Origin of the sequence: Diaphorobacter aerolatus, from assembly GCF_014489535.1 — a bacterium.
Taxonomy (GTDB): domain Bacteria; phylum Pseudomonadota; class Gammaproteobacteria; order Burkholderiales; family Burkholderiaceae_C; genus Diaphorobacter_A; species Diaphorobacter_A aerolatus.
On sequence record NZ_CP060783.1, the window covers coordinates 4,619,434 to 4,850,119 of the forward strand.

The 230,686-nt window shown below is 63.6% G+C and carries 191 protein-coding genes, 3 tRNA genes and 29 pseudogenes (2 of these 223 running past the window's edge); 102 read left to right on the forward strand and 121 right to left on the reverse strand.

The window, feature by feature from the left end; translation table 11 throughout:
• The 8 genes and pseudogenes from H9K75_RS21680 to H9K75_RS21720 form a co-directional block, all read right to left on the reverse strand.
• A pseudogene (locus tag H9K75_RS21680) lies at positions 1–1,197 on the reverse strand (DHA2 family efflux MFS transporter permease subunit); it reaches 433 nt to the left of the window's first position.
• A 30-nt stretch (positions 1,198–1,227) separates the two neighbouring features.
• Positions 1,228–2,562 (reverse strand): HlyD family secretion protein, encoded by a 1,335-nt coding sequence (locus H9K75_RS21690; RefSeq protein ID WP_187724096.1) that lies wholly within the window; start codon positions 2,560–2,562, stop codon positions 1,228–1,230.
• Positions 2,563–2,578: 16 nt separating this feature from the next.
• Complete coding sequence (locus H9K75_RS21695) at positions 2,579–4,048, reverse strand: efflux transporter outer membrane subunit (protein ID WP_187724097.1); 1,470 nt, start codon at positions 4,046–4,048, stop codon at positions 2,579–2,581.
• Positions 4,049–4,095: 47 nt separating this feature from the next.
• Positions 4,096–4,668: a MarR family winged helix-turn-helix transcriptional regulator gene (locus tag H9K75_RS21700; RefSeq protein WP_187724098.1), complete on the reverse strand. Its 573-nt coding sequence runs from the start codon at positions 4,666–4,668 to the stop codon at positions 4,096–4,098.
• 143 nt (positions 4,669–4,811) lie between these two features.
• The gene (locus H9K75_RS21705; protein WP_187724099.1) at positions 4,812–5,291 is read right to left on the reverse strand and encodes a CopD family protein; all 480 of its coding nucleotides are present in this window, start codon (positions 5,289–5,291) and stop codon (positions 4,812–4,814) included.
• A 66-nt stretch (positions 5,292–5,357) separates the two neighbouring features.
• A complete protein-coding gene (locus H9K75_RS21710) occupies positions 5,358–5,783 on the reverse strand; it encodes an RNA-binding S4 domain-containing protein (RefSeq protein WP_187724100.1) in 426 nt (141 codons plus the stop codon).
• A gap of 37 nt (positions 5,784–5,820) precedes the next feature.
• Positions 5,821–7,251: a sensor histidine kinase gene (locus tag H9K75_RS21715; protein ID WP_226858362.1), complete on the reverse strand. Its 1,431-nt coding sequence runs from the start codon at positions 7,249–7,251 to the stop codon at positions 5,821–5,823.
• Positions 7,248–7,934, reverse strand: a complete 687-nt coding sequence (locus tag H9K75_RS21720) for a response regulator (protein ID WP_187724101.1) — start codon at positions 7,932–7,934, stop codon at positions 7,248–7,250. Before H9K75_RS21720 ends, H9K75_RS21715 begins: the two co-directional genes overlap by 4 nt.
• Before the next feature lie 135 nt (positions 7,935–8,069).
• Between H9K75_RS21720 and H9K75_RS21725 the strand changes: the two genes are divergently transcribed.
• The 4 genes from H9K75_RS21725 (at position 8,070) to H9K75_RS21740 (ending at position 11,950) form a co-directional block, all read left to right on the forward strand.
• Positions 8,070–9,029, forward strand: coding sequence for a Bug family tripartite tricarboxylate transporter substrate binding protein (locus tag H9K75_RS21725; protein WP_187724102.1), 960 nt, complete (start codon positions 8,070–8,072; stop codon positions 9,027–9,029).
• Positions 9,030–9,207: 178 nt separating this feature from the next.
• Positions 9,208–9,765 (forward strand): tripartite tricarboxylate transporter TctB family protein, encoded by a 558-nt coding sequence (locus tag H9K75_RS21730; RefSeq protein ID WP_187724103.1) that lies wholly within the window; start codon positions 9,208–9,210, stop codon positions 9,763–9,765.
• Positions 9,765–11,282, forward strand: coding sequence for a tripartite tricarboxylate transporter permease (locus H9K75_RS21735; RefSeq protein WP_187724104.1), 1,518 nt, complete (start codon positions 9,765–9,767; stop codon positions 11,280–11,282). Before H9K75_RS21730 ends, H9K75_RS21735 begins: the two co-directional genes overlap by 1 nt.
• A gap of 362 nt (positions 11,283–11,644) precedes the next feature.
• On the forward strand, positions 11,645–11,950 hold the full coding sequence (locus H9K75_RS21740) for an ArsR/SmtB family transcription factor (RefSeq protein WP_187726145.1): 306 nt from the start codon (positions 11,645–11,647) through the stop codon (positions 11,948–11,950).
• Positions 11,951–12,058: 108 nt separating this feature from the next.
• Here the strand turns inward: H9K75_RS21740 and H9K75_RS21745 are convergent, their stop codons facing one another.
• Entirely contained in the window at positions 12,059–12,436 is a 378-nt protein-coding gene (locus H9K75_RS21745; RefSeq protein ID WP_404826449.1) for a DsrE family protein, read from the reverse strand.
• Between the two features lie 176 nt (positions 12,437–12,612).
• On the opposite strand from H9K75_RS21745, the gene H9K75_RS21750 reads away from it, so the two are divergent.
• The 14 genes and pseudogenes from H9K75_RS21750 to H9K75_RS21815 all read left to right on the forward strand — a co-directional run bounded on the left by H9K75_RS21750 (position 12,613) and on the right by H9K75_RS21815 (position 27,018).
• A complete protein-coding gene (locus H9K75_RS21750) occupies positions 12,613–13,605 on the forward strand; it encodes an MBL fold metallo-hydrolase (RefSeq protein ID WP_226858363.1) in 993 nt (330 codons plus the stop codon).
• Complete coding sequence (locus H9K75_RS21755) at positions 13,602–14,099, forward strand: thioredoxin family protein (RefSeq protein ID WP_187724105.1); 498 nt, start codon at positions 13,602–13,604, stop codon at positions 14,097–14,099. The genes H9K75_RS21750 and H9K75_RS21755 overlap by 4 nt, the downstream gene beginning before the upstream one ends.
• 155 nt (positions 14,100–14,254) lie before the next feature.
• Positions 14,255–14,581 carry a c-type cytochrome gene (locus tag H9K75_RS21760; protein ID WP_404826375.1) on the forward strand — a complete coding sequence of 109 codons (327 nt, stop codon included), beginning with the start codon at positions 14,255–14,257 and terminating at the stop codon, positions 14,579–14,581.
• A 59-nt stretch (positions 14,582–14,640) separates the two neighbouring features.
• The gene (gene soxC, locus H9K75_RS21765) at positions 14,641–15,999 is read left to right on the forward strand and encodes a sulfite dehydrogenase (protein WP_187724106.1); all 1,359 of its coding nucleotides are present in this window, start codon (positions 14,641–14,643) and stop codon (positions 15,997–15,999) included.
• A complete protein-coding gene (locus tag H9K75_RS21770) occupies positions 15,983–17,062 on the forward strand; it encodes a c-type cytochrome (protein WP_187724107.1) in 1,080 nt (359 codons plus the stop codon). Before soxC ends, H9K75_RS21770 begins: the two co-directional genes overlap by 17 nt.
• A 67-nt stretch (positions 17,063–17,129) precedes the next feature.
• Positions 17,130–17,585 (forward strand): thiosulfate oxidation carrier protein SoxY, encoded by a 456-nt coding sequence (gene soxY, locus H9K75_RS21775; RefSeq protein ID WP_187724108.1) that lies wholly within the window; start codon positions 17,130–17,132, stop codon positions 17,583–17,585.
• A 56-nt stretch (positions 17,586–17,641) separates the two neighbouring features.
• On the forward strand, positions 17,642–17,953 hold the full coding sequence (gene soxZ / locus H9K75_RS21780; RefSeq protein ID WP_187724109.1) for a thiosulfate oxidation carrier complex protein SoxZ: 312 nt from the start codon (positions 17,642–17,644) through the stop codon (positions 17,951–17,953).
• 115 nt (positions 17,954–18,068) lie between these two features.
• Positions 18,069–18,890: a sulfur oxidation c-type cytochrome SoxA gene (soxA, locus tag H9K75_RS21785; RefSeq protein WP_187724110.1), complete on the forward strand. Its 822-nt coding sequence runs from the start codon at positions 18,069–18,071 to the stop codon at positions 18,888–18,890.
• A gap of 15 nt (positions 18,891–18,905) precedes the next feature.
• The gene (gene soxX / locus H9K75_RS21790; protein WP_187724111.1) at positions 18,906–19,565 is read left to right on the forward strand and encodes a sulfur oxidation c-type cytochrome SoxX; all 660 of its coding nucleotides are present in this window, start codon (positions 18,906–18,908) and stop codon (positions 19,563–19,565) included.
• A gap of 74 nt (positions 19,566–19,639) precedes the next feature.
• Positions 19,640–21,366, forward strand: a pseudogene (soxB, locus tag H9K75_RS21795) (thiosulfohydrolase SoxB).
• 82 nt (positions 21,367–21,448) lie between these two features.
• Positions 21,449–22,564: a YeeE/YedE family protein gene (locus tag H9K75_RS21800; RefSeq protein ID WP_187724112.1), complete on the forward strand. Its 1,116-nt coding sequence runs from the start codon at positions 21,449–21,451 to the stop codon at positions 22,562–22,564.
• Positions 22,565–22,748: 184 nt separating this feature from the next.
• Positions 22,749–24,935, forward strand: coding sequence for a 3-hydroxybutyrate oligomer hydrolase family protein (locus H9K75_RS21805; protein WP_187724113.1), 2,187 nt, complete (start codon positions 22,749–22,751; stop codon positions 24,933–24,935).
• Positions 24,936–25,026: 91 nt separating this feature from the next.
• Positions 25,027–25,902, forward strand: coding sequence for an alpha/beta fold hydrolase (locus tag H9K75_RS21810; protein ID WP_187724114.1), 876 nt, complete (start codon positions 25,027–25,029; stop codon positions 25,900–25,902).
• 117 nt (positions 25,903–26,019) lie between these two features.
• Complete coding sequence (locus tag H9K75_RS21815; RefSeq protein ID WP_187724115.1) at positions 26,020–27,018, forward strand: VTT domain-containing protein; 999 nt, start codon at positions 26,020–26,022, stop codon at positions 27,016–27,018.
• 116 nt (positions 27,019–27,134) lie between these two features.
• Here H9K75_RS21815 and H9K75_RS21820 read toward each other — a convergent pair whose 3' ends face one another.
• From H9K75_RS21820 to hemH, 6 genes and pseudogenes are all read right to left on the reverse strand, one after another.
• Positions 27,135–27,719, reverse strand: coding sequence for a BPSL1445 family SYLF domain-containing lipoprotein (locus tag H9K75_RS21820; protein ID WP_187724116.1), 585 nt, complete (start codon positions 27,717–27,719; stop codon positions 27,135–27,137).
• A 265-nt stretch (positions 27,720–27,984) separates the two neighbouring features.
• A complete protein-coding gene (locus tag H9K75_RS21825) occupies positions 27,985–28,167 on the reverse strand; it encodes a hypothetical protein (RefSeq protein ID WP_187724117.1) in 183 nt (60 codons plus the stop codon).
• 24 nt (positions 28,168–28,191) lie between these two features.
• On the reverse strand, positions 28,192–29,265 hold the full coding sequence (locus H9K75_RS21830) for a YeeE/YedE thiosulfate transporter family protein (RefSeq protein WP_226858777.1): 1,074 nt from the start codon (positions 29,263–29,265) through the stop codon (positions 28,192–28,194).
• A gap of 136 nt (positions 29,266–29,401) precedes the next feature.
• Positions 29,402–30,346 carry a sulfurtransferase gene (locus tag H9K75_RS21835; protein ID WP_187724119.1) on the reverse strand — a complete coding sequence of 315 codons (945 nt, stop codon included), beginning with the start codon at positions 30,344–30,346 and terminating at the stop codon, positions 29,402–29,404.
• A 136-nt stretch (positions 30,347–30,482) separates the two neighbouring features.
• A complete protein-coding gene (locus H9K75_RS21840) occupies positions 30,483–31,199 on the reverse strand; it encodes a glutathione S-transferase N-terminal domain-containing protein (protein ID WP_187724120.1) in 717 nt (238 codons plus the stop codon).
• Positions 31,200–31,253: 54 nt separating this feature from the next.
• Positions 31,254–32,272 (reverse strand): annotated as a pseudogene (gene hemH, locus H9K75_RS21845) (ferrochelatase).
• Between the two features lie 325 nt (positions 32,273–32,597).
• Between hemH and katG the strand changes: the two are divergent.
• A complete protein-coding gene (gene katG / locus H9K75_RS21850; RefSeq protein ID WP_187724121.1) occupies positions 32,598–34,802 on the forward strand; it encodes a catalase/peroxidase HPI in 2,205 nt (734 codons plus the stop codon).
• Positions 34,803–35,047: 245 nt separating this feature from the next.
• On the opposite strand, the gene yddG is transcribed toward katG, so the two are convergent.
• A complete protein-coding gene (gene yddG, locus H9K75_RS21855) occupies positions 35,048–35,932 on the reverse strand; it encodes an aromatic amino acid DMT transporter YddG (RefSeq protein ID WP_187724122.1) in 885 nt (294 codons plus the stop codon).
• Between the two features lie 226 nt (positions 35,933–36,158).
• Between yddG and H9K75_RS21860 the strand changes: the two genes are divergently transcribed.
• Complete coding sequence (locus H9K75_RS21860; protein ID WP_187724123.1) at positions 36,159–36,857, forward strand: HAD family hydrolase; 699 nt, start codon at positions 36,159–36,161, stop codon at positions 36,855–36,857.
• A 16-nt stretch (positions 36,858–36,873) separates the two neighbouring features.
• Here the strand turns inward: H9K75_RS21860 and H9K75_RS21865 are convergent, their stop codons facing one another.
• The 4 genes and pseudogenes from H9K75_RS21865 to H9K75_RS21880 all read right to left on the reverse strand — a co-directional run bounded on the left by H9K75_RS21865 (position 36,874) and on the right by H9K75_RS21880 (position 40,626).
• Positions 36,874–37,890, reverse strand: a complete 1,017-nt coding sequence (locus H9K75_RS21865) for a Bug family tripartite tricarboxylate transporter substrate binding protein (RefSeq protein ID WP_187726149.1) — start codon at positions 37,888–37,890, stop codon at positions 36,874–36,876.
• A gap of 134 nt (positions 37,891–38,024) precedes the next feature.
• The gene (locus tag H9K75_RS21870; RefSeq protein ID WP_187724124.1) at positions 38,025–38,333 is read right to left on the reverse strand and encodes a DUF962 domain-containing protein; all 309 of its coding nucleotides are present in this window, start codon (positions 38,331–38,333) and stop codon (positions 38,025–38,027) included.
• 83 nt (positions 38,334–38,416) lie between these two features.
• Positions 38,417–39,277 carry an alpha/beta fold hydrolase gene (locus H9K75_RS21875; protein WP_187724125.1) on the reverse strand — a complete coding sequence of 287 codons (861 nt, stop codon included), beginning with the start codon at positions 39,275–39,277 and terminating at the stop codon, positions 38,417–38,419.
• A gap of 51 nt (positions 39,278–39,328) precedes the next feature.
• Positions 39,329–40,626 (reverse strand): annotated as a pseudogene (locus H9K75_RS21880) (O-acetylhomoserine aminocarboxypropyltransferase).
• A 104-nt stretch (positions 40,627–40,730) separates the two neighbouring features.
• Between H9K75_RS21880 and H9K75_RS21885 the strand changes: the two are divergent.
• The 4 genes from H9K75_RS21885 to H9K75_RS21900 all read left to right on the forward strand — a co-directional run bounded on the left by H9K75_RS21885 (position 40,731) and on the right by H9K75_RS21900 (position 45,242).
• The gene (locus tag H9K75_RS21885) at positions 40,731–41,180 is read left to right on the forward strand and encodes a CBS domain-containing protein (protein ID WP_187724126.1); all 450 of its coding nucleotides are present in this window, start codon (positions 40,731–40,733) and stop codon (positions 41,178–41,180) included.
• Positions 41,181–41,257: 77 nt separating this feature from the next.
• Positions 41,258–42,778: a CoA transferase gene (locus H9K75_RS21890; protein WP_187724127.1), complete on the forward strand. Its 1,521-nt coding sequence runs from the start codon at positions 41,258–41,260 to the stop codon at positions 42,776–42,778.
• 17 nt (positions 42,779–42,795) lie between these two features.
• The gene (gene aroC / locus H9K75_RS21895) at positions 42,796–43,896 is read left to right on the forward strand and encodes a chorismate synthase (protein WP_187724128.1); all 1,101 of its coding nucleotides are present in this window, start codon (positions 42,796–42,798) and stop codon (positions 43,894–43,896) included.
• A gap of 8 nt (positions 43,897–43,904) precedes the next feature.
• The gene (locus tag H9K75_RS21900) at positions 43,905–45,242 is read left to right on the forward strand and encodes a cobyrinate a,c-diamide synthase (protein WP_226858364.1); all 1,338 of its coding nucleotides are present in this window, start codon (positions 43,905–43,907) and stop codon (positions 45,240–45,242) included.
• An 18-nt stretch (positions 45,243–45,260) separates the two neighbouring features.
• Here H9K75_RS21900 and H9K75_RS21905 read toward each other — a convergent pair whose 3' ends face one another.
• The 3 genes from H9K75_RS21905 to H9K75_RS21915 are packed head-to-tail and all read right to left on the reverse strand — an operon-like array spanning position 45,261 to position 50,268.
• Entirely contained in the window at positions 45,261–47,396 is a 2,136-nt protein-coding gene (locus H9K75_RS21905; protein ID WP_187724129.1) for a 3-hydroxyacyl-CoA dehydrogenase NAD-binding domain-containing protein, read from the reverse strand.
• A gap of 20 nt (positions 47,397–47,416) precedes the next feature.
• Positions 47,417–48,622, reverse strand: coding sequence for an acetyl-CoA C-acetyltransferase (locus H9K75_RS21910; RefSeq protein WP_187724130.1), 1,206 nt, complete (start codon positions 48,620–48,622; stop codon positions 47,417–47,419).
• Between the two features lie 23 nt (positions 48,623–48,645).
• A complete protein-coding gene (locus H9K75_RS21915; RefSeq protein ID WP_187724131.1) occupies positions 48,646–50,268 on the reverse strand; it encodes a long-chain-fatty-acid--CoA ligase in 1,623 nt (540 codons plus the stop codon).
• Positions 50,269–50,461: 193 nt separating this feature from the next.
• Here H9K75_RS21915 and H9K75_RS21920 point away from each other — a divergent pair, with 193 nt between their 5' ends.
• On the forward strand, positions 50,462–51,544 hold the full coding sequence (locus H9K75_RS21920; protein ID WP_187724132.1) for a CaiB/BaiF CoA transferase family protein: 1,083 nt from the start codon (positions 50,462–50,464) through the stop codon (positions 51,542–51,544).
• Between the two features lie 34 nt (positions 51,545–51,578).
• The gene (locus H9K75_RS21925) at positions 51,579–52,724 is read left to right on the forward strand and encodes an acyl-CoA dehydrogenase family protein (protein ID WP_187724133.1); all 1,146 of its coding nucleotides are present in this window, start codon (positions 51,579–51,581) and stop codon (positions 52,722–52,724) included.
• Positions 52,725–52,733: 9 nt separating this feature from the next.
• Here the strand turns inward: H9K75_RS21925 and H9K75_RS21930 are convergent, their stop codons facing one another.
• From H9K75_RS21930 to H9K75_RS21950, 5 genes are all read right to left on the reverse strand, one after another.
• Positions 52,734–55,400: a LuxR C-terminal-related transcriptional regulator gene (locus H9K75_RS21930; RefSeq protein WP_187724134.1), complete on the reverse strand. Its 2,667-nt coding sequence runs from the start codon at positions 55,398–55,400 to the stop codon at positions 52,734–52,736.
• 150 nt (positions 55,401–55,550) lie between these two features.
• A complete protein-coding gene (locus H9K75_RS21935; RefSeq protein ID WP_187724135.1) occupies positions 55,551–56,777 on the reverse strand; it encodes an ABC transporter substrate-binding protein in 1,227 nt (408 codons plus the stop codon).
• A 190-nt stretch (positions 56,778–56,967) separates the two neighbouring features.
• Positions 56,968–57,423 carry a transcriptional regulator NrdR gene (gene nrdR, locus H9K75_RS21940; RefSeq protein ID WP_187724136.1) on the reverse strand — a complete coding sequence of 152 codons (456 nt, stop codon included), beginning with the start codon at positions 57,421–57,423 and terminating at the stop codon, positions 56,968–56,970.
• A 30-nt stretch (positions 57,424–57,453) separates the two neighbouring features.
• Positions 57,454–58,698, reverse strand: a complete 1,245-nt coding sequence (gene glyA, locus H9K75_RS21945; protein ID WP_187724137.1) for a serine hydroxymethyltransferase — start codon at positions 58,696–58,698, stop codon at positions 57,454–57,456.
• 282 nt (positions 58,699–58,980) lie between these two features.
• Positions 58,981–59,889 carry a lytic transglycosylase domain-containing protein gene (locus H9K75_RS21950; protein ID WP_187724138.1) on the reverse strand — a complete coding sequence of 303 codons (909 nt, stop codon included), beginning with the start codon at positions 59,887–59,889 and terminating at the stop codon, positions 58,981–58,983.
• Positions 59,890–60,697: 808 nt separating this feature from the next.
• Here H9K75_RS21950 and H9K75_RS21955 point away from each other — a divergent pair.
• Together H9K75_RS21955 and H9K75_RS21960 are read left to right on the forward strand one after the other, a co-directional pair.
• Positions 60,698–64,522: a DUF748 domain-containing protein gene (locus H9K75_RS21955; RefSeq protein ID WP_187724139.1), complete on the forward strand. Its 3,825-nt coding sequence runs from the start codon at positions 60,698–60,700 to the stop codon at positions 64,520–64,522.
• 205 nt (positions 64,523–64,727) lie between these two features.
• The gene (locus H9K75_RS21960) at positions 64,728–67,424 is read left to right on the forward strand and encodes a DUF349 domain-containing protein (protein WP_187724140.1); all 2,697 of its coding nucleotides are present in this window, start codon (positions 64,728–64,730) and stop codon (positions 67,422–67,424) included.
• A gap of 162 nt (positions 67,425–67,586) precedes the next feature.
• Here H9K75_RS21960 and H9K75_RS21965 read toward each other — a convergent pair.
• The 3 genes from H9K75_RS21965 to H9K75_RS21975 all read right to left on the reverse strand — a co-directional run bounded on the left by H9K75_RS21965 (position 67,587) and on the right by H9K75_RS21975 (position 68,144).
• Positions 67,587–67,671: transfer RNA gene (locus H9K75_RS21965), tRNA-Leu, on the reverse strand.
• A 144-nt stretch (positions 67,672–67,815) separates the two neighbouring features.
• Positions 67,816–67,900: transfer RNA gene (locus H9K75_RS21970), tRNA-Leu, on the reverse strand.
• Positions 67,901–68,059: 159 nt separating this feature from the next.
• Positions 68,060–68,144: transfer RNA gene (locus H9K75_RS21975), tRNA-Leu, on the reverse strand.
• Positions 68,145–68,163: 19 nt separating this feature from the next.
• Here H9K75_RS21975 and rnr point away from each other — a divergent pair.
• From rnr to H9K75_RS22055, 16 genes and pseudogenes are all read left to right on the forward strand, one after another.
• Positions 68,164–70,595: pseudogene (rnr, locus tag H9K75_RS21980) on the forward strand (ribonuclease R).
• Positions 70,582–71,349, forward strand: a complete 768-nt coding sequence (locus tag H9K75_RS21985; protein ID WP_187724141.1) for an SDR family oxidoreductase — start codon at positions 70,582–70,584, stop codon at positions 71,347–71,349. The pseudogene rnr and the gene H9K75_RS21985 overlap by 14 nt, the downstream one beginning before the upstream one ends.
• Complete coding sequence (locus H9K75_RS21990; protein ID WP_404826380.1) at positions 71,342–72,085, forward strand: c-type cytochrome; 744 nt, start codon at positions 71,342–71,344, stop codon at positions 72,083–72,085. Before H9K75_RS21985 ends, H9K75_RS21990 begins: the two co-directional genes overlap by 8 nt.
• A complete protein-coding gene (locus H9K75_RS21995; protein WP_187724142.1) occupies positions 72,082–73,359 on the forward strand; it encodes a c-type cytochrome in 1,278 nt (425 codons plus the stop codon). The genes H9K75_RS21990 and H9K75_RS21995 overlap by 4 nt, the downstream gene beginning before the upstream one ends.
• Positions 73,360–73,372: 13 nt before the next feature.
• Entirely contained in the window at positions 73,373–73,756 is a 384-nt protein-coding gene (locus tag H9K75_RS22000) for a thioredoxin family protein (protein WP_187724143.1), read from the forward strand.
• 224 nt (positions 73,757–73,980) lie between these two features.
• Positions 73,981–74,567: pseudogene (gene rimP, locus H9K75_RS22005) on the forward strand (ribosome maturation factor RimP).
• 77 nt (positions 74,568–74,644) lie between these two features.
• On the forward strand, positions 74,645–76,129 hold the full coding sequence (gene nusA / locus H9K75_RS22010) for a transcription termination factor NusA (protein WP_187724144.1): 1,485 nt from the start codon (positions 74,645–74,647) through the stop codon (positions 76,127–76,129).
• 24 nt (positions 76,130–76,153) lie between these two features.
• A pseudogene (gene infB / locus H9K75_RS22015) lies at positions 76,154–79,014 on the forward strand (translation initiation factor IF-2).
• Positions 79,015–79,044: 30 nt separating this feature from the next.
• Positions 79,045–79,413 carry a 30S ribosome-binding factor RbfA gene (gene rbfA / locus H9K75_RS22020; RefSeq protein ID WP_187724145.1) on the forward strand — a complete coding sequence of 123 codons (369 nt, stop codon included), beginning with the start codon at positions 79,045–79,047 and terminating at the stop codon, positions 79,411–79,413.
• Between the two features lie 2 nt (positions 79,414–79,415).
• Positions 79,416–80,408 carry a tRNA pseudouridine(55) synthase TruB gene (gene truB, locus H9K75_RS22025; protein WP_187724146.1) on the forward strand — a complete coding sequence of 331 codons (993 nt, stop codon included), beginning with the start codon at positions 79,416–79,418 and terminating at the stop codon, positions 80,406–80,408.
• Complete coding sequence (gene typA, locus H9K75_RS22030) at positions 80,405–82,228, forward strand: translational GTPase TypA (protein ID WP_187724147.1); 1,824 nt, start codon at positions 80,405–80,407, stop codon at positions 82,226–82,228. Before truB ends, typA begins: the two co-directional genes overlap by 4 nt.
• Positions 82,229–82,472: 244 nt before the next feature.
• Positions 82,473–83,614 (forward strand): annotated as a pseudogene (locus H9K75_RS22035) (ABC transporter substrate-binding protein).
• 187 nt (positions 83,615–83,801) lie between these two features.
• Positions 83,802–85,004, forward strand: a complete 1,203-nt coding sequence (locus H9K75_RS22040) for a CaiB/BaiF CoA transferase family protein (protein ID WP_187724148.1) — start codon at positions 83,802–83,804, stop codon at positions 85,002–85,004.
• Positions 85,005–85,010: 6 nt separating this feature from the next.
• Positions 85,011–85,499: a MaoC family dehydratase gene (locus H9K75_RS22045; protein ID WP_187724149.1), complete on the forward strand. Its 489-nt coding sequence runs from the start codon at positions 85,011–85,013 to the stop codon at positions 85,497–85,499.
• Positions 85,500–85,553: 54 nt separating this feature from the next.
• Complete coding sequence (locus H9K75_RS22050) at positions 85,554–86,570, forward strand: Bug family tripartite tricarboxylate transporter substrate binding protein (RefSeq protein WP_226858365.1); 1,017 nt, start codon at positions 85,554–85,556, stop codon at positions 86,568–86,570.
• Between the two features lie 319 nt (positions 86,571–86,889).
• A complete protein-coding gene (locus H9K75_RS22055) occupies positions 86,890–87,981 on the forward strand; it encodes an enoyl-CoA hydratase/isomerase family protein (protein WP_187724150.1) in 1,092 nt (363 codons plus the stop codon).
• An 86-nt stretch (positions 87,982–88,067) separates the two neighbouring features.
• Here H9K75_RS22055 and smpB read toward each other — a convergent pair whose 3' ends face one another.
• The gene (gene smpB, locus H9K75_RS22060; protein WP_187724151.1) at positions 88,068–88,544 is read right to left on the reverse strand and encodes an SsrA-binding protein SmpB; all 477 of its coding nucleotides are present in this window, start codon (positions 88,542–88,544) and stop codon (positions 88,068–88,070) included.
• 197 nt (positions 88,545–88,741) lie between these two features.
• Between smpB and H9K75_RS22065 the strand changes: the two are divergent.
• Together H9K75_RS22065 and H9K75_RS22070 are read left to right on the forward strand one after the other, a co-directional pair.
• Positions 88,742–89,181 (forward strand): annotated as a pseudogene (locus tag H9K75_RS22065) (type II toxin-antitoxin system RatA family toxin).
• Entirely contained in the window at positions 89,174–89,497 is a 324-nt protein-coding gene (locus H9K75_RS22070; protein WP_187724152.1) for an RnfH family protein, read from the forward strand. Before H9K75_RS22065 ends, H9K75_RS22070 begins: the two are co-directional and overlap by 8 nt.
• 129 nt (positions 89,498–89,626) lie before the next feature.
• Here the strand turns inward: H9K75_RS22070 and H9K75_RS22075 are convergent, their stop codons facing one another.
• A complete protein-coding gene (locus tag H9K75_RS22075; RefSeq protein ID WP_187724153.1) occupies positions 89,627–90,163 on the reverse strand; it encodes a DUF4124 domain-containing protein in 537 nt (178 codons plus the stop codon).
• Between the two features lie 104 nt (positions 90,164–90,267).
• On the opposite strand from H9K75_RS22075, the gene guaB reads away from it, so the two are divergent.
• The 5 genes from guaB to H9K75_RS22100 all read left to right on the forward strand — a co-directional run bounded on the left by guaB (position 90,268) and on the right by H9K75_RS22100 (position 95,776).
• Positions 90,268–91,743 (forward strand): IMP dehydrogenase, encoded by a 1,476-nt coding sequence (gene guaB / locus H9K75_RS22080; protein WP_187724154.1) that lies wholly within the window; start codon positions 90,268–90,270, stop codon positions 91,741–91,743.
• 130 nt (positions 91,744–91,873) lie between these two features.
• Positions 91,874–92,140 (forward strand): type II toxin-antitoxin system Phd/YefM family antitoxin, encoded by a 267-nt coding sequence (locus tag H9K75_RS22085; RefSeq protein WP_187724155.1) that lies wholly within the window; start codon positions 91,874–91,876, stop codon positions 92,138–92,140.
• The gene (locus H9K75_RS22090) at positions 92,137–92,571 is read left to right on the forward strand and encodes a type II toxin-antitoxin system VapC family toxin (RefSeq protein ID WP_187724156.1); all 435 of its coding nucleotides are present in this window, start codon (positions 92,137–92,139) and stop codon (positions 92,569–92,571) included. The genes H9K75_RS22085 and H9K75_RS22090 overlap by 4 nt, the downstream gene beginning before the upstream one ends.
• A gap of 39 nt (positions 92,572–92,610) precedes the next feature.
• Positions 92,611–94,227, forward strand: coding sequence for a glutamine-hydrolyzing GMP synthase (gene guaA / locus H9K75_RS22095; protein WP_187724157.1), 1,617 nt, complete (start codon positions 92,611–92,613; stop codon positions 94,225–94,227).
• 220 nt (positions 94,228–94,447) lie between these two features.
• Complete coding sequence (locus tag H9K75_RS22100) at positions 94,448–95,776, forward strand: tyrosine-type recombinase/integrase (RefSeq protein WP_187724158.1); 1,329 nt, start codon at positions 94,448–94,450, stop codon at positions 95,774–95,776.
• A gap of 258 nt (positions 95,777–96,034) precedes the next feature.
• Here H9K75_RS22100 and H9K75_RS22105 read toward each other — a convergent pair whose 3' ends face one another.
• The gene (locus H9K75_RS22105; RefSeq protein WP_264293898.1) at positions 96,035–96,619 is read right to left on the reverse strand and encodes a substrate binding domain-containing protein; all 585 of its coding nucleotides are present in this window, start codon (positions 96,617–96,619) and stop codon (positions 96,035–96,037) included.
• A gap of 238 nt (positions 96,620–96,857) precedes the next feature.
• Here H9K75_RS22105 and istA point away from each other — a divergent pair.
• Positions 96,858–98,460, forward strand: a pseudogene (istA, locus tag H9K75_RS22110) (IS21 family transposase).
• Positions 98,457–99,221, forward strand: coding sequence for an IS21-like element helper ATPase IstB (gene istB, locus H9K75_RS22115; protein WP_011804279.1), 765 nt, complete (start codon positions 98,457–98,459; stop codon positions 99,219–99,221). Before istA ends, istB begins: the two are co-directional and overlap by 4 nt.
• Here the strand turns inward: istB and H9K75_RS22120 are convergent.
• Entirely contained in the window at positions 99,175–99,540 is a 366-nt protein-coding gene (locus H9K75_RS22120; RefSeq protein ID WP_226858366.1) for a LysR family transcriptional regulator, read from the reverse strand. The genes istB and H9K75_RS22120 overlap by 47 nt on opposite strands.
• Positions 99,541–99,702: 162 nt before the next feature.
• On the opposite strand from H9K75_RS22120, the pseudogene H9K75_RS22125 reads away from it, so the two are divergent.
• Positions 99,703–100,864 (forward strand): annotated as a pseudogene (locus H9K75_RS22125) (NADH:flavin oxidoreductase/NADH oxidase).
• A gap of 307 nt (positions 100,865–101,171) precedes the next feature.
• Positions 101,172–102,583, forward strand: a pseudogene (locus H9K75_RS22130) (tyrosine-type recombinase/integrase).
• A 97-nt stretch (positions 102,584–102,680) separates the two neighbouring features.
• On the opposite strand, the gene H9K75_RS22135 reads toward H9K75_RS22130, so the two are convergent.
• Complete coding sequence (locus H9K75_RS22135) at positions 102,681–103,775, reverse strand: aminotransferase-like domain-containing protein (protein WP_264293900.1); 1,095 nt, start codon at positions 103,773–103,775, stop codon at positions 102,681–102,683.
• A 2-nt stretch (positions 103,776–103,777) separates the two neighbouring features.
• Positions 103,778–104,062 carry a GntR family transcriptional regulator gene (locus H9K75_RS24330; RefSeq protein WP_226858368.1) on the reverse strand — a complete coding sequence of 95 codons (285 nt, stop codon included), beginning with the start codon at positions 104,060–104,062 and terminating at the stop codon, positions 103,778–103,780.
• A 136-nt stretch (positions 104,063–104,198) separates the two neighbouring features.
• On the opposite strand from H9K75_RS24330, the gene H9K75_RS22140 reads away from it, so the two are divergent.
• The 5 genes from H9K75_RS22140 (at position 104,199) to ubiA (ending at position 108,744) form a co-directional block, all read left to right on the forward strand.
• Positions 104,199–105,491, forward strand: a complete 1,293-nt coding sequence (locus H9K75_RS22140) for an acetylornithine/succinyldiaminopimelate transaminase (protein WP_319016852.1) — start codon at positions 104,199–104,201, stop codon at positions 105,489–105,491.
• Between the two features lie 50 nt (positions 105,492–105,541).
• Positions 105,542–106,759: an IscS subfamily cysteine desulfurase gene (locus H9K75_RS22145; protein ID WP_187724160.1), complete on the forward strand. Its 1,218-nt coding sequence runs from the start codon at positions 105,542–105,544 to the stop codon at positions 106,757–106,759.
• Between the two features lie 83 nt (positions 106,760–106,842).
• Positions 106,843–107,445, forward strand: coding sequence for a pyrroline-5-carboxylate reductase family protein (locus H9K75_RS25670; protein WP_404826450.1), 603 nt, complete (start codon positions 106,843–106,845; stop codon positions 107,443–107,445).
• A gap of 23 nt (positions 107,446–107,468) precedes the next feature.
• A complete protein-coding gene (locus tag H9K75_RS25675) occupies positions 107,469–107,618 on the forward strand; it encodes a pyrroline-5-carboxylate reductase family protein (protein WP_404826381.1) in 150 nt (49 codons plus the stop codon).
• A 211-nt stretch (positions 107,619–107,829) separates the two neighbouring features.
• Complete coding sequence (ubiA, locus tag H9K75_RS22155) at positions 107,830–108,744, forward strand: 4-hydroxybenzoate octaprenyltransferase (RefSeq protein ID WP_187724161.1); 915 nt, start codon at positions 107,830–107,832, stop codon at positions 108,742–108,744.
• A gap of 490 nt (positions 108,745–109,234) precedes the next feature.
• Here ubiA and H9K75_RS22160 read toward each other — a convergent pair whose 3' ends face one another.
• The 9 genes from H9K75_RS22160 to H9K75_RS22200 form a co-directional block, all read right to left on the reverse strand.
• The gene (locus H9K75_RS22160) at positions 109,235–110,041 is read right to left on the reverse strand and encodes an enoyl-CoA hydratase/isomerase family protein (RefSeq protein WP_187724162.1); all 807 of its coding nucleotides are present in this window, start codon (positions 110,039–110,041) and stop codon (positions 109,235–109,237) included.
• A 52-nt stretch (positions 110,042–110,093) separates the two neighbouring features.
• Positions 110,094–111,098 carry an NAD(P)H-dependent flavin oxidoreductase gene (locus H9K75_RS22165; RefSeq protein WP_187724163.1) on the reverse strand — a complete coding sequence of 335 codons (1,005 nt, stop codon included), beginning with the start codon at positions 111,096–111,098 and terminating at the stop codon, positions 110,094–110,096.
• Positions 111,099–111,159: 61 nt separating this feature from the next.
• On the reverse strand, positions 111,160–112,347 hold the full coding sequence (locus H9K75_RS22170) for an acetyl-CoA C-acyltransferase family protein (protein ID WP_187724164.1): 1,188 nt from the start codon (positions 112,345–112,347) through the stop codon (positions 111,160–111,162).
• Between the two features lie 13 nt (positions 112,348–112,360).
• Positions 112,361–114,178, reverse strand: coding sequence for an AMP-dependent synthetase/ligase (locus H9K75_RS22175; RefSeq protein ID WP_187724165.1), 1,818 nt, complete (start codon positions 114,176–114,178; stop codon positions 112,361–112,363).
• Positions 114,175–114,996: an ABC transporter ATP-binding protein gene (locus H9K75_RS22180; protein ID WP_187724166.1), complete on the reverse strand. Its 822-nt coding sequence runs from the start codon at positions 114,994–114,996 to the stop codon at positions 114,175–114,177. Before H9K75_RS22180 ends, H9K75_RS22175 begins: the two co-directional genes overlap by 4 nt.
• A gap of 13 nt (positions 114,997–115,009) precedes the next feature.
• Positions 115,010–116,197, reverse strand: coding sequence for an ABC transporter substrate-binding protein (locus tag H9K75_RS22185; RefSeq protein WP_187724167.1), 1,188 nt, complete (start codon positions 116,195–116,197; stop codon positions 115,010–115,012).
• Positions 116,198–116,249: 52 nt separating this feature from the next.
• A complete protein-coding gene (locus tag H9K75_RS22190; protein WP_187724168.1) occupies positions 116,250–117,287 on the reverse strand; it encodes a branched-chain amino acid ABC transporter permease in 1,038 nt (345 codons plus the stop codon).
• Between the two features lie 11 nt (positions 117,288–117,298).
• Positions 117,299–118,180, reverse strand: a complete 882-nt coding sequence (locus tag H9K75_RS22195) for a branched-chain amino acid ABC transporter permease (protein ID WP_404826382.1) — start codon at positions 118,178–118,180, stop codon at positions 117,299–117,301.
• Positions 118,177–119,025: an ABC transporter ATP-binding protein gene (locus H9K75_RS22200; protein ID WP_187724170.1), complete on the reverse strand. Its 849-nt coding sequence runs from the start codon at positions 119,023–119,025 to the stop codon at positions 118,177–118,179. The genes H9K75_RS22195 and H9K75_RS22200 overlap by 4 nt, the downstream gene beginning before the upstream one ends.
• Before the next feature lie 239 nt (positions 119,026–119,264).
• On the opposite strand from H9K75_RS22200, the gene H9K75_RS22205 reads away from it, so the two are divergent.
• Positions 119,265–119,831 carry a TetR/AcrR family transcriptional regulator gene (locus H9K75_RS22205; RefSeq protein WP_226858369.1) on the forward strand — a complete coding sequence of 189 codons (567 nt, stop codon included), beginning with the start codon at positions 119,265–119,267 and terminating at the stop codon, positions 119,829–119,831.
• Between the two features lie 215 nt (positions 119,832–120,046).
• On the opposite strand, the gene H9K75_RS22210 is transcribed toward H9K75_RS22205, so the two are convergent.
• Positions 120,047–121,153, reverse strand: a complete 1,107-nt coding sequence (locus tag H9K75_RS22210; RefSeq protein ID WP_226858370.1) for an FAD binding domain-containing protein — start codon at positions 121,151–121,153, stop codon at positions 120,047–120,049.
• Positions 121,154–121,207: 54 nt separating this feature from the next.
• On the opposite strand from H9K75_RS22210, the gene H9K75_RS22215 reads away from it, so the two are divergent.
• On the forward strand, positions 121,208–122,734 hold the full coding sequence (locus tag H9K75_RS22215) for an IS3 family transposase (protein WP_187724173.1): 1,527 nt from the start codon (positions 121,208–121,210) through the stop codon (positions 122,732–122,734).
• 259 nt (positions 122,735–122,993) lie between these two features.
• Here H9K75_RS22215 and H9K75_RS22220 read toward each other — a convergent pair whose 3' ends face one another.
• The 5 genes and pseudogenes from H9K75_RS22220 to H9K75_RS22240 form a co-directional block, all read right to left on the reverse strand.
• Positions 122,994–123,284, reverse strand: a complete 291-nt coding sequence (locus H9K75_RS22220) for a Dabb family protein (protein ID WP_187724174.1) — start codon at positions 123,282–123,284, stop codon at positions 122,994–122,996.
• 11 nt (positions 123,285–123,295) lie between these two features.
• A complete protein-coding gene (locus H9K75_RS22225; protein WP_226858371.1) occupies positions 123,296–124,054 on the reverse strand; it encodes an SDR family NAD(P)-dependent oxidoreductase in 759 nt (252 codons plus the stop codon).
• A gap of 91 nt (positions 124,055–124,145) precedes the next feature.
• Positions 124,146–124,784, reverse strand: a complete 639-nt coding sequence (locus H9K75_RS22230; RefSeq protein ID WP_187724176.1) for a CoA transferase subunit B — start codon at positions 124,782–124,784, stop codon at positions 124,146–124,148.
• Between the two features lie 9 nt (positions 124,785–124,793).
• Positions 124,794–125,497 (reverse strand): annotated as a pseudogene (locus H9K75_RS22235) (CoA transferase subunit A).
• Between the two features lie 154 nt (positions 125,498–125,651).
• Positions 125,652–126,593, reverse strand: coding sequence for a LysR family transcriptional regulator (locus H9K75_RS22240; protein WP_187726155.1), 942 nt, complete (start codon positions 126,591–126,593; stop codon positions 125,652–125,654).
• Positions 126,594–126,738: 145 nt separating this feature from the next.
• On the opposite strand from H9K75_RS22240, the gene H9K75_RS22245 reads away from it, so the two are divergent.
• From H9K75_RS22245 to H9K75_RS24340, 4 genes are all read left to right on the forward strand, one after another.
• Complete coding sequence (locus tag H9K75_RS22245; RefSeq protein WP_187724177.1) at positions 126,739–128,130, forward strand: GntP family permease; 1,392 nt, start codon at positions 126,739–126,741, stop codon at positions 128,128–128,130.
• Positions 128,131–128,155: 25 nt separating this feature from the next.
• Positions 128,156–128,971 carry an enoyl-CoA hydratase/isomerase family protein gene (locus H9K75_RS22250; RefSeq protein WP_187724178.1) on the forward strand — a complete coding sequence of 272 codons (816 nt, stop codon included), beginning with the start codon at positions 128,156–128,158 and terminating at the stop codon, positions 128,969–128,971.
• Between the two features lie 132 nt (positions 128,972–129,103).
• A complete protein-coding gene (locus H9K75_RS24335; protein WP_226858373.1) occupies positions 129,104–129,562 on the forward strand; it encodes an NAD(P)-dependent oxidoreductase in 459 nt (152 codons plus the stop codon).
• A gap of 8 nt (positions 129,563–129,570) precedes the next feature.
• Entirely contained in the window at positions 129,571–129,981 is a 411-nt protein-coding gene (locus tag H9K75_RS24340) for an NAD-binding protein (RefSeq protein ID WP_226858374.1), read from the forward strand.
• Between the two features lie 77 nt (positions 129,982–130,058).
• Here the strand turns inward: H9K75_RS24340 and H9K75_RS22260 are convergent, their stop codons facing one another.
• Complete coding sequence (locus H9K75_RS22260) at positions 130,059–130,955, reverse strand: LysR family transcriptional regulator (protein ID WP_187724179.1); 897 nt, start codon at positions 130,953–130,955, stop codon at positions 130,059–130,061.
• 103 nt (positions 130,956–131,058) lie between these two features.
• On the opposite strand from H9K75_RS22260, the gene H9K75_RS22265 reads away from it, so the two are divergent.
• The 6 genes and pseudogenes from H9K75_RS22265 to H9K75_RS24350 all read left to right on the forward strand — a co-directional run bounded on the left by H9K75_RS22265 (position 131,059) and on the right by H9K75_RS24350 (position 137,972).
• Positions 131,059–132,219, forward strand: coding sequence for an acyl-CoA dehydrogenase family protein (locus H9K75_RS22265; RefSeq protein ID WP_187724180.1), 1,161 nt, complete (start codon positions 131,059–131,061; stop codon positions 132,217–132,219).
• An 8-nt stretch (positions 132,220–132,227) separates the two neighbouring features.
• Positions 132,228–134,276 carry a 3-hydroxyacyl-CoA dehydrogenase NAD-binding domain-containing protein gene (locus H9K75_RS22270; RefSeq protein ID WP_187724181.1) on the forward strand — a complete coding sequence of 683 codons (2,049 nt, stop codon included), beginning with the start codon at positions 132,228–132,230 and terminating at the stop codon, positions 134,274–134,276.
• A 13-nt stretch (positions 134,277–134,289) separates the two neighbouring features.
• Positions 134,290–135,496, forward strand: a pseudogene (gene pcaF, locus H9K75_RS22275) (3-oxoadipyl-CoA thiolase).
• A 105-nt stretch (positions 135,497–135,601) separates the two neighbouring features.
• A pseudogene (locus H9K75_RS22280) lies at positions 135,602–137,274 on the forward strand (electron transfer flavoprotein-ubiquinone oxidoreductase).
• A gap of 41 nt (positions 137,275–137,315) precedes the next feature.
• Positions 137,316–137,537, forward strand: coding sequence for a hypothetical protein (locus tag H9K75_RS24345; protein WP_226858375.1), 222 nt, complete (start codon positions 137,316–137,318; stop codon positions 137,535–137,537).
• 60 nt (positions 137,538–137,597) lie between these two features.
• Complete coding sequence (locus H9K75_RS24350) at positions 137,598–137,972, forward strand: gamma-glutamylcyclotransferase (RefSeq protein WP_264293902.1); 375 nt, start codon at positions 137,598–137,600, stop codon at positions 137,970–137,972.
• A gap of 415 nt (positions 137,973–138,387) precedes the next feature.
• On the opposite strand, the gene H9K75_RS22290 is transcribed toward H9K75_RS24350, so the two are convergent.
• From H9K75_RS22290 to H9K75_RS22310, 5 genes and pseudogenes are all read right to left on the reverse strand, one after another.
• Positions 138,388–139,263 (reverse strand): branched-chain amino acid ABC transporter permease, encoded by an 876-nt coding sequence (locus H9K75_RS22290; RefSeq protein ID WP_187724182.1) that lies wholly within the window; start codon positions 139,261–139,263, stop codon positions 138,388–138,390.
• 35 nt (positions 139,264–139,298) lie between these two features.
• Positions 139,299–140,166, reverse strand: a pseudogene (locus H9K75_RS22295) (branched-chain amino acid ABC transporter permease).
• Positions 140,167–140,185: 19 nt separating this feature from the next.
• Positions 140,186–141,396: pseudogene (locus H9K75_RS22300) on the reverse strand (ABC transporter substrate-binding protein).
• 26 nt (positions 141,397–141,422) lie between these two features.
• Complete coding sequence (locus H9K75_RS22305) at positions 141,423–142,127, reverse strand: ABC transporter ATP-binding protein (protein ID WP_187724183.1); 705 nt, start codon at positions 142,125–142,127, stop codon at positions 141,423–141,425.
• On the reverse strand, positions 142,124–142,885 hold the full coding sequence (locus tag H9K75_RS22310) for an ABC transporter ATP-binding protein (RefSeq protein ID WP_187724184.1): 762 nt from the start codon (positions 142,883–142,885) through the stop codon (positions 142,124–142,126). Before H9K75_RS22310 ends, H9K75_RS22305 begins: the two co-directional genes overlap by 4 nt.
• Positions 142,886–143,500: 615 nt before the next feature.
• Between H9K75_RS22310 and ilvA the strand changes: the two are divergent.
• Positions 143,501–145,018 (forward strand): annotated as a pseudogene (gene ilvA / locus H9K75_RS22315) (threonine ammonia-lyase, biosynthetic).
• A gap of 78 nt (positions 145,019–145,096) precedes the next feature.
• Here ilvA and H9K75_RS22320 read toward each other — a convergent pair.
• Positions 145,097–145,554 (reverse strand): annotated as a pseudogene (locus tag H9K75_RS22320) (electron transfer flavoprotein subunit alpha/FixB family protein); the annotation flags it as partial.
• A gap of 358 nt (positions 145,555–145,912) precedes the next feature.
• Between H9K75_RS22320 and H9K75_RS22325 the strand changes: the two are divergent.
• Positions 145,913–146,373: pseudogene (locus H9K75_RS22325) on the forward strand (MarR family winged helix-turn-helix transcriptional regulator); the annotation flags it as partial.
• A gap of 106 nt (positions 146,374–146,479) precedes the next feature.
• Here H9K75_RS22325 and H9K75_RS22330 read toward each other — a convergent pair.
• The 5 genes and pseudogenes from H9K75_RS22330 to H9K75_RS24360 form a co-directional block, all read right to left on the reverse strand.
• A pseudogene (locus H9K75_RS22330) lies at positions 146,480–146,978 on the reverse strand (Lrp/AsnC family transcriptional regulator).
• Positions 146,979–147,041: 63 nt separating this feature from the next.
• Entirely contained in the window at positions 147,042–147,344 is a 303-nt protein-coding gene (locus H9K75_RS22335; RefSeq protein WP_187724185.1) for a DUF1330 domain-containing protein, read from the reverse strand.
• A 149-nt stretch (positions 147,345–147,493) separates the two neighbouring features.
• Positions 147,494–147,889 (reverse strand): annotated as a pseudogene (locus H9K75_RS22340) (HIT family protein); the annotation flags it as partial.
• A gap of 10 nt (positions 147,890–147,899) precedes the next feature.
• A complete protein-coding gene (locus H9K75_RS24355; RefSeq protein WP_226858377.1) occupies positions 147,900–148,463 on the reverse strand; it encodes a zinc-binding dehydrogenase in 564 nt (187 codons plus the stop codon).
• Complete coding sequence (locus H9K75_RS24360) at positions 148,457–148,891, reverse strand: alcohol dehydrogenase catalytic domain-containing protein (RefSeq protein ID WP_226858378.1); 435 nt, start codon at positions 148,889–148,891, stop codon at positions 148,457–148,459. Before H9K75_RS24360 ends, H9K75_RS24355 begins: the two co-directional genes overlap by 7 nt.
• A 345-nt stretch (positions 148,892–149,236) precedes the next feature.
• Between H9K75_RS24360 and H9K75_RS22350 the strand changes: the two are divergent.
• From H9K75_RS22350 to H9K75_RS22410, 13 genes and pseudogenes are all read left to right on the forward strand, one after another.
• Positions 149,237–150,585: pseudogene (locus H9K75_RS22350) on the forward strand (MFS transporter).
• A gap of 317 nt (positions 150,586–150,902) precedes the next feature.
• A pseudogene (locus tag H9K75_RS22355) lies at positions 150,903–152,931 on the forward strand (oxidoreductase).
• Positions 152,932–152,959: 28 nt separating this feature from the next.
• A pseudogene (locus tag H9K75_RS25810) lies at positions 152,960–154,608 on the forward strand (AMP-binding protein).
• Positions 154,609–154,636: 28 nt separating this feature from the next.
• Positions 154,637–155,403 (forward strand): annotated as a pseudogene (locus H9K75_RS22365) (glucose 1-dehydrogenase).
• A gap of 16 nt (positions 155,404–155,419) precedes the next feature.
• A complete protein-coding gene (gene badI / locus H9K75_RS22370; RefSeq protein ID WP_187724187.1) occupies positions 155,420–156,220 on the forward strand; it encodes a 2-ketocyclohexanecarboxyl-CoA hydrolase in 801 nt (266 codons plus the stop codon).
• 80 nt (positions 156,221–156,300) lie between these two features.
• A pseudogene (locus H9K75_RS22375) lies at positions 156,301–156,989 on the forward strand (enoyl-CoA hydratase/isomerase family protein).
• A gap of 89 nt (positions 156,990–157,078) precedes the next feature.
• Positions 157,079–157,954: a DMT family transporter gene (locus tag H9K75_RS22380; RefSeq protein WP_187724188.1), complete on the forward strand. Its 876-nt coding sequence runs from the start codon at positions 157,079–157,081 to the stop codon at positions 157,952–157,954.
• A 29-nt stretch (positions 157,955–157,983) separates the two neighbouring features.
• Entirely contained in the window at positions 157,984–158,778 is a 795-nt protein-coding gene (locus H9K75_RS22385; protein ID WP_187724189.1) for an enoyl-CoA hydratase-related protein, read from the forward strand.
• Positions 158,779–158,924: 146 nt separating this feature from the next.
• Complete coding sequence (locus H9K75_RS22390) at positions 158,925–160,718, forward strand: acyl-CoA dehydrogenase (protein ID WP_187724190.1); 1,794 nt, start codon at positions 158,925–158,927, stop codon at positions 160,716–160,718.
• Between the two features lie 312 nt (positions 160,719–161,030).
• Positions 161,031–162,652, forward strand: a pseudogene (locus H9K75_RS22395) (Re/Si-specific NAD(P)(+) transhydrogenase subunit alpha).
• 22 nt (positions 162,653–162,674) lie between these two features.
• Positions 162,675–164,085 (forward strand): annotated as a pseudogene (pntB, locus tag H9K75_RS22400) (Re/Si-specific NAD(P)(+) transhydrogenase subunit beta).
• A 112-nt stretch (positions 164,086–164,197) separates the two neighbouring features.
• Positions 164,198–164,926: a site-specific integrase gene (locus H9K75_RS22405; protein WP_226858379.1), complete on the forward strand. Its 729-nt coding sequence runs from the start codon at positions 164,198–164,200 to the stop codon at positions 164,924–164,926.
• A gap of 102 nt (positions 164,927–165,028) precedes the next feature.
• Positions 165,029–165,367 carry a hypothetical protein gene (locus H9K75_RS22410; protein WP_187724191.1) on the forward strand — a complete coding sequence of 113 codons (339 nt, stop codon included), beginning with the start codon at positions 165,029–165,031 and terminating at the stop codon, positions 165,365–165,367.
• A 5-nt stretch (positions 165,368–165,372) separates the two neighbouring features.
• Here the strand turns inward: H9K75_RS22410 and H9K75_RS22415 are convergent, their stop codons facing one another.
• The 27 genes from H9K75_RS22415 to H9K75_RS22525 all read right to left on the reverse strand — a co-directional run bounded on the left by H9K75_RS22415 (position 165,373) and on the right by H9K75_RS22525 (position 187,051).
• On the reverse strand, positions 165,373–168,144 hold the full coding sequence (locus tag H9K75_RS22415; RefSeq protein WP_187724192.1) for a conjugal transfer protein TraG N-terminal domain-containing protein: 2,772 nt from the start codon (positions 168,142–168,144) through the stop codon (positions 165,373–165,375).
• A gap of 21 nt (positions 168,145–168,165) precedes the next feature.
• A complete protein-coding gene (locus H9K75_RS22420) occupies positions 168,166–169,197 on the reverse strand; it encodes a conjugal transfer protein TraH (RefSeq protein WP_264294051.1) in 1,032 nt (343 codons plus the stop codon).
• Positions 169,194–169,613 (reverse strand): conjugal transfer protein TraH, encoded by a 420-nt coding sequence (locus H9K75_RS24920; RefSeq protein ID WP_264293905.1) that lies wholly within the window; start codon positions 169,611–169,613, stop codon positions 169,194–169,196. Before H9K75_RS24920 ends, H9K75_RS22420 begins: the two co-directional genes overlap by 4 nt.
• A gap of 9 nt (positions 169,614–169,622) precedes the next feature.
• The gene (gene traF, locus H9K75_RS22425) at positions 169,623–170,246 is read right to left on the reverse strand and encodes a conjugal transfer protein TraF (RefSeq protein ID WP_264293907.1); all 624 of its coding nucleotides are present in this window, start codon (positions 170,244–170,246) and stop codon (positions 169,623–169,625) included.
• A 261-nt stretch (positions 170,247–170,507) separates the two neighbouring features.
• Positions 170,508–170,897, reverse strand: a complete 390-nt coding sequence (locus H9K75_RS22430) for a hypothetical protein (RefSeq protein ID WP_187724193.1) — start codon at positions 170,895–170,897, stop codon at positions 170,508–170,510.
• Positions 170,894–171,355 carry a conjugal transfer protein TraN gene (traN, locus tag H9K75_RS24365; protein WP_226858380.1) on the reverse strand — a complete coding sequence of 154 codons (462 nt, stop codon included), beginning with the start codon at positions 171,353–171,355 and terminating at the stop codon, positions 170,894–170,896. The genes H9K75_RS22430 and traN (H9K75_RS24365) overlap by 4 nt, the downstream gene beginning before the upstream one ends.
• The gene (gene traN / locus H9K75_RS22435; RefSeq protein ID WP_226858381.1) at positions 171,322–173,310 is read right to left on the reverse strand and encodes a type-F conjugative transfer system mating-pair stabilization protein TraN; all 1,989 of its coding nucleotides are present in this window, start codon (positions 173,308–173,310) and stop codon (positions 171,322–171,324) included. The genes traN (H9K75_RS24365) and traN (H9K75_RS22435) overlap by 34 nt, the downstream gene beginning before the upstream one ends.
• Positions 173,311–173,319: 9 nt before the next feature.
• Positions 173,320–174,678, reverse strand: a complete 1,359-nt coding sequence (trbC, locus tag H9K75_RS24925) for a type-F conjugative transfer system pilin assembly protein TrbC (protein WP_264293908.1) — start codon at positions 174,676–174,678, stop codon at positions 173,320–173,322.
• Positions 174,675–175,106, reverse strand: a complete 432-nt coding sequence (locus tag H9K75_RS24930) for a TraU family protein (protein ID WP_264293909.1) — start codon at positions 175,104–175,106, stop codon at positions 174,675–174,677. Before H9K75_RS24930 ends, trbC begins: the two co-directional genes overlap by 4 nt.
• Positions 175,103–175,738: a type-F conjugative transfer system protein TraW gene (traW, locus tag H9K75_RS22450; protein WP_187724195.1), complete on the reverse strand. Its 636-nt coding sequence runs from the start codon at positions 175,736–175,738 to the stop codon at positions 175,103–175,105. The genes H9K75_RS24930 and traW overlap by 4 nt, the downstream gene beginning before the upstream one ends.
• Positions 175,735–176,118: a hypothetical protein gene (locus tag H9K75_RS22455; protein ID WP_187724196.1), complete on the reverse strand. Its 384-nt coding sequence runs from the start codon at positions 176,116–176,118 to the stop codon at positions 175,735–175,737. The genes traW and H9K75_RS22455 overlap by 4 nt, the downstream gene beginning before the upstream one ends.
• 11 nt (positions 176,119–176,129) lie before the next feature.
• On the reverse strand, positions 176,130–176,723 hold the full coding sequence (traF, locus tag H9K75_RS22460; protein ID WP_187724197.1) for a conjugative transfer signal peptidase TraF: 594 nt from the start codon (positions 176,721–176,723) through the stop codon (positions 176,130–176,132).
• 31 nt (positions 176,724–176,754) lie between these two features.
• Complete coding sequence (locus tag H9K75_RS22465; protein WP_226858382.1) at positions 176,755–177,075, reverse strand: hypothetical protein; 321 nt, start codon at positions 177,073–177,075, stop codon at positions 176,755–176,757.
• Positions 177,005–177,763 carry a TraG/VirB4 family ATPase gene (locus tag H9K75_RS24375; protein ID WP_264293910.1) on the reverse strand — a complete coding sequence of 253 codons (759 nt, stop codon included), beginning with the start codon at positions 177,761–177,763 and terminating at the stop codon, positions 177,005–177,007. The genes H9K75_RS22465 and H9K75_RS24375 overlap by 71 nt, the downstream gene beginning before the upstream one ends.
• Positions 177,658–178,836: a TraC family protein gene (locus tag H9K75_RS24380; RefSeq protein ID WP_226858383.1), complete on the reverse strand. Its 1,179-nt coding sequence runs from the start codon at positions 178,834–178,836 to the stop codon at positions 177,658–177,660. Before H9K75_RS24380 ends, H9K75_RS24375 begins: the two co-directional genes overlap by 106 nt.
• Entirely contained in the window at positions 178,764–179,507 is a 744-nt protein-coding gene (locus H9K75_RS24385; protein WP_264293911.1) for a conjugal transfer protein TraC, read from the reverse strand. The genes H9K75_RS24380 and H9K75_RS24385 overlap by 73 nt, the downstream gene beginning before the upstream one ends.
• A gap of 150 nt (positions 179,508–179,657) precedes the next feature.
• Positions 179,658–180,413 carry a TraV family lipoprotein gene (locus H9K75_RS22475; RefSeq protein ID WP_226858384.1) on the reverse strand — a complete coding sequence of 252 codons (756 nt, stop codon included), beginning with the start codon at positions 180,411–180,413 and terminating at the stop codon, positions 179,658–179,660.
• Positions 180,319–181,155 (reverse strand): DsbC family protein, encoded by an 837-nt coding sequence (locus H9K75_RS22480; RefSeq protein ID WP_187724198.1) that lies wholly within the window; start codon positions 181,153–181,155, stop codon positions 180,319–180,321. The genes H9K75_RS22475 and H9K75_RS22480 overlap by 95 nt, the downstream gene beginning before the upstream one ends.
• Complete coding sequence (locus H9K75_RS22485) at positions 181,139–182,593, reverse strand: TraB/VirB10 family protein (RefSeq protein WP_187724199.1); 1,455 nt, start codon at positions 182,591–182,593, stop codon at positions 181,139–181,141. The genes H9K75_RS22480 and H9K75_RS22485 overlap by 17 nt, the downstream gene beginning before the upstream one ends.
• The gene (locus H9K75_RS22490; RefSeq protein WP_187724200.1) at positions 182,590–183,597 is read right to left on the reverse strand and encodes a type-F conjugative transfer system secretin TraK; all 1,008 of its coding nucleotides are present in this window, start codon (positions 183,595–183,597) and stop codon (positions 182,590–182,592) included. The genes H9K75_RS22485 and H9K75_RS22490 overlap by 4 nt, the downstream gene beginning before the upstream one ends.
• The gene (gene traE / locus H9K75_RS22495; RefSeq protein ID WP_060983786.1) at positions 183,584–184,150 is read right to left on the reverse strand and encodes a type IV conjugative transfer system protein TraE; all 567 of its coding nucleotides are present in this window, start codon (positions 184,148–184,150) and stop codon (positions 183,584–183,586) included. The genes H9K75_RS22490 and traE overlap by 14 nt, the downstream gene beginning before the upstream one ends.
• A gap of 14 nt (positions 184,151–184,164) precedes the next feature.
• Positions 184,165–184,464, reverse strand: coding sequence for a type IV conjugative transfer system protein TraL (traL, locus tag H9K75_RS22500; RefSeq protein ID WP_187724201.1), 300 nt, complete (start codon positions 184,462–184,464; stop codon positions 184,165–184,167).
• A gap of 31 nt (positions 184,465–184,495) precedes the next feature.
• The gene (locus tag H9K75_RS22505) at positions 184,496–184,858 is read right to left on the reverse strand and encodes a hypothetical protein (protein WP_187724202.1); all 363 of its coding nucleotides are present in this window, start codon (positions 184,856–184,858) and stop codon (positions 184,496–184,498) included.
• A 97-nt stretch (positions 184,859–184,955) separates the two neighbouring features.
• Positions 184,956–185,378: a hypothetical protein gene (locus tag H9K75_RS22510; protein ID WP_187724203.1), complete on the reverse strand. Its 423-nt coding sequence runs from the start codon at positions 185,376–185,378 to the stop codon at positions 184,956–184,958.
• Positions 185,375–185,902, reverse strand: coding sequence for a lytic transglycosylase domain-containing protein (locus H9K75_RS22515; RefSeq protein ID WP_187724204.1), 528 nt, complete (start codon positions 185,900–185,902; stop codon positions 185,375–185,377). The genes H9K75_RS22510 and H9K75_RS22515 overlap by 4 nt, the downstream gene beginning before the upstream one ends.
• 140 nt (positions 185,903–186,042) lie before the next feature.
• Complete coding sequence (locus tag H9K75_RS22520) at positions 186,043–186,471, reverse strand: hypothetical protein (RefSeq protein ID WP_226858385.1); 429 nt, start codon at positions 186,469–186,471, stop codon at positions 186,043–186,045.
• A gap of 271 nt (positions 186,472–186,742) precedes the next feature.
• The gene (locus tag H9K75_RS22525) at positions 186,743–187,051 is read right to left on the reverse strand and encodes a DUF5983 family protein (RefSeq protein WP_187724205.1); all 309 of its coding nucleotides are present in this window, start codon (positions 187,049–187,051) and stop codon (positions 186,743–186,745) included.
• Between the two features lie 170 nt (positions 187,052–187,221).
• Between H9K75_RS22525 and H9K75_RS22530 the strand changes: the two genes are divergently transcribed.
• Complete coding sequence (locus tag H9K75_RS22530) at positions 187,222–187,467, forward strand: helix-turn-helix domain-containing protein (protein ID WP_041835951.1); 246 nt, start codon at positions 187,222–187,224, stop codon at positions 187,465–187,467.
• A 15-nt stretch (positions 187,468–187,482) separates the two neighbouring features.
• Here the strand turns inward: H9K75_RS22530 and H9K75_RS22535 are convergent, their stop codons facing one another.
• The 5 genes from H9K75_RS22535 to H9K75_RS22550 all read right to left on the reverse strand — a co-directional run bounded on the left by H9K75_RS22535 (position 187,483) and on the right by H9K75_RS22550 (position 192,513).
• On the reverse strand, positions 187,483–188,106 hold the full coding sequence (locus tag H9K75_RS22535) for a DUF4400 domain-containing protein (RefSeq protein ID WP_187724206.1): 624 nt from the start codon (positions 188,104–188,106) through the stop codon (positions 187,483–187,485).
• Positions 188,103–190,004, reverse strand: coding sequence for a conjugative transfer system coupling protein TraD (gene traD, locus H9K75_RS22540; RefSeq protein WP_187724207.1), 1,902 nt, complete (start codon positions 190,002–190,004; stop codon positions 188,103–188,105). The genes H9K75_RS22535 and traD overlap by 4 nt, the downstream gene beginning before the upstream one ends.
• Before the next feature lies 1 nt (position 190,005).
• A complete protein-coding gene (locus H9K75_RS24390; protein ID WP_226858386.1) occupies positions 190,006–190,371 on the reverse strand; it encodes a hypothetical protein in 366 nt (121 codons plus the stop codon).
• 355 nt (positions 190,372–190,726) lie between these two features.
• Positions 190,727–191,719 carry a MobH family relaxase gene (mobH, locus tag H9K75_RS24395; RefSeq protein WP_226858387.1) on the reverse strand — a complete coding sequence of 331 codons (993 nt, stop codon included), beginning with the start codon at positions 191,717–191,719 and terminating at the stop codon, positions 190,727–190,729.
• Positions 191,720–191,850: 131 nt separating this feature from the next.
• Positions 191,851–192,513: a FlhC family transcriptional regulator gene (locus H9K75_RS22550; protein ID WP_187724208.1), complete on the reverse strand. Its 663-nt coding sequence runs from the start codon at positions 192,511–192,513 to the stop codon at positions 191,851–191,853.
• Positions 192,514–193,088: 575 nt separating this feature from the next.
• On the opposite strand from H9K75_RS22550, the gene H9K75_RS22555 reads away from it, so the two are divergent.
• Positions 193,089–193,838, forward strand: a complete 750-nt coding sequence (locus tag H9K75_RS22555) for a S24 family peptidase (RefSeq protein ID WP_226858388.1) — start codon at positions 193,089–193,091, stop codon at positions 193,836–193,838.
• Positions 193,839–193,929: 91 nt separating this feature from the next.
• Here H9K75_RS22555 and H9K75_RS22560 read toward each other — a convergent pair whose 3' ends face one another.
• From H9K75_RS22560 to H9K75_RS22585, 6 genes are all read right to left on the reverse strand, one after another.
• Complete coding sequence (locus H9K75_RS22560; RefSeq protein WP_187724209.1) at positions 193,930–194,994, reverse strand: DUF932 domain-containing protein; 1,065 nt, start codon at positions 194,992–194,994, stop codon at positions 193,930–193,932.
• A 282-nt stretch (positions 194,995–195,276) separates the two neighbouring features.
• The gene (locus H9K75_RS22565) at positions 195,277–196,281 is read right to left on the reverse strand and encodes a DUF7146 domain-containing protein (RefSeq protein WP_187724210.1); all 1,005 of its coding nucleotides are present in this window, start codon (positions 196,279–196,281) and stop codon (positions 195,277–195,279) included.
• Entirely contained in the window at positions 196,268–197,902 is a 1,635-nt protein-coding gene (locus tag H9K75_RS22570) for an ATP-binding protein (RefSeq protein WP_187724211.1), read from the reverse strand. Before H9K75_RS22570 ends, H9K75_RS22565 begins: the two co-directional genes overlap by 14 nt.
• Positions 197,903–197,968: 66 nt before the next feature.
• Complete coding sequence (locus H9K75_RS22575; RefSeq protein ID WP_187724212.1) at positions 197,969–198,316, reverse strand: hypothetical protein; 348 nt, start codon at positions 198,314–198,316, stop codon at positions 197,969–197,971.
• Entirely contained in the window at positions 198,313–198,534 is a 222-nt protein-coding gene (locus H9K75_RS22580) for a hypothetical protein (protein WP_187724213.1), read from the reverse strand. The genes H9K75_RS22575 and H9K75_RS22580 overlap by 4 nt, the downstream gene beginning before the upstream one ends.
• 33 nt (positions 198,535–198,567) lie before the next feature.
• Positions 198,568–199,149: a hypothetical protein gene (locus H9K75_RS22585; RefSeq protein WP_187724214.1), complete on the reverse strand. Its 582-nt coding sequence runs from the start codon at positions 199,147–199,149 to the stop codon at positions 198,568–198,570.
• A gap of 411 nt (positions 199,150–199,560) precedes the next feature.
• Here H9K75_RS22585 and H9K75_RS22590 point away from each other — a divergent pair, with 411 nt between their 5' ends.
• On the forward strand, positions 199,561–200,424 hold the full coding sequence (locus tag H9K75_RS22590; protein WP_226858389.1) for a DUF1845 domain-containing protein: 864 nt from the start codon (positions 199,561–199,563) through the stop codon (positions 200,422–200,424).
• A 420-nt stretch (positions 200,425–200,844) separates the two neighbouring features.
• Complete coding sequence (locus tag H9K75_RS22595; protein ID WP_187724215.1) at positions 200,845–201,084, forward strand: helix-turn-helix transcriptional regulator; 240 nt, start codon at positions 200,845–200,847, stop codon at positions 201,082–201,084.
• 58 nt (positions 201,085–201,142) lie between these two features.
• Here the strand turns inward: H9K75_RS22595 and H9K75_RS22600 are convergent, their stop codons facing one another.
• Both H9K75_RS22600 and H9K75_RS22605 read right to left on the reverse strand, forming a co-directional pair.
• Positions 201,143–202,387 (reverse strand): DUF1173 domain-containing protein, encoded by a 1,245-nt coding sequence (locus H9K75_RS22600; RefSeq protein ID WP_187724216.1) that lies wholly within the window; start codon positions 202,385–202,387, stop codon positions 201,143–201,145.
• Positions 202,388–202,392: 5 nt separating this feature from the next.
• On the reverse strand, positions 202,393–203,340 hold the full coding sequence (locus H9K75_RS22605) for a site-specific integrase (RefSeq protein ID WP_226858783.1): 948 nt from the start codon (positions 203,338–203,340) through the stop codon (positions 202,393–202,395).
• Between the two features lie 255 nt (positions 203,341–203,595).
• Here H9K75_RS22605 and H9K75_RS22610 point away from each other — a divergent pair, with 255 nt between their 5' ends.
• Together H9K75_RS22610 and H9K75_RS22615 are read left to right on the forward strand one after the other, a co-directional pair.
• Positions 203,596–204,921, forward strand: a complete 1,326-nt coding sequence (locus tag H9K75_RS22610; RefSeq protein ID WP_226858390.1) for a recombination directionality factor — start codon at positions 203,596–203,598, stop codon at positions 204,919–204,921.
• A gap of 11 nt (positions 204,922–204,932) precedes the next feature.
• On the forward strand, positions 204,933–206,213 hold the full coding sequence (locus H9K75_RS22615; RefSeq protein WP_187724218.1) for a metallophosphoesterase family protein: 1,281 nt from the start codon (positions 204,933–204,935) through the stop codon (positions 206,211–206,213).
• Between the two features lie 149 nt (positions 206,214–206,362).
• Here H9K75_RS22615 and H9K75_RS22620 read toward each other — a convergent pair whose 3' ends face one another.
• The 4 genes from H9K75_RS22620 to H9K75_RS22635 are packed head-to-tail and all read right to left on the reverse strand — an operon-like array spanning position 206,363 to position 210,042.
• The gene (locus H9K75_RS22620; protein WP_187724219.1) at positions 206,363–207,745 is read right to left on the reverse strand and encodes a hypothetical protein; all 1,383 of its coding nucleotides are present in this window, start codon (positions 207,743–207,745) and stop codon (positions 206,363–206,365) included.
• Positions 207,718–208,638: a type I restriction enzyme HsdR N-terminal domain-containing protein gene (locus H9K75_RS22625; RefSeq protein WP_187724220.1), complete on the reverse strand. Its 921-nt coding sequence runs from the start codon at positions 208,636–208,638 to the stop codon at positions 207,718–207,720. Before H9K75_RS22625 ends, H9K75_RS22620 begins: the two co-directional genes overlap by 28 nt.
• 40 nt (positions 208,639–208,678) lie before the next feature.
• Positions 208,679–209,644: a nucleotidyl transferase AbiEii/AbiGii toxin family protein gene (locus tag H9K75_RS22630; protein WP_187724221.1), complete on the reverse strand. Its 966-nt coding sequence runs from the start codon at positions 209,642–209,644 to the stop codon at positions 208,679–208,681.
• Positions 209,641–210,042 (reverse strand): DUF6088 family protein, encoded by a 402-nt coding sequence (locus tag H9K75_RS22635; protein WP_187724222.1) that lies wholly within the window; start codon positions 210,040–210,042, stop codon positions 209,641–209,643. Before H9K75_RS22635 ends, H9K75_RS22630 begins: the two co-directional genes overlap by 4 nt.
• A gap of 200 nt (positions 210,043–210,242) precedes the next feature.
• Between H9K75_RS22635 and H9K75_RS22640 the strand changes: the two genes are divergently transcribed.
• Both H9K75_RS22640 and H9K75_RS24400 read left to right on the forward strand, forming a co-directional pair.
• Complete coding sequence (locus tag H9K75_RS22640; protein ID WP_226858391.1) at positions 210,243–212,432, forward strand: DNA repair protein; 2,190 nt, start codon at positions 210,243–210,245, stop codon at positions 212,430–212,432.
• Positions 212,387–212,725, forward strand: coding sequence for a hypothetical protein (locus H9K75_RS24400; protein ID WP_226858392.1), 339 nt, complete (start codon positions 212,387–212,389; stop codon positions 212,723–212,725). The genes H9K75_RS22640 and H9K75_RS24400 overlap by 46 nt, the downstream gene beginning before the upstream one ends.
• A 51-nt stretch (positions 212,726–212,776) precedes the next feature.
• Here the strand turns inward: H9K75_RS24400 and H9K75_RS22645 are convergent, their stop codons facing one another.
• A complete protein-coding gene (locus H9K75_RS22645; RefSeq protein WP_187724223.1) occupies positions 212,777–213,085 on the reverse strand; it encodes a DUF5983 family protein in 309 nt (102 codons plus the stop codon).
• Between the two features lie 405 nt (positions 213,086–213,490).
• On the opposite strand from H9K75_RS22645, the gene H9K75_RS22650 reads away from it, so the two are divergent.
• Positions 213,491–213,838 (forward strand): hypothetical protein, encoded by a 348-nt coding sequence (locus tag H9K75_RS22650; RefSeq protein WP_226858393.1) that lies wholly within the window; start codon positions 213,491–213,493, stop codon positions 213,836–213,838.
• A 102-nt stretch (positions 213,839–213,940) separates the two neighbouring features.
• Here H9K75_RS22650 and H9K75_RS22655 read toward each other — a convergent pair whose 3' ends face one another.
• Positions 213,941–214,453 carry a hypothetical protein gene (locus H9K75_RS22655; RefSeq protein ID WP_187724224.1) on the reverse strand — a complete coding sequence of 171 codons (513 nt, stop codon included), beginning with the start codon at positions 214,451–214,453 and terminating at the stop codon, positions 213,941–213,943.
• Positions 214,454–214,579: 126 nt separating this feature from the next.
• Between H9K75_RS22655 and H9K75_RS22660 the strand changes: the two genes are divergently transcribed.
• Positions 214,580–214,810: a hypothetical protein gene (locus H9K75_RS22660; protein WP_187724225.1), complete on the forward strand. Its 231-nt coding sequence runs from the start codon at positions 214,580–214,582 to the stop codon at positions 214,808–214,810.
• On the opposite strand, the gene H9K75_RS24405 is transcribed toward H9K75_RS22660, so the two are convergent.
• The 9 genes from H9K75_RS24405 to H9K75_RS22690 all read right to left on the reverse strand — a co-directional run bounded on the left by H9K75_RS24405 (position 214,781) and on the right by H9K75_RS22690 (position 224,707).
• Complete coding sequence (locus H9K75_RS24405) at positions 214,781–215,005, reverse strand: hypothetical protein (RefSeq protein ID WP_165961698.1); 225 nt, start codon at positions 215,003–215,005, stop codon at positions 214,781–214,783. The genes H9K75_RS22660 and H9K75_RS24405 overlap by 30 nt on opposite strands.
• A gap of 2 nt (positions 215,006–215,007) precedes the next feature.
• On the reverse strand, positions 215,008–215,184 hold the full coding sequence (locus H9K75_RS24410) for a hypothetical protein (protein ID WP_226858394.1): 177 nt from the start codon (positions 215,182–215,184) through the stop codon (positions 215,008–215,010).
• A 494-nt stretch (positions 215,185–215,678) separates the two neighbouring features.
• On the reverse strand, positions 215,679–216,881 hold the full coding sequence (locus H9K75_RS22670) for a hypothetical protein (RefSeq protein ID WP_187724226.1): 1,203 nt from the start codon (positions 216,879–216,881) through the stop codon (positions 215,679–215,681).
• 271 nt (positions 216,882–217,152) lie between these two features.
• On the reverse strand, positions 217,153–219,927 hold the full coding sequence (locus H9K75_RS24415) for a helicase-related protein (protein WP_226858395.1): 2,775 nt from the start codon (positions 219,925–219,927) through the stop codon (positions 217,153–217,155).
• Positions 219,897–221,465, reverse strand: coding sequence for an Eco57I restriction-modification methylase domain-containing protein (locus tag H9K75_RS24420; protein ID WP_226858396.1), 1,569 nt, complete (start codon positions 221,463–221,465; stop codon positions 219,897–219,899). Before H9K75_RS24420 ends, H9K75_RS24415 begins: the two co-directional genes overlap by 31 nt.
• Positions 221,372–222,160: a class I SAM-dependent methyltransferase gene (locus tag H9K75_RS24425; RefSeq protein ID WP_226858397.1), complete on the reverse strand. Its 789-nt coding sequence runs from the start codon at positions 222,158–222,160 to the stop codon at positions 221,372–221,374. Before H9K75_RS24425 ends, H9K75_RS24420 begins: the two co-directional genes overlap by 94 nt.
• Before the next feature lie 358 nt (positions 222,161–222,518).
• Positions 222,519–222,824, reverse strand: coding sequence for a hypothetical protein (locus tag H9K75_RS22680; RefSeq protein WP_187724227.1), 306 nt, complete (start codon positions 222,822–222,824; stop codon positions 222,519–222,521).
• Positions 222,825–223,305: 481 nt separating this feature from the next.
• Positions 223,306–223,977, reverse strand: coding sequence for a hypothetical protein (locus H9K75_RS22685; RefSeq protein ID WP_187724228.1), 672 nt, complete (start codon positions 223,975–223,977; stop codon positions 223,306–223,308).
• 103 nt (positions 223,978–224,080) lie between these two features.
• Positions 224,081–224,707 (reverse strand): hypothetical protein, encoded by a 627-nt coding sequence (locus H9K75_RS22690; protein WP_187724229.1) that lies wholly within the window; start codon positions 224,705–224,707, stop codon positions 224,081–224,083.
• A 509-nt stretch (positions 224,708–225,216) separates the two neighbouring features.
• Here H9K75_RS22690 and H9K75_RS22695 point away from each other — a divergent pair.
• On the forward strand, positions 225,217–225,993 hold the full coding sequence (locus H9K75_RS22695) for an alpha/beta fold hydrolase (RefSeq protein ID WP_187724230.1): 777 nt from the start codon (positions 225,217–225,219) through the stop codon (positions 225,991–225,993).
• Positions 225,994–226,069: 76 nt separating this feature from the next.
• On the opposite strand, the gene H9K75_RS22700 is transcribed toward H9K75_RS22695, so the two are convergent.
• Positions 226,070–227,041: a Bug family tripartite tricarboxylate transporter substrate binding protein gene (locus H9K75_RS22700; RefSeq protein ID WP_187724231.1), complete on the reverse strand. Its 972-nt coding sequence runs from the start codon at positions 227,039–227,041 to the stop codon at positions 226,070–226,072.
• 135 nt (positions 227,042–227,176) lie between these two features.
• Positions 227,177–227,833 (reverse strand): M20/M25/M40 family metallo-hydrolase, encoded by a 657-nt coding sequence (locus H9K75_RS22705; RefSeq protein ID WP_226858398.1) that lies wholly within the window; start codon positions 227,831–227,833, stop codon positions 227,177–227,179.
• A 132-nt stretch (positions 227,834–227,965) separates the two neighbouring features.
• Here H9K75_RS22705 and H9K75_RS22710 point away from each other — a divergent pair, with 132 nt between their 5' ends.
• The 4 genes from H9K75_RS22710 to H9K75_RS22725 form a co-directional block, all read left to right on the forward strand.
• A complete protein-coding gene (locus H9K75_RS22710) occupies positions 227,966–228,637 on the forward strand; it encodes a hypothetical protein (RefSeq protein ID WP_187724233.1) in 672 nt (223 codons plus the stop codon).
• Positions 228,630–229,217, forward strand: a complete 588-nt coding sequence (locus H9K75_RS22715; protein ID WP_226858399.1) for an RES family NAD+ phosphorylase — start codon at positions 228,630–228,632, stop codon at positions 229,215–229,217. The genes H9K75_RS22710 and H9K75_RS22715 overlap by 8 nt, the downstream gene beginning before the upstream one ends.
• Before the next feature lie 197 nt (positions 229,218–229,414).
• The gene (locus tag H9K75_RS22720) at positions 229,415–230,182 is read left to right on the forward strand and encodes a Hachiman antiphage defense system protein HamA (protein WP_187724234.1); all 768 of its coding nucleotides are present in this window, start codon (positions 229,415–229,417) and stop codon (positions 230,180–230,182) included.
• Positions 230,182–230,686 carry the start of a DEAD/DEAH box helicase gene (locus H9K75_RS22725; protein ID WP_187724235.1) on the forward strand. The gene runs 3,008 nt beyond the window's last position, so the window shows 505 of its 3,513 coding nt (coding positions 1–505); it begins with the start codon at positions 230,182–230,184; its stop codon lies beyond the right edge, outside the window. The genes H9K75_RS22720 and H9K75_RS22725 overlap by 1 nt, the downstream gene beginning before the upstream one ends.

The following is a 230,686-nucleotide window of genomic DNA, read 5'->3' on the forward strand; positions in this document are numbered from 1 at the left end:
CCTGGATCAGGGTCGGAATCAGGATGTGGTTGAAGTCCGTGTCGGTGGTGAAGTGCGAGCGCATCCACAGCACCAGCGCGAAGATCACGAAGGCGCCCGTGGCCATGATGCGCGGGTCCCACACAGAGACCTTGCGACCCACCAGCGGCGTGAGCAGGATCGCAAAAATGCCTACCGGCGCCAGCGCCATGCCAGCCGACGTGGAGGTGTAGCCAAGCCACTGCTGCAGCCACAGCGGCAGCAGCACCACGTTGCCAAAGAACACGCCGTAGGCAATCGACAGCGCGATCGATCCGGCGGCGAAGTTGCGCCGTTTGAAGAGCCGCAGATCGACGACCGGGTGCGCGTCGGTCAATTCCCAGACGATGAACACCGCGAGACTGACCACCGCCACGACGGCCAGCGTGACGATTTCGGCGGAGGCGAACCAGTCGAGTTCCTTGCCCTTGTCGAGCATGAGTTGCAACGCGCCGACCCACAGCACGAGCAGCGCCAGGCCGATGGAATCGATGGGCAGCTTCTGCGTGGGCGTCTCGCGTGAGCGGTAGATGCTCCAGGTCAGCAGCGCGGACAGCAGGCCCACGGGCACGTTGATGTAGAAGATCCACGGCCAGGAAATGTTGTCGGTGATCCAGCCGCCCAGCAGCGGCCCGACCACCGGCGCGACCAGTGTGGTCACGCCCCAGAGCGCCAGCGCCGTACCCGCCTTGGCCGGTGGATAGCTCGCGAGCAGCAGTGTCTGCGACAACGGAATCATCGGCCCCGCAACAAGGCCCTGCAGCACGCGAAACACCACCAGCATTTCGAGCGACGAGGCAAAGCCGCACATCCAGGAGGTGAGCACGAACAGCAGCACGCTCATGGTGAACAGGCGCACGGCACCGAAGCGCCGCGTGAGCCAGCCGGTGAGCGGCACGGAGATCGCGTTGGCAACGCCGAAGCTCGTGATCACCCACGTGCCCTGGCTCGGGCTCACGCCGACGTCGCCCGCGATGGCCGGAATCGCGACGTTGGCGATCGAGGAGTCCAGCACGTTCATGAACGTGGCAAGCGACAACGCGATCGTGCCCAGCGCGAGCTGCGCACCCCGCAGCGGCTCGGGGGCGTGGGCATGGCAGGCGGCGGTGCGGCGGAGGCGACGGCGTGGTCGCCGTCTTCGGGCAGCGCGCCGGATGGGTTGGCGGTGGTGGCAGTCATGGGTCGGATTCGATTGCGTCGAACGTGCGATTACTTGGTGACTGCGCTGTTGACGGTCGCGCCGCCCGATTGCGCAAGCTGCTCCTCGGCCGCTGGTGCAGGCGCTTGCGACAGCGCGGGCAGGGCGGTGAGCGGCGCGATGTTCCTGCCTGCGATGATTTGCGCAATGCGCGCTTCGGCCTCGGGCATGACGTTGTCGTAGAGCGTGGTTTGCGCGACCGGCGTCTTGCGCGTGTCGGCGGCGAGCGAGGCACCGTTCTTGTCACGCACGTCGACCTTCACCTCCATCGACAATCCCACGCGCAGCGGATGCTGCTTCAAATCCTCGGGCGCGAGGCTGATGCGCACCGGCACGCGCTGCACGACCTTGATCCAGTTGCCCGTGGCGTTCTGCGCGGGCAGCAGCGAAAACGCGGCACCGGTTCCGGCACCGAGCCCGACGATGGTGCCGTGGTAGGTCACCTTGTCGCCATAGACATCGGCCACCAGTTCCGTTTGCTGACCAATGCGCAGGTCGGAGAGCTGGCTTTCCTTGAAGTTGGCATCGACCCACAGATTGTTCAGATCGACCACGGTCATGAGCGGTGAGCCCGCCGCCACGCGCTGGCCGAGCTGCACGCCGCGCTTGGCGACGAAGCCCTGAACGGGGGAGATCAGACGCGTGCGCTCAAGCGCCAGATAGGCCTCGCGCACCTTGGCAGATGCGGCAAGCACGGTAGGGTAGTCGCTCGAATTGCTGCCCTTGGTGGTGGCTTCGGCGGCGTCGAGCTGGGCGCGGGCCGCGCGCACGGCGGCCTGGGCGGCGGTGACGGCGTCCTGGGCGGATTTGGCCTGGGCCTGCGAGTGGTTGAATTCCTCCTGCCCCACGGCACCCGTGGCAGCCAGCGGACGGCGGCGAGCGACGTCGTCGCGGGTGCGCGATGCGTCGGCTTGCAGACGCGAGAGATCGGCTTCCTTCGCGGCGACCTGCGCCATCAGCGGTGCGTTGTTCGCATAGAGCGTGCGGGTCTGGCGCACGATCTGCGCGAGTTGCGATTCGGCCTGTGAGAGTGCGACGAGCGCGTCCGCCGTGTCGAGCTGCACCAGCAGCAGCCCGGGTTTGACGAAGTCGGTGTCGTCCGCGCCAATGCTGGTCACGGTGCCGCCGATCTGCGGCGTGATCTGCACGACGTTGCCGCCCACGTAGGCGTTGTCCGTGGTCTGGTAGTTTCTTGCGACCATCCAGTGGTAGCCGCCCCAGACGATGGCACCCACGACCACGGCTGCGGCGATGACCGTCAGTCCTTTCTTGCGGCCTTGCGGGTTGGCGGTGGGAGCGGCTGCGGGCGCAGGAGCGGCAGCGTTGGCGGGCTTGGTATCAGTCATGGTAGTAGGCGCTCTGTTATTTGTTGAAGTTGTTGCTGACCTGCACGTTGGCGGTGTCGTCCTGCCAGCCGCCGCCGAGTGCCGACATCAGCGCGATGCGTGTGTCGAGTTCGCGTGCGCGCAGGTCCACGGTCAGGCGGCGCTGATTGATCACTTGGACTTCGGTGTTCAGCACCACGATCTGGCTTGCGAGTCCGGCCTTGTAGCGCTGCACGGCGAAATCGTAGGCGCGCTCGGCCTTGTTCAGCGATTCGGCCTGCAACTGCTGTTGGCGAGCCAGCGATTGCACGGACGCAATGGCATCGCCCGCAGATTTGGCTGCGTCGAGTACCGTGCCGTTGTATTGGGCGATGGCGGTGTCCAGGTCGGCCTGCTTGCCGCGCAGTTGCGCCCGCAAACGGTCGCCATCGAAGATCGGCAGGCGCAGCGCGGGCGTGACGCCGAACTGGCGTGATCCGGCGTTGAACAGGTTATTGAAGCCAAGCGCGTTCAGACCGACGAATGCCGTCAGATTGATGTCGGGATAGAAGTCGGCACGCGCGCTGTCGATGCCGCGTGTGGCGGATTCGACGCGCCAGCGCGCGGCCACCACGTCGGGGCGGCGACCCAGCAGGTCGGCACCGAGCACGGTCGGCACCTGCTCGACATGCAGCGTGGCAAGCGTCGGGGTCAGGCCGCTTTGTGCGTCGGGTGCCTGCGCGGCAAGCACGGCGATGGTGCGGCGCGCGAGCGTGATCTGCTCGTTGAGCATTTCGATCTGCGTGCCGGCGTCGGGCAGCGCGGCCTCGGCCTGGGTCAGTTCGACCTGGCTGTCGAGACCCTGGCGGGTGCGCTGCTGCGTCAGGTCGAGCAGTGACTGGCGTTGCGAGAGCGTGCGCTCGGCCACTTCGCGCTGCGCCAGCAGGCGCGCAAGCGTGACATAGCTGCGCGCGATTTTTTCGGCAATCTGGTTGGCGGCGGAGGCGCTGTCCGCCTTGGCGGCGCGCGCCTGACCGAGCGCCGACTGAAGCTCGGCGGCATAGCGGCCAAAGAAATCGGGCTTCCATGACAGCCCCGCCTGCAGATCGGCGCTGTTGTAGGTGTTGCCAGCCACCGGCGGCGGAATCATGCCGTTTTCGGTGTAGTGCTGGCGGGTTGCGCTCGCCGAGACCGTGCCGCGAACGTCGGTCGCCGTGGCGCTGGCCTCCACCAGCGCGGCGGCCTTGTCGAAGCGCGCGTGACTCGCGGCGACGCTTGGGCTGTCCTTGAGCGCGGCCTCGATCAGGGCATCGAGTCGCGGGTCGCCGAGCTGCTTCCACCATTGCTGCGCAACCACGGTTTCAGTTTGCGCATTGGCGAGACCCACGTCCTGCGCGCTGATCTGTTCATAGGGCGGATGCGCCGGGCCCTGCGAGGCACAACCCGCGAGCACCAGTGCGGCGAAGAGCGCCGTGGCGACGGATGGAACGGCAGGTGCCTGAACGGCGCTGAATCGGAAGATGGACATGATGTTGTTGTGATTTGGAATGTCTGAAGAGAGCGTTGCCCCGCGCCTCAACGGCCTGCGGCGTCGGGCGCGCGCGTTGCCATCACGAAGGCCGACTCCGGGTCGGGCACGAGACCGCAGAACGGGCCGCGAAGCGCCTCGCCGTTGATCAGCATGCGCTGGAGCATGGAAATCAGCAGCCTGCATTCCTCATGGCTGAATCCCGCGAGATGGTGGTTGAGCACGCGCGCCAGCACGCGCGGAACTTCCGCGGCGATGCGGCGGCCTTCATCGGTCAGCACCAGATGCACGACGCGGCGATCCGCCGTCGAGCGCTCGCGGCGCAGCAGGCCCTTGAGTTCGATGCGATCCAGCGCGCGGGTGACCGAGGCCGGGTCCATGGCCAGATCCTTGGCGAGCTGGGCATGGGTGGCATCCGGGCATACCATCAATCGGTAGAGCGGCAGCCATTGCACATAGGTCAGCCCATGTTGCTGCAATTGCGAATCGGCCTGCTGAAGAATCGAGCCCAGCACGCGGCGCATCAGAAAGCCCGCGCTCTGAGTCGGCGTGTAGGAATTGTTTTGGTAGAAGTAGGTGCTCTCGTCACCCGGCTCTACGATGGGATTGTCGCCATCCATAAATTGTCTGAGCAATAGTTGTCATGTCAATTAAATTGACCGGCGATTATTGCACTCTCTTATGAAAGCTGCGCGACACTGATGCGATAAGGGTTTTCACCGACGCCGCTCATGCGGCGTCGTGAAGATTCATGCAGGATCGATCACATAAGACCGAGCGGCAGCCGGACGGCCGCGATGATCACAAGTCCGAGCGCCAGATTGAGGGCCACCAGCTTGCGAATGCTGGCCAGCGCCGCGCCTCCGGCGGCCCAGTCGCGGGCTTCCACCGCGTTGTTCAGGCGCTTGTAGAGTGCGAAGCGGATATGTCCGAACACGGCCATCATGATCAGGCCGAGCACCGTCATCACGATCCACGACAGCGGCATCGAGAACTGTGCGCCGGCCTTGGCGGCCATGCCGTGGACCGAGCCGATCATGCCGATGCCGGACAGCAGCGTGAGCACCGCGAGAATCAGCACGACCGAGAAGAATTTCCCGAGCACGTCTCGCATCAGTTTCACACGCACCGGTGGGTCCAGCTCCTGCACGGCGGGGCGCAGAAAGAAGTGGGCAAAGAACATGCCGCCCACCCAGACAACGATGCAAAACAGGTGGATGATTTTGAGTGCGATGAACAGCATGGCGTGGGCCTGGTGGTTGATGTAAGTGGGGTCGGAAAATGGTGCGGGGGAAGCGGTTCTTCGAGATCACTCGTCGATGGACGCGCTCCAGCGGTCGCCCCAGCCGGTGCGCGCCTTGTCGATCTCGCGGCGGTCGCGTTTGGTGGGTCGTCCTTCGGTGAGCGCGGAGGCGGGTTCGGGCGCGAGGCGGCGGCGCTCGGCGGCCTCGGCGCGCGCCTGCTGGCTGGCCTCGGTCTCCAGATAGAGCTGCTGGGCAACCGGCGCCGGGCCGCGCATGCCCGAGAGCCCCTGCACGACCACCGTGCGCTCGATCACGCCCTGGCGCAGCGCCACGGTGTTGCCGACACGCAATTCCCGCGCCGCCTTGGCGTTCTGGCTGTTGACCGTGACACGGCCCTTGCCGATTTCCTCAACGGCGATGCTGCGGGTCTTGTAGAAGCGCGCGCACCAGAGCCATTTGTCAAGGCGCATCGAATCAATCGGAACATTCATGCTCTGAATTGTCCTTCAAGTGGATTTCATCAAGCAATCATCCTGCCACTGGCAGGGTGACAACGGCGTCCAGTCCCACGATCTGCCCGGTTGCATCCCTGCGATTGATCAGGGCGATGTGTCCATCGAGCGCATGCGCGATCTGCTGGCAGATGGCAAGGCCGAGGCCGGAGCCGTTGCGCACGTCGCCAGCGGAGAATGGCTGGAACAGGCGGCTCGCCAGCGCGTCGCCGATGCCGGGACCGCTGTCGGAGACCGTGAGCTGCGCTTCATTGCCGATGACCTGCAGGCTCACGTTGAGCGTTGCGTGTTCGGGCGTGTGTCGAATCGCGTTGTGCAGCAGGTTGCGGCACAGTTCGCGCAGCATCCATTCATGTGCCTGCACGGGCGCGGCGGCGGTGAGAATGCCAAAGTCCAGATCCCGCTGCGCGATCAGCGTGGACACGTCGAGCGCGACATCGCGCAGCACCACGTCCCAGCGCACCGCGCCGGGCTGGCTTTGCTGGCGCAATTGCTCGACCTTGGCGAGCGCGAGCATCTGGTTTGCAAGCTCGGTGGCGCGATCAACCGTGCCGCCGATTTCTTCGAGCGCCTGACGATGCGGCAGATCGTCGCGCAACGCGGACTGCACCTGCACCTTGAGCACGGCCAGCGGCGTGCGAAGCTGGTGCGATGCATCGCGCACGAAACGCTGCTGGTGTTCGAGCAGGTGCGACAGGCGCTGCATCACGTCGTTGGTGGCATCGACGAGCGGTTGCAGTTCGCGTGGCGCGGCGGCTGCGTCTATGGGCGAGAGATCGTCCTCGCTGCGCTCCTGGATGCTCTCGCTGAGTTGGCGCACCGGCCGCGTTGCGCGCTGCACGACCAGAACCGCAATGAGCGCGATCACGCAGATCAGCAGGAACTGTCGAGCCATCGTGTCCCAAAGAATCTGCAGCGCTGCGGCCTCGCGCAGCTCCAGTGTTTCGGCGACCTGGATCACGGCCATGCCCCGGCCCCTGGCACTCGCGACGGGCTGCAGCAGCACCGCCACGCGCACCGGTTGGTCACGAAATGTGGTGTCGTAGAAATCGACGAGCGCCGCATACGGCGGCCGCGCCGGGATCGTTCCGTGCCACACGGGCAGTTCGGCAAATCCGGACACCAGCTCGCCCTGCATGTTGGAAACGCGGTAGAACATGCGGCTCTGGTTGTCTGCCTCGAAGGCTTCAAGCGCCGAGTAGGGCACCGTCGCACGCAGTTCGGCCAGATCGTCGTAGCCGGTCACATCGAGTTCCTCGCTGATGATCTTGGCCGATGCGAGCAGCGTGCGGTCATACGCCGTATTCAGCGCGATCAGCGCCTTGCGGTGCAGGCTCCAGGTGTTGAAGACGATCACGAGCAGCGTCGGCACGAGGATGCCGACCAGCAACTGGCGCCTGAGCGACCACGACCGCCACGACGTCCTGGCCCGGCGACGCAGCTTCACTGGTCGGCCTTGAGCAGGTAGCCGAGCCCGCGCAGCGTCATCAGCGACACGCCGGTGTCCGCGAGCTTCTTGCGAAGGCGATAGACCACGACCTCGATGGCTTCGTACTGCACGTCGGGCTGGCCGGGGAAGACCGCCTCGTAGAGCCGCTCCTTGCTTAGCGCGCGGCCCGGATGCTGAAGCAGCGCGCGCAGCAGCGCCTGCTCGCGCGGAGTCACCTCCATCGGCTCCTCGTTCAGATAGAAGACACCGCTGTCCTTGTCGTAACGCAACGCGCCCAGCGTGATCTGCGCGGGCGAGGCGGGTTGGCCGTCGTGCAGATCGACGCTGCGCCGCACGAGGGCGCGTATGCGCGCCTCGAGTTCGTCGAGATCGAAGGGCTTGGGTAGGTAGTCGTCGGCACCGGCGTTGAGACCGCGCACGCGGTCGCCCACCGTGCCCCGCGCCGTGAGCACCAGCACGGGGGTGCGCAGCCCGCGCGTGCGGGCCTGTCGCAACACGTCGAGCCCATCGAGGCCGGGAAGCGTGAGATCGAGCACCACGGCATCGTGCGCGCGGGCACTCATCTCCGCAAGCGCGACCAGCCCGTCCGATACGGCGGTCACCTGAAAGCCGCGCCGCGCCAGCGAGCGTTGCAGCGTCGTGCGCATCGTGGTGTCGTCTTCAACCAAAAGCAATTGCATGAGGGAGCATTAGCAGTTCACCAGCCCGAGCTGGTTGCGTTATCCGTGTAATCCCTGACGTTGAGGACAGCGATTTGACAGGTTTATTTTGCATGATGTCAGGGTTCTATATTTCACATAACAGGAGTGAGACAAATGCGTCGAGACACCTTTCTGAAATCCATGGTTGCTCTGGCAGCCGTTGGCAGCCTGCCGCTCAGCGCACACGCTGCGGTCGCGATGAAAATGATGCTTCCGGCCAACCCCGGCGGCGGTTGGGACACCACGGGCCGTGCCCTGGGCAAGGCGTTGCAGGACGCGGGCGTGGCCTCCTCTGTCACCTACGACAACAAGGGCGGCGCAGCAGGCGCCATCGGCCTTGCGCAGTTCGTGAACGGCTCCAAGGGCGACGCGAACGCGCTGATGGTGATGGGCGCCGTGATGCTCGGCGGCATCATCACCGGCAAGCCGCCCGTGAACCTGAGCCAGGCAACGCCGATTGCGCGCCTGACCAGCGAATACAACGTGTTCGTGCTGCCGACCAACTCGCAGTTCAAGACCATGGCCGACGTGGTCGCGCAGCTCAAGAAGGACCCTGGCAGCGTGAAATGGGGCGGTGGTTCGCGTGGCTCCACCGAGCACATCGCCGCCGCGATGATTGCGCGCGCGGTGGGCGTCGATCCCGCCAAGATCAACTACGTGGCCTTCCGTGGAGGTGGCGAGGCCACGGCCGCGATTCTCGGCGGCAACGTGACTGTGGGCGGCAGCGGCTACAGCGAGTTCGCTGAATACATCACCGCAGGAAAGATGAAACCCATCGGCGTGACCTCGGGTCAGCGCCTGGCCGGACTCGACATTCCCACGCTCAAGGAGCAGGGCATTGACGTCGAGATCGGCAACTGGCGCGGCGTCTACGGCGCACCCGGCATCACGGCCGACCAGCGCAAGGCACTCGTCGCGGCGGTCGAGAAGGCCGTCAAGAGCAAGGCCTGGGCCGAAGCCATGGAGAAGAACGGCTGGACGCCCGCATGGCTGGCGGGCGACGCGTTCGGCAGTTTCGTCGATCAGGAGTTCGCAAGCCTTCGCGACACGATGGTCAAGTCGGGCATGGTCTGACGCCTGAAATCCCGGCAAGGAGCGCCGCCGGCAACCTCGTTGCCGCGCTCGCCCTTGTCATTCATTCCTGACCGGAAGCACCCGTCGCCTCGCGCGACCGGTGCGGGCCGATGGTCCCGTTGGAGGGCGTTACGCGTGTGATGCCGAATTCAACATCCACATAGCGAGGCAAGACACCATGGCAGATGCCGTACCCCCACCGTCAGCGGCAAATCCGCTCGACGAGCTATCCATTCCCTCACCCAAGTGGCAGGCCGCAGTCGGCGTGGGTGTCCTGGTTGTCGCCGGCATCATGGCCGTTGGCGCGCTGCAGATTCCCGGTGATGCCGGTTACGGCGGCGTCGGCCCCAACTTTCTGCCATGGCTGTGCGCCATCGTGCTTGCGCTGTGCGGCGCGCTGCTGATCTGGGAAGCGATGTCGGGTGGTTATCGCCACGCGGCCGATCCGGGCGGCTCGAAGCACGCGAAGCTCGTGCCCTTTGCCTGGGTGACCGCAGGACTGCTGCTCAACGCCGTGCTCATCACGCATATCGGCTTCATCCTGAGCTGCACCATGTGCTACACGCTTGCGGTTCAGGGCCTGCGTCGCGGTGAAGGCCAGACCCATCTGCTGGCCCCCGCCAATCTTGCCAAGGACGTCATCACGGGTCTGCTGATTTCGGCTCCCGTGTTCTGGCTGTTCACTCAATTCCTGGCCATCGCCCTGCCTGGTCTGACCGATACGGGGTGGCTGTAATGGATATCCTGAATGCCTTGATGCAGGGCTTTGCCACTGCGATCACGCCCGTCAATCTGCTGTGGGCCCTTGTGGGCTGCGCACTCGGGACCGCCGTGGGCGTGCTTCCCGGCATCGGCCCCGCCGTCGCGGTTGCGATGCTGCTGCCGATCACCTCCAAGGTCGACGTGACGGCCTCGATGATCTTCTTTGCCGGCATCTACTACGGCGCGATGTACGGTGGATCGACCACCTCGATCCTGCTCAACACGCCGGGAGAAACCGCCAGCATGGTGACGGCGATGGAGGGCAACAAGATGGCCAAGAGCGGGCGCGCAGGCGCGGCGCTTGCGACCTCGGCCATCGGTTCGTTCTTCGCGGGCACGTTCGCGACGGTAGTGGTCACGCTGTTCGCGCCGACGGTCGCTAATTTCGCCGTGAAGCTCGGCCCGCCGGAATACTTTATGCTCATGGTGCTGGCGTTCACCACGGTGAGCGCCGTTCTGGGCCAGAGCAGCCTGCGCGGCATGACGTCGCTGGTGCTGGGATTGGCACTCGGCTGCATCGGCATGGACCAGATTTCCGGTGCCGCGCGCTACACGGGCGGAAAGATGGAGCTGCTGGACGGCATCGACATCGTGCTGGTCGCCGTGGGCCTTTTTGCCGTCGCCGAGGTGCTCTACAACGCCTTGTACGAAGGCAAGGTGGACGAGTCGCAAAACAAGCTCAGCAAGGTCTACATGACCAAGCGCGAGTGGAAGCGCTCGATTCCGGCGTGGATTCGCGGGACGCTGATCGGCACGCCGTTCGGCTGCATTCCTGCGGGCGGCACCGAGATTCCGACCTTCCTCTCCTACGCCACCGAGAAGAAGCTCGCCAAGGGTGAAGACCGCGCCGAGTTCGGCACCACCGGCGCGATCGAAGGCGTTGCCGGTCCCGAGGCTGCCAACAATGCAACGGTGACCGCCGCGCTGATTCCGCTGCTCACGCTCGGCATTCCCACGAGCAACACCACGGCGGTGCTGCTCGGTGCATTCCAGAACTACGGCATCAACCCGGGACCACAACTGTTCACCAGTTCGGCCGCTTTGGTGTGGGCACTGATCGCGTCGCTCTACATCGGCAACGTGATGCTGCTGGTGCTCAATCTGCCGATGGTGGGCATGTGGGTCAAGCTGCTCAAGATTCCGCGTCCACAGCTCTACGCGGGCATTCTGATCTTCGCGACCGTCGGTGCCTACGGCATGCGCCAGAGCACGTTCGATCTGTTCCTGCTCTACTTCATCGGCCTGCTGGGCGTGCTGATGCGCCGCTTTGATTTCCCGACCGCGCCCGTGGTGGTCGGCATGATCCTCGGCCCGCTGGCCGAGGCGCAGATGCGCAACGCCGTCTCCATCGGCGAAGGCAGCTGGATGATCTTCCTGCAGCGCCCGATGTCGCTGGCCTTGCTGGTGATCGTGCTGATGATTCTGATCATTCCACGCGCCCTGCGCTTCATGAGCGGGCGCAGGAAGACGGAGTTCGTCGAGGCTCCCTGAGTCGAATTGAGCATAAAAAAAGGGCCGCATTTCCAGCAAGGAATGCGGCCCTTTCGATTGATGGGTTTGAATTATATTGTTTCAAAAGCATCTTAAAATTACGAAATTGAAAATGTGATGACAATTCAATTCAACCGGATGTTGTTGCGCTCTGACAGGTGTTTGCGCTTTAATCAGAAGGCGTTGATACACGACAGATGCCGCATATGGCGAATCCCGGGGCTTCATAAAAGTGAACCTACACTTTCGTCATGCCCCAACGAAAGAACTGGCCGCAGTCGCGCCGCAATCAATATGTCGCTGATCTCGGCAAGTATTCCACTGGCCGCGAGCTGTTGCAAAACCCAACGCAGGAGCCATCCATGGATGCAGAAGTGATCGATGATGACAGTGTTTACGAAAACGCTGCGGAACTGTTTCGCGCCATGGCAGCGCCCATGCGGTTGCGCATCATCAGCGCGCTGTGCAACGGTGAAAAGAACGTGTCGGAGCTGCTGTCGTCCATCGACACCACGCAGCCCAACATGTCGCAGCACCTGAATACGCTTTATCAGGCAGGCATTCTTGGTCGCCGTCGCGAAGGCGTGAGCATCTACTACTACATCACCAATGAAAAGGTGGTTCAGATGTGCCGCAGCGTGTGCCTGCAAATGGCGATTGACGATTGAGGCCGCACGCAAGCGAACCTCTGCACGAATCGCGAATCGGAATTTCAGCAAAAAGGGCAGCCAAACCGGCTGCCCTTTTTGCGTTGAGCGGTGCGCGCAGGCAAGCGCTCACGGCTTCAAATAAACAAAGCCTTCCTTGGCCTGAAGACGCGCCACTTCGGCCACGCCCGATGGAATGACCTTGGTTTCCATCAGCAACTTGGACGGATCGATGCTGCGCGATTGAAGCGTGTTGTTGCACACGCGGAATTCCACGCCCTTCGATGCCAGCGCGCTCACCTGACCGCTGAACTCACGGCCTTTGCTGTCCTTGGCATCGCTCAGGAGGAAGTCGATGCCGGGGCCATGCGTCACCACGACGATCTTGTCTTTTGGTGCGGCATTCAAGTGATTGGTGATGTTGCCGAGTATTCCGGCAGCGGTCTCGACCCCGGTGCTCACGTGGTAGACCACCTTCACATCCTGCGCAAACGACAGGCTCGCCATCAGTGTCAGAAACAAGGCAAGAAAAATGCGCTTCAACATATTGGGCTCCTTTTTTGCATGGTGGCATTGGTAGTATTTCCAGCCCCAAAATATTGCTGGTGACTTATATTAGCACCGACAACCATGTGTGAACGGGTGATTGGCGCTCATCAAAAATACTACAGGAGATATGGCAAATGCGAGTTCAGGGTCTGCGTTGGGCGGTCGGCGCTGTCTTGTTGGCGGGTCTGCAGCTTTCGGCCAGCGCGCACGGCGAGCACGGTGCAGCTATGCAGCCCGCGCCCGAGGCCGCAACGGCGAAGATGGAAGTGAAGAAGGTGGCTTCCGACGTCTACTACGTGCAGGGCGTGTCGGCACTCGGTTCACCGGCCAACCAGAACTTCATCTCCAACGCAGGCTTTGTCGTGACCGGCGACAGCGTGGTCGTGATCGATGCACTGGGTTCTCCCGCGCTCGCTGAGGAGCTGGTGCAAAAGATCAGGCAGATCACGCCCAAGCCAATCAGCACCGTGATCCTCACGCACTATCACGCGGATCACATCTATGGTTTGCAGGTGTTCAAGGCGCTTGGCGCAAAGATCATTGCCAACGGTCTGGCGAAGGAATACATCAATTCCGACACCGCGCGTCTGCGGCTGGAGGCCTCGCGTACCGAGCTGGCGCCGTGGATCAACGCGGACACGAAGATGGTGCAGGCCGATCAATGGATCGCGCAGGATTCCGTGCCCCTGACCATCGGCGGGACGCAGTTCGTGCTGCAGCACATGGGCCCGGCGCACACGCCCGAGGACACGGCGATCTTCCTGCCCCGGACCGGCGTGCTGTTCATCGGTGACGTGGTGTTCCGCAACCGCATACCGTACGTGGGACAGGCCGACAGCCGCCACTGGATTTCGGCGCTCGACGCCTTGCTCAAGCTGCCCGTCAAGCTCATGGTGCCGGGGCATGGTCCGGCATCGGACGATCCGAAAAAGGACATGCAACTGACGCGCGACTATCTGCAATTCCTGCGCGAATCCATGGCCAAGGCAGCGCAGAATCTCGACCCGTTTGACGATGCCTACAAAAGCACGGACTGGTCACGCTTCGAGGGCTATCCGCTGTTCAAGGAGGCCAATCGCATGAACGCCTACAACACCTATCTGCTCATGGAGCAGGAAAAGCCATGAGGCGCTGGAACCGGCGCTCCATGCTGATGACGGCGTGGGTCGCGGCCACCGGCACGCCGTGGTGGATGTCGCATGCGGCGGCCGCCGAACCCGATGCGTCCGAACGTCTGTTGCCGACGACGAGCGATCTGCAAGCCAGTCTCGCGAATGCGCTGGCCCGTGGCGAGCCGCTGATCGTACTCGCCACCTTGCGCGGATGCCCGTTCTGCAAGGTGGCGCGAGAGAACTATCTGGTCTCCGAGTTGCAGGCGGGACGCGCGGTGACGCAGATTCATTTTCTGTCGCGCGATCCGGTGAAGGACCTGCAAGGCAGGGCGACGACGCAGGGACAGCTCGTCAAATCGCTGGGCATCGAGGCAGCACCCACGCTGCTTTTTCTGGGCGCGAATGCGGCCGAAGTCGCCCCGCGCCTGGTCGGTGGCTCGACCTCCGATTTCTATGCGGCCTACCTCGATGAACGGATCGCGAAGGCGAGGGCGGCGGTTCGCGGTTGACCGCCGCCCCTGCGCGCGTGGCGATCCAAAAATAGCTTGATTCAGTCGCTATTCTTTATTGGAATAACGCGGGAAAACCCCGCGAATCTTGATCTTCATCAGGAAGGATAATTTCTTACATAAAGATATGCTTATATATAGATAAAGGACAAGCGATGAAGCCATTTTCCAGGTCCCTGTTTGCCGCCCTCTGCGCCATGGGTGGTCTGATTTTTGCGGCACCGAGCTTCGCGAATCTGGCGCTTGCGCAGAAGAACGCCTGCATGGCCTGCCATTCGGTGGACAAGAAACTGGTGGGTCCGGCATATCTCGAAGTCGCGAAGAAATATGAAGGACAGGCCGATGCCCAGGCCGCGCTCGCCAAGAGCATCAAGGCGGGCGGTTCGGGCAAATGGGGTCCGGTGCCGATGCCCGCGCAGGCCGCGCTCAGCGACGCAGATGCCAGCACGCTGGCCGGCTGGATTCTGGGCGGCGCCAAGTAATTTCACGTGGACCACGGGTTCCCTTCGTGATGGACTTGTGAATGCCTGAGGAAAACTCAATGAATAGCAATCAGATGGCAGGCGGGGTGCGAAAGGCACCGGAAAACTTCGTTCGAGGCGGCGACGTCGGCACGGTGTTTGCCGAAGCCAGGGCCGGTCGCCGCACCTTCATCCGCAATGCCTTCGCGGCAGCGGCTGCGGGCGCGGCAGCAGGCACGGCCATCGCACAGAATGCTCGGAACGTCGGTGAGGGCGACCCGAACATTCTCGAGTTACCCGCGCATTCCAAGGGTCTCGGTCAGCCGGTTGCGGTCGAGGGGTATGGCAAGCCCTCCAAATATGAGGCCAATGTCCAGCGTCGCCAGAGCCCGGGGCTCACTCAGACCCGGCAGGCTTCGGTATCGTTCGCACCGCTGCAATCGCTGTTCGGCATCGTCACGCCCAGCGGTCTGCATTTCGAGCGCCATCATCAGGGCTGGTGGGACATCGATCCGTCCAGGCATCGCCTGATGATCAACGGCATGGTGAAGACCAACAAGGTCTTCACGATGGATGAGCTGATGCGGTTGCCGAGCGTCTCGCGCTTTCATTTCATCGAGTGTGGAGCCAATACCGGGATGGAGTGGGGCAACGTGGCCGTGCCGACGGTGCAGTACACCCACGGCATGATTTCATGCAGCGAGTTCACCGGCGTTCCGCTGATCACCTTGCTCGAAATGGCCGGCGCCGATCTCAAGAAGGCCAGGTTCATCCTGGCCGAGGGCGCGGATGGCTCGTCGATGACGCGCACGATTCCGGTCGAGCTGATCACCTCGGGCGAAGTCCTCGTGGCCTATGGTCAGAACGGCGAGATGCTGCGGCCCGAGCAGGGCTATCCGCTGCGTCTGGTGGTGCCGGGCGTGCAAGGCGTGAGCTGGGTGAAGTATCTGCGGCGCATCGAGGTTGGTGACCAGCCCTACGCGACCAAGGATGAGGCGGTGCATTACATCGATCTGATGCCCGACGGCCAGCATCGCCAATACACCAGCATCCAGGAATGCAAGAGCGTGGTGACCACGCCCTCGGGCGGGCAGATGCTGCTCGACAAAGGTTTCTACAACATCACCGGGCTCGCATGGTCGGGGCGCGGCAAGGTCAAGCGCGTGGATGTGAGTGTGGACGGCGGGCGCAACTGGCGCACCGCGCGCCTGGAAGGGCCGGTGCTCAGCAAGTGCCTCACGCGTTTCAACATCGACTGGGTGTGGGATGGCAAGCCCGCGCTGATCCAGAGTCGCGCGATGGACGATACCGGCTACGTGCAGCCCACCTACCAGCAAAACCGTGCCGTGCGCGGTACCCGGTCGATCTATCACAACAACTCGATTCAGTCCTGGGCGCTGCGTGAGGACGGGGAGGTGGTCAATGTCCAGCTCGCGTAAAGCCATGATGAAGACCGCTGCACTGCTGCTGTCGGGTGTGTGTGCATCTGCCGCGTCTGCGCAGGGCACCGCCGACAGGTTTCCCGGCGTGGGACGCAACGCGACATCCAAGGAAGTCGCCGCCTGGGACATCGACGTCCGACCGGATTTCAAGGGCCTGCCCAAGGGGTCGGGCTCCGTGGAAAAGGGGCAGGAGGTCTGGGAGGCCAAATGTGCGTCCTGCCACGGCGTGTTCGGTGAATCGAACGAGGTGTTCTCGCCGCTGATCGGCGGCACCACCAAGGACGACATCAAGACCGGCAACGTCGCGCGGCTCAAGGACGCGTCGTTTCCGGGTCGCACCACGTTCATGAAGGTGCCGACGATCTCGACGGTGTGGGACTACATCAACCGCGCCATGCCATGGAATGCGCCCAAGTCGCTGTCGCATGACGAGGTGTATGCGGTCACCGCGTACATGCTGAATCTCGCGGACATCGTGCCGCCGGACTTCACGCTGTCGGACAAAAACATTGCCGAGGTGCAGGCGAAGATGCCCAATCGCAATGGCATGACCACCCATCATGCGATGTGGCCCGGAACCGATTTCGTCAAGAATGCCAGGCCCGACACCAAGGCCGTTGCCTGCATGAAGGATTGCGGCCCCGAGCCGCAGGTGCGCTCCAGGCTGCCCGATCACGCGAGCAACAACCATGGCAATCTGGTCGATCAGAATCGTCCCGTGGGCGCGCAGCGTGGCATGAAAACGGACGGCAAGCCAGCCGCTGTGCCTGCTGCCACGGCGGCCTCGGCAGCCACCGCAAAACCCCATGCAGCCGCCGTGCCGACCGCGATTCTTGAGAAGAACGGCTGCGTTGCCTGCCACGGCATGGAGCAGAAAATCGTCGGCCCGGGCTTCCGCGAAATCGCCAGCAAGCACGCGGGCCAGACGGACTATCTGCTCGGCAAGATCAAGAACGGCGGCACGGGCGTATGGGGCAATATCCCGATGCCGCCGCAGCCTGGTTTAAGTGATGATGAAGCCAAGTCCCTCGCGAACTGGCTTGCCGGTTCCGGCAAATGATCGCGCCATGCCTGTGTGCACGCCGCCATCCCAAGAGTTTCCAATACGAATTGCAAGGAGAGAAAACATGATTTCACGTAGACAAGCAGTGAAGAATTCGGCCGCCGTCACGGGCATGCTGCTCGCGGCCGGGTTGCTGCCGCATGCAGCCTTCGCGTTCAACAAGGCCGCGTTCGATGCCAAGACCGTGGCCGAGGTGATGAAGGCGATGGGCGGTGGTGCTCCGACCGAGAGCAAGGACGTGACGCTCACGGCGCCCGACATCGCCGAAAACGGCGCCGTGGTGCCGCTTGGCGCCGCGACCACGTTGCCGAACGTGAAGCACATCCTGCTGCTGGTCGAGAAAAATCCCAACACCCTGGTGGCCTCGTTCGACGTGAGCGATGCCGTCGAGCCCAACTTCCTCACGCGCGCCAAGCTCGGCCAGACCTCCGACGTCTACGCCGTGGCCATCACCAACGATGGCAAGGCGCTGTTTGCGAAGAAGGAAGTCAAGGTCACCCTGGGCGGCTGCGGCGGCTGATCGGCCCGGCAAGCTCACCCCACAAGCGATTTATCTGAATACCCAAGGAGAAGAACATGCCTGATCCGATGCGCATTCGCGCTCAAGCTGCTGGCGACAAAGTCACCGTTCGCGTTCTGATGTCTCATGAAATGGAAACCGGTCAGCGCAAGGACGCCAACGGCCAGGTGATCCCGGCCTGGTTCATCCAGGACGTGACCGCATCGCTCAACGGCAAGCCGGTATTCCGTGCGGAATGGGGGCCTGCGGTGTCGAAGAATCCGTTCCTGCAATTCAACCTCAAGGGCGCGAAAGTGGGCGACAAGCTGTCCGTGACCTGGAAGGACAACAAGGGTGAAACCCGCACCGACGAAGCCGCAGTGAGCTAAGTGTCGTTTCCCTGAAGGCGCGAGCGGGCGCGCCTTCGGCTCCCTGACGCCGCCCACAGACGGGCCAGGGGGTCACCCGGCGTCGAGATTTACCACGATAACAATGGAGACACCCATGAGACGTTCAACGAAAGGCCTGGTGCCGTTTGCTGCTGTCGCGACGATGTCGCTGCTCGGCGCCCTCCAGCCCGCAGCCGCACAAAAGAGCACGGCGGACGGCATCGCGGAATACCGCGAGATGCTGCAGGACGGCAATCCGGCCGAGCTGTTCGAGATGAAGGGTGAAGAACTCTGGAAGCAAAAGCGCGGCCCCAGCAACGCTTCAATGGAACGCTGCGATCTGGGCAAGGGCCCGGGCGTGGTCAAGGGTGCGTTCGTCGAATTGCCGCGCTACTTTGCGGACACGGGCAAGGTTCAGGATCTTGAATCGCGCCTGCTGACCTGCATGCAAACCCTGCAGGGTCTCGATGCGAGGAAGATCGCCGACACGCCGTTCGGCAAGGACGAGCAGAAGAACATGGAAGGGCTTGTGGCCTGGATTGCTGCCGAATCCAAGGGCATGAAGTTCAATCTTTCGCAAGCCCATCCCAAGGAAAAGCAGATGTATGAAGTGGGCAAGCGCATCTTCTTCATGCGCGGCGGTCCCCATGATTTTGCATGCGCGACCTGCCACGCGGCGGACGACAAGCGCATTCGCCTTCAGGATCTGCCCAATCTCACGAAGAACGCAGGCGCTGCCGCCGGATTCGGCGCGTGGCCCGCGTATCGCGTGTCTTCGGGCGAGCTGTGGAGCATGCAGCGCCGTTTGAACGACTGCTTTCGCCAGCAGCGCTTTCCGTATCCCGGATATGCGAGCGACGTCACCGTGGCGCTCGGCGTTTTTCTCGGTGTCAACGGCAAGGGCGGCGAAGCCACGGCCCCGTCCATCAAGCGATAAGAGGAGGACTGCCAAATGAAGAATCGTCGCAATCACTGGCTGCCCGTTCTGGGTGTGGCCTCGTCGTTGATCGTTCTGGGTTGTGCGTCGGTGGACAGCAGCGCCGACGTGGACAAGCTCACCGAGCAAATCGTTGCCGCGTCGTTTCGCGATCAGGGCATCGCCAAGGTGGATCGCCTGAAACAGGACGAATCGAACGCGGCGTGCAGCGCGGCCGACGTGGCTGGAAAGCCCGTCGATGCCAAGCTCGGCGCCAGGATCGAAGCGGACAATCTCAAGAGCGTGCAATGGCCGACGGGCGGTAAATTCATCGGCGACTGGAAGGCCGGTGAGAAGCTCGCGCAGAATGGTCGCGGCATGACGTGGACCGACAAACTCGGCGATGCCAACGGCGGCAACTGCTACAACTGCCACCAGATCACCAAGGAGGAAATCTCCTTCGGCACGCTGGGCCCGAGCCTCTACAACTACGGCAAGATCCGCGGCATCACCGATCCGGACAGCCCGCAGTCGAAGGCCATCATCGAATACACCTGGGGCAAGATCTGGAATGCCAAGGCCTACAACGCATGCTCCGGCATGCCGCGCTTCGGACATGAAAAAATCCTCACGGAGGGCCAGATACGCGATCTGGTTGCGCTGCTGGTCGATCCCGGATCACCGGTGAACAAGTAGGCGCTTGTGCCGCACGATCCGTGTACCGCAGCCGCACAGGCTGCGCGAAGATACAAGACAAGCGAAGAAAAGAAATGAGCCTATCCAAACGTGAATTCATGCAGGTGCTGGCGGCAGCGGGCGTTGCCGGCATGGGCTTGCAGCGTTATGCCCATGCGGATGAGAAGTCTGCGGACAAGGCGCTGTACGACGTTCCGAAATTCGGCAACGTATCGTTCCTGCACATGACCGATTGCCACGCGCAGTTGAAGCCGATTTACTTTCGTGAGCCGAACGTGAACATCGGCATCGGCGCGATGAAGAACCAGCGCCCGCATCTGGTCGGCGAGCATCTGCTCAAGAGCGCGGGCGTGCGGCCCGGCACGTCTGCCGCCCACGCATTCAGTTATCTCGATTTCGAAAGCGCCGCCAAGCGCTATGGCAAGGTGGGCGGCTTTGCGCATCTGGCCACGCTGGTCAAGCGCATGAAGGCCTCGCGGCCCGGCTCGCTGTTGCTCGATGGCGGCGATACCTGGCAGGGTTCGGCCACATCGCTGTGGACCAACGCGCAGGACATGGTCGACGCCTGCAAGCTGCTCGGAGTGGACGTGATGACCGGCCATTGGGAATTCACCTACGGCATGGAGCGCGTGCAGGAAATCATCAAGAAGGACTTTGAAGGCAAGGTCGATTTCGTCGCGCAGAACGTCAAGACCGCCGACTTTGGCGATCCGGTTTTCAAACCTTATGTGATCCGGGAAATGAATGGCGTGAAATGCGCCATCATCGGGCAGGCGTTTCCGTACACGCCGATTGCGAATCCGCGCTACATGGTCTCGGACTGGAGCTTCGGCATTCAGGACGAGAACCTGCAGGCCATGGTGGACGAGGCGCGCGGCAAGGGTGCGAAGGTCGTGGTCGTGCTCTCGCACAACGGCATGGACGTGGACCTGAAGATGGCCTCGCGCGTGCGCGGCGTGGATGCGATTCTGGGTGGCCACACGCACGACGGAATGCCCGTGCCGACCCTGGTCGAGAACGCGGGAGGCAAGACCATCGTGACGAATGCGGGCTCCAACGGCAAGTTCCTTGGCGTGCTCGATTTCGACGTGAAGGACGGAAAGGTCGCGGACTTCAAGTACCGCCTGCTGCCCATCTTCTCCCGCATATTGCCGGCCGATGCTGAAATGCAGGCGCTCATCACCAAGGTGCGCGCGCCCTACGAGGCCAGGCTCGCCGAAGTGCTGGCGAAGACCGACGGTACGCTGTATCGCCGTGGCAATTTCAACGGCACGGGCGACCAGTTGCTGCTCGACGCGATGATGGCTGTGCAGGATTGCCCGATGGCGTTCTCGCCGGGATTCCGCTGGGGGACCACGCTGCTGCCGGGTCAGGAAATCACGCGTGAATGGCTCATGGACATGACGGCCACGACGTATTCGTATGCCACGGTGACCGAGATGACCGGCGCGACGATCAAGACCGTGCTCGAGGATGTCTGCGACAACCTGTTCAATCCCGATCCCTACTACCAGCAGGGCGGCGACATGGTGCGTGTGGGCGGCCTGCAATACCGCTGCGACCCGACGGGCAAGGCAGGAAGCCGGATCACCGAGATGCGCCTCAAAGGCGAGCTGCTCGATGCCGACAAGAAATACAAGGTCGCCGGTTGGGCACCCGTTGCCGAAGAGGCCAGGTCCGCGGGAACAAGCAGATCTGGGAAGTGGTCGAGCCCTGGCTCAAAGACCAGAAGGTGATCGCTCCGCGCAGGCTCAACGAACCCGAACTGCTCAACGTGAAGCCCAACGAGGGCATTGCGTAGGGCGGTGGCAGGTGTAGCCACGCGTAGGGGAATAAGGCATCTACCATTGCACGGATCTGCCTGAACCGCTCCAATACCGCGAATGAGTCTCTCCGAGTTCGATTCCCTGATCGCCACCATTCTGGTGGCGGTTTTTTTATTGGCCGCCGTTCTGGGCGCGGTCATGCGCGAGACGCGCTTTTGCACCATGGGCGCGATCAGCGACGTGGTCTATGTGGGCGACTGGATGCGCTTGCGCCAATGGCTGCTGGCGATCGGCGTGGCGATGTGCGGTTTTGCGCTGCTCGCACGCGCCCACTGGGTGAATCCGGCCGAGACGATCTACACGATGCAGCGCGTGCTCTGGCTTTCCTCCATCGTTGGCGGGCTGATGTTCGGCGTGGGCATGGTCCTCGCATCGGGCTGCGGCGCGCGCAACCTTACCCGCGTGGGCGGCGGCAGTCTCAAGTCGCTGGTGGTGCTGATCGTGATGTCGGTGGCGGCATTTGCGACGCTCAAGGGCATCACGTCGGTGCCGCGTGCGCGCTGGCTCGAGAGCGTCTACGTGGCAATGCCTCACATCACGCTGCTGCCCGAATGGCTTGCGGCCCAAGGTCTTGCGTCCGTTGACAGCCTGCGGCTGGTTGTGGGTCTGGGTCTTGGCGTGATTCTGATCGCGTGGGGCATCGGTGGGCCGCGCAGCGCACGTGATCGCCGCCTTTTGATCGGCGGGCTGCTGGTGGGTCTCTGCGTTGTGGCGGCATGGGCGTTGAGCGGTCATTTTGGCGAGGTGCAGGAGCATCCCGAGACGCTCGAACACATGTACGCCACCACCTATACGGGCCGCATCGAGGCGTTCAGTTTCGTCGCGCCCGTGGCCCATGTGCTTGATTGGCTGCTGTTCTTCAGTGATCGCGCGAAAGTGCTGACCTGGGGCGCGGTGGCGGTGTTCGGCATGGTGTTCGGTGCGCTGGTGCAATCGCTCGTTCGCCGCGAGTTCCGCTGGCAGGGTTTTGCGGACACCGCCGATCTGGCGCGTCACCTCGTCGGCGCGGTGCTCATGGGAGTGGGCGGCGTGGTGGCCATGGGTTGCACCGTCGGCCAGGGCTTGAGCGCGATCTCGATGCTGCAGATCGGCAGCTTCATCTCGGTCGCGTCCATCGTGCTGGGTGCGGTGATCGCGCTGCGCGTGCAGCAATGGCAACTCGAGCGCTCCTGAGTACCTGCGCGGGGCGCGTTTACGCTATGCGGGTTTTCGTTTAGGTGTCATTCCGTATGCGGGTTTTCTTTGAGTGAACTCGCGCTTTTTGTTTTCGACAATGATCTGCCGGTGACTCCACCGGCCTTCGCAACGTTGGGCACGCCCGATCACTCGCGCGTGACAGAACAAGTCGGGACACACCATGCACGTGAGAACAACGAGACAATCCCTTGCCAGCTTCCGCTGGAGCTTCACCGCGCTGGCATGCGCCACGCTCGCGGCCTGTGGAAGCTCGGATCGAGCCCACAACGATCTGCCCGGCGGCGTCAAGGAGCTCAGCACGGTCCAATATCCGGCCACGGCGGTCAGCTCGGGCAGCACGGCCGCGCAGCAGGACCTGCTGACCGGCGGCATCGGCAAGACCGGTCTCGGGGGTGCGGCGCCAGCGTATGCCGACCCGGCCCATCCCACGGTTGCCGAATTGCGCCGCAACGCGCTGTTCTCGAACTATCGCGGCATTCTCGATCCGCTGCCCGGCGGCGGCTACGGGACGCTCTACGGTCCCAACGTGACGGCGGCGGGCGCGGTCACGCAAAACGAGGGCCTGATTCCCGGTACCGAATACATGGCCGTGCTCGATGACGGAACGGGCCGCAAACAGACCGTGATCGCGGTGCAGGTGCCCAACAGTTTTGATGTGAAAAATCCGTGCATCGTGCTCGGCCCCTCGTCGGGATCGCGCGGGGTCTACGGCGCCATCGGCACGGCGGGCGAGTGGGGACTCAAAAAAGGCTGCGCCGTGGCGTTGACCGACGCCGGCAAGGGCGTGGGCCTGCACAACCTGGCCGACGATACCGTCAACAAGATCGACGGCTCGCGCGCGACCCGGACGGCGGCTGGTAGCCTGAGTTTCTTTGCGGCCAATCTGAGCGATGCGGCTCGCACCGCCTACAACGCGGCGTTCCCCAACCGCATCGCCATCAAGCACGCGCAGTCGCAGCAGAACCCGGAAAAGGACTGGGGCAACGACACGCTCGCCTCGGCCCGCTACGCGCTCTATGTGCTGAACGCCAGGTATGGCAAGCCTGAAGATCCAGTGCCGTTCAACAAGAGCAACACGCTGATCATCGGCGGCTCGGCGTCCAACGGCGGCGCTGCCGTGCTGCGTGCGGCGGAGCAGGATGGCGACGATCTGATCGACGGCGTGGTGGCGTCCGAGCCCATGGTCGAGATGCCGACCACCGCTGGCTACGGCGTGCAGTTCGGCGATGCCGCGGTCAGCAGCTACGGCAGAACGCTGGCCGACTACACGACCTACGGCAACATCTTCCAGCCCTGCGCGGCGCTTGCACCCGAAGCCACCATCAGCGAGACATCGATCTTCAACTACATCACGCTCACGGCCATGACGGCGCGAGCCACGGCGCGTTGCGACGGCCTTGCGGTCAAGGGGCTGGTCAGCGGCGCAACCACGGCAGAACGTGCCACGGATGCGCTCAACAAGCTGCGCGCCTACGGCTGGACGCGCGATAACGACCAGATGCACAACGCGCACTACGCGCTCGGCAACGGGCCGATCCTCTCGGCGATGTACACCATGGCCTATGGCCGCTTCGGCGCCGACGCCAATCTGTGTCATGCGAGCTTCGGCGCAGCGAACGCGACCGGTGACGTCGTGGCGGCCGCGCCCGCCGCGCTGGCCCAGAGTTTCGCCACGGCCAACGGCACGTCGAACGGCACGCCCGCAACCGTGATCTACAACGACTCGGTCGGTGGTGCCAAGTCCTGGGCGCTGGCGGTGTCTCCATCGACCGGCGTGGCCGATCTGGGTCTGGACAACGCGCTGTGCCAGCACGCGTTGGTGGCCGGAGTCGATGCCGCGGGCAAGGCACTCACGGCGGAGAGCTATCCGACCAAGGCGCAGAGCGATGCGGTGCGCAACGGCATGGGCGAAGTCCGTCACAGTGCCAATCTCAAGGGCAAGCCCGCAATCATCGTGGCAGGACGCAGTGATGCGCTGATTCCCGTGAACCACAATGCCCGCGCCTATACCGCGCTGAACCAGACGCTGGAGGGCAGCAAGTCCCAGTTGCGCTACATCGAGGTAACGAACGCGCAGCACTTTGACGCGTTCCTGCTGTTCGCAGGCTTCGACTCGCGCTTCGTGCCGCTGCATCCGTACTTCAACCAGGCCATGGATTCGATGTGGAATCACCTGAAGAACAAGGCCGCATTGCCAGCCAGCCAGGTGGTGCGCACCACGCCGCGAGGCGGCGCAGCCGGTGCGGCGACCCCGATCACGGCGGCGAACGTTCCTGCATTCAGGAACACACCGGCCGCGACGGACCAGATCTCGTTCGCCGGGAACGCCGTCAAGGTGCCGCAATGATGCACTGACGCTCAGGCGTCGCGGTGCTGTGCAACCCATCCACCGGCCTGTGCATACGGGCCGGTTTTTCATTCAGGAAGGCGCTTTGAAAATGTCGGTTCAATCACGCTATGCGCATTGCGCGGGATACGAGGTGCACTACATGGACTGGGGCACTACGCTCGGCCCCGACGCACCGGTCGTCGTCGCCTGGCATGGACTGGCGCGTACCGGGCGGGACATGGATGCGCTCGCGCAGTTTCTCGTGGGCCAGGGCTTTCGCGTGATCTGCCCCGACACCATTGGCCGTGGGTTCAGCCAGTGGAGCAGGGACCCGAAGGCCGAATATTGCCTGCGCTTCTACGCGCGACTGGCGCGTGAGCTGTTCGACGTACTGGGCATTGCTCGCGCGCACTGGGTGGGCACGTCGATGGGGGGCGCAATCGGTACGGTCTGCGCTTCGGGTCTGTTCGAGCCCTCGATGCGCGGGCGTATCGCCTCACTCGTGCTCAACGACAATGCGCCGCAGCTCGCCGATGCGGCAATCGAACGCATCAAGTCCTACGCGGGCACGCTGCCGGTGTTCGACACCCTGGGGCAGCTCGAACAGTTTTTTCGCGCAGCTTATGCACCGTTCGGCTGGCTCAGCGATGCCGAGTGGCGCAAGCTCACCGAAACCAGCACGCGCAGGCTGTCCAATGGACGCGTGACGCCGCACTACGATCCGGCCATCACCCAGCAATTCACCGAACACCACGATGACTACCGGCTCTGGGCGCACTACGACGTGCTCGATCTGCCGGTGACCCTGCTGCGCGGCGTGGACTCCGATCTGGTGCTCGCGCCCACGGCGCGTGAGATGCAGACGCGCGGGCCGGGAGCCAGGGGTCTGCTCGAATGGGTGGAGGTGCCCGGCTGCGGCCACGCACCGGCGCTGAACGTACAGACTCACTTCGACGCCGTGCTGCGCTGCCTGCGGCGCGGCTGAGCGCTGCGGCGCCATCGATCAACCCTTGCCCGGCAAGGACACTGACACGCGGCTAGCATCGATTGACGGTCGCTCACGTGGCTGCGCCCGCAATAACTTCCCTCGAAAGCTCTCGTCATGACCTGGCTGGTCGACCTCATTCACGAATTCGGATTTGGAATCGTCTTCCTCAACGTGCTCATCGAGCAGTTGGGCGCGCCGATCCCGGCCTATCCGGTATTGGTGGTGACCGGTGCGCTCGAAGGTGCGAACCTGACGCGGCTGCTGGCGCTGGTCGCCATTGCCGTCGTGGCAGCGCTGATTGCCGACATCGTCTGGTATCGCGCCGGGCGCGCATATGGGCACGCGGTGCTCGGGCGGATCTGCCGCATTTCGTTGTCTCCCGATGCCTGCATTCGCCAGACCGAGTCGGTCTACGGGCGCTGGGGTCCGAAGTCGCTGCTGATCGCCAAGTTCGTGCCGGGTTTTGCCTCGATTGCCAGCGCGCTGGCCGGTACGGTGGGCACGCCGCTGTCCACCTTCGTGCTGTTCGACACGCTGGGCGCTCTGATCTGGGTGGGCTCGGCCGTGTTTCTGGGATCGCTTTTCAGCAGTACCGTGCAGGATCTGCTTGACGTGTTGACCGCGCTCGGCAAATGGGGGCTGCTGCTGGTCGCTGTCGCCTTCGTGTTCTTTCTCGCGCGCAAATGGTGGCGGCGCACGCGCACGCTGCGTTCGCTCAGAATGCCGCGCCTGTCGGTTCAGGAGCTGGCCGGCATGAACGCCCAGGGGGTGTTTCCGACCGTGATCGACGTGCGCGATGCCTCGCAATACCAGCGAGCACGCATCCCGCGTTCGCAATTGTGGAGAGACATCTCGCGCCAATCCGAACTCGCGCATGAGCCGCTGCTTCCGCACGAAAAGCACGCGCACGGCCTCGTCGTGTATTGCGACTGCCCGCACGAGATATCGGCTGCCCGCATCGCCAAACAATTGCAGCGTGCTGGTTTCACCAATGTGCGCCCGCTCGTGGGCGGCCTCGAAGCATGGCGGGCGGCAGGATTCGAGGTCGAAGCCGATGAGCTGAGCGAGACGCGCTCCGTTTCTCCGGGAACGCTCGGGCCGTTGATTCCCTGATCGGGCTTTTTCGCATGCGCGGATTGCTTGCGCAATGCAAACAGCCACCGCAAGGGTGGCTGTTGAATCATCCGCAAGCGCCGCGAAGGCGCTTGCGAGACAAAGGCGCTGATTACTTACTCGACCACGCGAGAAATCTTCGAGCCGTTGAGCGACACACCGGCTTCCAGGCCCACGTTGGTCAGCACATAGCTCACAACGGGTTCCTGTGCGGTGGTGGTGTCGATGGAGGAATTGGCACCCACGCGACCCACGGACACCTGGGCATCGGCACCAGCAGTCCAGCCGTTGCTTGCCTTGAACTTGGCCAGCGCTTCAGCCGTGTTGAACACATAGATCACAGCCTTGGATTGGCCACCGATCTGCCAGCCGATCGAAGCGCCGGTAGTGCTGTAGTAAGCCGTATTGCGGCCTTGTTCACGCAGCACGCCACGACCGTGCTCCACACCCACCACGAAGCTGCCGCCGACCACCGACGGGAAAATCAGCACGCCCTTGGCGTTGGCGATCATTTCCTTGGAGCCCGGAGCGGTGGAATACAGACGCTCCAGCGCTGCATTGGCGCGGGTGTTGATGGTGGTGCTGTCCATGCGAGGAGCAGCTGCGGTGTCGGTCTTGGTGGTGGTGCAGGCCACCATCGACATGCTGCCCACGGCAACTGCAGCAGCCATCACAACGGTACGCAGAGTAACTTTACGCATAACACGATCCTTCCATTATGTTGAGAGATGCGTCCGCCAGACGAGGCCGACGCATGTCCTTTTCTTTGGCTGGGCGTGGGCCGTATGCGCCTTGCGCCGGTCCATCCCATTGCCCGAATCAGGATGAAGCAATGCTATTGCGTGCCGAAGTGTTTGTACTGAGCAGCACAAAAGGATGCGCTCTCGGCCTACAAAAACGAACAATCCGTTCAATCCGTGAATGGTGGAAACGCCACAACCGCCGCCTGCCCCCGGAAATTGCCGCCTACTTGCCCGCGGGCATCGAGCAATGTCCGCCCTGCGCGGCCTGGCCCGAGCCAGCGGCGATCAGCGGAGCTTCATAGCGCAGATCGACCTTGGGCGAGGACCAGTAGTCCCAGGCCAGAAAGGCCACGAGCACGACCCAGAAGCCGGTGCGCAGCAGGTTTTGTTGTTGTTGCTGTGTCATGTTGGTCCTTGTTCCCGTGCCCGGTCACATGCCGAAGTGGCGGCGAATGCGCAGACCGAAGATCGTACCGGCGAAGGCCAGCGGCACCCAGATCCAGCCATGGATGCTGCCGGTGGAGATGCCCGAGAACATCGCGCCCACGTTGCAGCCAAATGCCAGCCGCGAGCTGTAGCCCAGAATCAGTCCGGCCACGAGAGCCACCAGCCACTGCCTGCCGCTGAGCGGCTTGGCCGATGCGGCCTTGCCCGCAGCGATCCACAGCGCGCCGCCCAGAATGCCGATGTTGGTGATGCTGGTGACGTCCAGCAACACGGTTTCGTGCAGGCGCGCGGCGTTGCCGGGCTGGCTCCAGAACCAGTTCTGCGACAGGTCGAGGGCGCCGGTGGCATTGGCGATCTTCGCGGCCCACAGCCCGAAGCCGTAGACCACGCCCCAGGGCTGGCCCGCGATGATCAGGTTGAGCGTGGCCAACACGGCCAGCAGCACCGCGCCCACCAGCCATTTGCGCACGAACAGCGGTTTGCCAGGGCGACCATGCCGCGCATTGGCATTGCGCGTGTAGAACGCCACGCCTGCCGCCACGAGAGCCAGCGCGGCGAGCGTTGCGAGCAACGCTTTCTGCCATCCCCATGCGGTCACCAGACCGACGGGCGGCATGGCACCGAGATCGAGCCACCAGCCGAGGCTCAGGCTGCCCAAGAAGCTGCCGATGGCGAACATCGGCAGAATCGCCGTGTTCATCGGAATGCCCATGCCGGCCTTGTACAGCGTGCCGCTGCCGCAGCCGTCGGCAATCTGCATGCACAGGCCAAAGACGAATGCGCCGACGAGCAGGCTGATGCTCGGCGGGCCGAGCGCAGCGGTCAGCTCGGGAAAATGGCCGAGCAGCGGCATGGCCATGGCGGCCGCCAGCGCCAGCAGCAGGATCTGGCCGAACACGCCGCTCGCGTCCTTTTCCTCGACCAGCATGCGCCAGCCAGTGGTGAAGCCAAAACGCTTGCCGGCCAGCACCGCGCCGAGCCCGAGCCCAATCACGAACAGTGCCGCCTGGCGCACGGACACCGTCCAGAGCAACCAGCCGAAGAACAGTACGAAGATGAGGGTCAGCGGCAGACGTCGCGCCGCTGGTGAAGACGATGAGGGTGACGTGGAGGCCAGACCGGAAGCCGTCGTCTGAGTGACCGTGCTCATATGCGTGAACCCTCGGTGATATTGCGTCGCCCGAATCGCGCGCTCATTTGTTGAATGTCCGCTTCCACCATTGCTGCGCGTCGTAGGCGAGCGACTCGGCCCGCGTGGGCTGGTTGACAACGCGCGGGGTCTCCTGCGACTGCGTCCAGTCGACCATCGAGCCCGCATAGAGACGCACATTGGGCAAGCGCGCCACCTCGGAGAGCCCGAACCAGTCGGTTGCCGCCCAGTGGCCGGTGTTGCAGAAGGCCACCGTGTCCTCGCCGTCCTTGCGTTTCAATTGCGCGGCGATCTCGCGCGCCTTGTCGGCATCGACGAAGCGCGACGTTCCAGGCACGAACCACTGGTTGAAATCGAGCGACTGCGCGCCGGGCAGGGTGCCTGAGACCTTGGCCGCGGGTGGCCGGGTCTTGCCCTTGTAGAACGCGTCGGGGCGCGAATCGACGAGCGCGGCGTTGCTCAGGTCGAGGTGCTTGCCCACGTCGTTGCGCGTGGCCAGCCACCGGGTGTCAAACGTGGGAGTGAAACTGCTCGGCGCGATCTTGGTGGCTGCGGCGGTGGTCTGCTGTCCCGCCGCCTGCCACGCCGCCATGCCGCCGTTGACGATGGAGAGTTCGGTCAGGCCGAGGCTCTTGAGCGTCCAGTACACGCGCGCCATCGCGCCGAAATCGGTGGCGTCCGCACCGCTCGAAACCACCACCGCGTGGACGTCAGGTGTGAGGCCGAGCGACTGCACCAGTTGCGTGAGCTTGTCCTGATCCGGCAATTCACCGGGGTTGGTCGCCGGCCCGCGCCATTTTCCGTAGGGCGCATTCACCGCACCCGCGACGTGCCCGAGCGCGAAGCTCTTGGGATCGCGGATGTCGATCACGCGAACCTCGGGTTTTTGCAGCAGCGGCTGCAGTTCCTGGGGCGTGAGCAGCGGCTGCGCAGCCAGCGCGGCATGGGCGGCGGTCAGTGCGACCGCAAAGGCAATCAGGGCTTTCATGGCGGCGGGAAAAGTGGGGGCTCGTTGGATTCTGCTCCGTACCGCGCGAGAAACCAACCATCAAGATGCACTACCCATATACCGTTGACTGTATAAGTGGGTGCTGATTTGCGCGCAGAAGGTGGGAGTGCGGCCCTCAGGCGGCCGGCGTGGGCGGAATCTGCAGACCGCGCTGAACTGCCTTGCGCGCGAGAAACAGATCGAGCGCCTTCGCAAGGTGTTTGAAATCCGAAAAGCCCACGATCTCACCCGATTCGTAGAACCCGATCAGGTTGCGCACCCACGGCAGGATGGCGATGTCGGCAATGCTGTAGTCCTCACCTGCAATCCACGGAGACCTGCCGTATTGCCCGTCCAGCACGCCGAGCAGACGCCGCGTCTCGGCGACGTAACGGTCGCGCGGGCGCTTGTCTTCGTAGTCCTTGCCCGCGAACTTGTTGAAGAAGCCGAGCTGGCCAAACATCGGCCCGACGCCGCCCATCTGGAACATCAGCCACTGAAGCGTATGGAATTTGCCCGCAGCATCCTGCGGCATGAGCTGGCCCGTCTTGCTCGCGAGATAGACCAGGATCGCGCCGGATTCAAACAGCGCAAACGGTTTTCCGTCGGGCCCGTCCGGGTCGATGATCGCCGGAATCTTGTTGTTCGGATTGAGCGACAGGAACTCGGGCGACATCTGATCCTGGGTGTCGAAGGCCACGCGATGCACCTCGTAGGGCAGGCCGGTTTCCTCAAGCATGATCGAGACCTTGACGCCGTTGGGCGTGGGCAGCGAATACAGTTGCAGGCGCTCGGGGTGGCGGGCGGGCCATTTGCGGGTGATCGGAAATGCGTCGAGGGCGGAAGTGGTCATGGTGCGAAGTGTCTCCGTGGCTGCTGTCGGTCCGAACTGCGGCGGTCTGCGGCGTTATCGCCCGGGCGATACCCAGCCGCCCAGATGCTCACCGGCAATGGTGGTGAGCGCCGTGATCCAGGCGTGGTTGTCGTTCAAACAAGGAATGTAGCGAAACTCCTTGCCCCCGCGTGTAGGAAGGCCTCGCGTGCTTCCTGATTGATTTCTTCGAGCGTCTCCAGGCAGTCGCTCGTGAAGCCCGGGCACATCACGTCGATGCGTCCAATGCCCTTTTGCGCCATCGCCACCAGTGTGGGTTCGGTGTAGGGCTCAAGCCATTTCGCCTTGCCGAAACGGGACTGGAATGTCACCTGGTATTGCTCACGCGCGAGACCCAGCTCGCGCGCGAGCAGCCGTGCGGTGGTCTGGCATTCGTCTGCATAGGGATCGCCCAGCGCCACGTTGCGCGCCGGAATGCCGTGAAAGCTCATCACCAGTTTATCGGCGGGGCCGCCTTGCTGACCCCAGTGCTCGCGCACGGTTTTGGCAAGTGCCTTGATGTATGCAGGATGGTCGTGATAGCTGTTCACAAAACGCAGCTCGGGTATGCGGCGCTGCGTGCCGAGCCAAGCGTACACATCATCGACCACGCTGGCCGTCGTCGTGCTCGAATATTGCGGATATAGCGGCAGCACCAGCACCCGGTCGATGCCGCTTTTCAGCCATTCCTGAAGCTGCGCCGCTATCGCGGGCTGGCCGTAGCGCATGGCATAGGCCACCTTCACATTGCGCAGGCCCGCTTCGCCGAGCCAGCCGCGCAGCATCACGGCTTGCCTCGCGGTCCACACGGCGAGCGGCGATCCGTCCCTGGTCCAGATGGTCTTGTACTTGGCGGCCGATTTGGCGGGACGCGTGGTGAGGATGATTCCGTGCAGGATCGGCAACCAGGCAAGGCGAGGAATCTCCACCACACGCGGATCGCCCAGAAACTGCGCGAGATAGCGCTTGAGCGCAGGTGCCGTCGGCTCGTCGGGAGTGCCCAGATTGACCAGCAAGACCGCACAGCGCGCCGGAGATTCGGACGATGCCTGCATGGCAGGAGATAGGGTGTGCGTGGGATCTGCTTGAGGCGGTTGCATCCGTCGATTGTCGCAGGCTCGCACGGGTTCAAATCCATATGCCAGAAGCGGTGCAAGTTGATCGTTGATGTGGACGAAATTTGCGGCATATGGTTGTGTTCGCCATGTCGATTTTTCCTATGATGGAATTGCGTAGATTCAATCGCCAAAGTGGCGCGACACGGCGTCGGCGACGAGATAATTGATAGCAATCACAACTCAGTTGTTGATCGCATTTGTTTTTGCCCGGCACCTTCGGTCAGGTGCCGGGCGTTCCCGTAGTCTTGAACAGGAGAAGCCCATGACGAATGAAGCCCAGTGTCCCTTCCATCAAGGTCACAACAGCGAAACCGCCGCCAAAGGCAATGGCACGACCAACCGCGACTGGTGGCCCAATCAATTGCGCGTCGATCTGCTGAGCCAGAACAACGCCACGAGCAATCCGCTCGGCGAGGACTTCAACTACGCAGACGAATTCAGGAAGCTCGACTACGAAGCCGTCAAGCGCGACCTGCGTCTGGTGATGACCGACTCGCAGGACTGGTGGCCCGCCGACTTCGGCCACTACGGCCCGCAGTTCATCCGCATGGCGTGGCACGCCGCCGGAACCTACCGCGTGCAGGATGGCCGAGGCGGTGCGGCGCGTGGGCAGCAGCGTTTTGCCCCGCTCAACTCCTGGCCCGACAACGTGAACATCGACAAGTCGCGCCGCCTGCTCTGGCCGATCAAGCAGAAGTACGGCAACCAGCTTTCGTGGGGCGACCTGATGGTTCTGTGCGGCAACGTGGCACTGGAAACCATGGGCTTTCGCACCTTTGGTTTTGCGGGCGGCCGTGTGGACACCTGGACTCCCGATCAGGACGTGTACTGGGGCGCGGAGAAGGAATGGCTTGCCACGAGCGACAAGCCCAACAGCCGCTACAGCGGTGAACGCGATCTGGAAAATCCGCTTGCCGCAGTGCAGATGGGCCTGATCTATGTGAACCCCGAGGGTCCCGACGGCAATGGCGATCCGGTCTCCGCGGCCCACGACATCCGCGACACCTTCGCGCGCATGGCGATGGACGATGAGGAAACCGTCGCGCTGATCGCCGGCGGCCACACCTTCGGCAAGACTCACGGCGCAGGCCCGGCCAGCCATGTGGGTGCCGAGCCCGAGTCGGACGGCTTGGAGGCGCAGGGCCTCGGCTGGAAGAGCAGCTTTGGCACGGGCAGCGGCAAGGACGCGATCACCTCGGGCCTTGAAGTGACCTGGACGCAGACGCCGGCGCAGTGGAGCAACTTCTTCTTCGACAACCTTTTCAAGTTCGAGTGGGTCAAGGAACAAAGCCCTGCCGGTGCCACGCAATGGGTTGCCAAGGACGCTGGCGACATCATTCCCGACGCGCATGGCGGCCCCCACAAGAAGCCGACCATGCTGACCACGGACATCTCGCTGCGCGTGGACCCGGCCTACGAAAAAATCTCGCGCCGCTTTCTTGAAAATCCGCAAGCCTTTGCCGACGCGTTCGCGCGTGCCTGGTTCAAGCTGACCCACCGCGACCTCGGCCCGCGCTCGCGCTACATGGGTCCCGAAGTGCCCAAGGAAGAACTGATCTGGCAGGACGTGATTCCCGCCGTCAAGCATCCGCTGGTCCATCAGGACGATGTGGCCGCGCTCAAGGCCAGGGTGCTGGCTTCGGGGCTCACGGTGCAGGAACTGGTCGGCACGGCCTGGGCCTCCGCCTCGACCTACCGCGGCTCGGACATGCGCGGCGGCGCCAACGGCGCGCGCATTCGCCTCGCTCCGCAAAAGGACTGGCAGGTCAACCAGCCGGAGCAATTGGCGCGTGTGCTGTCCACGCTCGAAGGCATACAGCGCGAATTCAACAAGGCTGCCGATGGTGACAAGCGCATCTCGCTGGCCGATCTGATCGTGCTCGCTGGCAATGCCGGGGTCGAAAAGGCCGCCGCCGATGCAGGCGTGCCGATTGCCGTGCCGTTCCACGCAGGGCGTGGCGATGCAAGCGCCGAGCAGACCGACGTCGAATCGTTCCAGTACCTCGAGCCCAAGGCCGATGGTTTTCGCAATCACCTTCAAGGCCGATTCGCAGCGCCCGCCGAAGCCCTGTTGATCGACAAGGCCCAGTTGCTGACGCTGACCGCTCCGGAACTCACGGTACTCGTCGGCGGACTGCGCGCCATCAACATCAACACCGGCGGCAGCCAGCACGGCGTGTTCACCGAGACCCCGGGGCGGTTGACGAACGATTTCTTCGTCAACCTGCTGGACATGGGCACGCAGTGGAAGGCGCTCGACGACGGCACCTACGAAGGCGTGAATCGCAAGACGGGCGAGAAAAAGTGGACCGGCACGCGCGTGGATCTGGTGTTCGGCTCGAATGCCATCCTGCGCGCCGTGGCCGAGGTGTACGCCCAGACGGGCGCGAAGGAAAAGATGGTCAGGGACTTCGTCGCCGCCTGGACCAAGGTGATGGAACTGGATCGATTCGACCTCAGGCAGTGATGCAGGCGATGGGCTGAACGGAGGACTACCTCCACCAGCTCAACGAAAACGAAAGCGCCCTCGTGGCGCTATTAAGGGCCTGTTCACACAACCCACGGGGTCGCGCAAGCCCGAAGGGTTGCGCAGTCTTGGGCGGTCTGCGGCGTTGCAGGCTCTCGCAAGGTACCTGCCTTGCTTCGAGCCTGCGCCTTGCATCCCATCCCAAGACTGCACAACGCGATCCCCGTGCGTTGGGTGAACAGGCCCTAGCTTCTTCGTGTCGCCAGCCAGCAGAGGATCGCGCCGCCGCACACCATGAAACCGCCGGTCCAGAACGAGGCGGTCAACGGAACCTGCAGCACGACGGCCGCCAGTGCCGCGGACAGCACCGGCGTGAAATACGAAGCGCCCGCGAGAACGGTGACGTTGCCATGAAGAATGCCGACGTTCCACGCCGCGTAGCCAAACCCCATGGCGGCCGCAGCCAAACCGAGATGGATGGCGGTCGGCATGCTCCAGTGCATCGTCGCATCGCCTGCCGCCAGGTATTTCACCCACAGGACGAGGGCGGTCAGCATGAAGAACAGCGCAATGCCGTTTTTGCCATTCGCGATGCGCGCGGTAACGGTGCAGTACGCAGCCCAGATGAGGGCACCGGCGAAGGCCAGGCCGTAGCTCAAGGGGTTGTCCTGCACGTTTGCCAGCATTCCCGAAACGTTGAATCCCTGCTCGCCCGCAAGCACCCAGACGATGCCCGCCAGCGAAATCAACAGGCCCGGATAAACGAGCCCACTGGCTCTCTGTCCATTGAAGACAATCGCCGCGATCATCGTGAACGTCGGCCACAGATAGTTGACCATGCCGACCTCGATGGCCTGCTGGCCCGTGTGCGCGTAGCCGATCGACAGGGCAAGGCACAACTCATACGAAACGAACAGCACGCTGCCCCAGATCAGGTAGGTCCGGGGCATTTCCCGCAGACGCGGAAAGCCCACGGTCAGCAGCAAAAGCACCGAGGCCACCGAATAGATCATGGCGGCACCGCCGGTCGCGCCCAGTCCCTCGCTGACGCTGCGGATCAGGCCGACGATGGACGACCAAAGAGCAATGGCGACAAGGCCGACGATGGTGGCATTTTTCCGGCTGGGCATCTGTGGAGTGGGCGGAAGGTGACGATGTGGATTGAGGGTCGGGGGCCGCAGCAGCAGACCGTGGCCTGCGGTTGGAGCACGGATCGACACGGCCCGGTGTTTGGTTGTATCACCAAAACCAGCGTGTTTTTTGCACAAACGCGGCGAGGCGCACTTCGCTCATGATGCAGCGCTGCTTTTCCCTTTGCCGCCCCTGCGGATGCTCTGCGGCTATGCTTGGCGCACCATGCACACTTTGGATATTTCCCGCATCAAGGCCGTCACCATCGATCTCGATGACACCCTGTGGCCCGTGTGGCCGACCATCACGCGCGCCGAGGAAGTCGTGGCCGAATGGCTCAGGGAGCGTGCTCCGGCCACGGCGGCGGCGTATCCGGACTCGCGCTCGCTGCGCAGGATTCGCGAGCGTATCGAACTCGAACGGCCCGAACTGCGCGCCGACCTGAGTGCGATGCGCCGCGAATCGATCCGCGCGGCGCTGATCGAAAGCGGCGACGATCCCGCGTTGGCCGAGCCGGCGTTTGACATCTTCTTCGCCGAGCGCCAGAACGTGGTGCTGTTCGAGGACGCGCTCGAGACGCTGGAATTTCTCGCCTCGCGCTATCCGCTGGTGGCGATCTCCAACGGCAATGCGGATTTGCAGCGCATCGGCCTTGGCCGTTTTTTCAAGGCGGCCTTGAGCGCTCAGGGATTCGGTGTCGGCAAGCCCGATGCGCGCATCTTTCATGCTGGCGCGCAGCAGGCGGGTCACGCAGCGCAGGCCGTGCTGCATGTCGGTGACGATCAGCGCCTGGACGTGGAGGGCGCGCTCAATGCGGGCATGCAGACCGCCTGGATCAACATGGACGCCAGGCCCTGGGAGCTGGAGGCTAAGCCGCATGCCGAGGTGACGAGCCTCGCGCAGCTCTGCGCGATCCTCAGGTAAAAGATGACGAGCGCGGTCAGTCCGGCTTTACGCCCGCGCGCTTGAGCACTTTTTGCCAACGCTGCTGCTCCTGCGCGATGAACTTGGCGAATTCGGCGGGCGTGCCGCCAATCGCCTCGGCCGCATCGCCCTGAAGTCGGCGCTGAGATTCCGGAGCCTTCACCGCCTTGGCGCATTCCACGGCGAGCTTGTCGATGTGTTCCTGCTTCATCGTGGAGGGCGCGAGCATGCCGTACCACTGCGTCATCTCGAAGCCTGGAAAGCCTTGTTCGGCAACCGTTGGCACGTCGGGAATCTGCGGCAGGCGTTGCGCAGAGCCGGTCGCGATGCAGCGCACCTTGCCGGATTTGATGAATTGAAGCAGGGCAGCGGCACCGACCGAAGCGGCGTCGAGCCGGCCTGCGAGCAGATCCTGCATCATCGGCCCGGTGCCGCGATAGGGCACATGCAGCATGAAGAAGTCCGCCGTCATCTTCAGATATTCGAACGCCAGATGCCCCGCGCTGCCGTTGCCCGCCGAGCCATAGCTGAGCTTTCCGGGCTTCTGCTTGGCGTAGGCGATCAGCTCGCGCAGATTCTTGACCGGCACGTCGGGATGGACCACGTAGAGGCTGGGCACCTTGGCGAGCAGCGAGACCGGCTTGAAGTCCTTGTTCGCGTCATAGGGCAGCTTTTCGAAGATATAGGGATTCACCGCGAGCGTGCCGATGTGGCCGAGGATCACCGTGTGCTGATCGTCCGAGCGCGCGACTTCCTGCATGGCGATGTTGCCCGCAGCGCCCGGCTTGTTGTCCACGTAGACGCTCTGGCCAAGCTGCCTGGTCAGCTCGGCAGCGGTTGACCGGGCCACGATCTCGGAACTGCCACCGGGCGCGAACGGCACCACGAAGCGCACGGACTTCGACGGCCACGCCGCCTGCGCCTGCGCTGCGGCGGGAAGCAGCAGTCCGGAAAGCGAGGCACCCCCAGCCAGAGCCAGGAGATGGCGGCGATTCATGCCGCTCAGCGACGATGCGGGAATGTGCTCGGGCATCAGTGGGTCGGGTTTGAGCATTGTGTGTCTCCATGCAGAGCGCTGTTGTGTCTGTGCCGATCTTGCCGTTTTTTGCTGTCGATTGGCTGTCAGCACGCTCCGGGTTTTCGCGGGGGTGACTAGGCCCTAGGTGCTCAAAACGGAATTTTTCCGGTCAGCATGTCCCGCCACATCACCCAGTCGCCGCGAAAGCTGTAGAGCGGCCGCCGGAAGCTCGCGGGCTGGTTCTTCTCGAATGCGAAGTGTCCGACCCAGGCGAAGCCATAGCCGCAGACCAGCGCGGCGAGCAGGTACCCGGGATGGCCCGTGACGACCAGCCCGATCAGGAACAGCAGCGAAAGCGAGGTGCCGATGAAATGCAAGCGGCGACAGGCGCGGTTGCCGTGTTCCTTCAGATAGAAGGGATAGAACTCCGCAAAGGTCTTGAACTGGCGCGGGTCCATGGGCGGCCTCTCGAGACGCAAGCCGGGCGTGGCTTCATCAGACTTATACGCCCGGTCCGGCAGAACCCCAAGCCGGGCAAATTTCAGGGGATTGCAGGCTCCTGACGCTGCGCTGGCGCGGACACGGGCGGCGTATGGCGTGTCAGAAAATCCCGAATGGCAAACAGCGTTTCATCGGGCGCCTCGGTCATCTGGTTGTGCCCGCTGGGCAGCGTGGCAAGGCTGACCTGCTTGCCCGCCGCCTTGGCCGCGTCCATCAAGCCCTTTGCGGCCTTGGGCGGCGTCATCTGGTCCTGATCACCAAGCGCGAACAGCACCGGGCAGACAAGGGCGGCCATCGCCGCCTCGCCGCCCGCGTAGGTGTCGCAGGCATTGAAGCCGGTGTACAGCAGATTCGTTTCGCGATTGCTGGCCAGCACGCGGCGGCCAAGCGCCTTGCCCGCGCCAAACACCCAACTGCCAGCGCCGCTCGGTGGCGAGAGCGTCGCGCGCGAGAACACGTTGATCATGTGGATCGCCTGCTCGGGCGTCTTGACGGCCGATTCGAGCAGCGCGGGCGAAACCTTCATGGGATACGCCGCACCCACCAGCACCAGATGGCTCACCCGTTCCTTGAGTTGCGACGCCGCCTGCATGGCAATCAGGCTGCCCCAGCTATGGCCGATGAGCGCAGCCTTTTGCAGGCCTGCCGCATCCATCAGTTCGCCGATGAAGGTAGCCGCCTCTTCCACGCTCTGCGGCGCTGTGCCACCGCTTTTGCAATGCCCCGGCAGGTCGATGGCAAGCACGTTCCAGCCGTGATTGGCCAGGTAGCGGCTTTGCAGCGCCCACACGCTGTGATCACACAGCACACCGTGGATGAGGATGGCGGTCGGCCTGCCAGCGTCAAATGCCTTGCCGCCGGTGTAGGCATAAATCTGGGCACCATGGACGTCGATCTGCATGCGCTGGTCTCCTGAGTGATACGGTTGGGTCGGTACGAGCTGGTTCGCGGTTCACGCGGCCTTCTCGGCCGCCTTCAACGCGCGCTTCAAATCGTCGATCAGGTCATCGGCATCTTCGAGCCCGATCGACAGGCGAATCGTGCCCTGGCCGATGCCGGCCTGCGCGAGCGCATCGTCGGTCATGCGGAAATGCGTGGTGCTCGCCGGATGAATCACCAGCGAGCGGCAATCGCCCACGTTGGCGAGATGGCTGAAGACCTTGAGCGTTTCGATGAACTTCTTGCCCTGATTGCGGTTGCCGTTGATGTCGAAACTGAACACCGAACCCGCACCGCGCGGCAGCAGTTTTTTGGCCAGTTCGTAGGACGCATGTGTCTCCAGCATCGGGTGGCCGACGCGGCTGACCAACGGGTGGCTTGCGAGAAACTGCACCACCTTCTCGGTGTTGCGCATGTGGCGTTCCATGCGCAGCGCAAGCGTCTCGATGCCCTGCAGAATCAGCCACGCGGTGTGCGGGCTCATGCATGCGCCGAAGTCGCGCAGGCCTTCGCGGCGTGCGCGCAACAGGAATGCGCCGGTGGTGCTCTCCTCGGAAAACACCATGTTGTGAAAGCCGTCGTAGGGCTCGGTCAGCTCGGGAAATTTGCCGGATTTCTCCCAATCGAAACTGCCGCCGTCCACCACGATGCCGCCGACCACGGTGCCATGGCCGGACAGGAATTTGGTTGCGGAGTGGTAGATGATGTCCGCGCCATGCTCGAAGGGCTTGATGAGCCAGGGAGAGGTCAGCGTGGAATCCATCAGCAGCGGCACACCGGCGGCGTGCGCGATCTCGGAAATCGTGGGAATGTCGAGCACGTCAAGGCCCGGGTTGCCCACGGTTTCGCCGAAGAACAACTTGGTGTTGGGCTGCACGGCAGCCTTCCAGCCGTCGATGTCGCCCGGCTTCACGAAGGTGGTCGAAATGCCGAAGCGCGCGAGCGTGTAGTGCAGCAGATTCTGGCTGCCACCATAGAGCGCGGTGCTCGCGACGATGTGGCTGCCGGCCCCCATCAGCGTGGCTATCGACAGATGCAGCGCCGCCTGACCGCTCGCCACTGCAATCGCGCCGACGCCACCCTCGAGCGCCGACACGCGCTGCTCAAGCACCGCATTGGTGGGGTTGCTGATGCGGCTGTAGACATGCCCGGACGCTCCAGATTGAAGAGGCTGGCCGCGTGATCGCTCGACTCGAAGACGAACGAGGTCGTCAGATGGATGGGGACGGCGCGCGCGCCCGTGGCAGGATCGGGCTGCGTGCCTGCGTGCAGCGACAGCGTATCGAAGCCGGGGTCAGAATATCCGGGCATTCAGGTCTCCAGGAAGATCGGGTTGCCTGCAATTGTGGGCTATATTTCGTGGAGATTCGGCCATGCGCACCCCCGGTGCGTAGCTTGCCCTAAGGAGATACCCCATGAAAGTCAGCGACATCCTTCGAGTCAAGGGCAATACGCTCTATACAGTCACGCCCGACGAACCGCTTTCGCAGGCCGTCGATGTCATGTCCGAAAAAGACATCGGCTCGCTCGTCGTGATGGAGCATGGCGACCTCGTGGGCATGCTCACTTTCCGCGAAGTGATTCAGGCCTTGCAGAAAAACGGCGGCAGCGTCGGCACCATGCTGGTACGCAAGGCCATGGACGACGCGCCGCTGACCTGCACGCTCGAAACCGACATGGACGAGGTGCGCCGCATGATGCTCAACCGCCACGCACGCTACATGCCGGTGATGGACAAGCGCATGCTCATGGGCGTGGTGAGCTTCTACGACGTCGCCAAGGCCGTGGTGGACAGCCAGAACTTCGAGAACAAACTGCTCAAGGCCTATATCCGCGACTGGCCGGAGCAAAATCAGTCGGTTTGAAAACGCGGGCCTGATGGTGCTGCCAGGGCTCGACTGCTGTCGTGCACTGACCGCACCGCATTTCTGGAGCGCCAACGATGAGTGCGACCACCCGCAACCCCCATGATCACCACGGCGCCGACGCTCCATGCACGGCGCAGCAGGCGCTGAGTGCGCTCTGGCAGCAGGCGGGCCTGCCGATGCAGGCATTGGAGCGTGCGCATCTGCATGGCGTGGCCATGGGTTTCCCGAGCAGCTTTGCCGTCGATGTGGCGGCGCAAACAGCGGTCGCGGCTGCGGCGCTGGCGGCGAGCGAGATTGAACGGTTGAGAAGCCCGGCGTCCGCGCCGCAACGGGTGAGTGTGGACGTGCAGCATGCACTGGCCGAGTCCACCGGCTATTTCACGCTCGATGGAGAGCGGCCACCGGTGTGGTCCCCGGTGTCGGGACTGTACGCGTGCGGTGAAGACACCGACCAGCCGGGCCACGTGCGCATTCATGCGAATTTTGCGCACCATCGAGATGGCGCACTGCGATTGCTCGGATTGCCCGAGGGCGAGGGCACGACGCGCGAACAGGTGCGGCAGGCCCTGAGGCGTTGGACCGCGGTGGACTTCGAGAGCCAGGCCACGCAGGCCGGACTGGTGGTGGCCGCCGTGCGAACCAGCGCCGAGTGGCTGGCAAGTCCCGTGCAAGCGGCCATCGCCGCGCAGGAGCTGGTCGGCATCACGCGTGTGGCAGACGCGAAACCGCTCGCATGGCCCGCGCATTCGGGCAAGCAACGACCGCTTGCCGGTCTCAAGGTGCTCGATCTCACGCGCATCCTGGCTGGGCCCGTGGGTGCGCGCACCCTGGCGGCATATGGCGCGGATGTTTTGATGATCAATTCGCCGCACCTGCCCAATATCGAGGCCATTGCCGACGTAAGCCGTGGCAAGCGCTCCGCATGGCTCGATTTGAAGGACGCTGCGGCCAGTGCGACCATGCGGCGGCTGCTGCAGGAGGCGCATGTCTTCATTCAGGGTTACCGGCCCGGTGGTCTCCAGCGACTGGGGTTGGGGGTGAGCGAGGTCGCGCAGATCCGTCCGGGCATCGTCTATGCGAGTCTCTCGGCCTACGGGCGCGAAGGGCCCTGGGCGGACAAGCGCGGTTTCGATTCCTTGGTGCAGACCGTGAGCGGCATCAACAGTGACGAAGCGGCGGCCTTTCAAAGCGCGGAACCGCGTGCCTTGCCGATGCAGACGCTGGACTACTGCGCGGGATTTCTGCTGGCGTTCGGCGTGCAGGTCGCGCTCATGCGGCAGGCCGGGCAGGGTGGCACGTGGCATGTGCAGGTGTCGCTGGCGCGCGTGGCGCAATGGCTGCGGCAGCTCGGGCGAAGACCGGTTGCGGGGCAGGGAGCACCAGGCAAGGTGGATGAACGGGTCGCGCCCTGGTTGCGGGCTGAGCCCAGCGGCTTCGGGGCGTTGCAGGCGGTGACGCATGCGGGCATGTTGTCGGCAACGCCCTCGGGATGGGACCGACCTTCCGTCCCCCGGGAACCGATCAGGCCGCATGGATTCAAGACGACACCGAATGAGCGGGCCACACGAGGCCAAGGCGCAGGCGCTGGCACCTAAGCGATAATGCAGGGCTTATGAGCGGCAACACACTCGGTACTCTTTTCTGCGTCACCAACTTCGGTGAATCCCACGGTCCGGCCATCGGCTGCGTGATTGATGGCTGCCCTCCGGGCATGGCGTTGACCGAGGCCGACATCCAGCTCGATCTGGACCGTCGCCGTCCAGGCACGAGCCGCCACGTCACGCAGCGCAACGAATCCGACAGCGTCGAGATCCTCTCCGGCGTTTACGAAGGCAGGACCACGGGCACGCCGATTGCGCTGTTGATCCGCAATACGGATCAGCGCAGCAAGGACTACACCAACATCGCGCAGAGCTTTCGTCCGGGTCATGCCGACTACACCTATTTCCAGAAATACGGCATTCGCGATCCGCGCGGCGGTGGTCGTTCGTCCGCGCGCCTGACCGCGCCGACCGTGGCCGCAGGCGCGGTTGCCAAGAAATGGCTCAAGGAAAAACACGGCGTCGAGTTCCGTGCCTGCATGACGCAGATCGGCGAGCTTGAAATTCCGTTCGAGAGCTGGGAACACGTGCCCCACAATCCATTCTTCGCACCCGTGGCCGACGTGCAGGCGTATGAGGACTACATGGATCGGCTGCGCAAGTCGGGTGACTCCATCGGTGCCAAGGTGCGCGTGCAGGCCAGCGGTGTGCCGGTCGGTCTGGGTGAGCCGCTGTATGACAAGCTCGATGCCGACATCGCCCATGTGATGATGGGTCTGAACGCGGTGAAGGCCGTGGAGATCGGCGCGGGATTTGACAGCGTCACGCAACGTGGCACGACGCATGGCGATTCGCTCACGACGCGGGGTTTCGAGACCAACAACGCGGGCGGCGTTCTGGGCGGCATCAGCTCGGGTCAGGACATCGAGGTGAGCATCGGCATCAAGCCGACCAGCTCGATCATCAGCCCGCGTCACTCCATCAACACACTCGGCGAATCGGTCGAGGTGATCACCAAGGGTCGCCACGACCCCTGTGTCGGCATTCGCGCCGCGCCCATCGCGGAGGCACTGCTCGCGCTGGTGATCATGGACCACGCGCTGCGTCACCGCGCACAGTGCGGCGACGTGGAATCGGGCCTCGCACCGATTCCCGCTTCGATCCAGTCCTGACCACGCCGGTGTCCTGCCCGGTCCTGCTGATTGCCGCGCCCGCCTCCGGGCAGGGAAAGACCACCGTGACCGCCGCGCTCGCGCATCTGCTGCATTCGCGCGGCAAGCGCGTGAAGGTGTTCAAGTGCGGGCCGGATTTTCTCGATCCCACCTGGCTCGCGCTCGCCAGCGGCCAGTGCGTGGACAACCTCGATCTGGCGATGTGCGGCAAGGCCGACATCCAGCGGCGGCTGGCTCGCGCAACGCGCAGCAACGACGTGGTGCTGATCGAGGGCGTGATGGGGTTGTACGACGGCGCGCGCAGTGCCGCCGACATGGCCGCGCTGTGGAATCTGCCGATACTTCTGGTGATCGATGCCTCCGCCATGGCCGAGACCTTCGGCGCGCTCGCCTTTGGGCTGGCGAAATACCGACCGGGTCTGCGCATCGCGGGGGCGCTTGCCAATCGCGTGGCCAGTGAACGCCACGCCCGGATGCTGAGCGCGAGCATGCCCGATGATCTGCCGCTGCTCGGTCAGGTGATGCGACAGCAGGGCATGGAGAAGGCGCCGATCCCGTCACGCCATCTGGGGCTTGTTGCCGCCGATGAACTGGAGGATGGACATGATCGCATTGCGCAGGTGGCGCAGTCGCTCGCGCAATCCGCCTTGGGCCAACTGGAGTGGAACGAGTGGCAGACACGCTGGGGCGTGAGCATCGACGCGCCGGATGAAGCGCACCATGCCCGGCCACTGCTCCAAGGCCGTCGCATTGCCGTTGCGCGCGACGCCGCTTTCCGCTTCATCTACCCGGCGAACATTGCATTCCTGCAGGAGCAGGGCGCGTCGGTCCACTATTTCTCGCCGCTCGCGGGCGATGCGCTGCCCGAGTGCGATGCGCTGTGGCTTCCTGGCGGCTACCCCGAGCTGCATGCAGCGGCGCTCGCGGAGCAGCGCCGATTGGCGAGCCAGATCGACGCGCACTGGAAGGCGAACCAACCGATCTGGGCAGAATGCGGCGGCATGATCGCGCTGATGCAGGAGCTGCGCTGGCCCGCGAAGAATTTGCGTGCGCCGTTGCTGGGCGTGGTTTCCGGCGTCGTGACGCAGCACGAACGATTGCGCGGTCTCGGCATGCAGGCCTGGCAAACCCCGTGGGGACTGCTGCGCGGTCACGGGTTTCACTATTCAAGTTGTGAGACCGACATGCCCGTGACCGGGCACACACGGCGCCTGCTTGACGAACGCAGCGTCGATGAGGGCTCGCAACTCGAGTGCATTCACGCCGAAGGCTCGCTGCGCATGAGTTACTTTCATGCGTGGTTTGCGTCGAATCCGGAAGCCGCCGCTGCGCTGTTTCTTCGCTGAACGGAATTTCGAGGTACGTCAGCCGCCTTGGCGCAGCGAGGCACGCTGGCGCAGCCAGGCCGACGGACGCAAGCGCTCGCCAAACTGATCCGCGAGCGCGTCGCACTGGCGCACAAAGGTCTCCACGCCCAGCATGTCGATGTAGCTGAGGGTGCCGCCGGTCCACGCGGGATAGCCGAGGCCGAGAATCGAGCCGATGTCTCCGTCGGTCGATGCCGTGAGAACGGATTCCTCCAGACAACGCGCCGATTCCAGCGCCTGCATGCACAGCAGGCGCGAGCGGACCGTTGCAGCGTCCGGTTGCTTGTCGGCAAGTGGAAATTCCCGCTCAAGGCCCGGCCACAATCGTTTGTTGCCTTCGGCAGGGTAGTCGTAGAAGCCGCCGCCGCTTTTGCGACCCAGACGCTGCAGCGTGTTCATGCGTTCCACGACAGGCTGCGCCGGGCGACGCAGGAATTTTTCGTCAAGACCGTCGCGCTGCGCCTGGCCGATGACCAGCGCCTGCAGGTCGAGCGACACTTCGTCCGTGACCGCCAGAGGCGAGGTGGCGAAGCCCGCCTGTCGCGCCGCATTTTCGATGAGTGCAGGGTGAATGCCCTCCGCCAGCATCGCCATGCCTTCGTCGATATACGCGCAGAAAATGCGGCTCGTATAGAAACCCGGGCTGTCGTTCACGAGGATCGGCGTCTTGCCGAGGCGTGCTGCCAGATCCATGGCGCGCGCCAGCGTTGCACTGCTGGTCTGCTCGCCGTTGATGATTTCAAGCAGCGCCATGCGTGGCACGGGCGAGAAGAAGTGCATGCCGATCACTTGCTCAGGGTTCGGCCAATAGCCTGCGAGTCCGGTGATCGGAAGCGTCGAGGTATTGCTGGCCCAGACGAAATGCCCGGCGCGGTCGGCCAGTACCTGCGCGGCCTCGGCCATCAACCCTGCCTTGGCGGAGCGGTCTTCGTAGATGGCTTCGATGATGAAGTCACTGCCGCGAAGGCGCTGCAGGTCGTTGCTGGCGGTGATTCGCCGCGCGATGGCGTCGGCCTTGTCGCCGTGCGAGCGTTGCAGCGCGGCGCTCACCTTGTCGCGAGCCTGCGCTGCGCGCTCCGCGCTGGTGTCGATCAGCACCACGTCGATGCCCGCCGCAGCGGCAATCTGGGCAATGCCTGCGCCCATCAGGCCAGAACCGAGCACGCCCAACTGGCGAACTTCATGGCGCGGAACATCCGGGGGGCGACGCACCAATTGCCGGGCCCGGTCCTGCTCCAGCCAGAGCGTGCGGATCTGATTGCCTGTGGCCGGTTGAGACAGCGTTTGGGCCGCGCATTGGGCTTCGATCAACAGTCCTGCATCGATGGGCAGTTGCGTGCCTTCATACACCGCCGTCACGATGGACAGTGGCGCGGGCTGGTGGTCATGGGTCGATTTGCGGATGCTCGCGATGGAGTCGCCAAAGCTCTTCCCCGCGTGCGCGGCCATCGCACCGGCACCTTGCGGGATTCGGTAGCCCTTGGCGTCCCACGCTGCCTGTGCCTGAGGATGGGCCAGCACCCATTCAATAGCTGCTGCAATCGCGTCCTCGGGCGGCAGGGCGGCGCCGATCAGCTTGTGCTCCAGCGCCGCCGCTGTGTCCCACATCGAGGTCCCGAGAAGCACGGGAAGAGCCGCGGGAATGCCGCTGATTCTCGGGAGGCGTTGCGTTGCCCCGGCCATCGGGGGAATGCCGCGCCGTACGAGTGGGAGGCCGAATTGCGCGGACTGCTCGCGTGTGGCAACGATGCGATGGTGGCAGGCCAGGGCGAACTCCAGGCAAAGATCCAGGCAGTTGCCCTCCACGACGATGGCAACGGGTTTGGATAGGCGCTCCACCGTCCGCAGCCACTGTGAACGTCGAAGGATGTTGCTGGCCATTGCAGCGGCGTCGCCCGTCGAACAGAACGCAAGCCACGCGCTGGCGCTTGCCTGCGGCAGCCAGTTCGAGCCTTGCGCGTGGATCACGAAACCAAGTATCGACTCCTGCTGTGCATGTTGCTGCAGTGTGACGATGAGTTCGCGTAGCTCCGCTGGCTCCACGGAGTCCGCCGCGTGGCTGCATTCGGGCAGCCGCACGTGGGCAATGCGGTGTTCATCGAGCTGGACTGGAAAGAGTTCGGGATGGGGCATGCGTTTTGTTCCAACTTCGTTCAGACACGTTCGATGATCATGGCCGTGGATTGGCCCGCGGCTGCGCAGAGCGTGACCAGGCCGGTTGCGAGGTCCCGGCGCTCCAACTCATCGAGCAGGGTTCCGAGCAACATGGCACCGGTGGCACCAAGAGGGTGTCCCAGTGCGATGGCGCCGCCGTTCACGTTGATGCGCGCGGGATCGATCTCAAAGCACCTGCTGTAGCGCATGGGCACGATTGCGAAGGCCTCGTTGACCTCGAAGAGATCGATGTCGGCGATCGTCATGCCGGCTCTGGCAAGCGTCTTGTGCGTGACGGGGATCGGCCCGCCAAGGCTGAGAAGGGGCTCGTCGGCGCAACTCGCAGCCGCCCGGATGCGCGCGCGCGGCGTCAGGCCGTTGCGTTCGCCGAACGCTGCGTTGCCCAGCAGCACGGCGCAGGCGCCATCGACGATGCCGCTCGAATTTCCCCCGGTATGCACTGGCTCGAAGGCTTCGAGCTGCGGATAGCGTTGCAGCACGATGGATCCATAGCCCGCAGCCGCAGCTTTGTCGAACGCGGGCGGCAGCTTGGCCAGATCGGCGAGCGTGGTGCCGGGGCGATGGGCCTCGTCACGCGCGAGTACCACCTGCCCGAGCCGATCACGCACGGGAATCAGCGATGCGTCGAACCTGCCCGATGCAACGGCCTCGGCTGCGCGGCGCTGGCTTTCGACGGCGTAGGCGTCCACCTCGGCGCGCGTCACGCCGTCGAGCGCGGCCATCAGGTCGGCGGCGACGCCGTTGGGAATATAGGGATGGCGCGCGCCGATGCTGGGATCGGTGTAGACGGCACCGCCATCGCTACCGATCTGCACGCGCGACATCGATTCGACGCCGCCGCCGATGGCCGCATCGGCCTGACCGGACGCGATCAGGCCAGCGACCAGCTTCACGGTGTCGAGCGCCGAGGTGCAGAAGCGATTGAGCTGAAAGCCCGAGACCGAATCGCCGTAGCCTGCTTCCAGCAGCGCCACACGGGTGATGTCCGCTCCCTGTTCGCCAATCGGCATGACCACGCCAAGCCCGACATCGTCGATTTCTGCGGGATGGGCGATGCTGCGTTCGCGCAGGGCATTCAGCGTCTGTATGGCCAGTTGAACCGGGGTGATGATGTGCAGCGCACCATTCGTGCGGCCCTTGCCGCGCGGTGTGCGCACGTGGTCGTAGATGAAAACGTCTTGCATGGGATGTCTTGGGGCTGATGGGCTCAGGCCCGGTTGAGCAGATGGGTTCCGAAGCGCTTGCGCAACTCCAGCTTCGAGAGCTTGCCGGTGGCGGTGAGCGGCATCTTGTCGATGAAGATCACGGCATCCGGCATCCACCATTTCGCGATCTGGCCGTCGAGGGCCTTCAGCACCTCGGCCTCCGTCAGTTGGCCCGGTTCGCGCGGCTCGATCACGAGGATGGGACGCTCGCCCCAGCGCTCGTGCTGGCCCGCAATGCACGCCGCGAGGTAGACGCCGGGAATGGCGATGGCCAGGTTCTCGAGGTCGACGGACGAGATCCATTCGCCGCCGGACTTGATGACATCCTTGCTGCGGTCCGTGAGCCGCATGTAGCCATCGGAATCGATCAGTGCCACGTCACCGGTAGGCAGCCAGCCGTCGGGTGTCGTGGCGTCTGCCGGAGCGTTGAAATAGCGTTTGATGATCCACGGCGCGCGGACCTGCAGTTCGCCGGGCTGGCTGCTGCCCCAGGGAATTTCCTGGCCCTGTTCGTCCACGGTGCGCATGTCGGCACCCGAGACGGCGCGGCCCGCGGATTGGTAGATGGTGCGATGCTGCTCGGCAAGTGGAACGTCGCGGTGCTGGGCAAGCGGCTGCGAGGTGGTGGTCATGGCCGCCGTCTCCGTCATGCCCCAGCCCTGCGTGACTTGAATGCCGAGAGCGTGATATGCCTCGATCATCGACAGCGGAGTGGGCGAGCCGCCAAGCAACAGGCGCTTGAGCGTGGGAACGCGCACGTTGTTCTGCTGCATGTACGACAGCACGTTGAACCACACCGTCGGCACACCGATCGACATCGTCACGCCCTCCTGATCGATGAGCCGGTGCAGCGATGCGCCATCGAGCCTCGAGCCGGGCAGCACCAGCTTCGCGCCCGTGAGCGTCGCGGCGAAAGGTGCCTCCCATGCGTTGGCATGGAACATCGGCACCACGGGCATGAGCACGCTCTGCGCGGAGACGTTCTGCGCGTCGGGCAGTGACACTGCGTAGGCGTGGATCACGGTGGCGCGGTGGGTATACAGCACGCCCTTGGGCTGGCCGGTGGTGCCCGAGGTGTAGCAGAGAAAGGCGTCGGAGCGCTCGTCGATCCCGGGCCACGCCATGTCTCCGTCATGCCCCGCGAGCAACTGCTCGTAAGCCGATGCGCTGGTGGCCGCACCGGACTCGCTGTCCAGGCATATCCAGTGGCGGATGCTCGGGCACTGAGGGCGGATCTTCTCGACGATCTCCTGAAAGTCGGAGCTGTAGAACAGCGCGACGTCCTGCGCGTCATTGACGATGTAGGTGATTTGCTCGACGAACAGACGCGGATTGATGGTGTGGCAGATCGCACCCATACCGGGGATGCCGAAATACATCTCGTAGTGGCGATGGTCGTTCCAGGCGAGGGTGGCCACGCGTTCGCCATGCTGGATGCCCAGATTCAAAAGGGCCTGTGCGAGCCTGCGCGCCCGCAGCTCGCATTCGGCATAGGTGTGCCGAACGGTCTCGCCCTGGATCACCGACACGATCTCGCTGCGCCTGTGGTGGCGGGCAGCGCCTTGCAGCAGACTGCTCAGTAGCAGGGGGATGTCCATGGCGTGCGAGAGTCTTGGCGAGTTCATCAGAACTTGTCTCCGTGACGGTTGTTTATATCGGGATCATGCCGCTCGCAGCCGCATCTGCCAATCGTCCGGAGCGACGATTTTGGTAGCCCGGCCGCCTTTGCACACAGGCATCGTCGGATGCGACGATTGCCGCGTGGCACGACCGGCGCAATACTGCCTGCTCATCAGCTAACGACAACGGAATGCAGACATGACGGGGCCGCTCAACGGACTGAAAGTGGTGGAAATGCAGGGTGTTGGGCCGGGGCCCTTCTGCGCCATGGTGCTGGCCGACATGGGTGCGGAAGTGCTGCGCATTTGCCGCGAAGGCACACCCGACGATCCGCATGACGTGCTCGCTCGCGGGCGGCTGGTGCTGCCGCTCAATCTGCGCAGCGAGCAGGGACGCGACCGCGCACTCGCCTTCATCGAGCAGGCAGACATTCTGATTGAAGGCTTCCGACCGGGCGTGATGGAGCGATTGGGGCTTGGGCCGGACACATGCCTTGAGCGCAATCCGGCGCTCGTCTACGGGCGCATGACGGGCTGGGGCCAGACGGGGCCGCTGTCCCATGCCGCTGGCCACGACATCAACTACATCTCGATCAGCGGCGCTCTGCATGCGGTCGGGCCGGCGCACCAGAAACCTTCCATTCCGTTGAACTACGTGGGTGATTTTGGCGGAGGTGCGATGCTGCTGGCCGTGGGGGTGCTCGGTGCCCTTCATGAGGCGCGACGTACCGGACGCGGGCAGGTGATCGATGCGGCGATGAGCGACGGAGCGGCGCTAATGTCTGCAATGATGTATGGGTTCAAGACCGCAGGAAGCTGGAGCAATGAGCGCGGCGAGAACCTGCTCGACGGCGGAGCCCATTTCTACGACACCTATGTCTGCGCGGACGGGAAGCACCTGGCCGTGGGGCCGATCGAGCCGCAGTTCTATGCCGAGTTGCGGCGCCTGATGGGTCTGGCGGACGAGCCCGACTTCGATCACCAGAATGATCGCCGCTGGTGGCCCAAACTCAAGGTGCGGCTGGCCGATCTCTTTCGCACGCGCACGCGCGAGCAGTGGTGCCTGCTGCTTGAAGGCACGGACGCCTGCGTTACGCCGGTGCTCGATTGGGACGAGGCCCCGGCGCATCCGCACAATGTGGCGCGCGGCACCTTCAAGACCGATGCCGGGTTGCTGCAACCAGCCCCGGCGCCGCGTTTCAGCGCTCATGCCAACACGCTACCTGGGCGTCCCAGGCCTGCGGACGAAACAACGCTGCTCACGCGCTGGCGCAGCCAATGAACGAGCATCTCATCGACACAAGGGAAGATCACCGATGATTGAATTCAACCGTCCCTGGGAAGACGCCGACGTAACGCTTTTTCGGCAGAACGTGAGCCGCTTCATGCAGGAAGAACTTGAACCCGGCGACGAGGCCGCGCGCCAGCAGGGACATGTCGGTCATGCGATATGGCGCAAGGCCGGTGAATTGGGCTTGCTGTGCACCGACATCCCGGACGAGTATGGCGGCGGTGGAGGCGACATCCGCCATGAAGCGGTGATTGGCGAGGAGCTCTATCGACGCTCGCTCACCGGCATGAACATCGCCGTGCACAGCATCGTTGCGCACTACCTGCTCAACCACGGAACAAGCGCTCAGAAGCAGCGCTGGCTCTCGCGCATGGCGCAGGGCGAGCTGGTCGGCGCGATAGCGATGACGGAACCCGGCGCGGGTTCGGACCTGCAAGGCGTGCGACTCCGAGCCACGCGCGATGGCGACCACTACCTGCTCAACGGCACCAAGACCTTCATCAGCAACGGATTTCTTGCCGGGCTGGTTTTGGTGGTGGCCCGAACGGATGTGCAGGCAGGAGCCAAAGGGATTTCCATCTTCGCGGTGGAGACCGAGGGACTCGCTGGATACCGCGTGGGACGTGTGCTCGACAAGATCGGCATGAAGGCGCAGGACACCTCGGAGCTGTTCTTTGATGACGTGCGCGTTCCTGCGGACTGTCTGCTCGGTGGACAGGAGGGCAAGGGCTTTTATCAGCTGATGTCCGATCTCTCGTTCGAGCGCTTGCTGATCGGTGTGAATTCACTCGCGATGATGGAGGGTGCCTACGAGGCCACGCTGAAATACGTGCGCGAGCGGCAGGCGTTTGGAAAGGCGATTGCGGAGTTTCAGAACACACGCTTCAAGCTGGCCGAGATGGCCACGCAGATTCGGGTGGGCCGCGCCTTCATCGACCAATGCATCGAACTTCAGTTGCGCGGCGAACTGGATGCGACGACGGCGTCGATGGCGAAGCTCTGGGCGTCGGAGGCGCTTGGCCGCTGCGTCGATGAATGCGTGCAGTTGTTCGGCGGCTACGGCTACATGAACGAGTATCTGATCGGTCGCATGTACGTCGATACCCGCATACAGCGCATCTACGGCGGCACGAGCGAGATCATGAAGGAGGTCATCGCGCGGGCCATGTGAGGCCGTGGTTCAGAGGATGAGCCGCAGCCTTCGTGCAAGCGCCACGGCCTGGGTGCGGCTCGTGGCGTTCAGCTTGGTGTTGATGTGGCGAAGGTGGGTGCGCACCGTGGTGTCGGCGACCACCAGCTTTTCCGCGATGGCGTTGTTGGAATAGCCTTCGGCGAGAAGTTGCAGCACATGAAGCTCCTTGCGCGTGAGCGGCTCGGCCAGCGGGGTGGGCGTGTCCTGCAGCGCATCGGGTTCGGCGCTGATCTGCGCATCCGCACGAATCTGCGCGAGGTATTCCGTGAAGATCGGATCGTTGTCGGAACTGTCGTGCTCCAGCGTGCGGGCGAGATAGCTGCACAACAGCGGCTTGATCCACGGAACCTCTTCGAGCACCAGGCGCACGAAGCCTTCGCGACAGGCGATGTGCAGCAGGGCATCGATGCGCTGAAGCGCCTCCTGATGATGACCGGCGCGGTGCTCGGCCATGGCCTGGATCAGGCGCAGCTTGAGCGCGCGACGCTGGCGACCGTGACGCTCCGCCTCCGCAGCACGGCTTGAGGCCTCGATCAGCGCGCCGGCAGCGTCACCAAAGCAGGCGTTCCAGCGCAGTTGCGCGAGTGCCGGGTATTCGATGTCCTGCGCCAGCAGGCGGGAGTTCTGCAGGTCACGTGGCTGCGTGATCATGGCCGCGCGGTTCAGTTCCTCGTGGGCACTCTGGCTGTTTCCCTGCTGCATGTAGATGCGTGCGCGCTCCAGGTGCGAAGCGGATATCAGGCGCGGAAGATGGCGCACATGCCCGAGATGCTCCAGCTCCATCAGCGAATGCAGTGCGGCGTCCACGTCGCCCGCTTGAAAGGCCAGGCGAGCGCGCAGCGAGTGCCCAAGGATCATGTGATCGGGAAGTCCCACATCGCGCGCCATCGGCAGGTAGATGTTGAGCAGGTGATCGGCCTTGTCGAGCTTGTTGGCCTCGTACATCGCAAACGCGTGCAGTACGCCAGCCCATGCGTTGCCGTGGCTTTGGTTGAAGGTGGCGAGATGCGTGGCCTCGACCGCGATGCGAAAACGGGCCGAGGCCTGACGCATGCGACCTTCGAACAAATCCAGAATGCCTTCGAGGGACTCTGCATACATGCGGTTGAAGGCGCTCCCACCGAAGCGCGAACGCGCCATGTCGAGCAGCTTTCGCGATTCCTCCGGCACGCCCAGGATGGAGGAAATGTTCGCCATCAAGTTGAGCAGCGCGCTGTCGGCGAACGGCAGGTCGGAGGGGAGCGCGGCAAGCGCTCGCATGCCGAATGCATGTGCATCGGCGTAGCGGTCCAGCAATGCGAGCAGCATGGCCCGTAGCGAGAGGTAGGCAGATGATCCTTCCGCCGTGACTTCAGGCTCCTGCATGGGATCGCTCAAACCCATTTGCGACAGCGTCTCCAGCGGGCCACGCGTAAAGCAGTTGGCCCAGAGTGAGAGATGCCATAGCCGTGGATGCATCAGCAGCAACCCGGCGTCCAGGCTCTGGAACCAGCGGTCGAGCAGGCGCAGTCGGCCTTGCTCCTGGAACGATTCCGCATGCATCGACAGCAGCGTGATCGCGCGTTGCTGATCGTTGGCGAGCACCGCATGATCGATGGCTGGGACCGGCCTGCGCTCGGCCTCGTAGGCCAGCGACGCGCCCAGATGCAGGGCTTGCGCGGCGTTGGCGCCGCGCTGCTCAAGCCGCGCGCGCAGAAAAGATGCGAACAGGCTGTGGTAGCGCCAGGTCGGCGGATCATTGCCCACGCGGGCCAGGAACACGCCGCGCGTGGACAGATGTTCCAGCATCGCGGCGCAGTCGATGTCGGGGCACAGTGCGGCACAGATCGGTGCGGTCAGGTGCCGCAGCACGCTGGTGCGCAACAGGAATTCGCGCACTTCGGGCGATTCATGGGCCAGCACGTCTTCGGCCAGATAGTCCACAAGCGCCTGATCCGATCCCGAAAACCGTTCGGCGAGCGTGACTGCCGCGTCCGGCCGGTGCTGGAGCGCCAGCGATGCCAGCCACAATCCCGTGGCCCAGCCCTCGCATCGCTCGTGAAGCGTGAGCATGGCGTGCTCGGGCAAGGTGGCCAACTGGTTGCGTAGAAAACTGCGGGTCTCGTCGATACTGAATCGCAACTGCGGTGGCCCGACTTCGATCAGCTGGCCGCGTGCGCGCAATCGTCCGAACCCGAGATCGGGCCAACTGCGGCAACCCACGACGATCTGGCCACCACGTGGCAGGCGTTCGATCAACTCGCGCAGCAGTCCGAGCACCGCCGGGCTGCGCAGCGCGTCGAGTTCGTCCATGAAAAAGGTGAAGCCGCTCGGATGCATAGCGATGCCGTCAACCGCCTCCAGGGGGCCGTAGGGGTGCGACGTGGCGATACCGGTGCGCACCATCATTTCGCCGAGATAGTGCACGAAGCGCGAGAGATCGTTGTCCTGCGAGTCCAGCGTGAGCCATGCCACTGACTGGCCTTGCGCCTCGAGGCTGCGGTAGTACTGCATCATGGCCGTGCTCTTGCCGAACCCCGCCGGAGCCCGCACCAGCACCACGCGCGCACTGCTGTGCGTGCCTCCCAGCCCAGCGGGCTGACGCATTACCTGATGGGGCGTGGTCGCTGGCGGCGTGAGCTTGGTGTCGAGGTGAGGAATGCGGGAAGACGTCATGGAGAGCGGTAACGAAACGGCTTGATCGCAGTTTAAGCGAGGGGCTGTTCACGCCGGTCCCTACGCCCGCCTCGCCGTGAGTCCTTTGGACAACGGCAAACGCCGCATGCCCAGGCTGGGACATGCGGCGCGGCGCAGTGAAAGAGCGGACTACTTCTTCACGAGCTTGCAGGTGCTTTGCTCGATGGGGCGAAACGCCTTGCTTGCGGGGATGACTGCCTTGAGTTTGTAGTAGTCCCAGGGCTTCGTCGATTCTTCGGGAGTCTTCACTTCGTAGAGGTACATGTCGTGCACCATGCGGCCATCGTCGCGGATCTGGCCGTTCTGCGCGAACACGTCATTGACCGGAAGCTTCTTCATGGCTGCCACGGTGGCTTTGGCTTCGTCCGTGCCTGCCGCCTGAACGCCCTTGAGGTAGTGGAGCACGGCGGAGTAGGTGCCAACCTGAACAATGGTGGGCATCTTCTTGCGCTGATCGAAGAATCGCTGGGCCCAGGCACGCGATGTGTCGTTGCGATCCCAGTAGAAGCCGTCCGTCAGAAACAATCCTTTGGCGGTCTTGAGGCCAAGCGCATGGATGTCCGTGATGTGAATGAGCGATGCGGCCAGCACCTGCTTGGGCGTGACGCCGAATTCGGCGGTCTGCTTGATCAGGTTGGCGGTGTCGCCTGCGGCGTTGGCCAGACCGATCACGTCGGCCTTGGAGGCTTGCGCCTGCACGATCTGCGAGGAGAAGTCGCCGGCACCCAGCGGGTGTTTGGACGAGCCCAGCACCGTGCCGCCTGCTCCCTTGATGGCTTCCTCGAAACCGCTGCGCAGCGCCTTGCCGCCCGCGTAGTCGGCTTCGATGAAATACCAGGTCTTCTTGCCGGATTCCGTGATCGCGCGGGCCGTGCCCTGACCCTGCGAATACTCGTCGTAGGCCCAGTGAATCGTGGTCTCGTTGCAGTCGTCGTTGGTGATGCGCAGCGAGGCTGGGCCGGTGGGGATGACGACCTTGTTTTTCTCGGCGGCCAGATTCATCACGGCCAGCGTGACGGCCGATGAAGGCAGGTCGGTGATCATGTCCACGCCCTCGCGGTCGAACCAGGTGCGTGCGATGGATGCGCCGACGTCGGGCTTGAGCTGCATGTCAGCGGACAGCAGCTTGACCTTGAAGTTCGGCTTGTTCTGCGCGACGAAGTCATCGATTGCCATCTGCGCGGCAAGCACGGAACCTCTGCCGCTCGCGTCCGAGTACACGCCCGAGAGATCGGTCAGCACCCCGATGCGAACCTCGCCATCGGAAACGCCTTGGGCAGCAGCGTGGCTTGCGGCTCCGGCCAGCAGCATTGCGGCGGTCAGCGCGCGAAAAGGGGAAAGGGTGGAACCCGGCATGCGTTTGTCTCCTGCATTGTTGAAGTGGCTGAACAAGCGGCCTGAACCTGCGCCTGTCTATCTATCTGTCAGCCATTGTTCAACACGCATGTGCGACGAGTGAATCGTCTTATCGGACGATCTTGCAGTGCGAGGGCTACGCATTTACCCGAATGGGCCGAGACGGGCAGGTCGGCGAATCGAAGGCGAACTATTTCTGCGGCCGCACTTCATCCACCAGCGCCCTGAATTCATCGATGTCTTCAAAGCTGCGGTAGACGCTTGCGAAGCGGATGTAGGCGACCTTGTCGAGTTTCTTCAATTCGCGCATGACCAGTTCACCCAGGCGTGCCGAGAGTATTTCGCGCTGGCCCAGATTGAGCAACTTTTCCTCGATGCGTTCGATGGCGTTGTCGATCTGCTCGGTGCTCACCGGGCGCTTGCGCAGCGCGAGCTTGAATGAGCCGTGCAGCTTCTGGTGATCGAACTCCACGCGGCGACCGTCCTTCTTGACGATGGTGGGGAAGTTGACTTCGGGGCGTTCGTAGGTGGTGAAACGCTTGTCGCACGCGCCGCAGCGGCGGCGGCGGCGGATGAAATCCCCATCTTCGGATACGCGGGTCTCAGCCACCTGGGTGTCCGGGTGTCCGCAGAAGGGGCATTTCATGTCAGTGGCCTGGCGTTGCCGTGCGAATGATCAACGGTAGACCGGGAAGCGCGACGTGAGTGCGTGGACCTTCTCGCGCACCGCGGCGATGTTGGCCTCGTCACGCGGGTTGTCCAGCACGTCGGCGATCAGGTTGGCCGTGATGCGGGCTTCTTCTTCCTTGAAGCCGCGCGTGGTCATGGCGGGCGAGCCGATGCGGACGCCGCTGGTGACCATGGGCTTTTCCGGATCGTTGGGGATCGCGTTCTTGTTGATGGTCATGTGGGCCGCGCCCAGCACGGCCTCGGCTTCCTTGCCGGTGATGCCCTTGGCGCGCAGGTCCACGAGCATCAGGTGGCTTTGCGTGCCGCCGCTCACGATGCGCAGGCCGCGTTGGGTGAGGGTTTCGGCGATCACCTTGGCGTTCAGCTTCACCTGCTTCGCGTAGTCCTTGAACTCGGGCGAGAGCGCTTCCTTGAATGCGACTGCCTTGGCCGCAATCACGTGCATCAGCGGGCCGCCTTGCAGGCCGGGGAATACGGCGCTGTTGATGGCCTTTTCATGTTCGGCCTTCATCAGGATCACGCCGCCACGTGGGCCGCGCAGGCTCTTGTGGGTAGTGGTGGTGACGACGTCGGCATGCGGGACCGGGTTGGGGTACTGGCCACCGGCGATCAGGCCGGCGTAGTGGGCCATGTCCACCATGAAGATCGCGCCGATTTCCTTGGCGACCTTGGCGAAGCGGGCGAAGTCGATTTCGAGCGAATAGGCGCTGGCCCCGGCCACGATCAGCTTGGGTTTGTGCTCGCGGGCGAGCGCTTCCATCTTGTCGTAGTCGATCTCTTCCTTCTCGTTCAGGCCGTAGGACACCACGTTGAACCACTTGCCGGACATGTTCAGCGGCATGCCGTGCGTGAGGTGACCGCCTTCGGCCAAGCTCATGCCCATGATGGTGTCGCCGGGCTTGAGGAAGGCGAGGAACACCGCCTCATTGGCCGATGCGCCGCAGTGCGGCTGCACGTTGGCGGCGTCCGCGCCGAACAGTTCCTTGATGCGGTCGATTGCCAGCTTTTCGGCGATGTCCACGAACTCGCAGCCGCCGTAGTAGCGCTTGCCGGGATAGCCTTCGGCGTACTTGTTGGTGAGTTGCGTGCCCTGCGCCCACATGGCGGCCGGTGAAGCGTAGTTCTCGCTGGCGATCAGCTCGATGTGCTGTTCCTGGCGCTGGTTTTCGGCCTGAATGGCGGCGAAAAGTTCGGGGTCGGTCTGTTCGACAAGAATGTTGCGTTGATACATGGATGGCAGTCCTCAGCATTGGAAGTCCCTTGCGCCGAACGACGACAAGAGCTGCCCAGGCGAACGGCTGAACACAGCAGGCTCACAACACTGATCGATCATCGATCGACACATAGGCCCGTGCGGCACGCTTCCCCGTGGTTTGCAGGAGGGAATCACCTCCTGGCATATTCCACGTCAGCGGCGGGACATTGCGTGTTTGCAATCTGCCCGCGCCTATCGCCAGTCGCGTACTCCGCTAGTGTAACTGACGCGGACGCCGCTGAACGCGATGTCAGTGGTTCAACATGGCCACTTTTTCGGCGCTCTGGGCAGGAGCTTCGGACTCGATGGCTGCGGGGAGGTTCGCCGGTATGGGCGTAGAAGGCGTATCGGCGGCAGGTGCCGTGGCCTTGGTGGACAGCATCGGCGACTGCGCCGGTGCGGGCTTGGGGCGGGAATCGGTGCGGGCGTCACAGCCGTGGTGGGTATGTTCTGGCCGTTGGCGACCTGACGCAGGCGGAAGTGCTCGGACAGCACCTTGGTGGCGTATCCGCCATCATCGGGCAGGTTGGCAGCGCCGACGTAGTAGCGCAGGCCGCCCTCGAGCGAACCGGCACGTGCAATGCACTCCTGGAGCACCTTGACGCCCACGCGCATATTGGTCACCGGGTCGAACGCGGCGTGATTGCCGCCGAAATCGTCGTACTTGTCGTTGTGCACACGGGTCATCACCTGCATCAGGCCCTGTGCGCCGACTGCGCTTTGTGCAAACGGATTGAAGCTGGATTCGATGGCCATGATGGCCAGGATCAGGGTCGGGTCGAGCTTGGTGCGCGAGCCGATGGAGTAGGCCTCCGACACCAGCGCCGCAATCGGCTCCGGCGCGACGCGGTATTTCTTGCTCAGCCAGTACGCAACCTTGGCCTGCTCGCGTGGCAAGTCCTTGGGATTGGTCGCGGTGGCGCGATCCACGGCGCCGGGCTCGATGGGCGAGCCGATGGCCGCGACATGGCGCTCGTAGAGCCAGGCGCGAAGGTGGTCTTCTCCCATGTTGCGCAAATCAGGACGTGCTGCCAGCGTGATGCACACGAATGCGACGCTCAGACCGATGAGGGCGAAGCTGCTATGGGTCAGCTCCATGAAACCGTCGGCGACGTCTGAAGCAAAGGTACGAATGCCCGCGAGCACTGATGATCCTGAAGCTGTCACAAGCTTTCCTTTCTCTAGTTGAAGAATGATTCCTGAGTCAAGCAACCGGCGTCGTCATCACGCACGGTTCTTACCAGGCTTCTTCGCCTGGATGGGGTCAAGTTCCGGGTCTGGCTCGCCTACCTGGGTGTGTAGATGAGGAAAGACGAACTGACTAAAGCCGAAATGGCAGCAGGGGGGCGGGTTGGGGTAAACCCGTTTTTTTAGTGAATGGCGGATTCTAGGAGTTCCCTAAATTCTAGGTCAATACTAAAAAAACTATTTGTTAGAATTTAATTGTCTAACAACGACTGTGTATTTCATCAGTTTTTCGTATTTGCGGGCTTCCCAGCCGAAAATGTTGCCGCTCGCAACGATCCGAGAAAGTTGTTGTAAAAAGAAACTTTCAATCGTCATGTAGATTTGATTGAGAGAAAAACATGGCAATTCCGATGCTGAAGGCGTAGATTCAAGTTGCCTGCTTGATGCAGTGCATCGCTGAAAGGATCAGCGTTTTGCCTGAGACGCGGCACGCAGTGCCACCCGGGTAAAACCAGTCCAGAAGGCACCTTTGAGAGCAATCTCTTGCTCTCCGCCACGGGGACGCAACTCTCCCCAGATGGCGAAACTGATGGCAAGGACCGTTGTGTCAGCCATCGAACCCGGTGATCGGTTACGCTGATCACCGGGCTTATTTGTTTGTGGGCCGCACCGGCGCATCTGCCAGCCCTGCATCAAGGTGGCCACAGCATTTTTGCGCTTGTTTACAAAACAAGAGTGCCAATTTCTGATGCAATCACGATATGACCTCTGAGAGCACCGCCCAAGCGTGAGCCGAACGCCGCTTGCCATCTTCCGATCCCACAAGTGGCTCAGGCGCATCACGTGGCTGGCGCTTGCCGTGGTGTTGCTGGGCGTGATTCTCTGGCTGGCCGTTCCGCCGCTGCTTCGCAGCAGTGTTGAGCGCTATGGCTCGGAATTTCTGGGACGCGCGGTCAAGGTCGGAGAAGTCCGGTTCAAGCCATGGGCGCTTCAGCTCTCGGTGCACGATGTGTCGATTGCCAGCGCGGACGGAGCATCGAGGCAAGTGGAGATTGGCCGCATATATATAGATGCCGCAGCCCAGTCCCTGCTGCGGCTTGCTCCGGTGCTCGACGCCATCGAGGTCGACACGCCGAAGCTGCGCGTTGCGCATCTGGCGCAAGGACAGTTCGATTTCGACGATGTCCTCAAGCGCATTGCCGAGCGCGCAAAGCCCAAGGACGAGGAAAAGACGGGCGAACCGCAGCGTTTCGCCCTCTACAACATCGTGCTGCGAGGCGGCTCGGTGGAGTTCGATGATCGCGTCGTGGGCCGCAAGCAGTCGCTCGACAAGCTCGACCTGAGCATTCCCTTCCTGAGCAATCTCAATGCCGACCGCGAGGTCAAGGTCACGCCGCGACTGGCGTTCGCGCTCAACGGCAGCCCGTTCGAGTCCGTCGCGCAGGCCACGCCATTTGCCGACACGCGGCAGGCCGATGCGAGTTTCAGGATCGATGGTTTCGATCTCGCGCCGTTCGCGGTCTATATCCCGAAGTCGGTGCCGGTCCAGCTCAATGCCGGTTTGCTCGACGCAGACCTGCGGCTTGCGTTCGAGCAGAAGGACACGGCCAAGGTCGGCGTAAGCGGCAAGCTGGCGCTGCGCGAGGTGAAGGTGTCCGATGTCGGTGCGAAGGAACTGGCCTCATTCGACCGGCTGGATGTGGCGCTGGCCGACATGCAGCCGCTCAAGGGCGTGGTGCATGTCGCGTCGCTGCGGTGGGACAAGCCGCGCTTTGCGCTTCGGCGTGACAAGTCGGGGCAACTGGAAATTCCGGGCATGGCGGCGTCCGGCGAAAAGCCCAGGCGGGCGAGAGAAACCAACGCCCCGGCTTCCGGGCCGAGCAAGTCGGCGGCGGGGAAGGCCGGCGTACAGCCCGAGTGGAATGTGCAGGTCGATCAGGTCGGCTTGCGCAACGGTGTGATCGATTGGCGCGATGAGGCGGTCACCGGGGAGCCTGCGCATTTCAATCTACAGAACCTGCAGCTCGACGCGCGCGCCATTCACTGGCCCATGAAGCAACCCGTGCAGTTCAACGGCAAGACCGAAATCACGCCGCTGAATGCTTCGGGTGGCGCGGTGAAAAACCCGGCAACGCTGGGCTTCGAGGGCAGTGCCGATCTTGAACAGGCCAAGGTGGCAGCGAGCCTGCGCGGGCTGCCGCTCGACTGGGCAACGCCATATCTCGCGGGCATCGTTGCGGCGCGTGTCGGTGGGCAGCTCGATCTGGATTTAGGGCTGGCTCGCAACGGCGAACGCCTGATCGCGAACATCGGCCAGGGCTCGATCAAGGATGCGGCTTTGACCTGCACCGCGTCAGCAGAGCGTTGCCGCACGCTGGTGGCTGCCGGAGTTCCTGGAGCAAGGCGCGACACGTTGATTGAATTGGGCGCGCTGGAACTGCAAAACACGCTCGTCGATCTGTCGCGCCGCAACGTGTCGCTGGGCAAGCTCTCGCTGGTTCAGCCCCGCGTCTACGTGGAGCGTGCGCAGGATGGCAGGCTGATGTATGAGGACTGGCTGGTTGCGTCGAAGACCGCGCCGGATGGATCCGGCGACAAGAAAGACCAGGCCGCCGCCGAATCGGCCTGGACGGTTGTGCTGGGCGAGGTCGATCTGAAGGACGGCGCGGTGGTCGTGCGCGATGCGGCAAATGCCCAGCCCATGCTGCTGCGCGTGAATGCCTTGCAGGCCCAGGTGCGTGATTTTTCGTTTCCCTCGAAGAAGGGCGGCGTTTTCCCGGTGCAGGTGTCGGCGCGCATTGCCGGCTCGGGCCGTGCGGAGCCCGGCAGCCTGCGCTATGAGGGCCATGCGGGCCTCGAGCCATTGACGCTCAACGGCAAGGTGCAGGCGACGGCGTTGCCGCTGCAGGTGGCCCAGCCCTATCTGCCCAAGGATTTGAACGTTCGTCTGGTGCGCGCCGACGGCAGCTTCAACGGCGACGTGAAGCTGCTCATGGGCGACAAGGGGCCGACCGCCAGCGTGAAGGGCAATGCCGGACTCGACGACGTTCGCGTTCGTGCCGCGCGTACCGGCGGCGCGCAGGACAGGGGACTGGCGTCTGGCCGTGATGCAGAGGATTTGTTGAACTGGAAGGCGCTCGCGCTCAAGGGATTGGCCGTCGAGATGGCACCGGGCAAGCCGCTGGCTCTGGACGTGGCGGAAACCACGCTCAGCGACTTTTTCGCACGCGTGATCGTGCAGGAAAACGGTCGCATCAATTTGCAGGACATTCAGGGGCAGCCGGTTGCCGCCGAGGGCGATGCCAAGGGCGCGGGCGACAAGAAGACCGACGCCGCCGCGACCAGGGGCGGCAAGCAGGTCGCCCAGGTTGCTCCCCCCGCACAGGCCCCCGATCCAATGGCACCCGTCATCCGTTTCGGCCCTGTGAATCTGGTGCGTGGCGCGATGTATTTCACCGACCACTTCGTCAAGCCGAACTATTCGACCGATCTCACCGAACTCAATGGCCGCCTGAGCGCGTTCTCGTCGGTGCGTCCCGCAGGCGCGGAGAGTTTTGACATGGCCGACCTGCAACTGAGCGGCAAGGCCGAAGGCACGGCGGCGGTCGATGTGTCGGGCAAGATCAATCCGCTGGCCAAGCCCCTGGCGCTCGACGTCAAGGCGCGCATGCGCGACCTCGAACTGCCGCCGCTCTCGCCCTACAGCATCAAGTACGCAGGGCATGGCATAGAGCGCGGCAAGCTCAGCATGGATGTGGCCTACAAGATCGATCCGAGCGGCCAGCTCACCGCAAGCAACAAGCTCATCCTGAAACAGCTCGCGTTTGGCGAGGAGGTCAAGGGCGCGCCCGCGAGCCTGCCGGTGCGTCTGGCCGTGGCGCTGCTGGCGGACCGCAATGGTGTGATCGACGTGGATCTGCCGATCAGCGGCTCGCTCAACGACCCGGAGTTCAGCCTCGGCGGCGTCATCTTGAAGGTCATCGGCAATCTCATCATGAAGGCCGTGACGGCACCGTTCTCACTGTTGGCGGGCGCTTTCAGTGGCGGCGATGAGCAAGGCTCGGTGCCGTTCGACGCGGGCAGTGCGGCGCTCAATAAGTCGGCGCAGGAGCAGCTCGACAAGGTCGCCAAGGCGCTGACAGATCGACCTGCGCTCAAGATGACGGTGGTCGGCTGGGCCGATGCGGAGTCCGAGAAGGCGGCCATCAAGCGTGAACGCCTGAATGCCATGGTGCTGGCGCAAAAGCGCCGCAAGGTCTCTCGCGATGGTGGCGATACGAAGGATGTCGTCGCCGTCGCGCCCGGCGAATACGCCGAGCTTCTGAAAGAAACCTACAAGCGCGCCGACGTCAAGAAGCCGCGCAACATGGTGGGTCTCGCCAAGGATCTGCCCACCGCCGAGATGGAGGCGCTGTTGCTCGAGAACCTGCAGTTGCAGGACAATGCCGCGCAGGAACTCGCCCTGCAGCGCGGCGTGGCGGTGCGCGACTATCTGGCCAGCCAGAACGTGCCGATTGACCGCCTGTTCGTCGGTGCGGGCAAGTTGCAGGGTGATCAGGCAGCGGATACCAAGTGGTCTCCCAAGGCTGAACTCAAGCTCGCCACACAATGATTTCGAGGGTTCCGTGGCCGTCGGCAACCCCAATGCCGACGGCCAAAATGGTGTCCCGAAAAGGGTCGGGTCAAAACCGCGTCAAAATAGCGCCTTGGCGAAACTACGCAGGCTGGCAGCGGGGGGCCCTCAACGGGCGATATAGCTGCATCGGCCAAATTCATTTCCAATAGGTTTCATGTTTCCTTTTTCTTCTCGCAAAAAAATGTCCGACGCACCAGAGGCGGCACCTGCTCCCGCCAAAGCCAGTGAACCCCATCCGCTTGATGCATTGACCGGCGGGGCTTTTTCGGCCGCCACGTCCGGCGAGCGCGCTTCACGTATTCGTGAATGGCTGGCCACGCAACCTGCGCAGGAGCAATTGCAGGAAGTGTTCAAGGAATTGAGCGCTCGCGACAAGGGCGCTGCGCGTGCCGTGCGCGAGCGTCTCGACGAAATCAAGCGCATGCAGGGGCAGGAAGCGATTGCCGCCGAGTGGGCCGACAAGGCAAACGCGCTGCTGGGTGCGTCGCGTCTGTCGATTGCCGATGCACTGGCCTGGCAGCGCGATGCCGCGAAGGCGGGCGCTCCGCTGTCGCGCGAGCCGCTGTCGGCGCTCAAGACGCAGATTGCCGACCGCGTCAAGGTCATCGAGGACCTGCAGCACCGCGTGCAGGTGCAGCGCGAGACGGCCGTGCTGCTGGCGCAGCGCATCGAGGTGCTGTCGACCAAGTCCTTTCGCGATGCCGAAGCGGCACTCGACAACCTGACGGCCGACGTGAACCGCTGGCAGGAACATGCCCAGGAACTCATGAACGACGCTTCTTGGGCGAGCGTGGAAGCGCGCTTCCCGCCGATGCTGGAGAGCTCGCGCACCCAACTGCTGGCGGTCTGGGATGCGTTCAAGTCGGCACTCGCGCAGACCACCGCTGCCGCAGCCAGCGCCGACGCGCCGATGCCGTCGGTGCAGGTCTGGGCCGATGAAATCCGCGTGCTGCGTGGGCAGCCGACCGAAGCCGACGCCCATGCCGCCAAGTCGGCGCAGGAGGCGGCCAAGCCCAAGGTCGATCCCGAAGTCCGCAAAAAGGCGCAGAGCGTGGTGCGCGAGGCGCTTGCCAAGCTCGAGCAGGAAACTGCGGAAGGCCACGGCAAGGCCAGCATCGGTGCGGCTGCCGCGCTGCGCACCGTTTTGAAGGCCAATGGCCGTCACGTGGATGGCGAGCTGGAGCAAAAGGTCAATGCCGCCTTGATCGCTGCGGGCGAACTCGAAGGCTGGCAGCGCTGGAGCGCCGATCAGGTTCGTGAAGACCTGGTCAACCGCGCCGAAGCGCTGCTCAAGCGTCCCGAAGGTCAGGAGCTTGGCGGCCGCAAGATGCAGGAAACGCTGCGTCAACTGCGCGAGCAATGGAAGGCGTCCGATCAGGGCGCTCCGGCCAACCACGCGCTGTGGAAGCGTTTTGACGAGGCCTGCAACGCCGCGCACAAGGTGGTCGAAGACTGGCTCGACAAGGTGCGCGCCGAAGCTGCGGAGCACAAGGGTGCACGCATGGCCCTGGTCGAGGAGGTCAAGGCCTGGACTGCCGCGCATGCCGCATCGACCGACTGGAAGGCCATGAGCCGTGCGCTGCATCAGTTCAGCGAACGTTGGCGCAATGGTGGTCACGTCAGTGAAAAGGTGTTTGCCGAATTGCAGCCACTGTGGAAGCAGGTGTTCGGCGATGCCGCCCGCCCGCTGGAAACCGAGCAGAAACAAAGCCTGGACCGTCGTCAGGCGATGATCCAGGAATCCGCCGAATTGAGCGCCGCGCCGATGCTGCGCATCGATGCCGTCAAGGCGTTGCAGCAGCGCTGGCAGGCCGAGGCGCAATCCGTGCCGCTGGATCGCAAGCGCGAGCAGAAGCTCTGGGATGCGTTCCGCAAGCCCATCGACGACGCCTTCCAGCGCAAGAGCGCTGACCGTGATCGTCAGTCCGCCGAACTGAGCGCGCGTGACAAGGCAGTGCTCGATGCTGCCAAGGCGCTCGAAGCCGCCAATGCCTCGGGTGATGTGCAGGCCATTCGCTCTGCGATGGATGCGCTCGATGCCGCGATGAGAAATTCCGAAGCGGCGAATGCGGCTGCTGCTGCCGCCGCCGACGGCGGTGTCTCGGCAGAAGCTGCTCCCGCAGAAAACGCCGCGCCCGACGACGCCGCGGCTGCCGGGAGCGGTGACGCCGAGGCCGAAGCCAAACCTGCTGCGGCAAAGCCGGTGCGCCCGGTGGTGGCGGTTCGTGGCGACGACCGTCCCGGTGCCAACAGGCCCGCGGCTGCCGCACCGACGGGTCGCCCTGGCCGCCCCGGCGAGCGCAATGATCGTGGTGGTCGGGGTGATCGCAACGACCGTGGTGACCGTGGCGATGCGCGCTTCTCGCGTGATGGTCGCGATGCACGCGGTGGTCGTGGACGGGACGATGACGCGCCACGCGCGCCTCGCCTGGGCGATTCCGCCTTCCGTGCGCAGCGCGACGCGCTGGATCACGCACAGAATGCGCTGCGCAAGCTGGCCGCTCAGGCACATGGCGAGACGCTCACGCGTTTGCTCTCGGCCTGGGAAGGGCGCGATGCGGAAAAATTGCCGTCCGCTCAGGAACTCGGCCGGCTGCAACCCGCAGTGCGCAGCGCCTGGGCGCAGGCGCTTGGTTCCGAGGCGAAGCCCGTCGACACCAACGCGCTGCTGCGCCTTGAGATCGCTGCGGACGTTCCGACGCCCGCCGACCAGATCACCGCGCGCCGCGCCTATCAGTTGCAGTTGCTCACGCGCCGCAATGATCCTTCGCCGCAGGAAACCTGGGGCAAGGACGTCGCCAGCGTGCTGGCTTCCGCAAGCGACGAAACCACGGCACGGCGCCTTCAGAATGCGCTCAAGGTGCTGCTCAAGAAGTAAGCGCGACGGACCTTGAGAGAGGGTTCGACACAACGCCCGGCAGGCCCTGTGCTTGCGGGGCTTTTTTTTGTTCTCACGATGGCGGTGTCCGCGAAAGGCTCGCGGGCTGTCGTGGCGCAATGAAAAAAGCCGTTGAACCTGCGTTCAACGGCTTTACATGTCTGGTGCCCAGAAGAGGACTCGAACCTCCACGATGTTACTCGCTAGTACCTGAAACTAGTGCGTCTACCAATTCCGCCATCTGGGCTTTCAGGGAAGCGGAAATTATAGCGTGAATTTCTGGCGTGTCGGAGCAGGCGGGTACCTGAAATCGACGCAGCGGGCGCGCGCTCTGCACGGCGCGAAAAACGAAAAACCCGATCACACGGGAGCATGATCGGGTTTCTGAATGTGGTGCCCAGAAGAGGACTCGAACCTCCACGATGTTACTCGCTAGTACCTGAAACTAGTGCGTCTACCAATTCCGCCATCTGGGCCTGCAAAAGGTCTGGAAGCCAGGCTTCAAATTCCGTTCAGAATTTGCTGCCTGCATACATTCCTTGATCGGTGCCTCTTGCAAGGCAGCGAAGAAAGTTTCCTGAAAAATAAAAAAGCCGCTTCATTTTCAGCGGCTCGCCGTCCATAGTCGTTAAACTTGGTGCCCAGGAGAGGACTCGAACCTCCACGATGTTACTCGCTAGTACCTGAAACTAGTGCGTCTACCAATTCCGCCACCTGGGCATTTCAGGAAAGATTTAGATTGTATATCAAAAAAATGCACTCGCAGCCGTTTTCAGCAAATCCATCGGACGAGATTGAAGGAACTGTGCAGGGCCACCGTGATGGACACGGGTTCGTCATCCGCGATGACGGTGAATCGGACATTTATATTCCCGCGAATGAGATGCGCGCCGTGCTACACCGCGACAAGGTGCGCGTGCGGATCGCGCGCCACGACAAGCGTGGCCGCCCGAGGGCCGTGTGGTCGAGATCGTCGAGCGGCCGCACAACCCGGTGATCGGCCGCTTGCTCAACGAGAGCGGCGTGTGGCTCGTCGCGCCGGAAGACAAGCGTTACGGACAGGACGTGCTGATACCCAAGGGCGCAACGGGCACGGCCAAGTCAGGGCAGGTCGTCGTGGTTGAACTGACCGAGCCACCCGCGCTGTACGGTCAACCCGTGGGCCGGGTGACCGAGGTGCTCGGCGAGGTGGATGATCCTGGCATGGAAATCGAGATTGCGGTGCGCAAATACGGCGTGCCGCATGAGTTCTCCGCAGCCTGCCTCGCCGAGGCCAAGGCCCTGCCCGAGAAGGTAAGGCCGCAGGACAAGCGCCGCCGTGTCGACCTGACCGACATTGCGCTGGTCACCATCGATGGCGAAGACGCGCGCGACTTTGACGATGCCGTGTACTGCGAACCGGCCAAAGTCGGTCGCTCCAAGGGCTGGCGTCTGCTGGTCGCGATTGCCGACGTCAGCCACTATGTGGAGACTGGCAGCGGTATCGACATCGATGCGTACGAGCGCGCGACCAGCGTCTACTTCCCGCGCCGCGTGATTCCGATGCTGCCGGAGAAGCTGTCGAACGGCCTGTGCTCGCTGAATCCGGAAGTTGATCGCATGTGCATGGTCTGCGACATGCTGATCACCGCCGAGGGCGAAATCCACGCCTACCAGTTCTACCCCGCCGTGATGTGGAGCCACGCGCGCTTCACTTATACCGAAGTGGCGGCGATTCTGGCGAACACGCGCGGCCCGGAGGCGGCCAAGCGCAAGGAGCGTGTGCAGGATCTGCTCAATCTGCATGGCGTCTACACCTCGCTGCTCAAGGCGCGTCAGCGGCGCGGCGCGGTGGACTTCGAGACCACGGAGACGCAGATCGTCTGTGATGAGAACGGGCGCATCGAAAAAATCGTTCCGCGCGTTCGCAATCAGGCACACCGTCTGATTGAAGAAGCGATGCTGGCCGCCAACGTCTGCAGTGCGGACTTCATCGGGCAGTCCAAGCACCCGGGCCTGTTTCGCGTGCACGATGGTCCAACGCCCGAAAAGGTCGACATCCTGCGTGCCTATCTGAAGGCGCTGGGCGTCGGCATGACGGTGAGTGACGAACCCAAGACCGGAGAGTTCCAGGCCATCGCGATGGCCACCAAGGACCGCCCCGACGCGCAGCAGATCCACACCATGCTCCTGCGCTCGATGCAGCAGGCGATCTATTCGCCGCACAACAGCGGGCATTTCGGATTGGCGTTCGACGCCTACACGCACTTCACGAGCCCGATCCGGCGTTATCCCGATCTGCTCGTGCATCGCGTGATCAAGGCGATTCTGAGCAACACCAAGTACAAGCTCCCGAACTTGCCGGAGCAGGGCGAGGCCTACGAAAAGCTGGTCAAGCGACTGGCCGGGCGCGTCAAGGATCCGGACATCAAGCCGATGTCGATGTCCGCGCGCCGCGAGCTTGAGGCGTGGGAAGCGGCGGGCTTGCATTGCAGCGCCAACGAACGCCGTGCCGACGAGGCCAGCCGCGACGTCGAGGCCTGGCTCAAGTGCCGCTACATGCGCGAGCATCTGGGCGAGGAGTACAGCGGCGTCGTGACTGCGGCGACCACCTTCGGCATTTTCGTGACGCTCGACGAGCTGTATGTGGAGGGACTGGTCCACATCACCGAACTTGGCGGCGAATACTTCAAGTTCGACGAGGTGCGCCAGGAGCTGCGTGGCGAACGCACCGGCATTCGCTACTCGATTGGCACGCGCGTGCGGGTGCAGGTCAGCCGCGTCGATCTCGATGGTCGCAAGATTGATTTCCGGCTGGTGCGCGACGATGCCGAGTTCGCGAGCGCGGCGTCGGCCAGGCCGCGCGGCAACGTGGGGCATGCTGCTGCACGCTCGCAGCCTCGCGCTGCTTCGCGTCCGGAAGACATGGCGCGTGCCCGCGACAGGAATGAGTCGCAGCGTGCCGCCTCCGGCAAGCCCGCGCGTGCCAAGGACGGCAAGCAGGACGGTGGCAAGCCGGCACGTGGCGCCAAGGCCGTCGGCAAGAGCACGGCATCGCGCAGCAACAAAAGCGCGGGCAAGGGCGCAAGTCCTCGCGCTGAACATTGCTGGCGCACGGTGACGGGCCGAGGGTTGCGGGCTTCAGGCGCAATTCACAATAACGGAGATGACACGACCCATGGCGGACGGTGAAAAAAAGACTTCGAGAGTGGCGCTCGTGACCGGTGCCGGTTCGGGCATTGGCAGGGCGGTGGCGCTGGCGTTGCTGGCCGATGGCTGGCGGGTGGTGCTCACCGGTCGTCGTGAAGCGCCGCTTTCTGAAACGGCGCAGCTATCGGGCGCTGGCGAGCGTGCTCTCGTGGTGGCCTGCGACGTGACCGATCCGGTGAGCGTGCGCCGTGCATTCGATGCTGCCACCGACGCCTTTGGCCGCGTGGACCTGCTGTTCAACAACGCGGGCATAGGCGCGCCCGCCGTTCCTCTCGAAGATCTCGAGATCGAGCAGTGGAAGGCGGTGGTGGACACCAATCTGAGCGGCATGTTCTATTGCATCCAGAACGCCTTTCGCGTGATGAAGAGCCAGGTGCCGCGCGGCGGGCGCATCATCAACAACGGTTCGATTTCCGCTCATACACCAAGGCCCAACTCGATTGCCTACACCGCTACCAAACATGCGGTGATGGGCCTGACCAAGTCCGCGTCGCTCGACGGGCGCAAGTACGACATTGCGGTTGGCCAGATCGACGTCGGCAATGCCGCAACCGAGCTTGCTCAGCGACTCACCCAGGGCGTGATGCAGGCCCACGGCGCCGTGGCCGAAGAACCGTTGATGGACGTGGACATCGTGGGACGGTCCGTGCTCTACATGGCGAATCTGCCGCTGGAGGCCAACGTGATGTTCCATACCGTGATGGCCACCAAGATGCCGTTCGCTGGCCGTGGTTAAGTTTCTCCGCACACTTTCTTTCCCGGCATTCGCGCTGTGTGCGCTGGCCGCGTTCAACGCGCAGGCCCAGCTTGCGCAAGCGCCGGACTTCGCGTCCAAGGCGCATGACCCCGACGGGATGGCGGTGCGCACGCTGGCCTGCACGACGTGCCATGGCGCGCAGGGCAAGTCCACATCGAGCGGCTACTTCCCGCGTCTGGCGGGCAAGCCGGCGGGCTATCTCTACAACCAGTTGCTGAACTTCCGCGACGGACGACGTGCGTATCCCACCATGTCATACCTGCTGGAGAACCTGACCGACGAATACCTGCGCGAAATCGCCGAGCATTTCGCGGTGCTGGAAGTGCCGTATCCCGCGCCTTTGCCTGCGAGCGAGTCGGCTTCGGTGCTTGAACACGGACGCAAGCTGGTGTTCGAGGGTGATGCGGCACGCTCGCTTCCTGCCTGCGTGCAATGCCACGGCAAGGCGATGACCGGCGTTGCGCCATTTGTGCCGGGCTTGCTCGGCTTGCCGCGCGACTATCTCAACGGTCAACTGGGCGCGTGGCAGTCCGGCAAGCGACATGCGCAGCAGCCTGACTGCATGGCGGCGATTGCGAGGCAGATGCAGCCCGAGGACGTGAGCGCCGTGTCCGCGTGGCTTGCGGCCCAGCCGGTGCCGGATGGCGGCAAGCCGGTCGCGGCGCATGCACAGGCCCTGCCGATGCGCTGCGGTGGTGTGGAGGTGGCGAAATGAAACGCTCATTCGCAATCCTGACCGGCTTGATTGCCGTGGCGGCAATCGGCGGCGTGGCGGTCTACCAATTGAATCGCCTGGACGAATCACCAGTGAACGTTGCCGAGGCGGTGAAGCCCACAGCTGAACTGGTTTCCCGGGGCGAATATCTGGCACGCGTGGGCAACTGTATGGCCTGTCACACCGTGCCCGGCGGTGCCGCGTTTGCCGGTGGCCGCGCGATAGAGACGCCGTTCGGGGTCATCTACTCGACCAATCTCACACCGCACTCCGGCAACGGCATTGGCGCATGGAGTTCGGCCGAATTCTGGCGAGCCATGCACAATGGGCGATCAAAGGACGGGCGGCTGCTGTACCCGGCGTTTCCCTACACCAGCTACACGCAGGTCACGCGCGAGGACTCGGACGCGATCTGGGCCTATTTGCGCAGCCAGCCGCCCAGCGATCAGGCCAACCGGATGCACGCGCTTGACTTTCCGTTCAACACCCAGGTAGCGCTCGCTGGCTGGCGTGCGGTTTTCTTCCGCCCCGAGAAATTCGCGCCGCAAACCGCAAAGACGCCCGAATGGAATCGCGGTGCGTATCTGGCCCAGGGATTGGGGCACTGCGCGGCCTGCCACACGCCGCGCAACGTGCTCGGAGCCACGCAGGAGGGTGCGGCATTTCGCGGCGGATTGATTCCGGTGCAGAACTGGTATGCCCCGGCGCTCAACGCACCGCAGGAAGCTGGCGTGGCTGAGTGGCCGGTAGCGGACATCCAGCGGCTGCTGCAGGTCGGTGTTTCGCCGCACGGCTCGGTGTCCGGACCGATGGCGGAAGTGGTGTTTCGCAGCACGCAGCATCTGAGTGATGCCGACGCGCGCGCCATGGCGGTCTATTTGCGCGAGTTGCCGCAGCAACAGGTGCCGGTGACGCCATCGGAGCCGCCAGCATCCAGCAGCATGGAGCTTGGAGCCAAGGTCTACCGGCAGTATTGCGCCGAATGCCATGGCGAGAAGGGCCAGGGCGACGGGGAATCCTTCCCGGCGCTTGCGGGCAATCGCGCCGTGATCATGCACAGCCCGACCAATGTGGTTCGCATGGTGCTGCAAGGCGGCTACCAGCCAGCGACGGCCGCAAACCCGCGTCCGCAGGGCATGCCGCCGTTTCTGCATGTCCTTGGCGACAAGGAAATTGCCGCAGTCGTCACCTATATCCGCAACGCTTGGGATAATCGGGCATCCTCACTGGACGCGACGGACGTCTATCGCACCCGCGAACGCCGTGGCTCCTGAATGAATGCCTGCCATGACAGTTTTGCGAGTTTCAGCTTCCCCTGCGGCACCGGCCGATGAGCGCCCCGTGCAGCGGGTGATCTGCCTGTGCGCGCAATGGTGCGTGGTCTGCGGCCAGTATCGGCCGCAGTTCGAGGCGCTGGCCGGGCAGTTTCCCGGAGTCGAGTTTCGCTGGGTCGACGTCGAGGATGAGGAAGAGGCGATGGGCGACTATGACGTCGAGACCTTCCCGACGCTGCTGATCGCCGAGGGCGACGAGCCGCGTTTTCTCGGCCCGGTCTTGCCGCAGCCGGGCTTGGTGGGGACGTTGCTCAAACGCCTCATGCACGAAGGCGTCCATGCGGCGGACGCGCATGCAGCGGAGTTGCTGGCACGCATCGTGCGCTCGCATTCCTGACGGTCTGGTCAACGTCCGCTGTGAGGTTTTGGCATATCGGCCAATGCAAAATGCATGCCGCCGAGCTATGCAGGCAGTTTGCATTCGGGCTATAATGCGAACTTCACGACCAAACGGGCGGATCACCAACCGCCCCTTTTTTTTGGGCGTTCGCTTTGCGAATTGAATCAAATTCGAAGGCGAATGCCCGATTGCGCTTTTGGGAAACAGGACAGAGCACATCAGTGGCATTGCAGCAAATCGTTGAACAAACCGTGACCGGACTCGGCTATGACCTCGTGGAGATTGAACGCTCCGCAGGTGGCCTTCTGAGAATCACCATTGACCTGCCGTGGCAACCGACTGCCCCGCAGGAGCCAGCGGCTGAGCATTTCGTCACGGTGGAAGATTGCGAAAAAGTCACTCGCCAGTTGCAATTCGCGCTGGAAGTCGATGCGGTGGATTACACCCGCCTCGAGGTCTCGTCCCCGGCATCGACCGTCTCCTGCGTCACGAGGCGGACTTTGAGCGCTTTGAGGGCGAAGAAGTGGACATCACGCTCAAGGAGCCCGTGGGCGCCGCAGGCGGCGGTGTGATCAACGCCAATCGCAAGAAATTTCGCGGCACGCTCGAGCGGGCCGAAAACGGTGGCTGGCAAGTGGTCTGGAGCGATGCGCCTCCGGTCAAGCCCGGCCAGCGTGTGAGCAAGAAGCGCGAGCCCGCTCCGGTGCAGGCGCTGGGATTCACCTTGGATGAATTGCGCGAGGCGCGCCTGGCGCCCATTGTGAACTTCAAGGGGCGTAGCGCCAAACCAGGCCAGCAGGCGGGTTGAACGTTTGAAATAAGGGGACGGCACCGAAATGAAGTGCGGCTGCTGCCTCAAAGTGATTGAAACAGGAGAGTCGTCGAATGAATCGCGAATTGTTGATGTTGGTTGAGGCCATTTCGCGTGAAAAGAATGTCGAGCGCGATGTGGTGCTGGGTGCCGTCGAGTCCGCTCTGGCGCAGGCCACCAAGAAGCTCTACAAGGGTGAGGTGGACATCCGCGTGGCTATCGATCGCGATAGCGGTAATTACGACACTTTCCGTCGTTGGCTGGTCGTGCCCGACGATGCCGGTCTGCAGAATCCGGACGCCGAAGAGCTGTTGATGGACGCGCTTGACCGCGTGCCCGGTATCGCCGAGGGTGATTACATCGAGGAAGAGGTCGAGTCCGTGCCGATTGGCCGTATCGGCGCGATGGCGGCCAAGCAGGTGATCCTGCAGAAGATCCGCGATGCCGAGCGCGAGATGCTGCTCAACGACTTCATGAGCCGTGGCGAAAAGATCTTCACCGGCACCGTCAAGCGCATGGACAAGGGCGACATCATCGTCGAGTCCGGTCGTGTCGAAGGGCGCCTGCGCCGCAGCGAGATGATCCCCAAGGAAAACCTTCGCAATGGCGACCGCGTGCGCGCCATGATCATGGAAGTGGACCTGACGCTGCGCGGCGCGCCGATCATCCTCTCGCGCTCCGCACCTGAGTTCATGATCGAGCTGTTCCGCAACGAAGTGCCCGAGATCGAGCAGGGCCTTCTCGAGATCAAGAGCTGCGCTCGCGATCCGGGCAGCCGCGCCAAGATTGCCGTGCTCTCGCACGACAAGCGCGTGGACCCCATCGGCACCTGCGTCGGCGTGCGTGGCACCCGTGTGAATGCGGTGACCAACGAACTCGCCGGTGAGCGCGTAGACATCGTGCTGTGGTCGGAAGACCCGGCACAGTTCGTGATCGGGGCGCTGGCTCCCGCGAACGTGAGTTCCATCGTCGTGGACGAGGAAAAACACGCCATGGACGTGGTGGTGGACGAGGAAAATCTCGCCATCGCCATTGGCCGTGGCGGACAGAACGTGCGTCTGGCTTCCGACCTGACGGGTTGGAAGATCAACATCATGGATGCTGCCGAGTCTGCCCAGAAGCAGGCCGACGAGACCGGCGCCGCACGCCAGCTCTTCATGGAAAAGCTGGATGTGGACCAGGAGATCGCCGACATCCTGATCGAGGAAGGTTTCAACAGCCTCGAAGAAGTGGCGTATGTGCCACTGCAGGAAATGCTGGAGATCGAGAGCTTCGATGAAGACACCGTGAATGAGCTGCGCGTGCGCGCCAAGGACGCCTTGCTCACCATGGAAATCGCACGTGAAGAGAGTGTTGACGGCGTATCGCAGGATCTGCGTTCTCTGGACGGCCTGACGCCCGAACAGATCGACAAGCTGGTAGCCGCCGGCGTGAACACTCGTGACGATCTGGCCGATCTGGCCATTGATGAACTGACCGAACTGACCGGACAGTCTGCTGATGACGCGAAAGCCTTGATCATGAAGGCACGCGAGCACTGGTTCACAGGTCAAGAGTAAAGGTCAGGGAGGTACGAGCACAATATGTCGAGTAACACAGTCGCCGAGTTCGCAGCCGAACTCAAGAAAACCCCTGCCATGCTGCTGGATCAATTGAAGACAGCAGGCGTGGCAAAGGCATCCCCTGGCGATGCCCTGACCGAGTCAGACAAGCAGAAACTGCTTGCCTATCTGCAGGCCAGTCACGGCACGTCAGGTGCAGATCGCAAGAAAATTACTTTGGTGAAAAAATCCACTAGCGAAATCAAGCAGGCCGATGCCACTGGCAAGGCTCGCACCATTCAGGTTGAAGTGCGCAAGAAGCGTACTTTCGTCAAGCGCGACGATGGTACGGACGGCGCAGGCGCCGATGCGGGCAACGAGATGCAGGCCCACGAGGAGCATTCCGCCGAGGACCAGGAACTGGTTCGTCGCGAGGAAGAGGCTCGTCGCAGTGCCGAATTGATCAGCCGCCAGGAGCAGGATCTGGTCGTTCAGCGCGCCGAGCGCGAAGAGCGCGAGCGCCGCGACCGCGAGGCCGAGGAACGCGCGGCTGCCTACATGGCAGCGGAAGCTGACAAGAAGGCCGCCGTCAATGCGGCTCGCAAGGAAGCGGCTGCCGAAGCGGCCGCCGAGGTCGAGGCGCGCAACACCGCGCAGGCCGAGGCGCGTGCCAAGGCCGAAGCCGAATCGAAGGCTCGCGCCGACGAGGAAGCCGCTCGCGCCACCGATCTGGACGCACGTCGCCGCAAGGCTCTGGCGGAAGCCGAAGCCATTCGCGCCATGATGGCTGCGCCCAAGAAGGTGCTCGTCGCCAAGAAGCCCGAGGAGCCGAAACCGGCACCCAAGGCCGCTGGTACGGAGGCCAAGAAGGGCACGCTGCACAAGCCGGCGGTCGGCACGGGCACGGGTCCGCGCACCAATGCACCTGCTCCGGCCGGTGCCGGCGCGGGCGCGGGCAAGGAAGTCAAGTCTTCCAAGCTGTCTTCGAGCTGGGCCAACGACGGCGCGAAGAAAAAGGAAATCAAGACCCGTGGCGATGCCTCGGGTGGCGTGAACAATCGCTCCAACTGGCGCGGTGGCCCGCGCGGTGGCCGTCGCGGCAATGATCGCCATGACCAGCACCAGCAGCACGCACCGGCGGAATTCCGCGCGGTCGAAGTGCACGTGCCCGAAACCATCACCGTGGCCGAGCTGGCGCACAAGATGTCGGTGAAGGCCGGTGAGCTGATCAAGATCCTGATGAAGATGGGCCAGATGGTCACCATCAACCAGATGCTGGATCAGGACACGGCGATGATCGTCGTCGAGGAAATGGGCCACACCGCCAAGGTCGCCGCTCTGGATGATCCGGAAGCGTTCACCGACGAGGAAGTGTCCAACTCCGAGGCCGAACAACTGCCACGTGCACCGGTGGTGACCGTGATGGGTCACGTCGATCACGGCAAGACCTCGCTGCTGGACTACATCCGCCGCTCCAAGGTGGCGGTGGGCGAGGCGGGCGGCATCACGCAGCACATTGGCGCATACCACGTCGAGACGCCGCGCGGCATCGTCACGTTCCTCGATACCCGGGTCACGAGGCCTTCACGGCCATGCGTGCCCGCGGTGCGCAGGCCACCGACATCGTGATTCTGGTGGTGGCTGCCGACGACGGTGTCATGCCCCAGACCAAGGAAGCGATCAAGCACGCCAAGGCCGCCAATGTGCCGGTCGTGGTGGCGATCACCAAGGCCGACAAGCCCGATGCCAACCCCGACCGCGTCAAGCAGGAACTGGTGGCCGTCGAGGTGGTGCCCGAAGAATACGGTGGCGATTCGCCATTCGTGGCCGTGTCGTCCAAGACCGGCGCGGGCATCGACGAACTGCTGGAGCAGGTGCTGCTGCAGGCCGAAGTGCTGGAACTCAAGGCTCCGGTCGAGGCCGCTGCCAAGGGTCTCGTGATCGAAGCGCAGCTCGACAAGGGCCGTGGTTCGGTGGCCACCGTGCTGGTGCAGTCGGGCACGCTCAAGGTGGGCGATGTGGTGCTGGCCGGGCAGACCTTCGGTCGCGTGCGAGCCATGCTCGACGAAGACGGCAAGCAGACCAAGGAAGCCGGGCCATCGATCCCTGTCGAAATCCAGGGCCTGAACGAAGTGCCGCAGGCCGGTGATGACTTCATGGTGCTGACCGACGAGCGTCGTGCACGTGAAATCGCCACCTACCGCGCTGGCAAGTTCCGCAACACCAAGCTCGCAAGGCAACAGGCCGCGAAGCTCGAGAACATGTTCGCCGAAATGGGTGCGGGCGAAGTGCAGACCCTGCCGCTGATCATCAAGGCGGACGTGCAGGGTTCGCAGGAAGCTCTCGCGACCTCGCTGCTCAAGCTGTCCACCGACGAAATCAAGGTGCAGATGGTGTACTCGGGCGTGGGTGGCATCAGCGAGTCCGACGTCAATCTGGCGATTGCCTCCAAGGCCATCGTCATCGGCTTCAACGTGCGTGCGGATGCCCAGGCCCGCAAGACCGCTGAAAGCAACGACGTGGACATCCGCTACTACAACATCATCTACGACGCCGTGGATGAGGTGAAGGCGGCGATGTCGGGCATGCTCGCTCCCGAGCAGCGCGAAGAAGCCATCGGTACGGCCGAAATCCGCACCGTGTTCGTGGCCTCGAAGATCGGCACCGTTGCCGGTTCCTACGTCACGTCCGGCGAAGTCAAGCGCGGCTGCAGGTTCCGTCTCCTGCGCGAGAACATCGTCATCTACACGGGCGAGGTCGAGTCCATTCGTCGTCACAAGGACGACGTCAAGGAAGTCAAGGAAGGTTTTGAGTGCGGTATCAAGCTCAAGAACTACAACGACATCAAGGAAGGCGACCAGCTCGAACTCTTTGAAATCAAGGAGATCGCACGTACGCTGTAAGGCGTCGTGCGCGAGCAAGACAGGAAGAGCATGGCAGCGAAGAAGTCCTCAACGCCCAACCGCGGCTTCAAGGTCGCGGATCAGATTCAGCGCGATTTGTCTGAACTGATCCGCGAACTCAAGGACCCGCGCATCGGCATGGTGACCCTGCAAGGCGTCGAGGTGACGCCCGACTATGCGCACGCGAAGATTTTCTTCAGCGTGCTCGTGGGCGATCCCGAAGCCACGGAAGAAGCGCTGAACCAGTCCGCGGGATTTCTGCGCAACAGCCTGTTCAAGCGTCTGCACATCCATACCGTGCCCACGCTGCATTTCCACTTCGATCGCACGCTCGAACGTGCGGCCGACATGAACGCCTTGATCGCCAAGGCCGTGTCCTCGCGCGCCAAGGAAGACTGAGCATGAACGCGCCACGCACAAGGGTGCAGCGGCGCCCTGTGCATGGGGTGTTGCTGCTCGATAAGCCGCTGGGTTGGTCCAGCAACGACGTCCTGCAAAAGGTCAAGTGGTTGCTGCGCGCGGAAAAAGCCGGCCATACCGGCACGCTCGATCCACTCGCGAGCGGCGTACTGCCGCTGTGCTTTGGCGCGGCCACCAAGTTCAGCCAGTTGCAGCTCGAAGCGCCCAAGACCTATGAGGCGATAGCACTACTCGGCACCACCACCACGACGGCCGATGCCGAGGGCGAAGTGCTCGAAGAGCGCGAAGTCACGCCCGCGATGCTGACTGCCGAACGCATCGAAGCCGTGCGCCAGCAGTTTCTCGGCCCGATCAGCCAGATTCCCCCGATGCACAGCGCATTGAAGAAAGACGGCAAGGCCCTGTACGAATATGCCCGCGCGGGTGTCGAGATCGAGCGTCCGGCGCGCCAAGTGTCCATTCTGAGCCTGTCCATCGAGCCGATTCAGACAGCCGAGGGCCGATCCGCACTGCGCCTGATCGTGCGCTGCACCAAGGGCACCTACATCCGCACGCTCGGCGAAGACATCGGCAAGGCGCTCGGATGCGGAGCGCACCTCACGTTCCTGCGCCGCATCGAGACCGGCGGCATCGGCGTGGATCGCTGCGTCAGGCTTGCCGACCTCGAGGCCATGCCGGAGGCGGATCGCATGGCGCATGTGCATCCGGTTGAAACGCTTTTGGCCGGGCACACCACTGTCACGCTGGACAGCGAAAATGCCGGGCGTTTTCTCTCGGGCCTGCGCCGCCGCGGTTCGTGGCCCGATGCGGATGCGGTCGCAGTGTACGGCGATGCGCCGCACGCGCTGCTCGGAGTCGGTCATGTCACGGGAGGGGAGCTGGTGCCAGAACGCTTGCTCAGCCCACTTGAAATTCAACAAATTCTGGAAAACTCGCCGTCGGTTGAACACGGCACTTTGGAAACCACGCTATGAGCACTCAAATCCGCAACATTGCGATCATCGCCCACGTTGACCATGGCAAGACCACCATGGTTGACCAGCTTCTGCGCCAGTCCGGCACGTTCGCCGAACACGAAAAAGTCGTTGACACCGTCATGGACAACAACGCCATCGAACGTGAGCGCGGCATCACGATCCTCGCGAAGAATTGCGCGGTGAGCTGGGAAGGCACGCACATCAACATCCTCGACACACCCGGTCACGCGGACTTCGGCGGTGAAGTGGAACGTGCGCTGTCGATGGTGGACGGCGTGGTGCTGCTGATCGACGCGCAGGAAGGCCCGATGCCGCAAACGCGCTTCGTGACCAAGAAGGCGCTGGCGCTGGGTTTGAAGCCCATCGTCGTGGTCAACAAGGTGGACAAGCCGGGTGCGCGTCCCGACTACGTCGTGAACGCGGCGTTCGACCTGTTCGACAAACTCGGCGCGACCGATGAGCAGCTTGATTTTCCGGTGGTCTACGCCTCGGGCATCAACGGCTGGACATCGCTCGAAGAAGGCGCTGCCGGCGAGCAATGGGGTCCCGACATGTCGGCCCTGTTTGACACCATCCTGAAGCACGTGCCTTCGGTGAAGGGCGATCCGTCCGCTCCGCTGCAGATGCAGATTTCGGCGCTTGACTACTCGACCTTCGTGGGTCGTATCGGGGTGGGCCGCATCAATGCCGGTACCGTGAAGCCCGGCCAGGAAGTGCTGGTCATGTCCGGCTCTGACGGCACGAGCTACAAGGGCCGTGTGAACGAAGTCCTGAAGTTCCAGGGACTTGATCGCGTGAAGGTGGCGGAAGCCGGTCCGAGCGACATCGTGCTGGTCAACGGCATCGAGAACGTCGGCATCGGCGAAACCCTGACCGATCCGAACAATCCCCAGCCGCTGCCGATGCTCAAGATCGACGAGCCGACGCTGATCATGAATTTCTGCGTCAACACCTCGCCACTCGCGGGTCGTGAAGGCAAGTTCGTCACCAGCCGCCAGATCTGGGATCGCCTGCAACGCGAACTGCGCTCCAACGTGGCTCTGCGCGTGAAGGAAACCGACGAGGACGGCATTTTCGAAGTCGCCGGCCGTGGTGAACTGCACCTGACCATTCTGCTCGAAGAGATGCGCCGTGAAGGCTACGAGCTGGCCGTCTCCAAGCCGCGCGTGGTGTTCCGCGAGATCAACGGCGAGAAGTGCGAACCCATCGAACTCGTGACCGCCGACCTCGAAGAAGGCCACCAGGGCGGCGTGATGCAGGCGCTCGGCGAGCGCAAGGGCGAACTCGTGAACATGGAGCCGGACGGCCGTGGCCGCGTGCGTCTTGAGTACCGCATTCCCGCGCGCGGACTGATCGGCTTCACCAACGAATTCCTGAACCTGACACGTGGCTCGGGCCTGATCTCCAACATCTTCGACAGCTACGAGCCGCACAAGGGCGACATCGGTGGCCGCAAGAACGGCGTGCTGATCTCGATGGACGACGGTGAAATCTTCACCTACGCGCTGGGCAAGCTCGACGACCGTGGCCGCATGTTCGTGAAGGCCGGTGATCCGGTCTACGAAGGCATGATCGTCGGTATCCACAACCGCGACAACGACCTGGTGGTGAACGCCACGCGTACCAAGCAGCTCACCAACTTCCGCGTATCCGGCAAGGAAGACGCGATCAAGATCACGCCTCCAATCGACCTCACGCTCGAATACGGCGTCGAGTTCATCGAGGACGACGAGCTGGCTGAAATCACGCCGAAGTCGGTGCGACTGCGCAAGCGTCACCTGAAGGAACACGACCGCAAGCGCGCCTCGCGCGAGTGATCCCAGGGCGACTGCGGACTCCGGCAGTACCCCGACAAACAGGCGCGACTCGAAAGAGGTCGCGCTTTTTTGTTGCCTTTCGCGACTCGCGCTCGGTGTTCGGAGCTTCTATCGAACTGTTACCCTTCTGAGTTGTAAGTAATGACGCCAAAGTGCTTGCTCATTGTCATCAATTGTGAAAATATGCTTCGCCGTCGCGAACGGGTCGCCGCGGCATGGAGTGTCAAAAATTGAAGGAAAGATGATGCAGGGCGTTCTCTCAAAGTTGCGGGTGGTGGGTCTGGGCTCGGCGGCGGTGCTGGTTGTCGCTGCGCTGGCCTCCTCCCAGCCTGCCAGGGCCGACATCGTGATCGGGCAGACCACAGCCGTCACCGGCCCTGTGTCCGCAAGCGTGGGCGAAACACTGGTGGGCGTGCGTCTGTATCTGGACAGCATCAACGCCAAGGGCGGTGTCAATGGCGAGAAGATCAAGCTGATCACGCTCGACGATAAATTCGATCCCAAGCTCGCCGGTGAAAACGCCCGGCGCCTGATCGAGCAGGACGACGTCGTCGCGCTGTTCATGAGCCGCGCCACGCCGCATACCCAGGCCATCCTGCCGCATCTCGCCAAATACGGTGTCGCGCTCGTCGCGCCATCCACAGGGGCGATGATCTTTCACCAGCCGGTGAACCCGCTGGTCTTCAACGTCCGGTCCAGCTATCAGGCTGAAACCGAGAAGGCGGTGGAACACCTGCAGACGCTCGGTCTGAGCCGCATCGCCATGGTGCATGTGGACGACAGCTTTGGCGAAGACTGTCTTGCCGGTGCGATGAAGGGCTTCGACAAGACCGGCCTCAAGCCTTTGTCGATCACCAAGGCCGACCGAAGCAAGCCCGACTACGCCACCATCGTGCCGCAGCTCATCAAGGAAAACGCCCAAGCCGTCATCTGGATCGGCTCGAGCGTGGCCGTGAGCGACGGCGTGAAGGCGCTGCGCAAGGCCGGCTCGGCCATGCAGGTGGTGACGGTGTCCAACAACGCCTCTTCCGGATTTGCCAAGCAGCTCGGCGATTCCGTGCGCGGCGTGATCGTCACTCAGGTGTTCCCCAGCGAACGATCCGTGGGCTATGCGATCAATCGCGAAGCAATGGCGTTGGCAAAGGCCAAGGGCGACGTCGAGATATCGCCCTCGGTGATGGAAGGCTTCGCGTCGGCCAAGGTGCTGGTTGAAGGCCTGCGCCGCGCCGGCCCGAAACCCACGCGTGAAAAAGTGGTGGCCGCGCTGTCGAGCATGAACCGCTACGACCTCGGCGGCCTGGAGGTAGGCTACAGTCCGACGACCACACGGGACTGAGCTTTGTGGACCTGTCGATCATCGATGCGAAAGGACAGTTCCGCCGCTGATTTGACGACACGGTTTTTCAGACGCCCGACGCCTCCAGCAATGCAAAGCTGGGGGCGTTTTTCTTTGCGGGTGGCTCGCTTGATATTCAAAACGTATCGAAAGGCCGATTTTTCATATTGGACAGCGACCATAAAGGCATCGAACATTGCGCTCACAACCGCATGAGCAGTTCAGGAGACAGTGCAGATGCAAGCAAGTTCGCCCTACGCAGGCCCGTTGGCCGGCGTGCGCGTGCTGGATTTATCCAGCGTGATCTTTGGCCCGATGAGCAGCCAGGTGCTGGCCGACTATGGTGCCGAGGTCATCAAGATCGAGCCGCCTTCGGGTGATTCCACGCGCTATACCGGGCCTGCCGTGGAGCAGGGCATGGCGGCGATGTTTCTGGGCAGCAACCGCAGCAAGAAGAGCGTGGTGCTCGACCTCAAGCAGCCAAATGCGCAGCAAGCGCTGAACGCGCTGATTGCCACCGCCGACGTGTTCATGCACAGCATGCGTCCACAAAAGCTCGCGCGGCTCGGCCTCGACAGGGACACGTTGCGGATGCGGTATCCGCGACTGATCTACGTGGGTCTGCACGGTTTTGGCGAGGCGGGTCCATATGCGGGGCTCCCGGCGTACGATGATGTGATCCAAGGCATGAGCGGGTTGGCCGATCTGATGGATCGCCAGACCGGCGAGGCCCGCTATCTGCCGACGATTGCCGCCGACAAGACCTGCGCGCTGGTGGGTGCCCATGCAATTTTGGCGGCGCTGTTTCAGCGCGAACGCACCGGCGAGGGGTGCTTCGTCGAGGTGCCGATGTACGAAACCATGGTGGGCTTCAACCTGGTTGAGCATTTCTACGGAATGCACTTCAACCCGCCACTGAGTCCGCCCGGCTATCCACGCGTGATGGCCCAATCGCGCAGACCGTACAGGACCAGTGACGGCTATGTCTGCATGATGCCGTACACCGATCAGCATTGGCAGCGCTTCTTCGACGCGGTGGGCCAGCCCGGGATTGCCCGTGAGGAGCGCTTTGCCAGTCAGGCCGCGCGCACGCGCCATATCGACGAGTTGCTGGGCCTGCTCGGCAGCTTTGTGAAGCTGCACGACACCGCGCATTGGCTCGCCCTGTGTGATCGCCTCGAAATCCCCGCCGCCGCCGTGGCACGTCTGGACGATTTACCTAGCGATGCGCATTTGCAGGCGACGGATTTTTTCGTTTCGGTGCCCGACGCGGCCATGGGTGAGGTGCGGTTTCCGCGCTCGTCCGTGCGCATGGACGGAGTGCAGGCGCCGATCCACATGCCGCCGCGCCTCGGCGAGCACACCGAGGCGCTGCTCAGGCAGGCCGGTCTCGATGATGCGGCCATTGCAGCGCTGCGAATTCAAAATCAGGAGAGATAAGCGAACATGACAGCTACAAAAATCGCCAGCACGGTGCCATTGGACTCGATCGCGCGCATGGGGCAGGGCGTGCATTGGCAGGACATCGCGGCAGGCCAGCAATGGCGCACGTTCCGCCGGACCATCACCGAAACCGATCTCGTCAATTTCATCAACGTGACGGGCATGCTCGAGGCGATCTTCATCGACGCCGGGTTCGACGAGGGTGCGATCAAGGGTCGGCCCGTGCCCGGCGCGCTCACCTACACGCTGATCGAGGGCTTCATCCTGCAATCGATGATTCAGGGAACCGGTCTGGCGATGCTGGAGCTGCACCAGAAGATTCTGGCACCGGTGGTGGTTGGCGACACGATCCAGGCGCTTGTGACGGTGACCGACATCCGTCCCACCAGCAAGAACAACCGCGCGGTCGTCACTTCCCGCATCACGGTCTACAACCAGCGGCAGGAAGTGGTGATGGAGTACACGGCCGTGCGTCTGCTGGCCGGCCGCTGAGCCCAGCGAATCATTCATCAAACGCCCTCATCAAGGCAACAAGGAGACAAACCCATGAAGCATACGGAATCAAAAGCCCGAACTCCGTTTCGCCGTCGGCACATGCTGCAACTGAGCACGATTGCGCTGGCAGCATTCGCCGCCTTGCCCGCAGTCCATGCCCAGGCCCAGGCCTGGCCGACCAAGCCGATCACGCTGGTCGTTCCATTTCCACCGGGTGGCCCTACGGACATGGTGGCGCGCGTGCTGGCGCAGAACGTCAGCGAACAGCTCGGTCAGTCCATGATCGTGGACAACAAGCCGGGCGCCAACGGCAATATCGGCAACGCGTTCGTGGCCAAGGCTGCGGCGGACGGTTATACGGTGCTCTACAACACCTCGTCGATTGCGCTGAGCCCGGCGCTCTACAAGAAGCTCAGCTACAACGTCAACACCGAACTTGCGCCCGTCGTGCTGACGGCCGTGGTGCCGCTTGCGCTGGTGGTCAATCCGGACAAGGTGAAGGCCAATACCGTGGCGGATTATGTGCAGTTCGCCAAGGCTCAGAACGGCCGCATCTCCTACGGTTCGGCGGGCAACGGCAACGTCACGCACCTGGCGGCGTTCCAGTTCGCGCAGCATTTCGGCATCGAAGCCACCCATGTCCCGTACAAGGGCAGCGCACCGGCGGACGTGGATCTCGTGGCCGGGCAGATCGATTTTTTGACCGACACGATCAATTCGGTCTCGGCCTTCATCAAGGACGGCAAGCTCAAGCTGCTGGCGGTCTCCACGCCCAAACGCCTGCCCAATTTTCCGCAGGCTCCGACGCTTGCTGAAAGCGGCATGACCGGCTATGAGTCGGGCGCGTGGCAGGGCGTGATGGTGCCGGTCAAGACGCCCAAGGACGTGGTCGACAGGCTCAATACCGCGTTCAACAAGGCGCTCAAGGATCCCGAGGTTCTCAAGAAGCTGGCGATCCAGAGCACCGAGCCGCTGGGCTCCACGCCCGCAGAGTACGGCGCCTACGTCAAGAAGGAAATCGCGCGCTGGGACTCGGTGGTCAAGAGCACCGGCGTATCGCTCGACTAGGGCCTGTTCACACAACCCACGGGGTCGCGCAAGCCCGAAGGGTTGTGCAGTCTTGGGCGGTCTGCGGTGTTGCAGGCTCTCGCAAGGTACCTACCTTGCTTCGAGCCTGCGCCTTGCATCCCATCCCAAGACTGCACAACGCGATCCCCGTGCGTTGGGTGAACAGGCCCTAGGCCTGTTGTCGCTGTTTGCCCATGAAATGGCGCATTGGAGGCCACCCCATGGCTGCGTCCGCTCGAACAATGCCGATAGACTATCGAGGCAAAACAGGCACGGCGGTGCCCACTACCTTGTTAGATTCCCCTGGAAGGACGAAGAAATGACGGAGATGGCAGCAGAAGTTCTGAGCGAAGTTCGTGGTCAGGTGGGCTTCATCACGCTCAATCGCGCCAAGGCGCTGAATGCGCTTTCGCTGGGCATGGTGCGTGATCTGCTGGCCACGCTGCTGGCATGGCAGAAGGACGAGAAGATTCTCGCGGTCGCCATTCGCGGCAATGGCAAGGAGGGCGCGTTCGGTGCGTTCTGTGCGGGTGGCGACATCCGGTTCCTGCACAAGGCGGGCAGCATCGGCAATCCCGAACTTGAGGATTTCTTCACCGAGGAATACGCGCTCAACCATTTGATCCACACGCTGGGCAAGCCCTACATCGCGTTCATGGACGGCATCGTGATGGGCGGCGGCATGGGCATCAGCCAGGGTGGCACGGCGCGCATCGTGACCGAGCGCACCAAGATGGCCATGCCCGAAACCATCATCGGCCTGTTTCCCGACGTGGGCGGCGGCTACTTTCTCTCGCGCTGCCCGGGCCGTGTGGGCGAATGGCTAGCGCTGACGGGCGACACCATCAACGGGGCCGATGCCATTGCCTACAAGCTGGCCGACGGCTTCATGCCCTCCGACAAGCTGGCGGGCGCTTGGGAGCAACTCGGCAGCCAAACATTCGCCAGCGGCGCGGCGATTCAGCAATGGATCGAGTCGCAGTATGTACCAGCGGGCGAGGGCGCCTTCGGCAACCGGGCACACATCGACCGGTTCTTTGCGCTACCGACCGCGCTCGACATCGTGCTCGCGCTTGAGAAAGAGGGCGACGAGTGGTGCCAGAAGAGCGCTGCGGTGCTGCGCAAGCGCTCGCCGCTGATGCTGGAAGTGGTGCTTGAGCAAGTGCGCCGCGCGCGCGAGATGACACTGGCAGAAGACCTGCGCATGGAGCGCGATCTGGTGCGCCACTGCTTTTATCTGCGCCCAGGCGAGAGCGAAACCCTCGAAGGCATTCGCGCGCTGGCCGTGGACAAGGACCACAACCCGAAGTGGAACCCGGCACGCGTGGAAGACGTGAAGCGCGAACTGGTCGAGGCGTTCTTCGAGAGCCCATGGCCAGCACATTCGCATCCGCTCGCGGCGCTGGCATAACGCTCGGCGAACGCACCCCGCAATGAGAAACAGCTCCGGTCCAGGAGCTGTTTCTCGTTGGGGAAGCGATGCAGTCAGGCGCGCGTTCAGCGATGGCGACTCTTCATCACGCGCTCCACTTCGCGCTTGCCTTCACGGTCCTTGATGACGTCGCGCTTGTCGTGTTCGGCCTTGCCCTTGGCAAGTGCAATGTCGCATTTGGCACGGCCATCTTTCCAGTGCAGATTGATGGGCACGAGCGTGTAGCCCTTTTGCTCGACCTTGCCGACCAGGCGCTTGATCTCTTCCTTGTGCAGCAGCAATTTCTTGATGCGCGCGGCATCGGGGCTGACATGCGTGGACGCGGTTCTGAGCGGATTGATCTGGCAGCCGATCAGATACAGCTCACCCTCCTTGATGATCACGTAGCCGTCGGTCAATTGCGCCTTGCCTTCACGCAACGCCTTCACCTCCCAGCCGTGCAGGACCATGCCCGCCTCGTAACGTTCTTCGAAGAAATAGTTGAAGGCGGCTTTTTTGTTGTCCGCAATGCGCGACGATGAGTCTGTTTTTTTGGTTGCCATGGTGAATAGATGCGGCTCACCTGGAAGGTTTAAAGACCTTTCAGCTACAACCCTGAGGGAATCCGCTCTCTCTACAATAGCGGGTTGTCGTCTCGCAATCCCCGATTTTAGTTCCTCATGCCGAAAACCGCCTGGTGTTTCGTGCGATGAACCGATTTGCCTGCCAGCCAGAAGCCGGCAGGCCCTGCGCAATTTCCATGAAAACAGTCAACAAGTCCGTCCTGATCTGGTACAGCCCGAGGAAATGTTCAACCTCGTGACCGACGTGGCCCGCTACCCGGAGTTCCTGCCATGGTGCGATGCCGCCAAGGTGCTGGAAGAGGACGAACAGGGCATGACGGCCGAGGTGGGCATGTCGCTGGGCGGGTTTCGCAAGTCCTTCGTCACCCGCAATACGCATGAGCTGAACCGCCACGTCGCCATGCGTCTGGTGAAGGGGCCGTTTTCCACGCTTGAGGGTGACTGGTATTTCCACCCCGTGGGCGATGGCACGCAGCGTGCGTGTAAGGTCGAGCTGCAACTGACCTACGGCTTCGACAACATGGCTCTGGCTGCCATCGTCGGGCCGGTGTTCGACAAGATTGCCGGCTCGATGGTGGACGCGTTCATTGCCCGTGCCGAAAAGGTCTATGGCTGAGCTGGAGGTCACCGTGGTCACTTCGGCCCGGGCCGCTCAGACCCGCGAATGGGTTGTGTTGTTGCCTCCTGGTGCCACGGTGTTCGACGCCTTGAAGGCTTGCGGGCTCAACGCCGCCGACCCCGCCTACGCGGCCAGCGTCTGGGGCAAATCGGCTGCCGTACAGCACCATCTGCATGATCAGGACCGCGTCGAGTGGTGCCGCGCGCTCAAGGTCGATCCGAAGGTGGCCCGCCGCGAACGTTTTGCAAGCCAGGGCAGTCGCGGCGCCGGTCTGTTTTCCAAGCGCAGGCCGGGCGCGAAGTCGGGCTACTGATTTTTCCTCCATCGTTTCCCGCGTGAGGAAGGCGCTCACAGCATTCCGATGAATGAAAAAAGGGCGCTCGCATGGCGCCGCCCTTCAAATCGATTGTGGAAAATCTAAAACCGGCCCTGAAATTGTGGGCTACTTGCCACAATCGGAGGCGATCACGCTGTCCGCCCGTTTGAGTTCGGCCTCGCGCGTTGCTTCGTCCATGAAGCCACGTTCGCCTTTTTCGTTCACGTGACCGATCAGCCCACCGGAGTTCAAGGATTCCTTGGATTTTTTGGCGCGTGCGCAATTCTCGGCTTTGGCCTTGGCGACACGGTCGGCTTCGGCCTTTTTCTTGGCGGCCTCTTCGGCCTCCTGTTTGGCCTTGGCTTCTTCGAGCTTCTTGTCCGTGCCAGAAGGCTGCGGCAGGCCCGGCGCACTGGCTGAGGCCACCGGCGCGGAAGCCGGAGTAGCCGCATCGGGCTGCTGCTGCTGCTGCACCGGCGCGGGCGTGGAACTCGACCTGCCCGAGCCGGGCTGCTTCAGAATGTTCTTTTGCGGCACTTCCACCGGCGGCGGTCGGTCGCTGTAGACCTTGCGGCCGTCCTTGTCCAGCCACTGCCATTGCGCAGATGCGCCCAGCGCCCAGGTGCAGGCGATAGTCAACAAAAGAAGCTTGTACGGTTTCATTTGGTTAAGTGTACTGGTGACATGTGTGCTGAACCAAGCGCTTTTCCCTCGGTCACTGCAGAAGTGTTACCAAGCGGGTACAATCGTTTTTTTGGAGCTTTCACATGCGCCTCCTCGGTAAAGCGCTCACTTTCGACGACGTGTTGTTGGTGCCCGCATTCTCGCAAGTCCTGCCCAAGGACACCTCTCTTGCAACGCGCTTCACGCGCAACATCAACCTGAATCTGCCCCTCGTGTCCGCTGCCATGGACACTGTGACCGAAGCGCGTCTGGCCATCGCCATCGCGCAGGAAGGCGGCATTGGCGTGGTTCACAAGAACATGACGGCCGAGCAGCAGGCCGCCGAGGTTTCCAAGGTCAAGCGTCACGAATCCGGCGTGGTGCACGACCCCGTCGTCATCACTCCCGAGCACACCGTCCTGCAGGTGCTGCAATTGTCGGAAGAGCGCGGAATTTCCGGTTTTCCCGTGGTCGATGGTGGCAAGGTCGTCGGCATCGTCACCAGCCGCGACGTGCGCTTCGAGACGCGCTACGACGTGAAGGTCAAGGAGATCATGACGCCGCGCGAGCGCCTGATCACCGTGAACGAGAAAGACGGCACCACACCCGCCGAGGCCAAGGTGCTGCTCAACAAGCACAAGCTCGAACGAATTTTGGTCGTGAACGACGCGTTCGAGCTCAAGGGGCTCATCACCGTCAAGGACATCAACAAGCAGACCAGCTTCCCCAACGCGGCGCGCGACTCTGCCGGGCGTCTGCGCGTGGCCGCAGCCGTCGGCGTGGGCGCTGGCACCGAGGAGCGCGTTGCCGCTCTGGTAAAGGCCGGTGTGGACGCCATCGTCGTGGACACTGCGCACGGCCACAGCAAGGGCGTGATCGACCGCGTTCGCTGGGTCAAGGAAAATTACCCGCAGGTCGACGTGATCGGCGGCAACATCGCCACGGGTGCGGCAGCGCTGGCGCTGGTCGAGGCGGGCGCGGACGCGGTCAAGGTCGGCATCGGCCCGGGCTCGATCTGCACGACGCGCATCGTCGCGGGCGTGGGCGTTCCGCAAATCATGGCGATTGACAGCGTGGCGCAGGCGCTGGCCGGCACCGGCGTTCCGCTGATTGCCGACGGCGGAGTGCGCTACTCGGGCGACATCGCCAAGGCGATTGCGGCTGGCGCATCGACCATCATGATGGGCGGCATGTTCGCCGGCACCGAAGAGGCTCCGGGCGAAGTCATCCTATACCAGGGCCGCTCGTACAAGAGCTACCGCGGCATGGGCTCCATCGGCGCGATGCAGCAGGGCTCGGCCGACCGCTATTTTCAGGAAGCCACCACCGGCAATCCCAACGCCGACAAGCTCGTGCCCGAAGGCATCGAGGGCCGCGTGCCCTATAAGGGCTCGGTCATCGCCATCATCTTCCAGATGGCGGGCGGCGTGCGCGCGGCCATGGGTTACTGCGGTTGCGCAAGCATTCAGGAAATGAACGACAAGGCCGAGTTCGTGGAAATCACTTCGGCCGGCATTCGCGAATCGCACGTACACGATGTGCAGATCACCAAGGAAGCGCCGAATTACCGCGCGGATTGAATCTGGCCTGAATTTTTCGCAATTCTGGTCAAAATGATAGAATCTGGTCTGAGATTAAATTTCAGACCAGATTTTTTTTTGACATTCCTGGCGTGAACAAAAAGCGCTGGAATTATCAAAGGCACTCACCATGCAATCCGTCGGCATCTATGAAGCCAAGACCCGTTTCTCTGCCCTGATCGAACTCGTCGAGCAGGGCGAGGAAGTGCGCATTACGCGCCATGGCAAGGAAGTGGTGCGCATGCTGCCGGTGCGCCGTCGCCCGGTGATTTCCGACGAGCAGATTGCCCGTGAACTGGGTCAGATCGATGCGTTGCAGGCCAGCATCCAGCCTGCGTCACAGGCCGATGGCGGCGCCGACGCGCTGCGCAAGAACGGTCGGAGCCGAGCCGCATGACTGCCTTTGTGCTGGATGCCTCCGTGACCGCCGCCTGGCTGTTGCCCGACCACGCGAGTGATGCCACGCGCCGCCTGTATGCGCGCATTCGCCGCGACGAACTCGATCCGCAGGCACCCAATCTCTGGCAATGGGAATGTGGCAACCTGATCGCGAGCGGCGTCCACGCGGGCCGCATTCCGCACGCGTCGGTCGAAGGACTGTGGGGCGTGCTCGAGGCCATTCGCCACCGCGTGGAACTCCACGAACTCGCGCCCGCGCAGCACAAGGCCGTGCTCGACGTGGCGCTCGAAACCGGCCTGTCGGTCTATGACGCGTCCTATCTCTGGCTCGCGCGATCACTCAAACTGCCGCTTGCCACATTCGATCCGGCGCAGATCGATGCCGCCCGAAACAGCGGCGTGAATCTGCTCGATCTTTCCAGTCTCTGATTTCAATTCACACTTATTCTTCTTCAGCCTCCAACCACCATGCAACACGACAAGATCCTCATCCTCGATTTTGGCTCCCAGGTCACGCAGCTCATCGCGCGCCGCGTTCGCGAAGCCCATGTGTACTGTGAAGTGCATCCGTGTGATGTGACGAGCGACTGGGTGCGCGAGTTTGCCGCTGACGGCAGGCTCAAGGGCGTAATCCTCTCGGGCAGCCACGCAAGCGTCTACGAAGTGGACGACCGCGCGCCCGACGCCGTGTTCGAGTTGGGCATTCCCGTGCTCGGCATTTGCTACGGCATGCAGACCATGGCGCAGCAACTCGGCGGCAAGGTCGAGGGCTCGAACAGCCGCGAGTTCGGTTACGCCGAAGTGCGCGCGCACGGTCACACCAAGCTGCTCGAAGGCATCGAAGACTTCAGCACACCGCAAGGCCACGGCATGCTCAAGGTGTGGATGAGCCACGGCGACAAAGTCACGCAAATGCCCGAAGGCTTCAAGATCATGGCCTCCACGCCCAGTTGCCCGATTGCCGGCATGGCGGACGAGGCGCGCCGTTATTACGCGGTGCAGTTCCACCCGGAAGTCACGCACACCGTGCAGGGCGCCGCGATGCTCAACCGCTTTGTGCGCGACATCTGCGGTGCCAGCCCCGACTGGATCATGGGCGACTACATCGAAGAAGCGGTGGCCAGGATCCGCGAACAGGTGGGCAATGAAGAAGTGATTCTGGGCCTCTCCGGCGGCGTCGATTCATCGGTGGCCGCAGCGCTGATCCACCGCGCCATCGGCGACCAGCTCACCTGCGTATTCGTCGACCACGGACTGCTGCGCCTGAACGAGGGCGACATGGTCATGGACATGTTCGAAGGCAAACTGCACGCCAAGGTCGTGCGCGTCGATGCGTCCGACCTGTTCCTCGGCGAACTCGTCGGCGTCTCCGAGCCCGAGCAGAAGCGTAAGATCATCGGTCGCCTGTTCGTTGACGTCTTCAAGGCCGAAGCCAGCAAGCTCAAGGCCGCGAACGCCGGCAGCCAGGGCGCTAGTTTTCTCGCGCAGGGCACGATCTACCCGGACGTGATTGAATCCGGCGGCGCCAAAAGCAAGAAGGCCGTTACCATCAAGAGCCACCACAACGTCGGTGGCCTGCCCGAGCAACTCGGCCTCAAACTGCTGGAGCCGCTGCGCGACCTGTTCAAGGACGAAGTCCGCGAACTCGGCGTAGCCCTCGGCCTGCCACGCGAAATGGTCTACCGCCACCCCTTCCCGGGCCCAGGCCTCGGCGTGCGCATTCTTGGTGAAGTCAAAAAAGAATACGCCGACTTGCTGCGCCGCGCCGACGCCATCTTCATCGAAGAGCTGCGCAACTGGATCGACGAAGCCACCGGCAAAAGCTGGTATGACCTCACCAGCCAGGCCTTCACCGTGTTCCTGCCCGTCAAGAGCGTCGGCGTCATGGGCGACGGCCGCACCTACGACTACGTCGTCGCGCTGCGCGCCGTACAAACCAGCGACTTCATGACCGCCGACTGGGCAGAACTGCCTTACGGCCTGCTCAAGAAAACCTCGGGCCGGATCATCAACGAAGTGCGCGGGATCAATCGTGTGACGTACGACGTGAGTTCTAAGCCGCCGGCGACGATTGAGTGGGAGTAAGTTTCTCCAGTTTCAGGACTTCCCATAGCGTTCCGGTTCTTCCGAGAAACATAGTCCTGACAAGGAGTTAGCTTCTCACTCGGTGTCATGCCGTTTCACCGGTGCCCGACGATTTGTCGGTACCGGTGACGGTACCGGTCACCTGATCCTCCAAATACCCAACTTGATACCGTCATCTGGTCTGACGGTATCAACTGACGGTATCACGTTGGAGGAAAAAATGATTACTGACAAGCAGTTACGGACGCTGAAGGCATCTGAGAAGGTCTACAAGGTCGCCGACCAGCAAGGGCTGTACGTAACGGTTCTGCGAACGGGGAACATCAGCTTTCGCTACGACTATCGGCTCAATGGGCGCCGTGAAACCCTGGTGATCGGGCAGTACGATCCGGCGCTTGCGGCCAGGAAACCGCGTGAGATGGCGACTCTTGAGTACGGCATGCTCTTGTCGCTTGCTGAGGCGCGTTTGCTTCTGGCAAATGCACGGCGAACCATAGAGCAGGGCGAGAGTCCGTCTCGTGCGAAAGTGGAGAGGCGGGCGGAAGCCAATGAGGGGATGACGTTTGGCGGGTGGGCCGAAAAGTACTTTGCTGAAGCCAAGTTGGCAGAGTCAACCCGTGCGATGCGTAAGTCCGTCTACGACCGCAACCTAGCCACCGAGTTCGGTCGCCTCAAGTTGGAAGAGATCACGCCATCACGATTGATGGCGAGATGCGAAAAAATCAAAGAGCGCGGTGCGCCAGCGCCGGCCGTCCAGTCACGGGACATCGTGCTGCAGATCTTCCGTTTTATTCAGGCGAGAGGGTTGAGGATCGAGAACCCCGCGGAAGCAATTCGTCCGAGTGCCATCGCCGCCTTCAAAGTCAGGGATCGGTCCCTATCGCCCGAAGAAATCCACAAGTACTTCAATGCGCTCGAGGAGGTCTCTTCAGCAGCGACGTTGCGCCTCGCAGTCAAGTTCATGTTGCTGACAATGGTGCGAAAGAGCGAGTTCACCCAGGCCAAGTGGGAAGAAGTCAATTTCGAAACGGGCGTTTGGACGATTCCCAAGGAGCGGATGAAGGCGAGTCGACCACACAACGTCTACCTCAGCCAGCAGGCTATCGACATCCTAGTGGCCTTCAAGACCTGCTACGGTGCAAGCCCATACCTCCATCCTGGACGCTACGAGTCGGATTTCCCGATGAGCAATGGAACCTTGAACCGGCTCGTTGTCGCTGGTACCGAGGTGATCGTTGCTCGCGGTGAAGAGTTCGAGCCGTTTACGGTGCACGACCTTAGGCGGACAGCCAGTACTCTGCTGCATGAGGCGGGATACAACAGCGACTGGATCGAAAAGTGCCTTGCTCACGAGCAACGGGGCGTGCGCGCTGTTTACAACAAGGCGGAGTATGCCGAGCAGCGGCGTGCGATGCTTCAGGCGTGGGCAGATATGTTGGACACTTGGATCTTGAATGGGCCCAGTCCCGTTCGGCCCATCAATCTGGGCTTCCCGCCGGAGTCGCGCTTGGAGGGACTTCAACCGCTGGAGCCAGCCCAGGCCGTGTGATCAGGACGCTGCGGAGCACCGGCAAGCAGCATGGAACGTGCGGGAGGAGGTTGGTGCGAGCCTCCTTCGCACACATTGTCCCGATTGTTCAAATCCCGTTGCGCTGCGATTGCTCAGTTGAACACCTCGACGTGTCAAATGACAGTGAAAGTGCAAACTCTGCCTAGTTAGTGCAAAGTTGCTGACACAGATAGTGCAAAAATGGCGCGCCGGGAATTGTTCAGCGCGTGACCAGCAAAGCCGATGCCCTTGCAACCGCTACGCTGCCTCGGTCAGGCCGCTATCATCAAGGCTCAACGCCTCTCGCATGGCGTCCACAAATACGCGGACCTTCGGGAGCAATTGCCGGCGGGTTGGGTACACGGCCCACACCGCCAGCTCCTTCGGCCGCGCATCCTCCAGCTCGACGGAAACCAGTTGGCCAGCGGCAAGATGCCCACGGGTGTACCAACTGGACAGCATCGCGATTCCTGCGCCTGCAATGCAGGCGTCGTGCACGCCCTCGAAGCTGCTGACGGTCAGCCGGCCGCCTGCGCGCACGGTGCGTTCCTGCGCGCCGACCGTGAAACTCCATTGCTGGGCATCGGGGGGCGTGATGCACTCATGTCCGGCCAGATCGCTCAACCGCCGTGGGGCGGGCCTGCTAGCCAGGTAGCTTGGTGCAGCGCACAGGATGCGTCGTTTGGTTCCCAGCGACGTAGCTACCAGGTTCGAGTCGCGCAAGTCTCCGATGCGCACGGCCACGTCCACGCCAGTTGCCGCCAGATCCAGCACCGCATCGGTTAGAACCAGGTCGACCCGAAGATCGGGATTGGAGCGCATCAGCTCTGTGAGGGTAGGCATAAGCACGGCGCGGCCCATGGAGCCGCAGGCTGTCACCCGCAGGGTTCCAGTGGCACCGCAAACGCTTGGGCGAATCTCGGCGATGCCTGCTTCGGCCCCGGCGGCCACCCAAACTCCCCACTGATGGCCACCTCAAACTCCCCACCTGAGTTGATCGGGGACAGGGGGTAAACGCCGGCGCCGCTGGCACCTGTTGGCAGGACAGTAGTTCTGGTCTTCCCCGAGGGGAGGCCAAGGAGTGAATGTCTTGAAACCCAACCAACGGGCCACCGTCTACACGCTGCTCGAGCGTGGCAGCACCCAGCGCGAGATCGCGCGCATCACCGGAATCGACCGCAAGACCGTCAGGAGTTACCAACGTCGCCGGCAGGCCGAGCAGTCAAATTCCCCCGGGGTGGCCACCGGCCCTGATGCCATGGCCGCTCACGTGGCCGCGCAAATTCCCCCACCCTGGCCACCGGCTCCCACGTCAGTGGCCGCCTCCCTATGCGAGCCGTACCGCGACTTCATCGAGGCCCAACTGCGTCTCAAGCGCAACGCCACGGCCATCTACCAGGACCTGGTCGATGTCCACGGCTTTGCCGGCCAGTACAACTCGGTCAAACGCTTCGTGGCCCGGCTGCGTCACAAGGAGCCCGAACAATTCGACCGCCTGTCCTTCCTGCCCGCAGAGGAGATGCAGGTGGACTACGGTGAGGGTGCACCCACCCGGGTGCCGGGCAGCAACCGGTACCGCAAACCGCGCCTGTTCGTGGCCACGCTGCGCTACTCGCGGGCCAGCTTTCGGCACGTGGTCTGGAAGTCCAGCCAGCAGGTCTGGGCCGAGCTGCACGAGCGCGCGTTTCGCCACTTCGGTGGCTGCCCGCAGTACGTGGTGCTGGACAACCTCAAAGAGGGCGTCATCAAACCCGACCTGTATGAGCCCGAACTCAACCCGGTCTATGCCGCCACCCTGGCGCACTACGGCGTGGTGGCCGACCCGGCCCGGGTGCGTGACCCCAACCGCAAGGGTACGGTAGAGCACGCCATCGGCCACACCCAGGCCACGGCCTTGAAGGGCCGGCGCTTTGAGTCCATCGAAGAGCAGAACACCTTCCTGGCGCAATGGGAGAAGAATTGGGCAGCCAAGCGCATCCACGGCACCGAGCGGCGCCAGGTGCAGGCCATGTTCGCGGAAGAACGCCCCACCTCAAAGCTTTGCCACTGCTGGGCATGCAGTATTTCGAAGAGGTCCAGCGCACGGTGTGCGACGACAGCTGTGTGCGGGTGGAGCACAGCAGCTACGCCGCGCGCCCGGCGGTCATCGGATCGAAGGTGCGGGTGCGCATCTTCGCCCAGCGCATCCAGATCTTTGATCTGCAAACCGGCACCTTGCTGCGCAGTCACCCCAAGGCTGAACGCCCCGGCACCGTGGTGCTGCCCAGGATGAGCGGGTGTTCAACCCCTCGCGTGAGACCCGCCTGATCCTGCGCCAGGCCGGCCAGATTGGCGAACACGCCGCCCGGCTGTGCCAGTTGCTCTTTGCCATCGAGGGCCGGGTGGGCCAGCGCAAGCTCTGGGGCATCGTCGGCCTGGTGCGCCGATATCCGGCGCATTGTGTCAACGCCGCTTGCGCCCAGGCTCTGGAGCAGGGCATCTACAGCTTCAAGCGCGTCCAGGCATTGACAGAGGCGCTCTTTGCCGATGCGCTTGAAGCCATCGAGACCCAGGCCGGTGGCGAGCATGTAACGCCCACCACGGCGACCCTGACCCAGCAGCACGAGCTGATCCGCGATGCCGATGAATACGGTGACCTGTTTGCCCACGCTGCGGCCACCGCCGCAGTTGGGAGCCAGCCATGAACATGGTCGAGATCGAGCGCGCGCTGCGCCAGCTGCGCCTGTCGGGTATTGCCGAGACCCTGTCGACCCGCGTGATGCAGGCCCAGGTCGCCCAGGAGCCATTTCTGCAGACCTTCGCCGCCATGCTTCAGGATGAGCTCGACCGGCGCCGATCGCGCCTGACAGAGCGCCGCTACAAGCGCTCGGGTCTGGACGAGAAGGTCAGCCTGGCCGACTTCGACTGGCGTTTCAACCCCAAGCTGCCCCGCGCGGCCTGCTTTGAGCTGCACACCCTGAAGTTCATCGCCGAGGGTTCCAACGCGCTCATCGTCGGTAAACCCGGCACCGGCAAGTCTCACATTGCCAAGGCCATCGCCTACCAGGCCACGCTGGGCGGCCACGATGTGCGTTACCTCGAGGCCGACGCCGAATTCGCCCGCTACGCGCTGGCAAGTGCCACCGAGCGCATCGGCCTGCTCAAGGAGTGGGTGGAGCCTGACCTGATCATCTTGGACGATCTGTTCCTGGCCAGGCGTATCAGCGAGCACGCCGCCGAGGTCCTGCAGGCCATCGTGCATCAGCGCTACAAGCTGCGCCGCGCCATCGTGGTGACCTCCAACCGCGTGGTGCAGGACTGGGGTCGCTATCTGGGCGACGCCACAATGGCGACCACCATCCTGGACCGCCTCATGCACCGCTGCACGATGCTGGAATTCGAGGGCAAGAGCTACCGGCTCAAAGAGGCCGCCGCACGCATCGCCATCGGCACTGAGTCGTCATAATCCAACCGGTCTTGCCTGGGGAATTTGGGGTGGCCACAGGTGGGGGAATTTGGACTGGCCATCGGGGTGCTTCGGCGGCTTCCTGTATCGTCGTGGCGAAGGGCAAAAACGCTTCACCTTCGGTGGTCAACGACACCGATCGCGTGGTCCGGTGCATGAGGCGCACGCCCAGCCCGTTTTCCAAGCTGGCTAGTCGCCGCGCCGCTGCCAGCGGTGGGATGCCAAGCCGGCGCGCAGCAGCGGAAAGGTTGCCGGCGGCGGCGGTTTGCAGGAAGACTGCAACCCCCGCGAGGTCGATCTTTGGTGCGTCGGATTTCATGTTCACTTCGCCAAGTTGCGGCCTACAGCCGCCAGCAATTAAATCAAAAACTGAATAACCAGTTCATTCATGGCGACTTCTATTCATTTTAGGAGTAAGTGTCTAAGCTACATCCATTCCGGCGCCGGCATGGCAGGCCGGCAACGACAAGCTAAAGACGACATGCAACGACACGATTCCGCCGCGCTCGCAGTGCCGGCGTCCAACCGGCCATCAGCCTTGTTTCAGACGATGGCGCTTGCTGGCCTCACCCTGCGCAACCGGGTGCTCATCGCGCCCATGTGCCAATACTCGGCCGACGACGGCAACGCCAACGATTGGCACCTCATGCACTACGGCAACCTGGCCGTCTCTGGCGCCGGCCTGCTGATCCTCGAAGCCACGGCGGTCTCAGCTATTGGACGGATCACAGCAGCAGACCTGGGCCTGTACTCGGATTCGAACCAGGCCGCGTTGGGACGGCTGCTCGGGTCACTGCGCCGGTTCTCCAGCATCCCCGTGGCGATCCAGTTGGCCCATGCGGGCCGCAAGGCGTCGAGCCATGTGCCGTGGCACGGTGCTGCGCAGATTCCCCCAAATGAGCCGAGGGCTGGCAAGCCGAAGCACCTTCGGCGGTCGCGCACGCCGATGGCGAAGCTGTGCCCACGGCCATGTCCAAGGTGGACATGGCCAAGGTGCGGGATCAGTTCGTCGCAGCAGCCCGTCGCGCCGACGAGCTGGGCTTCGATGGCATTGAGGTCCACATGGCCCACGGCTATCTGCTGCACGAGTTCCTGTCGCCCTTGTCTAACGAGCGAAGCGATGAGTACGGCGGCAGCTTGGACAACCGCATGCGCTTCCCGTTGGAACTATTCGCGGCCGTGCGAGAAGCCGTCAGCCCCGGCAAGCCAGTTTGGGTGCGCATCTCGGCCACCGATTGGGCCGAAGGCGGCTGGGGCATCAGTGACTCGGTTGCACTGTCTCAACGGCTAAAAGACCTGGGCTGTGCGGCCATCCATGTTTCCACGGGCGGGCTATCCACGGCGCAACGGATTCCCGTCACGCCGGGATATCAGGTGGAGTTCGCCAAGACGATCAAGCAGGCCACCGGGATGACGACGATTGCGGTCGGCCTGGTGACAGAAGCGCAGCAGGCCGAAACCATCGTTGCAACAGGCCATGCCGATGCCGTTGCGATTGGCCGGGCTGCGTTGTATGACCCCGCTGGCCCTGGCATGCCGCCGCTACGTTGGGCGCACAGGTCGAAGCGCCGCAGCCCTACTGGAAAAGCCAGCCGCGAGAATTCGCTGAACTTTTCCGGCAGGTCGAGTTGGGATACCGCTGAGCAGCCTCGAAGGCAGAGAATTTCTTCACTATCTTTGGCGCTGTGAACGGGGATTTTTCGTTAACTCCGGCGCAAGGACCAAACCCAATGGCACAGAAAGTGGTATTGATGTTTGGAATCAATGGTCCTGTTTTCACGATTTGTGTCATTGGACTCGACGCGTAGCAAAGACAAGGAGCGAAATCCGGCGCCATAGGAAAGTCAGCCGGATGCAGCGCCGTTGTCGATGGCGCTCATTCCCTAGCGCTTGAACGGCATCGGATGGCCCGTCAAATGGAGCTACCTCTCCATCTGATGAAGGACTGAGATGTTGACTGACAAGCAGTTGAAGATGCTGAAGGCGTCCAACAAGGTCTACAAGATCACTGATCAGCAGGGACTGTACGCCGCTGTTTTGCGCTCGGGAAACATAAGCTTTCGCTACGACTACAGACTTCACGGGCGCCGCGAGACGCTGGTCATTGGCCAGTACGACGCAGATTTGGGCGCCAAGCATCAGCGCGAATTGGATCAACTCCATTTCGGCATGCCGTTGTCGCTTGCTGAGGCGAGATTGCTTTTGACGCGGGCGCGACGATCCCTGGAGCAGGGAGAGAGCCCGTCCCGATCAAAGGTGGAAAAGCGGATTGAAGCTAGCGAGGCGTTGACTTTTGGTAAGTGGGCAGAGAAATACTTTGCCGAAGCAAGGCTGGCGGACTCCACTCGAGCAATGCGTAGGTCTGTCTACGTCCGGAATCTTGCGACGGAGTTTGGCCGCTTGATGTTGGAAGAAATTACTCCTGTCCGGCTGATGGCAAGATGCGAGAATATCAAGGAGAGAGGTGCGGCCGCGTCTGCGGTGCTGGCCCGCGAAATCGTGCTGCAGGTCTATCGCTTCATTCAGGCGAGAGGTTTGAAAATTGCCAACCCGGCAGAAGCAATCCGTCCGAGCGCCATTGCGACCTTTAAGGCTCGGGACAGGGCTCTGTCACCAGCCGAGATCCACACTTTTTTCAATGCTCTGGATGAAGTCACCTCTGCCCCGACATTGCGCCTAGCCGTTAAGTTCTTGCTGCTGACTATGGTGCGCAAGAGTGAGCTCATCCAGGCCAAATGGGAAGAGATTGACTTCGAAACGCGCATATGGACGATTCCTAAGGCGCGTATGAAAGCTGGCCGTCCTCACAACATCTATCTCAGTCAGCAGGCGATGGATATTTTGATGACACTCAAGGCTTTCCGCGCTGGGAGCTCCTATCTGCTTCCCGGACGTCATGAGCGCGATTCCCCCTCAGTAGTGGCGCGTTGAATCGCGTGCTAATGGCCGGCAGAGATGTGGTCGAGAAGCGGGGCGAGGGGATTGATCCCTTTACCGTACACGACCTCAGGCGCACGGCCAGCACATTGCTACATGAGGCAGGTTACAACACCGACTGGATAGAGAAGTGTCTCGCTCATGAGCAAAAAGGTGTCCGCGCGGTCTACAACAAAGCTGAGTACGCGCAACAGCGGCGAGGAATGCTGCAGGACTGGGCAGACATGGTGGAGTCCTGGATTCATAGTGGCCCATGCCCTGTATATCTCGGTGCTGCGCCTGGAGTCAGTAAAGCAAGTGGCTTGATTGGCTCACCTGGACAGGTAAGCCTGCCAAATGCGCTCGTGGCACACCCGCTTCTTAACGGTCGCCCTCGTGAGGGAATAAGCTCTCGCTCCACAGGTCTCACGGCGGGATCGAACTGAAATCCATTCTGCCTGCAGCAGCCGCAATGGAGGCTGGCTGCGTGTTCCGGCGCCATGACGCCTGATTGCAGGTGCACACTGGGATTGGCCTTGCTGGTTAGACAACCATGCTGCTGCTGGCGATCTGGTTTTTCCCGAGCAGGGTCTGGATCTTCTGCAGCGCCGCACTGAGTTCGGCGTGGCTTCTTGCTCCGCCGACGGAGATGCGAACGCCTGAGGGCAACTCGTTCTCTACGCCGAAGGCATGAGTTGCGGCGATGCGGACACCCACGTCTTCCAGGGCATGGCTGAAGGCAGCTGGCCGCCACTGCGGCGGCAGGGGCAGCCACAAATGAATGCCACTCGGGTGCGCCTGGATACTGTCCGGCAGAAACGAACGCGTCAGTGCCTGCCTTGACCGGGCTTCGAGCTGGACTTCTCCCAGCAGTGATTTGGCAGTGCCATTCACGATCCAAGTTTGAACCAGGGCGGCAAGTAACGCTGAGCAGCCCATGCTGGTCGCAGCGAAGCTCTCCAGCAGAGTGGCGGTGGCCTGGCCGGACGGCGCTACGACGTAGGCTGCGCGCAGGCTCGGTAGCAGGCATTTGGACAGCGATGCCAAGTAGTACGAGCGCTCCCCTGATGTGTACGTCGATATAGGCGGAGGTGCGTCGTTGAGCAAATGCCGATACGGGTCATCCTCGACCAAAGTTACATCCAATTGGCGCAGTACCGCTGCGATGTCCTGGCGCCGTGCGGCGGGCATGGTTAAGGCGGTGGGATTCTGGATCGTCGGATTCAGATAGAGCAGGCGCGCGCCCGTGTCCCGGCAACTGCGCTCCAGGGCGTCAGGCAGCATGCCGGAGGCATCGGCTGGCACGCCGATGATTTTGAGGCCCAGCGCCCTTGCTGCTCGCATGAAACCTGGATAGGTCAATGGGTCGCACAGCACGGCGTCGCCGCGCCGGGTGTGCGCCTGCAGCAGGTTGAAGATAGCTCCTTGCGTGCCAGCGCACATCAGCACTTGGCTTTGGCCCATGGCGTCCAGCATCGGGCCCAGCCAGGTTCGTGCCGCCTGCAAGGCTGCCGACTCAAGCACTGGATGGTGGTAGCAACTGACCGATTCCGCATCGTGCCGGGTTAGCACCTCGGATATGCCCGCCTTGATGTGTTCAGCCAGGGCTCTATTGGCGGGCTGCGGCGGGATGTTCATGGCTAGGTCGACCATGCCCGCTTTGAAGGAACGTAGGGCTCCGCGATGAAGGAACCGCGTCCACCGAACGAAGCCAGCAGCCCTCGGACACGCGCTTCGGCATAGGCGCGCGTCACGGTGGTCAGGTCAACACCGAGTGCGGTAGCCAGCCATCTTTGCGGCGGCACCTGATCGCCGGGCTTCAGTTCTCCATCGCGCACGGCATGCGCGATCAGATCGGCAATCTGTAGGTATCTTGGCCCGCCGCCTGCAACGAGCGGCTTGAGCCAAGCAGGGCGCTGTTGCATGCCTGCTCCCTGGCTCGCGGCCATGCCGCGTTCATGGACTTGTCGATGTTTCATACGCTGATGACTATAATAAACATACACATTTATTTTAACGCATACAAAGTAAAAGTGTATGGATTTATGGATCTCCTACTGAATGATCCACACCCGCCGTAGATGCGCTATGAGTCAATCACACATCCATTCGGCACCTGGCATAGGGGAGCCTCATCGGGCCCCGCGGACTGCCGATGCCTACACCGAAGTCATGGTGCCCGTTTATTCCCCGCTGGATCTTCTGGCTGTTCGAGCGCAGGGCGCGACGGTCTGGGATGCCGCAGGCAAGGAATACATCGACCTGTCGGGCGGCATTGCCGTCAATGCCCTGGGCCATTGCAATCCCGCGCTGATTGAAGCGCTGACAGCCCAGGCCCATCGGCTCTGGCATATCTCCAACACCTACAAATCGGATTCCACGCTGCGCCTTGCCGGAGCGCTTATCCGGTTGACGTTTGCAGAGCGGGTGTTCTTTGCGAACTCTGGCGCGGAGGCTAACGAAGCGGCCTTCAAGCTCGCGCGCCGCTATGGCTTGCAGCAGTCGCCGCGGAAGTACGAAATCGTCTCGGCGCAAAACAGCTTTCACGGTCGGTCGCTGTTCACCGTCAGCGTGGGCGGCCAGCCCAAGTACTCGAATGGTTTCGGTCCAGCCATCGAAGGGATCCGGCACGTGCCGTTCAACGACCTGGGCGCGCTGGAGCATGCCGTGTCAGAGAACACCTGCGCTGTGGTGCTGGAGCCCGTCCAGGGGGAAAGCGGTGTGCTTCCGGCCACACGCGAATACCTCGCCTGCGCCCGTGCCCTGTGCGACCGCCACAACGCGCTGCTCATCCTTGATGAAGTGCAGACGGGGGTTGGGCGGCTGGGAACGCTGTTTGCCTATGAGCACTTTGGCGTGGTGCCGGATGTGATGACTATCGCAAAGGCCATCGGTTGCGGCATTCCGCTGTCGGCCATGCTGACGATGGCTAGGTTCGCCGAGCACCTGGGGCAGGGCACGCATGGAACCACTTTTGGTGGCAATTCCCTGGCCTGCGCGGTGGGCGAGGCAGCGCTTCATGCCATCAGCCAGCCGGAATTGCTCTACGGCGTTCTGGAGCGTCACGACTACTTGGTCAGCAGATTGCGGCAGATCGGTGAGCGCTACGGTGTTTTCGATGAAGTCCGCGGCATAGGTCTGCTGATCGGCTGCGTGCTTGCCGAACCCTGGCATGGCAAGGCCAGAGACGTTGCCAAGGGGGCTCTAACGCACGGCGTGATGGTGCTGCAGGCAGGCCAGGACGTGATGCGGCTGGCACCGAGCCTCAACATTAGCTATTCCGAGATCGATGAAGGGCTCGCACGCCTTGAGGCCTTGGCCCAGGAACTCAATCACGAAACGGTGAATTGCTAAGTGCCTGCCTTCGACCCCCACTTTCCATACCGACAACCCAGGAGTCAGATATGCAAACCCCCCATCTTCCAATCTACATGGACTACAGCGCCACGACTCCGGTAGACCCGCGCGTCGTGGATGCAATGATTCCGTGGCTCCGGGACCACTACGGCAATCCCGCATCCAACACCCACGCCTGGGGTTGGGAAGCAGAGAAGGCCGTAGAGCGCGCCCGCGCGCATGTCGCCGCGCTGGTGGGCGCAGATCCGCGTGAAATCGTCTGGACTTCGGGTGCCACCGAATCAGACAACCTCGCCCTCAAAGGCGCGGCCCACTTCTACCAGGGCAAAGGCAAGCACCTCATCACGGTCAAGACAGAGCACAAGGCAGTGCTCGACACGATGCGCGAACTCGAGCGGCAAGGCTTTGAGGTGACTTATCTCGACGTGAAGTCGGACGGCTTAATTGACCTCGAGACCTTCAAAGGAGCACTGCGCCCCGACACCATCCTGGCATCGGTGATGCTCGTGAACAATGAGATCGGCGTGATCCAGAACATTCCGGCCATCGGCGCGATCTGCCGGGAGCGCGGCATCATCTTTCACGTCGATGCAGCGCAGGCCACGGGAAAGGTGGACATAGACCTTAAGACCTTGCCCGTTGACTTGATGAGCCTGGCGTCGCACAAGACCTACGGCCCCAAGGGCATCGGTGCGCTCTACATCCGGCGTAAGCCGCGCATCCGCATCGAGGCGCAGATGCACGGCGGCGGCCACGAGCGTGGGATGCGCTCCGGTACCTTGCCCACCCACCAGATCGTGGGCATGGGCGAGGCATTCCGGCTCGCAGGCCTTGAGATGGGGGCGGAGCGCGAGCGCGTTCGGATGTTGCAGCGCAAGCTGCTGAGTGGCTTGCAGGAGATCGAGCAGGTCACGATCAACGGTCACCTAGAGCATTCCGTTCCCCACTCGGTCAACGCATCGTTCAATTACGTCGAGGGCGAATCGCTGCTCATGGGCATCAAGGCCGTTGCGGTCTCGTCCGGATCGGCGTGCACTTCGGCCAGCCTGGAGCCTAGCTACGTGTTGCGCGCGCTGGGCCTGAGCGACGAGGTGGCGCATTCCAGCTTGCGGATCACTATTGGCCGTTTCACCCAGGAGCACGAGATTGACACGGCGATAGCCGTCATCAAGCAGCACGTCGCCAAGCTACGCGATCTTTCACCGCTATGGGACATGTACAAAGACGGGATCGACCTTAGCACTATTCAATGGGCTGCCCATTGAGTCTGAGAGTGGAGAGTACTATGAGGATAGCCTTTGTTGGCGCCGGAAAAATGGCCTCCAGCCTTATAGCCGGAATGGTGGCCATGGGTATTGATGGAGGTCGCATATCAGCAAGCGCCCGGCGCCTTGAACAGCGAGAACTACTGAAGTCGCGCTATGGCGTAGATGTCCACTCCAACGCTAGCGAAAGCGTTGTTGGCGCAGATGTGGTAATCCTGTCAGTCAAGCCTCAGCTCGCCGGGAGCACATGCCGGGAAATCGCACCGAACTTGTCGGATGATGCACTGATCGTTTCAATCATGGCAGGGGTTCCGATTTCAAGCCTACTGGCGTGGCTCAACTCCTCGCGATCGTCTGTAAGACCTATCGTCCGTTGCATGCCCAATACACCCGCATCAATTGGTCTTGGAATGACTGCGTTGTACGCAGATGCAGCCGTGAGCTCGGGGCAGAAAGAGTGCACGTACAAGCTGATGTCAGCGGTGGGGCGTGCGATATGGGTTGGTGAGGAATGCCAGTTCGACGCGATCACTGCCTTGTCGGGCAGTGGTCCGGCCTACGCGTACCTCCTCATGGAGGCCATGATTGATGCTGGGAGGGCACTGGGACTGCCTACTGAGCTTGCCGAGGTGTTGACTCGGCAAACGATTCTCGGGGCTGCGCACTTGGCGACTGATCAAGGCTAGCGCTCGGGGAGCTTCGGCGACAAGTGACTTCTCCGGGAGGAACTACCGAGGCTGCAATCAACCTACTTCAGGAAAATGGCTTTAATTCCTTGATGGAACGAGCTGTGCATGCTGCAGCCCTTCGCTCCGCCGAGCTGACATTTAACGTTAGCGTGGCCTCATCACCCTCTTGATTTGAACGTGCCGTGCACAGACGATTGGGTCCACTATGACGAACAGTGGACGCAGGCAGATTGAGTGGGGCGGCGGCAAGTCGGATGAGCGGGTTCTGAGCAGCGGGAAGCGCGTGCGCAAGTGGGTCGGGAAGCGAGCCGGTGCCACGGTGGTGCCTCTTCAGGATCAACGAAAATTTGCCCACCAGGCAGAGAAGGAGTCGAAAGGAAAATGCCCGCTTCACACCAACCCGATCTGAGCGATATCCATTTGGGGGACTGGGTAGATCGTCGGCTTCCGGCCAATTGGCGGCCATACGTGCGACTCGCACGCCTGGATCGGCCGGTAGGAACATGGCTCACGCTGTTTCCTTGTTGGGCAGCCCTTATCCAGGCGTCGCACGCGCTCCCCGACCTGCGCACCCTGCTGATCTTCTCACTGGGTGCTCTGCTGATGCGCAGCGCCGGCTCGACGATCAATGACATCGCAGACCGGAAGTTTGACGGACATGTGGAGCGCACCCGCCTAAGGCCTCTTGCCAACGGGCAGCTCCGCTTGTCGGCGGCCTTCACGTTCCTGGTGATCGAACTAGCCCTAGCGGCTTCGCTACTGCTCCTTCTTTCACCGCATGCCCGCCTCCTGGCAGTGTGCGTTCTCCCTCTCGTGGTCATTTACCCGTTCTGCAAACGATTCACCCATTGGCCTCAGGCCGTCCTGGGCGCTTCCTTCAACTGGGGTATGCTGATCGCCTGGGCAGAAATCAATGGAGGCACACCACTTGGAGCCGTTCTCATGTGGGGCGGCGCCATCGCCTGGCAGATTGGATACGACACGATTTACGCTTATGTGGACGTCAAAGACGATGCCAGGCTGGGTCTCAAGTCCACTGCAATACTTTTTGGACCTCACGGGACATCCTGCATCGCGCTGCTCTTTGCCGTCGCGATCGGAAGCTGGTCTGTCGGCGGCTGGTTGTTAGGTATGTCAATGCCGTATGCGGCCGGCATACTCGCGATTGCCTTCCATCTGGCCTGGCAAGTCAAGTGCATCGACCTGAATCACCCAGCCTTGAATTTCCGCTTGTTCCTGGCAAACATCGTGACGGGAGTGCTTCTTGCCATTGCGGCATACCTCGGGACGCTTTGAGATCGATCAAGAATGGCTCCCTGCCGGAGGGAGCCACTCTGTTTCCTCTTCCTTCTTACTTGATCGCCATCGGATTCAACGGGCATCGCATTGCGCATGTGAAGGGCAGTGATGCACCAACAAACAGGAACTTGTGGCGCCCATCGGCTGCGCAGTCGTCTGCGAGTTCCTTCAGATAAAGCATCTCACCGTCAACCCCACCATGGGAATGGCAACTCAATGCCAAGGTTGCGTGACCCCTTCCACTTAGTTGGGGCGAACCAGTGTGTGTTCACTGTCTCGCAGTGTGGACACATGCCCGTCGACCTTCGACGCTAGTTCAATGGGGTGTTGAAGCCACGCTTACATTTCAATTCTCGGATGTTGCGTCTGATTAGTGCCGAACTGCGCACGCAGGTTCACCGGCACTCGCTATCGACGATGCCTCCACTCGATGGGGAGGAGGGGGAGCAGTCGTGAAACTGCGGCCGCCTGTTCCTGATTCCTGCTGCTAGCTCCCGGAGAAGATGGGTGACCGCTTCTCAAAGAAAGCGCTTAGTCCCTGCGCAAAATCTTTGTCGGCGGAGCAAGCCGAGAAAGCATCTTGCTCCGCAAGAAGCTGATTGGAAAGACTCTGGGCGAGAGATTCATTAATCAATTGTTTCGTGCGCCCGAGTGCTCTAGTCGGTCCAGCTGCAAGATGAAGCGCCCAAGATCTGGTTGCCTCTACGAGTGCAGAAGCCGGCACCACTCTATTGATAAGCCCCAGTTCGAGTGCGCGCTCGGCATCGAATCTCTCACTCAGCAGGGCAATCTCCATCGCGCGCTTGGTACCGACAAGTCTCGGCAGTGTATAGGTGCCACCGCCGTCAGGACTTGCACCGATGTTGCGATACGCCATCGTGAAATAGGCATCATCAGCTGCAATTGCTAGATCACAGCTATTCATCAGTGAAAGACCGAAACCGGCGACAGCACCACGTACGCTGGCAACCACGGGTTTTTCCATGCGACGAATGCGAGTGATGGTGTCGTGAACTTCGGCGATGAAATGCTCAAAATAGAGCTTTCGCACTGTCTCCGTTTCAACAAGGGTTTCGTGGAAAGCGCGAACGTCTCCTCCCGCCATAAAGTGGTTCCCGGCACCCTGGATCACGACTGCGCGTACTGCCTGATCGTGCTCGACACGGCAGATCGCCTCCCGCAAGGCAATGCTCAGCTCTCGATTCAGAGCGTTCAGAGCCCTAGGGCGATTCAAGGTGATGGTTCCGATTCCTACGTCGGCATCGAAACTCAATAGAACAGGGGCTTCACTCATAGGATTGCCTTCACTTGTCACAAATGAAAAAATATGGGGTGACTGAGTCACGTCAGGAGAGTTCGGTACTCAAGTCGTTTCGAGCAATGGTTGCTGTCTTTAGAGTTAGCTGGCAGGCTTGCAGGTATTCCTGCTTCAGTTTTTCTATCAAGGATGCGGCTGGCTGTACTCGATCAATTGCTCCGATGCCCTGACCTGCGCCCCAAATATCCTTCCAGGCTTTGGCTGTACTTTCACCTGCTCCGAAGTCCATCGTCTTCGAACCTTCTAGAGGTAGATTGGCAGGATCAAGTCCTGCAGCTTCAATGGAGGGTGCGAGGTAATTGCCATGTACGCCCGTGAAAAGGCTTGAGTAAACAATATCGTCTGAGCGGCAGTCAACAATTGCTTGTTTGTAGGCATCGCTTGCACGAGCCTCGTCTGTCGCAATGAACGCCGAGCCGATATAGGCGAAGTCTGCCCCCATGACACGTGCGGCAAGGATGGCACCCCCAGTGGCGATTGCCCCGGACAGAGCGAGCGGCCCATCAAACCACTGGCGGATCTCCTGAATCAGAGCAAAAGGGCTCTTAATCCCGGCATGACCGCCGGCGCCGGCGGCCACGGCAATCAATCCGTCCGCCCCTTTCTCGATGGCCTTGCGTGCAAATGTATTGTTGATAACGTCATGCAAGGTCACTCCGCCGTAGCTATGCACTGCATCGTTGACGTCCGCTCGCGCGCCGAGCGATGTGATGACGATAGGCACTCGATACTTGGCCACCAACTCCATGTCCTTCTCAAGCCGAACGTTGCTCTTGTGCACGATCTGGTTGATCGCGAATGGGGCGGCTGGGCGCTCTGGGTGAGCGCTATTCCAGGCAGAAAGCTCCTCTGTAATCTCAGCCAGCCATTCATCGAGCTGGGATGCGGGCCGTGCGTTCAGCGCCGGCATGGACCCCACCACACCGGCCTTGCATTGCGCAACCACAAGCTTGGGATTGCTGACGATGAACAAAGGTGAGGCGATGACGGGAAGAGCAAGATTCGCAAGAGGTTTGGGCAGCAATGTTGACATTAGTAGTTCAGTTGGTGATACACGGTTGTGCGGCCTTTAGGAGGCCGCCGGCTCATAAAGCTCACGCTCGCTCAAAGATCGCCGCGATACCCTGGCCGCCGCCGATGCACATCGTCACCAGCGCATAGCGCCCGCCCGTGCGGTGCAGCTCGGCGACGGCCTTGGTGGTGATGATGGCGCCCGTGGCACCCACCGGGTGGCCGAGAGAGATGCCCGAGCCATTGGGGTTCACCTTGGCCGGGTCCAGGCCCAACTCCTGGATCACGGCGCAGGCCTGGGCCGCGAAGGCTTCGTTGGCCTCGATGACGTCCATGTCCTGGATCTTCAGGCCCGTGCGCTGCAGCACCTTCTGTGTGGCCGGCACGGGGCCGATGCCCATATAGGCCGGGTCCACGCCCGCATGCGCGTAGCCCACGAGGCGCGCGAGCGGCTTGGTGCCCAGGGCCTGCAGGCGGTCGCCCGCCACCAGCACCACGGCGGCCGCGCCGTCGTTGATGCCCGAGGCGTTGCCCGCCGTGACGCTGCCGCCTTCCTTCTTGAACGCGGGCTTCATGCCGGCCAGCACTTCGACCGTGGTGGCGCCGCGCACATGCTCGTCGGTGTCGAACAGCACCGTGCCCTTGCGCGTGGCGATCTCGACGGGGACGATCTGCTCCTTGAAGTAGCCGGCCGCGATGGCGGCCGCGGCGCGGCGCTGGCTCTCGAAGGCCAGCTGGTCCTGCATTTCGCGGCTGATGCGGTAGCGCTCGGCCACGTTCTCCGCCGTGATGCCCATGTGCATCTTCTGCCAGGGGTCGTGCAGGATGCCCAGCATGTAGTCGATGCTCTTGGCATCGCCCATGCGCGCGCCGTAGCGCGCGGCCTGGTCGAAGTAGGGGCCGCGGCTCATGCTTTCGCTGCCGCCGCCTATGGCCACGTCGCAGTCGCCGTAACCGATGGCCTGGGCTGCCGAAATGATGGCCTGCAGGCCCGAGCCGCACAGGCGGTTGACGTTGAACGCCGGTGTCTCGATGGGGCAGCCCGCGTCGATGGCGGCCACGCGGCTGAGGTACGCGTCCTTGGTGTCGGTGGGGATCACGTTGCCCATGACCACATGGCCCACGGCGTCGGGCGCAAGGCCGCTGCGCTGGATGGCGGCCTTCACGGCCGTAGTCGCCAGTAGGGTATTGGGCACGTCCTTGAGACCTCCGCCAAAGGTGCCGATGGCAGTACGGGCGGTGCTGATGACGAAGACTTCGCGGTGGTTCATGAGACTCTTGGGGTCAGTGGTAAAGCGCCTCGATTTCCGTGGCGTAGGTTTTGTAGATGCTGCTGCGGCGCACTTTCATGGTGGCGGTGACTTCACCATCGTCGTGATCCAGTTCCTTGGTTAGCAGGTGAAACTTGCGGATCTGCGCTACTTGGGCCAACTTGGCATTGCCACCGGCGATTTCGCTGTCGATGAGCTGGCGCACCTGGGGCGTTTCCACCAGCGAGCGGAAATGTGTAAAAGTCAGGCGGTTAGCCTCAGCCCATTTCCCGACGGTTTCATAGTCGATCATCACCAGCGCACCGACGAACTTTCGTCCCTCTGCCACGATCACGCACTCCTTGATGTACGGGCTGGCCTTCATGGTGTTCTCGATCTCGGACGGTGTAAGGTTCTTGCCCCCGGCGGTGATCATGATGTCCTTGAGGCGGTCGACAATCTTGATCTGGCCATCTACCTCTCGCACCACGTCGCCAGTGTGAAGCCAGCCGTCCTGGACGCTTTGGGCGGTGGCTTCAGGGTTCTTGTAGTAACCCACAAACACCATTTCTCCCTTGATCTGCAACTCGCCGCTGCTGTCATGGCCGGAGGGTGCAATGCGGTACTCCACACCCTCGGTGACAGGGCCCACAGTACCGACTACCACTTTGTCGACCTGGTGCGCCGTGATCATGCCTGTTGATTCCGTCATGCCGTAGGCTTCGACCAGTGGTACTCCCACTATGCGGAAGTAGCGCACCACATCGACGGGAATGGGCGCAGCGCCGGTTAGAGCCACCTGAGCCTCGCGAAGGCCAATGAAGTTCTGCAATGCCCGGAAAACCGTCCAGTAGCTCAAGCTGAAACTCAGGCGCTCAGCAAGCGACCACTCGTTGCGCGGCTTTTCCGCCAAGGGCGCGCAGGCAGCGATGGCGCGGCGATAAAGAGCGCGGCTCAGGCAGCTTGCCTCCATCATCTTGATGTTGATGGACGCATGCAGCTTTTCCCAGATGCGAGGGACACCTAGGAACATCGTAGGGGCGACCTCGCGCAGGTCCTCCTGCACGGTGCGGATCGATTCACCGAAGTTGACCAACGAGCCAAGATACAAGGGGCAGAAGGTGGTGAGCATCTGCTCGGCTACGTGGCATAGCGGGAGATACGAAAGGTGAGTGGTCTTCGCATTCAGGCGCAATCGATCACTCATTCCTGGCACCACGCCACGCATGTTGCGCCAGGAGATCATTGCCCCCTTGGGCTTGCCAGTGGAACCAGAGGTGTAGATCATCAGACCGACGTCGTCCAGCCGTTGGCGCTCCAAAATCTCGTCGATGCGAGCCTGACTGTGCACGCTGGCACCCAGGCGCTCGATCTCGTCGAAGGTATTGATCAGCGCACGGTGCTGCGATGCAAAGCTGCGCAGGCCTTTGGTTTCGATGACGATGATCTTTTTTAGGCGTGGCAATTCATCCAAGGCGTCGAGCACCTTGTCGACTTGCTCCTGATCCTCGCAGACTATGATCTCGACGTCAGCGTGCCCCACCACGTAAGCCACTTCGGCCGATGGACTGGTTGGGTATACGCCCACGGTGATGCCGCCGACCAGACCCGTTCCCATCTGCGCCAAAACCCACTCAATGCGGTTTTCCGCTATCACGCCTACATGGCCGCCAACGGCCAGTCCCAACTGCTGCAGTCCTTGACCGAAGTGGCTGGCACGCTGGTAGTACTGTGCCCAGGTAAATGGTGTCCAGATGCCAAAGTCCTTTTGCCGGATGGCGATGCGCTGAGCGTCGGTGCTGGCGCGCTGGCGTAGCACTTGGGGCAGAGTAAGTTCGGGAAGTGTGCTCATGACAGCCAGCGCTTGCGGCGCTTGTAGTGCTTGATTTCTTTGAAGCTCTTGGCCTCGCCGCTGCCGCCCATGCCGAGGTAGAACTCGCGCACATCGGGGTCGTTCGCGAGGCGCTCGGCCGATCCGTCGATGACGATCTTGCCGTTCTCCATGATGTAGCCGCTGTGCGCCACGGCCAGCGCCACGGTGGCGTTCTGCTCCACGAGCAGCATGCTGGTGCCGCGCTCGGCGTTGATGCGCGCGATGATGCCGAAGATGTCCTCGGTGAGCTTCGGAGACAGGCCCAGCGAGGGCTCGTCGAGCAGGATCAGCTCGGGCTGGGCGATCAGCGCGCGGCCGATGGCCAGCATCTGCTGCTCGCCGCCCGACAGATAGCCGGCCAGGCCCTTGCGCCGCTCGTGCAGGCGCGGAAAGTAGCTGTAGACGGTGTCGAAGTCGGGCTTGGCGGCCTGGCTGCGGCCCGTGAGTGCGTAGGTGGAGGCGACGAGGTTCTCCTCCACCGTGAGGTCCTCGAACACGCGCCGCCCTTCCATCACATGCGACAGGCCCTTGCGCACCAGCTCCTGCGGTGCCCGTGCCGCGGTGCCCTGGCCGTTGAAACGCACCGAGCCCGATTCCAGCTCGCCATTCTCCAGCGCCAGCAGGCCCGAGACGGCCTTGAGTGTGGTGCTCTTTCCCGCGCCGTTGCTACCCAGCAGCGCCACGATCTGGCCGCGCGGCACGGCCAGCGACAGGCCGCGCAGGGCCTGCACGACCTTGTTGTAGATGACCTCGATGTTGTTGACTTCGAGGACGAGATCCGTTGAGGTCTGGGTCATGGTCGCAGTGGGGTCAGAGCTTGATCCAGTCGGAGGCTGCGACCATCTTCTGGGCCTTCATGTCCGCGCGGTACACGCGGCCCACGGGGATGGAGTTGCCACTGATGGTGATCGGCACGCCGATGAGGCCGCCCGTGTCGAAGTCCTTGAGGCTGTTGAGGCCCGCCTTGAGGTTGGCGCCCGTGAGCGGCTTGCCTGCGTCCAGGCAGCGCTTGGCCGATTCGAGGAACAGCATGGCGGCCAGGAAGCCCTGGATGTAGGCCGTGCTCTGGTACTCGGGGCGCAGGGCTCGGATCTTCTCCAGCATAGGCGCCTTCTCGGTGTCGTAGTGGTAGCGGAAGGGCATCACGCCCATGAAGCCGTCGCCGGCCTCGCCCATCTTCATGACGGTGGAGCTGTCCATGGTCCAGAAGGTGCCCATCCACTTCGATTTCATGCCCTGCTGCTTGCCCTGGTTGATGAACTCGGGGATGGGCGCGAGGATGTAGCCGTGGAAGATGGTGTAGTCGGGTGCGGCGCGGCGCAGCTTGATGACCTCGGTGGACACGTCCACGCTGCCCGCGGGCGTCATGATCTTGATCGGCACCGACAGGCCCAGCTTCTTGGCCTCGGCCTCGCTGGCCTCGATGGGGTCGCGGCCGAACTCCGAATCGGAATAGACGAAGGCCACCTTGGCGCCCGGCTTCTCCTTGGCGATGTGCTTGAGCAGGATGCCGAACATCTCCGTGTAGTCGGGGCCCACGAGGAACTGGTTCGGGTACTTCTTGGGGTCGTTGAGCTCGGAGGCGAACGAGGCACCGGCCATCAGGATGTTGCCGTTGCGGTCGAGCTCGGGGTTGATGGTCTTGGAAAAGCCGGTGGAGTCGCCGTAGTAGAGGCTGACCTTGTTCTGGCTCGTGATCTTCTTGAACGTGGCGACCGACACGTCGACCTTGTAGCCCGTGTCCTCGGGCACGTACTTGACCTTGCGGCCCTTGATGCCGCCCGCGTCGTTGACGATCTTCACATAGTCCTGGATGCCCGCGTTGATGCCCACGCCCGCGAAGGCGAATACGCCGGTCATGGGAATGGAGCCGCCGATGACGATCTCCTCGTTGCCCTGCGCGAGCACCGACAGCGGGTGCGTGAGCGCCGCGGCGCCCGCGGCGGCGGCGCCCAGCATCAGGCTGCGGCGCTGGGCGGAAATGCGTTGCTGTTCCATGTCTGTCTCCTTGGGTCGTTGTGGTGGGCGGAAAACGGTGGCCTGCACGGGGTCAGTTGCGGAAGGGCCACAGGTGGAAGAAGCGGCGGATGCGCCGCCACATTTCTGCGAGCCCCAGCGGCTCGAACACCAGAAAACCGATGATCAGCGCGCCGAAGATCACGAGGCGCACGGGCGAGAGGAAGACGGTGAGCGCGGTCCCGCCGGGCAGCAGGTCCACGACGAGCTTGAGCAGCTCGGGCACCATGGTCATGAACACCGCGCCGAGGATGCCGCCCAGGATCGAGCCCATGCCGCCCACGATGATGGCGGCCAGGAAGAAGATGGACATGGTCAGTGGAAAGCTCTCGGGCGTGACCACGCGGAAGAAGTAGGCCCACAGCCCGCCCGCCACGCCCGCGTAGAACGAGGACAGGCCGAACGACAGCAGCTTGTAGCGCAGCAGCGGAATGCCCAGCACTTCGGCCGAGATGTCGCGGTCGCGGATGGCGATGAAGGCGCGGCCGATGCGCGTGCGGAACAGGTTGGCCGCGCCCAGCAGCATCAGCACCATCACGGGCACGATGAGCCAGTACAGGCGGAACGAGGTGTCCAGATCCATGCCGAACAGGCGTGCGGGCTGCAGTGAGATGCCCGCCGTGCCGCCCGTGATCTTGAGGTTGGCGAACAGGAAATGCGCGATGAACGAGGCCGCGATGGTGGCGATGGCCAGGTACAGCCCCTTCACGCGCAGCGAGGGGATGCCCACGACGATGCCGCCCACCATGGCCACCACGCCGCCCGCGAGCAGGTTCAGCGCGAACGGCGTGCCCCAGCGCGTCTGCAGGATGGCCACGGTGTAGGCCCCCAGGCCCATGAAGGCCGCCTGGCCCAGGCTCACGAGGCCCGTGTAGCCCGTAAGGATGTTGAGGCCCGTGGCGCTGGCCACGTTGATGGCCACGAGGCAGGCCATGTAGAGCCAGTAGTCGCTGGCCATGAAGGGGAAGAGCACGAGCAGCGCGGCCGCGATGGCGAGCCATACTTTCTGCGTGTGCGAGTCGAACAGCGCCGCGTCGGCGGTGTAGCTTTCCTTGAGGGTTCCGATGCGCATGGGTTGGGCCCTTAAAGACGTTCGATTTCGTGGGTGCCGAACAGGCCATAGGGCCGCGCCATCAGGATGACGACCAGCACCACGAAGGTGGCCAGCAGCTTGTATTCGCCGCCCAGATAGGCCCCGGCCAGCGCTTCGACCAGACCGATGAGAACGCCGCCCACCAGTGCGCCGAGCACGCTGTCGAGCCCGCCCACGATGACCACCACCAGCACCGACAGGCCGAACACGCCCATGCTCGACGAGATGCCGCCGATCGAGCCCACGATGATTCCCGAGAGCGCCGCGAGCATGCTCGACACCACCCAGGCGAGCGAGAACACGCGCGGCACGTTGATGCCCACGGAATAGGCCGCGGCCTGGTCGCTGGCCGTGGCGCGCAGGGCCACGCCGCCGCGCCAGAAGCGGAACACCAGCAGCACGGAGGCAATGAACACGGCGGCGACGACGGCGCCCCAGAACACCTTGGGCGCGAGGAAGGCCTCGCCGACCATGATCGGCTCGCTGGGCATGAACTCGGGCAGGCGGCGCTGGTCGGCCGTCCAGATCATCTCCACCAGGCCCACGAGCACCGAGCCCAGGCCCACGGTGACCATGAAGACCGAGATGGGCGGCTCGCCGAGCAGCGGGCGGATCATCGTGCGCTCGATCACGGCGCCGAGCAGGCCGCAGGCGAGGATGGCGGCGGGAATGGCCAGCCACAGCGGCATGGCCCACATGGCGGCGAAGGTGAAGAACAGGTAGCCGCCGGCCATGAGCATTTCGCCGATGGCGATGTTCACCACGCGCGTGGCCTTGTAGACCATCACGAAGGCGAGAGCCGCGAGGGCGTACAGGCCGCCGCTGGCGATGCCCGTGAGGCTGATCTCGAACAGGTAGGCCCAGTCCATCATGCGGCTCCTACGGTGGCGTTGGCGTTGGCGGCGGCCTGCAGCTTGCGGCGCAGCTCGCCCACATCGCCCGAACCCAGATAGGCACGGTTGACCTCGGGGTCGGCCTGCACTACGGCGGGTGTGCCCTGGGCGATGACCTGGCCGAAGTTGAGTACCACCACATGGTCCGACAGGTCCATGACCATGCCCATGTCGTGCTCGACCATCAGCACCGTCACGCCCCACTCGGCGCGCACGTCGAGAATGAAGCGCGCCATGTCCTCGGTCTCCTCGCGGTTCATGCCGGCCACGGGCTCGTCGAGCATGAGGATGCGGGGCTGCATGGCCAGGGCGCGCGCCATCTCCACGCGCTTTTGCAGGCCGTACGACAGGGCCGACACGGGTGCGTGGCGGATGTGGTCGATCTCGAGGAAGTCGATGATGCGTTCCTCGATGTCGCGGCGCAGCTCGGCCTCTTCGCGGCGCGCGCGGCCCAGGTAGAAGAGGGCGTCGAACACGTTGGCCTTGAGGTGCGCGTGGCGGCCGAGCTTGATGTTGTCGAGCACCGTCATGCCGCGGAACAGCGCGATGTTCTGGAAGCTGCGCCCCAGGCCCATGCGCGCGCGCTGCGGCGCGGGAACGCGGGTGATGTCCCGGCCCTCGAAGCGGATGCTGCCGCCCGTGGGCCGGTAGAAGCCCGAGATGGTGTTGAACAGCGAGGTCTTGCCCGCGCCGTTGGGCCCGATCACGGCCGTGATGGAGCCGGGCTGCACGCCGAAGCCCACGCCCGACAGTGCGCGCACGCCGCCGAACGCGAGCGTGACGCCATCCACTTGCAGCAGGGGAAGGGCCTCCCTTGCTTGCATTTCTTGAAATGTCTCCATTGTTCTATCTTTTATACTAGGGGTAACATCATATGTGTATTGAGTAGAAAATTCTACTTTGAAGTAGATTTTGAGCGCCAATGACAATGGCCACATTGGTACAAACCCCTGAGAACTACGCCATGAGCACAACAAAGCGAAACTCCAACAGGAAGGCCTCCGTCCTCTTAGAGACCGCCGCGACCTCCGTTTGGACAAATGTGAGAGAGCAGCAAAGAGAGATGAAGCGCAATGCTGTGCTGCAGACAGCAGCCCGGCTCTTCATTGAGCGCGGGTTTCATGCGACATCGTTGGACGATGTGGCTGCACGCCTCAACGTGAGCAAGCCCACGCTGTACTACTATGTGAAGAACAAGGAAGAAATCCTGCTTCAGTGCGTGAGTCAAGGCTTGGAGATGACACTGGAAGGCATCGATGCCTCGCGGCGCGCGGGTGGAAATGCTATTGATCAACTGATCGCATGCATGCGGGTGTACGGCCGTCTGGTCACTCAGGACTTTGGGATGTGCCTGATTCGCGTGGGTGACGAAGGCCTAACGTCGGAAGGGCGGGACCAGTTGCGTAAGCAGAAGTCCTCGATCGACAAGGAATTTCGCCGGCTGGTGGCGGCGGGGGTTGAAGAGGGTTCGCTAAACCCTTGCGATCCCAAGATGACCGCCTTTGCGATTGCTGGCGCGCTAAGCTGGATAGGGCGCTGGTACCAGTCAGATGGAGAGTACTCTGGCGATGAAGTGGTGCAGCACTGCATCGACACACTGATGACAGGAATTGTCCGCCGAGCAGGCTAGCGGCAGACCTGCTCGGCTATCGCGGGCATGCAGAGAACGTCGGCATGGCGTGCCTTGCCGACGTTCGTCATAGGTCGCGATTCGGTCTTAAAGACGGGGAGGTAGCGAATTTCGCGCTTAGCCAAGGCGCCCACCGACCGGTGCGGCAGATGCCCAAGTGATGTGGCGAATAGCGCGCTATACGAGTAGGCGATCTGGCCCGTCAGATGGTGGAGCTAATGCGCAGTTGGTGCAACTGCTGTCTCCAGCATGATGGCTTCGGGTGTTCGATAGCGTTCCGCCATTCGACGTTCTTCTTCGGTGCGGATCTGTGCCTGCATGTAGGCACCGAGGGCGCGGGCATGTCCAACGATGTACGAGCCGAAAGCTAGTCTTTGCTGCTCATACTCTTGCAATGCCTCTTTGATGTCTACCTTTCGATTCATTGCTTTGACGAGTGCCATGGCATCGCCAGCTGCCTTTGTGACTCCCATGCCGCAGTGAGGCCGAGCAACAAAGGCAGCGTCACCCAGCAGGGCTATCCGACCCATAGCGATGCTGGAGCTTTCGAGGTCGAAGATGGGCTGAAAGAACGGGTTTTCGGTTTTCTCAACCACTTCTGCGAACTGAGGTGCGAGCACGGCATGGGCTGCCTGCCGCGCTTCCGCTACGACGCTTTCGCGAATCAAGGGCGGGGGAATGCCATCCATCCAGACCCGGCCATCAGAGTCAGTCACCATGTCCTTGAACGTCGTGGACTCTTCCGCTGGCCGGTACCACACGAAGTTGAATCGTCGCCGGCCAGGCTCCGTCCCATTCGCTTGCCCAGCTACCGGATAGGCAATCATTTGCTCGTGCGGTGGGATGCCGAAGGCGAAGTAAGGAAACAGCTCGGTTTTGACGCGCTCGCTGAGGGCCGCTTCTTCAACTAGCCCGCGCCATGCGATGTAGCCCGCGTAAACAGGCTTTGCTGCAGGTAGAAGCGCTTGCCTTACGGTGGAGCGGAGGCCATCGGCTGCCACGACCAAGTCGGCGCTGATCCGATGGCCATCGGCAAAGGTTAGGTGGACTGCGTCCTCTGTCTGCTCCGCAGCAGTCAGCGTATATCCGTTGTGGTAGCGGTCCGAGGGAAATCGCGATTTGAGGATGCGGTAGAGGTGTCCCCATGCGGTAAGTACCTGCGGCAAGGGGCGACGGCCTAGAACCGAGCCGTCCTGCGCCAAGGTAACTCGCTCTTGCACGGAGACTCCGACCTCCTCATCCGGTGGGACCCCGATTGCGGCCAGCGCTTCCATCAACTCGGGGTGGGTGACGATGCCGGCACCTCGACTGTTGATTTCCACCGAATCCTGACCCACGGGGTGCGGACGATTTCTTGGACTACCTGGAGGTAGTTCATGTACTCACACGAGGACCGGCTTCGAGCCGTGCGGCTGTACGTCAAGCTGGGCAGGCGCATCGGCTTGACCATCCGGCAGCTGGGATATCCGACGAAGAACGCTCTCAAGACCTGGTACCGCGAGTACGAACAGAGCCACGAGCTGCGTGCCGGCTATACGCGGCCGGCGAGGTTCTCCAAGGAGCAGAAGGAACGGGCTGTCGAGCACTATCTCGAGCATGGCCAGTGCATCGCGGCGACGATCAAGTCGCTGGGCTATCCCTGCAGATCATTGCTGTCTACATGGCTTCAAGAGCTTCATCCGCAGCGCACGCGCGTCGTTGGTCGATCGCAGGAGCTGGCGCCGGAAGCCAAACAGGCTGCCGTGGTTTCCTTGTGCACGCGCGCGGTCAGCGCGCAGGCTGTGGCCGACGAGGTCGGCGTGTCGCGGGGCTCGCTGTACAAGTGGAAGAATCAATTGCTCGGCCACGACGTACCCGCATCCATGAAGCGCAAGCAAGGCGCCCCTGCAAGCTCTGATCGAGCTGACCTGGAACAGCAGCTCGAGACGCTGCGACAAGACATCCGGCGGCTGCAGCTCGAGAAGGATTTGCTGAAGAAGGCGAACGAACTCGTAAAAAAAGAGCTGGGCATCAATCAGCAGCACCTGACGAACCGGGAGAAGACGCTGCTGGTTGATGCCCTGAGGTCCACCTACACGGTGACGGAGCTGCTGCGCGAACTGAATCTGCCGCGCAGTTCCTACTTTTACCATCGAGCCCGCCTCGAGGTGGCCGACAAGTACGCCGGCGTGCGTCAGGTCATGACCAACATCTTCGAGCGCAACTATCGCTGCTATGGCTACAGGCGACTTCATGCGTCGCTGAGCGATCAGTTCGTGAACATCTCGGAGAAGGTCGTGCGCCGTCTGATGAAGCAGGAATGCTTGGTTGCCGCGACGAGCAGACGCCGGCGGTATGGCTCGTACATGGGTGAGATCAGTCCAGCGCCCGACAACGTGCTGGACCGAGACTTCAGCGCCGGTGCGCCGAACGAGAAGTGGCTCACCGACATCACGGAGTTCCAAATCCCGGCCGGCAAGGTCTATCTCTCGCCCATGATCGATTGCTTCGACGGCATGGTCGTGAGCTGGTCGATCAGCACGCGTCCAAACGCCGAGTTGGTCAACACGATGCTGGACGCTGCGATCGACAAAGTCGCTGCCAGCGGCGAGCGGCCCGTGGTGCATTCCGATCGTGGCGGCCACTATCGGTGGCCAGGCTGGCTGGCTCGAATCGCTGCCGCCAAGCTGGTCCGCTCGATGTCACGTAAGGGATGCTCGCCGGACAACGCGGCGTGCGAGGGCTTCTTTGGTCGGCTCAAAACCGAGATGTTCTTCGCCCGGGACTGGCTCTCGACGAGCATCGAGGAGTTCGTGGTGGCGGTGGATACCTACATCCGCTGGTACAACGAAGTTCGGATCAAGAGTTCGCTGGGCTTCCGCAGTCCCGCCGAGCATCGCCGGCGCCTGGGCATCGCCGCATAACCAGTCCAAGTTTTTGTCCGCATCCCCCGCGGGTCAGGATTCGGTGGAAATCAACAAATGTGGGTCATGAAGTGTCCTCGTCTTTGCTTGTACGGGATGCGCGCCCAACCTAGCGCAGAAAGTCCAACTCTGCTGCGTCGCGACGGCGGTGGCGATTTCGCGAGCAATCAAGTTCGGTACGCCGTTCGTGCTCAGCGGCCTTGTCTGGCCGCCACGATGCCCGCTCCGCAGGCTTCCAAAAATCTCAGGGGCCAAAACCTCAGACCGTGAAGTCCAAGACCACCAATCGCGTCTTGTGCTCCGCCACGAATTGACGCAAAGCGTCGTGCTCGGGTGCGGCCTGATAAAGATCGTGGGCCTGCAGCTCCGAAAAGGTTGCCACAAAGGCGTGAGAAAACTCCGGCGTGCGATTCGACTCGTTGGCGACGAAACGCATGTCCAGCAAACCTGGGATGGCTTGCTTGAGAAGATCACACTGTTGGGCAATGAACGCGTGATCGGTTTCAGTCAGGTCTTTCTTGAAGCCGAGTTGGACGATGTGTTGGAGCATGGGACTATCGATCAGGAAATGGTCAACCCGCCGTCCACGGACAGGATGTGTCCGGTCGTCGACCGCGAGTCGTCGCAGGCCAGAAACAAGGCCGCCTTCGCGACATCCTCCGGCGTCACCATGCCGAACATCTGATTCTGGGCCGACAAGTTCGTTGCGTCGTTGTTGGCCATCATCTTGAGCACCCGCTCGGTGGATGTGGCACCGGGCGCGATGGCGTTTACCCGCACATGTTCGGCCGCATACTCGACGGCCATCGAACGTGTCAGGGCACTGACGGCTCCTTTGGCGGCCGTGTAGGCGTCTTTGCGGTGAGTGCCGATCAACGCGAAGATTGAGGTCATGTTGATCACCGCACCACCACCGCTGGCGATGATCGCCGGGATCCCGAATCGGCATCCGAGCCAAGTGCCGAACAGGTCTACTTTGATCCGGGACCAGAACTCGTCAATGGGCGCTTCGCTCACCCTTGAGTCACGGCTGGTGGAGCCGCCTGCGTTGTTGTGCAGCACATGCAGCCCACCGAACGCCGTGACGGTCTGAGTCACGGCCGCTTCCACCTGCTCAGGCTCGGTTACGTCTGCGGCGATGAACAGTGCCTGCCCACCCTTCTCCTGGATCAGACGGGCAGTTTCCTGGCCCGCATCGACGTTGCGCTCCACCACGGCGATCCGTGCACCCTCTGCAGCAAACAACAAGGCCGTCGCGCGACCTATGCCCGCACCCGCGCCGGTTATGAGCGCGGTCTTGTTTTCGAGTTTCAGCATCATTGATTCCTCAGATATCCAGATACCTGCGATATGGCTTTTATTTCGATTTTTCGCCTCGCCTGGAATGAGCGAGGTGAAGAACGCATTCCGATCAAGCGCAATCGAATGTCAGTTGCGGTTCGGTCTTGGCTTGCAGATCGTCCCTGGAGACGCCGGGAGCAAGCTCCTTGACTACGAGTCCGCCGTCCGTAACGTCGAACACTGCCAAGTCCGTGATGATCTGATTCACCACATGCTGGCCGGTCAGGGGAAGCGAGCAGGCTTTCAGCACCTTCAACGCGCCATCGCGTGCCACGTGCTCCATCAGCACGATCACGCGGCGCGCGCCGCCCACCAGATCCATCGCCCCGCCCATGCCCTTGACCATCTTGCCGGGGATCATCCAATTCGCCAGATCCCCACGCTCGCTGACCTGCATGCCGCCGAGGATGGTCAGGTCCATGTGGCCGCCGCGGATCATGGCGAACGACATTGCGGAGGAGCAGATCGAAGCGCCAGGGGCCATGGTGATGGTCTGCTTGGCGGCATCGATCAGATCAGGATCGATCTCGTCCTCGAAAGGCGGAGGGCCGATGCCGATCAGGCCGTTTTCCGACTGCAGCCATACTTCCATTCCCTCGGGAACGTAGTCGACCACCTTGGTCGGCAGCCCGATCCCCAGGTTCACATAGTCCCCGTCGTGGAGTTCCTTTGCGGCGCGGGCCGCCATTTGTTCGTGTGTCCAGGCCATGTCGATCTCTCAAGGGTTGCGGGTGCGGAAGCTCTTGCGCTCGATGCGCTTCTCGGGATTCGGAACGACGACGATGCGATCCACGAAGATGCCGGGAAGATGCACCTCGTCGGGGTCCAACTGGCCTAAGTCGACGATTTCTTCCACTTCGGCGATCGTCACGGTGCCGGCCATGGCTACTTCGGGTTGAAGTTGCGCGCGGTGCGGGAGAACACCAGATTGCCTGAGGAGTCCGCCTTCTTGGCCTTCACCAGGGAAACGTCAGCTTTGAGAGCTCGTTCCATGACATAGGACTGGCCGTCGAATTCACGTGTTTCCTTGTTCTCGGCAACGACCGTGCCGACGCCGGTGCGCGTGAAAAAGGCGGGTATGCCGGCGCCGCCGGCACGCAGCCGCTCGGCCAGCGTGCCCTGCGGGTTGAACTCAAGCTCCAGCTCCCCGTTCAGGTATTGCCGCTCAAATTCCTTGTTTTCTCCGACATAGGAAGAAACCATGCGTTTGATCTGGCGGGTTTGCAGTAGTAATCCCAGTCCAAAATCATCGACCCCGGCGTTATTGCTGATGCAGGTCAGCCCATTGACGCCGCTGTCGCGCAGTGCTTCGATCAATGCGGAGGGAATTCCGCACAAGCCAAAACCACCGACGGCAATGGTTTGGCCGCTTTTGACCACATCGCCTAAAGCGGCCGCCGCGTCTCCATATATCTTTCTCATTTCAGAATCAGCCTTTCAAGACAAATCAAATGGTGGGGAAATCCATTCGATGGGCTGATGCTAGCGAGGCGACGGGCGATTCGGCAACAGCGATGGGCGCAAAACAAGGGTGCACCTATGCACAACGATGACAGCTGGATTGCGCATTCCGCGATCAGCTCGGGCGGCGGAACAGATCCGGATGCTCCTCGATCAGTTGGCGGATGTGGTCCCAGACGAAGCGGTAGCGCCTGATCTTCAGCAGGTCTTCCGGCGCAGCAATCCACAGGCCGCGCGTCATCAGCGGCTGGTCGGGAAAAACGCACACAAGGTCATTGCCTTGGCGCGCGACATACGGCGTCAGCAGCACGAGGCCCAAGCCCGCAGCCGCTGCCGTGCGTTGGGCCAGCACGCTGGTGGCAGAAAAGCTGCGTCGCGGGTGGGGCGTCAACTCTTGCAGGATGCGGTAGCGATCGCTGACGGACCCGTCGTGAATGTAGTCCACGAACTCGTGGTGGATCACGTCACCAAGCTCTCGGATGGGTGGGTGCGTTGTCCGGTAGCTGGGTGAGCAATAAAGAAAATAGTCCACCTGCGCCAGCCTTGCCACCTTGTAGCGACCCGCTTCTGGTGGCTCCAGGGTCACCAGAATCTCGACCTCTCGGGTCACAAGGCTGGGGAACTGGGGTTGTGCCATCAGTTCTATGTGCAGCCCCGGATGCTGCTCGCGCAATCGCGCCAGGCTGGGCGCGAGGACGTGTATGCCGAATGCCTCGGGTGTTCCCACCCGTACCGTGCCTTCGATGACTTCCGCCTGTCCCAGGCTCTGCTCAACCGCTTCGAGTAGGGCAGCCTCCATCTTCTCGGCGTTTGGAATCAGCCTTCGCCCGGCGTCGGTGAGCGTGTAACCGCTGCGGCGGCGGTCGAACAGAACCGCGCCCAGCTTCTCCTCCAGGCGGTCAATGCGGCGCGAGACCGTCGAGTGTTCGATACCCAACCGCTCTCCAGCCAAAGAGATGGTGCCCAGGCGGGCCACCATCAAGAAAACTCTTAGGTCATTCCATTCTGGGAGTTGTTTCATGAATCTATTGTGCATCAGTGCACAACAAGGGTGCAATCGTTTTCTTTTCCGATGCCATGGGGCACAAGATAATTTAAAAGCCTTGAGCGAACATTTGCTCGTAGGTGCTCGGCGCCTGACGCCACGCTCGGCCTCCACTTATTTGCCGCGGCCGTAAAAACAATAGGTATTGGGGACAAACATGTCATTAGGTGTGGTGCTGTGCGCCTTGGTATTTCTAATGCTCGCCGCATACCGCGGCTACAGTGTCATATTGGCAGCGCCGATTGCGGCACTCGGTGCCGTTATTTTTTTCGAACCATCCGCCGTTGCACCTATATTTGCTGGCGTCTTCATGGAGAAAATGGCCGGCTTTCTCAAACTGTATTTCCCTGTTTTCATGCTGGGAGCGGTGTTTGGCAAAGCGATCGAGTTGTCGGGGTTCGCGGAATCGATTGTGGCGACCGCGATCCGCTACTTTGGCCGTTCCCGGGCCAATCTCATCATCGTCTCGGTCTGCGCACTGCTGACCTATGGCGGCGTATCGGTGTTCGTCGTCGTGTTCGCGGTGTATCCGTTTGCGGCTGAGCTCTATCGGCAAAGCAATATTCCCAAGCGCTTGATGCCCGGGGCGATTGCCCTGGGCGCCTTTTCGTTCACGATGGACTCGTTGCCCGGCACGCCGCAGATTCAGAACATCATTCCGACGACCTTCTTCAACACCACCTCATGGGCGGCACCGGTGCTTGGCGTGCTGGGCGCCTTGTTCCTGGCCGTGACTGGCCTGGCGTATCTAGAATGGCGCCGCCGAGTAGCCGCCAGGAACGGCGAGGGCTATGGCTCCGACCACATCAATGAGCCGCAGCAACTGGCAGGCAAGCAGCTCCCATCGCCGCTGTTGGCCGTGCTCCCGCTGCTCGTGGTGGGGATTGGTAACTTCTGGCTGACGAAAGCGATCCCCCAGTGGTACGGCGCACTCCACAGCGTCAGCCTTCCGGGGCTGGCCAAGCCCGTGGAAACCCAAATCGCCGGCTTGACGGCAGTCTGGGCGGTGCAAGGAGCTCTGCTGCTGGGCATTCTTGTCGTGTTGGCTACCGCGTTCTCTCCGGTGAAGCAGCGTTTTGCCGAGGGCAGCAAGGCTGCTGTGGGCGGGGCGATGCTGGCATCCATGAACACCGCGTCCGAATACGGTTTTGGTGGGGTCATTGCCGCGCTGCCCGGATTCCTGGTCATCCGGGACGCCCTGCACAGCGTGCCCGACCCTTTGCTGAATGCCGCAGTCTCCGTGAGCACGTTGGCGGGCATCACCGGTTCGGCGTCGGGCGGCATGAGTATCGCGCTGGCGGCCATGTCGGAGAACCTGATCGCTGCGGCCAACGCCGCCCATATTCCGATGGAAGTGCTGCACCGCGTTGTGGCCATGGCCAGCGGCGGCATGGACACCTTGCCGCACAACGGCGCGGTCATCACCTTGCTTGCGGTTACGGGGCTGACGCACCGGCAAGCCTACAAGGACATCTTTGCAATCACCCTGATCAAGACCTTGGCGGCCCTCTTCGTGATTGCCGTTTTCTATCTCACCGGCCTCGTCTGACCCTCTCACCACCTTGGAGCTGAACATGACCCAGAGCAACCGTTATCAAGGCTATGAAGCCATCGAGTTCGATCGTCCGCTGGAGGGTGTACTGCGCCTGACCTTGAACAAGCCCGAGCGCATGAACGCCCTCGATTCGCGCGGCCATGCCGAACTTGCCGATGTCTGGCGCGAAATCGATACCGACCCGGACGTCAGTGTTGTCGTGCTGCGCGGCGCAGGGCGCGCCTTCTCCGCGGGCGGCGACTTCACCATGCTCAAGGAGATGACGGACGACTTCAACGTGCGTGCCCGGGTGTGGCGAGAGTCGCGCGACCTGGTCTACAACATCATCAACTGCTCGAAGCCCATCGTCTCGGCCATCCATGGCCCGGCAGTCGGTGCGGGTCTGGTGGCAGCCCTGCTGGCCGATATTTCCATCGCGGCCAAGACGGCGCGCATCGTGGACGGCCACACCAAGCTGGGCGTTGCGCCGGGCGACCACGCGGCCATCGTTTGGCCGCTGCTGTGTGGCATGGCCAAGGCCAAGTACCACCTGATGCTGTGCGAACCCCTGAACGGCGAGCAGGCCGAGGCGTTGGGGCTGGTGTCTCTTTCCGTCGAAGACGACGCCCTGCAGGAGAAGGCTCTGGAGGTGGCGCAGAAGTTGGCGAACGGCGCGCCCGCAGCGCTGCGCTGGACCAAGTACGCGCTGAACAACTGGTTGCGCCAGGCAGGTCCGATCTTCGACACCTCGCTGGCACTGGAGTTCATGGGGTTTGGCGGCCCCGAGGCGCAGGAGGGTCTCGCCGCCTTGCTGGAGAAGCGCGCGCCGAAGTTCTCGCAGCGTACCCCTATCTGAGCATTCGGGCCGTGTGCCCGAATGGCAGATCCCAAGAAGTCAAGACGCCGTGGTGGCGTCAGGCGCCTTCGTGGCAGGCCCGGCCCACGGGAAATGGTGCGCCTGAGCCGCCGCAATGAAGGAGACATGCACATGAAACTCAAGACCGTAGCATTCATCGGTGTCGGCAATATGGGCGCGCCTATGGCCCGCTGTGCCCGGCGTGCCGGCTTCGATTTGATCGTTTGCGATCGCAACCAGGCCGTGCTCGAGGCGTTCGCCCAGGAGGGTGCGACGGTCACTACTGACGTCGCTGCCTGTGCAGGCGCGGATGCGGTGGTCGTACTCCTGGCCAATGATGCGCAGATCATGGAAGCCGTGTTGGGCGGGCGCGGCCTGGTGCAGGCGATTGCGCCCGGCCAGCGTCCCATCGTCTGCATGATGAGTACTACCTTGCCGGATACCTTGCAGGCGCTGAAGGGCCCGATCGAAGCCGCCGGTGCGCGCCTGATCGATGCGCCGATCAGTGGTGGCATTGTGGGAGCAGAGCAGGGCACGCTCACCATCATGCTGGGAGGCGACACCGCCGACGTGCAGGCCGTCATGCCCTGATGGAGGCCATGGGCGAACGTATTTTCCACTGCGGCGCGCTGGGCTCGGCCGAGGTGGTCAAGGTGATCAACAACATGCTGTGCGTGACCAACATGTTCCTCACCGCAGAGGCCATCGAGCTCGCGCAGCGGCATGGCGTGAGCTTCGAGGGGCTCTCACCGATCCTGGCCGTGAGCACTGGGCTGAACTTTCTTACCGCCGATGCCCAAACGGGCAGGGCGCAGTACCGCGCATGGGCGCGCTCGGAGGAGGCGTACACCGCCATCTACAACGTGGTCAGCAAAGATCTGCACCTTGCATTGAAACTGGCGGATCTTGCGCACGTGGATTTGGGGCTGCTCAAGGGCGTCTCGCAGTACGTGGATTCTGCCGACCCTCAGGCTATGGGGCGCTGGATGCGCAGCGGCCAGGTCAACTGAGACGCGGCGTTGTCGGGTTGCCAGTTCAGTCCAGATCAAAGGTACTGGAGATGTCTAGAGCGAACTCCAGCGCAACCCTATGTTGCCCAAGACCTTGCCTTCTGGACGACAAAGTCGATGAGCGTGCGGGTCGCAACGGTTTGATAGGCACCGGGCATGCGCAGCAGGAACATGCGGGTACCAAACACGCTCAGGCGCCAATCCGGCAGAGCGGTGACCATGCGTCCTTCGGCGACATCCTGCCTGACGACATAGTCAGGGACGAGACCCACGCCGAGGCTGGCGAGGATGGCCTCGCGCAGGAACTGGAAGTTCTCCGATGCCAGGGTGGGGTGCAGCGTCAGTTCACGCCGTTCCTCGCCTTGATAGGCCGAGACCCTCAGGTTTCGTCCCGCCACGGCCGACGTGATCAGAGGAACATTGCCGAGTTCCTCCAGCCGCTCCGGCATCGCGCGCCCATGGGCGTACTCGACCGATGCGCAGGTGACATAGCGCACCTGGGCCAGCTCGATGGCCACCATCTGCTGCGGCGGTTCCGACATGACGCGCACCGCAATGTCCACTTCTTCGCGCAGGAGATCGTCGACGCGGTTGTCGAACAACAGATCGAGATCGATGTCGGGATAGAGGCGCTTGAACTCGATCAGCCAACTGGACATCACCATGTGCCCGAATCCGGTGGGCAAGCTGAGCCGAACCGCGCCATGCAGGCCTTTGCCGAACACGGCCACCGACTCCTTGGCTGCGAGCACTTCATTGCGAATGACGCACCCGTGGTGGTAGAGGCGCTGGCCGATGTCCGTGAGCTCCACACGCCGCGTCGTGCGCCGCATGAGCTGCATCCCGACCGACCTCTCAAGCTGGGTCAGGTGATAACTGATATTGGCCCGGCTCATCTTCATGTTGCGTGCGGCCAGGCTGAGATTCCCCGCTTCCACGATGTCGACGAAGAGTGTGAGTGCGTGGGCGTCCATGGATCCTATATGTCGAAATTTTTGAACAGAATGTTCATTTTATTTCTAATTGTCAAGTTCATTTGATCATTAAACAATCCTGCCCATTCAAAGGAGTTTCCCCATGGCGCTTGATCAAGAAACCTTCCAACTGCTGAAAGACAGCGTTCAACGCTTTGTCCGCGAGCGGCTGGTACCCGCCGAGAACCATTTGGAAGAGCACGACGAGGTGCCGGCCGACATCGTGGCCGACATGAAGGAGCTCGGCCTGTTCGGTATCTCGATTCCCGAGGAGTACGGCGGCATTGGCTTGTCGATGGCGCAGGAGTGCGAGGTGGCCTACGAGCTCGGCCAGACGGCGCTCGCGTTCCGATCAGTGGCGGGGACGAACATCGGCATCGGCTCGCAAGGCATCCTGATGGATGGCACGCCCGAACAGAAGGCCGAATACCTTCCGCGCATCGCCAGCGGCGAATTGATCATCTCCTTCGCGCTCACGGAACCCGATGCGGGGTCGGATGCCGCCTCGCTGAAGACCAAGGCGGTGGCCGATGGCAGCGACTACCTGATCAGCGGCACCAAGCGCTTCATCACCAATGCGCCGCGCGCAGGTGCCTTCACGCTGATGGCGCGCACCGGCGGCTCGGGCGCGGGTGGCATCTCGGCCTTCATCGTTCCTGCTGGCCTGCCGGGTCTGACGCTTGGCAAGCCCGACAAGAAGATGGGGCAAAAAGGCACGCGCACCTGCGACGTCAACCTCGACAACGTGCGCATTCCCGCCGCCAACATCATTGGAGGCGAAGCGGGCAAGGGTTTCAAGACGGCAATGAAGGTGCTTGACCGCGGCCGTCTGCACATCTCGGCCCTCGCCTGCGGCATGGCGCAGCGCATCCTGCGGGAAAGTGTGGCCTACGCGCAGCAGCGCAAGCAGTTCGGCCAGCGCATCGGCGACTTCCAATTGGTTCAGGCCATGCTGGCCGACAGCCAGGCTGAGTTGCTGGCCGGCTGGGCGCTGGTGCGCGAAACCGCGCAGCGCTACGACGCCAAGCCCTTTGGGGTCACCGATCCGGAAGTGAGCATGCGCGCCTCGTGCACCAAGATGTTCACGACCGAGATGGTGGGCCGCGTGGCTGACCGTGGCGTGCAGATCCACGGCGGCTCGGGCTACATCAACGAGTTCCCAGTCGAGCGTTTCTATCGCGACGTCCGCCTGCTGCGCCTGTACGAAGGCACCACGCAGATCCAGCAACTGGTCATCGGCAAGCAGCTGATGAAGGCCGAGTGAGGCTGCCCATGCTCGACATACGCAACGGCATCGCCGTCATCACCCTGGACAACCCGCCCGTCAACAGCCTGGGCCATGCATTGCGCGAACGCATCGTGCAGCACCTCGACGCCGCAGAGGCCGACTCCACCGTGCGAGGCATTGTGCTGGCCGGCAGCGAAAAGGCATTCTCGGCCGGTGCGGACGTGACCGAGTTCGGCACGCCGCGCCAATTGCAGGAGCCCATCCTGCGCACAGTCATTGCTCGTCTCGAGGCGAGCAGCAAGCCCGTCGTGGCCGCCATCTCCGGCGTTGCCTTGGGCGGTGGCTTGGAACTGGCGCTTGGTTGCCATGGGCGTATCGCACAAGAAAAGGCCCGGATCGGGCTTCCCGAAATCACGCTGGGTCTGATCCCCGGCTCAGGCGCAACGCAGCGGCTGCCTCGCCTCGTGGGCATTGCCGTCGCCCATGGGCTGATGTCCAGCGGCCAGCCCCAGAGCGGCCGCCAGCTCGCTACGTCAGGCCTGTTCGACGACGTGGTGGCTGGCGACGTCATTGGCGCGGCCGCTGCACGCGCGGCGGTGCTCGCGGAGAAGGGCGCTCCCTATCCTCGGGCTCGGGATGGCGAACTCGATGCTGCGGAGGTGCAGTCCACGGTGGCCGCGCAGCGCGCGAAGCTCACCGCCCGCCAGAAGCTGCAGCCGGCCTATGGCGCGCTGCTCGACGCGCTGGCGGCGTCCGCGTTGCCGTTCGACGAAGGCCTGCAGAAGGAGCGCGAGCTGTTTCTGGCGCTCGTGCCCACCAACGCTGCCCAGGCACTGCGCTATCAGTTCAAGGTCGAGCGGGAAGCCACCAAGCTGCCGCCGGCGTTCCAGGCCCCTGGGCGCGAGGTGCGCTCCATTGCCGTGATCGGGGCTGGAACCATGGGCTCGGGCATTGCCATTTCGGCGCTCGATGCTGGTTTGGCCGTGTTGCTGCTGGAGCAGGATGGCGCTGCGCTGGAACGAGGGCGGCAACGCATTGCTGACCACTATCGTGAACGCGTCGCGGCGGGCAAACTCTCGACCGACGCCGCGTCGTCCAATGAGGCACGCCTTCAGACCAGCCTTGAATGGGAGCGTCTGCAGCAGGCCGACCTGGTGATCGAGGCGGTCTTCGAAGACATGACTGTCAAGCAGGAGGTCTTTCGCAGGATCGACGCCCATGCGCGGCCGGGCGCTGTCCTGGCGACGAACACCTCCTACCTCGACATCGACCCGATCGCTGCGGCCACTGCGCGGCCGCAGGATGTGCTGGGGCTGCATTTCTTCAGCCCGGCCAACGTGATGAAGCTGCTGGAGGTGGTGCGCGGCGCAAAGACCGCCCCTGACGTGCTGGTCACCGGCATGGCGCTCGGTGCCACCCTCAAGAAGATGCCCGTGCTAACCGGCAATGCCTTCGGCTTCATCGGCAACCGCATCTACAACGCCTACCGCCGCCAGTGCGAGTTCATGCTTGAGGACGGTGCCTGGCCCGAGGACGTGGACAACGCGCTGACAGGGCTGGGCTTTGCGATGGGGCCGTTCGCTGTGGCCGATCTCTCCGGTCTCGACATTGCCTGGCGCATGCGCAAGGCGCAGGCGGCGACGCGTGATTCGCGCGAACGCTACGTGTCCATTCTGGATCAGCTGTGCGAGGCCGGGCGCCTGGGGCGCAAGACCGGCGCGGGCTACTACGCCTATGTGGACGGCAAGCAGGTGAAGACTACCGATGCCGCTGTCCGCGATGTGATCCAGCAGGCGAGCTCGCAGCGCGGCATCACTCGGAGGACGCTGGCGCTCGAAGAGATCCAGCGTAGAGCCTTGCTCGCCATGGTCAACGAGGCTGCCTTGCTGTTCGCCGAAGGGGTGGCATCCCGACCCAGCGATATCGACGTGGTACTGGTGCAAGGCTATGGGTTCCCACGTTGGGAGGGCGGCCCGGTGTTCTGGGCGCGGCAGCAGGATCGCACCCAACTCGAGCACGACCTCCAGCGCCTGGCCGAGAAGGCCGGTTTCGGCTTTACCTTGGGCGACCTCGCACCGCTGCTTTCAACCTGATTCAAAGATCACCATGAACACTTCTCAAGCCTTCATCTGCGACGCCGTGCGCACCCCCTTCGGCCGCTACGGCGGCGCCCTGGCCGGCGTGCGCACCGACGACCTCGGCGCCGTGCCCATCAAGGCGCTGATGGAACGCAACCCCAACGTGGACTGGACCGCCGTGGCCGACGTGCTCTACGGCTGCGCCAACCAGGCCGGCGAGGACAACCGCAACGTGGCGCGCATGTCGTCGCTGCTGGCCGGCCTGCCCATAGCCGTGCCCGGCGCCACCATCAACCGCCTGTGCGGCTCGGGCCTGGATGCCGTGGGCTCGGCCGCGCGCGCCATCAAGGCCGGCGAGGCCCGTTTGATGATCGCCGGCGGCGTGGAAAGCATGAGCCGCGCCCCCTTCGTGATGCCCAAGGCCGAAAGCGCCTTCAGCCGCAGCAATGCGGTGTACGACACCACCATCGGCTGGCGCTTTGTCAACAGGCTGATGAAGGCCCAGTTCGGCGTGGACTCCATGCCCGAGACCGCCGAGAACGTGGCCGACGATTTCAAAATCGAGCGCGCAGCCCAGGACCGCATGGCCCTGGCCTCGCAGCAGAAGGCCGCCGCCGCCATCGCCGCCGGCTACCTGGCGAAAGAGATCGTGCCCGTGTCCATCGCCCAGAAGAAGGGCGACCCCATCGTCGTGAGCCAGGACGAGCACCCCGCGCCACCACGCTGGAGGCGCTGGCCAAGCTCAAGGGCGTGGTGCGGCCTGACGGCAGCGTCACCGCCGGCAACGCCAGCGGCGTGAACGACGGCGCCTGCGCCATGCTGCTGGCCAATGAAGAGGCCGCCAAGCAGTACGGCCTGGTGCCGCGCGCCCGCGTGGTCGGCATGGCCACCGCCGGCGTGGCGCCGCGCATCATGGGCTTCGGCCCCGCGCCCGCCGTGCGCAAGGTGCTGGAGCTGACCGGCCTGTCGCTCGCCCGGATGGACGTGATCGAGCTGAACGAAGCCTTCGCCGCGCAAGGCCTGGCCGTGCTGCGCGACCTGGGCATCGCCGACGACGACAAGCGCGTCAACCAGTGGGGCGGCGCCATTGCGCTCGGCCATCCGCTGGGTGCATCGGGGCGCGCCTGGCCACCACCGCAGTGAACCAGCTGCACACGCTGGGCGGCCGCTATGCGCTGTGCACCATGTGCATCGGCGTGGGCCAGGGCATCGCCGTGATCCTCGAGAAGGTCTGACTTCCCAAGCCAATTGATCGCCGCGCCGTCCCGCGCGGCGTGCTGCTTTTCTAATCGGGGAAGAGTGGCACAGACAGAAATACAGTCATTGGAGACTACCCACCCATGAGCCCTGAGGACATTCTGAGTACCTACGGCCCGCGTGAAGCGATGGAGTACGACGTGGTTGTCGTCGGCGGCGGCCCGGCGGGCCTCGCCACCGCAATCCGGCTCAAGCAGCTCAAGCCCGACGCCAGCGTCGTCGTGCTGGAGAAGGGGTCGGAGCCTGGCGCCCACATCCTGTCGGGCGCGGTGATGGATCCGCGCGCGATCGCTGAGCTGTTTCCGAACTGGAAGGATCTGGGCGCTCCGCTCGGCCAACCCGTCACCGGTGACGACGTGCTTTTCCTCAGCGCGACGGACAGCTCGCGTACGCCCGACTGGCTGGTACCGCGCAACTTCCACAATCACGGCTGCTACGTCATCAGCCTGTCCGGCGTCACCAAATGGCTGGCGCAGCAGGCGGAAAGCCTGGGCGTGGAGATCTTCCCCGGCTTCGCCGCGGCCGAGGTGCTCTACGACGAGCAGGGCCGCGTCAAGGGTGTGGCCACCGGCAACATGGGCTTGGGCAAGGACGGCGAGCCGACCGATCACTTCCAGCTCGGCATGGAGCTGCTTGGCAAATACACCGTGTTTGCCGAGGGCGCGCGCGGTCACCTGGGTAAGCAGCTGATCAGCCGTTTCAAGTTGACCGAAGGCAGGGACACGCAGACCTTCGCGATCGGCATCAAGGAGCTATGGGAGATCCCGGCCGACCAAGCCCAGCCCGGCAAGGTGGTGCACACCGCCGGCTGGCCGATGGAGGGCGACACCTTCGGCGGCGGCTTCCTGTACCACCTCGAAGGCAACCGCGTCACGCTGGGCTTCGTCATTGGACTGGATTACGCCAACCCCTACCTCAGCCCCTTCGAGGAAATGCAGCGCTGGAAGACCCACCCGGCCATCGCCGCCCACATCGAAGGCGGCAAGCGCATCGGCTACGGCGCTCGTGCCATCAACAACGGCACGCCGCAGGCCCTGCCCAAGACGGTCTTCCCCGGTGGCTGCCTGGTCGGCTGCGATGCCGGCTATTTGAACGCGGCCCGCATCAAGGGCAGCCATGCCGCCATCAAGAGCGGCATGCTGGCCGCCGAGGCGCTGGCCCCTGCGCTGGAAGCTGGCCGTGCGCAGGACGAGCTGATGGCCTATCCGGAAGCCTTCGAAAAGAGCTGGCTGAACGAGGAGCTGCAGCAGACCCGCAACTTCAAGCTCTGGTTCAAGAAGGGCAAGACCGCCGGCCAGCTGATGACCGGCATCGAACAGTGGCTGCTGCCCAAGCTGGGGGTCAAGAGCCCGCCGTGGACGCTGCACAACCACAAGGCCGACCACAACGCGCTGCGCGCGGCGAGCGAGTTCTCGCCGATTAGCTACCCCAAGCCCGACGGCAAGCTGAGCTTCGACCGACTGTCGTCTGTGTTCATCAGCAACACCAACCACGAGGAGAACCAGCCGGCCCACTTGACGCTGAGGGATGCGGCGGTGCCGATACAAATCAACCTCGCGAAGTTCGCAGGCCCCGAGAGCCGTTACTGCCCGGCCGGCGTCTACGAGTTCGTGAAGAACGACAACAACAGCGAGCGCCTGCAGATCAACGCGCAGAACTGCGTGCACTGCAAGACCTGCGACATCAAGGACCCGACACAGAACATCGTCTGGGTCACCCCGAGGGCGGCGGCGGGCCGAACTACGCCGGGATGTAGGCGCCGCCTGTGTCCAACCACATGAGGTAACCTTTTCGCCGATGAGCATCTTGACACGCGAGCACTTTCTCGACGGAAGCTATCTGGCCCGCTTGGCGTTGCCGGTGGGCTCTTCCTGGTCTGAGGAAGATGTCAATCGTTCCCTGGCGCAAGCGCCTGAAGGCAGGCCATCCGACATGATCTGGGTGTTCGCCTACGGCTCGTTGATGTGGAATCCAATGCTGGAGCTCGCGGAAGAATCACTGGCTGTACTCGACGGATGACATCGCAGCTTTAGCGTGCGCTCGATCTCAGGCCGCGGGACGCTGGAGCACCCGGACCGTGTGCTGGCCTTGGAAGCCGGTGGACAAGTACAGGGGGTTGCCTTGCGCATCCGCCCAGAAGTCGTCGACACCGAAATGCGACTCCTGTGGTTGCGCGAGATGGCCGGGGGTGCGTACTTGCCGACCAGGGTTCCCGTTGTGCTCGCTAGTGGCGATAGTGTCGAGGCCTTGGCCTTCGTGGGTAACCCTGCACACCCACAGCATGAAACGGATGCATGTGTGGAAACGGTTACCCGATTGGTTGCAAAGGCAGCAGGCCGCTTCGGCTCGAATGCCGACTATGTGCTCGCACTCCACCAAGCGCTGATCGAGCGTGGCCTTGAGGATGAGTACATCACAGCCATTGCAGGCGGCTTGCAGAGCCAATCCCGCTAGATCGGGAATTCCAAAGTTTTTTTTAGTCTGCACTGGGACAACGGTCTTGACGCTCTGCGCCCCTCTGCTGCGAGTAAGGTGCTTGCCAAGGAACACCCCGTAGGAAAGTCCAGCCGCTGGCGTATCAGGCTTCTTCGTACTCAAGCAACCCGTTGTCGAGCACCACGACCCCGCGCTCAACCACCGGACACCGGAAACCCGCCAATCCACTCGCCTCCCGCCAAATGTCGGTGCAAAGTGTTTCCCCGGGATAGAGCAGCAAAAAAAAGCGCGCGCGCAGGCCGACGCGGAGTGCGAAGGCGGGAATCTGGTCAGAGTGGCTGCGAGGCAGGCAATCAGGGCGTGTCGGTAGGGCCGGAGGATCCAGGCGCGGAGCGTTGGCGTCGGACTTCGCGCCACGCATTGAATTCGCCCACTATCCCCGGCGGAACAGCATGACGCAGAGCACGAAGATTGCGCCCATGATTACGGTGACCCAGGAGCCGACGCGGTCGGCGAGCTGGTTCTCCAGCGAGACGATGGTCAGCGCGCCCACGGCAGGGCCGAAGATCGTTCCTAGACCTCCGACGATCGTCATCAGGACCACCTGACCTGACATGTGCCAGTGCACGTCCGTCAGTGTCGCGAGCTGGAAGACCAGCGACTTGAGCGCGCCGGCGACGCCGGCCACCGTCGCCGAGAGGATGAATGCCAGCAGCTTGTAGCGTGACACGTCGTAGCCGAGAGAGATCGCACGGGGCTCGTTTTCGCGAATCGCGGTCAGTGCATGTCCGAAGGGAGAGTGAATGGTTCGATGGATGAGCCAGAAGCCTGCTGCGCAGACGGTGAGCACGAAAAAGTACATCGCGAGGTTGTCTGAGAGGTCGAGGACACCGAAGAGGCGGCCGCGCGGCACACCCTGGATGCCTTCCTCACCACCCGTGAAGGGCAGTTGCAGGGCCAGAAAGAAGATCAGTTGCGAGAGCGCCAGCGTGATCATGGCGAAGTAGATGCCCGCGCGGCGCACGGCGATCCAGCCGAATATCGCGCCCAGTACCAGCGCGTACAGCGCACCGGCGAGGATGCCCAGCTCCGGTGTCAGGCCCCATTGCTGGACCACCGTCGCGCAGATGTAGGCGGCGCCGCCGAAGAAGGCAGCGTGACCGAAGGAAAGCAGGCCTCCGAAGCCGAGCAAGAGGTTGAACGCTGTGGCGAACAGCGCGAAGCACAGGACTTTCATCAGGAAAGTCGGGTAGATGAAGAAGGGGGCTGCGATGGCCAGCAGGATAAAGAAGATGTAGCGCGCGCGCATGCGAAGATTCCTTGGATTCGAGTTGAACGCGCCGCTCAGGCCGTCTTGCCAAAGAGACCGGCGGGACGTACCAGCAGAACCATGACCATGACGACGAAGATGACGATGGCCGATGCCTCTGGATAGAAGACCTTGGTCAGACCCTCGAGCAGACCAAGTCCAAGACCGGTCACGATGGAGCCCAGGATCGAGCCCATGCCTCCGATCACGACGACAGCGAACACCACGATGATCAGGTTCGATCCCATGATGGGGTTGACCTGCATGATGGGCGCCGCCAGCACCCCGGCATAGGCTGCCAGCGCAACGCCGACCGCATAGGTCGCGGTCACCATAACGGGCACGTTGATCCCCAGCGCTTGCGTCAGCCGAGGGCGTTCGGTGGCTGCGCGCAGCCGTGCCCCAAGGGGCGTGCGCTCGATCACGTACCAAGTCGCGAAGCAGACGATCAGGGATGCGACCACGACCCATGCGCGATACAGGGGCAGATACATGATGCCGATGTCCACGCCGCCTTGCAGCGCGGCAGGGATGGGATAGGGCGCCCCGGATATGCCGAAGGCCCAGCGGAAGAAGCCCTCGGCCATCAAGGCGAGTCCAAAGGTCACCAGCAGGCCGTAGAGGTGGTCGAGCTGGTGGAGATGCCGCAGCAGCAGGCGTTCGATAAGAACCCGAGCGCGCCCACGACGACGGGGGCGATGATCAGCGCCCCCAGTAGCCGATGCCAAACCATTGCATGGCCAGCAACGCGCAGAACGCGCCGATCATGTAGAGCGCGCCGTGGGCGAAGTTGATGATGTTGAGCAGGCCGAAGATCACCGCAAGGCCCAGACTCAGGATGGCATAGAACGAGCCATTGATCAGGCCCAGCAGCAGCTGGCTCAGGAGGGCTTGGGTGCTCATCGGGATCTCCGGCCGGACTTCAGGACTTCTTGATCAGCGGGCAGCGCGAAGCGGACAGTGGCTGGAAGGCCTCGGCACCGGGAATAGTCGCGCGGACGTGGTAGTAGTCCCAGGGGGCCTTGGACTCGGACGGCTTCTTGACCTGGAACAGGTACATGTCGTGCACCATGCGACCGTCCTCGCGGATCTGCCCGTTCTTGGCGAAGAAGTCGTTGACCGGCGTCTTGCGCATCTGCGCCAACACTTTCTGGGTGTCGTCGCTGTTGACGGCCTTAACAGCCTTCAGGTAGTGCGTGATCGCGGAATATTGGCCTGCATGAATCATCGTGGGCATGCTCTTACGCTTCTCGAAGAAGCGCTTGGACCAGGCGCGCGTCTCATCGTTGAGATCCCAGTAGAACCCTCGGTCAGGTACATGTTCTGGGTGTAGTTCAGGCCGAGCGAATGGACGTCGGACAGGAACACCAGCAGGCCCGCCAGGGATTGCTTCTGCGAGATGCCGAACTCGGCCGCCTGCTTGATCGTGTTGATCATGTCGTTGCCGGCGTTCGCCAGGCCGATCACCTGGGCGCCGGAGTTCTGGGCGCGCAGCAAGTAGGACGAGAAGTCGTTGCCAGGGAATGGGTGGCGCACCGAACCGACGACTGTGCCGCCGTTGGCTTTGATTACGTCTGAGGCGTCCTTCTCCAGCGAATGCCCGAACGCGTAGTCGGCAGTGATGAAGTACCAGCTCTTGCCGCCCTTCTGCACCATGGCACGCGCCGTGCCGTTGGCCAGCGCATAGGTGTCGTAGGTCCAGTGGATCGTGACGTCGTTGCAGTCCTCGTTGGTGACCCGGGTCGACGCGGTCGCGGTGTTCAGCGCGATCTTGTTTTTTTCCTTCGCGATCTTCTGCACCGCTAGGCCGACGGAGGTAGTCACGAGCTCGGAGGCGATGTCCACCTTGTCCCGCTCGAACCACTCGCGCGCCTTGTTGGAGGCGATGTCGGGCTTGTTCTGATGGTCCGCCGAGACCATCTCGATCTTGAAGTTCGGCTTCTCCTTTGCGATGAAGTCGTCGATGGCCATCTGCGTGGCGACCACCGAACCAGGACCCGCGAGGTCGGAATAGATACCGGAGAGGTCGGTCATTACGCCGATGCGCACGACGTCGTCAGAGATCTGCGCGTGCGCCGATACTTGGAACAAGGTGGAAATGGCGGCGCAAAGCGCCAGCGCCTTGAATTTCATTGCTGTCTCCTGGGTGGGCTGGGGGGTTAGACACCGAGCAGTTCGTGCAAGGTATCGGTGCGGTCCGCAAGCTCGGTCCGGTCGATGGTGAGAACGACCTGGCCGTGCTCAAGGACGTAGTGACGATCGGCCAGCGGCGCGGCGAACCGGAAGTTCTGCTCCACGAGGACGATCGTGTAGCCGCGCTCCTTCAGCTGGCGGATAGCTTTGCCCAGCGCGGTCACGATGACCGGCGCGAGGCCTTCGGTGATTTCGTCGAGCAGTAGCAGCCGGGCGCCGGTGCGAAGGATGCGAGCCATGGCCAGCATCTGCTGCTCTCCGCCGGAAAGGCGCGTGCCGGGACTGCGACGGCGCTCGTGGAGATTGGGGAACATTGCGTAGATTTCGTCCACGCTCATGCCGCCCGGCTGCACCACGGGTGGCAGCAGCAGGTTTTCCTCCGTCGACAGGCCGGCGTAGATGCCACGCTCTTCCGGGCAGTAACCGATGCCGCGCCGGGCGATCTCATGGGGCTCGAGCTTGCCGATGTCATGGCTCTTGAAACGCACCGTACCGGTCTTGCGGTCGGTGAGGTTCATGATCGCCTTCAGGGTGCTGGTCCGGCCTGCACCATTGCGGCCCAGCAGGGTGACGAGTTCACCCGTACGGACTTCGAGGTCAACCCCGTGCAAGACGTGGGACTCGCCGTAGTAGGCGTGCAGATCGCGTACTTCTAGGAGGATGTCGCTCATGCTGCCTCCGCTTCGGCGCCCATATAGGCCTCGCGCACACGCGCGTCGTTCGAAACTGTCTGGTAATCGCCTTCGGCGAGGATGGCGCCGCGCTGCAGCACGGTGATCGTGTCGCACAACTGGGAGACCACGGACAGGTTGTGTTCCACCATCAGAATGGTCCGGTGGGCGGCAACCTTTTGAATTAGGCCCATCACCTGTCCCACGTCCTCGTGGCCCATACCCTGGGTCGGTTCGTCCAGGAGCATCAGCTCTGGCTCGAGGGCCAGGGTTGTTGCGAGTTCGAGCGCGCGCTTGCGGCCGTAAGGCAGTTCCACAGCCTTCACGCCGGCTAGGCCACCTAGGCCGACCGACTCGAGTAGTTCCATGGCTCTGGCGTCATGCACGCTCAACGCTTTCTCATGGCGCCAGAACTCGAAGGACGCGCTTTGCCTGCGCTGAAGCGCGACCCGCACGTTTTGGAACACAGTGAGGTGCGGGAACGTGGCCGAGATCTGGAAGGACCGGACGATGCCCCTGCGAGCAGTTTTCGCTGGCGTCTCGTGAGTGATGTCATCGCCGCGGTAGCGGATGGTGCCGCTGGACACCGGCAGGAATTTCGTCAGCAAGTTGAACACTGTCGTCTTGCCGGCGCCGTTGGGGCCGATCAGGGCGTGGATCGAGCCTCGACGTATGCGCAGGTTGACCTTGTTCACGGCAGTGAAGCCACTGAACGTCTTGGTGAGATCGGTGGTCTCGAGGATGGTGTCGGATCCCATGGGCGTCCTTCTCGGGCTGATAGTGGGCAGAGCGGCGCGTCAGGCGTTGCGAGAGGCGAGGGCCTCGGTCGCATTCGGTCGCTGCCGAGCGGCCAAGTCGGTCGTGCGAAGGCGTTGGGAGGAAGTCTGGCGGCCCGGGTGGGCGGCCCTTAGGAAGCAGATACCGGATCGCATGCATTTGTCTCGTGAAACGTCTTGAGGTTTTTGAGTATCGCGAATATACGTCAAGAACATGATATAAATACTAGGGAAAACCTAGGGCTACACCTGTGGTGATGCGAGTGGCAATGGTTGAGACATATAAGGATATAGACGTGAATGCCGGGTATCCCAGGCCCTGGCTCCTGTCCGGAGCGCCATGTTTTCCCGTGGTGGACTCATGGGCTCCGGGGCCGCGAGACGCTGCGCGAGCGGACGAATTCAGGATGGGGCAGTTCCGCGAAGCCCCTCGCCGTCATGAACTCGGTGTGAGAGGGTGGGCGCCGTGCCCGTTAACGGGCCGCCCTACCATCTGCCGTTGCGGCAAAAGAACACGGACTCCCAAATGAGCACTTCTTCACGCCGCCCCGGCGTACCGCTAAAACCTCATCGCCGACGTCCCCTGTACAGCCTGCGGTGCTGCCCTCGGGAGACAGCTATCTGCAGCGCATCCTGAACGCACGGGTATACGAGGTGGCGCGCGAAACCCCGCTCACCGCTGCGCCCAAGCTCTCTAAGCGGCTGGGTAACAAAGTCCTCCTGAAGCGCGAGGACGAGCAACCCGTGTTCAGCTTCAAGCTGCGCGGCGCCTACAACAAGATGGCGCGGCTGACGCCCGAGCAGCGGGCAGCGGGCGTCATCTGTGCTTCGGCGGGCAACCATGCGCAGGGCGTGGCGCTGTCGGCAAAGAAGCTAGGCTGCCGCGCAGTCATCGTGATGCCGGTCACCGCGCCCAAGGTCAAGGTCGATGCGGTGGCCGCCAACGGCGGTGAGGTAGTGCTGCACGGTGAGAGCTTCACCGATGCCTTCAACCACGCGCTGGAGCTAGAGCGCGCGCACGGTCTGACGTTTGTGCACCCCTTCGACGACCCCGATGTCATCGCGGGGCAGGGCACCATCGCCGTTGAAATGCTGCGCCAGCACACTGGCCGCATCGACGCGATCTTTGTCGCCATCGGCGGCGGCGGGCTGATCTCGGGCGTGGCGGCCTACGTCAAGGCTGTGCGGCCGGAGACCAAGGTCATTGGCGTTCAGACGACCGACTCCGACGCGATGCTGCGCTCAGTGCGCGCGGGCAAGCGCGTGACGCTACCCGACGTGGGCCTGTTTGCGGACGGCACAGCTGTCAAGCTGGTCGGAGAGGAGACGTTCCGCGTTACGCAGGCGCTGGTCGACGACTTCATCGTTGTCGATACCGACGCCGCCTGCGCTGCGATCAAAGATGTGTTCGAAGACACTCGCAGCATCCTCGAACCCTCCGGCGCCCTGGGCGTGGCAGCTATCAAGAAATACGCCGCGGAGCACGGCTGCAAAGGCCAGACCTTCATCGCCATCACCTCGGGCGCGAACATGAACTTCGACCGGCTCGGCTTTGTCGCTGAGCGCGCCGAGGTCGGCGAGCAGCGCGAAGCTCTGTTCGTCGTCACCATCCCGGAGGCGCGCGGCAGCTTCCGGCGCTTCTGCGAGTTGCTAGGGCCACGCAGCGTCACCGAGTTCAACTATCGCATTGCCGATGCCGAGGTCGCTCAGATCTTTGTCGGCGTTGCTATCAGTAGGCCCGACGAGGCTGAAAAGCTCGCACGCACCTTCAGCAAAGCCGGGTTCGAGACGCTCGACCTCACGCACAACGAGCTGGCCAAACAGCATGTGCGACATATGGTCGGCGGCCACAGTGAACTGGCCCGCGACGAGCGGCTCTACCACTTCACATTCCCGAGCGCCCAGGCGCGCTGATGCGATTCCTCACCAGCATGGACCCTGGCTGGAACATCAGCCTTTTCCACTACCGCAACCAGGGCGCGGACTATGGCCGCATCCTCGTCGGTATCCAGGTACCGCGCGGGATGCGGTAGCACTGCGCAAGTTCCTGTTCGGGCTCAACTACCCTTCGAGGACGAAAGCGCCAACCCTGCTTATCTGCGCCTCCTAGGTTAAAACTGAGTGTCTGGATAGCGACGAATTGGTATCCGCAGACCAGCCCCGCTTTGATCCCGAGCGCAGAGGAGGTTAGCTCTACTCGCGCCCCGGTGCGGCAACCAGCGCCGGCGAAGCTTCGGAGGTATCCGCTTCCAGCCCATAGTCGGCCACCGAGAGAATCGGTGCCTCGGGGTCCTTGTTGAGCGCCACGATCACCTTGGAGTCCTTCATGCCGGCCAAGTGCTGGATGCGCCCGAGATGCCGTGGGCCATGTACAGCCGCGGCGCCACGATCTTGCCGGTCTGGCCGACCAGCAGGTCGTTGGGGGCGTAGCCCGCGTCCACCGCGGCGCGGCTGGCACCGATGGCGGCGCCCAGCTTGTCGGCCAGCGGGGTAATGACTTCCTTGAACTTCTCTTCGCTGCCCAGCGCCAGGCCGCCCGAGACGATGATCTTGGCGGCCGTCAGTTCGGGACGGTTGCTCTTGACGATCTCGAAGCCGACGAAGCTGATCTTGCCCGAATCGGCGACAGCAGCAACGGGCTTAACCGCTGCACATGACTACTCTCGGGAAGCGTCTGCGGGCTGGCTGTTAGACGAAAGGTCGGTGCGGCCCCGCTGCTAGTGGGAGGGCAGCAGCGGGGCCGCGCCGCTACGTGCAGCGCCCCATGCCTCGACGGGCACCTGACCGGCAATTTGGGCGCGGCCTTCAATCGAACGGGTGTTTATGTCAACATCCTTGCGCAAAGCCGCTAAGATGGACTAGGGGCTGTCGATGCTCGCGGCGCATGGAGGAAACGCGCCTTCATGGGTCGCGGCACGCACAGTGGCCATCCGTCGTTCCCGTGAGATGTTCAGCTACCTGATGACTCGGCTCTGAACTCTTTGAAGCTCTCCGACTACTAGCCTGCGCATGTCTGATAACGAAAACTACGATCAATCGGTTTCCGCCGTTCACAACCGATTGTTTTTTCGCCTGTTCCAAGCTGGCAACACCCTGGATCGCCAGTCCGTCAAGGAGCTTGGCATCACCACAGTTCAGTGGGCGACACTGGGAGCCCTGTCGCGTAAGCAGGTGAAGGATGGAATGTCGTTTTCCGATCTGGCGGACTACCTGGTTGTGAGCCGCCAGAGTCTCGATGGGGTTCTCAAGCGCTTGGAGCGCGAAGGGCATGTGGCGCGCGTCGTGGATCCAGCTGATAGGCGTGCCAAGAAAGTTGTGATGCTGCCCCGGGTCGGGCGTTCTGGGACGGAATCCAGCCAAGAATCTACGAGTTCTATCGTCAAGCGGTGGCAAGCTTTCGCTTCGACGACAAGGTCTCTCTGCTGCACCACATCAACCAGCTCAATGACGGGATGTCGAAGGTTGCCCTGGGGATGGATGCCAACCCTGGGAAGATGAAAGCTAGAGCAAGAACGAAATTCCGAGAGGCGTTGTCGTCCGCCGTGTCGGGCGCCACGTTCTGGTCGGGCGTCATGGTTAGGGCCTCCCTTCGCCCGAAGGAGATCCGTGGGGATGCAATGGCAGTTCAAGCGTTTGCTTGATCACCGAGCAAGGAATGTCGGTCTGAACGCGCCGGACTCCGTTGGCGAGAGTCAGGTGCTGATCCAGGAATCGTCGATAGTCTTCGAGATCGCTGCCTATGACCCGCAGCAGGGCATCGCACTCGCTGAACATCAGATAGCACTCGAGCACCTGAGGCAACGCCGACATTGCAGCGGCGAACTGCTGGGAGGTGACCCGTCTCGGGCCAACAGCGAGATCCTTGCAAAGAATGTGCGAGGCAGGCCCACTTCGGACGGGGCTAAGACGGCGGCATAGCGGCGGATGACGCCTGTGTCCTCCAGCATCCGTACTCTGCGTAGGCAGGGGAGGGAGACAGCCCTACCTCCTGGGCCAGGTCATTGTTCGAGATCCGGCCATTGCGCTGCAAGACCGCGAGGATCCGCAGATCTAGGGGGTCAAGGGCGGCCGGCATGAACGCAGGTTTTTTTCGTAGGGTACGGTCGCAGACGACAGCCTGAGTACGGTCAGGCCGTCGTTACGACACTTCGCCAAATCCTTCCACGATCATGAGAGAGCCTTTCGAGGCTCCTTGGCGAATCGGCACCAGGGCCTGGTACTCGGGCGATTCGTACCAGGCGCGGGCTTGGGCCACGGACGGGAACTCCAAAACGACGAGGCGGTCGGCTGGAAGCGTTCCTTCGCGCAGCTCCTTGGCTCCGTTGCGGATGAGGTACTTGCCGCCGTGGGCCGCGATCGTTGCAGGTGCGCCTGCTGCATAGGGGCGTAGCTTGACGGATCTTCCACGTCGATGAATGCCAGCACGTAGCCTTTCATCCAAGTCTCCGAAGTGTGTTGTGAAGCGCATCACTGTAGGAGGTGGGCGCGCGGCTGTGATTCGGTCGCGGACATACCGGACGTTTCTGAAATCAATATCTGGCGCGACGCAGTCTCGATCGTCCGACGATGGTTAGGGCTATACGAGCCAGTCAACCGGGAGGCCAGCGACTGGAGTTCTGTAAACGACGGCTCTTTGCGCGGCCATCCCAGTGTCACGCCATCGCCGTCATGGCGCGGCAGCACATGCAGATGGACATGCGGCACCGTTTGCCAACCCGCTGGTCTGTTCGTCTGCAGTACGGTGATGCCGTCCGGATGGAATGCGGCTTCGACGGCGCGTGCGATGCGTGCTGCCGTCCGGAACAGCGCGCCAGCTGCCTCGTCGTCAAGATCGAGAATGGTTTCGACATGCGCTTTGGTGGCCACGATCACATGGCCAGGGTTGACCTGGCCTGCGTCCATGAAGGCGATCGTCAACTCGTCCTCGTAGACGATGGCAGCGGGAATTTCGCGCTGAATGATGCGGGCAAAAATCGTGGCGCTCATGTGTTCCGCGCTATTGGATGGTTAGGACAAGCTTCCCGATCACCCCTCTTGACGTAAGCCGGGCCGCTGCGTCTGCGAAAGATTCGAGAGGGAACGTTTGCGTGATGTGCGGGCGCACGAACCCCTGAACGTAGAGTTCGTTCAGTTTCGCTTGGGCATCTGCGACGAGCTCTGGCGAGTAGGTCGGATAGTCCGTCCATTGCATGCCGGCGACGGAGATGTTCTTGAGCAGTAGGTAGGAGCCTTTAATCACCGGAATCTTGCCGGCGGCGAACCCGATGATCACTGCTCGGCCGCGCCGCGCAAGGGCGCGAATGCACGCATCGAACACATCGCCGCCTACGGGGTCCAGAAATACATCGGCGCCTTTGCCGTTGGTGGCGCGATGCACTTGCTCGCGAAGGGAGTCTGGGAGGTTGGTGGCGGAGAGGTCAATCACCTCGTCGGCTCCGGATTGACGCACTGCTTCCGCCTGGACTTCAGAGGTCACACCCGCGAGGACTTTCGCGCCGAGTGCCTTGGCGATTTGAACAGCTGCAAGGCCAACGCCCCCTCCAGCTCCACTGATCAGCACGGTCTCCCCTTGCGGAAGCTGCCGCGGTCCGTGAGCGCAAAGAACGCCGTCTGGTACACGAGGCCCATCGCAGCTGCATCGGCGAAAGGAATTTCTGTCGAGATCTTTTGTGCGCTCGCCTGAGGAACGGACAGGCGACTTGCGAAGCAACCGTTCTCCATCTGCGCCACGACGTGGTCGCCAGGCTTGAGTGATCGCACGTTCGGACCGACGGCCTCCACGATGCCGGCTGCGTCCTTGCCGGGAATGAACGGACGCTCGGGAAGGACCTGGTATTTCCCACTCATGACCAGGAGGTCGGGAAAGTTGAGAGACGCGGCTTTGACGTTGATCAGGACGTCGTCGGGGCCGACAACCGGATCGGCCACCTCTTCGACGTGATGTGTGCGAGGGTCCTCGCTGAACTGACGGATGAGTACGGCTTTCATGCTGCTCGGAGGAGGTAAGGGTGGTGGGGCGTGTCAAAGCCAAGGGCTCAAGCTGCCCTTTTTGCTGACGATTCTGATGCGTTGATCTACCTAATTATGTAATCATCATTGCATAGATGGTTGGCATTACATCGTGGAAAAATAGGTAAAAACCCTGGATTTGCACAAAAATATATATCATGAACTTGATATAAATGCGCGACTCTGGAAAGATCGCGAGGTCGTGAGGGCGATGGGCCGCGCGGAGGTCTGTTCTGGCCGCTTGTGCTTCGCAAGGGCGCGCCGATGCAGCAGGTCTTGGTCGTGGTTCCGATACATCCCACAGAAACAAAGGAGACAAGACCTATGCGAGAGATCAACGTGCACGAACTTGCCGATGGGGCCAAGTTCAACCGCTTCCATGCCAAGGTGCTGGCTTGGTGCTTCCTGGTCATCATCATTGATGGCTATGACCTAGCGGTCGCAGGGGCGGCGCTTCCAGCCATCATGAAGGAGATGGGCGTGGAAGCCGCGACCGCTGGCTTCATGGCCAGTTCGGCTCTGTTCGGGATGATGTTCGGCGCCATCTTTCTGGGCGCGCTGTCGGACAAGATCGGCCGCCGTTGGACGATCTCGCTGTGCGTGTTTCTCTTCAGCGTGTTCACCGCGGCAGCGGGGCTGACCAAGGATCCTGTTACCTTTAGCATCGCGCGCTTCATCGCGGGCTGGGCATTGGCGGCGTGATGCCGAACATCACAGCCCAGATGACCGAGTACGCGCCCAAGCGGATCCGGAGTTTCCTGACGACCGTGATGTTTTCCGGCTACGCTATCGGCGGCATTCTGGCTGCCGTACTGGGAAAGCAATTCATCGCGCAGTTCGGTTGGCAGATCGTGTTCTTTGCCGCCGGTGTCCCGGTTCTGCTGATCCCCTTCATCCTGAAGTCGATGCCTGAATCGCTGTCGTTCCTGGTATCCCGGCGCGACAGCTCGCAATTGCGTCAGATCGCCCAATCCATCGATCCGGGGCTCAAGGTCGGCGCCAACGACACCTTCCGTCCGCCTCGAGCCGCCCATTCCGGGGCAGGTGTCACGGTAGCGCAGCTGTTCCAGGATGGCCGCGGACTGAGCACGGTGATGTTCTGGGTGGCCTTCTTCACCGGCTTGTTCATGATCTACGCGCTCAGCACCTGGCTGACAAAGCTGATGGCCATGTCGGGCTACAGCCTTGGCTCCGCATTGAGTTTTGTCATCGCACTCAATGTGGGTGCGGTGATCGGATCGATCGGCGGCGGGTGGCTTGCGGACCGGTTCCACATCAAATGGGTCGTGGTCTGCATGTACGCGTTGGGCGGCGTCTTCCTGTACATGATGACGCTGAAAACCTCGACGGAGGTGCTCTATTTCATCATCGCAGCGGTTGGGGCTTGCTCGACGGGGGCGCAAATCGTGGTCTACGCCTACAGCGGCCAGTACTACCCGTCAGACATTCGGTCCACCGGCATCGGCATGGCGTCGGGCATCGGGCGCATGGGGGCGATCGCTGCGCCTTTGCTGATCGGGTTGATCGTGTCCCTGCAACTTCCTCTTGAGCAGAACTTCCTGGTCATCGGTGCCGCAGGCGTTGTGGGAGCGATTGCGCTTGCGTGCATCAACCATGGCCGATCGGCTTCGGAACTGACCCTCAAGACCCTCAAGACGAGTGCTGCCACGTGAGTGGCATGGATGGCGGGGGCCTCGCGGCCTGGCCAGGTGCTGCTAGCCCAACCTCGCCTTGCCGGGGGAGGGGGCGCCGCGCGTCGAATGCGAGTTCCACACCTGGTTCGGCATCCCCGCACGCCCGGAGGAGCTGTCATCGTCGTAGCGCCGATCGCTTTCATTTGTGTAGTGATGTTGATGGTTATTTGGGTTGGGATGTTAAATGAATTAGGTGTTAACCCTGTATTTCTCAAATAAAATACGTCATGATCTTGACGTAAATTGATGGGGCAAGGATCATTGCACTCACCCCAGACCCACCACGAGAGACAAACATGTCAACCTATCCACACCTCCTGAGCCCCCTGCGCGTCGCTGGGGTAGATCTGCCGAACCGCATGGTGATGGGCGCAATGCATACGCGCCTGGAAACAATGGATCGTCCCCATGAAAGACTGGCGGCCTTCTACGCGGCCCGTGCCGCAGGTGAGATCGGCCTCATCCTTACCGGCGGCTACTCCCCGTGCCCGAAGGGGTGATGGATGAAGGTGGTCTGGTGCTGCAAAAGCCCGAGGATTTGGGCGAGCACCGCGCGATCACCTCGGCGGTGAATGAGGCCGGTGGACGCATCGTCCTGCAGATTCTTCACGCAGGCCGTTATGCCAAGGTGTCCACCTGTGTGGCGCCGTCGGCCGGCAAGGCGCGGATCAACGTCTTTCCTCCACGTGCGCTGACGACCGAAGAGGTCTGGGCAACGGTCGAGAGCTTTGCGAACACATCGGCACTGGCAGAGCAGGCTGGCTACGTGGGTGTCGAGATCATGGGCTCCGAGGGCTACCTGATCAACGAGTTCACCGCAGCATTGACCAATCAGCGCGACGACGAGTTCGGCGGCGACTTCGAGCGCCGGATCCGCTTCCCCTTGAAATCGTGAAGGCCGTGCGGGCGCGGGTCTCGCCCGAATTCATGGTCATCTACCGCATCTCGTCCATCGACCTGATGGATGGGGGTATGACCGGCGAAGAAGTGGCCGAATTCGCCCGCCGGGTCGAAGCGGCGGGTGCCGACATGATCAACACCGGCATCGGCTGGCACGAATCGTCCGTGCCGACCATGGCAGCGCCGGTCCCGCGTGCGGCATGGATCGACGCGATCCGCAACGTGAAGCGTGCGGTCGGCATTCCGGTGATGGCGTCCAACCGCATCAATGCTCCTGATGTGGCTGAAGAGATCATCGCTTCCGGCGCTGCCGATCTGGTTTCGATGGCCCGTCCGCTGCTCGCCGACCCCGAGTTCGCACGCAAGACGCGCGAGAACCGCGCCGACGAGATCAATACCTGCATCGCCTGCAACCAGGCCTGCTTGGACCGCATTTTTACCGACCGCGTGGCGACTTGCCTGGTGAACCCGAGGGCAGGGCGCGAGATCGAGTTCGACGATAGCAAGACCACCGCGCCCAAGCATTTCGCCGTTGTCGGTGGCGGGCCTGCCGGCATGGCCTTTGCGATCAATGCCGCGCAGCGTGGTCATCGGGTCACCTTGTTCGAGGCAGGCGATCAGCTCGGTGGCCAACTGAATATGGCTCGCAAAGTGCCGGGCAAGAACGAGTTCAACGAAATGCTGCGCTACTTCCGAGTCTCGCTGGAGCGCCTGAAGGTCGCGGTGCATCTGAAAACCCGAGCCGATGCGGAGGATCTGGCCGCACGAGTGCGTTCGGGCGAGTTCGACGAGGTGGTGATCGCAACGGGCGTGACTCCGCGCGAGCCCGACATCAAGGGCCTTGACCACCCGAAGGTGGTCAGTTATCTGGATGTCCTGGCCAACGGCGCACCGGTGGGCAGCAAGGTTGCCATCATCGGCGCGGGCGGGATCGGCTTCGACGTGGCCGAGTACCTGGTCGGCAGTGCCGAGGAGTCGCTCAAGCCAAAGGTATTCATGGATGCCTGGGGTGTGGATACGGCCATTCGCAGCGCGGGCGGGCTCAAGGCGCCTGCGCAGCACGGCACCGAGCGCGTCATCCACATGTTCCAACGCAAGCCCGAGTCACTGGGCAAGAACTTGGGCAAGTCCACCGGGTGGATTCTCAAGGCCAAGCTGCGCAAGGCAGACGTGGCGATGACGGCCGGAGCAAGTTACCAGGCCGTTGACGACCAGGGCCTGCACTACAGCGTGAATGGCGAGGCTCGCGTATTGGACGCGGACACTGTCATCCTCTGCGCGGGACAGCTCTCGAACCGGACGCTGTTCGATGGTTTGGCCGAGCGAGGCGTCAAGCCCTACGTGATCGGCGGAGCCGATGTTGCTGCCGAATTGGACGCATTGCGCGCCATCGACCAGGCAACGCGTCTGGCCGTTTCGTTCTGACTTTGACAGCCCTAACTCAGAGACAAGCATGACGAACAAATTCAAACAAGGTCTTGACAAGAACCCGGCCAACTACCAGCCACTGACCCCGCTGGCGTTGCTCGACCGAGCGGCGGACATCCATCCAGACCGCATCGCTGTCATTCATGGCGAGCGGCGCTATACATGGGCCGCCTACGCCCAGCGTTGCCGCAGCCTGGCACGCGCGTTGATCGGCGCGGGCATCCAGCGTGGAGATACGGTCGCCATCCTCGCGGCCAATATCCCCGAGATGCTGGAGGCGCAGTTTGGGGTGCCCATGGCGGGCGCTGTCGTCAACTCCATCAACATCCGCCTGGACGCGGCGGCGATCGCCTTCATCCTGCAGCATTCCGAGACCCGGTTGCTGATGGTGGACCAGCAATTTGCCGAGGTGGCGCGTGCGGCGGTGAAGCTCTCCGGCTTGCAAATGGATGTGGTGGACATCCGTGCAAGCGACGTCCCAGACGCCGACCCGGTGGGTGTGATCGACTACGAGCGTTTCCTGGCCGATGCGCCTGCTGATGCGCAGCTGCGCTACCCCGAGGACGAGTGGGACGCCATCGCGTTGAACTACACCTCGGGAACCACGGGCAACCCCAAGGGCGTGGTCTACCACCACCGTGCGGCCTATCTCAATGCGCTCGGCACCTCCCTCTATGCGCGGTTGAACGTAGGAGTCCCGGTCTACCTGTGGACCTTGCCGCTGTTCCATTGCAACGGCTGGTGCTATGCGTGGGCCCTGGCCGCCGTGGCCGGGACGAGTGTGTGCCTGCGCAAAGTGGTCGCGGAGGATATCTACGCCGCCATTGGCCAGCATGGCGTGACGCATTTCTGTGGCGCGCCGGCGGTGCTCAGTTCGCTGATCGCTGGCAAACCGCAGGACTGGAGCAAGCCCAACTCCCCATCTGGGTCGCCTGCGCCGGAGCCTCGCCGCCCGTATCGGTGATCGCGCAAACCGAGGCCCTGGGCTTCGAGGTGCTGCATGTGTACGGCATGACGGAGCAGCATGGTGTCAACACCACCTGCGTGCCCCAGGATTCGTGGGCCGCCTTGCCGGCTGAAGAGCGTCTGCGCCACATGGGCCGCCAGGGCGTGCGCACGGCGGTCGCGGGAGACATGATCGTGGCCAATCCACATACCCTGCAGCCCGTGTCCCGCGACGGCAAGACGATCGGCGAGGTGCTGTTCCGAGGGAATATGGGCATGAAGGGCTACCTCAAGAACCCCGAGGCCACGCAAGAGGCCTTCGAGGGTGGATGGATGCACAGCGGCGATCTTGCCGTGGTGCATGAGGACGGCTACATCGAGATCAAGGACCGTTCCAAGGACATCATCATTTCCGGCGGCGAGAACGTCTCTTCCATCGAGGTCGAGGAGGTCTTGTTCACGCACCCGGCAGTGTTCCAGGCCGCAGTGGTCGCCGTGCCCGATGAGAAGTGGGGCGAAGTGCCCTGTGCGGTGCTGGAACTGCATCCGCAGCACGTCGGCTCCTTGACGCAGGAAGAGGTGATCCAGTTCTGTCGCGCCAAGCTCCCGGGTTTCAAGACGCCGAAGCATGTGCTCTTCGAGCCCATCGTGCGCACTGCCACCGGCAAGCTGCAGAAATTCAAGCTGCGCGACCACGTCGCTCAGGTCATCGCCAACCGCAATCACTGACTCAATCTATTTACAGGAGAGCATTCCCATGCGTGGACTCAAAGACAAGGTGGCCATCATCACTGGCGCAGCCGGCGGCATCGGGCGCAGCCTGGTGCAGCGCTTCTTGGAAGAGGGTGCGCGCGTCGCCGCACTGGATCTGAACCAGGCTGGGCTCGATGAAATCAAGGGCCAATTCCAGCAGTACGCGGGTCAACTGACCACGGCTCAGCTGGACATCACGGATCACGACGCGGTTGCCAAGGCCGTGCAGAAGATCCATGCCGACCTCAAGCAGATCGACATCCTCGTCAACAACGCTGGCTGGGACGTGGCCAAGCAGTTTGTCGAGACCACGCCCGATCTGTGGGACAAGCTAATCGCGATCAACCTCAAAGGCCCGTTGAGCCTGCAGCATGCCGTGGTGCCTTTCATGGTGGAGGCCGGTGGGGCAAGATCGTCAACATCGCCTCCGATGCAGGGCGCGTAGGTTCGTCCGGCGAATCCGTCTACTCCGCATGCAAGGGCGGCATCATTGCCTTCAGCAAGACGCTGGCCCGTGAGACGGCACGCAGCAACGTGCGCGTCAACGTGGTGTGCCCTGGACCGACCGATACCGCGCTGCTGCAGTCCTTCACGGGCGGTGGCGAGTTCGGCCAGAAGATCTACGACGGTCTCAAGCGGGCCATTCCCCTGAAGCGCCTCGGCCAGCCCGAGGACATTCCCGGCGCCGTGGCGTTCCTCTCCAGCGACGACGCCAACTTCATTACCGGCCAGGTCATTTCGGTGTCTGGCGGCCTGACCATGCACGGCTAACCCCCAGGAAACGACCATGAGTGACTACACGGACATCCTCTACGAAGTGAAGGGCGGCGTTGCCCGCATCTCCATCAACCGCCCCGAAAAGTACAACGCATTTCGCGGCAAGACGTGCGACGAACTGATCGACGCACTGCACCGTGCCGGCTGGGACAAGAGCATCGGCGTCATCGTGCTCACCGGCGTGGGCGAGAAGGCGTTCTGCACGGGGGGCGACCAGTCGGCCCATGATGGTGGCTACGACGGTCGCGGTCTGATCGGCCTGCCGGTCGAAGAGCTGCAAGGAATGATCCGCGAGGTGCCGAAGCCCGTGATTGCCCGCGTGAATGGCTTTGCCATCGGTGGAGGCAACGTGCTGGTGACCTGCTGCGATCTGGCGATTGCAGCCGACACGGCCCAGTTCGGCCAGGTCGGCCCCAAGGTCGGCTCGGTGGATCCCGGCTTCGGCACGGCCTATCTGGCCCGCGTGGTTGGCGAGAAGAAAGCCCGTGAGATCTGGTATCTGTGCCGCCGCTACAAGGCACAGGAAGCGCTCGCCATGGGGCTGGTTAACGCTGTCGTTCCCATGGCGGAATTGGATGCGGAAGTCGATCGCTGGTGCCAGGAAATCATGGAAAAGAGCCCGACAGCGATCGCCATCGCCAAGCGCTCTTTCAACGCCGACTCCGATTCGATTCGTGGTATCGGCGGATTGGGCATGCAGGCGCTGGCGCTGTACTACGGTACCGAAGAGTCTCACGAGGGCGTCAAGGCCTTCCTGGAGAAGCGCAAGCCGCGTTTCCGTCCCCAATCCGACGAAGGCAAGCAGGCATGAGCGCGGAGCTGACCTATCGTGACGGTGTCGCGATCCTGACGCTGAACCGTCCGAAGGCGTTGAATGCGCTGAACGCCGAGATGGTCGGAGAGATCTCCAACCGTCTGGACGAGGTCGCGGTATCGGACGCCCGGGCGCTGCTCATCGTCGGCGCCGGCGGCGGCAAGGCCTTCTGTGCTGGCGCCGATGTGAGCGAACTGCAGGGCAAGGATGCCGGCGAGCAGCGCGAAACCGCACGGCGGGGTCAGTTGGCATTTGCCAAGCTGGACAGGCTGCGCATTCCTTCGGTCGCCGTCATCACTGGCGTGGCGTTCGGGGGCGGGCTCGAGCTGGCGATGGCGTGCACCTTTCGCATCGCGACGCCCACGTCGCGGCTTGGCCTCCCGAGATCAAGCTGGGCCTCATTCCCGGCTACGGGGGAACCCAGCGGCTGCCGCGCCTGGTGGGCGTTGGGCGAGCTGTTGAGTTGATTGCCAGCGGCCGTGCGATCGATGCCCAGGAAGCCGAGCGCATCGGCCTGATCCATCGCATCGTCGAGGTCGCGGATCCAATTGACGCGGGAGTCGCTTATCTGACGTGCCTCGGCGAGCCGTTTCCGGCGTCCCTGGGCTATGCGATCGAGGCCATACGGCATTCGCAGTCCATGCCTATGGAGGATGGGCTCCAGCAGGAAGCGGAGTGTTTCTCGGTGGCGACCCAGACCGGGGATGCTGCTGAGGGGGTCTCAGCCTTTCTGGGCAAGCGCAAGCCTCAGTTCACTGGACGTTGAATGGTTTATCCACGCAGTCTTTGATTCAGGGAGTTCCTATTTCCAGCGAATCTGATCTCCGAGAGCCATCGCATTCGGCGGCCAGTCCGATGCTGGTGCGCGCGATGCCCCTTGTGTTCGTGGTCATTTGGGCCACGGGCTTTGTCGTGGCCAGGTACGGCATGCCGCATTCGCCGCCCATGAAGTTCCTGGCGGTTCGCTATGCCTTGTCCGTCGGCTGCTTTGGCATTTGGGCATTTGCCGCTCGGGCTACCTGGCCGTGGGACGCCCGGGGCTGGCTGCACCTGAGCGTCACCGGGATTCTGATGCACGCCATCTACTTGGGCGGTGTGTGGACCGCAGTGAAGATGGGGATGGGCGCGGGTCTGACGGCATTGCTCGTCGGGTTGCAGCCCGTTTTGACGGCGATCTGGCTTTCCCGCCGAGGCGGAAACGTGTCAGGAGCCCAATGGGTGGGGCTTGTTCTCGGACTGCTGGGATTGCTGCTGGTGGTTTGGGCAAAGCTGGGGTTCGGGGAGGTTGGCCCTGCCAGTTTGAGTTGCGCGTTGATGGCTCTGCTGGCCATCACCGTGGGAACCCTGTACCAGAAGCGCTTCGTGGCTCCCTGCGATGTCCGGATTGCCAGCTTCATCCAATTGCTGGCGGCGTTTGTGGTCACCACACCTTTGGCGTTGCTGGAAACGGAGCCGATGCGGTGGGTCGGCGCCGCTGGGGGCCTGAATTTGGAGTTGGCGGGGGCCATGGTCTGGTCCGTGCTGGGGCTGACGTTGGGAGGCAGCTCTTTGCTGTATCTGTTGATCCAGCGAGGCGCCGCAACGTCCGTCACCAGTCTTTTCTACCTCGTGCCTCCCACCACAGCGGTGATGGCATGGGTGCTTTTTGGCGAGCCGGTCACGGGGCTGACGGTCGCCGGGATGGTCGTCACCGCAATCGGCGTCGGGATCGTCGTGCGCAAGCAGAACTGATTCCGATCACATCCTGAAGGAGTTAGAACATGACATTCAAGAATATTCTTTTCACGGTGGACAGCGGCGTGGCGCGCATCGTGCTGAACCGGCCGGAGAAGCTCAACAGCCTGGACTCCGAGACCATGGTGGAGCTCCATGAGGCTATGTCCCGCATTGAAGCCGACCGCCAGGTGCGGGTGCTGGTGCTTGGCGGGGCGGGGCGCGCCTTCTGTGCAGGGCAGGATCTTGCCGATCCCGCCATGCAGGAGGTCGATGGCAAGTTGCCGGACATCGGCAATCTGGTGGAGCGGTATTTCAAGCCGCTGGTGATGCGCTTGCAGAGCCTGCAGGTTCCTACTGTCGCGGCGGTTCAAGGGTTGGCTGCGGGAGGCGGCGCATCCATCGCGCTGGCTTGCGATCTGGTGGTGGCCGCCCAATCCGCTTACTTTCTGCAAGCGTTCTCCAGGATCGGGCTGACGCCGGATACCGGTAGTACCTGGTTTCTCACGCGATCCGTTGGCACCGTGCGTGCTCTGGGTCTGGCAATGCTCGCCGAGAAGCTCCCAGCAGCGAAGGCGGCTGAGTGGGGGCTCATCTGGCAGGTGGTCGAGGACTCGAAGTTCGCCAGCACCATCGACGCGTTGGCAGCACAAATCGCCCAGATGCCGACCAAGGCGTTGGTACGCACCCGGCAGTTGATGCATGCGGCCACCAACCATTCGCTGGAGCAGCAACTGTCCATGGAGGCCAGCTTCATTCGCGAAATGGGCTGGAGTGCCGACTACCGGGAAGGCCTGCAGGCGTTCTCCCAAAAGCGGACTCCGAACTTCACCGGAGAGTGAGCGGCATGCCCTTGCAGCAAGCCCTCGCGATGTCTTAGGCACCGGTGCCTCACGACCCAGGCGTCCCGCTCGGTTGGAGAGCCGAATAAGAAATTTATCCATCCGTTTGCGTTGGTATACGCAAACGCTTCGCCACAGGAGGCACTATGAGTCACTACACCCCACCCTTGCAGGACATGCAGTTCGTTCTAAGTGAGCTCGCGGACCTGCATGAAATCGCGGCGCTGCCTGGCTATGGCGAGGCCACCCCCGACCTTGCTCGTGCGGTTCTGGAAGAGGCCGGGGTCTTTGCCTCGGAGGTAATCGCCCCTCTGAATCATTCGGGCGACGTCGAGGGCGTCCGTCTCGAGGGTGGTCAGCCACGCATGCCTGCGGGCTGGGCGCAGGCCTATGCGCGCTTCGTCGAGGCCGGCTGGCCGGCGCTTTCTGCGCCCGAAGCGCAGGGCGGACAGAATCTGCCTGGCGTACTGGCCGCCGCAGTCGAAGAAATGTGGAACAGCGGCAGCGTGGCTTTCGGCCTGCTGAGCCTGCTGTCGCGAGGCGCGGTGAACGTGATGCGGCACGCCGGCTCGTCCGAACTGCAGCAGCGGTATCTGCCGCGCATGGTCAGCGGTGAATGGACTGGCACGATGGTGCTGACCGAGCCGCAGGCAGGCTCTGACCTGTCCGCCGTGCGCACCCGCGCCACCCGCGTGGCCGATGGCTCCTACCGGTTGCATGGCACCAAGATCTTCATCACCTACGGGGACCACGATCTCGTTCCGAACGTGGTGCATCTGGTGCTTGCGAGGGTCGAAGGCGCCCCGGCCGGAACCAAGGGGATCTCGCTGTTCGCGGTGCCGAAGGTGCTGGTCAATGACGATGGTTCGCTGGGCGAGCGCAACGACGTGCGAGCAGTGTCGATCGAGCGCAAGCTCGGCCTGCATGCCACGCCCACGTGCGTCATGGCTTTCGGCGACGGTGCGGGAGCGGTCGGCTATCTGGTCGGTGAGGAGAACCGCGGGCTGGAGTACATGTTCATCATGATGAACTCGGCGCGCTTCGCCGTGGGCCTGGAGGGCATTGGCCTGGCCGAACGCGCGTACCAGAAGGCCAGGGCATATGCGCGGGAGCGGGTTCAAGGCGTGGAGCAAGGCGGTGAGACCGGCGCCAAGGTTGCGATCATCCGGCACCCCGATGTGCGCCGGATGCTGCTCAGCATGAAATCCCGGATCGAGGCCATGCGCGCGCTGGCGTCGGTGATGGCGGCAAGCATGGACCAGGCCGCACTGAATCCGGATCCGGAAGTCCGGGATGCCCACCAGGCCTTCGTCGAACTGATGATGCCCATCGCCAAGGGGTGGTTCACTGAGACCGGTTTGGATATCGCCTCCATGGGAATCCAGGTTCACGGCGGCGTGGGCTTCATCGAAGAAACCGGCGCGGCGCAGTATCTCCGCGACGCCCGCATCACGACAATCTATGAGGGCACGACTGGCATCCAGGCGATGGATCTGGTGGGGCGCAAGATCGGCCGCGATGGTGGGCGCGCGATCAGAGCGGTGATCGTGCGCATGCGGCAGGTTCAGGCGGACCTGGAATCCCATGCACAAGCCGAACTCTGCGCCATTGGTGCTCAGTTGAACAAGGGTATCGGCGACCTCGAGGCAGCAGTGGAGTCGCTTGTGAAGTCTTGGGAGGGCGGTCCCAAGCCTGCTCTGGCGGGTTCTGGCCCGTTCCTGGAACTCCTGGGCATCGTTGCGGCTGGATGGCAAATGGGACGTGCCGCACTGGCTGCCGACCGCCTCCTCGCATCGGATCCTGGCTCGGATTTCTTGACCAACAAGATTTTGACCTGCCGCTTCTACGCTGACCACGTTCTTTCCAAATCGGCAGGGCTGCGGCATGCAATCGTCTCTGGCTCGGGCGCCACGCTGGAGTTCTCTGACGCAGCGTTCTGAAGCGGCGATTGCATGTAGTGCGGACGTGGTCACATCCTGTGCAGTGACCCTTCGGCCTTTGCAATCGGCTTGTCAACGGGACTGCGTTTCGGGGACACCCCAGTGGGGCTTCTCGTTGGGACGCCCACCTGCGAAGTAGCCACCCCCATCTCATGCCGCTGCAGGCAATCATTCCGAGGTACTCGGCGATAGGACAGGTGGCTCAAGGCGGTGAAGAGAAAAGGTCTGACCAAGTAGGTTCTTCAATGCTCCTTTGATGGCGGGCGCACCGCTATGCACCGGAAGGATTGCCACATATCGAGAGGAGTATTCATGCAGTCAAAGCCCAGCGCAGCGGCGCATCGCCGCCAGGTCGAGCGCATCGGCGTGCCACGGGAAACCTTCCCGCTGGAAAAGCGCGTGGCCACGGTGCCCGATGTGGTGGAGAAGCTCATCAAGCTGGGCTTCGAGGTCGCCGTCGAGTCGGGCGCGGGCGAGGGCGCCAACTTCAGCGATGACGCCTACCGCGCCGTCGGGGCCCAGGTCATCGACAGCGCCGCGCAGTTGTGGGCCGCTTCGGACATCGTTTTCAAGGTGCGCCCGCCGAGCAGCGGCGAAGTGGCGCTGATGCGCGAGGGCGGCACGCTGATCGACTTCATCTGGCCTGCCCAGAACCCGAGCTGATGCAGCAGCTCGCCGCCAAGAACGCTACCGTGCTGGCCATCGACTGCCTGCCGCGCACGCTCTCGCGCGCGCAGAAGATGGATGCGCTGACCTCCACCGCCGGCGTTTCCGGCTACCGCGCGGTCATCGAGGCGGCCAATGCCTTCGGCCGCTACTTCAACGGCCAGATCACGGCCGCGGGCAAGGTGCCTCCGGCCAAGGTCTTCATCGCCGGCGCCGGCGTGGCGGGCCTCGCGGCCATCGGCACGGCGGCCAACCTGGGCGCCATCGTGCGCGCCAACGACACGCGCGCCGAGGTGGCCGACCAGGTCAAGTCGCTGGGCGGCGAGTTCGTCAAGGTGGACTACGAGGAAGACGGCTCGGGCGGCGGCGGCTACGCCAAGGTCATGAGCGAGGGCTTCCAGGCCGCGCAGCGCAAGATGTACGCGGAGCAGGCCAAGGATGCGGACATCATCATCACCACCGCGCTGATCCCCGGCAAGCCCGCCCCCAAGCTCATCACCGCCGAGATGGTGCAGAGCATGAAGCCCGGCAGCGTGATCGTGGACATGGCGGCAGAGCAGGGCGGCAACTGCGAACTCACCGTGCCCGGCGAGGCCGTGGTGCGCCATGGCGTGACCATCATCGGCTACACCGACCTGGCCTCGCGCCTGGCCAAGCAGTCGTCCACGCTGTACGCCACCAACCTGCTGCGCCTGACCGAAGAGCTGTGCAAGGCCAAGGACGGCGTGGCCGTGGTCAACATGGAGGACGACGCGATCCGCGGCCTCACCGTGGTCAAGGACGGCGCCATCACCTGGCCCGCACCGCCCCTCAAGCAGGCGCCAGTGCCCGCACCCAAGTCCGCGGCCGCGCCGGTGGCCGAGAAGAAGAACGGCCACGGCCATGGCGCGGGCGCGCCCATGTCCGCCAAGGCGCTGACCATCATCTTCGCCGTGGCGGCCGTGCTGTTCTGGCTCATCGGCGCCTATGCGCCCGCGGCCTTCCTCGGCCACTTCACGGTGTTCGTGCTGGCGTGCTTCATCGGCTACATGGTGGTGTGGAATGTCACGCCCGCGCTGCACACGCCGCTGATGAGCGTGACCAACGCCATCTCCAGCATCATCGCCATCGGCGCGCTGGTGCAGATCGCTCCTTCAGAAATGGGCATGGACGGGCGGCCCGACGGGCTGATCCGCTGGCTGGCCTTTGCCGCGCTGGTGCTCACCGCCGTCAACATGTTCGGCGGCTTTGCCGTGACGCGCCGCATGCTGGCCATGTTCCGCAAATAAGAAGAACGAGGAGATCCGAACCATGTCCCAAAGTCTCGCCACGGTGGCCTACCTCGGCGCCGCCATTCTCTTCATCCTCAGCCTGGGTGGCCTGTCCAACCCGGAAACCTCGCGCCGCGGCAACCTGTTCGGCATGGTCGGCATGGCGCTGGCCGTGCTGGCCACGGTGTTCGGCCCGCGCGTCAACCCGTCGGGCTGGCCTGGATCGTCATCGCGCTGGTCATCGGCGGCGGCATCGGCCTGTATGCGGCCAAGGTCGTGAAGATGACCCAGATGCCCGAACTGGTCGCGCTCATGCACAGCCTGGTCGGCCTGGCCGCCTGCCTCGTGGGCTTTGCCAGCTACGTCGATACCTCGGTCCAGTTCACGGGCGCCGAGAAGGCCATCCACGAGGTGGAGATCTACGTCGGCATCCTGATCGGCGCCGTCACGTTCAGCGGCTCGCTGATCGCCTTCGGCAAGCTCAACGGCCGCATCGGCGGCAAGCCGCTGCTGCTGCCCGCGCGCCACTGGCTCAACCTCGTCGCGCTGCTGGTGGTGGTCTGGTTCGGCCGTCAGTTCCTCAATGCGCACGACGCGGGCGCGGGCATGACCGCGCTGGTCGTGATGACGGTGATCGCGCTGCTCTTCGGCGTGCACATGGTCATGGCCATCGGCGGCGCCGACATGCCGGTCGTGGTGTCCATGCTCAACAGCTATTCGGGCTGGGCGGCGGCGGCCACGGGCTTCATGCTCAACAACGACCTGCTGATCGTCACCGGCGCGCTGGTAGGCTCCTCGGGCGCCATCCTGTCGTACATCATGTGCCAGGCGATGAACCGCAACTTCATCAGCGTGATCGCGGGCGGCTTCGGCTCGGGTGCTCCCGCCAAGAAGGGGGATGCCGCTGCCGCCGAGCCCCAGGGCGAGGCGGTGCCCATCAGCGCCGTCGAAACGGCCGAGCTGTTGCGCGAAGCCAAGAGCGTGGTCATCGTGCCCGGCTACGGCATGGCCGTGGCGCAGGCGCAGCACACGGTGAACGACATCACCAAGACCCTGCGCGACAAGGGTGTGAATGTGCGCTTTGCCATCCACCCGGTGGCTGGCCGCATGCCGGGCCACATGAACGTGCTGCTGGCCGAGGCCAAGGTGCCCTACGACATCGTGATGGAGATGGACGAGATCAACGAGGACTTCCCGGACACCGACGTGACCATGGTGATCGGCGCCAACGACATCGTGAACCCCTCGGCCCAGGACGACCCCACGAGCCCCATCGCCGGCATGCCGGTGCTTGAAGTGTGGAAGGCGCGGCACTCCATCGTGATGAAGCGCTCCATGGCCTCGGCTATGCGGGCGTGGACAACCCGCTGTTCTACAAGGAGAACAACCGCATGCTGTTCGGCGACGCCAAGAAGATGCTGGACGAGGTGCTCGCGGCGCTCAAAGGCTGAGGGCGAGTGTGCGAGTCGAGTCCGAGAACTGATACGACGACTGAAGGGGCACGTATCTCCTCGGAGGAGGTAAGGGTGGTGGGTGCGTTCAGGAGTACAGAACGAGAGGTTTGTGCAGCAAGTTCGCTTGCATCGTATGGCGATTCAATTTCTTGAAGTGAGCGGACAGAGGGGGAAGCCTATGCCAAGTCATGACACTCTCGTCCTCAGTGAAGAGGAGATCGCTGAAGGTGCTCAACGCATCCGCGACCGTAGTCATCAGCCTCATGAAGATCTGGGGCTGTACTTTTTCCTCTTGGCCACTGGAGCTCGACCGTTGGAGATCGCGCGTCTGGAGATCCGAGACTACCTTGACCCCACCGGGGGCGTGCGCCACTCATCCGAATTTCGACCGGAGGTTGCGATCAATGGCCGGTCGCGGCCATTGTTCTTTCGCAGCTCGAGGCTAGATGAGGTTCTGAGCAGCTATCTCGCCGAGCGTGTTCTCCTAAAACTCGGACTTGGTGAAGATGGGGCATATAGGGGGCTTGATCCAGCCACTCGACTGTTCTTGTCCTCGAGTGGACGAGGCTTTGAAATCACGCCGTACGAAGCGAACGGTCAGAGGCAGTTTCAATGCCGGAGCATCCTGGAAGCCTATCGCAAGATCTTTCGCTATGCCGAGCTCAAGAATCTGACGGCGCTTCGCGCGCGCCATACTGTTGCGGCAAAGCTGTTTGCAAGAGGGGCAGACGAAGTGCAAGTTGGACTGCTACTGGGTATCGCCGAACCTAGCGCAGTACGCGCGCAATTTCCGCGAGAACGCCTCACGCTGGAACAGCTCGTAGCCAATCTGATATAGCTTCAGCGTGTTACTGGAGCTTGACGCTCGGTGGCGGATGCGCCGATCGCCTTGATTTCTGGCTGTCGATCAGTAAGGTGTCTCGTATCGCAAGGAGGTTCTATGCGAAAAGCCATCTTCCTGTTCTTCCTGCTGCTGGGCATTGGCCTCGGCCACCTGTCTGCGCGCCATGAAGACTGGGGTGTGAGCGTTGTCATGATGGCTCTGGGGGCTCTATTTGGCGGAGCGATCGGAGGCGGCCTGTCTCAGATTGGCAAACAACGTACCGCTATGCGCCGCCGTCTTCTTACCGAAGAGGAAATTGAACCAATTCCCGGTGGCGGTAGTTCTGGCCGGGACATGGCAGTGAACTACTGGAGGGACGAAGGGCATGCTCCGTTCACGAAGCCGCCTCGGCCCGAACACGGAAGTCACATGCTCGACGCCGACAAGAACCTCTAACCACGCTATTTCTTCAGGGCGTCCTTCACTGCCTGCTTGGCGTCCTCGACGATAGGCGCGGCGTCCTCTTTAACCTGCTTGCCGGTTTGCAGCATCAGGGATCGCTCCGAAGCCAGGGTGCCATCCGGCGTTTTGGTGATCTGCGCCTTGCGCTCAAAAGAGTCCTGATCCGACGAGGAGCTCGCACGGATACGCTGGCCTTCGGCTTGGATCTCACTGCGCATGGCTGACGGGGACTCACCCCGAGGCGCAGCCCCTGGCCCACCGCTGGAGCCGCGCACGCTGCCCTGGTTGGCGCGGTGCTGGCTTGCAAGATCCGGCGCAAGGGCTGGGCTGCTGGAATTCTGCAGGTGCTGAGCGGATAGGTCGCCAAAGGCGGTTGGCACTGCGGTGCCGTCCGAGAACACGCGGTTGGGCTGCAGCGACTGCCTGGCCAGCTCCGCCTCCATCAGCACGCGAGCCGACGCGCTGCTGCCGCCATACTGCTCGGCATAGCGGGTGAACATCGCGAGATTGTGCGGGTCCTGGGCGATATCGATAGAGATGGTCTCGCCGCGCTCATAGGCCGTCGAGATTCGCTCGGCAAAGGCGCTGCGCTCGTTCAGGCTGGCGTCGGCCCGCTCGGTCCGCGAGGTGGTCGATGCCAGCCGGGCAGACAGATCCTGGGCTTCACGGCTGTCGCTGGCGACCATGCTGATGAAACTTCTGTCCCGAGACACCCGGTCGCCAAACTGCTTGAATTCCGCGAGCTGCTCGTTTGTCATCGAGGAAAGTACCTTCTGGTCGGCAGACGAGAGATTGGAGCTGTAGTTTTTCTCGACGACGGCATTCCCCTGTACACCACCGAAAGGGGTATTGATCCCGAGATGCCCAGAGGCCCCCATGGCGATCCGTGCCACCTGGGCCTGCGTGAGTCCGGTCGTGTCCGCCACGCTCTTGCTGATCTGGTCCAGCCGATTGACCGTCTCACCGAACTGCTCGAAGCCACTGGACGTGGTGCCCGTGCTGTTGCGTGACGAGCGCAACTTTGCAACGCCCTTGGTGAACGCCTCGGCGAGCACCGCCGAGCGCTCGCTGCTGGCCGCGACTGCTTCCCCGCGCGCCGCATCGACCTGGCGGCTCGCATCCTGCACATCCTGCTCGGACACCCGCATCGACACCACCCGCGACGCAAAGCCCTGGTTGCGCAGCAGGCTCACCGCTGTACGTCCCGTCAGCGCGTTGCCGGTGAAGGTGTTGCCGCTCAGGTCGTTCTGCCAACTGCCCATGAACGCCGAGGTCCGGTTGGGCGCGAGCTGCATCTGGTCCATCGACACGTTGCCCAGCGAGGTATTGCCCACCGTGGACGCCGCCGTCGAGCCCGAGAGCATGGCCTGCAGCCCCGACAGCCCGCCCACCAGGGCCGTGCCGAAGTTCTCCATGCGCTTGAGCGCGGCCCAGGCGATGAAGGGGATGCTGATGGCCAGATACCCGACGATGGCCTCGCCCGACAGCGCCCGGGAGTAGATCACCGAGGCGGTCTGCAGGGCCAGGGCCTTGCCGCCGGTGCCCAGGTCGGCGGCGGCCGCCAGGTCGTAGGCGGCGTAGATCGAGGCCATGTAGTTCAGGATGGCATAGAGCGGCGGCCACAGCTGGATCCAGATCAGGATGGCGGCATAGCCCTTGAAGGCCAGCATGGTCTCTCGGCCGCTGGTCAGCAGCAGCAAGAGCACGAACAGTGGGAAGAGGGCGTACGTCACCGCCTCGATCACGTTGCGGAACACCGGCAGCGCTTGTTCCGCCACCTTCCCGTAGTTCAGCCATGAGGCATTCATCTGGGCCACGGCCTGGGCCCGCCCGACGGCGAGCACCATGGCCGCCGGGTCATTGACCTTTTGGCCCACGATCTTGCCCGTATCCTCCAGTGCATTGAGCATGGCGTTCTGGCGGATGATGTCCGCGGTGGTCGCCGAGGCATTGGCAATGCCATTCTTCAGGTAGGCCTGCTGGACCTGCCCCGCGATGGCGGCTGCGGCCGCCGTGCCTGGGAGCGTCGGATTGAGCTGGAACGCCAGGCGCCCCTGGATGCGCTGCAATTGCGCGGGCAGCCGACCGTTCAGGCTCAGGTACACGTTGGGGCAGGTATCCACGCCCACGGCTCCACTGGCTCCCGTCAGGGTGCTGAACCGGGCAGGATTGGGCGATCCCATCAGCGGCCAGACATCGTCTGATGCAGAAAATGCCGCCGGATCCAGCGTACCGTCGACCAGGTCGTACGTCGTGCAGTTGTGGATGAAGTTCACCAGGTCGGTGCGGAAGCCCGGATCCTGGAACACTACATTGCCGGTCTCGCGGATCAGCCGGTTGCCGAACATCAGGCCGTTCTGCTGGTACGACAGCTCGGCCGGCAGTGCGCCGGCACCCGGGATCACCTGGAAGGCCGTCTCGAACAGGCCGGTCAGCGTATGGCCGATGGTGCTGGTGAGGCTGCCCAGCAGCGCCACGCCGAACGGCACGTTGTCCACCACTTTGACCGCGGAGCCGCCGGTCTTGTCGACCACGCCCACCGTCACCTTGGGCACGATCAGGATGCCGAAGACCAGCACCACCGAGCCCAGCCACTTCCAGCCCTGCAGCTTCTCCGGCGCGAAAGCGTAGGCGATCAGCGCGGCAACGAAGCCGCAGAAGGCGACCGCCGCAACGGCTGAGGCGTAGTCGTTGGAGGCATGGATGGCCGCGGCCGCGTTGAACACGCCGAACAGGCTGTCGGCATTCTGGTAGGCGTAGATCTCCCACATGGCCATGCCACTCCATCGGTGTCAGCGCGACAGGTAGGCCGCTTGTTGGCCCAGCATGTCCATGACGTGCTGGGGCATGTTGGAGCGCAACTGCCGCTCCAACTGCTCCAGGTGGCTTGCCACGGCCCGGAACGAGCCGACTTTCTGGTACAGCAGGTTCTTCTCCTGCGAGATCTGCAGCAGCATGGCCTGCGCGCGCTGCCGTACCTGGTTCGCCTGATCGCGCTGGGTCTGCTGCAGCGTGTAGTCCTTGGACAGCGCCGCCATGCCCAGGCGCAGGTTGCGTTCGAGGAAGACGTAGGCATAGTCCGCCGCGATCACATCGCGGTACTGGCCGATCAAGCTGTCGGCCAGCCCCGAACCCGGGATGCTGGTGCCCACCGAGAGCATCTTGTAGACGGGTTCGGTGGTCTGGTTCACGAAGCCCACCTCCGCCGAATTGTTGGGAATCGGCGTGCGCGTGGCGATCTTGTCCGCGATTGAGCGCATCATCGTCTCGACCTTGGCCGTGAACGGGACGTGGCTGTAGTTGGTGTTGAGCGAGACCACGTCGCAGTTCGTGTAGTCGTTGCAGCGCAGCAGATGCTGGACGACATTGGTGCCGGAGCCCGCCGCCTGGCCGTAGAGCAACTGGCTGATGGACGTGAGTGTCGGGGCGATGGGTTCCGGATCGCGCCTCGATTCCTCCGGGTAGTAGATGATGGTGCCCACCATGCTCATGATCAGCTCGCGCTCGGCGTCATCTAGGTAGGCGCCGGTGTACTGCAGCGCTTTCCAAGTCAGGTTGCCGACGAAGGGCGCCTTGTTGCGCACGTTGGCGTCGCCCGAGGAGCGCGCCGATGACAAGATGCTGGGCCGGTCGGTGCCACAGCGTTTGCGCGCGGAGTCCCGGTCGCTCTCCAGGCCCATGTCGATCGCGAGATCGGCGCAGGTCTCCTGGGAGCTGTAGCCCACGGCCTCGGCCGCCGTACTGACGATGGCTTTCGCCGTTTCGCAGGAATTAATACGGGCGTTGTTGATCCAGGTTTCCAGGCCCTTGGCCCACTTGGTCAGCCCCCGAGCAGCGGCGAGACCGCCTCCAGCGCCAGTTGGAACGCAATGCCCGGCAGGGCCGCCGTGATGTTGCGCAGCATGTTCTTGAACTCCTGCGCGGAGATGTGGCTGAAGCTGCCGCCGAACACGTCGATGCCGCCGCAGCCTGCTTTCGCGCTTGGAAACTGGATGGCCGCGAGCTGGTACACCTTGTTCGGCGATCGCATCATCAGGTTGCCGCCGGTGTAGGTGTTGTAGGTCTGGCCGCGAAACGCCCCCGGCGCCGTGTAGTTGCCGATGGCACCGAGGTTGTTGAACATGTCGTTGACCTCGCTGTTGAGATCGGCGCGACTGGGCATCACGGTGCACAGAAGCGACAGGGCGACGGCCGCAGCAGTGGCCTTGCGCGCATGAACGGTGCGGGAACGGATGGGCATGAAGACCTCCTACGGAAGAGCCAAGCGCTGGGTGGCGCCGGGCAGCATGGCCTCGCCGGTGGGCGATGAGACGGTGGCGATCCGCTCGAGCAGTTGCGATTCGGACAGCACGCCGAAGCCGATCGGGGTGATCTTTCCGGTATAGGGCTGGGCCAGGAAAACGGCCGGCACCTGGGTCACCTTCAAGGCAGTGGCAATGCCGTTGTCGGCTCGGGCCCGGGGGAAGCCCGGCATCGGTCCGCCGTCCACGCTCACGGCCACCACCTGGATACCATGACGAGCTTCGAAAGCCTGCAGGGTTGGCGCGAACGCGTGGCAGTAGGGGCAATCGCTGCGGTAGAAGAAGAACAGCACATGGTCTCTGCCCAACGATTCAACGGAAGTGGAGCGGCCTGCGCGCTGCTGCTGATCGAACACCTCCAGCGCCTGGGCATTGACCGGACGGCCCTGCAGCGTGGGATCGAGCTCCGGCGTGGCCCACGCTACGCGCTGCGCCATGTCGGCGAAGTAGGAAGCCCGGTTCACGACCTGCATCTCCAGCTCCATATAGCGCCGCACATTGCCCTCGGTCGGCCGCATGATCGCGATGTTGCGCAGCTCCTCAAGGGTCTTCTGCAAGCGCTCGAACTCCACCAGCTCAGGCGGGCGTGGTGGGGCGGAGGGCCGGGCGGGATGGCCGGCGCGGGCCGGGCGGTGGGCGCGGGCTCTTCCAGGGGTGGATCCTCGTAGAAGTGCCAGCCGCGCCAGCCGTCGGACCAGTAGGGGCGCGAGGCGTCGTCCATGGACGCTGGCGGAGCAACGCCCTGCGCAGAGGCCATGCCGACCACCATGGCGGCCACAGAGACCAGGGCAGCGGCCAGGATCGAATGGAGGTGCGCGTACATGGCCATCCCCTCAGAGCAGCGACTTGGGCGGAAGGCCCGTGGCGCAATAGTTGATGCCGAACTCGATCGTTTGCTTGCGTGGCGCCTTGGCCTCGGGCAGGCGCACGCCTTCTTGCCAGAAGAGCACCTTCAGCCGGCTGCAGCCCGGCTCCCTGTAGCGCCGCTCGGTGGAGACGTCGATGTAGATCGGCGACGTGGCCTCGAAGCGCTTGGTGATGGCGTCCGCGATTTCTCCGGTCAAGACAGCATGGGCCGTGCCGTCGGCGGACTGCAGGGCGGCCAGCATGACTGGTCGAGCGTCGGGAACCGGCGTTCGCACCGGCTCGGCGTGCGCCGCCGCGCAAAGGAGGTGCATGGACGCCGCCGCGACGGCGGAGACGATGCGTGCGCGGATGTTCATTGGCATCTCCCTTCCCCGTAGTAGCAGTTGCTCGCGCGGCCTGCAGTGCCGCCCTGGATCGCGCCTACGTTGGGCAGCTTGGGCACGATGGAGGCATAGAACTCGGTCAGGTCCATGCGCGAGAAGTCCAGCGACTGCAACTGGGCGATCGTGAAGCCCGAGCAGTCCGGCATCTCCGCCGTGCCCCACCACTTCATCACCTGCAGCCGGCCTTGCTCGTTGATGATCCGGGCCAGCACCGAGTTGAAGCAGCACTTCGTGGTCGTGTGCTCGATGCAGGACACGCACTTGCCCAGGATCCGCAGGCAGGAAGAGCAGTAGGTGCCGACCGTATGGCACAGCTTCGCGCCTTCTTTCATGGCGAGCTTTCCCTCATCCTCGTTGCAGGACATCATCGACATCACGATGTAGATGACGACCGCGATCACCAGACTCCAGGGGTCGAAGGCAATGACCACGCTCTCGCCGGAATAGAGGACGGCCGACCCAGCCGGCAGGGCCGTGCCATTGACCGCCACGGTGACGCCATAGCTGGTGAAGCTGCCGGAGAACCCCCGCCGGTCAGCAGAGCCGACAGTCCCTGGTAGACGAACTCGCGGTTGCCGGCGTTCATGAGCGTGTCGTAAACCAGCCGTGAGCCGACGCCATAGACGCTCTGGTTGCTCATGCCCGAGCCGGCCGAGTCGGCGTAGCAGCAGTTCTTGAGCAGGCGGTCGCGGCAGCTGTTGGCCTCTCCCTTGAAGACCTGCAGGTTGTCGGTGTCGAGGTAGACGCCGGCTTCGCGCCCAGCCTCCAGGAAGGACATGGAACGGGCAAAGTCGGCATCGTTCGTGTACGCCGTGTTGAAGCAGTTGCCCGCGATGCAGAAGACGTTGGCCGGGCAGTTGCTGGCCGCCACTGTTGAGCCCGGCGCCACCGGGCAGGTGTAGCGGTTCTCGGTGATCTCGCAGGCGCCGGTGGCGGGGTTGGTTTGCCTGCAGCTGGTGCCCGCCGACGTGCAGCCTGCGGCAGCCAGCGGCGCGCACTCGTCGGTGGGTGCGCCGTACTGGCACGACATGGCGGTTTCGTAGCGCCAACAAGCGCGAGTGACCGGCGCGCCGTCGACCTGCCGGGTCGCCGGCCCGTCCACGCAGCGCGCCGTACCGGAAATCGAGCAACGCCCGTCGCCTTGGAGGTTGGGACATTGATCGTCCCACTGGTCTGATTCCGTGACCGTCGTGTGCGGCCGCTCGTAGGCCAGCGTCATCTGCGGGATCGGGCCGTAGGCCGGGTTCAGCTGGAACCCGACGACGGGGCGGCTCGATCGCACAGTCCAGTAGCTCCCTGAGACCGCGCCCGTGTCGTCGTAGCCGGGGTAGTCCGAAGGCCCCTGCGTCGGCGCGTAGCAGGTTGCCTTGTCCAGGTAGGTCGTCTGGCTGGTTCCGCCGTCGCCGCCGCCACCGGTGGTGTACGCGATGTGGTCGCCGCTTTGCGTTCCGGCGGGACAGGCGGCATAGACCTCCAGGAAGGGCCGCTCGGTAGTGCAGGTCATGTCACCCGCGTCCCCGCCGCTGCCGGTGCAGATCTGCCGGTACTGCTGGGCGATGAAACCGGTCAGGCGGCAATCGTCACCGTTGCAGCGGTTGTTGGCGACCCAGACGCCGTTGGCGCCGCCACCCCACCAGTTGCCACCTGGAACCTGAGCGACCATTTGCGGGAACACGTACGCGGCGCTCATGTCCACATCGAAGAAGGCCAGCGGCACGCCGCTGCTCGTGACCCGGAAATGCTGGGCCGACGCCGGAAGATCCGGCTTGCACTGCACGGCCAGGGCGATGCTTCCCGAAGCCGCCTGGGCGAACCACTCGCCCGGCGAGCAACTGCTCGTGCGCGAGATCGACACCGACAGGGTGCGCGCGCAGGATTGCGCCGTGGCGCCGCTGTACTGACGGCACACGCGGGTCTCCGTCGCAGGCGTGGACACGGTATCGACCTGGCAGCCGCTGTAGTAGCTCGCGATGTCCTCCAACTGCGTCGACGGGTTGGCCGCGATGCGCCGGGCGCCCAGCACGGCAGGGTCGTAGGGCGAGACCGGCTCCCGCGACGTGTTGGCCGAAGCCCGGGCACCCAGCAGCGCCTGGCACACCGGGTCGTTGGGCGTGAGGGCGCAGGCGGCGAGCTGTGCGCTGGTCTGGCCCGAGAGATTGGGCTGGCCGTAGTAGAGGCGCTCGGGCGGTGCCGTCGTGTAGCCCGGCACCACGGACGAAGCGCTGGGCGTGGTGATCGTTCCCCGGGCCAGCGGGTTGGCCGCCTGACCGGCGGCCGTGCCTTCCTCGTGCGGGCCGGCCACGGCCGCTGTTTGGGTGGCGAGGACGCTGGCCAGCGTGAAGCCGATGACGATCCGGCGCAGCAGCAGTGCAAGAGCAGTAGGCATGCTGGGCTCCTAGTTCCGCAACCGCGCGAGGAACGGGGCCGCATCGGCGCGGAAGGCTGGGGCGGCGCGCTGTATGTGCTCGAGCGCATAGTGCAGGCTCACGTCTCCGGCCGTGCGCAGGAAGGCCTCCGGCGGCGCGCAGCTGCCGGCGGCGCAGGACTCGGGCCGCGTGCCGTCGCGCAGCAGCACGAAACTGGGCACCCGCGTGATCGCGAAGCGGTCGAAGGCCTGCGGGTCAATCTGCACCGCGACCTGGCGCTGGCCGATCAGCGGCTGCACCTGGGCCACGGTCTGGCGCAGCGAGCCGTTGGCCAGGCCGCGCAGGATGACCGAGGCACGGGCGCGAGCAGCCTGGTCGATCAGGCGCTGCAGCGTGGGACGGGGCATCGCGAGGCTGACGAAGACGAGCAGGCCGGGGCCCTTCGCCAAGCCTTGGGCGGCCTCCATCGCGTCCGTCTGCGATGCATAGCCGCGCGCCAGCGCTTCGAGGTCGATCGGCGTGCGCGTCACGGGCTGCGGCAGGGCGTCGATGGAGGGGGTGGTGGTCGCGGGAGGGATCGCCGGGGTGGTCGTCGGGATGTCAATCGGTGGCAGGCTGTGCTTGCGCCGCGCCTGTTCGATGTCCTGCTCGGTGACTGTGGGTTGTGAGCGGCGCGCGCGCTCGATGTCGGCCTCGGTGATGGCCGGGCCGGCGGCCCAGACGGTTGGCAGCGCGCTAGCGGCCAGCAGGGAGATGAGCGCGCGCCGCTGGAGGGCGGGGAGGTGGGAGCGGTCAGTAGCCGACACAGCAGTTCCTTTTTCTGAAGAGCAGGAAGGCGAAGTCCTCGCCGCGCACCGGGTACTCCTTGCCAGCGCCCAGAGCACGGTCGTGCGGCCGAAGGGCTGGCAGCACTTGCCGGCTTCCTTCGCGGTGTTCGGGATAGGGTGGGTGAGCTGGGTCTTGTAGGCGGTCTTGTCCATGACCGGCGCGAAGTACGGCCCGCACAGGCCGGCCTGTCCATGCCAGGCCCAGGCGATCAGCTCGCGGTGCATCTTGGCCGTGAGCCGTTGGGCCATCAGGGCCGCGGTGCGCACACCGCCCAGGTGGTACGGGACATGACCGTTCATCGGGTACAGGCCACCCTGGCAGCCCGCGCACCAGAACACCTCCCGGATCCCGAAGCCCACCGAGGCGGCCACGCAGTCGGCGGCGCAGGCAGCGATCGCCACCGGATTGGCGAACAGCGCCGCGTCCGGATTGATGATCAGCGTGAGTTCGTCGTCGGCCCACAGTGGATCAACCTCGGTCAGGTAGGCCAGATCGAGCGAGCCCTTCTCCAGGCACGGGAAATCGGTGACGACCTCCAGGTAGTAGAGGACCGGATTCACGTAGAAGTGGGCCTGGTAGAAGCTGCCGCCGTCACCGTCCCCTCGGGGCGGGTGAAGCGTGCCGCCTCGGGCGCCGGGATACCGGGATCAAGGTCGATGCCGCCGAGAGACGCTAGGCAGAACGGCTTGCGCACGGCCTCCACATGGCGCGCGGGTTCCCAGAATCCGATCGACAGGCCGATGACGGGATTCACGCCGCAGGTGCACAGCGGGCTCGAGGGGTTGTCGATGTCCTCCTGGTCGCCAAAGTTGCCAATGCGCGCGCCGCCGATGCTCAGCGGCAGGATGCAACTCCAGCAGATGTCGGTGATCGGATTCGGAAACTTGCCGGTGCAGGTGGCCGCGCCCGCGGCGCCCGCCGCAGTTCCAGTGGCCAGGAGCAGCGCGGCCAGCAACGCGGTCGCCAGCGCGCGGAAGATGCGGGTCATCGCGGCACCTCCATTTCGTCGATGCGCAGCCGCTTGCCCTCCTGGGAGACCAGGGCCGGCACCTGTGAGATGCCGAGCCGGCGCATCAGCAGTCCCTGCTGGTCGTAGTAGACGGGGATGCGCCAAGACTTCATCAGCTCCAGGTAGGAGCCGCCGGTGAGGATCGGCTTGACCTTGCCCTGGTAGCGCGCCATCAGCTCGCGCGCCTGGCGGACCTGGCGGCTGTCGCGGGCATCGAAGAACAGCAGGTGCCGCGACAGCGACACCACGTCCAGTGGATTGGCCTTGGTACCGGCGGCGAATAACAACTCGCCCTGGGCGCCGAGCAGGTTGCGGTCCAGCGTGTAGGTCGGGTCGAAGTAGAAGGTGCGGGGCTTCGCTGTGGTCTGCACGCCCACAACGGGAACCGGGCTGCGCACCGCCTCCGTGCCGCGGGCGCGGGCATCCTGCTCGATCCGGGCCAGCTCGCCGCTGCGTTCCTTCTCGCGCAGGCGCTGCTCGATCATCTGCAGCAGATGGGGCTCGGCGATCTGGTAGGTGGGGCCGAGGGTGCCGAGGTCGGTGGCGTGCGTCGAAGCGCTGAAGCCGGCCAGCATGGCGAACGCGAGGGCAAGGTGGTCTTTGGGGTTCATCGTGTGCCTCCGCGCGGACAGGGAAGCTGGGCGACGAGTCGGTCTCGCGCGGCGGCGTCCTTCTGGTAGGCGGCGCGGATCAGCCCCATCAGGGCCGGATTGCCTTCGCCCTCGGAAACGGCCTGCCGCAGCTCGGCCGTGGTCAGCGTGCGGCCGCAGCGCAATTGCAGGGCGCCGAGGTAAGTGCGTGCGCCGCTTTCCGCGGCTGGCGCGATCTGCTTGAGCAGGCCCAGGTAGTCCGCGAGGGGCATGTCGCCTGAGGTGTCCTGGCCGGGCGTCGCGGACAGCGACCCGAACGCCGGGTTGGTCTGGGCCTGCGCGATGCTCGTGGCCAGTGCGTGGCCCAGCAGGAGTGCGGCGAGGATGGAGACTCTGAACATGGTCCGGTTCCTCAGAAGATCGGCACCACGATGCCCACCACCTGCTCGGCACGCACCAGGCCGCTTTCGGCGTAGCGCGAGTCGAAACTGTGGGGACCGATGCCTTGGACGTAAAAATGCCCGGGTGGAATCACCGTTGGCGCGATGGGGGCCAGCGGATGGCCGTCGAAGGCTCGAGGCTTGGCCAGGCCCACGGCCTCGCCGTTGACGAAGACCGTGCGCTCCGACACCGTGACGATGTCGCCCGGCACTCCCCGCACCTGCTTGAAGAAGGGCTGTCCGCGCAGGCCGGGGTAGTGCTCCTGGGCCTCGCCCGCGAACGCGAACACAATCAGGTCGCCGCGCTGCACCGCCGGGTGCTGGTACTGCATCAGCGCCACGTGGTAGGGCAGGCTGGGCGTCCAGTTGACCAGCAGGGGCAGGCGCGGCGTCGGGTCGATGAAGAGCCGCACATAGGCAAAGCCCCAGATCGCGAACACCGGCAGGTAAAGGTACCAGCGCCGGCGCATATGGCCGAGGAAGTCCAGCAGGGCATCGGCGCGCCGCCGACACCAGCCGCGGGGCTGAATATTCACTGCATTGAGGGACTCTGGGTGCGCAGTCATGGCAGATCCACCTTGCGGCGCAGCGCCGCGGTCAGGTCCAGCCCATGGGGCGTGCCGGCGATCGCGCTCTTGATGACGACCAGGCAGCCACATTCCCGGGCAGTTCATCCAGCGCGGCGGGCAGGCGCTGCGAGAAATTCCGCGCCAGCGCGAGCGCACGCTCACGGTCGGCGCCGCTGCCGGGCTGGGTCAGCAGGCGGGTGAACTCGGCTTCCTTGGCGCGGTAGACCTCGGAGAGATCGACTACGCCGACCACCAGGGCCGGGCGCAGCACCCAGCGGTCATAGGCCGTGATGCCGAGGGCGACCAGCAGCGCCGAGACGATGGCGTTGAGCAGCAGCGGCCGGGTCATAGCGCATGCCCCCGCTGGCGCAGCAGCTCGGCAATGGCCTCGTCGATCGACAACCCCTGGGCACGCAGCGCATCGATGGGTGCGTTGTCCTCCAGCTTGTTCGAGAACAGCAGGTGCGTCGCCGGGTCCAGGATGTTGCGTGCCACGCCTTCGCCCACGGGAGACGAGATATACAACTCGGAGAACGCCCCGCCTCGGTGCGCAGTGAATTGAGCAGCCGCTTCTTAGGCTCGTCCATGGCCAGGCGCCCCTTGCGGTCCAGCATCTCGATCGATTCCGGCTTCTGGCGCAGCAGGAACACCCAGTCCGAGCAGTTGAAGGCAGCCTCCATTTGGGCGCTGCCGTAGTAGTCGTCGGCCGACTGCGTTGCCGTGCCCAGTGCCCCGCCATACTTGCGGGCCCGCCGTGCCGCTTCCTCGACCACGGCGGCCTTGACCGGATCGTCGGCGCCGATGTCGCCGAGCTGCTGCTTGAGTTCGTCGATGAACAGCACCTTGCGCCGGTTGCGCGTCAGGTACATCTCGCCGGTGATCTGGTGCAGCAGCAGGATGTTGACGACTGCGTGCAGGTCGGGCCGGCGCTTCAATTCCTCGTTCTCGATGACGATGAAGTCGTTCGAGAAGTCCACATTGGCCCGGCCCTCGAAGAAGCGCTCATACTGCCCACCCCTGGCGTAGGGGTTGAGCATGATGGCCAGATCGCGGATGCGCTGGTCGCCCGTGACCCGAGCTCCTCGATGGTCCCGGTCTTGAAGGCGTCGCGCAGCCCGGTGATCGTCAGGTCGTTGCCGTGCTCGCGCCAGAGCTTGAGCACCATGGCGGAGATGGCCTTGTACTGGACCTCGTCCAGCGTGTGCTGCATCGAGCACATCTTGCTGATGCCCGGCACCAGCATGTCGATGTCCTCGTTGATGTCGTGCACGATGGTGAACGGGTTCAGGCAGATATCCACGTCAGGCCGGAACTCGATGTAGGTACCCTGGGCCTTGCGGCACAGCTTCTCGAAGCTGCGGCCCAGGTCCAGCATCCAGACCTTGGCGCCGATCGCCCGGTACGACCAGGCCAGCTCGTTCATCAGCACGGACTTGCCCGAGCCGGGCGCGCCGATGATCGCGAAGTTATAGTTGCCCAGGTCGTTGTCGAACAGGTCCAGCGTCATGACCTGCCCGCGCCGCCCGCCGAACACCAGTGCCGGAGTGCGCGTGCCGCGCCACTCGGCGATCAGCGGCGCCATGTGGATTGCGTTGGCCATGGTCTTGCGGGTGACGCGGCGCATCTTCGCGAGGTCCTTGTGGAACCTCGGGGTCAAGGTCATCGGCAGGCTGGCCAGCAGCGCCTGGCGGTGCATGTAGGCGTCGGCGTTGAGCTGGAAGCCCCGCGCCCGCCAGATGGCGTTCGCGGCCTCGTGCGCCGAGGCGGCCTTGTCAGGGGGCGTGAAGATCGCGAGCTGGTGGTACAGGCTCACCAGGCTGCCGCCGGTGTCGATCGCATTGGCCGCGGCGGACCAGTCGTCGAGCTTCTTCCTCACGTCCGGCATCACGTCGGCCATCTTGGACTTGGCGTTCTGCGTGGCGCGCACGTGGTTGGCGGTGATGATGGACTTGGTGGCGTTCGGGTCCAGCACGTGCACGCCCAGCGTGATCAGGAAGGGTGCGCTGTACTGCAGCGCCGGTTGCATCAGGTCGCCGATCAGCGAGCCCATCTGCCACAGGGCAAAGCGCTCCGGGAACGACTTGATCGAATAGAAGCGCGCTTCCAGCACCTCGGCGCTGGTCTCCTTCCAGAGCGTGATCCCGAGGGGTGCGGGTCCTGGATGGTGTCGAAGTCCACGATCTGGTCGCGGATCTCGCGGCCGTCGTCGTAGCGCAGCCAGTGGTCATCGTCGTAGTTCAGGTCCTCGGCATCCGAATGCGCGATGCGGTCCGGGTTGGTGAACAGCGCGCACCAGTTGATCAGGTCGGCCGCGTCGCAGACCCGGTTGGGCAGCATGGCCGAGCGCAGCGTGGCCGCCATCGAGTCGCGCAGGGCCAGCAGCGCATCGCGCCGGTTCAGATCCTCCGCATTCCCCGGAAACGCCACGCTCAGCATCAGCCGGAAATCCCGCAGCGTGTAGTGAAACCCCGCCGTCAGCGAGTCCCGGGTGCCGTGCAGCAGGTGGTTGACCCGCTGGCGGGCCAGCTTGCGGAACAGGTTCTCATTGGGGACGGGGCGGCCGAACTCGCGAGCCTTCTCGGCCTGGTCCTCGTCCTCGACGCGCAGGTTCGTGTACTGGCGCAGCTGGTGGCGGATATGCGGCGAGGCAAACAGGTGGAACTGCAGGCCGGTGCCTGGCGGGCAGTTGGCGTAGAGCGAGACCAGTACCTCGGCCATGCGCTCGTCGGCGCCCGACTGGGGCATGACTTCGAGCATGAAGCCCATGCCGTCGCGGTTCACGAAGATCTTCTCGTCGGCGAGGTAGGCCGAATACGGCAGCCAGTTGGCAAACTGCTCGGCCGGCGTGTCCGCGGGGCGCCAAAGGGAAGCAGCGGCGCGGTGTGGATAGCGCCGGATCGTGTATCGGCGGAAGAAAACAGCATGGCGGCCTCACTGCGGACGGGTCCCAAGGCCGGCCGGCGGACGGGCGAGCGAGGGGAAGGCATTGAATGGGGCGGGGCGCTGAACGGCGCCCTCGGCAGGGGCGGCGCTGTCAGGCTCGGACGAGGTGAACCCGGCAGGTGCCGGCGCGCCACTGGACGGCGCGGCGGGTGCAGCCGCTGGCGGCGGGCGTAGCGGGGCGTACTGGTCGCGGATGCGCTGGCGCACATGGTCGATCTGCCAGCGTCCCGCATCGACCTGGACATAGACATAGCCCTGGTCCCAGAGATCGCCGTCGGCGTCTTCCCAAGGCTTGGTCCACAGACGCAGCACCCGGGCCTGGGAGCGCAGTGCCAGGGGCGGAGCACCGTCCGCGCTGCCGTTGGCGATGCTGCGCGGCGCACCGGCCATCGGCTGGCGCACTGACGGTGATGCGATAGTCTCCGCTGCAGTGCCCTGGGGGTCGCCGCGGGAAGCCGACGTCTGCTGGCTGGGCAGGTTGTTGTGCAGGGCGTTGGCATAGGTGCCGGATACCGAGTCGCAGGCCACGCCTTCCGGCGCGGCGCACGAATATTTGGAACTACCGCTCAGGCCCGACATGTTCATGCAGCCGGCCAGCGGCAGCAGCAGGGCGGCAGCGGCCCGCGTGCGATCCATGCGATGCGCGCGCTCATGGCCGCTTCTCCGCCTTGACCGGCTGAGGCTGGGCCACGGCCACCTTGCCGACCTCCGCGAACCTGGCTTCCAGCACAGAGCGCCCGACATAGCCGTCGGTGCGGCTGCCGTCCGCCCAGATCATGGTCGGCGTTCCCTGTACGCGGAGCCGGCGCGCCAGCTCAAGGTTGCGCGCGATCGGGTGATCGCACTGTGCGCCCGGCTGCATCAGGCTGGCATCCGCCTGCAGCATCCATTGGCGCCAGGCGCGCTCGCGGTCGGCGGCGCACCAGATGGCGACCGGCCGGGCCTCGCCCTGGAACGGGACGAGGAAGGTGTAGATGGTGACGTTGTCCAGGCCGGCGAGCTCGGGCTCGAGCTGCTTGCAGTAGACGCAGTTCGGGTCGCTGAACACCGCGAGCTTGCGCTGGCCGTTGCCGCGCACCGTCTTGATCGCATCGGCCAGCGGCAACTGATCGACTGGCACCGGCGCGGCGGAGACGGCTTCCGTCTGCGCCCGCCCATCCTGGCTGGAGCGCTGCGCGATCCTCGGGCTCGTGACGTCACGCATGGCCTGGGTGTCGAACAGCCGCCCGAACACGAAATAGCGTGGATTCGCCGACGCGACATAGGCGACGTTTCCGTTCATCCAGACCTCGTAGAGGCCCGAGACTTCGGTGCGCGACACCTCGGTGAACTCGGTCCCCGGATGGGCCTTGCGCAAAGCCGTCAGGAGTCGGGTCTCGTCGGGAGACGCTGCCTGGGCGGTCGCTGCCGCAGCCGCCAGCACAGCGCAGAGCACTGTCGAAGCGAAGCGGTGGCGCCGGCGCGCGGAATCAGTAGTTGCCATCATCGGTGGTCTCCAGGTAGCGGGTTTCGGGGGAAGCGGTGCGGCGCTGGCCGCGCTCGGCAAGGGAGTGAGAGGAGGCGGTCATCGGCACGTCGATGCGCACGCCTTTGGTGATCACGACGTCGATCTGGCGGCCGGCGTCCACCTCGATGACCGGGAACGTGTTCTCGGCCAGCTTGATGTAGTACTGGGCGAGCCGGTCCAGTGCTTTGCCGACGCCGCTGCCCAGGCCGGCCCGGTAGGCATCGGCATTGCTGTCGGTGCTGGCCATCGTCCCGAGCGGGGAGCTGCTATAGGTGGTGTTGGCGGTGGACAGGCCTTGGCCGATTCCGCTGACCACGCCGGCCAACAATGCGTTGGCCAGCATCTGCCCCTGCTTGGTGACCAGCCGCCCGCGCATGCCGACCTTGCCGTCCTCGCCGTAGACCGAACCCTGGATGCGTACTTCCAGCGTGGCGCCGTCGGCGCGCACGCAGGACAGGTTCTCGGTGCGCAGGTAGGCGCGTTCGGAACTGATGTCGCCATAGCCCGCCGCGACCACGAAGCACTCGCGGTATTCGCCGCGGAACTGGTTGGGCAGCACGCTGTTGTCCGACAGGCGGATCAGCACCGGATGGGGGTTGGCCTGCGATTGGCCACCGGTTGGCGCGTCCAGGCCACCGAGCAGGATGCCGCGCGTGAAGCTTACCGGCAGGAAGGTGGACACCGTCTTGGGGGCGTTCGATGCCTGGCCGCCTCCCTCGGCTTTGTGGGGGCCGTCGCTACCGGTCGTGGTGAACGAGCGAGGACGCTCGGCGAGCGTCACGCGGGAGATCACGGGCGCTGGCGGCGTGGCTGCGGCCATGCCTTGGAACGTGGGCATGCCGGAAGGCATGGCGCCCATGCCCGGTGCGGGCGGCGCTGGCGGCAGGCCGGCCGCGGGCGGCATGGTAGTCGGGGCGGCCTGGGCGGGCGCCGGCGGCGGCGCAGGCGCAGGTGCAGGTGCAGGTGCAGGTGCGGGCGGCGGCGATGCGGCGGCCTGCTGGGTGCTGGTCAGCCGCTTCTCCAATTCCGCGAATCGCTGCAGGGTCTTGTTCTCGAAGGCCTCGCGGTCCTTGTTGACCCGGCTCTGTGCCTCGCGCTCGGTCTCGTACTGGGCGAGCTTGCGCCCTGCGGTGCCGACCCATTGATCCACCGGATTGACCTGGCCGCCCGGCGGCATCACGCCGATGTTGGTGACGTCGCCTGGTTTGGGCTGCGCCGCGCGGCCGCCGTGCGGTTTGGCGTCGCTTCCCGCGAAGCTGAAGATCATCCACAGCAGGCCGATCCCGCCGCCCAGGATGGCGGCCAGCAGCGCGTACTGGCGCTGGCGCGGCGACAGCCGTTCCAGCCAGCCGCGCACGGCATGGCTAGGTGGGCGTCCGGACCCCGACGGCCCCGAGGGCATGGAAGGAGTGTTCATCGCGTGCCTCCCCGTCGGATCACATAGACACTCGTGGTCTCGCCCGGCCGCAGGTTGTGGTGCTCGATCGCAATGCCGGTGATCTCCCCGCCGGCGCGGCTGTCCGGGCGGTCAAACTCCTGCTCGGCCAGCACCATGGGAGCCAGGCTCACGTTCTGCAGGGCGTACTTTTCGCCCACATAGCCGCGGCCTTCGTAGCGGCGCATCAACGTGAAGCGCGCTTCCGCCCAGAGCTGGATGGGCTTGGCGGCTTCCTCGACGCGCACGTCGGCGGGCACGCGGTCCGAGGACATGGCCACCAGCAGGCCCTTCATCGCGCGCACATGGCTGGGGGCCGGGCCGGAGGGCGTGGCCTCGAGGACACCGGGGCGCAACGCCTGGGGCGTCTTGTCCCGGATCACGATGGTGTCGGCCGGTGTGTCCGAACGGCGCAGCAGCAGCGTGTAGGTGGCCGTGGCCGACGAAACGAACAGGTTGATAGGCCGCAGCGCATCGCCGACGGGCCGGATGTAGACCTCGCCCTTGTCGCGGTCGCATTCGACGATGACATCCCCTGCCGGATTGACCGGGGAGGAGGTGAGCGATGCCGGGCTGGCAAGGCCGGGCGTGCCTGATGGGGTGTTGGGTGCGGCAGAGATGGCCGGTGCGCCGCCGCCGCAATGGCTGGAATGGATATTGCCGAACACGTCGGTGATCGCCGCCCCCTCGATGCGGATGCGCGTGGGCTCCTTGAGGGAGACGATGGCCTCGACCGCGACCCCGTCGCTGGCCTCCACGATCTGCAGTGCGTGTGCCTGCAGGCCGAGGGACAGGGCGGTGACGGCGAGCACCTTGCGCGCGGCCGGTGGCAACCGGCTCCAGCGCTGGTGCGACGGATTGCCATGCGAAGCGGGCGCCAGGGCCGCGATGCTCCCGGCCGGTTGTTGCAGGGCCGAAGTGCGCGAGAACGTGCGCGGGAAATACGCGGGCCAGGGCCGCGTGAGCGTGCTGTCACTTGACCGCATAGGGCACCTCCTTGAATCCGATGACGTGCATGCGAGCCGCGGCATGGCCGAACTCGATGCGGTAGGCCTTGAGGTCGTTGGCGGTCTCGTAGCCGTTGACCAGGGTGCGCAGCCGGCCGCGCACGACGAGCGACTGGGTGTCCTCGCTGGCGACGAGCTGCTGGGGCGCGAAGGCGGTCGCGGCGTTGATGCGCTTGAGCCGCTCGGCCTCGACCTCCTGACGCGTCTTGAGCGGGCCGTACTGGGCCGGGTCGACGTAGCCGAGCAGGATGTCCTTCTTCCAGTCGATGGTGGAAGGCGTTACGTCCAGGATCAGCCAGGCGACGAAGCTGCCCATTTGCTCCAGGTACTCGCTGGAGGCGCGGTCGCTGGTGACCCAGAAGCTCTTGCTGATCGAGGGCGGCACGACCACGGTGCGCACCGTGCCCAGCAGGTTGATGATGATGGTGAGCGCGAGCAGCATGCCGACGGCCAGGGCGCCGACGGCGAGTCCCAGGCCCCGGTTGCGTCGGCGCATGTCCTTGAGGTCGCCTCTGAGCCGGTCGAAGTCCATGGTGCTTCTCCGGTTCAGCCGACCATGCGGCGGATGTGCGACGGCGGCGTGGCGCGCATGGCGGTGGCGGGATTGACCGGCAGGTGCCAGTACAGCCAGTGCAGCGCGAAGGCCGGATGCTTGTCCGACTTCAGCCGGGCGATCCAGCGCGAGACGGCGATGCCGGCGGCCATGCAGAGCGCGAACGCGGCTTTGCTGGCCGACAGGTAGCCGATGAAGAAGGCCAGGACGATGGGCGCGGCGACATCGACATCCCAGAAGCCGATCTTCCACTGGTCGTCCAGGCGCCGCGGGATATAGGTGTCCGCTTGCATGAGTGCCTCCGGGATGGGGATGTGCCGGGGCTCAGACGACCGCGCCCATGATCGCGCCAGCGATCACGAGACCCACGGCGGCGAAGATGGCCAGGCCCACGTAGAACAGCACGGGCCCGAAGTTGCGCAGCGCGGACAGGGAGATCAGCGCGACCACGAAGCCGACGAAGCCCACGAGGGCCTTGATGCCCGGGCCCAGCTCGGCGATCTGCGACAGCGCGGAGGTGAGCGGGCCGGTGATGCCCGTGAAAGCGACGAGATCCAGCGCATGGCTCGGGAACGCCAGCGCCAGGCCGGCCAGGGCCAGAGCGACCAGACAGAGAAAGCCGAGGATCCTGCGCGCGGGGGCGCGCCGCGAGGTTGTGGTGGGAGTGGACAGGATGGCAGTGCTCATGACAAATCTCCGGAATAGGAAAAGACGGGTGTCGAAAGGGTGGTGCGGTTCGGTCTGCTCAGTGGCGGGGTGGGGCCAAGGCCCGGACGGGTGGGTGTTAGCGGTCTAGATCAGGCAGTGAACTACTGCGCTGTGGCGTCTCCGGTGGCGGTTCCGCACCAAGCGGCCCCTCGGTTGCGGGCGTTGCCTGATGGGTCTGTACCTCCACCTGCTCGCCGGGGTCCATCGACTCAATGAGCGGAACCGGGGCATCGGCTACGGGATCCGGCACTACCGGGACGATGATTCTTGGCGCGGTGTCCAAGGTCTTGGTCGTGGGTTGGGGACAGGCGTCGCCACGGCACAGTGCGAATTCAGCTTGCGCGCCATGTCCGTGCTGCGCCAGCCGTGCCCACGCCTTAGTGGCCACCGGTGCGGGCGGCTCGATGGCGCTGGGCGGCGCCGTGGTGCACGCCGAGATGGCCAGGCACGCGCACAGCGCGCAGCGGTGGTACAGCGCCGCAGGTTTCAAGCACCTCATGGCGAAACCCTCACGCGCAGGCCCTGGCCTTGCGCCACTACGGCGGTGGCCTTCTGCCGTGTACCCTGATCCACACCACGCGCTGACGGCAAATGCCGGTACACCTTCCATGCATAGGTGGCTCGGGCCTGTGTGCAGGCGTTCCCTTTGAGCTGGGTGCAGGCTGCGTTGTAGGCGCCCACGGAGTTCCAGCTGACGCCGTGCCGCGCGAAGCTGTCAGCCATCAGCCAAGCCCCCACCTGTAGGTTCACGCAGGGGTCGTACAGATCAGCTTCGCGGATACCGAAGCCGGCCAGCCGGGGCAGATGCCGGCTATTGATCTGCATCAGGCCGATGTCGTAGCTGCCCGTGCGCTTCTCATGCGCGCGGTTCACCGCACGCGGATTCAGGCTCGACTCGGTGCGGGCGACGGCATAGAGCAGCTCCGGCGCAATGCCATACCGCTGCGCTGCCGTGTCCCAACACGTGGCCAGGGCCGAAGCGGCCGGCAGCATCGCCACCATGAAAACGACAACCCAGCGCATCAGACACCCCTCAGTGGTTCAGGACAAGCCCGCTGCAATGCGGGTACGGGTGGGGGCCGGGCGTGCCGGTCAGGGTCTTGGCGGGTAAGCCGGGCGGGGCCCGGGAGGTCAATGCGGGTGAGCGGCGTGATGCCGCAAGGTCATCGCGGGTGCCGCGGCGCGAGTTGGGTCAGGTGCCGCTCCACCATGTTGCGGCGTGCCTGGATGAGCACGGCGGCGCCGGAGGCATCCTGGAGTTGGCACAGCGCCACGCAGGCGGTGGTCAACTGGTCGAGCTGGAACTTGGGGTTGGGATGCCTGTTGGCAGGCGAGCATTGCAAATCGTGGAGCAGCTCGAACTGGGGGCGCCACAAGGACTCGCGCCGGCGCGGCGTGGTAGGCGAGCGCATGACCAGCGCGGTCCCGAGAAAGCCAAAGATGCGTTCCGCGGCATCTTCATTGCCGAAGACGAGAGCCACGCAGGCACTCATCAGATCCGGAATTCGGAACGTGGGAGCGACATTGCTCTCGCTGCGCAAGAGGGCATAGAGCCAGTTGTGCTCCTCCAGCCAGAGCCGCGTCTCAACCACGTCGCTGGTGTCGGCAGTTCCCTCGGGGCCTGGCTTGCGGGGCTGGTGTTCGGCATGGCAATCAGCATGGCATGGGTCCTCTTGTCCTGGAGTTCATTGAACACGCGCGTCAGCGCATGGAGAGAGAATAGGAGAGGGCTGAATGCAAGTCGCCCGGAAATGAAGCTCAACTCAGGGGTGTTTCGAAATCAGCCTGCTCTGGTGTCCATGCCATAGAGAACACGAGAGGCGAGACTGCCTTGAGACTTAGCGATCTCCGCTCTAATTGACATCAGGGAGTGGACTGCTCAGAGTCGAACACGGGCAGCCCGTCAACGACTGGTCCCTCGGCGTCGAAAAATAGCCATTCAATGCCAGCATTGGACGAGAGTCCCGCGATGAGTGCCAGATCAGTCTCGACGGGAGTGCGGTGTGGTGGTGAACCGACGTAGACCAGTCCTCCAAACTCGGTGGGATAGGCGTTCACCGAAAGGTCATTCCGGTGCAGCTTGGCACGTGTGGCTGGCTGCAAATGGGACAATGAGAGAGTAGTGATGGATTCCGCCAACTCCCGGAGGCGATCGATGCAGGCTGTGTTCATGTTCGCGGCCTCTACAGAGATGATGCATTGCGTCAATGCGAGACGAGTTCAGAGTTAGCGGGAACAGTCCAGCATTGACGGACACAACACCGGTCGCACGCTCTCCCACTGGTTGGCTATGTGGAAGATCGTCCGTGGTGTGATTGGCATCATATCCCCAACATGCGGGGATGCCCATTACCTCGCCTCGGCACGCCAACGACCCGGTGCTCATCGCACTGGGCGGTGCCATTCGTCGCAGCCGGCGCGCGCGAGGCATCTCTCAAGAAGAACTCGCACACCGAAGTGCCATTGATCGTTCCTACATGAGCAGCATCGAACGCGGCGGCCAGAATCCCGGGATCGTCTCGATCGCTCGCATCGCGAAAGCGATGGAGATGAGCATGACCGAACTGATGGCCGAGGCCGAGTTGTAGCGGGCAATGGCTCGATCATGCGCGCCGATGAAAATGCGTGATCGCGCGGCCCAGCAGCACGGTCATCGCAATGGGCGAAGCGGCCAGCATGGCCGGATGCATCTGGACAGGCAGCACGAATGCGACCACCGTCGCGCAGCCGGTGATGATCAGAAGTGAGCACCACACGGCGAACATCTCCGGATCGTGCAGCAGAAACTCCTTCGACCGAACCACGCGCAGCAAGAAGCCGTCAGTGCTGGCGGCCAGCACCAGGGGGATCAGCCAGGGCAGCCATTCCAGTAAACCGGACAGGCGATAGCTCGCGAGCATCAGCAGCGCATCGACCGAGCGAAAGTAGGCGTTGTTGAACAGGCGCTGATTGACTGATCTCATCTCGGAGGCGACCGCTTGGTTGGTGCCATGGCTCTTGGGCATGTCCCTCAGCGCCGGAAGAGGACTGGCTTCGGCGGCATTGGACTGCAGGCGTATGGCGCGATCGAGCATCCGGTAGGCGGGTTCCGCTCCCCAGAATTCAACAGCCACCTGGTGCTCGCTGCGCATTTGCTCCAGGAAGCGCTCGGGCGGATGCACGGCAGGCACGTACAGCACCAGTATGAGCAGCAGTACGAGGGAGATGACGGCGGCGGCCCGGATCATGCGGCCGCTTCCCGTGGCTGTGCATCCGCATCCGGATTGATGATCGGAAAGCGGCCCTTGATGATGCGGCCGCCCGATACCGACGCGAAGTACTGCAGGTTCGGCAGCTTGCCCAGAATATCCGCCGGCACCACCTCCTCGAAGCTCTCGGTGAGCTGGGTCGAATAGCTCGACGAGAAGTCCCCGATATGCGTGTCGGCCCCGTGGCTCAGGCCCACGCGTACCGTGTGGATCGCCGTCTTGCCAAAGGTCTCGACCACAAAGTCCTGCGTGGGCCGGTCCTTGGTGCGCAGCGCGATCAGGTTGTTCAGGTTGCCCAGCGCCATGCGGGCGGCATCCTCGCTGCCCAGGCGCCGCGCCAGGTCGGCCAGGGTCTGCATGGCGCAGGTCGCGAAGATGCCGCCCTCGGCGCCCTTGTTCAGAATCTCGATCAGCGGCTGGTTGATGACGTTGCTGACCTCGTCCACGAACAGCGAGATGCGGCGGTAGGTGCCTAGGTTGTAGCGCATGCCGGCCCGAGCGGCCTGGTCGGCCAGGGCCAGGGCACCGATGGCTGATGCGACCGACGGATCGGGCAGTGAATCCAGACACATGTAGAGCACATGGCCGCCGCGTTCGATCTTCTCGAAGTTCATGATCGGGCGCGGATCGTCGGCATCGAAGGGATCTGGCGACAGGCTGCGCCCCAGGTCACCCGAGGTCAGCATCGAGAGGATCGGCAACAGATTCGCCGTGATCTTCTGGTAGTGCTCCCGGTTGTGTCGGAACGTGCGCACCTGGGCATCGAGCACCTTGTTGCGCTGGTTCTGCGCGACGTGGTGCTCGTAGTAGGCGACGAAGCCCATCAGGTCGGCGCTCGCCGCTTCGGAGGGCCTGCGCATGTTCCCCCGGTGCGCATCGTGCAGCAGCTTGCGCATCTCGGGCTGGTCGCGCCAGCCATGGCCCAGCAACTGCTCGTAGAAGCGTCGCAGCGAGGCTTCCAGCACCGGCTCGATGCCGCCCTCGATGTACTTGGTGAGCTTGATGAGATTCGGCCGCTCCTCCAGTTCGACCAGGCCCTGCACCACCACGTTGACGGCATCCCAGCCGAAGGCCGTGAACGCACCGGCCGTGTCGGGCGGCATGATGGACTGGATGCGCGATGCGATCTCGGTGGGCTTTTGCCAGTTGAACGTGAAGTCCAGGCGGACGCCGCGCTCCGGAAAGGCGGGGTGGAACTCCATGAAGGTGTCCGCCTCGCGGTAGTCCTCGCAGGCCCGCTCGACGACCCGTTTGAGGCGGCGGCTGTTCTTGGGATCGATCACGATCACGACGTCGCCGCGGCGCACGGCCTGGGTGATCAGGTTGGCCAGCGCCACGCCCTTGCCCGACTGCGTTGTGCCGACCAGGAGCGTGCCGCCTTCGAAGTTCTGCAACGGCCGGCGCAGCGCATGTTCGGTCGGCTCTACCCCGTGGATGTAGGGCAGGCCGATTTCCGCATCGGGCTGTGCGGCGTCACCTTGCCCCATGGCATGCTGCAGCCACTCGGGCACTTTGAACTCGCGGTAGTCCACCTTAGAGAGTTCGTAGAGGCGCTGCGCATGCACAGGCCTCCACTCGAAGCCGAAGCCCAGGAACACCTGGGCCGGATCGGTGCACAGTCGCCCCAGCTCCTGCGCGCTCAGCACCTGGATGCGGCGTCCGCCGAGGGATCCGCGCAGCCGCAGTATCCGCACCGCCTGGGCCGTTCGCCGGCAGGCCATCAGCAGGCAGGCGGCAGCCAATCCGAGTGAAGGAAGGACAGGCAATGGGCCGGCCAGCGCAATGATCGCGAAGTAGAGCGCGGTGGCCAGCCACACCAGCCCCGCATGGGCCTCGAAGGCGCGGCGCCAGGGCATTTCGTAGCGGCGCACCAGCATGTCAGCGGCCTCGCTGCTGTGTGGCGGTAGCGTCGGGTGGGGTGGCCGCGTCTCCTTCGGCAGCGAGGCCAAAGGCCGCAGGATCCAGGCCTTCGACGTGGGCAGGTGCCAGGATCACGCCTACCACGGTGGTGCCGCCGATCTGGCGCGAAACCGTTGGCGGGCCGTCTGGCTGCAGGCGCCGGATCATCCGGGTATCGTCCAGCGCGCGGATCGCGATGCTGGGTTGTAAGCCGCGGCGTTCGAACTCTGCAAGCGGTACAAAGACGCCCTCGGCCACCGTGCAGATATCCGACGCGGAGGCGTCGTCATTGAGGGTCGCCACGATGTCGGCCAGGGCTTTGCGCACGGCAGGGTTCAGGCGCATCGGTGCTCGCAGGCATATGGCGGGTGGTTCCGTCCTCGAAGGGACTGAAGCCGGTGCTTCAACCACGGTGGGGGCCTCTTGCTGCCCAGTTTCAGGCGCGTCGGCATTGCCGGCGGCATCCAGCAGCGATAGCTGTTCTGCTGGCGCGCCAGCTGCGGGTACGTCGGGTGGGGCGTGGTTGGAGGTGACGACACGCTCGCCGTGGCTGCGGGCGATTCCCCAGCGACTGCGGGCTTCGCGTTGGCAGCCTGAGCAGGTGGCTTCGTTGGTGGTGAAGGCGCAGCGACGAGGTTTGATGTCAGGGGGGTGGGCTGTGGCTCTAGGCCCGCCAGCAAGATAGACGGATTGGCGAGCTTCACTGCTTCGATCGACGTCTTCGCTCCCGGCGGCTGGATATCCCAGGTTTCGCGGTCGACGCCGGCCGCCACGAATACCTTCGCCTCGAGCAGCAACTCCAGCAGGGTCTGGGGCGATTTCGGGATACCGACCAATTGGTCGCTTTCCAGCAGCGACAACGCATCCTCCGCTGCCCCGGCCAGACCAGGAACACCCCCTCAGGACCCAGCCAGACACGGCTCTTGTCACGGTTCGGCGTCCACGTGGAATGGCCGGCCGCGAGGCGTCGCAGTGCATCCACGAGATAGCGCTCGAGATGGGAGCCATACTGCGGCTTGCCGTAACGGTCCGCGCTCGCCAGCAGGTTGCGGTCGACGACCAGCGCCATCGACCGGCGCACGAGTTCGTCCAGGACGTTGTGTTCGCGGTACTGAGGGACGCCCGCGATGCTGGCCAGCAGTTGAGGCACGACCTGGGTGTTGCCATCGCCCAGCATTTGCAGCATCTCGGCCGGGACGACATGGACCAGCGCGAAAAGGCCCACGCCGCGGGACTCTCGCGCATTGGCGCGCCAGCGCACGAAGTAGCGATTGGCCGCTCGCTGCTCCAGCCAAGGCGCAAGGCCGCCCAGGAATGCCGGCCATTCCTCGCCGTCCGCAGTGGTCACGATCAGGTGGGTCAGCGTCCGGTGCAGTTCACAGCACAGGCCGCCGATGAAGGTGGCGATGCGCCAGCGGGGCTCCAATTCTCGGCGCTCGGAAATCGTCGCACGGCCGGAGAAGATGTGCGCGTCCGTGCCCTGCAGGCTGAAGAACGCCGTCTCCAGCCCGAGCTGCAGCAGACCGCCAGGCGTGTGGAAATAGTTGTCGGCGGTGGCGGGAAGTAAGTGCACGAAGCGTGCGTAGCCGTCGATCAGCGGCATCAACTCGCGCTCGAAGGTGGCGCGATCCGCGCCGAAGCACAGCTTGATGCGCCCCAGAAGCGCCTGGTGTCCCGCGATGACGGCGGCCATAGGCAGTGCTTCGAAGCCGGGATCCGAGGATGCGAACGGTGGTGCGCCGGAGCTGGACGATGAGGTGCTGGGAGCCATCGAAGAATCTCCACGCCCGCGTGGGGCCATGAAGATTCATTGTTCAGGAAGAGCTAGGTTTCGGCTGGCGGGAATGAAGACGAATTGGAGAGGGTTTCGCCATTGGCATTGGTGACCGGGCAAGGAACGGTCATCAGGTGCGCGATCAGCTCCTCTGAAACCGTCGGCGGTTCGGGAAACGATGCAGTGAGGCGCGGATCGCGGGCGTGCCGATCGAGCAATTGGCAGAAAGGGCAGGGTCGTGCGGACGTGTCGGCGCCTGCGAATGCGTCCAGAAACTCGCTGCCGCAGCGAGAACACGATGCCAGGCGGAAGCTGGGCGTCTTGGCGATCCACAAGCCCTCGGTATGCGCTGCGAGATCGAATGCCCGGTCGAAACTGATGCGAACCGGGGGTCGATACATCGACTGGTAATAGCGATATGCGCCAACCAGGGCCTCTGGCGCCAGAAAACCCAGTTGGCGCATGCGCCGGAAGTTGGCGATGACGATGGACGCTTCGATCCGCTGTACGAGGTTCGCGTGGTGGTACCACTCGCGCGAATTTGGGGCCCTGCCGCCAGGTGGCATGGCGTGTGAATTGAACAGCAGGTGCAGCAACTCGCGCGGACGCAGACCGGTAAGGTGGTAGATCGTCCGGATGCGCGCGCCCAAAGTTGCGCAGTCGCGGGCCAGCTGAAGTGCCCGCATGCGCTGGCTGATCTTGGTGCCCGGCATCTATCGGGGCACCTGACTGTGCATGGGTGGCGCTGGCGGGGTGGACGCGCGGCGGCCAAGGTGCCCGCAATTGCCGGCGGTGAGTCGATCAGCGCGACAAGATCGGCACGTGGCACGAACAAGGACGTCTGGCCGACCGCATGCACCAGACTCCAGACCCCGGCTGGCGTCAGGGTGCGCAAGCGGTCAGCCTGGGCTGCATGCAGGTGAAATTTACGGCAGGTCTCCACCATATCGCGCTCCGCGCCGACCAGGATGGCATGGAGCAATTGAAGGTTGGTGGATTGCACATCGGATAGAAGCAGGTGGCACATGATTGTTCCTTGATGCCCCTCTGGAGGGGAGTGTCAACAATGTTTCACGGGTACTCGATTCGGGGTGAGGTGGTGGTAAGGTCTTAGTCAGCATATGCTGTCGACCATGAACTGGTGCGCATCAATTGCTGCTTTCTTGAGGGCTGGCTGAATTCGCCACCGTAAAGAGCAGGGGTTGGCGGTCGTTTCCGAAGTCGGCCACATCCGGTAACAAAAGTAGCGGTAAAACACGCGCTTTTGATTTTTTCGGCGGGAGGTCATGTGACTGCCAAGACAACGTCGTCGAGCCGAGTGGTGCCACGCTTGCCAGTGGATCGGCGTGGAAGGCTGGAGGACAGCCGTGCAGTGAGCCGCGCAGGGCGTTCCTTTGCCGCATCCCTCGATGGTGATCTCGACCTGATTCCTGGTGTGCGTGACCGCCTGCAGGCCAGGCTGGTGGCCATGGGCATTCCCGCGGACAAGACGGTTTCGCACGTGGCCGGGATCACGCAGCGCGCGGCCCAGAGCGTGCGCCGATGGTTCGATGCCAGCGAGCCTGGTTTGCCGGATCTGGAATCGTTCGCCCGGCTGTGCGCGGGACTGGGCTGCAGTGCGGACGAGATCATCGGAGCGCTCCGGCCCCACGCTGACGATGAGGCCCACTGCGCCCAGCTCATCGAGGTGGCCAACTGCATCCAGGCCATCACCGATTCTCTGGCCCAGCATGGTCAGTTGGGCATTCCCATGCAGGTGCCCGGGGACGAAATGGCTCCCCATCTGAAGGCGGGTGATCTGGTTTTCGTCGATTCGGCGGTGACTCAACTGGCCGGCAACGGAATCTATGCGTTCAACTGCAACGGTAGTCTGTACATCCGGCGGGTGGAACGCCGCATGGACCGGAGCATCGTGCTCAAGTGCGACAACAAGGCCTACCAGGACTACGAGTGGACAGGGATAACAGCGACTGCAAGGCGCCGCGTGAAAATCCTAGGCAAGGTGCGCAGCGCCATCAGCGTGAAGGTGTTCTCCTAACGTCGGCGTGCACAGGCGCGTGAAAGCGGGCGGAAGGGGCATCCCTCCCGCCACGGTTTCGTCTATGGGCCGCGCACGCGGTTCATGCCCCTCATGCCGCTTCGGCGAACGGCTTCCATTCGGCAGGCGTCAACTCGATCAGCTTGCCTCCCAAGGCTTCGAACTCGGTCGCCCGGTCGTAGTCCTCGACTTCCTGGCTGAAGTGGGTCACCGCGTTGACCAGCCCGTAGCCCGACAGATCGCCTCCGGCCACCAGGTGGCGCAGCACGCCCGAGCGTTCGGTGTCGTTCAGTGTGTAGCGCTGGGCCAGCACCTCCACGCTTTGCACCGGATCGCCTGTGAGCTTGATGCCCATGGTCTTTTGCATCTTCACTGCCGCTTGCCGGAACGTCACGTCCGATACGGCGGCTTGAACGACGTCGCGCACCTTCAGGAAGAAGGCCTTGTCGTCGGCCTGCAGGGTGTCGTCCTGATAGACCGTCACGCCTTCATCCTCCTGGGCTAGAGCTCGGCCGACGTGGGTCTTGCGCAGCGCCCGGTCGGCGACGATCAGGCCATTGCGGCACACCAGGCGGAACAGCAGCGGCTGCACCGACAGGGTACCCTGGCCGACCTCGGAGTTCGAGATCGCGATCCCGGCCTGCACGATGTCGCCGGGCGCCATCTCAAACTCCAGCCGCGGCGTGACGCACTTGAGGTACATGCGCGTCTCGGTCAGCTCTACGGACTCGAATCTGAGTTCGGGCAGGCCCTGCAGGATGGGCAGGACATGCTCGGCCAGGTCGTAATTGTCCAGACGGCGATAGCGGTCGGACAGCACAGCGCGTACGCGGCCATCGAGCGTGCGCAGCAGACGGCGGTCGCCTTCGCTTTGCAGCCAGGTGTTCACATTGCGGTCCAGCAGCACGGGCTGGTTTTCGCGCATGCGCTCGAAATAGGCATACGGGATGCTCAGTTTGTCGGCAAGCTGGCGCCGGGCCAGCGGCGTGACGCCATAGCTCGCGGGCCCGCCGGCCTCTTCGATGACGAGGGTGGTGCCGCCGCCCTCGCTGGTGCTGTGGCGCACCAGCGGCGAGGGCACCACCAGATCCTTCTTTGTATCAAGCTGGCGCTGCAGTTCATGGGCCAGGCTCACCAGGGTACGTCCGCTTCTCATGAGAATCTCCTTTGGGGAACAGGAAAAGCGGGGACGGCAGAGCCCCGGCGGGGATGCATCCCCGCATGGGCTGATGAAGGACCGGTGCAAATCGATCCACGATGGCGCAATCGAATTGCGCGAAAAACTCCAAGGCTGCCTTTGCCGCACGATGGGTGTCGTGATCGGCCTGGTCTGGCAGCGACCAGGGGAAGAAACCTTTTCGGTACAGGCGCAGAGCGAACACCTCGAACCTGCACTGAAAAGGCCCGGGAGTGGGCGACCCCACTCCCGAAGCAAGCATCACGCGGCGCGCAGCACCGAGGATTCCTGACGCTGCAGCCACACATCGGCCCAATCGGTTCCCGCCAGCTTGGGCAGGAACACTTGGACCGTTCTCGGGCCGCTTTGGGTCTCCTCGCGCTTGACCCGGCGCGCCAACGCGTAGGCGCTGGCCTGTCCCGTGAAATCGCCGTCGGCATCGTTGTCGCCATAGATGCACAGGCGCTTGACGGTCTCCGGGACCCAGAGCTTTTCCAGGTTGCCGGCGCTCAGGGCGCTCCACACGGGCTTGCCTGTGGCCAGGAAGACCGCAATCGCTGTCTCTATGCCTTCGCACACGGCAAGTTCCTCCGTTGCGCCGGCCAGGTGGACCGCTGCCCCGACGAAACCACTGCAGAGCACCTTCTTCGCATCGGGTGCATCCAGCTTGCGGCCGGCGTTCAGGTAAGTCCGGTGCAGCGTCACTGCGCCCTGGGCATCCCGCACGCTGGCCAGCATGGCCGGGTATTCGGCCACCTTGCGGGCCTTGGCCGCACCCTCCTTCTGGTAATAGCCCAGGGCCGGGTGAAACCGCAGCGAATCGGGGTAGTGGCTCAAGGCCAATCCGCGGCCGCGCAGGTAGCGGTCCACTTCGTCGCCCAGCGCCACCGGACGGGCTTCGTTCCAGATGCGCTGCACCAGCTTTTTCATGCGGTCCGGTGAGGCTTCGCCAGCAGGTGCCGCAGGAGGCAGCACGCCGACCAGCTTCTCGACGGCACACAGCGCGGTGTGGAAGTCCATACCCTTGCAAGCCTGCAGCAGCTTGAAGCCGCCGCCTGGCCCGCATTTGCGGCAGTGGTAGTTCCCTTCGCCGAACTTGTCGGTGTACTGGAAACGGTCCACGCCATCCTTGCAGACGGGGCAGGGCATGGGCTTACGTTTGAGCATGCGCTCGTCCAGGCCCAGGGCGCCCAAGATCTCGGTCCAGCGGCCGTGAGCGCGCCGCTTCGCGTCCTCCACGCGGTTGGCGTATTCAGCGTTCTGCATAGCCATCTCCGCTGGATGCGAGCGCCGCTTCTGCGCAGACCAACTCCACCGAGCATCCCGGCATGGTGCCGACGCCGACCGTGACTTCGAAGCGCCGGCCGTGCAGCAGCGCGTACTTGCCGAGACCGAGCTCGGACAGCAGCGAGCTGAGTGTGGCGACCGGGTCGGTCGAGCGCAGTCTGCGGATCAGATCGGCCAGTGCGGCGCAATCGGCCTCGGCGTCGTCTTCGCGGTACTGATCGTTTCCATCAACGTAGTCGGACAACTGCCGTATGGCTTCACCCGAGACTTCGTTGGCGGGCATCAGGAGGTTGCCGTCGTGGCATACCCCGTTATCCGCGAGTATGGCCTCGTGTCCGCCGATGCGGATATGGACCGATTCGCAGAGGACGACCTGTGGCCAGACCCAGCGGCCCTCCAACGTGATGCGCGCGGTTTCACCTTGCGGTTCGACCAGGGCTTTCTCCAAGTCCGGGTAGTGGACATGCGGATGGAGCCAATGGTTGCTGTCCAGGCGGTAAGCCTCGGTGAGCAGCCACCGCTTCTGCCGGGCCAACATCCAGTGCGCGGCGTTTTCCTCGCTGACCGCGCCCATGGAAACCAGCGTGACCTGACCGGACTCGATGTCCGCGCGGGTGGGGGCGGCGGCGGGCTCGAGAAAGCCCTGCTGTCCGTAGTGCGTCTGGAAGGGGTAGCCCGAGATGCACCGGAATAGCGCGGCGGGCAACTCGTCCACGTCATTGAGCAGATCCTGATGGTGCCATTGGAGCATCGCGTCGAAGTAGGTTGCAACGAAGTCCTGCGGCTTGAGCTGGGTCTTCGCCACCTCGAGGATCCTGCGCCAGGACTGCTTGACCTGGGCATCGACCCGCTTGAGTTGCTGGTCGGCGTCGATCAGTTGATCCCGATCGGGGAGCCGGGCCATGAACTGCTGCGGGTCGAGATGAACAACGTTCACTGAGTCCGCCTGGTAGAACCTGGGCCGATGAACGCAGAAGCCCTGAAGGAACGTCAGCGTGGCATAGGTGGCCTTGCCGTCGCGGTTGCCGCTGACATGAATCGCACCAATCGGCGTGGGGTTCAGCGCAATCTTGTCTTCGGCATAGCGGCGCGCCATTGTCGTGCCGTTGAACACCACGTCGACCGGGAAGCCCTCGCACAGTGACTCCATCTGCTTGGCGAGATCGTTGATCTCGACGCCATGCAGTTCGATGGCCGTGCCGTTTACGGCGCGCCGCGTGGTGGTGACGTCGAAGGACTCGCGCTGCAGGGCTGCAGTGGTATCAATGTCCACTTGCTGACGCCCTGATGTAGCCACGATGCGTGTGGCCGCATAGAGGCACTTGGTGAAGCCGACGCCGAAGGGATGCTCCTGGTCGGTCAGGCCCTCATCCCAGCCGGATTCGTGGAAGCTCAGCAGCTTCTGGAAATCTGCCACGCCGTGGCCGTCATCTACGACGCGCAGCACCTGATCCTCGGGACGGTGCTCGATGGTGATGTGGCGCGCGCCGGCGCGGCGGGCGTTCTGCAGCAGCTCGGTGACCAGTGTGAAACGGTTCGTGAAGGCATAACGCTGGTTGCGCAGTGCGCCTTCCTCGTTGAAACGGATCTGGATCTTCATCGTGATCTCCTGAAAGACCAGCGTCTGCCCGCACAGCGGGCGGGCCCGCTGGCGGGGTGAAAGAAATCAGGCGCGGGTGCCGGGCGCGCCAAATGCGCTGGACACACGCGGCACAGGTGCCGTGAACAACTGGCCGCAGGCGAGGGCCTGGGCCAAGCTGTGCTGAGCAAACTCCCAGGGCAGCAGGTGCTGGCAATTCAGCACGTCGCCGCTCTCGTCGAGGCGCTCGACCTTGAATCCGAGCGGATGCCAGTGCACCCGATAGGACAGGCGGTCGGCCCCGGCGATGACGAAGCTTCTGCCGGCCTGGCCGGTGAGCACCTCGCTCTCCTTCACCAGGTACTCGATGTCGCCCAGGGCCTGGACTGTGAGCAGGGCGGCCGGGCGGCTCGGTGTGCGTGCGATGGGGTTCATTGCTCGATCCCTTCGTGATCCTCCGGCCGGCAGGCCGGTGGGGTGTGGAGTTCAGCCCGGGCCAGGCGCGCAGGCGCTGGCTCGAACTGCGGCGTGGCGCAGGACGGCGGATCGTCCTGGCGCATGGCTTCTTCCATGGCGACGGCATCCTGGTAGTCCAGGTGGCCGGCCAGGCCGTAGGCGAAGAAGATCGCCAGCAGGCAAAGAACGTCCTTCATGGCGGACTCCTTTCGGACGGGGTTGATGGGCAGTCAGGCGAAGAGGTCGCCCTCGCTGGCGAAGCGCCTGACTTCTTCGTTGATCCATTGCGGGTTGCGGGCCAGGCGCTCTTCCACCCAGTCGGGGTGGTCCACGATGGCCTCGCGTACCCAGGTGGGGTAGCGCTTCAGGGTCTGCTGCAGCCATTGGGGGATGGCGAGACGGATGAAGTCGCGCACTTCCTCGACATCGACCAGGCCGCAGTACGGCAGGGGCGACAGCGGGCTGCAGCCCACCACGCGCAGGCAGGACACGAAGCTGAAGGGGCGGAGATCCTTGTCGCGCTCGGTGAAGACCCAGCGCAAGGTGTCGAACTTCTCCTCCAGCGGCGTCTCGGGATCGGCTAGGCGGCTGATTTCCTTGAGCAGTCGCCAGTGCAGCAGCACGACGTCTTCCTCGCTCCATTCGATGGGAGAGCCTTGGTCCGCATCCAGCGAAGCCAAGGCCGCTGCTGCCGGGGGCAGCGAAGCATCGGTTTGAAGCCTGTCGAGCAGGACGTGGAAGAAATGCCGCTGTGGCTCGGGGTAGACGGAGGAAGCAGCTCGGAACTCGGGTGCGACGCTGGGGTGCAGCATGGTTGGCTCCTTTGAGAAAAGCAGGAGCCAACGCACCAATCAAGGGGCGATGAGCCCCAAGGGGTGGATGGGTGGACGGATCCGCGAGGCGGATCGGAGATTCCTGGGCTGGCTTGGGTCACGGCGGGATGCGCCGTGGGGCCGGTTTGCCAGCGACCGGCGGGGAAAGCTTTCGGCGCCAGGCCGAGGGCATGGTCACCCTCGGGCCGGCCTCGAAAGCCGCCAGCGGGAAGGGCTGCATGGAGACAGCGATCGGGCGCGTCGCGCTCAGACCGTGTCGATGGAAACTCCAGGGCTTGCCAGGGGTGCAGGGCCAGCTACTGCATGGCTCGCACAGTAGAGGGCCATCCCTCGCGCGTCAATGCCTGAGGGGCAAGCAATGCGCCCCAATGCCGAAAGCAGCCTGACTTCGTGGCCGTTTCGCGTGGCGACCCGTGGCTGCATGGCCGATCATTGATCCGGGCAGCGCTGCCTCTGGAGAACTCGATCATGGCCGACATTGATTTCGTCAAGCACGACCAAGGGGGTGTCAACGCCCGCATCCTCGCGAAGGAAACCAAGGCCGACTTCCGCCGCGTCGAAGCGGCTTCATTGAAGATCAAGGCGAGCTTTGCCAGTGCCGAGGGCAAGCGCCTGTTCATCCGTTACTTCAACACCTTCCAGTTGGGCATTCATTTCGTCTCGGTGATCTCGCGCACCCGGCTGAACCACGAGGATGTCAGCAAGGTCGAGGCGCTGATCCGATCTCAGATGGACAAGGTGGCCGAGGATCTGAACAAGGCGATCGACGGTGCCGAGGCGCTGTTTCATGCGCATGGCATCACCAGCACCGCGACCTACGATACCGTCCCTTTGGATCTGGAGGTGGGGGTGCTTTCGTCGAGCAGCCGCCGGTATCTGGAAATCCTGGGCAAGCTCGATCAGCTGATGCCCTTGCTGCAGACGCTCGAGATTCACGAAATCATCACCCAGCAGGCCGTCGATGTTGAACGGGCCGCGCTCAAGCGCAAGGTGCGTGACGTGGCGAACGGGGCGCGCAATCTGGCGACACGCCTGCGGCGGGAGATGAATGCGCTCGACGCGCGCCGTCCAGCGAGTGAGGCTGGAAGCGCGGGTGATGTGGACCGGTCCCAATCCGGCGAAGCGCCGCCAGCAGGCGATGCCGCAGCTAGTCTCCTGGTGGAGGTCGATGCAGGGCAGGGCGTGGCCGGGGCCGACGACATCGCACCATCCCCGTCACCGGAGGCCGACGCCGTTCCGGTGGAGCCGGCATAGCATCGTGACGTCTCCACGGACAACCGGCCGCGCGCGGGGCCTTTTGCCGGCGCCGCGTTGAATGCTGCCGGCACATCATGGGCCTGCGAGGGTAGAGTGATGCACAGGGGCTGATACTTCACCTTGGCCCCGCAGTCCACTTGGCAAGCAAGTGCGTCGCAGTCGTCACCTGCCTTCAGGCCGCGTTCCTACTACTCGGCCCCATGTATTGAACACTGTCCTCATTGCTCTGGCGGACAGATGTTCTTGGTCTGCTGATTCAAGCCCCTATACACCCATTGCCCTGTGCCTGAATGGAGCGCCTGCACAGAGGTAGGAGTTCTGCGTTCCTTGGCAGCGAAAGCCCTTCAAGACCGACTTCGCTGCGACAGAGCTGGTCATGCCCTGCACCTTTGGCATTCGCCAAGACAAGGAATGATCATGCAAGTGACCTCGACCACCTCTCCCACTGTGCCCGCCGGACTTCAGGCGCAGCGGCCCACGCTGCCCGAGACGGGATTCGTTCGCCAGAAGCTGCTACTGAGCTTCGTCCCGTTTTCCAAGTCCACGCTTTGGCGACGCGTCAACGACGGCGTATTCCCCGCCCCGATTCGCCTGTCGGTTGGGATCACGGCATGGCGCGCAGAAGATGTTCGGCGCTGGATTGACGAGCAGAATTGAATGGCTGACGTGCTCCGGCTGCAGAGGGCGCATGGGCAGCCAGAGCTTCAGGTGAAGGTCAGAGGTGCTGGCCCGATGTTTTGGCCGGCAGCGGCGGTATCGGAAGGGCGGTATGCCAATGCCAAGGGCCTGACTTCTCGCTGGCGTGAATCGCCTTTTCCTTGAGGGCCCGGTCCTTGGGGCTCGTGAATTCACTGGTCAGATGCAAGGGGACGGGCGTGGCGCCGCAGTCCAGCAGCAGAGCATTGGGGAAGGTCGCCACCGCCTTGGCGTCATAGCGCAACGGTTTGAGAAAGCGCCGTCTTTGCGCGATCAAGGCATCGATGAGGGGGAGTTCGTGCACCCCTTCTACGGGGATCCACTGCTCGCTGACCAGCATCAGACTGGCGGCATCGATCTCGTAGGTGAACTCCCGCCGCGCGTGGATCAGCGCCGCCATGACCAGCCGGACGGGGTGACCGGAATCGGCATCGCGAGCTTCCAGCAGGGCCGCGTAGGTGCGAGCCAGGCGATCCCATGCGCGTGATTCCATCAGAAGCGGAGCATCCGGCATATGGCGGATCCGGATGCGGCAGCCGTTGTCTCCCCGCTCGCAGGTCTTGAACTCGCCGATCACCAGCGCGAGCGGTGCTTGGCCGTCATGGGGTTGCAGCACCGCCAGCTTAGCGCGCCGGCGCTGCGCAATGTCGGCCTTTGCGGATTCGCTGAAGGGCTCGGGCACGTAGAGCCTTTCGGCCAGGGACTTGCCCTTGATATCGATCTCTGCGGCGGCCTCGAGCAGGTACTTGCACAGCACCCCTTGATTGCGCTTCCCGGACATCGCCGGTGTCCACCGATTGAAGCCGGCCCGCTCGAACAGGAAGTGCGTGACTGCTCTGAGGGTCATGCGCCTGCGCGGTACCGAAACCTCTCCCGACTCGTCAGGTTCGCCGCGTGCCACGGCGCGTCCATGAACGCGTGTCCATGGAAAGTCGACGCGAAGCTCGACATGGCCCGGATGCGTTTCGAGCACGGCGTCGCCCACCAGATCACCTAGTCCCGAATAGGCGTTGTCGGGCTCATACGATGGGCACAGTGGATGATGGGACTTGCCGGTGTCCGGCATTCGTTTCATGAGGTATTGTCGGTGCAGTGCCACGTACATCTCGATCCCGTCGGGTATGCACAAGCAGCGTGGCCGTTCCGCCGTGTCATGAATCTGGGCGAGCGCCTCTTGCAGGCCCGGATCGGTGATCTGCCAGATCTGGCCACGGATGGAGAATCGTTGCTCATCCGGGGCCGGAACGGCTGTGATCCCGTTCATGGCCGCTACACCAGGTCGGTGGTTAGGGTGTCCAGCGATAGCAGAGGCCGGGGGAATTGATCCCGCACGGCGCTGCGGTCGGCGATGCCCAGCAGCAGTCCTATCTGGGATTCGTCCGCGCCTCTCGCATAGAGGCGGTCGGCCACGGTATGGCGCACGGTGAGCGCGGTCACCTGCTTGAGCTCCGCGTAGCGGAAAAGCTTGCGGTAGGTTTCCTGGATGGCACGGCACCGGAACCGCTTCTGGCCATTTGAGCCATAGGGCTTGATCTCGAAGCCCTGGCCGTTGGTGGACAGAAAGAGCCGGCTGGCCGGATCGAGACCTCTGTATTCTCCATCGGCACCCAATCCCTGCCGGGAGGCAACGCGTTCCGCCAGGTAGGCGTTCAAGGCTTCTTCGAGCCGCATGCTGCAGAAGAAAAGCGGACGCTCTCGCCCCGTGATGGCGACCTCAGATCGAACAGACGAGATGTGGCGCACAGTGCCGTCGGCATGGAGATAGTCGCGAACTTCAAGGCGAGCGATCTCCAGCGGTCTTGCGCCCGTGGCGAGCAGGATGTAGTAGAGGGCCATATCCTCGTGGTGGTGGTGACTGCGCCCTCGAATACGCAAAGCACCTGAGCTGATTTCCTCATCGGTGAGAGCTCGGACATGGCGTGCATGGGCAGGTGGTTCAGTGCCCAGTTTGTCCAGCGCCTCGCGAATGGCGTCGCGATGCAGCCGGAGACGGCGAACGAAGGCCGCTCCCTCGGCATTCAGTCCCGCGATGCCCGCGGTGGAGGCGACATGGATGGCGACGGCTTTGATGCGTCGTTCGACAGCCGTGCGCGTGATGTCATGCCGGGATGCGACGGCGTCGTAGGTGTCACCGTCCAGAACATTACGCAACATCGCGATCGCGAGCGTCCAGGAACTTTGTGGTGTTCCCTCTTCGGGCTCGATGGGTTCCTCCATTTGCACGCTATCGCTCCTTATTGCTCCAGCTTGATCATGGCTCCATGCTGAACAAATGCCAGTCTGCGCGCCAGCCGAAATCGAGGCGAAATGCAGGGGGGTTCGGAATCAGCCAAGTGTGCGCCTTGTCCGTCTACGCTACGCCTTGGGCAATCTTGAAGATTCAACTCGGGAATGTCGGGTCTATCGGCTTACAACTGCGTGATTAGCTGCAAGCCGGCATCAGGGGTTGATGACGGCCATATACGCGAGAGCATGAACCATCGGAATGTCCCGATGTTCATGAAGGAGCACTCCATGGCACAAGCCATCATCACGGTGCAGGGAGGACCGGACTCCTTGCCGACCTTGCTGGGCCAGGCCCCCGCGCGCATCCCCATTGGTGGCAAGATCCGCCCCGGCATCATGGTGCTCACGCGCAAGGCGGCAGAGCAGCCCGAGGCCAAGGCCATCTACACCCAGGGCGTGGCCGAAGGGCGATCGTTCGAGGCGATCGAGAAGGCGCTGGCGCAGGCGCTGCCCCAGCTCAAGTCCCCGCTGGTGCCGCGCAACGTACCGTGGTTCACGGTGCGCGGGGCGGACTTCCCCAATCCGGAAATGGCACGCGAAATACTCGACACCTACGGCGAGGATCGGGGGCAGGGCCATCGCCTGTACCGCTTCCCGGTCGTATTTCCGTCCGACCACTGGCAGACCGTGATGCCGCACGAGCTGGCGGCCTGGAGCACGCACGAAAAGCGGTTTTGGTCGCAGTATTCGCCCGATGGGCTGGTGCGCCACTGCATGCGCCACGCGCCGGTGCCGGTGGACCACACCGGGCGCCGCACGATCCGCATATTCGGCGGGCGCAAGACCATGCAACGGGAGCAGAACGGCGGCATCTGCAACCCGGAGTCCTGCCCTGAATACCAGGCCCGCCAGTGCAATCTCACAGGCCGCTTCCTGTTCTTCATTCCCGGCATCCGTTCGATCAGCGCTTTGGAGCTGCCCACGACGAGCTTCTACGCGATGAGCGCCGCCATCCAGCGCTTCCAGGCCATCGCCCAGATGCGCGGCGGGCGCATTTCCGGATTCCTGGGACGCGACTGCACGACCTTCTTCCTGACCAAGGTGCTGAAGGAGGTGCCGCACATCGACGATCAGGGACGGGCGGTGCGCGTGCCCCAGTGGATCATCGAACTCGAGGCGCCCGTGGACGTGACGGCGCTGCTGCGGGATCACGAAGACGAGGAGGCAATCGTCCAGCAAGCCCGCCTGGCGACCCAGATCCTGGACGGTGCTGCAGTTGGCGGGCAAGGTCTTGGCGAGGTGCAGGCACCAGTCGAGGCGTACGACGCCGACGGTTCGGAGAAGGCGGAGCCGTCCCCGGGCCGCCCGACGCTGGAGCAGTTGCTGGCGCGCGTGCGAGGCATCGGCCTGCCGGTGGAGCGCTACCAGGCCTATGCGGATCGCCGATGGGGCCGTGGCTGGCGGGTCAACCCGCATGGCAGGGGCCGGGCCTGGGATGAACTGGAGCGCTATCGTAACGATCCGCGGGGCTATGCCGACAAGATCGACGTCGAGCTGCGCGCGTCGGCGTGAAGGAGACGACCATGCGCATTGCCCATTTTTCCGACCTGCATTACGGCAGCCGGACGCTGGCCGAGGCGGACCGCTGCTTCGGCGCGGCCATCGACCGCGCAGCAGCGCTCAGCGTTGATGCCGCCGTCATCTCTGGGGATGCCACCGACCATGCGCTCGACCTGCACGCCCCGGCGGCCCGGCGGCTGGTGGCGCAGGTGCGGCGGCTCGCGGACCACTGTCCCGTGCTGCTGCTGCAGGGCACCTACTCCCACGAGCCGCCGGGCACGCTCGGGATCTTCCGGGCGCTGGGTGGCCGTCATCCCATCCATGTGAGCGAAGGCATCGGGCAGGTGGTGCTGACGCGCGGACGGGGCTGGCAGCGCTGCCCTGACTGGCGCTTCGAGGTATTGCCACGCGATGCCGTCGCCGTGTTTTCCTGTCTGCCGACCGTCAACAAGGCTGAGTTGGCGGCTGCGGTCGGGGCGGTGGATGCCGCCCAGGCCGTTGGCGAGCACCTGGAGCGCCTGCTGGCCGGCTGGGCACCATCCCACCGACTGGCGCGCGAGCGAGGATTGCCCACCATCGGCGTGTCGCACGGGACGGTGTTCGGCTGCGTGAGCGAGCACGGCGTGCCGATGGCGGGCTTTGACCACGAGTTCACGACCGGTGCGCTCTTCGCGGCCGAGGCCCAGGCCTTCATGCTTGGCCACATCCACCGGCACCAGGCCTGGTGCCGGCAGGGTGACCGAGGCAAGCAGCTCATCGCCTACCCCGGGTCGATCGGTCGCTTTCACTACGGCGAGGAGGGCGAGAAGGGTTTTCTGGTCTGGGAAGTCGGTGCCGACGATGCACGCTGCACTCTGGAGGCCACGCCGGCGCGCCGCACCATCGACATCGTCTTCGAAGGGCGCCCGGATCTGGATCTGCTGCGAGACGCAATCGCGCGCCAGGATGTGACAGGCGCCAGCGTGCGCGTGCGCTGGACCGTCGCGGACGAGGACCGCGGCGCGGTCGACCGCGAGGCGATCCAGCGCATGCTGGTAGGCGCGGCCGAGGCCAAGTTGGAGGGGCGCATCGTTCCAGTGGTGCGCACGCGCGCGGCCGGCATCTCCCAACTGCCACACCTGGAAGACAAGCTGCGCGCCTGGGCGAAGGTGGCCGAGGTTCGCCCTGAACCGCTGTTGGCCTGCATGGCCGCGCTGGACCACGCGCAGCCCGAGGTCATCGCGGCAAGGCTGATCGGAAGCGATACGGACTCAACCCCATCGACGCGCCATGTGTTGCCGGAATCGCTGAGCGAGCTGGTCTGAGGATCCGGATCCGCTGTCTCAACCCAGGGTCGTTGTGCGCGATGCAGGTGGAGACACAGAGGCCGGGTATGCGCTGATTGGGGGCGGTCGTGTCGGGAGTCAGTGAAACGAGGGCAGGGCGGACCATGCCGGCCGGTAGAACCGCTCCATCATGTCGGCCGCCCATTCGCTCTTACCCTGCAGCCTGGCGATATGGGTGAGAGCCAGCCCGAGACGATGGATGAGCGGCGGACAGTCGCTCGCGGCCGCGGTTTGAACCCAGGCCTCGCGGTCGACGCCGGGAATGTCGTGGAGCAGGAGCTCTGACATCGCCCACACGACGGGCTCCGCAATGCCGTTCCTGAAGCATGACATCTCCGCCCATCGATCTCGTGCGTATGGAACCCTTCGAGGTCGCGGCTGGGCCGCCGCAGCACCATGGGGCAGGTTCCCAGCTCCAGGAGTAAGGTCGCGGCCACGTTGGAGAGTCCCTCCTCGTGGTCGACAAAGGCCAAGCGGAACTCCCGCATCTGCGACAGGATCAGCCAGCCGTCCATGCTGGTCATGGTGGTGAGATCCTCGTCGTCAACTTCCACTTGTACCGGAGCCCCATGCTTCGCGCGTGAACGCAAGGTCAGCGTGCCGTTTTCACCCACCTCGATGTCGACGAGGCCGTGGTCTGGCATGAGCGTCACCATGCGCGCGCCCGCTCCCAACTGCTGTCGGCGTGGTGGCTGTTTCAGGAGGCCATTGATCAGTGCCAGGTAGCCAGCGCCGCCGAGATCGTGGATGGCCCTTGAGATGGCATGAGCACCAATGGCGTCACCCAATGGCATTCGAGAGCACGCCGTGATGATCCATTTCGCGGCGTCATCCGCGCTTTTCGAAACGCGCCGGGGAAGGCGCGCGGCAAGCCGCGCTGCCACCTCGAATCCGAAGAGTTCAGGAACCCGGACCACGTACACCGTGTCTCCGGAGAACGCCTTGTCTCGGCGAATGAGACCGGCGCGGGTCAGGTCACGAATGGCTTCCCGTTCGAGGTGTTCCTTCACTACCTCCTGCCGGATGGAGAACAGGTAAATCGCGGCCAGCACATCCCCATGGTGTCGATGCGAATTCAGATCCTCGAGGTAAGCCGCTGCCAGTCGCCTGAAATCATCGCGCAACTCGCCGAGACTGTCGAATCTCTCGTCGGCGACCTCGAACATTTCCGCGCCGAGCAGAGGCGGCAGCATCACCACCTTCCCAGGAGGATTGCCTTGCATGCTGCTTGCGACCGCCGCGCGCAGGACCCAAGGGGCTCGAAGCTCCGGCGCATACTGGGCTCCATCGACGAGGCCGCCTCCCAGCGCCCACAGCGCGCCCTTGGCAACTTCGAACTCGTCGTCATCGTAGTTGCCGACCTTGACCAGCCCGCTGTGGCGGCTCAATCTCGTACGCTCCCTGCCGTTAGGCTTGAGCGTCAGCCCGTCGACGTCGTTCTCGTCGACCGCCACGACGATGCGCATGCGCTCGCCGAAGGTGGTCAGCATCTCGTCCAATTCGCTGGCCATGGTCGGGTTGGCCGTTGGCAGGGAGTCGAGGCACAGGATGAGGGTGCGCTGGCTTTGGCTGGCGAGCTGGCGCAGCCAGACCCTGGATTCGTCCGGGGTGGCTGGCCAACCAAATTGCATGGCGAGCACATTTGCAAGCCGCCGGAACAGTCCTTCGCTGCAGGAGCCCCCTCGACGAACAGAATGTCCCATGGTTCGTCGTGGCTTTGCAGTGCCAGCTCCCGCAATACAGAACTCTTGCCGCACAGCGGAGGGCCGGCAAGGAGGAGAACTTTGTAGGATCCCGACCGCAAGGCGGTTCTGAGATCCTTCGTGGCCTGGCGAGGCACAAGGAATCGGTCGACGAAGCGCTCGCCGGAGTTCCAGTCCCCTGTCAGTTCCTCCAACTCGCCAGACGTGATGGCCGCGACCGCGCTTTGTCCCAGATCGGTCCCGAGCAGTTTGCTGACGGCGCTTGTGACACCTGACTGCGCGGCGGTTGCCGCAGCTTCGATCCGGCGCGCGAGCTCCACTTCATCAACGGTGGCGCCCGACAGCAGTTCCATGTCGTGCGTCTGGTAGATCCTGGTGTCCGCGCCGTTGGTGATCACCACGATAGGGGCCTGGGCCAGCAGGGCGTAGGAGCGTCCCTGCGCCTCGTCATCGGCGGTGAGGGCAAGCCCTTCCCGTTTCAGTTCCAGAACGGCCACCGCCACGTCACCCTTGTAGACGATGATGTCTGCGCGGCCCTCGACATAGTCGGCCACGCCAGCCTCGAGGACGGTGCGCCCGACCCGCAGCTTGAATCGAGACTGGTGTCTGAGTTGGGTGACACCGGCGAAGACGCGCTCCAGCGTGGCGTCGATGCGTGCTTCAAGTTCGGCTTCGGGGGGCTGGGTCGTTGTAATGGTCATGAAGTGGGCATGGAAGGAATGGGGCGCTGAGACAGACCGGTTAGCGCAGCGTGTCCAGCAGCGTGGACCCCGCCTTCTCAAAGTCCCCGAAAGCCTGCTCGAACGCGGGTGTGCCGCCGCCATAGACCAGGGGCAGCAGGTTGCCGGTGAACTCCGCCTGGATCTTCGTATCCGCACGGGCTTGTCGCAATGCGCCGCTCAGCACCTGATGGGGTGCTGCGGCAAAGTCTGGGAACTGGACGCCAAACTCCTTCTGGTCGCCCGCGACCAGCACGGGGAATGCCCGTCGGGCGTCGGCCAGCACGTCGGGCTGGCGCTGGAGAATGCTGTGCACGTCGTACAGGTGCCGAACCAGGGCTGTATCCCAGGCTTGGCGCATCAGCCCGGCGCGATGCTGGGCGTAGCGGCGCAGGAACGAGAGGACTTTCTCCGCGACCGTCTCGGCCACGGCGACCACCAGCGCCTGGAAGGCTGGATCGCTGCGGCCGGCGAGCTGGTCGGCCAGTGTGGCGATGCGGCAGACTTGCGCAGGTAGAACCGGAGTGCGTGCCGTCAATTCGATCTGCAGGTGAGGGCGCAGCCCCGCGGCGGAGCCATAGTGCCGCGCATAACTCCATTCGCTGCAGAAGTACCGGTTCTCATTGAAGGCCAGCCCCTTGGCAGGATCCTCGACCAGGCCGATGCCGGCCAGCGTTTCGGTCACCAGGGCTTTCAGCGCGGAAAGCCGGCGGCGGATTTCGGCCCGGGATGCTTGACCGGCATCCGGGATCACCACCTTCAGGTCCGCGTCCTCGGACATGCGTTCGATCAGTCCATAGGCCTTGGACAGGCTGGTGCCGCCACAGAACACCAGTTGCACGCCTTCGGGCTGCAAGGCGAAAAGGGCCCGCAACGCATCGGTCAGGTGCTCGTCTTTCTCCAGCAGGCCGGCCGTGATCCCGCCAGGTGCCGCCTCCGCGATGAGCGCCTCGATCAGTTCCCGCCGCTCGGGCGCCAATACCCTCATGCGTGTTCGTACTGGATCGCCTTGCCGTTGAAACCGAGCTTGCGAGCGATGCGGCGCCGTCCGACGTTGAAGACGATGCCCGCGGGCACCTGGGTGCTGCGCCCGGCGTTGTACGCCTGGGTCAGGCGGCTGGCCATGACGGTCACCCCCAGCTTGTTCAGCGCCTCCGGGGCCAGAACCTCCAGCGGCCGGACCGGAATGGGCTTGCCGGTCAGCACGCTCGGCTTGGCCTTGGCGTAGACGCCCAGGCCCAGGCGCACCAGCGTGCCGTCCATCAGCAACTCGCGCAGAGCGCGGCCCACCTGGGCGGCACTGCCGAACTGATCGAACTCGCTGCGCAGAAGCACGTCGTCGCTGCGGTTGGCGACAGAGCGTTTGATGCGGTTGAGTGTGTTCATGGCAGCGGAGCAGTTGATCCTTCGAGGGCTATTTTACCTCCTTTGTAGATTTCCGTAAGTTGCTGTCTACAAAAGGGATTTGTGATCTTGACTCGCTCATCCTCTGGAGCATCCATTCGATGAACGGCAGAGAAAGCCATTGGCGTCTCCAAGCCCTTGATATTCCCCGGCCTCACGGGAAACTGGATTGCACCAATCCCATGGAGATCATCGCCATGCAACTCCTTTCCCTGACCCTCAAGGGCTTTCGCGGCATCCGCGATGGCCTGGGCCTGGATGTCCTGACCCTGGACTTCGAGGCCCTGTGCGATGGGGCCGAGCTGGTCGCCATCGCAGGCGCCAATGGGCGCGGCAAGACCACGGTGCTCGACAACATGCACCCATACCTCACCATGCCTTCGCGCGCGGCAGCGGCGGGTACGGGCGGCTTTAGCTACTACGACCATGTCTTCCTTCCGGAGAACGAGAAGGATCTGGTCTGGGCCTTGGAGGGGCGTAGCTACCGTTCCCAGGTCGTGATCCGGCTCAACGGCCGGCGCCGAACGGAAGCCTTCCTATTTGTACTCTCCGATACGGGAGCATGGCGCCCGGTCATTCTTGAGGACGGCACGGTGTCGGACGGCAAGGCGGACACCTATACGCGCTGCGTAGAACATCTGTGCGGGAGCGCCGATACCTTCTTCACCTCGGTCTTTGGCGCCCAGGGCAAGCGCCAGCTCAGCGACTACCGGAACGCGGAAATCAAAACACTGCTGGCCGACCTGCTGGGCCAGGAGCACATCCGCGAACTGGGCTGCAAGGCTGGCGATACGGCCAAGCTCCTGAAGGCGGGGCTGGTAGCGGTGCGGCAGGAGACTCTTGGCATGGAAGTCGAGGCCAGCCGGCTGGCAACCTCATGGGGAGAAGTTGCGGATGCGCCTGCCCTGGCCGGACGAGCCCAGGATGCCGTGACGGCCACAGCCGCCGAACTGGAGGTCGCTCGGCATGCCTGCGCCCAGGTCACCGCGCAGCGCGACCATGCCCGTGAGGCCGATGCCCGGCGGACCCAACTGTTGGCGGAGCGGGAAGCGACGCAGACCGCTGTTCGTCGCGCGATGCAGGAACTGGCGGATCGGGAGAGCGGGGAGGGCCTGCGGCTGGAACGCTTGACCCGCCGGATAGCTCAGCGGCAGGCCCAGACCCGCCTCAGCAGGGAGCGTCTGGAGGGCGTGCAGGCGCAATGCAATGCCTTGCTGGCCAGCGAGCCTCTGGTGCGGCGCGCAATTCGGCGCCTGCCGCTGGCCGAACACCTGCTGGCGCGGCGCGCGGAGCGTGTTCGTCTGGCGAGGATTCAATTGGCAGACTGGGAGCAGGCCAGCGGCCAATTGCGGATGCTGGCGCAGCGAGTGCAGGGCATCGAGCGTGAGGCGGGGCAGGCGGCCCTGCAGGCGCAGGCACTGCGGCGCCGTTTCGGCCTGACCGCCGAGGTGCCCTGCAGCGGCATGCCGTTGCAGGGGCGATGCCAGTTGCTGGCCGACGCCCGCGAAGCCCAGGCGCTGATTCCCAGCGCTGACGCGGTGCTGCAGCGTCTGGTCGACGAGAAGGCCAGGGTTGAGCGTGAGGGCCGGGCCGTCAAGGCACGCGTCTTGGCCATGAATTCCGTTGGGGTCCAGTTGGAGCTGTCAGAGCGGGACCTGGAGCGTGCACGGGATCGGGCATCCACGTTGGCGCTGCTTGCAGCGAAGGCCGACGACATGGAGGTCGCCCGGCAGCGTCTTGCCGACGCGCGGGATGAGCTGACAGGCCTCGGTGTGGCCGGTGGCGAGGACGGTTCGGCCGAAGCCCGCGCAGAGCGGGAGGAACGGGAAGCCATCACGGCGGCGATGCAAGCCATCGGCACACAGCGGCAACAACAGTCGGCCGGACTGCAGCAAGCGCTGGTCCGACTGGATGGAGTGCTGGCAACGCTGCCCGAGCCCTTCGACCATGAAATCCTGTCCGCAGCGAGCGCTGCCTTGGATCACGCCGTCACCGCACACGAGGCTGCACAGCGTGACCATGTACAAGCCTTGCAACAGGTGCAGAGCCTGGCCGCACTGCGCCAGCAGCGGGAGGCATTGTCGGAACGCCAGGCGGCGGCCCGTCGGCGCAGCCAGCTTATCGAAAGCGCCATCGGCGACTGGACTCTGCTGGCACGCTGCATGAGCAATGATGGCCTGATCGCCCTGGCGATCGACGACGCTGGGCCGGTCTTGTCGGGTCTGGCGAACGATCTGCTGCTGGCCTGCTACGGCCGCGCTTCACGGTATCCATCGTCACGCAGGCGGAAACGGTCAAGGGGGAGAAGCGGGAAGATTTCGACATCGTGGTGCACGACGCCGAGTCAGGGGAAAGTAAGAGCGTGCGGCTGATGAGCGGAGGGGAGAGGGTCTGGATCAACGAATGCCTGGTGCGGGCCGTGGCGCTGTACCTGGCGCAGATCAGCGAGCGGCACTATGAAACGCTGTTCTCGGACGAGGCCGATGGCGCGCTCGATCCGGAACGCAAGCGCATGTTCGGCGCAATGAAGCGGGAGGTGCTGCGGCTGGGAGGCTACCGGCGCGAGTTCTTCGTCTCGCAGACGCCCGAGTTGGCGGGCATGGCGGATGCAGTGATTGACCTGGAGGCGCTGCGGATGGACGCAGGTGCCGTTCCTGTCGAGTGATGGCGATGAAGGCGGGCCTGCTCCCGGCGCCGAGTCGGCACCAGGGCGTTCTCACAAGAGGGGATCTTGGGGAGAGAAGGTCGGCAGTCCCTGGACGGCGGGGGCCTCGCTGTCGAATTTGAGCCAGACGATTCCGGCTCGCTCGGCGGCCTCGAAAATCGTTGCCAGGTCGGATTCCGCAGGGGAGCGATAGCGTGGTGAGCCTACGAAGACGAAGCCTCCAAAGTCGGTCGGGTAGGCATTGACGGACAGGTCGTCATCTCGCAGCTTTTGCCGCGTCGCCGGCGTGAGATGGTTCAGCGAAAGCGCGGCCAGAGGTTCAGCCAATTCGCGCAACTGCTCAATGCATTGGGTGTGCATGGGGGTTACTCCTTGTGTGGCGATGCCGGCATGGGGTTCGGGAAGCCTTGTGGACTTCGCCAACCCTGCAGAGGTAGGCCACCATGAGTGTCAACGTTCCCAGAAACATGGTTTCGGCACCGCTGATACGGTGCAGCACGAGGACGGCGTCCCCGGCGGGAATGTGGTGCGCAACGGTTGTCGGCACGGTGGTCTTTGCACGTAGCGATTGCGGCGCCGGCGACTGGCCGGAGGGCCTTTATCTGAATAGAAAGTGGGTTGGGGCAGTGTCGCCCTGGCCTCGCTGCGTCACAAGGGGGAAAACGTGTGCAGGCCGTAAACCGTGGTGATAAACCGCTCATTCATTGCCGAATTCGGGTGGCGATTGCACGTGATGTCGCGAATCGTCAACGCCGAGAGAGTCTGATGGATGCCACTGATGGTCTTGTGACACTCAAAAGTCACTCCGGTGTCACTCAAGATATTTTTTGCTCAGGCTCCGCTAATTCGCCCTCAAGTTTGTTTTTTGGCGTCAGTATGGTGGCCATCAAGGGGGTTCACCATGATCCGCCTGGGGCGCAGATCCGTTTGACGAGCAAGGAAATCGAGTATTTCCAATGGCTGACCGACATCGAGCCGGCCGGCATCCGCACGCGCGCGGATCTCGATGCGTATGTGGCGAAGTGCAAGGCGCACTATTGGGGCGTTTCGCACGACACGCAGTTCCTGCATTGGATGATCGACCAGGAGGTTGCGCGTTGTCTGGCGGCCTGATGGCGTGAGCGCTGTGGGGATGGGGGGCTGTCTGATGGTCTGCCTATCGAGGCAGAAACACCGAGTTCCCCGGCCATAGGCCAGGAGAACTTGGTGCCAGGCTCAGCCGTTGGCCTGAGCCGCTCGAGGCGCCGCATCCATTGCGTCGACGGCAGCCGGTGGTGCGGGTGTCTCTGCAACGATAGATGGTGCCTTGAACGCCGCGCGTGCGGCGCGGACCTTGGGGCTTTTGCTCAAACGCTGAACCTGCGCAGCGGCCGGCTCAACGCTGGTCTCGGGCAGACATGCTGCGGCGAGGTCACTTCCCCGGCCGATGGCGCGGCGCGCGTTGGCTGGGAATCGGACGAACAGTCCACTGAGCAGCCAGCGCACGAATTGCCCGAAGCGCTGGTTGCGCGCCTCGCGTGCCTGGTGCAGCCGCAGCGATTCGCGGCAGCACAGGTACAGCGCCAGGTGTTCGCGCTTCATCTCGATATCGGCTTCGAGCTGGGCCGCCACTTCAGCGGCGATCGCCGGATCCTTGCCGGCGCGCCGGTAGAAGGACACCCAGGCGCGCTCTTCCTCAAGGCCGATGGCGTTGCGCTTCGGACGAGTGCGGGAGGCGTTGAGAGTCATGGTCGTTACTCCTTGCGAGAGGGAAGCACGCGCCAGGCCCCGTTCGGGAGGCGTCAGTCTCCCAGGGGTTGCGGCGGTGTGCTGCCTTGCTAAGCTGGCATCCCACACGCCTTGAAAAGCCCACACATGCTTCGTGCAGGCCACTCACTCCGGTTCACGCCCACCGAAACCGACGAACTCCGAAAACTCGGCGTCGGTGTCGGCGGGGCGCGAACGCAAGACGATCTCGACCAGGCGCTGGCCCGATGGGCCGGCACGCTGGCCGAGGAACGTCCGGAACTGCTGGAGAAGATCGCTGCGGCGATGGCGCAGGCGAAGGGAGCCTCGCTAGCCGTGCGTTTGACGCGGGTGCGCTGAACTGCCTCGCTGTGCGTTGGCCTGGGCAATCGTGATCCAGCGGTCGGCGATCCGGTCCAGATAGACCAGATCGTCGGCCTCGATTTCGCCCGCCGTGCGCAGGCGGGTGATGACCTCCTTGACCAGGAACGGATCGTCCCGGGCCAGTTCGACGACGGTGGCGGCAATGCGCCGGCGGTACAGATCGACCGACATGGTCAACCTCCCGCAGGGCACGCCGCACACGGGAGCCCCATGCACTTGCCGAGGCAGGGCAGGGGACGCAACAGCAGCGCAAGCTTGCGCTGCGCTGCGGGCAGGGGACTGGCGAGGCCAGATCCGCCCAACAGCACCGGGACGCGGTGCGATGCTCTGGCTGCAGGGACAGCAGACATGGGGTTCTCCTTCGGTGAAAAAGGGGAACGCCCAACCCTGGCGGGGACTGGGGTCCCCGTTCGGGTGTGCCTCGCTGGCGCGAAGCGGCTCGGCACCGGCCTCAAGGACCGGCATGGGATGAGGGCCCTGTGCCTTGCGGCAAGGGCCCCTGCTCAATGGCGCGCCGCAGTGAGGCGGCGCGTCAAGGAGAAAGGTCGGCGCTGACGCCGGCGGACGCTCTCGGCAGCCGAAGCAGCCGCCCCGGCAGATGCCAGGGAACTCGAGGGCAGGTAACGACTGCGACGCCAGCAGGGCTGGACTTCGGCGCGGCCGAAACCGCGAGGAAGGCTTTATGGACGCGATGTCCATGGGAAGCCCCTTCAGTATGGCGAGCGCGCGGCCGCATGTTCACCGGGCGGGGAAACACCCACCGTAATCGACGGCTTGGTACGGCGGTTGCGGGTGGCTAGACCAGGTGAGATGCATGTCGCGGCGGGCCTTGAGAAGGCCTTCGTTAGTGCCGCAAGATCTCCTGGGCCTTTGCCTTCGCGGCTTTGTGATCAGCTTTGCTGATTTCCGGCAGGTTCAGGCCTTCATCTCCATCGACATACAAGGGGCCGCCGAAATCGCTGTCATAGAACTGGCCGTCATTGAGCCCGCCATCGTGGCGGGCCGCAAGCGTCGAGCGCGTCAGGTCGGCGCCGCGGGCCAGCGCCACATACTGCCAGGTCCAGGCGCGGTGGGCGTCGCCCTGGTCGAGGGCACGCTCGGCGACCCTGCGCAGCCATCCGCTATCGGCCTTGGAGCCCACACGATCTTCTGCCCACGGATCTCCCTGGTGTGCCATTTCTTGCAGTGCCTGCCAGGAGCCTTCCTCGGCCGCCTGGCGAAGCCAGCGTCCTCGGGCTTCCGGTGTGGCGGCCGATTTTGCCATCTCCAGGGCATCGACATCACCGTCCAGCCTTTCGGCCAGCGCGATGAACTCGCCGTCTTCAAAAACCGTACCGTATTCCAGCGCGGCGGCGCGCACGCCACCTATGGCCGCAGCCTTGAGGTGGCTCTGGTACTGGCGATACCGGGGCTCCAGCCGGAGGTAGTTCTCAACCCAGCCCTGTTCGATGCTGTTCAGCTCCCGCCCCTTGAGCGATTCCTCGTAGAGATAGGGATTGGGCTTGGCGCAGCGATGGAGCGCGGCCAGCATGAAGTGCGCCCGCGGATTCTGTGCTGCGGTCTGTTTCAGGATTTCGAGCAAAAGCGTTGATGACCGGAGATGTTCCGGCACCGCTGCTGGAGCACTTGCCGGCGCGGGCGGCTCATCCCAGTCGGCCTCTTCGTCTTCCCAGTCGTCGGCCTCATCGTCGGCGGCATCGCTTTCGTCACGCAGCCGAGGCGGAAACAGCACCTGTTCCAGCGCACTCCACCGCAGAGCGCCAAGCCGATGCTCGGAGGTGAAAGTGGCCAGGACCTGGGCAAAGGTGTCCGCGGAGGGTTGGGGATAGCCCATCTGGCGTGCCCGGCCAGACACCCGGGGCGCTATTCCGTCGGGCGTTACGCCGGCACCAGCATCCACCAGGAGCGCGTCGGCATGGAATGAGGCCCAACTCTGGTAGCCGAGTGCCGCGGCGAGCAACTCGTAGACATGGCTGCGGCGGACGTCGCAGCCGGCCTGGGCCTGGAGGGATTGGTGCGCGGTATGCACCAGCTGTTTCAAAGACATGCATCTTCCTTCGGTGTCACCTCGCCGGATCGGGTCAGACGCACGCGTTTAAGTCCCCGACGACGAGGCCTTGAAGGGAGATTGGCAGTATCTGGAGAAGATGCCTGTTTTTACTCGCGTGCAAGTAGGGCGGGCGCCTTGGGCGGAATTGTATGAGGGCACGGAGCTTCCCGCGCATTACTCGGGAATGAATGCCGTGGTTTGTGGAGTTGTCCGATTTCGTTGCGCAAGAAAAAAACGCCCCGCCACCTTTCGGTGACAGGGCGTGAACTCAGGCAGCTTGGCGCATTGCTTCTCCATCCAGGCTGGCATTGCCAGCCTCGTCCTTGTCGAGGTCGAGCTGCTTGAGCAGCTCGCGCTGGCGCACCAAGAGGGTGGTCAACCGCACCTCGTGCTCGAACGGCCGGGCCAGCTCCAGCTGGAGGTCTTCCAGCCGTTTGCGCCGCAGGGCGAGCTGTTCGCCCGTCCTGGACTGCTGCTCGCCGACCGAAGCCAGCGCCGCCAGCAGCGCGGACACCAGGCCGGGCCCGGTCTGATAGGGCTCGGCGTCGTAGCGGCAGCGCCCCGCGAGGAAGAACGCCGGGACGGCCTCGGTGCCGATGGCCTGCAGGCCCAGTTCGAAGCCGCCGAAGCGGCCCAGGATCTGGCCCGATAGCAGGGCTCTGCCCTGGATGGCGGCGCGGGCGGTTTTGACGAGCTCGCGCAAGGCGTCGCCCACGGCATCCGGTCCGGCGATCCGCCGGTCTCCCAGCTCCACGGCGATCTGCGCCATGGTCTGGGGCTCCGCCTTGGCCACATCCTCGGCCTGCAGCACCAGCTTCTGCTCCAGCGACTCGATCAGCATGGGCAGCCGTCCCACCTCGCTCTCGTTGGCCCAGCGCTGGTTGCGCCAGACCGAGAACAGGGTGGAGAGCTTAGCCACCTCCGCGTCCACGCCAGCCTTCTCGATCACCATCGGATTGCCCGAAGCAAGCGCCTTGACCTCCGCGTAGCTCAGCGTGGCCAGCTCCACGTCCTCGATGGCCCGCAGGCCCTTGTCACCGCGCATGACTTGCGCGATGAAGCGCGCCTTGGTCTCCAGCGTCTGCCACATGTAGGCGTCGAAGCTCTGCTCGGTCACATAGCGGAAGATCTCGACCTCCTCGCATTCGTTGCCCTGGCGCAGGATGCGGCCCTCGCGCTGCTCGACGTCACAGGGCCGCCACGGCGCATCGAGGTGGTGCAGCGCCACCAGGCGCGTCTGCACGTTGGTGCCCACGCCCATCTTGCCGGTCGAGCCCAGCAGCACGCGCACGCGGCCTTCGCGGACCGCCTTGAACAGCGTGGCCTTCTGCGCGTCAGTCTCCGCATCGTGGATGAATGCGATCTCCTTCTCAGGAATTCCGGCCTCCAGGAGCCGCTGGCACAGGTCCTCATAGACACTGAAGACCTTGCCGCCCTTGGGGCTGGACAGGTCGCAGAACACCAGCTGCGCGCCACGGAAATCCGCCGTACGCTGCCAGATCGCCAGCACCTCACGGGTGCAGGCGCCAACCTTGCCCTCCGGATCGAACCGCGCCGCGGGCGCGACCAGCCGAAAATCCAGCGCCGCCGCCCGCCCGTCGTTCGTGACCGCGAGCATGTTGTCCTCGGTCGGATCGACCTCCCCGTTGCGGATCCTCTCGGCGCGCTGAACCAGCGTCTGCACATAGGCCTTGAGCGCCGTGCTAGCAGGAGAGGCCACCGTGCGTGCCTTGCCGCCGCGCAGCCTCGGCACCTGCAGGTTCAGCATCTCGGTGGTGCGGATGTCCGCGACCTCGCCGAAGATGGCCATCAGCTCCGGCACGTTGATGAAGCGCGCGAAGCGCGTGTGCATCCGGTAGCCGCTGCCGTCCGGCGCGATCTCCAGCGCCGTCACCGACTCCCCGAAAGTCGCTGCCCAGGCGTCGAACTGCTGCAGGCCCAGCTCCTCTAGCCGCCGGGGCTGCAGGTAGCGCTGCATGGTGTGGATCTCCGCCATGGTGTTAGCCACCGGCGTCGCCGTCGCGAAGACCACGCCGCGCTGCGCGTTGCCGTGCAGCTTCATCGTGTAGCGCGTCTTCAGGTAGAGGTCGAACGCACGTTCCGAGTTCGAGAGCGGCAGACCCGTGACCCGCGTCATCTTCGTGAACCTGTAGAGGTTCTTGAACAGATGGGCCTCATCGACGAAGAGGCCATCAATGCCCAACTGCTCCCAGGTCAGCAGATTGTCTTTCTTCCGGTCGGCGGCCAGCCGCTCCAGCCGAGCCTTCCAGCCTTTCTTCTGCGCCTCGAGCTGCTTGATGATCCGGTTGCTCCGGTCTCCGCTCTTCTCGGCACGCACCGCCATCTCTATTTCATGGATGACCTCCGCGATGTAGTCCTCGGTGAATTGCGGCGACATCCGGATGCGCTCGAAGCTCGAGTGCGTGATGACCACCGCGTCCCAGTCGCCCGTGGCGATGCGCGACACCAGCTCGCGCCGGCGGTCGCCCTCCAGATCCTCCTTTCCGGCCATGAGCACCGAGGCCTGCGGGTACAGGCGCACGAACTCGGCCGTGTACTGGGCCAGCATGTGGTTGGGCACCACATGGCAGGGCTTGGACAGGAAGCCCAGGCGGCGCATCTCCATACTGGCGATCACGCACACCGCGGTCTTGCCGGCGCCGACCACATGGAACAGGCCCACGTTGCCCGTCTGCACGGCGCGCCAGACGGAATCCCGCTGGTGCGGATGCAACTCGAAGCATTGCGAGAACCCCGGCAGCTTCAGGTGCGAGCCATCGAAGTGCCGCGGCCGCGTGGCATTGAACAGGTCGTTGTAGACCCGGCACAGCCGCTCGCGGCGTTCGCTGTCCTCGAAAGCCCAGGCCGCGAAGCGGTCCTTGAGCGCGCCGAACTTCTCCCGTGCCGCCAGCGTTTCCGCCGGATCGACGTGGTAGCGGTCCGTGGCCGGATCGCGGTCGCGCACCGTCGGCACCTGCACGTTCAGTGCGGCCTGCACCAGCTCGATGGCGTTCATCCGCGCCGTGCCCCATTCCTGGGCCACCTTGACGTTGTGCCGCGCGCTCCATTCGGGTAGGTCACCGACCAGGCGCCAGCCTCGGCCGAGTACGACACCTTGCAGTCCTTGAGTTCCAGCACATCATGGATGAAGGCCTCGACGTCGCCCGCCGGGATCCAGACCGCACCCAGGCGCGGCTCGATGGAAGCGGGCGGCAGGTCCTCGGGCTGCACGCGCTCCAGCGCTTCCACGTTGCGGCGCAGGGCCGGGCCCGAGAGCGCCGCCTGCTTGAGCCTGGCCTTGACGTTGCCCGACAGGTAGTCGTCCGCGGTCTTCCAGGCATCGTCAGCGGGATCCAGGAAGATCTGCCCGGCCTCGGAGAGCGCGGCCAGCACTTCCTCCTGGGGCGCCGACAGCAGCCGGGCCATGTAGCCGGGATCGACCCGGCCCCGCCACTGCACAGACGCGGCCAGCGCCTCGGTGGGCTCGGCGACCGCCGTCGGGGCCGACACCCGGCGCAGCGTGCGCTGGGTGAACAGCGCCGCCTTGCGCGCAGTGTCCGACTCCTCGGCGTAGTGCTCCAGCGACAGCAGCAGCGGGTAGTCCGGGTCGCGCCGGAAGGCCAGCGCGTTCGCCCGGGTGCTCAGGCAGCCGTGGCGCGACACGTAGCGGTCGTAGGTGCCACCCAGCATCGCCCGCAACTGCGCCAGCCCTTCGTCACCATCCTGCGCCAGCTGCGCGTCGAGTAGCGCCCGGGCATGGTCCCGGATCGCGCACATGCCGGCGATGCGGGCGCGCTGAGTGGCATTCAGGCTGTCATGCAGGTCGACCAGCTCGGCGCCTTCGACCCGGTGCACGCGCCCATGGTGGACGCGGAAGCTCCCGGGCCGCGCACCGGGCTCGGCCGGTACGGCGGCGCGCACGGACGCCAGCACCACCGGCTTGGCCGGGGTGTACACGCCGCTGGGCAGCAGCGCGATGCGCTCGGCCAGCGCCGGCTCGAGGTCGCCCTCGAACATCACGGTCGGAACTTCCTCGTAGCCGTTGCTCTCCTGCGTGACCTGGCCGATGCAGAACGCGGGGTTGCTGGCGTACCAGGCATTGATCTGCAGGTACTTGTGCGGGCAGCGCGGGTGGCGCAGCCCGTCCGGGACCAGCACGCGTTCCATCCAGGCGCCGCTCACGGCTTCGCCGGGGTGGCGCTTGCGCAGGAACAGCATGTCCGTCTGCACGTCGGTCGAGGCAAGGCCGGCGAACGCGCCCCGGGGCAGCCGGATCGCGCCCAGTAGCTCGGCCTGTGACGCCACGTACTCGCGCACGGCGTCGTCGCGGGCCTCCATCGTGCCGGTGCTGGTGATGAAGCACACCAGTCCGCCGGGGCGCACCAGATCCAGCGCGCGGCCGAAGAAGTAGTTGTGGATCCGGAACCGCGCATAGGGCTTGGGGCCCGCATCGGCGGCCGGGTAGTTGCCGAACGGCACATTGCCGATCACCAGGTCGAACCAGTTCTCGGGCAGGGCCACCTTCTCGAACGGAGCGATGTGCACGTCGGCGCCATGCGGCGCATACAGCGCCTGCAGCAACCGGCCGGAGAGCCGGTCGATCTCGATGGCGGTGACCGCGCTGCGCTCGGCGAGCGCGCGGGCATGGCGCCCAGGAAATGCCCGACGCCCGCCGCAGGTTCGAGCACGCGGCCACCGGCGAAGCCGAAGCGTTCGACCGCTCGCCACATGGCCTCGATTACATGGACCTCGGTGTAGTGGCTGTTGTTGACCGAGGCCCGGGCCGACTCGTAGTCGTCGTCGGGCAGCAGGGCCTGCAGCTCGCCGGCGCGGGCGCGCCAGGACGGATCCGTGCCTTCGAGGTTGAAGGCGGCGGGCAGACCGCCCCAGCCAGTGAACCGAACCAACTGGTGGCGCTGGTCGGCGGTTGCAGGCTGCTGGCCGGCTTCGAGGCTCTGCAGCGCCTGGATCGCGGCCACGTTGGCCTCGAACTTCGTGACGGTGCCATTCAGTCCGAGCAGTTGCTCGCGGCCGAGAGCCGGCCACGGGCTGTGCGGTGTGTCAGGCTTCTTGCCGTCAATGATGCGCCAGCTCGCACGCGGTGTCGCTGCGGGTGGCGGCTCCAGTTCGGCAATCGCACAGGAGGAGGAGACTTGGACCGCCTCGACAGAAGGCGGTGCGCTGAACAGATCTATCTCGGGAGACGGATCAGGAAGATCAGGGCTGTCCGGATCGAATCCGGGCAGCCACAGCGAAGGCGTGGAATGGCGAGCCATCGGTGGTTCTCCGAAAGGAAGCGGGGAACGCACCGACCCATCGGGGAGGCGAGCTCCCGGATGGGATGGACGAATGGGCACGGCCCTGGGCCCTGCGCGTGGGCGACAGGACCAGGGCGTGTGGTGAATGGGCAGCGCAGGGCTGCCGTGGCGGTGGGGCGGGCGGGTATCGACCGCGACGCCCGAGCGGACTCGGGAACGCCCGAAAGGGCGTGCGTTGGCCAAGGCCTAGTGCGAGGATCAGTGTGCGGCGGGCGCCGCTGAACACGGTGCCTGCCGGAGAAATGCCAGCGTCAATGCTGGCCAGGAGGGCCGATTGGCGGTGGCAAGCCGCCTGGAGCCAATCGGCCCGTGCCGTTCAATACTCGCCGGGCAACAGCAACGTGGTCACGCTCCGATCCCACTCGGTGATGATCCAGAGCTTCAGATCGGGCGCCACCTGGTAGGACGAGAACAGCCGGTCGTTACCGGAGTGCAGTGCGGCGTCGTTCAGGCGCCGGTCGCCGGCGTCAAGGTCGCCCCAGTCGCCGCAGAGGTGGCGGTACAGGTACGGCGCGGGGTCGAGCCGCCCTTCGTCGATCAGCGTGTCGACGCCGGTGGTCATGACGATCTGTCCGGAGGCGAATCGGGCTTGCGATGGAAGCACGAGAACTGCGAGTGCCATGGTGATTTCCTTCGAGAAGAAAGAAGGGGCCACGGCACCCGATGGGGCGCATGGCCCCAACGGGTGGAAGGGATGAATGAAGACGGCCGGGCGCCGTCAGGAAAAGGCTCGGCGAACGGCCTTGAGATCGTCCAGGAGCTGGCCCGTGCAGTGGCAAGGGCCGGCTCCAGAACGACTGGGCCGCTACGCGGCCACGGGCTGCTTCAACCCCAGGCTTCGATGGCCGCATTCCCGTCGATAGGGCTTTGCGACAGCAGCGCCGTGATGGGTTTCCTCACAGGTCAATGAGGTGGACGCACGCCCTTTGGGGCGCTGGTGCCCCTCGGGGTTGTGAAAATCCCGTCCATGGAGGACGGGCTGGTGATGGCGTCACCGGTCTTGGTGGCGCTGTTGGCTTGCGTCGGCGCCTATGGCGCCGGCAGGTCACGTCTATGAGGAACCGGGAGCAGGCTCTCTATGGGCAGCGATGGAGCTCCGGCTTTCACTGAAAAACGCGCGGCTCCACGGTTTCTCCGCACATGAAGGCCAGATAAGCTCCCGCTTTGCCGATGTCGGAAAAGCAGGCTTGGACTTCGCCGTCGCGCAGTACCTGCCAGGGCAGGTCGAGCTTCTCGGTGTCGCGGCGGATCGAGAGGTCGGGCGTGCAGTAGGCCGGATGCCGGTAGAGATCCACGCCGGACTCCCAGTCGATGAGCCGCAGCAGGCAGCCGGTCAGGATGGCCGTGCCGCCGTCGGCGCCGGGCTCGATCAGCAGCGGGACCTTGAGGGTGCCAGTGGAGCGCCCGATCCTGCCGACGACGTCGTGCTCGTCCAGCCAGCTTCGGCCGGTTGCGGTGTCGCCCTGGATCAGGCGCACTCGGGAGCCGTCGCGCCGGCATTTCTCCAGGACGCGGGCGGCCTTGGGGTCGGTACCCGGCTCGAAGTAGGTCTGCTGGTTCAGTGCCGAACTGCCCCAGGCGCGGATGGCCGCCCGGTACTTTTCATAGCCGGCTATCGCGCCATACTCGCCCGGTTTAAAGGCTAGCGCAGGCTGCTCCAGCCTGGCTGCGATCAGGCCGGCATGGTCGCGCGCGTTGTCGAAGCCTAGGCAGGTGTACCCGTCACCACAGGGGATGACGTAGAGCCTCTGCTCGGGATTCAGAGTCACGTTCATGGTGGGTTCTCCGGTGATTGGGGGAGCCCACCCCCGTGGGGCGAACCCCGCAGGTTGGTCAGTCGGCGTCCCGACGCTGTGGCGTCGGGGCGAATCCTTGGCTTCAGGCGGCCAGCAGTTCCTGGCCGACCTGGTGAGGGTCCGTTGCCACGAACAGGCGGTGAAATGCCTCCACCTCCCCGCGAGCCAAAGCAGCGCAGGCCTCGCAGACTGCGACTTCGACGTTGGGCACGCTGGGCTCGCAAGGCTGGACACAGGCCAGAACCGTGTCGTCACCTGCCAGGAAGGACAGGTGACCTGTCCTGGGATCGTGCGTCACCCGGCGAACCCGGGACGACTGGCCTACCAGCTGCTGGCGGATCAGTTGGGCGGCGGCGGGCAGCGACTCTGTCAGCTCGACCCGTTCCAGGTCGCCGAGTTCGTGGCCATAGAAGTACACGAGGTAGCCGCTGGGTTGAAGTGCTTCGATCATGTCGAACCGAAGCGGCGGAAGAAGGGGCGCAGCAGCCGGGGCCGAATCGGCGATGGGATGCGGTGCAGCGACCTCCACCTGCTGGCAGCTCTCCAGATGGCTGAGCTTGAGCAGCAGTGCATCGGCATGGGCGCGCTCATCCAGCGTGAGCTGGGTTCGCATCGCGAGAATCTCCTGGATCATCAGGCGCAGTTCCTGAACGATGGCGCGCTCAGCGCGGCGTTCGATCGCGCACAGGGTGTCGGTGATGGAGGTCATGAATGGCCCTTCGGGAATGGGATGTGCCGCCCAAGTCCAAAGACGGACCTGTACGACGTGGTGCGGTCAAGCCGCGGGATTGGGGGTGTGCGCCGAGCGGCGCCAAGATGGAAACCGGCAACGCCGGTTGAAGCACGGCCGCCGTGGGCGGCCTTTTGACAGGGCGACGCTATTGCGTCAGGCGGGTAACGACCGCAACGCCCGAATCATTCGGGACGGGAGAGGCGGCGAGCAGGTGCTGCAGCCCCGAAGCAATTCTCAGTCTGCCCGAGCAAGAGGGAGGTGGGAAGCCGCCCAGAACAGTTGGCATCCGGAAACGCCGGACAAAGTTGCTGATTGCCGATGGCGAATGGCAATCACGCGAGGCTCCGCGAGACGTGAGCGTCGGCGGGAGCAGGGGGCCAAACATGGTTGGATGCCGGGTCCAGTGGTGGCTGGATCAACGCCGTTGACCAAGCTGATGATGAACTTGGCGCCGAGTGGAAATATTTCCATTTAGTATGTTGCGCATGAACTTGGTCGATATCAACGGTGTCTTGTTGGAGGTGGCGCGCATTGGCGCACCTGGTCCGAACGATCGGCGCGAGCCATTGCTCTTCTTGCACGAGGGATTGGGTTCCATCGCTCAGTGGGGCGATTGGCCGGCCAGCCTTTGTGCGGCGACTGGGCGGGAAGGCGTGGTGTATTCGCGGCGCGGCTACGGTGGCTCCAGCCCCGTGCCGGACGTGCGTGGCGCAGGGCGCCTTGGGCCCGACTACATGCATCGAGAAGCGTTGCAGGTGCTGCCTGCTCTACTTGAGCGCATAGGTATCAGGCAACCGGTGCTGGTGGGCCACTCCGATGGCGGGACCATTGCACTCATCCATGCCGCACACCACCCTGTGTCAGCCTGCGTGGCACTGGCACCGCATGTGATGGTGGAAGACATTTCGGTCAGCGGCATCGAGGAAGCGCGACACGAATACGAACACGGCTCGCTGCGCGAGCGCCTGGCACGTCATCATGACGACGTGGACAGTGCCTTCTGGCAATGGAACGACGTGTGGCTTTCTCCTGCCTTCCGAGCCTTCGATATTCGCAAGGAACTCGGCGCCATCACAGCGCCCTTGTTGTGCATTCAAGGTGAGCAGGATCGATACGGCACGCTGGCCCAGATTCGCGATGTTCAGAGCGCTGTGCCTGCCGCTCTGCTGCTGGAAATCGCTGACTGTGGTCACTCCCCTCATCGTGATCAGCGGGACACGGTAAACGCGGCGATTGCGAATTTCTTGCGCGACGTGAACTGATAACGCCGGAGGGCTCAGGCTGGCTGCAGGTTTGCCGCAGAGAGCCCCGATCAGGCGGAGGCGGGCCGAGTTTCCTCTACTCTGTATCGATCCGGTATTTGGCGACGGCCTCGCTTAGCTGGGCCGCGTCTCTGCTCATGAGTGCCTGGAATTCGCCAGGTGTGGAGGTTTGGGCGACCACCCCGCTGATAAGCATCCCACTGCGAACCTGTGGATCCGTCATTACCTTTCGCAGTGCGGAATTCAGCTTGGCGATCACTTCATCTGGCGTGCCAGCGGGAGCCAGCAGGCCGAACCAGGCCTCGGAGACGTAGCCGGGAACGGCAGACTGAATGGTAGGAATGCTGGGAGCGATGGGGTGGCCAGGGCTGGCGCTCGCGATACCCAAAGCCCTCAATGTTCCTTGTTCCACCAGGCTCAGCATGTCGGCGGAAGGGGGCGTCAGCAGGATGTCGACTTCGCCGGTACGCAGCGCGAGCGCACCATTCGATTGACCTTTGTAGGGAATGTGCTGAAGCTTGATTCGCGCGGCGTCGCCAAGCCGCGCGGTTTCGATACGAGTGAGCGAAGCCGTACCTGAAGAGGCGTAGCGCAGTCCGTTGGGTTGTTCGCGGGCATAGTGCAGGAAGTCAGCGAGGTTCTTTGCGGGGAAGTCTGACTTCACCAAAAGAACCATGGGAGATGTCGTCAAGGTGCTGACTGGCTTGAAGTCCTTGAGCAGGTTATAGCCAGCGCGCTTGTTCACGATGGGAGTGATGAGCAGGCCGTTGTTTGCGTGCAGGAGGGGGTACCCGTCCGGCTTCGCGCGCGCGACGCTCACGGCAGCGATTGCACCCGATGCGCCCGGCTTGTTTTCAACGATGACGGGCTGGCCAAGTGACTCGGACAGTGCCGTTTGGATCTTGCGAACCTGGATGTCACTGCCGCCGGCGGGATATGGAACCACGATAGTGATCGGCCGAGAGGGGTAGGGCTCGCTCGCGTTGGCGCTACCCAATCCGGCGGCGGCAAATACTGCGAGGGCGGTGAGCATTGAGAGGGGATTCATGGTTGTCTCCGGGTGTCAACAAGCGCAAATGGGATGAAGGTCTGTGCAACACAGCGCGCGCCACATGTGTACGTGCGGGGCGCTACACAGATTCGGTCGATTGCCGCGAAGCTCAGGGCACGAGAAACTGGTTCGTCAAGGCACCCAGTAGCTGGCTCCCACACCGATGAGGGTGTCGTTGAAGTCATATTTCGGGTTGTGGACGGCGCACGCTCCCATCGCGTCTCCCGCTCCGTTCCCAACGAAGAAGTAGCAGCCAGGCACTTCCTGCAGCATGTAGGCGAAGTCCTCGCTGCCGAGCATGAGAGGCCCCTGATCGACGACCCTGTCCTTGCCTACGATCTGGTACGCAATATCGCGAGCGAATTCGGTCTCGGAATCGCTGTTGACCAGCACGGGGTATCCCGCGGTCAATTCGATCGACGCCTGTGCGCCGTAGCTCTCCACCTGTCCAGCTACCACGGCGCGCAGCCTGCGCTCCAGCAGAATGCGAACCTCGGGCGAGTGGGAGCGGACGCTGATCTCCAGCACTGCTGTCTCCGGAATCACGTTGTTCGCTTTTCCAGCGCAGAACGCGCCCACCGTGACGATGCCCATTTGGAGCGGGTCCACGTTGCGCGAAACAATGGTCTGCAGGGCCATGACGATGCTGGAGCCCACCACAACAGGATCGATGGTCCGATGGTCGGCGGCACCGGCCATGCGAAACCATCCGACAAGCATCCGGATCGATGGGCGAATGCCGGTGGCGTTGGTGTTGCTATTGGAGCACTGGCGGCACCGCTGGCGCATTGACTTGTCTCGGCTTCTTCGCCACCGACCTGGTGCCCTCACCCCAGAGGGCAGCATGCTCTATGCAGTCATGGGATTACACAAAATATGAAAATTTATGATAATCTAGATAATCTTCCTCAGGAGCAGACCATGACTGCCATCCGTGACCCCGCAGCATTCGCTACCTTGGTTGGCACCCCGAGCGAGGTGCGCAGCCGTCTCGACAAGTTCAAGGCCGAGCAGGTGATCGTCCTGCCCGTGGCGCGGGCCGATGCCAAACACGCGAGCCTGCTGGCCCAGATGCTGGCCAGCGTCATCCCCTTCATCGAAACGGTGCTGCACGAGCAGAACGAGCAGACTCTCAAGGCGCTGATCAGCGCAGTGGTGCCCAAGGCACCGCCCACGCCGGCCATGCTCAGGGAAGCGGCGATGCTGGCGCGTTCGCGCACGGCCGTGCTGGAAGGCGCTGACTGGCTGACCGCTGCCAAGGTGGCCGAGCTAGCCGGCCTAAGCGCGACCAATCCGAGTACGCAGCCCAACAAATGGAAGCGCGAGCGCCGGATCTTCGCGATCCACCACAACGGCGTCGACTATTTCCCTGGATATGGTCTCGAACCGGAAGCCGACTGGAGGCCACGCAAGGCTCTAAAGTCCGTCTTGGATGTCTTTGGCGACGAGAAGGACGGCTGGGGGCTGGCCTACTGGTTCCTCTCGGCCAACAGCTTCCTAGGCGGCCGACGCCCGCAGGACGTGCTGGCAACCAGGCCGGAGGAGGTTATTGCCGCCGCCAACGACGAGATGGAAAGCGTTGCGCATGCCTAAAACGCGCAAGACCCCGCCGGTCGTCAGCTCGTCACCTCCTGCAGGCGGCGACGGCACGGCGACTCCCGTGCCACCCGCCAAGCTTCATGTCACTCCGTGGACGTTGCCAGCCGACCAGGCGCTGCACCGTGTGCATCAGGATCTGTACAAGGCCGACCAGTTCAATCCGGGTCTCAAGGGCAATGCGCGCTTCAGCCCAATCCGCAACGCCAAGGGCGATCTCATCCCGACACTCTATGCCGCTGTCACCTTCGAGGCGGCTGCCATGGAGTCCGTGTTCCACGACGTCTCGCATGCGCCCGGCTTCAAGCACTACGATAAGCGCAAGTTGGAGGGGCAATTGCACTCCGAAGTCAAGGTCGAGCGCGAGCTGAAGCTCGCCGACCTCAGCAGCGTTGCGTTGCGCAAGCTGGGTGTCCAGCGCAAGCAACTCATCGATACCGAGAAGAGTCAGTACCCGGCGACGCGCCGCTGGGCCGAGGCGATCCACGCCCAGCATCCAGACATCCAGGGGCTGTCCTGGATTTCACGCCAAGACGATTCGGCTCGCGCGGTAATGCTGTTCGGCGACCGAATCTAGAAGCGCTCGCTGCAGCAGGTGGGCGAATCGCGCAGCCTGCTGAAAGACGAGCAGGCCTATGGACAACTGCTGAATCTGGCTGATCGAATTGGGGTCGACATCGTGCCGGGCAAGGAGACGCCGTAGTCAGGCCATCGAATCATGCAGGAGAGGGATGTTCCCGATTCGGCTGTTCACAAAGAACTGTGGAGGAGAGGATGGAGTTCGCGAAGTGGTGCGTCCAAACAGAGGAGTCCGTTCAGAAGCACAGGTTACACGGGCTGGGTATCGCTGATGGCAAACAGGCACAAGCGATTGGTGCGATCGCGAAGGCCATCCCGGGCTACTACACAGATCCGAAGCGCGTCGCGGATCTCCTGAAAAAGCTGGGCAAGCCGGGTGCCGCCGCCCATGTCGAGCAGAAGCTCCCCACGCAGGCATCCATCCGCTCTGGCGACCTGGGCGAGATCCTGTGCAACGCCTATGTGTATGAGGCTACGCCCTTCAATCTCGGCATCAGGCGCTTGCGCTGGAAGGACCATCGCAACATGTCGATGCGCGGTGAAGACGTGCTGGCCTTCAACTTGGATCCGAAGGGCAGCGGGCTGAAGATCCTCAAGGCAGAGGTTAAGAGCCGGGCTGGCATGAAGACGGCCGTCATCGAAGAAGCCAGGACAGCGCTCTGCGCCAACAACGGGTTGCCGTCGCCGCACGCGCTCGCGTTCGTCGCCGACCGTTCGAACGAAATCGGCGACACGGTGCTCGGCGATGCGTTGGACAAGGCCCTGCTCAAGGACGGCATCCGCGCCTCCCAGGTCTCGCACATGCTGTTCACGTTCTCGGGCAACGATCCGTTGAAGCTTCTGAAAGCCAACCTGCAGTCCTATGTCGGGCTGGTACCGCAGCACTACGTCGGCCTGCGTGTCGATGGACACCAGGACTTCATCAAGGCGGTCTTCGCGGCCATAGGCAAGGGAGGCAAATAATGGCCGCGACGCTCGAGGAACTGAAAGCCAACATCGATGCGGCCGTAGTGCCGGGGTACCGAGCCCGGTTGCTCGCCCGCGGCCAGGCGCGCGCGATGATCTGGCGCGACGGCACTCTGCCGCAGGACGCGCCGAACTTCGGCGCTGAGCTGTCGGACGACCTGCTGGCCTACGGCTATTCGCTGTTGCAGCACGGTCTGCGCTACATCGACATGGGCGGCGACGCTGAGACGGCCCGCAAGGCCTTCGAGGTGGCGGCTGAGGCGCTCGAAGCTGTGGTTGCGCGGGGGACACCCAGCGTTGAGCGCGACTTCCATCGCCTCGTCGCTGCGGCGGCCTATCACCTCGGTCGATTCTCGGCACGGGCCTATTCGCTGCTGTACAAGGGGTTGGCCGAGGCAAACCTCTCGGCGATGGAGAAGGGGCTGGCGAAGCTGATGCTCCGCGATCTCGACGGCCTGGCCGGGGATGTCGGCGCATGGTTCGCCTCGGGTCAAGGGAGCG

Coding starts and splice junctions, on each gene's coding strand:
- H9K75_RS21690 (WP_187724096.1), bottom strand. CDS start 2,562: ATGACTGATACCAAGCCCGCCAACGCTGCCGCTCCTGCGCCCGCAGCC.
- H9K75_RS21695 (WP_187724097.1), bottom strand. CDS start 4,048: ATGTCCATCTTCCGATTCAGCGCCGTTCAGGCACCTGCCGTTCCATCC.
- H9K75_RS21700 (WP_187724098.1), bottom strand. CDS start 4,668: ATGGATGGCGACAATCCCATCGTAGAGCCGGGTGACGAGAGCACCTAC.
- H9K75_RS21705 (WP_187724099.1), bottom strand. CDS start 5,291: ATGCTGTTCATCGCACTCAAAATCATCCACCTGTTTTGCATCGTTGTC.
- H9K75_RS21710 (WP_187724100.1), bottom strand. CDS start 5,783: ATGAATGTTCCGATTGATTCGATGCGCCTTGACAAATGGCTCTGGTGC.
- H9K75_RS21720 (WP_187724101.1), bottom strand. CDS start 7,934: ATGCAATTGCTTTTGGTTGAAGACGACACCACGATGCGCACGACGCTG.
- H9K75_RS21725 (WP_187724102.1), top strand. CDS start 8,070: ATGCGTCGAGACACCTTTCTGAAATCCATGGTTGCTCTGGCAGCCGTT.
- H9K75_RS21730 (WP_187724103.1), top strand. CDS start 9,208: ATGGCAGATGCCGTACCCCCACCGTCAGCGGCAAATCCGCTCGACGAG.
- H9K75_RS21735 (WP_187724104.1), top strand. CDS start 9,765: ATGGATATCCTGAATGCCTTGATGCAGGGCTTTGCCACTGCGATCACG.
- H9K75_RS21740 (WP_187726145.1), top strand. CDS start 11,645: ATGGATGCAGAAGTGATCGATGATGACAGTGTTTACGAAAACGCTGCG.
- H9K75_RS21745 (WP_404826449.1), bottom strand. CDS start 12,436: ATGGCGAGCCTGTCGTTTGCGCAGGATGTGAAGGTGGTCTACCACGTG.
- H9K75_RS21750 (WP_226858363.1), top strand. CDS start 12,613: ATGCGAGTTCAGGGTCTGCGTTGGGCGGTCGGCGCTGTCTTGTTGGCG.
- H9K75_RS21755 (WP_187724105.1), top strand. CDS start 13,602: ATGAGGCGCTGGAACCGGCGCTCCATGCTGATGACGGCGTGGGTCGCG.
- H9K75_RS21760 (WP_404826375.1), top strand. CDS start 14,255: ATGAAGCCATTTTCCAGGTCCCTGTTTGCCGCCCTCTGCGCCATGGGT.
- soxC (WP_187724106.1), top strand. CDS start 14,641: ATGAATAGCAATCAGATGGCAGGCGGGGTGCGAAAGGCACCGGAAAAC.
- H9K75_RS21770 (WP_187724107.1), top strand. CDS start 15,983: ATGTCCAGCTCGCGTAAAGCCATGATGAAGACCGCTGCACTGCTGCTG.
- soxY (WP_187724108.1), top strand. CDS start 17,130: ATGATTTCACGTAGACAAGCAGTGAAGAATTCGGCCGCCGTCACGGGC.
- soxZ (WP_187724109.1), top strand. CDS start 17,642: ATGCCTGATCCGATGCGCATTCGCGCTCAAGCTGCTGGCGACAAAGTC.
- soxA (WP_187724110.1), top strand. CDS start 18,069: ATGAGACGTTCAACGAAAGGCCTGGTGCCGTTTGCTGCTGTCGCGACG.
- soxX (WP_187724111.1), top strand. CDS start 18,906: ATGAAGAATCGTCGCAATCACTGGCTGCCCGTTCTGGGTGTGGCCTCG.
- H9K75_RS21800 (WP_187724112.1), top strand. CDS start 21,449: ATGAGTCTCTCCGAGTTCGATTCCCTGATCGCCACCATTCTGGTGGCG.
- H9K75_RS21805 (WP_187724113.1), top strand. CDS start 22,749: ATGCACGTGAGAACAACGAGACAATCCCTTGCCAGCTTCCGCTGGAGC.
- H9K75_RS21810 (WP_187724114.1), top strand. CDS start 25,027: ATGTCGGTTCAATCACGCTATGCGCATTGCGCGGGATACGAGGTGCAC.
- H9K75_RS21815 (WP_187724115.1), top strand. CDS start 26,020: ATGACCTGGCTGGTCGACCTCATTCACGAATTCGGATTTGGAATCGTC.
- H9K75_RS21820 (WP_187724116.1), bottom strand. CDS start 27,719: ATGCGTAAAGTTACTCTGCGTACCGTTGTGATGGCTGCTGCAGTTGCC.
- H9K75_RS21825 (WP_187724117.1), bottom strand. CDS start 28,167: ATGACACAGCAACAACAACAAAACCTGCTGCGCACCGGCTTCTGGGTC.
- H9K75_RS21835 (WP_187724119.1), bottom strand. CDS start 30,346: ATGAAAGCCCTGATTGCCTTTGCGGTCGCACTGACCGCCGCCCATGCC.
- H9K75_RS21840 (WP_187724120.1), bottom strand. CDS start 31,199: ATGACCACTTCCGCCCTCGACGCATTTCCGATCACCCGCAAATGGCCC.
- katG (WP_187724121.1), top strand. CDS start 32,598: ATGACGAATGAAGCCCAGTGTCCCTTCCATCAAGGTCACAACAGCGAA.
- yddG (WP_187724122.1), bottom strand. CDS start 35,932: ATGCCCAGCCGGAAAAATGCCACCATCGTCGGCCTTGTCGCCATTGCT.
- H9K75_RS21860 (WP_187724123.1), top strand. CDS start 36,159: ATGCACACTTTGGATATTTCCCGCATCAAGGCCGTCACCATCGATCTC.
- H9K75_RS21865 (WP_187726149.1), bottom strand. CDS start 37,890: ATGCCCGAGCACATTCCCGCATCGTCGCTGAGCGGCATGAATCGCCGC.
- H9K75_RS21870 (WP_187724124.1), bottom strand. CDS start 38,333: ATGGACCCGCGCCAGTTCAAGACCTTTGCGGAGTTCTATCCCTTCTAT.
- H9K75_RS21875 (WP_187724125.1), bottom strand. CDS start 39,277: ATGCAGATCGACGTCCATGGTGCCCAGATTTATGCCTACACCGGCGGC.
- H9K75_RS21885 (WP_187724126.1), top strand. CDS start 40,731: ATGAAAGTCAGCGACATCCTTCGAGTCAAGGGCAATACGCTCTATACA.
- H9K75_RS21890 (WP_187724127.1), top strand. CDS start 41,258: ATGAGTGCGACCACCCGCAACCCCCATGATCACCACGGCGCCGACGCT.
- aroC (WP_187724128.1), top strand. CDS start 42,796: ATGAGCGGCAACACACTCGGTACTCTTTTCTGCGTCACCAACTTCGGT.
- H9K75_RS21905 (WP_187724129.1), bottom strand. CDS start 47,396: ATGCCCCATCCCGAACTCTTTCCAGTCCAGCTCGATGAACACCGCATT.
- H9K75_RS21910 (WP_187724130.1), bottom strand. CDS start 48,622: ATGCAAGACGTTTTCATCTACGACCACGTGCGCACACCGCGCGGCAAG.
- H9K75_RS21915 (WP_187724131.1), bottom strand. CDS start 50,268: ATGAACTCGCCAAGACTCTCGCACGCCATGGACATCCCCCTGCTACTG.
- H9K75_RS21920 (WP_187724132.1), top strand. CDS start 50,462: ATGACGGGGCCGCTCAACGGACTGAAAGTGGTGGAAATGCAGGGTGTT.
- H9K75_RS21925 (WP_187724133.1), top strand. CDS start 51,579: ATGATTGAATTCAACCGTCCCTGGGAAGACGCCGACGTAACGCTTTTT.
- H9K75_RS21930 (WP_187724134.1), bottom strand. CDS start 55,400: ATGACGTCTTCCCGCATTCCTCACCTCGACACCAAGCTCACGCCGCCA.
- H9K75_RS21935 (WP_187724135.1), bottom strand. CDS start 56,777: ATGCCGGGTTCCACCCTTTCCCCTTTTCGCGCGCTGACCGCCGCAATG.
- nrdR (WP_187724136.1), bottom strand. CDS start 57,423: ATGAAATGCCCCTTCTGCGGACACCCGGACACCCAGGTGGCTGAGACC.
- glyA (WP_187724137.1), bottom strand. CDS start 58,698: ATGTATCAACGCAACATTCTTGTCGAACAGACCGACCCCGAACTTTTC.
- H9K75_RS21960 (WP_187724140.1), top strand. CDS start 64,728: ATGTCCGACGCACCAGAGGCGGCACCTGCTCCCGCCAAAGCCAGTGAA.
- H9K75_RS21985 (WP_187724141.1), top strand. CDS start 70,582: ATGGCGGACGGTGAAAAAAAGACTTCGAGAGTGGCGCTCGTGACCGGT.
- H9K75_RS21995 (WP_187724142.1), top strand. CDS start 72,082: ATGAAACGCTCATTCGCAATCCTGACCGGCTTGATTGCCGTGGCGGCA.
- H9K75_RS22000 (WP_187724143.1), top strand. CDS start 73,373: ATGACAGTTTTGCGAGTTTCAGCTTCCCCTGCGGCACCGGCCGATGAG.
- nusA (WP_187724144.1), top strand. CDS start 74,645: ATGAATCGCGAATTGTTGATGTTGGTTGAGGCCATTTCGCGTGAAAAG.
- rbfA (WP_187724145.1), top strand. CDS start 79,045: ATGGCAGCGAAGAAGTCCTCAACGCCCAACCGCGGCTTCAAGGTCGCG.
- truB (WP_187724146.1), top strand. CDS start 79,416: ATGAACGCGCCACGCACAAGGGTGCAGCGGCGCCCTGTGCATGGGGTG.
- typA (WP_187724147.1), top strand. CDS start 80,405: ATGAGCACTCAAATCCGCAACATTGCGATCATCGCCCACGTTGACCAT.
- H9K75_RS22040 (WP_187724148.1), top strand. CDS start 83,802: ATGCAAGCAAGTTCGCCCTACGCAGGCCCGTTGGCCGGCGTGCGCGTG.
- H9K75_RS22045 (WP_187724149.1), top strand. CDS start 85,011: ATGACAGCTACAAAAATCGCCAGCACGGTGCCATTGGACTCGATCGCG.
- H9K75_RS22050 (WP_226858365.1), top strand. CDS start 85,554: ATGAAGCATACGGAATCAAAAGCCCGAACTCCGTTTCGCCGTCGGCAC.
- H9K75_RS22055 (WP_187724150.1), top strand. CDS start 86,890: ATGACGGAGATGGCAGCAGAAGTTCTGAGCGAAGTTCGTGGTCAGGTG.
- smpB (WP_187724151.1), bottom strand. CDS start 88,544: ATGGCAACCAAAAAAACAGACTCATCGTCGCGCATTGCGGACAACAAA.
- H9K75_RS22070 (WP_187724152.1), top strand. CDS start 89,174: ATGGCTGAGCTGGAGGTCACCGTGGTCACTTCGGCCCGGGCCGCTCAG.
- H9K75_RS22075 (WP_187724153.1), bottom strand. CDS start 90,163: ATGAAACCGTACAAGCTTCTTTTGTTGACTATCGCCTGCACCTGGGCG.
- guaB (WP_187724154.1), top strand. CDS start 90,268: ATGCGCCTCCTCGGTAAAGCGCTCACTTTCGACGACGTGTTGTTGGTG.
- H9K75_RS22085 (WP_187724155.1), top strand. CDS start 91,874: ATGCAATCCGTCGGCATCTATGAAGCCAAGACCCGTTTCTCTGCCCTG.
- H9K75_RS22090 (WP_187724156.1), top strand. CDS start 92,137: ATGACTGCCTTTGTGCTGGATGCCTCCGTGACCGCCGCCTGGCTGTTG.
- guaA (WP_187724157.1), top strand. CDS start 92,611: ATGCAACACGACAAGATCCTCATCCTCGATTTTGGCTCCCAGGTCACG.
- H9K75_RS22100 (WP_187724158.1), top strand. CDS start 94,448: ATGATTACTGACAAGCAGTTACGGACGCTGAAGGCATCTGAGAAGGTC.
- H9K75_RS22105 (WP_264293898.1), bottom strand. CDS start 96,619: ATGCCTACCCTCACAGAGCTGATGCGCTCCAATCCCGATCTTCGGGTC.
- istB (WP_011804279.1), top strand. CDS start 98,457: ATGAACATGGTCGAGATCGAGCGCGCGCTGCGCCAGCTGCGCCTGTCG.
- H9K75_RS22120 (WP_226858366.1), bottom strand. CDS start 99,540: ATGAAATCCGACGCACCAAAGATCGACCTCGCGGGGGTTGCAGTCTTC.
- H9K75_RS22135 (WP_264293900.1), bottom strand. CDS start 103,775: ATGAACATCCCGCCGCAGCCCGCCAATAGAGCCCTGGCTGAACACATC.
- H9K75_RS24330 (WP_226858368.1), bottom strand. CDS start 104,062: ATGCAACAGCGCCCTGCTTGGCTCAAGCCGCTCGTTGCAGGCGGCGGG.
- H9K75_RS22140 (WP_319016852.1), top strand. CDS start 104,199: ATGATCCACACCCGCCGTAGATGCGCTATGAGTCAATCACACATCCAT.
- H9K75_RS22145 (WP_187724160.1), top strand. CDS start 105,542: ATGCAAACCCCCCATCTTCCAATCTACATGGACTACAGCGCCACGACT.
- H9K75_RS25670 (WP_404826450.1), top strand. CDS start 106,843: ATGGGTATTGATGGAGGTCGCATATCAGCAAGCGCCCGGCGCCTTGAA.
- ubiA (WP_187724161.1), top strand. CDS start 107,830: ATGCCCGCTTCACACCAACCCGATCTGAGCGATATCCATTTGGGGGAC.
- H9K75_RS22160 (WP_187724162.1), bottom strand. CDS start 110,041: ATGAGTGAAGCCCCTGTTCTATTGAGTTTCGATGCCGACGTAGGAATC.
- H9K75_RS22165 (WP_187724163.1), bottom strand. CDS start 111,098: ATGTCAACATTGCTGCCCAAACCTCTTGCGAATCTTGCTCTTCCCGTC.
- H9K75_RS22170 (WP_187724164.1), bottom strand. CDS start 112,347: ATGAACCACCGCGAAGTCTTCGTCATCAGCACCGCCCGTACTGCCATC.
- H9K75_RS22175 (WP_187724165.1), bottom strand. CDS start 114,178: ATGAGCACACTTCCCGAACTTACTCTGCCCCAAGTGCTACGCCAGCGC.
- H9K75_RS22180 (WP_187724166.1), bottom strand. CDS start 114,996: ATGACCCAGACCTCAACGGATCTCGTCCTCGAAGTCAACAACATCGAG.
- H9K75_RS22185 (WP_187724167.1), bottom strand. CDS start 116,197: ATGGAACAGCAACGCATTTCCGCCCAGCGCCGCAGCCTGATGCTGGGC.
- H9K75_RS22190 (WP_187724168.1), bottom strand. CDS start 117,287: ATGCGCATCGGAACCCTCAAGGAAAGCTACACCGCCGACGCGGCGCTG.
- H9K75_RS22195 (WP_404826382.1), bottom strand. CDS start 118,180: ATGATGGACTGGGCCTACCTGTTCGAGATCAGCCTCACGGGCATCGCC.
- H9K75_RS22200 (WP_187724170.1), bottom strand. CDS start 119,025: ATGCAAGCAAGGGAGGCCCTTCCCCTGCTGCAAGTGGATGGCGTCACG.
- H9K75_RS22205 (WP_226858369.1), top strand. CDS start 119,265: ATGAAGCGCAATGCTGTGCTGCAGACAGCAGCCCGGCTCTTCATTGAG.
- H9K75_RS22215 (WP_187724173.1), top strand. CDS start 121,208: ATGTACTCACACGAGGACCGGCTTCGAGCCGTGCGGCTGTACGTCAAG.
- H9K75_RS22220 (WP_187724174.1), bottom strand. CDS start 123,284: ATGCTCCAACACATCGTCCAACTCGGCTTCAAGAAAGACCTGACTGAA.
- H9K75_RS22225 (WP_226858371.1), bottom strand. CDS start 124,054: ATGATGCTGAAACTCGAAAACAAGACCGCGCTCATAACCGGCGCGGGT.
- H9K75_RS22230 (WP_187724176.1), bottom strand. CDS start 124,784: ATGGCCTGGACACACGAACAAATGGCGGCCCGCGCCGCAAAGGAACTC.
- H9K75_RS22245 (WP_187724177.1), top strand. CDS start 126,739: ATGTCATTAGGTGTGGTGCTGTGCGCCTTGGTATTTCTAATGCTCGCC.
- H9K75_RS22250 (WP_187724178.1), top strand. CDS start 128,156: ATGACCCAGAGCAACCGTTATCAAGGCTATGAAGCCATCGAGTTCGAT.
- H9K75_RS24335 (WP_226858373.1), top strand. CDS start 129,104: ATGAAACTCAAGACCGTAGCATTCATCGGTGTCGGCAATATGGGCGCG.
- H9K75_RS24340 (WP_226858374.1), top strand. CDS start 129,571: ATGGGCGAACGTATTTTCCACTGCGGCGCGCTGGGCTCGGCCGAGGTG.
- H9K75_RS22260 (WP_187724179.1), bottom strand. CDS start 130,955: ATGGACGCCCACGCACTCACACTCTTCGTCGACATCGTGGAAGCGGGG.
- H9K75_RS22265 (WP_187724180.1), top strand. CDS start 131,059: ATGGCGCTTGATCAAGAAACCTTCCAACTGCTGAAAGACAGCGTTCAA.
- H9K75_RS22270 (WP_187724181.1), top strand. CDS start 132,228: ATGCTCGACATACGCAACGGCATCGCCGTCATCACCCTGGACAACCCG.
- H9K75_RS24345 (WP_226858375.1), top strand. CDS start 137,316: ATGAGCATCTTGACACGCGAGCACTTTCTCGACGGAAGCTATCTGGCC.
- H9K75_RS22290 (WP_187724182.1), bottom strand. CDS start 139,263: ATGCGCGCGCGCTACATCTTCTTTATCCTGCTGGCCATCGCAGCCCCC.
- H9K75_RS22305 (WP_187724183.1), bottom strand. CDS start 142,127: ATGAGCGACATCCTCCTAGAAGTACGCGATCTGCACGCCTACTACGGC.
- H9K75_RS22310 (WP_187724184.1), bottom strand. CDS start 142,885: ATGGGATCCGACACCATCCTCGAGACCACCGATCTCACCAAGACGTTC.
- H9K75_RS24360 (WP_226858378.1), bottom strand. CDS start 148,891: ATGAAAGCCGTACTCATCCGTCAGTTCAGCGAGGACCCTCGCACACAT.
- badI (WP_187724187.1), top strand. CDS start 155,420: ATGAGTGACTACACGGACATCCTCTACGAAGTGAAGGGCGGCGTTGCC.
- H9K75_RS22380 (WP_187724188.1), top strand. CDS start 157,079: ATGCTGGTGCGCGCGATGCCCCTTGTGTTCGTGGTCATTTGGGCCACG.
- H9K75_RS22385 (WP_187724189.1), top strand. CDS start 157,984: ATGACATTCAAGAATATTCTTTTCACGGTGGACAGCGGCGTGGCGCGC.
- H9K75_RS22390 (WP_187724190.1), top strand. CDS start 158,925: ATGAGTCACTACACCCCACCCTTGCAGGACATGCAGTTCGTTCTAAGT.
- H9K75_RS22410 (WP_187724191.1), top strand. CDS start 165,029: ATGCGAAAAGCCATCTTCCTGTTCTTCCTGCTGCTGGGCATTGGCCTC.
- H9K75_RS22415 (WP_187724192.1), bottom strand. CDS start 168,144: ATGTGGGAGATCTACGCCTACCAGAATGCCGACAGCCTGTTCGGCGTG.
- H9K75_RS24920 (WP_264293905.1), bottom strand. CDS start 169,613: ATGCCCATCCGTTCCCGCACCGTTCATGCGCGCAAGGCCACTGCTGCG.
- H9K75_RS22430 (WP_187724193.1), bottom strand. CDS start 170,897: ATGAACATCCGCGCACGCATCGTCTCCGCCGTCGCGGCGGCGTCCATG.
- traN (WP_226858381.1), bottom strand. CDS start 173,310: ATGCCTACTGCTCTTGCACTGCTGCTGCGCCGGATCGTCATCGGCTTC.
- H9K75_RS24930 (WP_264293909.1), bottom strand. CDS start 175,106: ATGACCCGCATCTTCCGCGCGCTGGCGACCGCGTTGCTGGCCGCGCTG.
- traW (WP_187724195.1), bottom strand. CDS start 175,738: ATGAACCCCAAAGACCACCTTGCCCTCGCGTTCGCCATGCTGGCCGGC.
- H9K75_RS22455 (WP_187724196.1), bottom strand. CDS start 176,118: ATGTTCAGAGTCTCCATCCTCGCCGCACTCCTGCTGGGCCACGCACTG.
- traF (WP_187724197.1), bottom strand. CDS start 176,723: ATGACTGCGCACCCAGAGTCCCTCAATGCAGTGAATATTCAGCCCCGC.
- H9K75_RS22465 (WP_226858382.1), bottom strand. CDS start 177,075: ATGACCCGGCCGCTGCTGCTCAACGCCATCGTCTCGGCGCTGCTGGTC.
- H9K75_RS24375 (WP_264293910.1), bottom strand. CDS start 177,763: ATGCTCAACCCCTACGCCAGGGGTGGGCAGTATGAGCGCTTCTTCGAG.
- H9K75_RS22475 (WP_226858384.1), bottom strand. CDS start 180,413: ATGTCGGGCGCTCTGTGCTGGAAGCCAGGTTCGCGGAGGTCGGCAAGG.
- H9K75_RS22480 (WP_187724198.1), bottom strand. CDS start 181,155: ATGATGGCAACTACTGATTCCGCGCGCCGGCGCCACCGCTTCGCTTCG.
- H9K75_RS22485 (WP_187724199.1), bottom strand. CDS start 182,593: ATGAACACTCCTTCCATGCCCTCGGGGCCGTCGGGGTCCGGACGCCCA.
- H9K75_RS22490 (WP_187724200.1), bottom strand. CDS start 183,597: ATGCGGTCAAGTGACAGCACGCTCACGCGGCCCTGGCCCGCGTATTTC.
- traE (WP_060983786.1), bottom strand. CDS start 184,150: ATGGACTTCGACCGGCTCAGAGGCGACCTCAAGGACATGCGCCGACGC.
- traL (WP_187724201.1), bottom strand. CDS start 184,464: ATGCAAGCGGACACCTATATCCCGCGGCGCCTGGACGACCAGTGGAAG.
- H9K75_RS22505 (WP_187724202.1), bottom strand. CDS start 184,858: ATGAGCACTGCCATCCTGTCCACTCCCACCACAACCTCGCGGCGCGCC.
- H9K75_RS22510 (WP_187724203.1), bottom strand. CDS start 185,378: ATGAGGTGCTTGAAACCTGCGGCGCTGTACCACCGCTGCGCGCTGTGC.
- H9K75_RS22515 (WP_187724204.1), bottom strand. CDS start 185,902: ATGCGCTGGGTTGTCGTTTTCATGGTGGCGATGCTGCCGGCCGCTTCG.
- H9K75_RS22525 (WP_187724205.1), bottom strand. CDS start 187,051: ATGAACACAGCCTGCATCGATCGCCTCCGGGAGTTGGCGGAATCCATC.
- H9K75_RS22530 (WP_041835951.1), top strand. CDS start 187,222: ATGCCCATTACCTCGCCTCGGCACGCCAACGACCCGGTGCTCATCGCA.
- H9K75_RS22535 (WP_187724206.1), bottom strand. CDS start 188,106: ATGATCCGGGCCGCCGCCGTCATCTCCCTCGTACTGCTGCTCATACTG.
- traD (WP_187724207.1), bottom strand. CDS start 190,004: ATGCTGGTGCGCCGCTACGAAATGCCCTGGCGCCGCGCCTTCGAGGCC.
- H9K75_RS24390 (WP_226858386.1), bottom strand. CDS start 190,371: ATGCGCCTGAACCCTGCCGTGCGCAAAGCCCTGGCCGACATCGTGGCG.
- mobH (WP_226858387.1), bottom strand. CDS start 191,719: ATGGCCGCCGTCATCGCGGGACACCAGGCGCTTCTGGGGCGCATCAAG.
- H9K75_RS22550 (WP_187724208.1), bottom strand. CDS start 192,513: ATGCCGGGCACCAAGATCAGCCAGCGCATGCGGGCACTTCAGCTGGCC.
- H9K75_RS22560 (WP_187724209.1), bottom strand. CDS start 194,994: ATGAGAAGCGGACGTACCCTGGTGAGCCTGGCCCATGAACTGCAGCGC.
- H9K75_RS22565 (WP_187724210.1), bottom strand. CDS start 196,281: ATGCAGAACGCTGAATACGCCAACCGCGTGGAGGACGCGAAGCGGCGC.
- H9K75_RS22570 (WP_187724211.1), bottom strand. CDS start 197,902: ATGAAGATCCAGATCCGTTTCAACGAGGAAGGCGCACTGCGCAACCAG.
- H9K75_RS22575 (WP_187724212.1), bottom strand. CDS start 198,316: ATGAACCCCATCGCACGCACACCGAGCCGCCCGGCCGCCCTGCTCACA.
- H9K75_RS22580 (WP_187724213.1), bottom strand. CDS start 198,534: ATGAAGGACGTTCTTTGCCTGCTGGCGATCTTCTTCGCCTACGGCCTG.
- H9K75_RS22585 (WP_187724214.1), bottom strand. CDS start 199,149: ATGCTGCACCCCAGCGTCGCACCCGAGTTCCGAGCTGCTTCCTCCGTC.
- H9K75_RS22595 (WP_187724215.1), top strand. CDS start 200,845: ATGCAAGTGACCTCGACCACCTCTCCCACTGTGCCCGCCGGACTTCAG.
- H9K75_RS22600 (WP_187724216.1), bottom strand. CDS start 202,387: ATGAACGGGATCACAGCCGTTCCGGCCCCGGATGAGCAACGATTCTCC.
- H9K75_RS22605 (WP_226858783.1), bottom strand. CDS start 203,340: ATGGAGGAACCCATCGAGCCCGAAGAGGGAACACCACAAAGTTCCTGG.
- H9K75_RS22610 (WP_226858390.1), top strand. CDS start 203,596: ATGAACCATCGGAATGTCCCGATGTTCATGAAGGAGCACTCCATGGCA.
- H9K75_RS22615 (WP_187724218.1), top strand. CDS start 204,933: ATGCGCATTGCCCATTTTTCCGACCTGCATTACGGCAGCCGGACGCTG.
- H9K75_RS22620 (WP_187724219.1), bottom strand. CDS start 207,745: ATGGCCAGCGAATTGGACGAGATGCTGACCACCTTCGGCGAGCGCATG.
- H9K75_RS22625 (WP_187724220.1), bottom strand. CDS start 208,638: ATGACCATTACAACGACCCAGCCCCCCGAAGCCGAACTTGAAGCACGC.
- H9K75_RS22630 (WP_187724221.1), bottom strand. CDS start 209,644: ATGAGGGTATTGGCGCCCGAGCGGCGGGAACTGATCGAGGCGCTCATC.
- H9K75_RS22635 (WP_187724222.1), bottom strand. CDS start 210,042: ATGAACACACTCAACCGCATCAAACGCTCTGTCGCCAACCGCAGCGAC.
- H9K75_RS22640 (WP_226858391.1), top strand. CDS start 210,243: ATGGAGATCATCGCCATGCAACTCCTTTCCCTGACCCTCAAGGGCTTT.
- H9K75_RS22645 (WP_187724223.1), bottom strand. CDS start 213,085: ATGCACACCCAATGCATTGAGCAGTTGCGCGAATTGGCTGAACCTCTG.
- H9K75_RS22650 (WP_226858393.1), top strand. CDS start 213,491: ATGGATGCCACTGATGGTCTTGTGACACTCAAAAGTCACTCCGGTGTC.
- H9K75_RS22655 (WP_187724224.1), bottom strand. CDS start 214,453: ATGACTCTCAACGCCTCCCGCACTCGTCCGAAGCGCAACGCCATCGGC.
- H9K75_RS22660 (WP_187724225.1), top strand. CDS start 214,580: ATGCTTCGTGCAGGCCACTCACTCCGGTTCACGCCCACCGAAACCGAC.
- H9K75_RS24405 (WP_165961698.1), bottom strand. CDS start 215,005: ATGTCGGTCGATCTGTACCGCCGGCGCATTGCCGCCACCGTCGTCGAA.
- H9K75_RS24410 (WP_226858394.1), bottom strand. CDS start 215,184: ATGTCTGCTGTCCCTGCAGCCAGAGCATCGCACCGCGTCCCGGTGCTG.
- H9K75_RS22670 (WP_187724226.1), bottom strand. CDS start 216,881: ATGTCTTTGAAACAGCTGGTGCATACCGCGCACCAATCCCTCCAGGCC.
- H9K75_RS24425 (WP_226858397.1), bottom strand. CDS start 222,160: ATGGCTCGCCATTCCACGCCTTCGCTGTGGCTGCCCGGATTCGATCCG.
- H9K75_RS22680 (WP_187724227.1), bottom strand. CDS start 222,824: ATGGCACTCGCAGTTCTCGTGCTTCCATCGCAAGCCCGATTCGCCTCC.
- H9K75_RS22685 (WP_187724228.1), bottom strand. CDS start 223,977: ATGAACGTGACTCTGAATCCCGAGCAGAGGCTCTACGTCATCCCCTGT.
- H9K75_RS22690 (WP_187724229.1), bottom strand. CDS start 224,707: ATGACCTCCATCACCGACACCCTGTGCGCGATCGAACGCCGCGCTGAG.
- H9K75_RS22695 (WP_187724230.1), top strand. CDS start 225,217: ATGAACTTGGTCGATATCAACGGTGTCTTGTTGGAGGTGGCGCGCATT.
- H9K75_RS22700 (WP_187724231.1), bottom strand. CDS start 227,041: ATGAATCCCCTCTCAATGCTCACCGCCCTCGCAGTATTTGCCGCCGCC.
- H9K75_RS22705 (WP_226858398.1), bottom strand. CDS start 227,833: ATGCGCCAGCGGTGCCGCCAGTGCTCCAATAGCAACACCAACGCCACC.
- H9K75_RS22710 (WP_187724233.1), top strand. CDS start 227,966: ATGACTGCCATCCGTGACCCCGCAGCATTCGCTACCTTGGTTGGCACC.
- H9K75_RS22715 (WP_226858399.1), top strand. CDS start 228,630: ATGCCTAAAACGCGCAAGACCCCGCCGGTCGTCAGCTCGTCACCTCCT.
- H9K75_RS22720 (WP_187724234.1), top strand. CDS start 229,415: ATGGAGTTCGCGAAGTGGTGCGTCCAAACAGAGGAGTCCGTTCAGAAG.